The 195623-nt window shown below is 67.4% G+C and carries 186 protein-coding genes, 2 tRNA genes and 1 pseudogene; 67 read left to right on the top strand and 122 right to left on the bottom strand.

All coding sequences use genetic code 11. The features are described from left to right. Positions 1–174 precede the first annotated feature (174 nt). A complete protein-coding gene (locus tag VHA82_RS11000) occupies positions 175–1113 on the top strand; it encodes a LysR family transcriptional regulator (RefSeq protein ID WP_325543475.1) in 939 nt (312 codons plus the stop codon). Between the two features lie 32 nt (positions 1114–1145). Here VHA82_RS11000 and VHA82_RS11005 read toward each other — a convergent pair whose 3' ends face one another. From VHA82_RS11005 to VHA82_RS11025, 5 genes are all read right to left on the bottom strand, one after another. Further along, complete coding sequence (locus tag VHA82_RS11005; protein WP_325543476.1) at positions 1146–1853, bottom strand: ABC transporter ATP-binding protein; 708 nt, start codon at positions 1851–1853, stop codon at positions 1146–1148. Further along, on the bottom strand, positions 1853–2593 hold the full coding sequence (locus VHA82_RS11010) for an ABC transporter ATP-binding protein (RefSeq protein ID WP_325543478.1): 741 nt from the start codon (positions 2591–2593) through the stop codon (positions 1853–1855). Before VHA82_RS11010 ends, VHA82_RS11005 begins: the two co-directional genes overlap by 1 nt. Beyond that, on the bottom strand, positions 2577–3515 hold the full coding sequence (locus VHA82_RS11015; protein ID WP_325543480.1) for a branched-chain amino acid ABC transporter permease: 939 nt from the start codon (positions 3513–3515) through the stop codon (positions 2577–2579). Before VHA82_RS11015 ends, VHA82_RS11010 begins: the two co-directional genes overlap by 17 nt. Beyond that, positions 3505–4389, bottom strand: a complete 885-nt coding sequence (locus VHA82_RS11020) for a branched-chain amino acid ABC transporter permease (protein ID WP_325543483.1) — start codon at positions 4387–4389, stop codon at positions 3505–3507. The genes VHA82_RS11015 and VHA82_RS11020 overlap by 11 nt, the downstream gene beginning before the upstream one ends. Before the next feature lie 79 nt (positions 4390–4468). Further along, a complete protein-coding gene (locus VHA82_RS11025; RefSeq protein WP_325543485.1) occupies positions 4469–5833 on the bottom strand; it encodes an ABC transporter substrate-binding protein in 1365 nt (454 codons plus the stop codon). An 803-nt stretch (positions 5834–6636) separates the two neighbouring features. On the opposite strand from VHA82_RS11025, the gene VHA82_RS11030 reads away from it, so the two are divergent. After that, positions 6637–6870, top strand: a complete 234-nt coding sequence (locus VHA82_RS11030; RefSeq protein ID WP_325543487.1) for a hypothetical protein — start codon at positions 6637–6639, stop codon at positions 6868–6870. Between the two features lie 41 nt (positions 6871–6911). Next, on the top strand, positions 6912–7298 hold the full coding sequence (locus VHA82_RS11035) for a hypothetical protein (protein WP_325543489.1): 387 nt from the start codon (positions 6912–6914) through the stop codon (positions 7296–7298). A gap of 12 nt (positions 7299–7310) precedes the next feature. Here the strand turns inward: VHA82_RS11035 and VHA82_RS11040 are convergent, their stop codons facing one another. Continuing rightward, a complete protein-coding gene (locus VHA82_RS11040; RefSeq protein ID WP_325543491.1) occupies positions 7311–8162 on the bottom strand; it encodes a class III extradiol ring-cleavage dioxygenase in 852 nt (283 codons plus the stop codon). A gap of 150 nt (positions 8163–8312) precedes the next feature. Here VHA82_RS11040 and VHA82_RS11045 point away from each other — a divergent pair, with 150 nt between their 5' ends. Beyond that, positions 8313–9650 carry a sorbosone dehydrogenase family protein gene (locus VHA82_RS11045; protein ID WP_325543493.1) on the top strand — a complete coding sequence of 446 codons (1338 nt, stop codon included), beginning with the start codon at positions 8313–8315 and terminating at the stop codon, positions 9648–9650. 4 nt (positions 9651–9654) lie between these two features. Here VHA82_RS11045 and VHA82_RS11050 read toward each other — a convergent pair whose 3' ends face one another. Continuing rightward, positions 9655–10128 (bottom strand): Lrp/AsnC ligand binding domain-containing protein, encoded by a 474-nt coding sequence (locus VHA82_RS11050; RefSeq protein ID WP_325543495.1) that lies wholly within the window; start codon positions 10126–10128, stop codon positions 9655–9657. Between the two features lie 65 nt (positions 10129–10193). Between VHA82_RS11050 and putA the strand changes: the two genes are divergently transcribed. After that, positions 10194–13919 (top strand): trifunctional transcriptional regulator/proline dehydrogenase/L-glutamate gamma-semialdehyde dehydrogenase, encoded by a 3726-nt coding sequence (gene putA / locus VHA82_RS11055; protein WP_414708645.1) that lies wholly within the window; start codon positions 10194–10196, stop codon positions 13917–13919. A 12-nt stretch (positions 13920–13931) separates the two neighbouring features. Here the strand turns inward: putA and VHA82_RS11060 are convergent, their stop codons facing one another. After that, a complete protein-coding gene (locus tag VHA82_RS11060) occupies positions 13932–14504 on the bottom strand; it encodes a polymer-forming cytoskeletal protein (RefSeq protein ID WP_325543499.1) in 573 nt (190 codons plus the stop codon). Positions 14505–14666: 162 nt separating this feature from the next. On the opposite strand from VHA82_RS11060, the gene VHA82_RS11065 reads away from it, so the two are divergent. Next, positions 14667–15371, top strand: a complete 705-nt coding sequence (locus VHA82_RS11065; RefSeq protein WP_325543501.1) for a hypothetical protein — start codon at positions 14667–14669, stop codon at positions 15369–15371. A 9-nt stretch (positions 15372–15380) separates the two neighbouring features. On the opposite strand, the gene VHA82_RS11070 is transcribed toward VHA82_RS11065, so the two are convergent. Genes VHA82_RS11070 through VHA82_RS11080 form a run of 3 tightly spaced genes read right to left on the bottom strand, consistent with a single transcriptional unit; the run spans position 15381 to position 18987 of the window. Further along, positions 15381–16067 (bottom strand): general secretion pathway protein GspB, encoded by a 687-nt coding sequence (locus VHA82_RS11070; RefSeq protein WP_325543503.1) that lies wholly within the window; start codon positions 16065–16067, stop codon positions 15381–15383. Between the two features lie 18 nt (positions 16068–16085). Next, entirely contained in the window at positions 16086–17699 is a 1614-nt protein-coding gene (locus tag VHA82_RS11075; RefSeq protein WP_325543505.1) for an ExeA family protein, read from the bottom strand. 49 nt (positions 17700–17748) lie between these two features. Continuing rightward, the gene (locus VHA82_RS11080; protein ID WP_325543507.1) at positions 17749–18987 is read right to left on the bottom strand and encodes an MFS transporter; all 1239 of its coding nucleotides are present in this window, start codon (positions 18985–18987) and stop codon (positions 17749–17751) included. A gap of 72 nt (positions 18988–19059) precedes the next feature. On the opposite strand from VHA82_RS11080, the gene VHA82_RS11085 reads away from it, so the two are divergent. Then, on the top strand, positions 19060–19929 hold the full coding sequence (locus tag VHA82_RS11085) for a helix-turn-helix transcriptional regulator (RefSeq protein ID WP_325543509.1): 870 nt from the start codon (positions 19060–19062) through the stop codon (positions 19927–19929). 3 nt (positions 19930–19932) lie between these two features. Here the strand turns inward: VHA82_RS11085 and VHA82_RS11090 are convergent, their stop codons facing one another. Together VHA82_RS11090 and VHA82_RS11095 are read right to left on the bottom strand one after the other, a co-directional pair. Continuing rightward, complete coding sequence (locus VHA82_RS11090; protein WP_325543511.1) at positions 19933–20583, bottom strand: RES family NAD+ phosphorylase; 651 nt, start codon at positions 20581–20583, stop codon at positions 19933–19935. Then, positions 20580–21152 (bottom strand): hypothetical protein, encoded by a 573-nt coding sequence (locus tag VHA82_RS11095; protein ID WP_325543513.1) that lies wholly within the window; start codon positions 21150–21152, stop codon positions 20580–20582. The genes VHA82_RS11090 and VHA82_RS11095 overlap by 4 nt, the downstream gene beginning before the upstream one ends. A 226-nt stretch (positions 21153–21378) precedes the next feature. Between VHA82_RS11095 and VHA82_RS11100 the strand changes: the two genes are divergently transcribed. Then, positions 21379–22431 carry an MBL fold metallo-hydrolase gene (locus VHA82_RS11100; protein ID WP_325543515.1) on the top strand — a complete coding sequence of 351 codons (1053 nt, stop codon included), beginning with the start codon at positions 21379–21381 and terminating at the stop codon, positions 22429–22431. A 27-nt stretch (positions 22432–22458) separates the two neighbouring features. Here the strand turns inward: VHA82_RS11100 and VHA82_RS11105 are convergent, their stop codons facing one another. The 4 genes from VHA82_RS11105 to hutC form a co-directional block, all read right to left on the bottom strand. Then, the gene (locus tag VHA82_RS11105; protein ID WP_325543517.1) at positions 22459–23820 is read right to left on the bottom strand and encodes a formimidoylglutamate deiminase; all 1362 of its coding nucleotides are present in this window, start codon (positions 23818–23820) and stop codon (positions 22459–22461) included. Positions 23821–23913: 93 nt separating this feature from the next. Continuing rightward, positions 23914–25089, bottom strand: a complete 1176-nt coding sequence (gene hutI / locus VHA82_RS11110; protein WP_325543815.1) for an imidazolonepropionase — start codon at positions 25087–25089, stop codon at positions 23914–23916. Between the two features lie 35 nt (positions 25090–25124). Further along, positions 25125–25706, bottom strand: a complete 582-nt coding sequence (locus tag VHA82_RS11115; RefSeq protein ID WP_325543519.1) for a HutD family protein — start codon at positions 25704–25706, stop codon at positions 25125–25127. Then, on the bottom strand, positions 25703–26422 hold the full coding sequence (gene hutC / locus VHA82_RS11120) for a histidine utilization repressor (protein WP_325543521.1): 720 nt from the start codon (positions 26420–26422) through the stop codon (positions 25703–25705). The genes VHA82_RS11115 and hutC overlap by 4 nt, the downstream gene beginning before the upstream one ends. Positions 26423–26548: 126 nt before the next feature. Here hutC and hutU point away from each other — a divergent pair, with 126 nt between their 5' ends. The 5 genes from hutU (at position 26549) to VHA82_RS11145 (ending at position 30871) form a co-directional block, all read left to right on the top strand. Then, entirely contained in the window at positions 26549–28255 is a 1707-nt protein-coding gene (gene hutU / locus VHA82_RS11125; RefSeq protein WP_325543523.1) for a urocanate hydratase, read from the top strand. Between the two features lie 7 nt (positions 28256–28262). Continuing rightward, positions 28263–29807 carry a histidine ammonia-lyase gene (gene hutH, locus VHA82_RS11130; protein ID WP_325543525.1) on the top strand — a complete coding sequence of 515 codons (1545 nt, stop codon included), beginning with the start codon at positions 28263–28265 and terminating at the stop codon, positions 29805–29807. 136 nt (positions 29808–29943) lie between these two features. Continuing rightward, complete coding sequence (locus VHA82_RS11135; RefSeq protein WP_325543527.1) at positions 29944–30150, top strand: hypothetical protein; 207 nt, start codon at positions 29944–29946, stop codon at positions 30148–30150. Beyond that, on the top strand, positions 30147–30356 hold the full coding sequence (locus VHA82_RS11140) for a hypothetical protein (RefSeq protein ID WP_325543529.1): 210 nt from the start codon (positions 30147–30149) through the stop codon (positions 30354–30356). The genes VHA82_RS11135 and VHA82_RS11140 overlap by 4 nt, the downstream gene beginning before the upstream one ends. A 35-nt stretch (positions 30357–30391) precedes the next feature. After that, on the top strand, positions 30392–30871 hold the full coding sequence (locus VHA82_RS11145; protein ID WP_325543531.1) for an NUDIX domain-containing protein: 480 nt from the start codon (positions 30392–30394) through the stop codon (positions 30869–30871). On the opposite strand, the gene VHA82_RS11150 is transcribed toward VHA82_RS11145, so the two are convergent. The 3 genes from VHA82_RS11150 to VHA82_RS11160 form a co-directional block, all read right to left on the bottom strand. Beyond that, on the bottom strand, positions 30862–31062 hold the full coding sequence (locus VHA82_RS11150; protein WP_325543533.1) for a hypothetical protein: 201 nt from the start codon (positions 31060–31062) through the stop codon (positions 30862–30864). The two genes, VHA82_RS11145 and VHA82_RS11150, sit on opposite strands and share 10 nt — an antisense overlap. 4 nt (positions 31063–31066) lie before the next feature. Next, positions 31067–31555 carry a hypothetical protein gene (locus VHA82_RS11155; RefSeq protein ID WP_325543535.1) on the bottom strand — a complete coding sequence of 163 codons (489 nt, stop codon included), beginning with the start codon at positions 31553–31555 and terminating at the stop codon, positions 31067–31069. A gap of 123 nt (positions 31556–31678) precedes the next feature. Continuing rightward, a complete protein-coding gene (locus VHA82_RS11160; RefSeq protein ID WP_325543537.1) occupies positions 31679–31858 on the bottom strand; it encodes a DUF3606 domain-containing protein in 180 nt (59 codons plus the stop codon). A gap of 178 nt (positions 31859–32036) precedes the next feature. Between VHA82_RS11160 and VHA82_RS11165 the strand changes: the two genes are divergently transcribed. Further along, positions 32037–32810 carry an SDR family oxidoreductase gene (locus tag VHA82_RS11165; RefSeq protein WP_325543540.1) on the top strand — a complete coding sequence of 258 codons (774 nt, stop codon included), beginning with the start codon at positions 32037–32039 and terminating at the stop codon, positions 32808–32810. A gap of 45 nt (positions 32811–32855) precedes the next feature. Here the strand turns inward: VHA82_RS11165 and VHA82_RS11170 are convergent, their stop codons facing one another. Together VHA82_RS11170 and VHA82_RS11175 are read right to left on the bottom strand one after the other, a co-directional pair. Further along, positions 32856–32990 carry a DUF3096 domain-containing protein gene (locus VHA82_RS11170; protein ID WP_325543542.1) on the bottom strand — a complete coding sequence of 45 codons (135 nt, stop codon included), beginning with the start codon at positions 32988–32990 and terminating at the stop codon, positions 32856–32858. Positions 32991–33082: 92 nt separating this feature from the next. Next, positions 33083–33385 (bottom strand): DUF1330 domain-containing protein, encoded by a 303-nt coding sequence (locus tag VHA82_RS11175; protein WP_325543544.1) that lies wholly within the window; start codon positions 33383–33385, stop codon positions 33083–33085. Between the two features lie 110 nt (positions 33386–33495). On the opposite strand from VHA82_RS11175, the gene VHA82_RS11180 reads away from it, so the two are divergent. Together VHA82_RS11180 and VHA82_RS11185 are read left to right on the top strand one after the other, a co-directional pair. Continuing rightward, positions 33496–34155 carry a peroxiredoxin gene (locus VHA82_RS11180; RefSeq protein ID WP_325543546.1) on the top strand — a complete coding sequence of 220 codons (660 nt, stop codon included), beginning with the start codon at positions 33496–33498 and terminating at the stop codon, positions 34153–34155. A 31-nt stretch (positions 34156–34186) separates the two neighbouring features. Further along, positions 34187–35536 (top strand): TPM domain-containing protein, encoded by a 1350-nt coding sequence (locus VHA82_RS11185; RefSeq protein WP_325543547.1) that lies wholly within the window; start codon positions 34187–34189, stop codon positions 35534–35536. A 43-nt stretch (positions 35537–35579) separates the two neighbouring features. Here VHA82_RS11185 and VHA82_RS11190 read toward each other — a convergent pair whose 3' ends face one another. The 3 genes from VHA82_RS11190 to clpB all read right to left on the bottom strand — a co-directional run bounded on the left by VHA82_RS11190 (position 35580) and on the right by clpB (position 39354). Then, positions 35580–35852 (bottom strand): DUF2277 domain-containing protein, encoded by a 273-nt coding sequence (locus VHA82_RS11190; protein WP_325543548.1) that lies wholly within the window; start codon positions 35850–35852, stop codon positions 35580–35582. A gap of 101 nt (positions 35853–35953) precedes the next feature. Then, on the bottom strand, positions 35954–36640 hold the full coding sequence (locus VHA82_RS11195; protein ID WP_325543550.1) for a hypothetical protein: 687 nt from the start codon (positions 36638–36640) through the stop codon (positions 35954–35956). 92 nt (positions 36641–36732) lie between these two features. Continuing rightward, positions 36733–39354, bottom strand: a complete 2622-nt coding sequence (gene clpB / locus VHA82_RS11200; RefSeq protein WP_325543552.1) for an ATP-dependent chaperone ClpB — start codon at positions 39352–39354, stop codon at positions 36733–36735. A gap of 105 nt (positions 39355–39459) precedes the next feature. Here clpB and VHA82_RS11205 point away from each other — a divergent pair, with 105 nt between their 5' ends. Continuing rightward, complete coding sequence (locus VHA82_RS11205; RefSeq protein ID WP_325543554.1) at positions 39460–40038, top strand: hypothetical protein; 579 nt, start codon at positions 39460–39462, stop codon at positions 40036–40038. Between the two features lie 72 nt (positions 40039–40110). On the opposite strand, the gene VHA82_RS11210 is transcribed toward VHA82_RS11205, so the two are convergent. From VHA82_RS11210 to VHA82_RS11255, 10 genes are all read right to left on the bottom strand, one after another. Beyond that, the gene (locus VHA82_RS11210) at positions 40111–45570 is read right to left on the bottom strand and encodes a trifunctional serine/threonine-protein kinase/ATP-binding protein/sensor histidine kinase (protein WP_325543556.1); all 5460 of its coding nucleotides are present in this window, start codon (positions 45568–45570) and stop codon (positions 40111–40113) included. 64 nt (positions 45571–45634) lie between these two features. Then, positions 45635–47815, bottom strand: coding sequence for a prolyl oligopeptidase family serine peptidase (locus VHA82_RS11215; RefSeq protein ID WP_325543558.1), 2181 nt, complete (start codon positions 47813–47815; stop codon positions 45635–45637). A gap of 17 nt (positions 47816–47832) precedes the next feature. Continuing rightward, a complete protein-coding gene (locus tag VHA82_RS11220; protein WP_325543559.1) occupies positions 47833–48300 on the bottom strand; it encodes a molybdenum cofactor biosynthesis protein MoaE in 468 nt (155 codons plus the stop codon). 85 nt (positions 48301–48385) lie between these two features. Continuing rightward, positions 48386–48637, bottom strand: coding sequence for a molybdopterin converting factor subunit 1 (gene moaD, locus VHA82_RS11225; protein ID WP_325543561.1), 252 nt, complete (start codon positions 48635–48637; stop codon positions 48386–48388). Beyond that, positions 48634–49860 carry a gephyrin-like molybdotransferase Glp gene (gene glp / locus VHA82_RS11230; RefSeq protein WP_325543562.1) on the bottom strand — a complete coding sequence of 409 codons (1227 nt, stop codon included), beginning with the start codon at positions 49858–49860 and terminating at the stop codon, positions 48634–48636. The genes moaD and glp overlap by 4 nt, the downstream gene beginning before the upstream one ends. Beyond that, positions 49857–50390, bottom strand: a complete 534-nt coding sequence (mobB, locus tag VHA82_RS11235) for a molybdopterin-guanine dinucleotide biosynthesis protein B (protein WP_414708644.1) — start codon at positions 50388–50390, stop codon at positions 49857–49859. Before mobB ends, glp begins: the two co-directional genes overlap by 4 nt. Before the next feature lie 37 nt (positions 50391–50427). Further along, entirely contained in the window at positions 50428–51954 is a 1527-nt protein-coding gene (thrC, locus tag VHA82_RS11240) for a threonine synthase (protein WP_325543564.1), read from the bottom strand. A 9-nt stretch (positions 51955–51963) separates the two neighbouring features. After that, positions 51964–52245 carry a hypothetical protein gene (locus tag VHA82_RS11245; RefSeq protein WP_325543566.1) on the bottom strand — a complete coding sequence of 94 codons (282 nt, stop codon included), beginning with the start codon at positions 52243–52245 and terminating at the stop codon, positions 51964–51966. Between the two features lie 16 nt (positions 52246–52261). Continuing rightward, a complete protein-coding gene (locus VHA82_RS11250) occupies positions 52262–53572 on the bottom strand; it encodes a homoserine dehydrogenase (protein WP_325543568.1) in 1311 nt (436 codons plus the stop codon). A 7-nt stretch (positions 53573–53579) separates the two neighbouring features. After that, the gene (locus VHA82_RS11255; protein WP_325543570.1) at positions 53580–54806 is read right to left on the bottom strand and encodes a pyridoxal phosphate-dependent aminotransferase; all 1227 of its coding nucleotides are present in this window, start codon (positions 54804–54806) and stop codon (positions 53580–53582) included. A 106-nt stretch (positions 54807–54912) separates the two neighbouring features. Between VHA82_RS11255 and VHA82_RS11260 the strand changes: the two genes are divergently transcribed. The 3 genes from VHA82_RS11260 (at position 54913) to VHA82_RS11270 (ending at position 57742) form a co-directional block, all read left to right on the top strand. Beyond that, entirely contained in the window at positions 54913–55299 is a 387-nt protein-coding gene (locus VHA82_RS11260) for an Mth938-like domain-containing protein (protein WP_325543572.1), read from the top strand. Positions 55300–55389: 90 nt separating this feature from the next. Beyond that, on the top strand, positions 55390–55866 hold the full coding sequence (locus tag VHA82_RS11265; protein WP_325543574.1) for a peroxiredoxin: 477 nt from the start codon (positions 55390–55392) through the stop codon (positions 55864–55866). A gap of 193 nt (positions 55867–56059) precedes the next feature. Then, positions 56060–57742, top strand: a complete 1683-nt coding sequence (locus tag VHA82_RS11270; protein ID WP_325543576.1) for a PhoH family protein — start codon at positions 56060–56062, stop codon at positions 57740–57742. Here the strand turns inward: VHA82_RS11270 and VHA82_RS11275 are convergent. Next, positions 57689–58909: a sensor histidine kinase gene (locus VHA82_RS11275; protein ID WP_325543578.1), complete on the bottom strand. Its 1221-nt coding sequence runs from the start codon at positions 58907–58909 to the stop codon at positions 57689–57691. The genes VHA82_RS11270 and VHA82_RS11275 overlap by 54 nt on opposite strands. Before the next feature lie 310 nt (positions 58910–59219). On the opposite strand from VHA82_RS11275, the gene VHA82_RS11280 reads away from it, so the two are divergent. From VHA82_RS11280 to VHA82_RS11300, 5 genes are read left to right on the top strand one after another with little or no spacing between them, the layout of a single operon-like run. Next, entirely contained in the window at positions 59220–61007 is a 1788-nt protein-coding gene (locus VHA82_RS11280; protein ID WP_325543580.1) for a fatty acyl-AMP ligase, read from the top strand. Positions 61008–61025: 18 nt separating this feature from the next. After that, positions 61026–61283 carry an acyl carrier protein gene (locus VHA82_RS11285; protein WP_325543582.1) on the top strand — a complete coding sequence of 86 codons (258 nt, stop codon included), beginning with the start codon at positions 61026–61028 and terminating at the stop codon, positions 61281–61283. A gap of 27 nt (positions 61284–61310) precedes the next feature. Next, on the top strand, positions 61311–62489 hold the full coding sequence (locus VHA82_RS11290; protein WP_325543584.1) for an acyl-CoA dehydrogenase family protein: 1179 nt from the start codon (positions 61311–61313) through the stop codon (positions 62487–62489). After that, the gene (locus tag VHA82_RS11295) at positions 62486–63787 is read left to right on the top strand and encodes an MFS transporter (protein ID WP_325543586.1); all 1302 of its coding nucleotides are present in this window, start codon (positions 62486–62488) and stop codon (positions 63785–63787) included. The genes VHA82_RS11290 and VHA82_RS11295 overlap by 4 nt, the downstream gene beginning before the upstream one ends. Further along, positions 63777–64550 carry a 4'-phosphopantetheinyl transferase family protein gene (locus tag VHA82_RS11300; RefSeq protein ID WP_325543588.1) on the top strand — a complete coding sequence of 258 codons (774 nt, stop codon included), beginning with the start codon at positions 63777–63779 and terminating at the stop codon, positions 64548–64550. Before VHA82_RS11295 ends, VHA82_RS11300 begins: the two co-directional genes overlap by 11 nt. Here VHA82_RS11300 and dnaB read toward each other — a convergent pair. The 11 genes from dnaB to ppsA form a co-directional block, all read right to left on the bottom strand. Further along, positions 64507–66963, bottom strand: a complete 2457-nt coding sequence (gene dnaB / locus VHA82_RS11305) for a replicative DNA helicase (protein ID WP_325543590.1) — start codon at positions 66961–66963, stop codon at positions 64507–64509. The genes VHA82_RS11300 and dnaB overlap by 44 nt on opposite strands. Positions 66964–67191: 228 nt before the next feature. Further along, on the bottom strand, positions 67192–67644 hold the full coding sequence (gene rplI / locus VHA82_RS11310) for a 50S ribosomal protein L9 (protein WP_325543592.1): 453 nt from the start codon (positions 67642–67644) through the stop codon (positions 67192–67194). Positions 67645–67655: 11 nt separating this feature from the next. Further along, positions 67656–67937, bottom strand: coding sequence for a 30S ribosomal protein S18 (gene rpsR, locus VHA82_RS11315; RefSeq protein WP_325543595.1), 282 nt, complete (start codon positions 67935–67937; stop codon positions 67656–67658). 22 nt (positions 67938–67959) lie between these two features. Further along, a complete protein-coding gene (gene priB, locus VHA82_RS11320; RefSeq protein ID WP_325543817.1) occupies positions 67960–68256 on the bottom strand; it encodes a primosomal replication protein N in 297 nt (98 codons plus the stop codon). Positions 68257–68284: 28 nt separating this feature from the next. Beyond that, complete coding sequence (gene rpsF / locus VHA82_RS11325; RefSeq protein WP_325543597.1) at positions 68285–68650, bottom strand: 30S ribosomal protein S6; 366 nt, start codon at positions 68648–68650, stop codon at positions 68285–68287. 125 nt (positions 68651–68775) lie between these two features. Further along, the gene (locus tag VHA82_RS11330) at positions 68776–70176 is read right to left on the bottom strand and encodes a hypothetical protein (protein WP_325543599.1); all 1401 of its coding nucleotides are present in this window, start codon (positions 70174–70176) and stop codon (positions 68776–68778) included. A gap of 128 nt (positions 70177–70304) precedes the next feature. Next, entirely contained in the window at positions 70305–70766 is a 462-nt protein-coding gene (locus VHA82_RS11335; RefSeq protein WP_325543601.1) for a hypothetical protein, read from the bottom strand. A 206-nt stretch (positions 70767–70972) separates the two neighbouring features. Beyond that, entirely contained in the window at positions 70973–72673 is a 1701-nt protein-coding gene (locus VHA82_RS11340) for an MFS transporter (protein WP_325543603.1), read from the bottom strand. A 122-nt stretch (positions 72674–72795) separates the two neighbouring features. Continuing rightward, entirely contained in the window at positions 72796–74883 is a 2088-nt protein-coding gene (locus VHA82_RS11345; protein WP_325543605.1) for a VC_2705 family sodium/solute symporter, read from the bottom strand. Further along, positions 74873–75145, bottom strand: coding sequence for a sodium/substrate symporter small subunit (locus VHA82_RS11350; protein WP_325543607.1), 273 nt, complete (start codon positions 75143–75145; stop codon positions 74873–74875). Before VHA82_RS11350 ends, VHA82_RS11345 begins: the two co-directional genes overlap by 11 nt. A gap of 62 nt (positions 75146–75207) precedes the next feature. Further along, on the bottom strand, positions 75208–77601 hold the full coding sequence (gene ppsA / locus VHA82_RS11355) for a phosphoenolpyruvate synthase (RefSeq protein WP_325543609.1): 2394 nt from the start codon (positions 77599–77601) through the stop codon (positions 75208–75210). A gap of 187 nt (positions 77602–77788) precedes the next feature. On the opposite strand from ppsA, the gene ppsR reads away from it, so the two are divergent. The 5 genes from ppsR (at position 77789) to VHA82_RS11380 (ending at position 81856) form a co-directional block, all read left to right on the top strand. Continuing rightward, positions 77789–78610 (top strand): posphoenolpyruvate synthetase regulatory kinase/phosphorylase PpsR, encoded by an 822-nt coding sequence (ppsR, locus tag VHA82_RS11360; protein ID WP_325543611.1) that lies wholly within the window; start codon positions 77789–77791, stop codon positions 78608–78610. A gap of 143 nt (positions 78611–78753) precedes the next feature. Beyond that, positions 78754–79326 (top strand): alkyl hydroperoxide reductase subunit C, encoded by a 573-nt coding sequence (gene ahpC / locus VHA82_RS11365; protein WP_325543613.1) that lies wholly within the window; start codon positions 78754–78756, stop codon positions 79324–79326. A 93-nt stretch (positions 79327–79419) separates the two neighbouring features. Further along, positions 79420–80964 carry an alkyl hydroperoxide reductase subunit F gene (ahpF, locus tag VHA82_RS11370; protein ID WP_325543615.1) on the top strand — a complete coding sequence of 515 codons (1545 nt, stop codon included), beginning with the start codon at positions 79420–79422 and terminating at the stop codon, positions 80962–80964. 60 nt (positions 80965–81024) lie between these two features. Further along, positions 81025–81504: a bacterioferritin gene (gene bfr / locus VHA82_RS11375; protein WP_325543617.1), complete on the top strand. Its 480-nt coding sequence runs from the start codon at positions 81025–81027 to the stop codon at positions 81502–81504. 127 nt (positions 81505–81631) lie between these two features. Further along, positions 81632–81856 carry a (2Fe-2S)-binding protein gene (locus VHA82_RS11380; RefSeq protein WP_325543619.1) on the top strand — a complete coding sequence of 75 codons (225 nt, stop codon included), beginning with the start codon at positions 81632–81634 and terminating at the stop codon, positions 81854–81856. Positions 81857–81870: 14 nt separating this feature from the next. On the opposite strand, the gene VHA82_RS11385 is transcribed toward VHA82_RS11380, so the two are convergent. Further along, the gene (locus VHA82_RS11385) at positions 81871–82278 is read right to left on the bottom strand and encodes a heme-binding protein (protein ID WP_325543621.1); all 408 of its coding nucleotides are present in this window, start codon (positions 82276–82278) and stop codon (positions 81871–81873) included. 92 nt (positions 82279–82370) lie between these two features. On the opposite strand from VHA82_RS11385, the gene VHA82_RS11390 reads away from it, so the two are divergent. After that, a complete protein-coding gene (locus tag VHA82_RS11390) occupies positions 82371–83072 on the top strand; it encodes a Bax inhibitor-1/YccA family protein (protein ID WP_325543623.1) in 702 nt (233 codons plus the stop codon). Positions 83073–83075: 3 nt separating this feature from the next. On the opposite strand, the gene rlmD is transcribed toward VHA82_RS11390, so the two are convergent. The 6 genes from rlmD to surE form a co-directional block, all read right to left on the bottom strand. After that, entirely contained in the window at positions 83076–84455 is a 1380-nt protein-coding gene (gene rlmD, locus VHA82_RS11395) for a 23S rRNA (uracil(1939)-C(5))-methyltransferase RlmD (protein WP_325543626.1), read from the bottom strand. A 25-nt stretch (positions 84456–84480) separates the two neighbouring features. Further along, positions 84481–85278, bottom strand: coding sequence for a 3'-5' exonuclease (locus VHA82_RS11400; protein ID WP_325543628.1), 798 nt, complete (start codon positions 85276–85278; stop codon positions 84481–84483). A gap of 43 nt (positions 85279–85321) precedes the next feature. Beyond that, positions 85322–86242: an RNA polymerase sigma factor RpoS gene (gene rpoS, locus VHA82_RS11405; RefSeq protein ID WP_325543819.1), complete on the bottom strand. Its 921-nt coding sequence runs from the start codon at positions 86240–86242 to the stop codon at positions 85322–85324. Positions 86243–86336: 94 nt separating this feature from the next. Next, positions 86337–87257 (bottom strand): peptidoglycan DD-metalloendopeptidase family protein, encoded by a 921-nt coding sequence (locus VHA82_RS11410; protein ID WP_325543630.1) that lies wholly within the window; start codon positions 87255–87257, stop codon positions 86337–86339. A 23-nt stretch (positions 87258–87280) separates the two neighbouring features. Continuing rightward, positions 87281–88045 (bottom strand): protein-L-isoaspartate(D-aspartate) O-methyltransferase, encoded by a 765-nt coding sequence (locus VHA82_RS11415; protein WP_325543632.1) that lies wholly within the window; start codon positions 88043–88045, stop codon positions 87281–87283. Beyond that, entirely contained in the window at positions 88045–88818 is a 774-nt protein-coding gene (gene surE / locus VHA82_RS11420) for a 5'/3'-nucleotidase SurE (protein WP_325543634.1), read from the bottom strand. Before surE ends, VHA82_RS11415 begins: the two co-directional genes overlap by 1 nt. A 110-nt stretch (positions 88819–88928) precedes the next feature. Between surE and VHA82_RS11425 the strand changes: the two genes are divergently transcribed. Then, positions 88929–89915 carry an NADPH:quinone oxidoreductase family protein gene (locus tag VHA82_RS11425; protein WP_325543636.1) on the top strand — a complete coding sequence of 329 codons (987 nt, stop codon included), beginning with the start codon at positions 88929–88931 and terminating at the stop codon, positions 89913–89915. Between the two features lie 43 nt (positions 89916–89958). Next, positions 89959–90034 (top strand) — tRNA-His (locus VHA82_RS11430). A 69-nt stretch (positions 90035–90103) separates the two neighbouring features. Here VHA82_RS11430 and VHA82_RS11435 read toward each other — a convergent pair. Beyond that, positions 90104–91237 (bottom strand): class I SAM-dependent methyltransferase, encoded by a 1134-nt coding sequence (locus tag VHA82_RS11435; protein WP_325543638.1) that lies wholly within the window; start codon positions 91235–91237, stop codon positions 90104–90106. A gap of 136 nt (positions 91238–91373) precedes the next feature. Here VHA82_RS11435 and VHA82_RS11440 point away from each other — a divergent pair, with 136 nt between their 5' ends. Then, positions 91374–92852 (top strand): hypothetical protein, encoded by a 1479-nt coding sequence (locus tag VHA82_RS11440; RefSeq protein WP_325543640.1) that lies wholly within the window; start codon positions 91374–91376, stop codon positions 92850–92852. Here VHA82_RS11440 and VHA82_RS11445 read toward each other — a convergent pair. The 7 genes from VHA82_RS11445 to uvrC form a co-directional block, all read right to left on the bottom strand. After that, positions 92806–94722 (bottom strand): SurA N-terminal domain-containing protein, encoded by a 1917-nt coding sequence (locus tag VHA82_RS11445; protein ID WP_325543642.1) that lies wholly within the window; start codon positions 94720–94722, stop codon positions 92806–92808. The two genes, VHA82_RS11440 and VHA82_RS11445, sit on opposite strands and share 47 nt — an antisense overlap. A gap of 66 nt (positions 94723–94788) precedes the next feature. Beyond that, positions 94789–94864: transfer RNA gene (locus tag VHA82_RS11450), tRNA-Val, on the bottom strand. A 34-nt stretch (positions 94865–94898) separates the two neighbouring features. Then, positions 94899–95171 carry an HU family DNA-binding protein gene (locus VHA82_RS11455; protein ID WP_325543645.1) on the bottom strand — a complete coding sequence of 91 codons (273 nt, stop codon included), beginning with the start codon at positions 95169–95171 and terminating at the stop codon, positions 94899–94901. A gap of 228 nt (positions 95172–95399) precedes the next feature. Next, entirely contained in the window at positions 95400–96485 is a 1086-nt protein-coding gene (locus VHA82_RS11460) for a tartrate dehydrogenase (protein WP_325543647.1), read from the bottom strand. Positions 96486–96527: 42 nt separating this feature from the next. Next, positions 96528–97403, bottom strand: coding sequence for a DMT family transporter (locus tag VHA82_RS11465; protein WP_325543649.1), 876 nt, complete (start codon positions 97401–97403; stop codon positions 96528–96530). Between the two features lie 7 nt (positions 97404–97410). Next, positions 97411–97980: a CDP-diacylglycerol--glycerol-3-phosphate 3-phosphatidyltransferase gene (pgsA, locus tag VHA82_RS11470; protein WP_325543651.1), complete on the bottom strand. Its 570-nt coding sequence runs from the start codon at positions 97978–97980 to the stop codon at positions 97411–97413. Between the two features lie 22 nt (positions 97981–98002). Next, complete coding sequence (gene uvrC / locus VHA82_RS11475; protein ID WP_325543653.1) at positions 98003–100099, bottom strand: excinuclease ABC subunit UvrC; 2097 nt, start codon at positions 100097–100099, stop codon at positions 98003–98005. Positions 100100–100118: 19 nt separating this feature from the next. Here uvrC and earP point away from each other — a divergent pair, with 19 nt between their 5' ends. Continuing rightward, on the top strand, positions 100119–101189 hold the full coding sequence (gene earP, locus VHA82_RS11480; RefSeq protein WP_325543655.1) for an elongation factor P maturation arginine rhamnosyltransferase EarP: 1071 nt from the start codon (positions 100119–100121) through the stop codon (positions 101187–101189). Positions 101190–101276: 87 nt separating this feature from the next. Continuing rightward, a complete protein-coding gene (gene efp / locus VHA82_RS11485; RefSeq protein ID WP_325543657.1) occupies positions 101277–101831 on the top strand; it encodes an elongation factor P in 555 nt (184 codons plus the stop codon). Positions 101832–101894: 63 nt separating this feature from the next. Here the strand turns inward: efp and VHA82_RS11490 are convergent, their stop codons facing one another. Then, the gene (locus VHA82_RS11490; protein WP_325543659.1) at positions 101895–103433 is read right to left on the bottom strand and encodes a methyl-accepting chemotaxis protein; all 1539 of its coding nucleotides are present in this window, start codon (positions 103431–103433) and stop codon (positions 101895–101897) included. Then, positions 103433–103984, bottom strand: a complete 552-nt coding sequence (locus VHA82_RS11495) for a YfiR family protein (RefSeq protein WP_325543661.1) — start codon at positions 103982–103984, stop codon at positions 103433–103435. Before VHA82_RS11495 ends, VHA82_RS11490 begins: the two co-directional genes overlap by 1 nt. A gap of 179 nt (positions 103985–104163) precedes the next feature. On the opposite strand from VHA82_RS11495, the gene VHA82_RS11500 reads away from it, so the two are divergent. After that, on the top strand, positions 104164–104970 hold the full coding sequence (locus tag VHA82_RS11500) for a heme-dependent oxidative N-demethylase subunit alpha family protein (protein WP_325543663.1): 807 nt from the start codon (positions 104164–104166) through the stop codon (positions 104968–104970). Here the strand turns inward: VHA82_RS11500 and VHA82_RS11505 are convergent. Then, a complete protein-coding gene (locus VHA82_RS11505) occupies positions 104964–105635 on the bottom strand; it encodes a hypothetical protein (RefSeq protein ID WP_325543665.1) in 672 nt (223 codons plus the stop codon). The genes VHA82_RS11500 and VHA82_RS11505 overlap by 7 nt on opposite strands. A gap of 99 nt (positions 105636–105734) precedes the next feature. Here VHA82_RS11505 and VHA82_RS11510 point away from each other — a divergent pair, with 99 nt between their 5' ends. Then, positions 105735–106598, top strand: coding sequence for a TIGR00730 family Rossman fold protein (locus VHA82_RS11510; protein ID WP_325543667.1), 864 nt, complete (start codon positions 105735–105737; stop codon positions 106596–106598). On the opposite strand, the gene VHA82_RS11515 is transcribed toward VHA82_RS11510, so the two are convergent. Genes VHA82_RS11515 through VHA82_RS11530 form a run of 4 tightly spaced genes read right to left on the bottom strand, consistent with a single transcriptional unit; the run spans position 106573 to position 111326 of the window. Next, positions 106573–107775, bottom strand: coding sequence for an MFS transporter (locus VHA82_RS11515; RefSeq protein ID WP_325543821.1), 1203 nt, complete (start codon positions 107773–107775; stop codon positions 106573–106575). The two genes, VHA82_RS11510 and VHA82_RS11515, sit on opposite strands and share 26 nt — an antisense overlap. A gap of 31 nt (positions 107776–107806) precedes the next feature. After that, a complete protein-coding gene (locus VHA82_RS11520) occupies positions 107807–109090 on the bottom strand; it encodes a DNA recombination protein RmuC (RefSeq protein WP_325543669.1) in 1284 nt (427 codons plus the stop codon). Beyond that, entirely contained in the window at positions 109090–110076 is a 987-nt protein-coding gene (locus VHA82_RS11525) for a D-glycerate dehydrogenase (protein ID WP_325543671.1), read from the bottom strand. The genes VHA82_RS11520 and VHA82_RS11525 overlap by 1 nt, the downstream gene beginning before the upstream one ends. Continuing rightward, entirely contained in the window at positions 110073–111326 is a 1254-nt protein-coding gene (locus VHA82_RS11530) for a citrate transporter (protein WP_325543673.1), read from the bottom strand. Before VHA82_RS11530 ends, VHA82_RS11525 begins: the two co-directional genes overlap by 4 nt. 170 nt (positions 111327–111496) lie before the next feature. On the opposite strand from VHA82_RS11530, the gene VHA82_RS11535 reads away from it, so the two are divergent. Then, positions 111497–111670 carry a CsbD family protein gene (locus VHA82_RS11535; RefSeq protein ID WP_325543675.1) on the top strand — a complete coding sequence of 58 codons (174 nt, stop codon included), beginning with the start codon at positions 111497–111499 and terminating at the stop codon, positions 111668–111670. A 41-nt stretch (positions 111671–111711) separates the two neighbouring features. On the opposite strand, the gene VHA82_RS11540 is transcribed toward VHA82_RS11535, so the two are convergent. The 3 genes from VHA82_RS11540 to VHA82_RS11550 are packed head-to-tail and all read right to left on the bottom strand — an operon-like array spanning position 111712 to position 113809. Continuing rightward, on the bottom strand, positions 111712–112440 hold the full coding sequence (locus tag VHA82_RS11540) for a nitroreductase (RefSeq protein WP_325543677.1): 729 nt from the start codon (positions 112438–112440) through the stop codon (positions 111712–111714). Then, on the bottom strand, positions 112437–112883 hold the full coding sequence (locus VHA82_RS11545) for a thioesterase family protein (RefSeq protein ID WP_325543679.1): 447 nt from the start codon (positions 112881–112883) through the stop codon (positions 112437–112439). Before VHA82_RS11545 ends, VHA82_RS11540 begins: the two co-directional genes overlap by 4 nt. Then, a complete protein-coding gene (locus VHA82_RS11550) occupies positions 112880–113809 on the bottom strand; it encodes a histone deacetylase (RefSeq protein ID WP_325543681.1) in 930 nt (309 codons plus the stop codon). Before VHA82_RS11550 ends, VHA82_RS11545 begins: the two co-directional genes overlap by 4 nt. A 189-nt stretch (positions 113810–113998) precedes the next feature. On the opposite strand from VHA82_RS11550, the gene VHA82_RS11555 reads away from it, so the two are divergent. After that, on the top strand, positions 113999–114553 hold the full coding sequence (locus VHA82_RS11555) for a phasin family protein (RefSeq protein WP_325543683.1): 555 nt from the start codon (positions 113999–114001) through the stop codon (positions 114551–114553). A 212-nt stretch (positions 114554–114765) separates the two neighbouring features. Here VHA82_RS11555 and VHA82_RS11560 read toward each other — a convergent pair whose 3' ends face one another. After that, positions 114766–115695, bottom strand: coding sequence for a patatin-like phospholipase family protein (locus VHA82_RS11560; RefSeq protein WP_325543685.1), 930 nt, complete (start codon positions 115693–115695; stop codon positions 114766–114768). Between the two features lie 39 nt (positions 115696–115734). Here VHA82_RS11560 and VHA82_RS11565 point away from each other — a divergent pair, with 39 nt between their 5' ends. Further along, positions 115735–116493, top strand: coding sequence for a 3-hydroxyacyl-CoA dehydrogenase (locus tag VHA82_RS11565; protein WP_325543687.1), 759 nt, complete (start codon positions 115735–115737; stop codon positions 116491–116493). Positions 116494–116753: 260 nt separating this feature from the next. Next, positions 116754–118547 carry a gamma-glutamyltransferase gene (gene ggt, locus VHA82_RS11570; protein WP_325543689.1) on the top strand — a complete coding sequence of 598 codons (1794 nt, stop codon included), beginning with the start codon at positions 116754–116756 and terminating at the stop codon, positions 118545–118547. A 46-nt stretch (positions 118548–118593) separates the two neighbouring features. On the opposite strand, the gene VHA82_RS11575 is transcribed toward ggt, so the two are convergent. Continuing rightward, positions 118594–119538, bottom strand: a complete 945-nt coding sequence (locus VHA82_RS11575; RefSeq protein WP_325543691.1) for a YihY/virulence factor BrkB family protein — start codon at positions 119536–119538, stop codon at positions 118594–118596. A 59-nt stretch (positions 119539–119597) separates the two neighbouring features. Beyond that, positions 119598–121244: an acyl-CoA synthetase gene (locus VHA82_RS11580; protein ID WP_325543693.1), complete on the bottom strand. Its 1647-nt coding sequence runs from the start codon at positions 121242–121244 to the stop codon at positions 119598–119600. 70 nt (positions 121245–121314) lie between these two features. Here VHA82_RS11580 and dnaG point away from each other — a divergent pair, with 70 nt between their 5' ends. Both dnaG and rpoD read left to right on the top strand, forming a co-directional pair. Next, positions 121315–123090: a DNA primase gene (gene dnaG, locus VHA82_RS11585; RefSeq protein WP_325543695.1), complete on the top strand. Its 1776-nt coding sequence runs from the start codon at positions 121315–121317 to the stop codon at positions 123088–123090. Between the two features lie 415 nt (positions 123091–123505). After that, positions 123506–125884, top strand: coding sequence for an RNA polymerase sigma factor RpoD (gene rpoD / locus VHA82_RS11590; RefSeq protein ID WP_325543697.1), 2379 nt, complete (start codon positions 123506–123508; stop codon positions 125882–125884). Between the two features lie 25 nt (positions 125885–125909). Here the strand turns inward: rpoD and VHA82_RS11595 are convergent, their stop codons facing one another. The 8 genes from VHA82_RS11595 to VHA82_RS11630 form a co-directional block, all read right to left on the bottom strand. Next, positions 125910–126725, bottom strand: coding sequence for a dipeptidyl aminopeptidase (locus VHA82_RS11595; RefSeq protein WP_325543699.1), 816 nt, complete (start codon positions 126723–126725; stop codon positions 125910–125912). A 168-nt stretch (positions 126726–126893) separates the two neighbouring features. Then, positions 126894–127139 carry a hypothetical protein gene (locus VHA82_RS11600; protein WP_325543700.1) on the bottom strand — a complete coding sequence of 82 codons (246 nt, stop codon included), beginning with the start codon at positions 127137–127139 and terminating at the stop codon, positions 126894–126896. A gap of 93 nt (positions 127140–127232) precedes the next feature. Continuing rightward, positions 127233–128072, bottom strand: coding sequence for a class III extradiol dioxygenase family protein (locus VHA82_RS11605; protein WP_325543702.1), 840 nt, complete (start codon positions 128070–128072; stop codon positions 127233–127235). After that, positions 128048–128458 carry a protocatechuate 4,5-dioxygenase subunit alpha gene (locus VHA82_RS11610; protein WP_325543703.1) on the bottom strand — a complete coding sequence of 137 codons (411 nt, stop codon included), beginning with the start codon at positions 128456–128458 and terminating at the stop codon, positions 128048–128050. The genes VHA82_RS11605 and VHA82_RS11610 overlap by 25 nt, the downstream gene beginning before the upstream one ends. 159 nt (positions 128459–128617) lie before the next feature. Then, a complete protein-coding gene (locus VHA82_RS11615; RefSeq protein WP_325543705.1) occupies positions 128618–128917 on the bottom strand; it encodes an antibiotic biosynthesis monooxygenase family protein in 300 nt (99 codons plus the stop codon). Positions 128918–128993: 76 nt separating this feature from the next. Then, on the bottom strand, positions 128994–130355 hold the full coding sequence (locus VHA82_RS11620) for a HAMP domain-containing sensor histidine kinase (RefSeq protein ID WP_325543706.1): 1362 nt from the start codon (positions 130353–130355) through the stop codon (positions 128994–128996). Continuing rightward, entirely contained in the window at positions 130348–131031 is a 684-nt protein-coding gene (locus VHA82_RS11625) for a response regulator transcription factor (protein ID WP_325543708.1), read from the bottom strand. Before VHA82_RS11625 ends, VHA82_RS11620 begins: the two co-directional genes overlap by 8 nt. Before the next feature lie 13 nt (positions 131032–131044). Then, positions 131045–131515 carry a Spy/CpxP family protein refolding chaperone gene (locus tag VHA82_RS11630; protein ID WP_325543709.1) on the bottom strand — a complete coding sequence of 157 codons (471 nt, stop codon included), beginning with the start codon at positions 131513–131515 and terminating at the stop codon, positions 131045–131047. Between the two features lie 299 nt (positions 131516–131814). Here VHA82_RS11630 and VHA82_RS11635 point away from each other — a divergent pair, with 299 nt between their 5' ends. Further along, the gene (locus VHA82_RS11635; RefSeq protein WP_325543710.1) at positions 131815–136617 is read left to right on the top strand and encodes a hypothetical protein; all 4803 of its coding nucleotides are present in this window, start codon (positions 131815–131817) and stop codon (positions 136615–136617) included. 40 nt (positions 136618–136657) lie between these two features. Here the strand turns inward: VHA82_RS11635 and VHA82_RS11640 are convergent, their stop codons facing one another. Then, positions 136658–137305 carry a response regulator transcription factor gene (locus tag VHA82_RS11640; RefSeq protein ID WP_325543712.1) on the bottom strand — a complete coding sequence of 216 codons (648 nt, stop codon included), beginning with the start codon at positions 137303–137305 and terminating at the stop codon, positions 136658–136660. Beyond that, positions 137277–138869, bottom strand: coding sequence for an ATP-binding protein (locus VHA82_RS11645; RefSeq protein ID WP_325543714.1), 1593 nt, complete (start codon positions 138867–138869; stop codon positions 137277–137279). The genes VHA82_RS11640 and VHA82_RS11645 overlap by 29 nt, the downstream gene beginning before the upstream one ends. Before the next feature lie 143 nt (positions 138870–139012). On the opposite strand from VHA82_RS11645, the gene VHA82_RS11650 reads away from it, so the two are divergent. Beyond that, complete coding sequence (locus VHA82_RS11650; protein ID WP_325543715.1) at positions 139013–139138, top strand: hypothetical protein; 126 nt, start codon at positions 139013–139015, stop codon at positions 139136–139138. 24 nt (positions 139139–139162) lie between these two features. Here VHA82_RS11650 and VHA82_RS11655 read toward each other — a convergent pair whose 3' ends face one another. The 8 genes from VHA82_RS11655 to VHA82_RS11690 form a co-directional block, all read right to left on the bottom strand. Further along, positions 139163–140164 (bottom strand): aldo/keto reductase, encoded by a 1002-nt coding sequence (locus VHA82_RS11655; RefSeq protein ID WP_325543717.1) that lies wholly within the window; start codon positions 140162–140164, stop codon positions 139163–139165. A 37-nt stretch (positions 140165–140201) separates the two neighbouring features. Further along, complete coding sequence (locus VHA82_RS11660) at positions 140202–141155, bottom strand: Gfo/Idh/MocA family oxidoreductase (protein WP_325543719.1); 954 nt, start codon at positions 141153–141155, stop codon at positions 140202–140204. 141 nt (positions 141156–141296) lie between these two features. After that, positions 141297–142151: a class III extradiol dioxygenase subunit beta gene (locus VHA82_RS11665; protein WP_325543720.1), complete on the bottom strand. Its 855-nt coding sequence runs from the start codon at positions 142149–142151 to the stop codon at positions 141297–141299. Between the two features lie 5 nt (positions 142152–142156). Next, positions 142157–142531, bottom strand: a complete 375-nt coding sequence (gene ligA, locus VHA82_RS11670; RefSeq protein WP_325543721.1) for a protocatechuate 4,5-dioxygenase subunit alpha — start codon at positions 142529–142531, stop codon at positions 142157–142159. 2 nt (positions 142532–142533) lie between these two features. Further along, positions 142534–143490 (bottom strand): amidohydrolase family protein, encoded by a 957-nt coding sequence (locus VHA82_RS11675; protein ID WP_325543723.1) that lies wholly within the window; start codon positions 143488–143490, stop codon positions 142534–142536. Between the two features lie 10 nt (positions 143491–143500). Then, complete coding sequence (gene ligK / locus VHA82_RS11680; RefSeq protein ID WP_325543724.1) at positions 143501–144184, bottom strand: 4-carboxy-4-hydroxy-2-oxoadipate aldolase/oxaloacetate decarboxylase; 684 nt, start codon at positions 144182–144184, stop codon at positions 143501–143503. Positions 144185–144307: 123 nt separating this feature from the next. Next, positions 144308–145342, bottom strand: a complete 1035-nt coding sequence (locus VHA82_RS11685; RefSeq protein WP_325543725.1) for an amidohydrolase family protein — start codon at positions 145340–145342, stop codon at positions 144308–144310. 29 nt (positions 145343–145371) lie between these two features. Then, positions 145372–146061, bottom strand: a complete 690-nt coding sequence (locus tag VHA82_RS11690) for a substrate-binding domain-containing protein (protein ID WP_325543726.1) — start codon at positions 146059–146061, stop codon at positions 145372–145374. 99 nt (positions 146062–146160) lie between these two features. Here VHA82_RS11690 and VHA82_RS11695 point away from each other — a divergent pair, with 99 nt between their 5' ends. Beyond that, entirely contained in the window at positions 146161–147072 is a 912-nt protein-coding gene (locus VHA82_RS11695; protein WP_325543727.1) for a LysR substrate-binding domain-containing protein, read from the top strand. On the opposite strand, the gene VHA82_RS11700 is transcribed toward VHA82_RS11695, so the two are convergent. The 6 genes from VHA82_RS11700 to VHA82_RS11725 are packed head-to-tail and all read right to left on the bottom strand — an operon-like array spanning position 147063 to position 153808. Beyond that, positions 147063–147512, bottom strand: coding sequence for an OsmC family protein (locus VHA82_RS11700; protein WP_325543729.1), 450 nt, complete (start codon positions 147510–147512; stop codon positions 147063–147065). The genes VHA82_RS11695 and VHA82_RS11700 overlap by 10 nt on opposite strands. 30 nt (positions 147513–147542) lie before the next feature. Next, the gene (locus VHA82_RS11705; protein WP_325543731.1) at positions 147543–149249 is read right to left on the bottom strand and encodes an ABC transporter ATP-binding protein; all 1707 of its coding nucleotides are present in this window, start codon (positions 149247–149249) and stop codon (positions 147543–147545) included. Next, the gene (locus VHA82_RS11710) at positions 149246–150058 is read right to left on the bottom strand and encodes an ABC transporter permease (RefSeq protein WP_325543732.1); all 813 of its coding nucleotides are present in this window, start codon (positions 150056–150058) and stop codon (positions 149246–149248) included. The genes VHA82_RS11705 and VHA82_RS11710 overlap by 4 nt, the downstream gene beginning before the upstream one ends. Then, the gene (locus VHA82_RS11715) at positions 150055–151011 is read right to left on the bottom strand and encodes an ABC transporter permease (protein WP_325543733.1); all 957 of its coding nucleotides are present in this window, start codon (positions 151009–151011) and stop codon (positions 150055–150057) included. The genes VHA82_RS11710 and VHA82_RS11715 overlap by 4 nt, the downstream gene beginning before the upstream one ends. A 27-nt stretch (positions 151012–151038) precedes the next feature. Continuing rightward, on the bottom strand, positions 151039–152604 hold the full coding sequence (locus tag VHA82_RS11720; RefSeq protein ID WP_325543734.1) for an ABC transporter substrate-binding protein: 1566 nt from the start codon (positions 152602–152604) through the stop codon (positions 151039–151041). Positions 152605–152626: 22 nt separating this feature from the next. Next, the gene (locus VHA82_RS11725; RefSeq protein WP_325543736.1) at positions 152627–153808 is read right to left on the bottom strand and encodes a C45 family peptidase; all 1182 of its coding nucleotides are present in this window, start codon (positions 153806–153808) and stop codon (positions 152627–152629) included. Positions 153809–153879: 71 nt separating this feature from the next. Between VHA82_RS11725 and VHA82_RS11730 the strand changes: the two genes are divergently transcribed. From VHA82_RS11730 to katG, 4 genes are all read left to right on the top strand, one after another. Next, complete coding sequence (locus tag VHA82_RS11730; RefSeq protein ID WP_325543737.1) at positions 153880–154797, top strand: GntR family transcriptional regulator; 918 nt, start codon at positions 153880–153882, stop codon at positions 154795–154797. 21 nt (positions 154798–154818) lie between these two features. Then, positions 154819–156114: an FAD-binding oxidoreductase gene (locus VHA82_RS11735; protein ID WP_325543738.1), complete on the top strand. Its 1296-nt coding sequence runs from the start codon at positions 154819–154821 to the stop codon at positions 156112–156114. 15 nt (positions 156115–156129) lie between these two features. After that, positions 156130–157467, top strand: coding sequence for an aminotransferase class III-fold pyridoxal phosphate-dependent enzyme (locus VHA82_RS11740; protein ID WP_325543739.1), 1338 nt, complete (start codon positions 156130–156132; stop codon positions 157465–157467). A 110-nt stretch (positions 157468–157577) separates the two neighbouring features. After that, a complete protein-coding gene (katG, locus tag VHA82_RS11745) occupies positions 157578–159803 on the top strand; it encodes a catalase/peroxidase HPI (protein ID WP_325543741.1) in 2226 nt (741 codons plus the stop codon). Here the strand turns inward: katG and VHA82_RS11750 are convergent. The 3 genes from VHA82_RS11750 to VHA82_RS11760 are packed head-to-tail and all read right to left on the bottom strand — an operon-like array spanning position 159800 to position 161776. Continuing rightward, positions 159800–161029 carry a DUF2325 domain-containing protein gene (locus VHA82_RS11750; protein ID WP_325543742.1) on the bottom strand — a complete coding sequence of 410 codons (1230 nt, stop codon included), beginning with the start codon at positions 161027–161029 and terminating at the stop codon, positions 159800–159802. The two genes, katG and VHA82_RS11750, sit on opposite strands and share 4 nt — an antisense overlap. A gap of 10 nt (positions 161030–161039) precedes the next feature. Beyond that, on the bottom strand, positions 161040–161462 hold the full coding sequence (locus VHA82_RS11755) for a hypothetical protein (protein ID WP_325543744.1): 423 nt from the start codon (positions 161460–161462) through the stop codon (positions 161040–161042). Between the two features lie 2 nt (positions 161463–161464). Next, on the bottom strand, positions 161465–161776 hold the full coding sequence (locus VHA82_RS11760) for a hypothetical protein (RefSeq protein WP_325543745.1): 312 nt from the start codon (positions 161774–161776) through the stop codon (positions 161465–161467). Between the two features lie 229 nt (positions 161777–162005). Between VHA82_RS11760 and VHA82_RS11765 the strand changes: the two genes are divergently transcribed. From VHA82_RS11765 to VHA82_RS11775, 3 genes are read left to right on the top strand one after another with little or no spacing between them, the layout of a single operon-like run. Further along, the gene (locus VHA82_RS11765) at positions 162006–163553 is read left to right on the top strand and encodes a hypothetical protein (RefSeq protein ID WP_325543746.1); all 1548 of its coding nucleotides are present in this window, start codon (positions 162006–162008) and stop codon (positions 163551–163553) included. Positions 163554–163589: 36 nt separating this feature from the next. After that, the gene (locus VHA82_RS11770) at positions 163590–165683 is read left to right on the top strand and encodes a TonB-dependent siderophore receptor (protein ID WP_325543747.1); all 2094 of its coding nucleotides are present in this window, start codon (positions 163590–163592) and stop codon (positions 165681–165683) included. 3 nt (positions 165684–165686) lie between these two features. Next, complete coding sequence (locus VHA82_RS11775; protein WP_325543749.1) at positions 165687–166856, top strand: PepSY domain-containing protein; 1170 nt, start codon at positions 165687–165689, stop codon at positions 166854–166856. Between the two features lie 221 nt (positions 166857–167077). Here the strand turns inward: VHA82_RS11775 and VHA82_RS11780 are convergent, their stop codons facing one another. Genes VHA82_RS11780 through VHA82_RS11800 form a run of 5 tightly spaced genes read right to left on the bottom strand, consistent with a single transcriptional unit; the run spans position 167078 to position 171521 of the window. Continuing rightward, positions 167078–167539, bottom strand: a complete 462-nt coding sequence (locus VHA82_RS11780) for a hypothetical protein (protein ID WP_325543752.1) — start codon at positions 167537–167539, stop codon at positions 167078–167080. 8 nt (positions 167540–167547) lie between these two features. Next, a complete protein-coding gene (locus VHA82_RS11785) occupies positions 167548–168366 on the bottom strand; it encodes an FAD:protein FMN transferase (RefSeq protein WP_325543754.1) in 819 nt (272 codons plus the stop codon). Then, positions 168366–168929, bottom strand: coding sequence for an FMN-binding protein (locus VHA82_RS11790; protein ID WP_325543756.1), 564 nt, complete (start codon positions 168927–168929; stop codon positions 168366–168368). Before VHA82_RS11790 ends, VHA82_RS11785 begins: the two co-directional genes overlap by 1 nt. Positions 168930–168931: 2 nt before the next feature. Beyond that, positions 168932–170266: a hypothetical protein gene (locus VHA82_RS11795; protein WP_325543757.1), complete on the bottom strand. Its 1335-nt coding sequence runs from the start codon at positions 170264–170266 to the stop codon at positions 168932–168934. 25 nt (positions 170267–170291) lie between these two features. Then, entirely contained in the window at positions 170292–171521 is a 1230-nt protein-coding gene (locus VHA82_RS11800; protein ID WP_325543759.1) for a cytochrome-c peroxidase, read from the bottom strand. Positions 171522–171548: 27 nt separating this feature from the next. Between VHA82_RS11800 and VHA82_RS11805 the strand changes: the two genes are divergently transcribed. Continuing rightward, positions 171549–171746 (top strand): hypothetical protein, encoded by a 198-nt coding sequence (locus tag VHA82_RS11805; RefSeq protein WP_325543761.1) that lies wholly within the window; start codon positions 171549–171551, stop codon positions 171744–171746. Between the two features lie 9 nt (positions 171747–171755). Here VHA82_RS11805 and VHA82_RS11810 read toward each other — a convergent pair whose 3' ends face one another. From VHA82_RS11810 to VHA82_RS11845, 8 genes are all read right to left on the bottom strand, one after another. Continuing rightward, on the bottom strand, positions 171756–172655 hold the full coding sequence (locus tag VHA82_RS11810) for an NAD(P)-dependent oxidoreductase (protein WP_325543763.1): 900 nt from the start codon (positions 172653–172655) through the stop codon (positions 171756–171758). A 19-nt stretch (positions 172656–172674) separates the two neighbouring features. Further along, a complete protein-coding gene (locus tag VHA82_RS11815) occupies positions 172675–173646 on the bottom strand; it encodes a tripartite tricarboxylate transporter substrate binding protein (RefSeq protein ID WP_325543765.1) in 972 nt (323 codons plus the stop codon). After that, a complete protein-coding gene (locus VHA82_RS11820) occupies positions 173643–174347 on the bottom strand; it encodes an ABC transporter ATP-binding protein (protein ID WP_325543767.1) in 705 nt (234 codons plus the stop codon). The genes VHA82_RS11815 and VHA82_RS11820 overlap by 4 nt, the downstream gene beginning before the upstream one ends. Continuing rightward, positions 174340–175191 carry an ABC transporter ATP-binding protein gene (locus VHA82_RS11825; protein ID WP_325543769.1) on the bottom strand — a complete coding sequence of 284 codons (852 nt, stop codon included), beginning with the start codon at positions 175189–175191 and terminating at the stop codon, positions 174340–174342. The genes VHA82_RS11820 and VHA82_RS11825 overlap by 8 nt, the downstream gene beginning before the upstream one ends. Beyond that, a complete protein-coding gene (locus tag VHA82_RS11830; protein ID WP_325543771.1) occupies positions 175188–176159 on the bottom strand; it encodes a branched-chain amino acid ABC transporter permease in 972 nt (323 codons plus the stop codon). The genes VHA82_RS11825 and VHA82_RS11830 overlap by 4 nt, the downstream gene beginning before the upstream one ends. Then, a complete protein-coding gene (locus tag VHA82_RS11835; protein WP_325543773.1) occupies positions 176156–177031 on the bottom strand; it encodes a branched-chain amino acid ABC transporter permease in 876 nt (291 codons plus the stop codon). The genes VHA82_RS11830 and VHA82_RS11835 overlap by 4 nt, the downstream gene beginning before the upstream one ends. A 48-nt stretch (positions 177032–177079) precedes the next feature. After that, complete coding sequence (locus VHA82_RS11840; protein ID WP_325543775.1) at positions 177080–178258, bottom strand: ABC transporter substrate-binding protein; 1179 nt, start codon at positions 178256–178258, stop codon at positions 177080–177082. A 155-nt stretch (positions 178259–178413) separates the two neighbouring features. Beyond that, on the bottom strand, positions 178414–179151 hold the full coding sequence (locus tag VHA82_RS11845) for a GntR family transcriptional regulator (protein WP_325543777.1): 738 nt from the start codon (positions 179149–179151) through the stop codon (positions 178414–178416). 153 nt (positions 179152–179304) lie between these two features. On the opposite strand from VHA82_RS11845, the gene VHA82_RS11850 reads away from it, so the two are divergent. From VHA82_RS11850 to VHA82_RS11895, 10 genes are all read left to right on the top strand, one after another. Continuing rightward, the gene (locus VHA82_RS11850; RefSeq protein ID WP_325543779.1) at positions 179305–180360 is read left to right on the top strand and encodes an aromatic ring-hydroxylating dioxygenase subunit alpha; all 1056 of its coding nucleotides are present in this window, start codon (positions 179305–179307) and stop codon (positions 180358–180360) included. Positions 180361–180367: 7 nt separating this feature from the next. Further along, positions 180368–181324: a PDR/VanB family oxidoreductase gene (locus VHA82_RS11855; RefSeq protein WP_325543781.1), complete on the top strand. Its 957-nt coding sequence runs from the start codon at positions 180368–180370 to the stop codon at positions 181322–181324. Between the two features lie 31 nt (positions 181325–181355). Then, on the top strand, positions 181356–182468 hold the full coding sequence (locus VHA82_RS11860; RefSeq protein ID WP_325543783.1) for a 5-methyltetrahydropteroyltriglutamate--homocysteine S-methyltransferase: 1113 nt from the start codon (positions 181356–181358) through the stop codon (positions 182466–182468). Between the two features lie 56 nt (positions 182469–182524). Next, positions 182525–182914, top strand: coding sequence for a hypothetical protein (locus tag VHA82_RS11865; RefSeq protein WP_325543785.1), 390 nt, complete (start codon positions 182525–182527; stop codon positions 182912–182914). A 118-nt stretch (positions 182915–183032) separates the two neighbouring features. Continuing rightward, complete coding sequence (locus VHA82_RS11870; protein WP_325543787.1) at positions 183033–185192, top strand: TonB-dependent receptor plug domain-containing protein; 2160 nt, start codon at positions 183033–183035, stop codon at positions 185190–185192. 2 nt (positions 185193–185194) lie between these two features. Next, positions 185195–185689 (top strand): TlpA disulfide reductase family protein, encoded by a 495-nt coding sequence (locus VHA82_RS11875; protein WP_325543789.1) that lies wholly within the window; start codon positions 185195–185197, stop codon positions 185687–185689. Positions 185690–185721: 32 nt separating this feature from the next. After that, positions 185722–186240, top strand: a complete 519-nt coding sequence (locus VHA82_RS11880) for a DUF2796 domain-containing protein (protein ID WP_325543791.1) — start codon at positions 185722–185724, stop codon at positions 186238–186240. Between the two features lie 7 nt (positions 186241–186247). After that, positions 186248–186964: an ABC transporter ATP-binding protein gene (locus VHA82_RS11885; RefSeq protein ID WP_325543793.1), complete on the top strand. Its 717-nt coding sequence runs from the start codon at positions 186248–186250 to the stop codon at positions 186962–186964. After that, positions 186961–188235: an ABC transporter permease gene (locus VHA82_RS11890; protein WP_325543795.1), complete on the top strand. Its 1275-nt coding sequence runs from the start codon at positions 186961–186963 to the stop codon at positions 188233–188235. Before VHA82_RS11885 ends, VHA82_RS11890 begins: the two co-directional genes overlap by 4 nt. Before the next feature lies 1 nt (position 188236). Then, the gene (locus VHA82_RS11895) at positions 188237–188836 is read left to right on the top strand and encodes a DUF3299 domain-containing protein (protein WP_325543797.1); all 600 of its coding nucleotides are present in this window, start codon (positions 188237–188239) and stop codon (positions 188834–188836) included. 31 nt (positions 188837–188867) lie between these two features. On the opposite strand, the gene VHA82_RS11900 is transcribed toward VHA82_RS11895, so the two are convergent. The 5 genes from VHA82_RS11900 to VHA82_RS11920 all read right to left on the bottom strand — a co-directional run bounded on the left by VHA82_RS11900 (position 188868) and on the right by VHA82_RS11920 (position 191019). Continuing rightward, a complete protein-coding gene (locus tag VHA82_RS11900; RefSeq protein ID WP_325543799.1) occupies positions 188868–189482 on the bottom strand; it encodes a LysE family translocator in 615 nt (204 codons plus the stop codon). Positions 189483–189579: 97 nt separating this feature from the next. Beyond that, positions 189580–190092, bottom strand: a complete 513-nt coding sequence (locus tag VHA82_RS11905) for a hypothetical protein (RefSeq protein ID WP_325543801.1) — start codon at positions 190090–190092, stop codon at positions 189580–189582. 62 nt (positions 190093–190154) lie between these two features. Next, on the bottom strand, positions 190155–190481 hold the full coding sequence (locus VHA82_RS11910; protein ID WP_325543803.1) for an addiction module antidote protein: 327 nt from the start codon (positions 190479–190481) through the stop codon (positions 190155–190157). Between the two features lie 30 nt (positions 190482–190511). Next, positions 190512–190700, bottom strand: coding sequence for a BrnA antitoxin family protein (locus VHA82_RS11915; protein ID WP_325543805.1), 189 nt, complete (start codon positions 190698–190700; stop codon positions 190512–190514). 43 nt (positions 190701–190743) lie between these two features. After that, positions 190744–191019 carry a BrnT family toxin gene (locus VHA82_RS11920; protein ID WP_325543807.1) on the bottom strand — a complete coding sequence of 92 codons (276 nt, stop codon included), beginning with the start codon at positions 191017–191019 and terminating at the stop codon, positions 190744–190746. Positions 191020–191155: 136 nt separating this feature from the next. Here VHA82_RS11920 and VHA82_RS11925 point away from each other — a divergent pair, with 136 nt between their 5' ends. Beyond that, positions 191156–192409 carry an ISNCY family transposase gene (locus VHA82_RS11925; protein WP_325543809.1) on the top strand — a complete coding sequence of 418 codons (1254 nt, stop codon included), beginning with the start codon at positions 191156–191158 and terminating at the stop codon, positions 192407–192409. Between the two features lie 436 nt (positions 192410–192845). Here the strand turns inward: VHA82_RS11925 and VHA82_RS11930 are convergent, their stop codons facing one another. Beyond that, positions 192846–193397, bottom strand: coding sequence for a hypothetical protein (locus VHA82_RS11930; protein WP_325543811.1), 552 nt, complete (start codon positions 193395–193397; stop codon positions 192846–192848). A gap of 211 nt (positions 193398–193608) precedes the next feature. On the opposite strand from VHA82_RS11930, the gene VHA82_RS11935 reads away from it, so the two are divergent. Beyond that, positions 193609–194415: a hypothetical protein gene (locus VHA82_RS11935; protein ID WP_325543813.1), complete on the top strand. Its 807-nt coding sequence runs from the start codon at positions 193609–193611 to the stop codon at positions 194413–194415. 104 nt (positions 194416–194519) lie between these two features. Here VHA82_RS11935 and VHA82_RS11940 read toward each other — a convergent pair. Further along, positions 194520–195623: pseudogene (locus VHA82_RS11940) on the bottom strand (IS256 family transposase); the annotation flags it as partial.

Here is a 195623-nt window from a genome sequence, read left to right on the forward strand (position 1 = left end):
GGCAGGTGCGTCCGCAGATCGCATGACGCCCAAGAACGACGCCGAATCTCACGCAAAGACGCCTTGAACATGCAATCCTTCAAGTCCCGCAACACGCGCGCGCTCAAATCGTGCGCGTTTGCGCGTTGTTCAGACCTTCCCTAGGCGACCATCACCATTGCTTGCCGGAACGCCATGGAACTGAACGAAATCCAACTGAATCAGCTTCTGCTTGTCGATGCCCTGCTTGCCCACGCAAGCATCAGTGAGGCCGCCGAGAAGATCGGTATGAGCCAGTCAGCCGCGAGCCACGCTCTTGCGAGGCTGCGGACCGAAATGAATGATCCAATCTTCATTCGCACCGCGAGTGGCATGCAGCCGACGCCCTACGGCGCCCGACTTGCGGGATCGGTGAAGGAAGCTCTTGCGCTGCTGCGAGGCGGGCTGGAGCAACAACCGAATTTCGTACCCCAGACCTCCACTCACGTGTTCACGGTCATCATGAGCGAGGTCAGCCAGACGCTGTATCTATCCAAGCTTATGACGAGGCTTGCAAAAGAAGCGCCCGGTACGTCGGTGCGCATCGCGCCGGTGCCCCAGAAGGCGCCCCACCTGGAGCTGGAGTCCGGCGAGGTGGATCTGGCGGTAGGAACGTTTACGCATTTCATAGCCGGCTGCCGGCAAAAGCGCGTCTACCGCGAACAGTACGTTTGCATCGCTCGCGCGGGGCACCCCATGTTCGTAAAGGGCATGACGCACAAGGCATTCAGTGCTTCGTTCCACGTGGTGGTCGACCCCACCGGCTACGTGCACGAGCAGCTCAATCCCATCCTCAAGCACAGCGGGCTCGCGCGCAGCACGAAAGTGCATGTTCCGACCTTTCATTCCGTTCCGGAAGTCGTCGCGAATACCGACCTGATCGCCGTCATGCCCGAAACCCTGGCGGAGTTCTATGCCACTCTGCTCCCGATATCGATCATGCCTCTTCCGATCGTCATACCCTCTTACGGAGTCAAGATGTTCTGGCACGAGAGGTTTCATCGAGACCCGAAGAATCGCTGGCTTCGGAACGTCTTAGTCGATCTGTATGCTTCCCGTCGAACCGGCAACGTCCAGTCCCAGGACCAGGACTAGAGCCCACTCTGTGGCGATGGCCGCTTGTACGCCTAGTGGCCGCCCAGGTAGGCTGCTTGAAGCTTGTCGTCGGACTTCAACGTGTCGACGTCGCCTTGGAAAGTCAGGCTACCGAGCTCCAGGATCGCTGCGTAGTTGGCGATCTGCAGCGCCTTCTTCGCGTTTTGCTCGACCAACAAGACGGTGAGTCCCTTCTTCGCGCTGATCTTGGCGACCATCTTGAAGATGTCCGAGACAGCAATGGGCATCAGGCCGACAGATGGCTCATCGAGAAGCAGCAGCTTTGGGTTGGACAGGAGCGCACGGCTCAGCGCAAGCATCTGCCCCTCACCTCCCGACAAGGTGCGGGCAGGTTGTCCAAACCGCCTTCCAAGGATCGGAAAGATATTGCACATCTCTTCAACATCGCCTTCAACCTGAGCGCGATCGTTCCGATTGACTGCTCCGATCCGGAGGTTCTCACCTACCGTGAAGTCCGCGAACAAGCGGCGATTTTCCGGCACGATGCCGATGCCGCGGCGAATTCGCTCATGCGTCGGCAGCGTGCTGATGTCTTCGCCGCCAAAACGAACCGTGCCCGTGGAACGCACAAGGCCCAGAATGCTTCGCATGAGAGTTGTCTTTCCCGCCCCGTTTGCGCCTAGAACGGCATAGATCCTCCCAGCCTCCAGCTTCATCGATACCGAGCGAAGCGATTGCACGCGGCCGTAGTAGGCGCTCAGGTTTTCCAGCTGGATCATCAGTCGTCACTCCCGAGGTACGCGGAGATGACGCGTTCATTGCTGCGGATTTCGTGTGGAAGGCCTTCCGCGATCTTCTCGCCGCGGTCAAGCACAACCAGCCGATCGCACAGATTCATCGTAATCTGCATGTTGTGTTCGATGAGGAGAACCGTCATTCCATCCTCGCGCAGCGTCTTCACCAACTCGACCAAAGATAGACACTCGGAGTGACTCAGGCCCGAGAAAGATTCGTCCAGAAGGATGAGTTTGGGCTGCAATGCCAAGGCTCGGGCAAGTTCCAGCCGGCGCAACAGGCCAAGCGGCAGGTTTCGCGCTGGCTCGTTCTCGTACTTGAGCAGGTGCGTGCGGGCAAGCAGTCCGCGCGCCTCCCCAAGATGCGCGCGGCCACGGCAGATCCGCAGAGACCGCCAGAGGCTGTTGCAGAAGCGCGCACCAAGTCCTGCGAGAACATTTTCGACGACACTCAGCTCGCCAAAGGGCCGCACGATCTGGAAGGTTCGGCCGATTCCCAGATGCGCGACTTGGTGAGGGCGCATTGCGCCGGTGGATTTCCCTTCGAAGGTGATCTGCCCGCTGGATAGCGGAATTGCACCGCTGACCAGGTTGAAGAATGTTGTCTTGCCAGCGCCGTTCGGACCGATCACACCCAGGATTTCTCGCGGCGCGACGTCGAAAGAGATCTGATTGACCGCGACCAACCCGCCAAAGTGCCGTGAGGCCTCACGGATTTTTAGCATACATCTCTCCGTTCGCGATGATCACCTTGTTAAAAAAAGACCGTACCTTGGCGACACCCCGCTGAATCTGTCTCCAGGCAAAACTGCCATCGCCGAGCAGGCCGCGTGGCTCGTAAAGCATGAGTAAAACAAGAACGATGCCGTACACCATGCTGCGGTAGTCCTGCACGAAGCGGATCAGTTCCGGCAGCGCCGTCAGCAGGCAGGCGCCGAACACGGCGCCGCGAATCGTGCCGAGCCCGCCAAATACCAGCATCACAAGCACGAAGATGGAAGGCATGAAGCCAAAGTCGTACGGCGTGATGAATCGCATGAAGTGTGCATAGAGCACACCGCCGAGGCCCGCCAGCGCACCTCCGATCGCAAACGCGTACAACTTGAACCGGACCGGATAGATGCCGATGACGGCCGTCGCATGTTCGTCCTCGCGGACGCTCTCGAGCGCCAGACCCATCCACGTTTGCTTCAAATACCAGCAGACCGCGATGGCCAAGGCCAGTCCCAGAAGTACGACAACCAGATACGCGCCCCCACTGAGTGCCTCGCCACCGAAGAAAGCCTTCGGGATTCTGCTGATACCCACCGGACCGCCGAAATACGGGAGATAGACCAGCAGGGACTCGAAGACGAACACCAGCCCGATGGTCAGGACCGCAAGCGAATCCTCGCGCACTCTGAGTGCGGGAAGCGCGGTCAGCAGGCCCATCGCACTTGCGGCGACGACCGCTGGCACAAGCGCGCCCCAAAAGGTGAAGCCAGCCGTTGTCGTAAGCATGGCTGACACGTACGCGCCGGTGCCCATGTAGACGCCAATTCCCAGGTTCAGCTGACCAGCCCATCCGGTCATCACATTCAAGCCGAGTGCGACGATGCTCCAGATGGCCATCATCGACATGATGGTGATGACGTAACTATCGAGCATAGCCAGGCCCCTTTCCCAACAGGCCCTGCGGGCGAATGAGGATCACCAGCACGAGCATTAGCATTGCAATGGCTTCGCGCGAGAGTGGAACCACAGAGTACGTCGTCAAGAAGGTTTCGGTGAAACCGAGAAGGAGAGCGGCAAGGATGGCCCCTGGAATGCTGCCGAAGCCTCCTATCACTATAAGTGCGAGCGCCTTGTAGCCGATCATGTCGCCCATCGACGTATAAACGGAGTTATACAGAATCGCGACCATGATGGCGCCGAACGCGGCGATCATGGAGCTCAGGAAAAACACCATTTGGATGCTGCGATCCACATTGATGCCCATCATCTTCGCGGCGTCGGCGTCCTGCGCCACTGCGCGGATTCCAAAGCCAATGCGCGTCTTCTGCATGATGAACCACAGGAGCGCGAAGATGCCGAGCGTGCCGCCGATGATGGCAAAGTCCACTTTCGGAATTGTGACCCCCGCGAACGCTAGCTGACCGCTGAGAGGTGGATAGTCGAAAGGCAGTTGGAACGGGCCCGCGATGATCCGGAACAGGTCAGACAGGCATATGAATAGCCCAATGCTTGCAATCAGCGCGACAATGCGCGGTTTCGCGAGCATCGGACGATAGACAAGCTGTTCAATCATCGCGCCCAGAAATCCAGTGATTAACATCGAGCCAGTCAGCGCGAACACGAAACTTCCAGAGGCCTTGAAGAGGTAGAGGCCGAGATAGGCACCGGCAACGAACACGCCCGCGTGTGCGATGTGAAGGATTCGCATGACGCCGTAGATCATTGCGAGCCCCACTGCGATCATTGCGTATACGGATCCCAACGCCAGAGCGTTCAGCAACTGCTGGCCTATGACTGCGCCATTCATCGGTGAATCCTTTGAAGATTGAACTTATCCTGCCAGCGGCCTGTGTCGCGGGCGGAATTAAGCCACACTCGAGTTGAGCTCACTTGTAGTACTGATACCAGGGGCGCGGGTCGATCAGCGCAGGATCGGTAATGAACTTGACGAGGCTGAACACCTTTTTCGACTTGTCCCACTTCCCGAGGGCGATCGGGAGCATTGGTTCACGCAGCTCGGTGAACGAAACGTTCACCCCGGACAGGTTTGTGAAGCTCTTCGTCTCAGCAAGTGCCTTGCGAATGCCCTCGCGGGTCGCTCCACCACGCTTGATGGCGTCGATAATCAGACGAGTAGCGTCATAAGTCAACCCGGCTTCGTGCGTGATGATCTTCTCTTTGTATTCCTTCTCCCAGTCGGCCATTAACTTCTTTGTAATGGCGTGGTCGGTAGGCACGATGAATTCAAGGGTGGCCATCGTGCCGTCACCGTTCTCGCCGATACCCCTGAACCAATCGATCTCATTGAGGTCGCAGCTACCATAGAACTGGGCTTTCGGGAAAACGCCCAGCTCGCTGCCCTGTCGGCCAACCGCAGTAAGTGCCGGGCCGAAGCCACTCATGAGCACTGCGTCCGGGTTCAGGTTCTTGATCTCAGTGAGCATCGATCGGAATTCTCTTTCCGACGGGGCAAAAGCCTTCTTGTAAACGACCTGAAGGCCCAGCTTCTTGATCGCTTGCTCAGCCCCATTGATGATGCCGTGTCCGTATTCTTCGTCCTGCATCAAGAGGGCGAAGCGCTTTTGTCCCCGCTGGTACGCCTCGTGCACCATTACCCAACCCTGAACGTCGGCCACGCTTGCCCAGCGAAACACGTAGTCGTTGCCTTTCACCACATTGACCGCGTTGGAGTAGGCAACAACCATCGGAACCTTGCCCTCGTTGATCACTGGTGCTGCCGCGATGCTGGTCAGGCTCAAGGAGCCATCCACGATAGCGACGACCTTGTCCTGCTCCATCAGCTTGCGCGCGACCGCCACCGCCTCCGTGCGGTTGCCACGATCGTCGTACGGCACCAGCTCAATCTTCCGGCCGTTCACGCCTCCCGTTTCGTTCGCCTGCTTCACAGCGAGATTCGCCCCCTTCTTGGCATCGACGCCGAGGCCGGCGAATGCCTCGGTCAGCGGCCCGAAGAAACCGACCTTGATGGTTTCTTGGGCACTTGCCTGCGCAGGCATCAAACACGCGCCTGCCATTGCAGCTGCCGTGAGAAAACGCCACGCGTGCCAGGCGCCAAGAACGCCAGCGGCGTAGGATCTGTATTGCGACATAGAGTCTCCGAATTTTTTGAAAATGGCAGCGACACGCCCTGTGCCGCTGCTCTCTGCAACCAAAGTAGTCCCGTCCTCGGCTATCCGCGCTTGCAGATATGACGGCTCCGCGCGTTCCCCCTGCTCTTTGACTTGGATCAAAACAAGGGGGATAGTGGGTTGGGGCCCCCGCGTTGTCAACGTTGCGTTTGCATATTGAATATGCGCCGAATGCATTCCTTGGCGAGTCTAAGAAGGCCATTCGTGAACTCGGAGGACTGTCAATCCGCCCGGACACAAACGTCCGCGGCGAAAGACGTCAAGAACCACTTCGGGATTTTGCAGTCTTGCGTCTTCCGTGGGGAAGACGTCGCAGATGTCTCCCCCGCGGCTTGGTTCGTCGTCCGGCTGTCGGCGTGTGCGAGCAAAGCTTGGGCATGCTCCAGGCTCATGGCGTCACTCGCCACCTTCGCTCGGAGGTCATGTTCGGTGAAGCTCCGTGACCTCGGTTTCTGCAAGCACTCGAGCCAGGAAGCCCTGCCACATCGACTTCCAGCCGCTTTCACTCCGACTGGGGAAAATTCGGCGACCCTTGACACACCAACTTCGATGCGGCGATCACCGAAGGGGTGACGCGTTGCGGGCGTGCCCAATGGGACGCCGGTGAGCCAGGTGGCCGCCGCGCTGACCGTGCAAGGCGACTACGCGGTACGCATCTGGTACACCGCCAGCGACAGCACGCGCCCACGGCCTCGGCGGCCTGTGTCACCACCGCGCCGGTGCCGAAAGCCACCCACACGGCCACGCAAGCACGGTCAGCGTGAATCCGAACCCGGGGGGCGAAGGCAAGTGGGAAGGCAATTGGGGTCGGGGAAGGCAATTGGGGTCGGATTCCAATTTCGCATTGCCGTGGTGTCGCCAGACGAACTCGCCAGCGCAAATTCGATGTCGAGCAGCAGGGGCACATGCACACCTGGACCAAGAGGCGCGTCGATGCACTCGTGCAGGGTGCTCAGCTGCTCACGACGGGCAGCATCTCGCGCGCGTCGATGCGCGGCGGCATCGGCACGGCGGCTTCGAGGCATCCCGGCCACGCCACGCACCTGTTCCAGCCTCACCGCAAAACTGATACCATCGACGTATACCACTCCCGCCGGCGATTCCGGCACTCACAAGAATGTTCCAAAGACATCCAGTAGCCGTAAGTGTCAAAGCACTTAATGAGAACGTCCGAGCAGAAGTGACGCTGGAAGTCGATGGCCGGACCCTCGTCGTGTTCGCGCCGAGCAGGCCGACTCTCGATGTCGGGGATCAGCGGAGGGTGCTATTGAATCTGTTCACAACCTCCGACTACCGCCTGACTGAAGCAGGTGCCGATGAAGAACCCACGATCAAGCTCATCGACCCCGATCCCGGCGAATCCGATGAGCCCGTCACTTACGGCGAACCCGCCCTTTTCAGATATCGCATCGTCGGCACTCTGGTCGACGACGGTGTGTCCGTCGGCCCGGTGATGCTGCAACACGAGTCCCTGTCCAGCGACAACGCCCACCTGCTCGGGAAAGCCGTATCGCTCACCTCGGACAGAATCTTCGTTCAATTCCTGCTGGACTTGCCGCAATGGTGAAAACTTGAAAACTCACCGCGCAGACACGCCAAGATCGTCGAAGCCCGTCGCCGTCGTGTCGCTGCCGAAGCGAAAGCTCGACACATGCAGCGCGCCGAAGAAGTCTTCACCGTAGACGACCGTTGCCGGTTCCTCCGCTGCGGCACCCGCCACCACCATCAGCGGAATCAGATGCTCCTCGCGCGGATGCGCGACGCGCGCGGAAGGCGCCTCCTCCCAGTGCTCGAGTGCGCGTTCCCGCTCGACCCCGGTCCTGCGCAACAGCACGTCGCGCAACCACCCGTCGAAAGCGATGGAGGCCTGCCGACCCGAGGTATTCCACCGCCGCAGGTTGTGGTAACTCTGGCCGCTGCCGAGAATCAGCACGCCCTCATCGCGCAACGGCGCGAGCGCCTTGCCAAGCGCGAAGTGCTGCGCCGGGTCCATGTTCGCCTTCATCGCCAGTTGCACGACCGGCACATCCGCATCGGGATACATCGGCTGCAACATGCTGAACGTGCCGTGATCGAAGCCGCGCTCGGCATCCGTGCGCACGACGATCCCCGCTTGCCGCCCGAGGTCGACAACTCGCTGCGCCACCTCGGGTGAGCCCGGCGCCGCATACTTGATGCGGTACGTGTGCTCGGGAAACCCGTAGTAGTCGAACACCATGCCCGGCGCCGCCGAGGTGCCGACCGTGAACTCCGCCTCCTCCCAGTGGCCCGACACGACGAGCACAGCCTTCGGCCGCTCGGGCAGCGATGGCGGAATCGCCTGCAACGCAGCGTACATGCGCGCGAATCTCGCGCGCGTGTCCGGCTCGTCCATCATGTATGGCCACGGGCCGCCACCGTGGGAGAGGAAGAAAGTCGGCAGTCGTGTCATGCGTGACGAAGAATACCGCAGCCGCGCCTTCCTCGTCACCGATGAGCCTTCCGGTCGCGCTCCCTTTCCCCATGCCACCGCCGAGTCCGCAGCCCGCATCCGGGGGCGCGTCCTACATTCCCCTGGCGGGACGCTGCACACACTTACGGTATGAAACGCGTACCCTCCTCCTGCCGCCAGGCCGCCGTCGCGCTGGCCGCCGCGGTTCTTTGCACGGCACTCCTCGCGCAAGGCAACTCCTGGCCGACGGGTGTCGGGCCGAATCCCACGTTGCCCGCGCCGAAGAAGGACGGCTTCATCCCCAACGTGCACATCGCGCCCGCCGAAGGCTGGCCGAAAGGCGCGATGCCCACGCCGCCCGCAGGCTTCAGAGTGACGGCGCTTGCGACCGGGCTCGAGCATCCACGCTGCGTCTACGCGCTGCCGAACGGCGACGTGCTGGTCGCGGAGAGCAATCGCCCGCCGCCGCTCGACGGGCAGAAGGACAAGATGGCCCAGGGCGTGCGCGGCCGGGCGATGGGCATCATCCAGAAACGCGCGGGCGCGGGCGTGCCGAGTCCCAATCGCATCATCCTGCTGCGCGATACGAACGGCGACGGCGTGGCCGACACGCGCACCGTGTTCATGTCGGGCCTCTTCTCGCCGTTCGGCATGGCGCTCGTGGGCGACACGCTCTACATCGCGGATGCGGACGCCATCGTCAAAGTCCCCTACCAGACCGGTCAGACATCGATCACCGCCAAGCCCGTGAAGGTGACGGACCTGCCCGCGGGCGCCAACCATCACTGGACCAAGAACATTCTCGCGAGCCCCGACGGTTCGAAGCTCTACGCGACGGTCGGCTCCAACAGCAACATCGGGGACAACGGCATGGCCTCCGAAGAGGGCCGCGCGGCCGTTTGGGAAATCGATCTCGCGACCGGTGGCAAACGCATCTACGCCACGGGCCTGCGCAATCCCACCGCGCTCGCGTGGGAGCCGCAGACGAAGACGCTCTGGGTCGTCGCCAACGAGCGCGACGAACTCGGCAATGACCTCGTGCCCGACTACCTCACTTCGGTGAAGGACGGCGCCTTCTACGGCTGGCCCTGGAGCTACTGGGGCCAGCACGTGGACAAGCGCGTGAAGCCGCAGAACCCGCAGATGGTCGCCAAGGCGATCCCGCCCGACTACGGCCTCGGCTCGCACGTGGCGCCGCTCGGGCTCACGTTCTCCGATTCGCGCATGCCGGCGAACTACGCGAGCGGCGCTTTCATCGGCGAGCACGGCTCGTGGAACCGCAAGCCGCGCGCGGGCTATCAGGTGGCCTTCGTGCCGTTCGCGGACGGCAAGCCCTCCGGTCCGCCCGTGAAATTCCTCGGCGGCTTTCTGTCGAAGGATGGCAAGGCCTACGGCCGGCCGGTCGGCGTGGCGATCGACGCGAAGGGTGCGCTGGTCGTGGCCGACGACGTCGGCAACGCCGTGTGGCGCGTGTCGGCCGCGAGTTGAGCCTTCAGGGGATGTACAGCTTCGTGGAGTGCTTCACTTCTTCCATCACCGCGTAAGTCCTCGTCTCGCGCACTCCCGGCAACTGCCACAGCACCGTGCCCGCGAAAGAACGGTAGGCATCCATGTCGGCCACGCGCGTCTTGATGAGGTAGTCGAAGCCGCCGGCCACCATGTGGCACTCGAGGATCTCGGGACGCACCTGCACGGCGGCGCGGAATTCATCGAAGACATTGGGCGTGGTGCGGTCCAGCAGCACCTCGACGAACACCAGCATCCCCGCGCCGACGAGGCGCGGGTTGAGGCGCGCCTCATAGCCCTCGATGTAGCCTTCGCGCGTGAGGCGCTGCACCCGCGCGAGCACCGCCGTCGGCGACAGGGCCACGGCTTCGGCGAGCTTCAGATTGGAGATGCGGCCGTCGTCCTGCAGCTGCTGCAGGATGCGGCGGTCGGTGCGGTCCAGATCGTCCAGGCCGGGCATGCGCTAGCGAATCGTTCGGCAAAGGGCTCGAAAATCGAAACAATATCCTAGCCGGAAACCGCAACATCGAGGATGTGAACTCCTTCTACGAACCTTCCGAGCTCGCTGGACAACCGCTTCGCCGTGCCATCACCGCGGCCTCGCGCATGCCCGAACCCGACGCGGTGAAGCTCATCGTCGACGCCGCGCGCGTGCCGCCGGACATCGCCGAGAAGACCCAGTCGCTCGCGCTTCGCATTGCCCGCACGCTTCGCCATCGCAAAGCCGCGGCCGGCCGCGCGGGCATCGTGCAGAACCTGCTGCAGGAATACGCGCTTTCCTCGCAGGAGGGCATCGCGCTCATGTGCCTCGCCGAAGCGCTGCTGCGCATTCCAGATGCCGCCACGCGCGACACGCTGATTCGCGACAAGATCGCGCAGGGCCAGTGGCACCAGCACCTGGGGCAGAGCCCTTCCCTCTTCGTGAACGCCGCCACCTGGGGCCTGCTCATCACCGGCAAGCTCGTGGCGACGCACAGCGAATCGGGGCTCTCCGCGGCGATCGGCCGCCTCGTCGGCCTCGGCGGCGAGCCGCTCATCCGCAAGGGCGTGGACATGGCCATGCGCATGATGGGCGAGCAGTTCGTAACAGGCGAGACGATCTCCGAAGCACTTGCCAACGCGCGTGAGCGAGAGTGCGAGGGCTTCCGGTACTCGTTCGACATGCTCGGCGAGGCGGCCGTCACCGCGCGCGACGCCGAGCGCTACCTGCGCGACTACGAGACCGCCATCCATGCGATCGGCAAAGCCTCCGCCGGCCGCGGCATCCACGAAGGTCCCGGCATCTCGATCAAGCTCTCGGCGCTGCATCCGCGCTACAGCCGCTCGCAGTACGACCGCGTGATGGGCGAACTCTACCCCGTGCTCGTGCGGCTCGGCGCGCTCGCGAAGCAGTACGACATCGGCCTGAACATCGACGCGGAGGAGGCCGACCGGCTCGAGCTCTCGCTGGACCTGCTGGAGATGCTGTCGTTCGACCCGCAGCTCCAAGGATGGAACGGCCTCGGCTTCGTCGTGCAGGCGTATCAGAAGCGCGCGCCTTTCGTCATCGACTACGTCGTCGATCTCGCGCGGCGCAGCCGCCGGCGTCTCATGATCCGCCTCGTGAAGGGCGCGTACTGGGATTCGGAAATCAAGCGCGCGCAGGTGGAAGGCCAGGACGACTACCCCGTCTTCACGCGCAAGCCCTACACCGACGCCGCCTACATCGCGTGCGCGCGCAAGCTGCTTGCGGCGCCCGAAGCGGTGTATCCGCAGTTCGCGACCCACAACGCGCAAACGCTCGCCGCGATCCACGAACTCGCGGACCCGAGCCGCTATACACCCACCCAATACGAATTCCAGTGCCTGCACGGCATGGGCGAGCCCCTGTACGAGCAGGTGGTCGGCGATCCCGCGCAGGGCAAGCTGGGGCGCCCTTGCCGCATCTATGCTCCTGTGGGCACGCACGAGACGCTGCTCGCCTACCTCGTGCGGCGCCTGCTGGAAAACGGCGCCAACACGTCGTTCGTGAACCGCATCGCCGATACGTCGCTGCCCGTCGAGGCGCTCGTGCGCGACCCCGTCGAGGTGATCGAGGCGTTCGCGCAAGGCGAAGGCACGATCGGGCTGCCGCACCCCGCGATCGTGCTGCCGCGCGATCTGTACGGGCCCATGCGGCGCAATTCGCGCGGCATCGACCTCGCAAGCGAATCGCAGCTGCACGATCTCGCGGCGAGCTTCGAGGCGCTCGCCGGTGAATCGCATTCCGCGGGCCCGTTGCTTGCCGAAGAAGCCCGGGGCGAGGCGCCGCAGCCCGTGCGCAATCCCGCGGACGGCTCGGACGCGGTGGGCACCGTGCGGGCCGCGTCGCGCGAAGACATCGAGCTCGCGTTGCAATGCGCCGTTCGCGCCGCGGCCTCATGGGCCGGCACGTCCCCCGCCGAACGCGCGCGGATGCTGCGATCGACCGCCGATCGCCTCGAAGCCGACATGCCGCGCCTCATGGCGATCCTGATGCGCGAAGCGGGCAAGACGGCATCGAACGCGGTCGCCGAAGTGCGCGAGGCCGTCGATTTTCTGCGGTATTACGCACGCGAAGTCGCCGCGCATTTCGACAACGCCACGCATGTGCCGCTCGGGCCGGTCGTGTGCATCAGTCCGTGGAACTTTCCGCTTGCGATCTTCGTCGGCCAGATTTCCGCGGCGCTCGCGGCCGGCAACGTCGTGCTCGCGAAGCCCGCGGAACAGACGCCGCTCGTCGCCGCCGAAGCCGTGCGCGCGATGTGGGCCGCGGGCATTCCCCGGCACGCGATCCAGTTGCTGCCCGGTGAAGGCTCCACGGTCGGCGCCGCGCTCGTGTCGGATCCGCGCGTGCAAGGCGTTCTCTTCACGGGATCGACCGAAGTCGCGCGACTGCTGCAGGCCGCTGTGGCAGGCCGTGTCGACACGAACGGACGCGCGACACCGCTCATCGCCGAAACGGGCGGGCAAAACGCGATGATCGTGGACTCCTCCGCACTTGCCGAACAGGTGGTGAACGACGTGCTCGTGTCCGCCTTCGACAGCGCGGGCCAGCGCTGCTCGGCGCTGCGCGTGCTCTGCGTGCAGGAAGAAGCGGCCGACAGGCTGCTCGAGATGCTCCTGGGCGCGATGGCGGAACTTCGCATCGGCAATCCTTCGCGGCTCGCCGTCGACGTCGGACCGGTGATCGATGCCGAGGCGCAGGCGAACGTCGATCGTCACATCGAGGCGATGCGTGCGAAGGGACATCGCGTTCACCAGTTCGCCGGCTACGACCCTGCATCGCGGCCGCCCGGCACCTTCGTTGCGCCCACGCTGATCGAGATCGACAGTCTTTCCGAACTGCGGCGCGAAGTGTTCGGCCCGGTGCTGCATTTCGTTCGCTATCGCCGGGAGGAACTGGACGGCCTCGTGGCGCAGATCAACGGCACGGGCTACGGCCTCACGATGGGCCTGCACACGCGCATCGACGAAACCATCGCGCGCGTCGTGAGCGCGGCGCACGCGGGCAATGTCTACGTGAACCGCAACATGGTGGGCGCCGTGGTCGGCGTGCAGCCGTTCGGCGGCGAAGGCCTGTCGGGCACGGGGCCGAAGGCGGGCGGGCCGCTTTACCTGTACCGGCTGCTCACGAAGCGGCCCGGCGACGTGCTGGCTCGGGCGGTCGATGCCGATGCGGGCGCGACGATGCATCGCCCGACAGCGCAGACCGACGCAGCGCGTGCCTTGACGCAATGGGCGCGTGCGAACGACACGCGGCTCGCGACAGCGTGCGAGGCTTTCGCGAGCGCGGCGCGCACGGCGGCATCGGTCGCCCTGCCCGGCCCCACGGGCGAACGCAACGTGTATTCGCTGAGCCCGCGCTCCTCGGTGCTCTGTCTCGCCGCGAACGATGCGGACCGGCTCGTTCAGCTCGCCGCGGTGCTCGCGGTGGGTAGCCGCGCCGTCTGGCCCGCCGATTCGCAAGCCCTGCTTCAGCGCCTGCCTTCGGGAGTCCAGGCGCAAGTCGTGCTCGCGCGCGACTGGGCCGCACCCGGCGTGGCGTACGAGGCCGTGCTGCTGCACGGATCGCTCGACGAACTCGCGAACGTGCAGCGCACGCTCTGCCGCCGCGAGGGGCCGGTCGTGAGCGTCGAGCGGCTCGCGCCCGGCGACACGGCGGTTGCGCTGGAGCGGCTCGTCGTCGAGCGCGCACTCAGCGTCAACACGGCCGCGGCCGGCGGCAACGCGTCGCTGATGACGATCGGTTGAGGGCCCGCGCGTTCAGCCGACCGACGAGTGCACCTGCTGCAACCCGGCGCGTGCCGCGGCCGCATTCGCGCCGCGCGACTGCGCCGTGCCGTACTCGATCTCTCCGGAGAGCTGGCCGCCCTCCTCGATCACGACTTTGCCGTAGCGCACGCGGCCCGTCACCTTGCCCGTCGAATAGATCACGAGCTTCTGACGCACCGTGAGGTTGCCGTCGAAGAGACCGCGGATTTCGGCGATGTCTATGTCGGCCGAACCCTTGAACGCGCCTCGCTCGGAGATCTGGATCACGCGCGAGTCCATCGTGGCCTCCACGGAGCCTTCGACCACGAGCGTGTCGCAGTCGGTGATCTCCACGCCTTTCAACTTGATGTTGGGGCCGACCGTGAGCTTGCTCTCGCCTTCCTTCGGGGGCTGCGTCGCGGGCTGCGGGGCCACGGTGGATGTGGCGGCCGGTGCACTGCCCGCCGCGCTCGTCGCGCCCGCGGCGACGGCGCTGGCATTGGGGCTCGTGCCGGGACGCCACGGTTCGCGCTTGTCTTCGCTTTCGCGCTTGTTGTTGTTGAAGAACGGGGACTGCAGTGCCATGGATTTCTTTCCTCGTGTGTGAGTGCGTGTGGACGAGCCGCCGATGCTAAGAGGCCCGCGCGATTACATGTTCATCGCGCGCCGCAAGATCGGTAACATTGCTTGCGCGGCGCCCCTCGAACAGGCAGCATGCATGGCAAGGACCAAGCGAGGGGAATCGACATGGGTCGCTCATTGCGAAGCGCCGCGATGCTGGCGTTCCTCGTGGCATGCGCTGCTTTCGCGCAGCTTCCGGGTGCGGAGGAATTCGACACGAGCGCGGGCAACCTGCTCGCGGTGCTGCGCGCATCGCCCGGAGCCAGCCAGGCCGACGACACACTGAAGCCGATCGGCATCGTGCACGCCACACTGCCGGACGGCCGCGACGTGCAGATCGCCGCGAGCTGGTTCCACTACCTCGGCGACACGCACGTGCGGCTCGTCTTCGACGGCGAGCATTCGATGCAGAGCGCGGGTCCCGACGATCTCGAGCGGCTGCACCTCGATCCTGAGCAGGCGCTCGCGCAGGCGGTGGCGAACATGCGGCGCAAATATGGCGCACCCCAGGTGCGGCCGCTCGGCGCCGGCGTGATGCAGGTGGATGCCGGCGAACCCGACCTCGCGAGCAGCTACATCCTCGATCGAGCGTTCTGGCTGCAGGAACTGAGCGAACACCCCGAGGGGCTCGTCGTATCGATCCCGCGTCGCGGCAGCCTCCTCTTCGCACCCGCGGGCGACCCGTCGGCGCTGATCGGCCTCAGCTTCAGCGCCACCGCAATCTACATGCAAAACGAACGCAGCCGCATCTCCTCGGCGCTCTACCTGTTCAAGGACGGGCGCTGGTCGGTGTACCAGCCGCCGCAGCACCTCGCGAGCGACGACGGCTGAGGGCGGACTTCAGAAGTCGACGACGTAGCGCCAGCCGCGAAAGCGCAGCACCGCCGACTTCGGGCGAATCTGCTCCAGCACGAGACCCGGCGCGACTTCCGTGCCTTCGGTGGCAAGCTGCCCGCCGACGAGCAGCATGCGCTGCGACGCGTTGTGCGAATAGACGCCACCGGAGATCGGCAGCTTCGGCAAGCCTTGCTGCACGTCGGCGGGGAGTTCGGCGAACGTGACGATGCGCTCGCTCGGGGCCGCGGCCGGCGGTTTCGCGGCGGGTTCCTGCGCCGCTGGGATCGCAGGCGATGCAGGCGATGCGGGCGATGCAGGTGTGGCAGGGGTGGCACCCGCGGCGGCGGATGAAGGCATCGCCGCCGGTGCGCGCACTGCGGCCGCGGCCACCACCGCCTGAGGCGGTGCCTGCCGCGGCGCGGGCGGCTGGATTTCAGCCTGCACGATGGGCTGCGTGACTTGCGGCCTGGACGTCGCAGCATCCGCGACACCCGATTCATTGCGAGGCCACAGCCACCATACGAGCGCCGTTACGGCAACGGCGGCGAGCACGATGCCCGCGACAACGGCCGGTTGCATCCCAGTGGATGGCTCGGCCACGACCGGCGTGGGATGCGCGTGGATGCCGCGCGCGGGATCGCGCTCGCGTTCGGCATCGGCTTTGCGCAGGGCATCGAGGATGTAGGACATGGCTCTCGCGATCGGGTTTCAGGGCGCCTTCGCGAGGCGCGGTTCGTCGACGCCGCTCACGCGATTGGCCTGCATGAATGTCATGGGCCCCGGCATCCCGTCCGCGGGCAGGCCGTGTGCGGACTGGAATACGCGAATCTCGTTCGTGAGGTCGCCCGCGCGCGTCTTGCCCTTCGCGCTCGCGGTGTCCAGGCGACCGGCGAGCCATGCGATGGCTGGCGCGGCCGTCCGACCCGGGCTGTATCCCTCGGGACTGCGCCACAACGTCGAGAAGTCGCCGTCCCACCGCTCGGCGAGCGCCGCGAGCGTGACGACCTGTTCGCGGCCGCCCGCGCGCAGCGTCGCGCTGTGTTCGCCAAGCGCCGTGAGAATCGCATACGAAGGCCGGATCGAGCCCGCGTCCAGCCGCACGATGCCGGGACGATCGAGCTCGCGGATCAGCGCGAGACCGATCCTGCGGGCGCTGAAGCACTGCACGTGCTGGCGCTGCAGGGCATCGCACGCATCGCCCTCGCCGACGTCGGCCTTCCAGCCGCGCGCGAGTACGCGCCAGGCATCGTTGCGGTTGTCGATCAAGGCGGCAGGCGTGTCTCGCTGCACGCCGGCGTTCGCCGCGGGCAACGCGGCCGCGGGCGCCACGGAAGATGTGATGGCCGCGCGGTCCGGTGGCCAGATCGTGCCGATTTGCGTGCCGTTTTGCGTGCCGTTTTGCGTGTCGTGCTCGGCAGTCCGCGTGGCAGCGACCAGCCCCGCACCCGCTGCGAGCGCCAGGCCCAGTGCGTACGCGGGCCGCCGCCACCGCGCCTTCGGGGTCGAGCCCGCGTCGAACACTTCGCTCGCGGCGCGGTCCACGATGCGCCGGGTCACCGTCGCCTGCCCGCTGCCGTAGGCGCCGAGCAGCGCGCGATCGCACAGCAGGTTGATGCGCCGGGGCACACCCCCCGTGAGCCGGTGAATCCGCTTCAGCGCGCCCCGGTCGAAGGGCAGCGGCCGCTCCAGCCCCGCGACATCCATCCGGTGCCGCACGTATTGCAGCGTCTCCGCTTCACCGAGGGCCTGCAGGTGATAGCGCGCGATGACGCGCTGCGCGAGCTGTTCGAGCTCGGGCCGCGCGACCATCTCGCGCAGCTCCGGCTGGCCGATCAGCACGATCTGCAGCAGCTTGCGTTCGCTCGTCTCCAGGTTCGTGAGCAGGCGCAGCTGCTCCAGCACGTCGGCCGACAGGTTCTGCGCCTCGTCGATCACGAGCACGTTGTTGCGACCCGCGGCATGCTCGCGCAGCAGGAAGGCGTTGAGCGGATCGAGGAACTCCTTGACCGTGGGCGCCTCGCGCCGGGGAACGTCGACTCCGAACTCGTGGCACACCGTCTGAAGCAGTTCGAGCACCGTGAGCTTCGGATTGAAGATGTAGGCGACGTTGCACTCGGGCGGGACTTGCTCGAGAAAGCACCGGCTCACGGTCGTCTTGCCCGTGCCGATCTCGCCCGTGAGCAGCACGAAGCCCCCGCCTCCGCGCACGCCGTAAAGCAGGTGCGCGAGCGCCTCGCGGTGCCGCTCGCTCATGAAAAGCAGGCGCGGGTCGGGCGCGATCGAGAACGGCTCGAACTTCAGGCCGAAGTACGCGGTGTACATGGCGCGAAGGATAGCGCGGCCATGTAACCGCGCCGCCGCGGCCTCGCCCTCAGGCGGGCACGAGCGCCGTCTTGCGGGCGCGGCGCACGTTGAACGCGCTCGCGATCAGCACGGCCTGCGTGAGAACGAGCCCGAGCCACACACCCTGGTACTGCTGGTGGTCCATCAGCGCGCCGAAGATGAGCGGCGCCACGGCCTGGCCGATGTCCAGGCCCGCGTAGACCACACCGTACACGCGGCCAGTCGCATTGGCAGGCGTGGAACGCTTGACCAGCATGTCCCGCGACGGGCCCGCCGTGCCCGTGACGAAGCCCATCACGCCGAAAAGCACGGGCACCAGCGCGGCCGGCAGCGCGAGCGTCCCGACGGCCAGCGCGATGATCGCCGCCGCGCCGAAGCCCAGGCCGACGACGCGCTCGCAGCGCACCGGGTCCGAAGCGAGAAAGCCGCCGAGCACCACGCCGCCCGCGGAGCACACCATGTAGATGCTCAGACACGCCGCGGCCATGGCCACGGGAACGTCGTGCAGATGCCGCGCGGCCGTCGGCGCGAAGGCCTGCACGACGCTCAGCACCATCGCATAGAAGAAGAAGAACGCGAAGCACATCCACACCGCCGGAATGCGCAGGAAATCGAAGCTGCCCTCCGCGCCGTGCGCGGCATGAGGCGCCGCGGCCGGTTGTTCCAGAGGCTTGCGGCCGACGAACACGAGCACGATCACGGCAACCACGATCAGGCCGGCCACGGCGAGCGCCATGCGCCACGAATACGCCAGCGCGATCGGCACCGTGACGGCCGGGGCGAGCGCCCAGCCCAGGCTGCCGGTGAGGCCGTGCACGCTGTAGGCGTGGCCCAGGCGCTGCGGGCTCACCTTGCGGTTGATGAGCGTGTAGTCCACCGGATGGAAGACGCCGTTGCCCACGCCCGCGACGACCGCGAAGAAGGCGAGCGACCAGTAGCTGGGGCTCGCGGCGAAGCCGAACGCCGCGACCGCGAGCAGAAAGAGCCCGCCGAAGAGGATCGGCCGCGGCCCGAACCGGTCCACGAGAAAGCCCGAGGCCGTCTGCACGGAACACGACACGACGAAGAACACCGTCATCAGGAAGCCGAGCTCGGTGTAGCTCGCGTGGAACGCGTCCTTCAGCCATGGAAAGAGCGGCGCGAGCAGAAGCTGGCAGAAGTGGCTGATCATGTGCGCGATGCCCACCAGCCCGATCACGGAGGCGTCCTGCCGCAAAGGCGCGGCGGGCAGGGCCGCGGCCGTGCCCGAAATGCTCGAAGTACCCATGGCGGCTATGGTAGGCGGCCCGCCGGTTTCTGAACGGCGACATAACGACAGCTTTCTGCGAAAATCCGCCAAGTGCCGCGCCGCAAGCTCGCAGTTCCGCTGAGCGACACCGATGTCTTCCGGCCCACGCCGGAGCACCCGGTGCGTCTGCGCTCGCGCGCGCTGCCGGCCGACACGCACTTCGAACCGCATAGTCACGCGTGGGCGCAGCTCGCGTACTGCGCAAGCGGCATCGTGCAGGTGAGCGCCGCGGCCGGCGATGCATCGCGCGATGCGGACGCGCCCGCGCGCGCGATGCGCACCGACGAGGTGACCTACATCGTGCCGCCCTCGCGCGCCGTATGGATCGCGCCGGGCGCGCGGCATTCGGTGCACGTGCTGGAAGACGCGCAGTTCCGCACGCTGTACATCGATGCGAGCGCGGTCCCGGAGCGCGTGCGGGGTTGTCGCGTCATCGTCGTGTCGCCGCTCCTGCGCGAACTCGTGTCGGCGCTCGATGCGCTCGCGCAGGGCGCGCATGCGCGCGAACGCGAGGCGCGTCTCACGGCACTGGTGCTGGACGAGATCGCCGCCGCGGACACGCATCCGCTGGGCGTGCCGCTGCCCTCGTCCGAGAGCGGCGACAAGCGTCTGCGCGCGCTGTGCGAGGCTGTCCTGCGAGCGCCTTCCGAGCGTTCGACGCTCGCGCAGTGGGCGGCCGTCGTGGGTGCGAGCGAGCGCACGATGGCGCGGCTTTTTCGCGACGAGCTCGGCATGAGCTACCAGCAGTGGCGCCAGCAGGCGATCCTCGCGCATGCGCTGCCGATGCTCGCGCGCGGCATGCCCGTCGGCCACGTCGCGGCCGCGAGCGGCTATGCGAGCGACAGCGCGTTCACGGCGATGTTCAAGACGGCGATGGGACAGTCGCCACGGCAGTTCCAGCGGCCGGCGGGCAGCGCGTGACGTTCACGTATCCAGGAACACCGCCGCACCCAGGCGTGTCGCCAGCGCCTGTATCGCGGCCTGGACGGCGCCCGAAGTCAGCGGGAGGTCCCCCGCGACCACCGCAAGGTCCCGCGCGGCGACGCGGTCTCCGAAGAGGACGAATGCAAGCCCGGCGTCATCCTGGCGCGAACTCCAGACGATGCCGCGCGGCTTCGCGGGGTGCGCGTGGACCCACCGGGCGAGCAATTGTGTTCGCGGGTAGGCGCTCTTGGCACTGTCGATAACCGAGGCACGGGCAAGGCCCAGCTTTCGCAGGCCGACACCCGTGAAATCCGCAAGCCGCATCGGCGGTGCCGCGACGCGTGCCGCGCGGCGATGCTCGTTGGAGCGCGACATCCTCAGAATGAACCCGGCGGAGTGCCGCGGCGCGTCGTGAAAGACGGTTTCCATCAGCGCAACGTCGAGCGTGCTGCCCGCATACATCGTCGGCACGACAGCGCCGTGCGCCAGTTGCAGCGGCGAGAAGCGAGCGCTGTAGCCGTCCGCGCGGCCATTGAACTGCGAAGGCCCGAACGGCAGCGGATGCACGCGATGCAATTCGCCGCCGGGCCAGTCGTACAGGCCGAGATGCGCGGGATCGAGCCGCGCGGCCAGGCTGCCCGCGCCGCTCAAGCGTTGCGCTCGTAGCCGACGAGGTCTTTCGCGGCGGCGACGACGGAAGGCGCATTGCGCGCGAGCGATTCGCGCGGCCGCCCGCCTTTCAGGAACGCCGATGTGCTTTCGAACCAGACGGCCAGGCCCATCGAACTCCAGCCCGCTTCGTGCATCAGAAGCCGGATGACCTCGGCGAGCTCGCGGATCGGGCGGTTGGTGTCGTCGATCGCGTAGAGCGGGTACCAATCCTTGCCTTCGAACTGGATCGAGAAGATCCGGCCCCTGCCTTTCCAGCCCATGACCGCCTGCACCGTGACGTTCGCGATCGCGGCGAGGTCCGCCGCCGGAACCCACTTCGCGCCCGCGAGCACGCGCCGCACGGCTTCGGCGCGCAAGCGCGCCTCTTCGATGTCGACGGGGGTGGGCGCCACCGCGCCACCGAGGAATTGATGCAGCAGCTCCGTGCGGATTTCGGTCTTGCGCTCGCGGGCAAGACGCAAGACCACCGGAGCCAGCTCCACGAGCACGTGGGCGACGGCATCGAGGTCCTCGGCGGCGGCGCTCGCGAAGTTCTCGGCGTCCTTCACAACCACCTCCGGAAGGTACTGGCCGAAGTGACGCGCGAGCTCCCTCGAATGGGATTGCGCGGCCCTCCCGCCGGGGTGAGGGATTCGGCCGTGTGTGGAGGGACTCATGCACGGCATCATACCGTGAAGTTGGCGAACGCGCCGGCGGCCCTTCACGAATTCAACTCCAGCGGGCTCGCGGCGAATTGTTCCGCCGCCGTTGACCTCCATTCCTCCACACGGCATCATGCCCCGCACCATGATCTTCGAGCACGTCACGACGGGCGGCTGCCAGTCCTATCTGGTCGGCTGCGCCGACACCTGCGCCGCGGCGGTGATCGATCCCGAAACGAGCCAGATCGACCGCTACCTCGCGCTCGCCGCGCGCGACGGGCTGCGCATCCGCTACGTGATCGACACGCACACGCATGCCGACCACTTCTCCGCGAGCCGCATGCTCGCTCGCCAGACGCAGGCCCCCGTCGTGATGCACCGGGCCACCACCGCGCCGCACGTCGACATGCGCGTGGACGACGGGGACATGGTGGTCGTGGGCAAGCTGCGCCTGCAGGTGCTGCACACGCCCGGGCACACGCGCGATTCGATGTGCCTCGTGAGCGAGGACCGCGTCTTCACGGGCGACACGCTCCTCATCGGCGGCACCGGCCGCACCGACTTGCCCACCGGCGACTCGAATGCGCTCTACGACAGCCTCTTCGGCAAGCTCGTGAAGCTCGATCCGGCGCTGCTCGTCTTTCCCGCGCACGACTACAAGGGCCGCACGCACTCCACCATCGGCGAAGAGATCGCGAACAATCCGCGCCTGCAGGTGCGCGACCGCGCGGCATTCGTCGAACTCATGGCCAACCTGAACCTCGGCATGCCGACGCATATCACCGAGGCGTTGCGCACGAACCTGAGCGGCGGCAAGACGGTGGCCGAAATGCTCGCCGAAGCCGCGGCCGCGGTGCCCTTCATGTCGATGGCGGAAGTGAAGCGGCGCATCGATGCGGGCGACCCGGACCTCGTGGTGCTCGACGTGCGCGAACGCGATGCCTACGAAGAGGCGCACATTCCCACGGCGCAGCTCCTGCCGCGCGGGCAGCTCGAGTTGCGCGTGAACCAGGAACTGCCCGATCCGACGCGGCGCATCGTCACCTGCTGCGACTTCGGACGCATCTCGACGCTCGCCGCCGCGACGCTGCGGCAGATGGGCTTCCAGCGCGCGGTGGCGCTGGACGGCGGGATGAAGGCGTGGAAGGAAGCGGGGTATGCGCTGCGCGAGGGAAGGACGCCGTGACGACGGCGAGGTGCGCCGCCGCGCTCCTCACCCCCACAACGCCTTCATCGCCCGCACGAACCCCGCCGAGAGGTCCGCCGGCTCGATTCTCTTGCCCGCCACGTACACACGCGAGAACTTCGCCTGCGGCGAGGAAAACACGAACGCATCCAGCAAGTGATCCTGCGGCACGCCGAGCAATGACGGAGATGCCGCGTCGACCACGCAGAAGTCCGCCCGCTGCCCCACCGCTATGCCCGCAAGCGGCAACCCCGCCGCCGCCGTGCCCCCTTCCAGCGCCCCCTCGAACAAGGCCGCCGCGGTGCTCGCGGCCAACGCGGCCTGTGCCGCGACGTTGCGCCTGCGCGTGACCAGGCGCTGCGAATATTCGAGGAGCCGCAGCTCCTCCTGCCAGCTTCGCGTGACGTGACTGTCCGAGCCTACCGACCAGCGGCCGCTCGCACCGGTCCAGGTGGAAAGATCGAACACGCCGTCGCCCAGGTTCGCTTCCGTTCCCGGACAGATCACGATCGCCGCGCCGCGCGAGCGCAGTTCGAGCAACTCGTCGCGCTCGGCCTGCGTCGCGTGCACGAGATTCCAGCGCGCATCCACCGGCGCGTGCCGCAGCAGCCATTCGATGGGACGCATGCCGTGCCGCTCCAGGCAATCCGCGACCTCCTGCCGCTGCTCGGCGATGTGGATGTGGATCGGCATGCCGCGTGCGAGCGCCACGGTTTCGGCAAGCGCGCCTTCGTCCACCGCGCGCAGCGAATGCAGCGCGACGCCGCAGGCGATGCGCGATGCATCAAGGCTGCGCTTGCCGATCGCCTGCACCATGCGCAGCACCGACTCCGGCGTCGATGCGAAGCGCCGCTGCTCGTCGCGCAGCGACCGTGTGCCGAAGCCCGCGCGCATGTAGAGCGCCGGCAGCAGCGTGAGGCCGATTCCAGTGCGTTCGGCGGCGCGCAAGAGCGCGAGCGGCATCTCGAGCGCATCCGCGTACGGCGCGCCGTCGACGTCGTTGTGCAGGTAGTGGAACTCGCAGACCTGCGTGTAGCCGTTGGCGAGCAGTTCGGCATACAGGAAGGCCGCGATGTCCTCCACCTGCCGCGGCGTGATGCGAAGCGCCGCCGCGTACATGCGGTCGCGCCAGCGCCAGAAGTCGTCTTCGCCTTCCGCGACGCGCTCGGTGAGGCCGGCGATCGCGCGCTGGAATGCGTGGCTGTGCGCGTTCACGAGCCCGGGCAACACGGGCCCCGGCAGAGGGGTCGCTCCCGCGCGCATTGCCGGATCGCATTCGCGCCGCACGTCAGTCCACCGTCCGTCCGCACCCGCCGAAAGCACAACGTCGCGCGCCCAGCCGCCGCTCACCCAGGCGAGCGGCGCGAACCAGCGCGCCTCAGATGTCATGGAGCGACTCGCGCATGACGAGTGCCGCGTGCGGCCGTTCGCGCACGATGGGCTTGGCCGCAAGCGCTCGGGCGTCGTCGCCGCCGAACGAGCTCATCGCGGCCGTCCCCCGAACACGGTGAGCCGCCGCGGATTCGCGCCGAACGCATAGGCAAGCTCGGCGGGCTCGCGCACGTCCCACAGCACGAAGTCGGCGCGCAGGCCCGCGGCCAGCGTCCCGCGATCTGTGAAGCCCAGTGCCCGCGCCGCGTTGCGCGTGACACCGGCCAGCGCTTCTTCGGGCATCAGCCGAAAGAGCGTGCAAGCCATGTTGAGCATGAGCAGCAGCGATGTGCATGGCGAGCTCCCCGGATTGCAGTCCGTCGACACGGCGATCGGTACGCGCTGCTCGCGCAGCAGCGCAACGGGCGGCACGCGCGTCTCGCGCAGGAAGTAGAAGGCGCCCGGCAGCAGCACGGCGACCGAGCCCGCGCGCGCCATCGCGCGAGCGCCCGTTTCGTCGAGCCATTCGAGGTGGTCGCAACTGAGCGCCTGAAAGCGCGCGGCGAGCGTTGCGCCGCCGCTGTCGCTCAATTGTTCGGCGTGAAGCTTGACAGGCAAGCCCAACGCCCGGGCCGCATCGAACACGCGCTCCACCTGCGACGCCGTGAACGCGATGCGCTCGCAAAAAGCGTCGACCGCATCCACGAGCCCCTCGGCGTGCAGCAGCGGCAGCATGCGAAGCACTTCGTCGACGTAGTCGTCGGCCCGCCCCGCGAATTCCGGCGGCAGCGCATGTGCGCCGAGGAAGGTGGTTCGCACCGCGACGTCTTCCAGCACGCCGAGCGTGCGCGCGACGCGCAGGCACTTGGCCTCGTGCTCGTGCGAGAGACCATAGCCGGACTTGATCTCGATCGTGGTCACACCCTCGTTCTCGAGCGCGCGCAGCCGTGGCAGCGCCTGCGCGAGCAGTTGCTCTTCGCTCGCGTCCCGTGTGGAACGCACGGTCGACGCGATCCCGCCGCCCGAACGCGCGATCTGCTCGTAGCTCGCGCCGCGCAGGCGCGATTCGAACTCGTGCGCGCGGTTGCCGCCATGGACCAGATGCGTGTGGCAGTCGACCAGGCCGGGCGTCACGAGCGCGCCGCCGCAATCGTGCGTCTCCCCGCATTCGCGCTCGAGCGCGCCGGGTAGCGCCGCGCGAGCGCCGATCCATTCGATGCGCCCATCGCGCACCACCAGCGCCGCATCGCCGATGAGGCCGTACGCTTGCGCCGCATGCTCCTGCATCGTCGCCGCCCGGCAGTTGATCCACAGCGCCGGGCTCACAGCCGCACCTCCATCCAGAGCGCATCCTCGCCCTCGATCACGATCGGTCCTTCCTGCTGCAGCAGGCGCCACACGAACGTGCGCGGCGCGAGGTCGAGCACGTACTCGTCGTACACCGCCACCGTGCCGCCATGCGGTGCATACGCCGCGACCAGGCAGCGCGCCGGCACCACGCCCAGGTAGTCTTCCCGCACACGCAGCATCCGGCCGGCGCCGGGCAGCGCCATCAGGTTCATGTCGATCGTCGGGCCGCGCAGCAAGCTGCAATGCGCGTCCGCGCTGCCGAGGAAACGAAAAGGCTCGCTGTCGGGCGTGAGAAGCTGCGTGCCACCGCCCACCTTCAGCGCCACGCCCGCGCCTTCGAGCACCGAGAACCAGCGTTCGGCGCCCATGTAGCGCGAGAAGGGTCCGTCTTGCCCGATGTCGGCAACGGAGACCCGGACGCGCCACTCCTCGCGGTGCGGCCAGGCAAGCAGCTCGCGCGTGGTGCCCCGGCCGTTGCGCCACGGAGTGCGCTCGACCTCGTCCGGCTCGACGACCTGCCAGTCGATGCCCCGATGAGTCGGCCGGCCGCTCATGCCTGGAACTGTCCCGCGAAGCTGTAGCGTGTGCCCGGGTACACCTGCCGCGCGACGCTCGCGACATGCGCGCCGCTCACCGTGCGGCGCAGCATCGCGAGACACGCATCGCCGCGCCCGATGCCGAGTTGCCTCGCCTCCTCCTCGTCCGGCAGGCACGCTTCGATCACGTAGCTCGCCTGCGTCACGGGAGCGCTGCGCAGCAGGTGCAGCGTGGGCGATGTCCGCGTGAAATCGGTCTTCAGGTACTCCGGGGCCGCGGCCGGGTTGACGAAGCGGTCTTCGTACTGGATGGGCACGCCGTTTTCCAGTTGCACGAGGACGGTATGGAAGACTCGCGCACCCTTGCGCAGCCCGAGCGACTCCGCCACCGGGGAAGTCGCCTTCTGCGCGGTGGCGAGGAGCACGCGCGTGCTGTGAACGTGCCCGCGCTCGGCGATTTCCTCGTGGATGTCGCGCAGCACGAGACGCGAGGCGATGCGGCTTAACTCCGCCACGCGCGTGCCGGAGCCTCGCACGCGCGTCACGAGGCCCTCGGCCGCGAGTTCGCGCAGCGCGCGATGTGCCGTCATGCGGCTCACGCCGAAGCGGGAGATGAGCGCGGCTTCGCTCGGCACGGCGTCGCGCGGCTTCCACTCGCCGCTTGCGATGCGCTGCCGAATCCAGGTCTTCACCTGTTCGTAGGCCGGCAGGTCGCGCAGGTCATCCTTTCGCATCGCGCAGGTCATCCTTTCCCGATAGTCGCATGCGTCGGGCGCACGCTGGAGGCACAGGGAGGCACAGGGGAGGATATCCTAGCCGAGTTGACACAAGTTGTATAGACAACTAGGATGCACGTTGCCATGTCCGATCTCTCGCACGCCTCCCATCTTTCCTCCGGCCCCCGCCCGGTGCATGCGCCGCGGGGCGCGCGGCCGAGCTGCGCCAACTGGCAGATCGAGGCGGCCTACCGCATGATCCAGAACAACCTGGACCCGGCGGTGGCCGAGCGGCCGGACGAGCTCGTGGTCTACGGCGGCATCGGCCGCGCGGCGCGCAACTGGCCCGCGTTCGATGCGATCCTCGCGACGCTCGAGCGCCTGAAGCCCGACGAGACGCTGCTCATCCAGTCCGGCAAGCCTGTGGGCGTGTTCCGCACGCACGAGGGCGCACCGCGCGTGCTCCTCGCCAACTCGAACCTCGTGCCGAAGTGGGCGACGTGGGAGCACTTCAACGAGCTCGACCGCAAGGGCCTCATGATGTTCGGGCAGATGACCGCGGGCAGCTGGATCTACATCGGGACGCAGGGCATCGTGCAGGGCACCTACGAGACGTTCGCCGAGGCCGGCCGCCAGCACTACGGCGGCGATCTCGCGGGCCGCTGGGTGCTCACCGCCGGGCTCGGCGGCATGGGCGGCGCGCAGCCGCTCGCCGCGTCTTTCGCCGGGGCGTGCTCGCTCAACATCGAATGCGACGCGTCGCACATCGAGTTTCGCCTGCGCACGAAGTACCTCGACCGGCAAGCTCGCGATCTCGACGAGGCGCTTGCGATGATCGCGCATCACACGGCGCGCAAGGAGGCCATCTCCATCGGCCTGGCTGGCAATGCCGCGGACATCGTCCCCGAACTCGCGCGCCGCGCGAAGGCGGGCTCCATCCGCCCCGACATCGTCACCGATCAGACTTCGGCCCACGACCTCATCCACGGCTACCTGCCCGGAGGCTGGACGGTCGAGCGATGGCGAGCTGCGCAGGCGGACGCTTCGCAGCACGCGGCGCTCAGGCAGGCCGCGGGCGAATCGTGCGCGCGGCACGTGCGAGCGATGCTCGAATTCCATGCGATGGGCGTCCCCACGGTCGACTACGGCAACAACCTGCGGCAGGTGGCCCACGATTTCGGCGTGGCGAATGCGTTCGACTATCCCGGCTTCGTGCCCGCGTACATCCGGCCGCTCTTTTGCCGCGGCGTGGGTCCGTTCCGCTGGGTGGCGCTCTCGGGCGATCCGCAGGACATCCGCGGGACGGATGCGAAGATGAAGGAGCTCTTCCCCGCCAACAGGCACCTGCACCGCTGGCTCGACATGGCCGGCTCGCGCATCCAGTTCCAGGGCCTGCCCGCGCGCATTTGCTGGATCGGCCTGGGCGAGCGCCATCTCGCGGGCCTCGCTTTCAACGACATGGTGAAGTCGGGCGAGCTGAAGGCGCCGATCGTGATCGGGCGCGATCACCTCGACAGCGGCTCGGTCGCGTCGCCGAACCGCGAGACCGAAGCGATGAAGGACGGCACCGACGCGGTGAGCGACTGGCCGCTGCTCAACGCCCTGCTGAACACCGCGAGCGGCGCGAGCTGGGTGAGTTTTCACCACGGCGGCGGCGTCGGCATGGGCTATTCGCAGCATGCGGGCGTCGTGATGGTCTGTGACGGCACGGCGCAATCCGCCGAAAAGATCCGGCGCGTGCTGTGGAACGATCCGGCCACGGGCGTGATGCGGCATGCCGATGCCGGCTACGAAGCGGCGATCGAATGCGCGCGCGAGCACGGGCTGGACCTCCCGATGCTGCGTGCATGATCGGCCGATGAAAGAAACCCTCGTTCCCGGCGAGATCGGGCTCGCGCAGATGCGCCGTCTGCTCGCGGACGGTGTCCAGGTCGAACTCGATGCGTCCTGCCGCCCGGGCATGCGCGCGAGTGCGCAACTCGTGCGCCGCGCGACCGAGGGCGACGCGCCGGTGTACGGCGTGAACACCGGCTTCGGCAAGCTCGCCACGAAGCGCATCGCAAAGGAAGACCTCGCCGCGCTGCAGCTCAATCTGCTGCGCTCGCACGCCGTGGGCGTCGGCGAGCCGATCGCCCCGCGCATCGTGAAACTGGTGCTGCTGCTGAAGGCCGCCAGCCTCGCGCGCGGCTACTCCGGCGTGCGCGAGGAAGTCGTGGACGCGCTGCTCGCGCTGCACAACGCGGGCGTGACCCCGCTCGTGCCGAGCCAGGGTTCGGTGGGCGCCTGCGGCGACCTCGCGCCGCTCGCGCACCTGTGCCTGCCCCTGGTCGGCGAAGGCGAGGTATTCCACGACGGTCACCGCATACCCGCGGCGCAGGCGCTCCAGCGAGCGGGCCTCGCGCCGATCGTGCTGTCGGCGAAGGAGGGCCTCGCCCTCATCAACGGCACGCAGGTCTCGACGGCGCTCGCGCTGGACGCGTTGATCGCCGCGGACCGCCTCTTCGAAGCCGCCGTGATCGCGGGCGCGCTCACGCTCGATGCGGCGCGCGGCAGCGACGGGCCGTTCGATCCGCGCATTCACGCGGTGCGCGGCCAGCCGGGGCAGATCGACTGCGCCGCCGCTTACCGCGCCCTCATGATCGGCAGCGGTATCCGCCGCTCCCATCTCGACGACGACGACCGCGTGCAGGACCCGTACTGCCTCAGATGCCAGCCGCAGGTGATGGGCGCGTGCCTCGACCAGATGCGCTACGCCGCCAAGGTGCTGATGCGCGAGGCCAATGCCGTCACCGACAACCCGCTCGTCTATGCGAACGAGGGCGACATGATTTCCGGCGGCAACTTTCACGCCGAACCCGTGGCGCTCGCGTGCGACGCGTTGGCCGTGGCGATCGCCGAGATCGGCGCGATCGCCGAGCGGCGCGTGGCGATGCTCGTGGACACCGCCGTCTCGCGCCTGCCGCCCTTCCTCGCGGCGCAACCGGGACTCGACTCGGGCTTCATGATCGTGCACGTGACGGCCGCGGCGCTCGCCTCGGAAAACAAGTCGCTCGCGCATCCCGCGAGCGTGGACAGCCTGCCCACCTCCGCAAACCAGGAGGATCACGTGAGCATGGCGACCTTCGCCGCGAGGCGGCTCGCGCCGATGCTGGCCAACACCGCACGCATCGTCGCGATCGAGCTGCTCGCCGCGGCCCAGGGCATCGAATTCCTGCGTCCGCTGAAGAGCGCGCCCGCGCTGGAAGGCGTGCTGCGGCTCGTGCGCACCGTCTCGCCTCCCCTCATGTCCGACCGCAGCCTCGCGCGCGACATCGAGGCGGTGCACCACCTCGTGGCGGCGGGCGACATCGGACACGCCACCGAGCAGCATATTGCGCAACTGCATGCATTGCGCCTCGCCTGACGGTCTTGCGCCCGGGAATTCCTACACAACCATTCGGGACCTTCCGAGAGCTGAGCTTGCCTGCCTCGCCGAGAATTCCGATCGGTGGCACGCGAAAGCCGGCCACCGCAAACGCAAGTTCGAGGGAACAAGCAACATGGATGACACGAGCGCGAACGACGCCCGTCAGGAAGGCGATTCGCAGGAACACGAGCCCGCGCATGGGGAGCAGGCCGACGACGGCCACTCCGGGGAAGGCGCGGCGAGCGCGCTCGCGCACCTGAAGTCGCAGGCCCGCCAGCTCCGCCATCAGGCGGGCGATGCCGACGCCGCCGCGGGCGGCGCCGGGGGGCACGGCCAATGAAGGACCAGGACGAGAAGCATTCCGGCAGCCCGCAAGGCGCGCAGTCCCCGCGCGAAGCCGGCACCGGCGAGGGCGCGAGCACGGCGCTGGAAGCCTTGATCCGCAACCGGCGGCTGCGCGCCGTGGACGACACGCCGGCCGGGCCCGCCGATCGCGATCGCGACGTCGACGACGCGGACTCCTGCGCGCGCGACGAGGCGCCTTGAACACGCCGCACCACGGATAGCGAGGCGTTCAGAACGTGGCCGCAACGCGCAGCGCGGGACTCCTCATGTATCGCATGGCACCGGCGGGGTTGCAGGTGCTGCTCGCCCATCCAGGCGGTCCCTACTGGGCCCGCCGGGACGAAGGGGCGTGGACGCTTCCCAAGGGTGAATGCGGCGAAGGCGAAGCGGGCCTTGCCGCGGCACGGCGCGAGTTCCTGGAAGAAACCGGCTTCACGGCGGAAGGCCCCTTCCTGCCCCTGGGCGAGCTGCGGCAAAAAAGCGGCAAGCGCATCGAGGCGTGGGCCTGTCGCGGCGACTGCGATCCGAGCGAGCTGGTCTCCAACGAGTTCGAGATCGAATGGCCGCCGAAGTCGGGCCGCATGAAGCGGTTCCCCGAGATCGACCGGGCCGATTGGTTCGCCCCCGACGAGGCGCGAGTGCGAATCCTGCCGGGGCAGGCGCCCTTCATCGATCGCCTCGTAGAGCTATTGCGCGCGCTACCCGATCAGAAGTAGCCGAGCGCCTTCGCGCAGTGGAGATGCGCGAGAAGCCGCTCCACTTCCCCCATGCTCGTGAGCGGACACGCGAGCTGGCGCACGAGGCCCGGCGGCAGCGAAGTGGACTGCGGCACGTGCATCGCAACGGGCGGCTGAAGCGCCGCCCGGGGCCGGGCGCGCAGGCGTTTGAAGCGGGCTTTGCACTGCATGGCGTCAACGGCGCGCGATGCCGCCTTGCTGTGCGCGCCGCGCGATCGGGCGCGCGGCGGGACGCCCGCCCATCACGCCTTCGATCCAGCCGTTCAAGCCCTTCACTGCTGCGAGCAGGGTCTGCTTCAGCGGCGACGTCTTCACGACCGGCGGCGCGAACGGTTGCGGCACCGGCTGCGCGGCATGGTCCCAGGCCGCGCGGATCGCGGTGCGCGCTTCGTCCAGGCCGAGCCGCGAATCGCCGCGCAGGCGCTCCCAGTTGGACAGGAGGGATTTCTCCGCGTCGAGAAAGTCGCCGCCGTACTGGAACCGTCCCGCGTAGCCCACGCAGTAGGCCGGTGCGTAGTCCTCGTAGTCGAGGCCCGCGCGGAAGTACTTTTCGTGCGCATGGGCCTCGCGCCAGTAGGCGTCGTGCGCCTGCGTGTGCTCGAGCGACACGCGCGCCTCGTCGGCCTCGTCGAGGCTCCAGGTATCCGTTGTGATCGCTGACATGATGGGGACCGCCTTCGTTTGCTGCCGTTGGAGACAATCGTGAGGCGGCCCGCTCTCCCCGGCCGTAGGTGCCCGCAGGCGGGCGCTGTCGGCGGCCATGCGCGCGCGGCGACGGCGCGGCGCCTACTTCTCCCGAAGGTATTCGCGGACCTTGTCGGCGCGGTCGCCCACCGCCTCGACCGCTTCCTTCACGCGCTCGGGCGTGGTGCCGAGCGACTTCGCCCAGTCGCGCAGTTCGTAGTCCTGGTGCACATCGATGCGTTCGCGGTCCTGGCCTTGCGATTTCGTCTTGTCGTCCGACATGGGAGTCTCCTTGTGGATGATGATGAGGGTGCTCGGTCGATCGTAGGAAGCCGCCGTGCGCGGCCATGTAGGACGGGCCCGCTGCCGCGGCGAGGCTGTCGCCTCGGCGGCACGGCGCGAAGGCGGGCGCGGCGATACTCGTCGGCCAGACAGGCGAGACGTTCACGGAGGTGCTCTCATGGAAATCGGCGGCAAGGTCTGCATCGTCACGGGCGGTGCGAGCGGCATCGGCGCGGGCGCGGCCGAGCGCTTCGCGCGCGACGGCGCTCGCGCGGTCGTGGTGGCCGACGTCCACCTCGAGCGTGCGCGGGCGGTGGCATCCGGCATCGGCGCGCAAGCGGTCGCGCTGCGCTGCGACGTGACCAGCGAAGCCGACATCCGGGCTCTGGTGGGCGAGACGCGACAGCGCTTCGGACAGGTCGACGTCTATTTCTCCAACGCGGGCATCCTCGGACGGCTGGGCGGCTTCGAGCTGGAGGATGCGCTCTGGGAAAAGATGTGGCAGGTCCACGGCATGGCGCACGTGTGGGCCGCGCGCGCCGTCGTGCCGGAGATGGTCGAGCGGGGCGAGGGCTACTTCATCGTCACGGCCTCGGCCGCGGGACTGCTGAACATCGTCGAGTCCGCGCCCTACGGCGTGACGAAGCATGCCGCCGTCGCGTTTGCCGAATGGCTGCGCATCGCCTACGGCCGGCGGGGGCTGCGCGTGTCGTGCCTGTGCCCGCAGTCGGTGGCAACCGACATGACGAAGGACGGCACGGGCAGCGCGGGCGTGAACGGCGTGCTCACGCCCGCCCAGGTGGCCGAGGACATCGTGCAGGCGATGCGCGAGGAGAAGTTCCTCGTGCTGCCGCATCCGGAGGTCGCGAAGTACTTCCTTGCCAAGGCCCAGGACTACGACCGCTGGCTGGGCGGCATGCAGAAGCTGTACGCGGCGCACGTGCCGAAGTGACCACGGCCCGGCGCTGCGTCGAAGGGCGCGGGGGTGCGGCGGTCTTCAGCCGAACAGTCCCACCAGCCCGACGATGATCAGGTAGAGCGCGATGATGTAGTTGAGCAGGCGCGGCATGATGAGGATCAGGATGCCCGCGATCAAAGCCGCGGCCGGTGTGATGTGGTGGATGGTGAGCATGGCGGCCTATCCGGACGAAATTGGGACCGCCGAAGTATGCGGCTCGCCAGCTCGACGGACGGGTCCGCCAACACCCCGCCTCGCTGTCAGCCTCAGGGCTGCGGGCCTTCGTAGCCTTCGATGATGACGAAATCGCCGACGGCCGCCGGCTGGCGCAGCTTGATGGCCGCCTGGTAGTCCGCCGAGTACCAGCAGTCCACGGCCGCCTGGTAGCTCGGGAATTCGATCACGACGTTGCGCTGGCGCGCATCGCCCTCGGGGCATTCGAACTTGCCGCCGCGCGCGAGGAAGCGCCCGCCGTACTCGCGGATCGGCTTCGCGTTGGCCGCGCGGTATTGCATGTACTGCTCGGGGTCGTTCACGTCGACCCGTCCGATCCAATAGCCTTTGGGCATCATGCCTCCTCGAAATGCCGATATAACGCACCGGGGACTGGCGCAACGCCCGGCGGGAGTTCATCATCGCACTTTCGCGGACTTTCACAACGGAAAAAGGAGAGCACATCATGTCCTTGCGCATCAACGACACGGCACCGAACTTCAAGGCGCAGACGACCCAGGGGCCGATCGACTTCCACGAGTGGATCGGCGACAGCTGGGCGATCCTCTTCTCGCACCCGAAGGACTTCACCCCCGTGTGCACGACCGAACTCGGCTACATGGCGAAAATCGAGCCCGAATTCACCAGGCGCAACGCCAAGCTGATCGGCCTGTCCGTCGACCCGGTGGACAGCCACAGCCGCTGGCTGGGCGACATCGAGGAAACGCAGGGCGCGAAGGTGAACTACCCGATCATCGGCGACGGCGACCTCACGGTGTCCAAGCTGTACAACATGCTGCCCGCCGAGGAAACGAACACCGAAGGGCGCACCGCCGCCACGAACCAGACGGTGCGCTCCGTGTTCGTCATCGGCCCGGACAAGAAGATCAAGCTGATGCTCACCTACCCGATGACCACCGGCCGCAACTTCGACGAGATCCTGCGCGTGCTCGATTCGATGCAGCTCACGGCGAAGTTCAAGGTGGCGACGCCCGTCAACTGGAAGCAGGGCGACGACGTCATCATCTCGGGCTCGGTGAACGACGAGGATGCGAAGAAGCTCTTCCCCGAGGGCTGGAAGGCGCCGCGCCCCTACCTGCGGATCGTGAAGCAGCCGGGCCGCTGAAAAGGGTGGTCGCGGGCGGACAGCGCTCACCGTGATCCGGACGCTTCTCGCGTTGCTTTTGTGGGCGCCGCTCGTGGCGTTGTGCGCGGACGCACCGGGCATCGCCCCGCCCTTCACTGCCCTCCTCGTCGACGAGACCGCATCGCTTTCGGATGAAGACGGCCAGCGGCTGCTCGCGCGGCTGCAGGGGTTCCAGTCGGCAGGCCGCGCCCAGGTCGCCGTCCTCGTCGCGAAGGACACGCGCGGGCTCGCGCTTGCCGATTTCTCGCTGCGCGTGGCCGAGGCCTGGAAGGTCGGCCGGGCGGGCAAGGACGATGGCCTGCTCGTCGTCGCCGTGCCCGCCCAACCGGCGGCGCGGCTGGAAGTGGGCTATGGGCTCGAAGGCGTGGTGCCCGACGTGGTCGCCGCGCAGTGGGTCGATGAACTCCTCGCCGCCATGAAGCGGCGCGAGCTCGCCACAGGTCTCGATGAGATGCTCGCGCGCATCGATCGCGCGCTGCCGAATCCCGAAGGCAAGGCATCGGCAGCGGCGGCGCAGAACATCCTCGATCGTCATCCCGAATGGAAGCTGCCCTTCGTCTTTGCGATCTTCTCGCCGTTCGCGATCTTTCCGATTTTCTTCCGCGGCTGGGGCGCGGTCGCAAGCGCGCCGCTCTTCGCGGGGATGCTCGGCGCCGCGGCATGGTTCCTGTGGTCTTCGCAGCAAGCCGCGGCGACGGTGGCGTGCATCGCCTTCGTGCTGCCCATCGCGTGGTCGCTCAATCACGCGAGGCGCGACACGCTCGCGCCGTGGCTGCGCATCGTGCGCGACATCGGCAACGCCGCGGCGGTGCTGATGTTCTTCGGCATCCTGTGGGGCTTCATCGGCGTCGGCCTGTCGGGCCAGCGCGAAGCGACATGGGGCGGCTTCCTCTTCGCGGGCGCCCTCTCGCTCGGCCTCGCGGCGTTCCTCTTCCCCGGCAGGCCGCAATATCTGCTGATGCTCGTGCTGCGCAGCTACATGCATTTCGCATTCGTGCTCACGATCGCCTACCTCGCGCTCATGGGCATCGATCCCGACCCGACGCGGATGGCGTTCGCCATCGCGGGCGGCATCACGGCGCTCATCGCGCTGTCGCTGTGGCTCGACGCGCGTGACGCCAGACGGGCGTCGCTCTGGCTTGTCGCGCTCGTGCTGCTCATGATGCTGCCGCTCGGCGTGCTCCTGCTCTTGCAGGGCGCGTCGAGTAGCGACGCGAACACGCAGCTCGCGCAGCTCGCCGCGGGTGGCGGCTCGATCGGCGGCGTGCTGCTCTGGGCGGCGCGGCACGGGTTCTTCGCGGCGGTGCGGCTCGGACTCGGTGGACGCTTCGGTGGAGGCGGCGCGGACGCGCAGGATTGACCGGGTGCGGCCGGACCGGGGCGCTCGTCACATGGACGGCGCCTCAGTCCGCCCCCCACCTCACCCGCGCCCGAGCCCGTGCCTTCTGCGCCTCTTCCTCGCGATTGCGAGGCTCGGCGTTCGTCACCATCGACGCGATCAACTTGCGCGCCGACGCCGCGATCTCCTCGACAGCGAGTTCGAACGCCGCATCGTTGGCTTTGGACGGCACGGTGAAGCCGCTCAGCTTGCGCACGAACTGCAGCGAGGCATCGCGGATTTCCAGCTCGGTGGCGGGCGGCTCGAAGTTGAAGAGCGTCTTGATGTTGCGGCACATGGCGATGGCTTTCTGTCGGCCTCCCATGGTAGGGCGTGACGGGCAAGCCCTGGATTGCCGCCTTCGCGGGAATGACGGGCCGGGGTTGCCTCACGGTTGCCTCACAAGTAAGCCGGCGTTCCCCCATACGCTCCGCACAGGGCCCGGCCCATGTCGATCGCGGCCCAGTCCCACGCGGACGATCCGACGTCCGCGCGGATCACTGGCGCCTGGAGATTCGCAAGCATCAGGGGCCCCGCCGCCGCGCAATAGCTCGCGCCGGAGTCCGGCTTGTTGCCATAGTGCAGCGCCGGCGCGTTGATGAGCGTCCACGTCGTGTCGTAGCTCGCGTCCTTCACGCCCGCGGCGTTCAGCGTCGCACTCACGACCTCGAAGAAATCCTGGAAGAAGCTCGCATGAAAGTCCGCGATGCAGCGCACGTGCACGCCTCCACTGCCCGGCATCTCGGGGAATCGCGCCACGCCGGCGATGAAGTGTCCGTCGCGATGCGCCTCACAGGCCCACGGCGGATTCGTCCACAAAGGCAGGCTCGCGATGCCGTGCAGCGTCGCACGCGGGCGGCTCGCGGCACGCAGGCCGTCCCACCACGCCGGCCGCCGCGCCGCGCCGTTCAGGAGCGCCTGCTCCACGGCCGGCAAGGTGACGTCCAGCCGCAGCGGCTGCGCCGGCGCGGCTTGCGCCACGAGCGCGGTCTCCCAGCCATAGGACTGCCGGAACTCATCCAGGCGCAGCAGCAGCTCGGGATGGGCCGAGAGCCGCAGGGCGACTCGCTTGTCGTCGAGGATCATGGGCGCGCATTGTGCACTGCGGCGCGCCCGGCCCATCAGGTGGGGTAACCCCACCCCGACCGACCCGGCCCGGCCCGGCCCGACGCGGGGTGTCAGGCGGGCGCGGCTTCCCGCGGCGGCTTCACCCCGCCGAAGTGGAACACGCCCGGCTCGCGCACCGGATCCACTTCCACCGGAATCGTCGACTTCGGCGGGAAGCGACCCTCGAGGATCAGCTTCGCGAGCGGATTTTCGATGCGCTGCTGGATCGCGCGCTTCAGCGGCCGCGCACCGAACACCGGATCGAAGCCCACCTTCGCCAGTTCCTCCAGCGCCGCGGGCGACACCTGCAGCTGCAGGTCCATCTTCGCGAGCCGCTGCTCGAGCACGGTGAGCTGGATGCGCGCGATCTTCTCGATGTGCTTCGCGTCGAGCCCATGGAACACGACCGTCTCGTCGATGCGGTTCAGGAACTCGGGGCGGAAGTGGCTCTTCAGCTCGTCCCACACCTTCTCCTTCACGTCCTCGTAGGGCTTGCCCACCATCGCCTGGATCATGTGCGAGCCGATGTTGGAGGTCATCACGATCACCGTGTTCTTGAAGTCCACGGTGCGGCCCTGGCCGTCGGTGAGACGCCCGTCGTCGAGCACCTGCAGCAGCACGTTGAAGACGTCGTGGTGCGCCTTCTCGACTTCATCGAGCAGGATCACGCTGTAGGGCTTGCGGCGCACGGCCTCCGTGAGATAGCCGCCTTCCTCGTAGCCCACGTAGCCCGGCGGCGCACCGATCAGACGCGCCACCGAATGCTTTTCCATGAACTCGCTCATGTCGACGCGAATGAGATGCTCTTCGCTGTCGAAGAGGAAGTTCGCGAGCGCCTTGCACAATTCCGTCTTGCCCACGCCCGTGGGGCCGAGGAAGAGGAACGAGCCCGTGGGCCTGTTCGGGTCCGACAGGCCCGAGCGCGAACGGCGGATCGCGTTCGCGACCGCGCTGATCGCCTCGTCCTGGCCCACCACGCGTTCGTGCAGCCGGTCTTCCATCAGCAGCAGCTTCTCGCGCTCGCCTTGCATCAGCTTGGACACCGGAATGCCCGTGGCACGCGCCACGACTTCCGCGATTTCCTCGGCACCCACTTGCGTGCGCAGCAGTTGCGGCTTGCCCGACTTGTTCTTGTTCTGCTCGGCGGCCTGCGCTTCCTTCAGCTGCTTTTCGAGCGCGGGAAGCTTGCCGTACTGCAGCTCCGCGACCTTGTTGAAGTCGCCCTTGCGCGTGAGCTCGTCGATCTGCGCCCTCAGGCGGTCGATCTCCTCGCGAATCTGCTTGCTGCCCTGCGCCTGCGCCTTCTCGGACTTCCAGATCTCCTCGAGATCGGAGATCTCCTTCTGCAGCCGCGAGATCTCCTCCTCGATCAGGCCGAGGCGCTTCTTCGAAGCTTCGTCCTTTTCCTTCTTCATCGCCTCGCGCTCGATCTGCAGCTGGATCATGCGGCGGTCCAGCCGGTCGATGGCTTCGGGCTTCGAATCGATCTCGATCTTGATCTTCGAGGCCGCCTCGTCGATCAGGTCGATCGCCTTGTCGGGCAGGAACCGGTCGGTGATGTAGCGGTGCGACAGTTCGGCCGCCGCGACGATCGCGGGGTCGGTGATGTCCACGCCGTGGTGGACTTCGTACTTCTCCTGCAGCCCGCGCAGGATGGCAATGGTCGCCTCCACGCTCGGCTCGCCCACCAGGATCTTCTGGAAGCGCCGCTCGAGCGCGGCGTCTTTTTCGATGTACTTGCGGTATTCGTCGAGCGTCGTCGCGCCCACGCAGTGCAGTTCGCCGCGCGCGAGCGCGGGCTTGAGCATGTTGCCCGCGTCGATCGCGCCCTCGGCCTTGCCCGCGCCCACCATGGTGTGCAACTCGTCGATGAAGACGATGGTCTGGCCCTGGTCCTTCGCGAGTTCGTTCAGCACATTCTTCAGGCGCTCCTCGAATTCGCCCCGGAACTTCGCGCCCGCGAGCAGCGCGGCCATGTCGAGCGAGAGGACGCGCTTGCCCTTCAGCGTCTCGGGCACCTCGCCCGCGATGATGCGCTGCGCGAGCCCTTCGACGATGGCGGTCTTGCCGACGCCCGGCTCGCCGATGAGTACGGGATTGTTCTTCGTGCGGCGCTGCAGCACCTGGATCGCGCGGCGGATTTCCTCGTCGCGGCCGATCACCGGGTCGAGCTTGCCCAGGCGCGCGCGTTCGGTAAGGTCGATCGTGAATTTCTTGAGTGCCTCGCGCTTGCCTTCGGCTTCGGCGCTGTCGACGGCTGCTCCGCCGCGCACGGCCTCGATCGCGGCTTCGAGCGACTTGCGCGCGAGCCCGTTCTCGCGCGCGATGCGGCCCACGTCCTGCTTGCTGTCGGCCACCGCGAGCAGGAACAGTTCGCTCGCGACGAACTGGTCGCCGCGCTTGATCGCTTCCTTCTCGGCCGCCTGCAGCAGCGCGGCGAGGTCGCGCCCGACCGTCACCTGTTCCTGCCCCTGGACCTGCGGGCGCTTGTGCATCGCGCCCTCGGCCGCGGCCAGCAGTCCGGGCACGTTGGCGCCCGCGCGCTGCAAGAGCGCCCGGGGCCCGTCTTCTTGCCTCAGCATCGCCACGAGCACGTGCTCGGGCTCGATGTAGGCGTGGTCGTTGCCGAGCGCGAGCGTCTGGGCCTCGGCGAGCGCTTCCTGGAACTTGGTGGTGAGTTTGTCGATTCGCATCTTCTGAAGGGTTCGGGTTTGTCGGGAACTTGGGTGTTTGCCCCGGGTTTTCAAGGAGGAATATGCACCTGGCGGACCGGCTTGGCGGGTGACTAGAATCAAAACATGCAGATTCACCAGATGTCGGTCACTTACCTGCCCGAGCAGGACCGTCTGCTGATGCGCGTGAACACCCGCGAAGGCGAGGAAATGCGCCTGTGGCTCACGCGCCGCCTGATGGTGGGTCTCTGGCCGCTCCTGTCGCGTCTGCTCACCGAATACCTGCTGAAGCTGGAAGCCGCCGGCACGACGCTCTCGGCCGCCGACGAATCGCTCAGGAAGATGCTCACCGATTTCCGCAAGGAGGAATTCCTCTCCAAGGCGGACTTCGAAACGCCCTACGACGAAAGCCCGATGGCGCTGCCGCTCGGCGAGGAGCCGCTGCTCGTCACCGACGTCGATGCGACGCCGCAGTCGGGCGGGCCGCTGAAGCTCACCTTCAACGAGCGTCCGCCCGGTGGCGAAGCGCCGCGCAGCTTCAATCTGGAATTGCAGCCCAAGCTCATCCAGGGCCTCATGCACCTGCTGGAGCAGGCGCTGAACCAGTCGCAGTGGCGCGAGCCCTTCCGGGGCCTGCCGCAGGCCGAAGAGCAGGCAGCCGAGGAAGACAGCGGCGCGCCGAGACGCCCGAAGTATCTGAACTAGGAAAGAACGTCGCGAGCGGGCGGCACGCCCCGGTCTATCTTCCGCTGCGTCGTTCGCTGCGCGCGGCAGACGTCAGCGCCCCTCGGGACCGGACTGCGATGCGGCCGCGGGGCCCGCCGCCACCTGCCCGTCGGCAATCGGAAGCTCGAGCGTGAATTCCGCCCCGCGCCCCGGCCCATCGCTGCGCACCGAGAGCCGGCCGCCCATTTCCATGGCGGCCAGGGCGCTGCTGTGCAGGCCGAAGCCGTGCCCGCCGCTGCGCGTGGTGAAGCCGTGCGCGAAGATGCGCGTCAGGTTGTCCGCCGAGATGCCCTCGCCTTCGTCGGCCACGGAGATGCGCAGGCGCGCGGCTTGCCCGTCTTCGCGCACGAGGGCGCTTGCGAGCGTGAGACGGCGCGAAGCCCGCGCCACGCCCTCCATCGCCTGGGCCGCATTGGCGATGAGGTTCACGAGAATCTGCAGCAGGCGCGGCTTGTCGAGCGGCAGGTGCGGCACGTCTTCGTAGCGCCGCACCACGGAAACGGGGAAGCGTTCGAGCGCCTGCGCGCTCAGGCGCAGCGCCTCCTCGACGAGGTCCTGCGGCCGCGCGACCTCGAGCAGGCTCGAGGGCCCCGCGTGCGACTGCTGGGTGGCGACGACGTAGCTGATGTGCTCGATGCTGCCCGCGACCCGGTCGAGGTCGGCGAGCGCGGACTGCTGCTCCTGCCGCAGCGTCTCGACGAGCGAGTTCAGGTAGGCAAGCAGCGCATCGCCGCGCTCGCCCTCGATGAAGCGGCCGAGGTCGCCGTCGCGCGCGTGCGCGTTCATGAGCTCGACGGCACGCTGCAGCCCGTGCACGCGCGATTGCGCGAGGGTCCGGCGCACGACGGCCGCCGAGACGTTCACGCTGTTGAGCACGTTGCCCACGTTGTGCAGGACGTTGGCCGCGATCTCGGCCTTGCCGGCCCGCCGCGCGGTCGCGACGAGCTCGCCTTGCATGCGCTCCAGCTCCTGCGTGCGCGATCGCACGCGCTGCTCGAGGCGCTCGTAGAGCTGCGCGTTCGCGAGCGACACCGTGAGCTGCCCGGCGATGAGCATCACCGCATCCAGCCGCCGCGCGTCGAAGGCGGCGCGGCCCTGCCGGTTTTCCAGCAGCAGCATCGCGTGCGCGCTCTCCCGCCCGCCGATGGGCGCCACGAGAAGCGAGCACATCGCGACGCCCGCGAAGTAGGGGTCGCGCGAAAACCGGTCGTCGCGGACCGCGTCGTCCACCACCAGCGCCTCGCCGGTGCGTTCGACGTACGCGAAGGCCGACAGCGGCAGCAAGCCGCGCTGCGCGGCCTCGGCGACGTTGACCGGCGACTCGCCCGGTCCCGGGGCGAGCAGCCACCATTGACCCTCGTTCGCCGACAGCACGAGCACCCGCGTCGCGCCGCTCAGCGTCGCGACCACTTCCGTGACGCGCGCCGTGAGGCTGTCGAGACTCGTCTCCGAACTGAGGATGCGCGATGCGCGCAGCACGCCCATGAGGTCCACCGTCTCGGCCGACATCGTGCCGCTGCCCTGGGTCGAGCCGGCGGGGATCGATCTCTCGAGCAAAGAACGCGCCGATTCGCTCGATTCCCGCGAATGCTCCGCGCGTGCCTCCCCCGCCCCGGTCTCCCCCGCCCATGCTTCCTCTTCGCACAGGAAGGCGTGTTCCTCCTCCATCCGCGCCACCTTGGCCCGCGCGCCCCAGCGCCGATACCGGTCGCGCGCGTCCCGCAGCAGGCGGCGGCCCGAGTGCACGAGGCCATGCCGCCAGTGGAAGAGGCCCGCGCGTTCCACGATCAGCGCGTGCTGCCAGGGCCGCTCGAGTCCTTCCACCGCGGCGAGCGCCGCATCGAACGCGGTCGACGCCTGCCACCGCTCGCCCGCGGCCCAGGCCCCCTCGGCTTCGACGAGCCGCGCCATCTGCAGATAGTTTTGCGGCTGGTCGCGGGCCCGCTCGAAGAGCCACTCGCGGCACGAGGCGAGTTCCGCCTCGAGCGCCGGCCGCTCGGCAGCCGAAGGATCGTCCTGCAGCTGCCACGCGCACGCCATCCCCGAGAAGAAGTGCGCAAGCGCATAGCGGTAAAAGCCTGGCATGCCGCCTTTGCGCAGCATCGTGGCCGGCCCGTGCCGGGCGAGCGCGGCATGGTCGCCGAGCACAAGCGCGCACAACGCGCGCGGCACGTGATAGATGACGCCGACGTAGGGCAGTTCGCGCACTTGCGCGAAGGCGGCCTCTTCGCCGAAGTCCTCGTCGTCGAAGCCGCCCGGCACGCGCGTGAGGCCGCGCAGCGCCCGCATGAGCTGACGGTCGAACATGTGCTGCAGCGCCACGCGCACGTTACCCGAGCGCATGCACAGATCGATGCCGGCCTGCACTTCGTCGGCCACCGCCTCGAGCGACGGCGAGATCTCGAGCAGCCCCGTGGCGAGAACGATGTGCACGTAGGCCGCATACGACACGTCGCCTCCGGCTTTCACGCCTTCGTACGCGCGTGTCACCTGCGCGAGCATCGTCTCCACCGGCTCGAACCAGTGGCACGAGTAGGTGGAGAAGATGAAGCGCGCCTCCGATGTGTGCGGCTCGCAGCCCAAGGCCTCGCCGACCGCGAGCACGTGGCGCGCGACCTCGAACGCGGTGCGCCACGCGCCTCGCAGCGAGATCAGCATCCCGCTCAGGTTGCCGAGGCTCGCCACCAGGTCGGGACAGGGGCCGTGCGCGGCCCAGAGGCGCTGGCCTTCCAGCAAGAGCCACACGATGACGCGCACGTCGCGCCGCACGACGGCGGGCCGCACGGTGCGCCCGAGCAGCTTCGCCGCGGCCAGGAGCCTGCGCTCGCGGATGTGCGCCCGCTTCGCGTGATCGAGCCCGCTTTCCGCGCGCACCCAGCCGCCCAGCGCGTCGAGCCCGCGGGCGAGATCGTCGAGCGTCACATCCTGCGCGAGCGTGAAGCCCAGCTGGCCGAGCAGGCCCATGCCGAGCTGCATCGCGCGGCCCGAATCGCCGCGCATGTCGACGCTTCGCATCTGCAGGCACGTCGGCTCGACGAGGTCGAGCGCATCGTTCGTGCGCGAGACGATGTCCGCGTACAGCGCATCGGATTCGGCAAGCCGCGCGAGGCTGTAGAGCGCGGCGTGGCGCGCGCTGTCGATGCGGATGCGCACCGCGCCTTCGGCCGGTTCACCCGCCGCCGCGAGCAGCGCCCCCGCCGCGGCGAGATAGCGCTCGGCGAGGAGATAGCTCGCGTTCATCGCGAGGCGTCGCGCGAGCGCCTCCAATAGCCGGGCGGCATCGCGCTGCTCCCGGGATTCGCCAAGGATGTGCGCCGACGCGAGGTATTGCTCGGCCGCTTCGGCCTCGAACGCGGGGTGCGAGGCGAGCCGGCGCGCCATCGCGAGGCGCAGGTGCGCGCGGGCCGTCTCCTCGATGGACTGCAGCATCGCCTGCTGCACGCGGTCGTGGCGGAACTTCACCACCTGCGCGCCCGCCGCGTCGCCGAGGACGAGCAGGCCGTCTTCCAGCGGCGCGCGCAGCCGCTCCTGGAGGTCGGGATCGTCCAGCCCGAGGGCCGTGCGCAGCAGTTCGCGGTCCACGGCGTTGCCAAGGCAGCTCATCGACTCCAGCAGTTCACGCGACGCCCGGGGCAGGCGCGCGATGCGCGCGGCAAGCAGGTCCACCACGTTGCCTTGCCCGACGAAGCGGCGGATCGCGGCTGTCTCCCAGCGCCAGCCCTCCTGCGTCATGCGCAGCACGCCGTCGCGGCGCAGCGCGTTCAGCAGTTCCACCGTGTCGAAGGGATTGCCGCCGGTGAACGCACCCACCGCCCGCGCCAGTTCGCCCGCGCGCTCGGGCGGCAGCCGAAGCATGCGCGCGGCGAGCTCGGTCATCGCGTCGCTGGCGAGCTGCTCGAGCGCGATTGCGACGGGTGGCTGCGGCTGCGCGCGCCACTGAGCGAGCGCGGGGGCAAACGCACCAATCGACGCGCCGACGGACGCGCCGGCCGAAGCGCCGATCGACGCGCCGGCCGCATCGGCCTGCGCGGAGCGAAACGCGCCCACGACGAGCAGCCCGCGAAGCTGCGGCTGCGACGACAGACGCGCGAAGGCGCGCAGCGACATTGCCGATGCCCACTGCAGATCGTCCATCACGATCACGAGCGGCCTTTGCGCGGAAACGATCACGGCCAGCAGATCGACGGTCGTCTGCTGCAGGCGCTGCTCGGCCATCTGGGGGTCGAGCTCGGGCACGTCGGGCTGAGGCCCGAGCAGCACGCCGAATTCGGGGATGAGCGCGGCGATCAGGCCCGCGTTGCGGCCGAGCCGATCCATGATGCGCTGGCGCACGGCGATCAGCTCGTCGCGTGGCTGCGCAAGCAGCAGCCGCGCGAGCGCGCGCAGGGCCTGCGTGAGCGCGTCCGCCGCCGCGGCATCCTGCTGGTACTGGTCGAACTTGCCCTGCACGAACCATCCGCCCGCGGCCGCGGCGAGCGGCCTCAGCTCGTTCACGAGCGCAGTCTTGCCCACGCCCGGCGCGCCTTCCACGAGCACCGTGCGACAGGAGGTGGCGACGGCCTCGGCAAAGGCCGCCGCCAGCACGGAAATTTCGGCGTCGCGCCCCACGAGCCGCGCGGGGGCTTCGAGCCGCGCCGCGAAGTCGCGCTCGCCCAGTTCGAAGAGGCCGTCCTGCCCGGCTTCGAGTTCGCGCTCGAGCCGCCGCAGATCGTGCAGCAGGCCTTCGGCGCTCTGGTAGCGCTGCTCCGGTGCCTTGGCAAGCAGGCGCAGGATGATTGCCGAGAGGCCGCGCGGCACGCGCGCATCGACCCGCGAGGGCGGCGCGGGCTCGCGCACGAGATGATCGTGAATGAGCTGCAGCGTGTCCGCGGCTTCGAACGGCGCCTGCCCCGTGGCGGCCTCGTAGAGCGTCGCCCCGAGCGAGTAGAGATCGGCCCGCTGGTCCACCGCGCGGCCGGTGCGGCCCGTCTGTTCCGGCGCGAGGTAGGCGAGCGTGCCGACCACGCCGTCCACGCGAGTGCCGTGGGGCTCGCTCGGCACCGCCAGGTCGAAGTCGATCAGGATGGGCTCGCCCGAGCCCGAGACCAGGATGTTGGCGGGGTTGATGTCCCGATGAACGACACCCGCGCGATGCACTTCGACCAGCGTTGCGGCAAGGCGAATCGCAAGCGCGAGCGTGGCGGAGCTGTCCCAGCGGCCCGCCCGCAGCAGCAGGGCGAGCGCGGTCGCTCCGGTATCCTGAAGGTCGAGCGTGCCCGCCGCGCCGAGGCCTTCGGCAAGACGCACCACACCGTCGATGACAGCGAGCTGGCGCAGCATGCCCGCTTCCCGCTCGAGCCGCGCGGTCGCATCGGGGCCCCGGTGCACCTTGCGAATGACGCTGGCGGCACCCAGCCATTGGCGAAAGACGTGAGTCGTTGCGCTTTCATAGAGCGTTTCGGTCGATCTCTCGTCGCTGGGAACGCTCTCGAGACCGGCCGGCACCCTTTGCCGCATGCTGGGGGGCCGCATTCCCCCATTCTTGTTGAGCTTCGGGCTGCGTGTCCAGTGATGTGCGGCGCACGGCGCCCTTCGACTACTGCATGAGCTTGCGCTTGCCCATCTGCCACAGGAGGAAGCTCTGCTGGTCCGCGTCCACCGAGCGGCGCTGCGCCGGCGTGCTGCCGATGCCGTGTCCCGCCTGGGCGTCGATGCGCAGGAGGATGGGCTTGCCGCTCGAAGACGCCGCCTGCATGCGCGCGGCGGTCTTGAAGCTGTTCCACGGGTCGACCCGCGGATCGTTCAGGCCGTGCACGAACATCACCGCCGGATACGGCGTGCCGTCCTTGATCTGGTGGTAGGTGCTCATCTCGAGCAGTCCCTTGAAGCCCGCCGCGTCCTTCACCGACCCGAACTCGGAAATGTTGGTGATGCCGTTGGCCGTGTCCTCGGCGCGGATCGCATCCAGCATGCCCACGTGGATGACGGCGGCCGCGAAGAGCTGCGGCGCCTCTGTGATGGCGCGCCCGGCGAACACGCCGCCCGCGCTGCCGCTCATGATGGCGAGCGTCTTCGGCGAGGCGTAGCCCTTCTCCACCAGGTACTGCCCGCACGCGATCGCGTCCTTCCAGGTGTTGGGCTTGTTCAGCTTCGTGCCGGCCATGCGCCAGGCGTCGCCATACACGCCGCCGCCGCGCACGTTGGCCACGGCGACGACGCCTCCGGCCTCGAGCCACGGGATGCTTCCCGCGCGGAAGCCGGCGGTTTCGCTCGTGCCGTAGGAGCCGTAGCCGACCAGCAGCGTGGGATTCGTCCCGTCGAGCGCGAGGCCCTTGCGGTGCAGGATCGTGAGGGGGACCATCGTGCCGTCGTAGCTGCGGGCCAGCACGTCGCGCACGACGATCGCCGGCATCGCGAGCTTCACGCTCGTGTCGAACTGCGGCAGGGGGACCGAGTGGGCGCCCTTCAGCACGAAGCTGCGGCTCGGCTCGGTCCAGCCCGCGAGCGCGTAGACGTAGTCGGCATGGGCATGCGCGGCATCCTCCGCGAGACTCGCGGCGCCCGCGAACGGCAGCCGGATCGCCTGCCCCGCGGTGTTGCCGCCCGCGTAGCGCGTGAGGCCGATGCTCGCGCCGCGCCGCACCTGCGCGAGAAGCGAGTCGCGCCCCAGCACGAACCCCTCGATGAGCCCGTCGGCCGGGGGCAGCGCCACGACCCTGGCGGTCTTCAGATCGGGATGCCGCAGATCGAGCTTCATGATCCGAAAGCGCGGCGCATCGACCTTCGTGCGGTAGTACAAGGTGTCGCCCTGCAGCTCCATTTCGACCAGGTGGTCCGCGAAGCTCGCGATGCGCCGCCACGGCACGGTGCCGCCCGCGGCGAGGTCGGCGACGCGCGCCATGAACACCGAGCCTTCCTTCTGCGTCGTGTCGTTGGTGCCCGCGATCACCCAGGGGCTGCCGGGCGTGAAGACGAGGTAGCCGTTGTCCAGGCGTTCGAGCCCCAGGTCGCGATTCACGAGCGGCCCGAAGACGGGCCGCGCCTGTTGCGCCGGATCGCCCACCTTCAGCAGGTACACGGTGGTGTCGAGATACGTTTCCGTCGCGGGGTCTTCGGCCGTGAGCTTGCGAAGCTGGTTGTACGCGACCGAGCGGCTGTCGGGTGTCCAGCTCACGGCTTCCCACTGCACGCGCGGGACCGGCTCGCCGACTTGCCTGCCGGTCGCGACGTCCAGGATGTACATCGAGGCATCTTCGGAGCCGCCCGCGGACAGGCCGTACGCGACGTAGCGTCCGTCCCACGAAGGCGAGAACCAGTTGATGGCGTGCGGCACGCCGGTCTTTTGCGCGTACGTGTCGGGGTCGACGAGGACTTTCTCGGCGCCGCCGAGGCTCGCGCGCATCGCGAGCTTCACCTGCTTGCCCTTGCGTTCGCGCAGCAGGTAGAAGACGGCGCCGCCGGGCATGCGAGTGATGCCGAAGCGGCGGTCGCCGAGGCTTGCTTCGATCTCGGCGAGACGTTTTTCGAGTTCGGCGCGGCCCTCGATGCGGTCCAGGAGGCCGCGCGAATACGCGCCCTGCGCCTCGACCCACGACTTCACCTGCGGGTCCGCGAGGTTTTCCATGTAGCGGTAGGGATCGTGCACCTGCACGCCGTGCCAGGTGTCCACCTGGTCGCGCACGGGGGCCACCGGCGGGCCGCCTTCGGCGAGGGCGATGGCGCAGGGTAGCGCCAGAACGAACAAGGCGCCTCTGAGGCGCCCAAGGTGCTTCTTCATGGGAAGTCCCTTCCAAACTATCGGTTCGGCGATCTTATGCCCCAGCGCTCGAGCGCCGCGTCATCGGTTACCCGCGCATCGACCCAGCGTTCGCCCTCGGGCGTGCGTTCCTTCTTCCAGAAGGGCGCCTGCGTCTTCAGGTAGTCCATCAGAAACTCGCAGGCGCGAAAGCTCTCGCCGCGATGCGGCGAAGTCACCGCGACCAGCACGATCTGGTCCAGGGGCTTCAGGAGGCCGATGCGATGGATGACCCGGGCACCCAGGATGTCGAAGCGCCTGTGCGCCTCGTCGATCATCGACTCGATCGCCTGCTCGGTCATGCCGGGGTAGTGCTCGAGCTCCATCGAGCTCACCACGCTCCCATCGTTGCGGTCGCGCACGGTCCCCACGAACGTGCACACCGCGCCCACGCCCTTGTCGTGCGCGCGCAGCGCCGCGATCTCGCGGGAGACGTCGAAGTCCTCGTGCTGGATGGCGACTCGCATGGCAGGATTGTGTCACCGACGGTCGGCGGGGCGAGGGCCGCTCACCCGTCGCTCACCCGTCGCTCACCTGTCCGTCACCCCTCCCTCAGCCGCCGGTCACCGGCGGAAAGAAGGCGACTTCCGCGCCCTCGCGCAGCGGAGCCGATTCGTCGCTCATCACCTGATCGAGCGCGACCCGCACCGCCTTGCCGCGCGCGAGCGCCTTCGCGTGCGCTTCGTCGCGCGCGATGAGGTCGTCGCGCAGCGCGGCGAGCGTGCGCGCCGCCGTGTCGACCGCTTCGACCGGATGGCCGATCGCCTCGCGGATCGACGCGAAATAGCGCACCGTCACCTTCACCCGAGGAGCTCCGCAAGCGGGATGAATGACACCTTGTCACCGCGCGCGATGGCCCGGCCGGCGGGGTTGTCGACGAGGCCGTCGGCCCACACCATCGACGTGAGCACGCCCGAGCTCTGGTTCGCGAAGAGTTCGAGGCCGCCTTGCGCATCGCGCCGCACCCGCAGGAATTCGCGGCGTCTGTCGGGGCGCGGCAGATCGAAATGCGCGACGAGTTCCATCGGCGCCGGGGCAAGTTTCGTGGCGCCCTGCAGCTTCAGCAGGAAGGGCCGCACGAGCACGAGGAAGGTGACGAAGCTCGACACGGGATTGCCGGGCAGCCCCATGAAGTGCGCGGCTTCGATGCGGCCGTAGGCGAACGGCTTGCCCGGCTTCATCGCGATCTGCCACAGATCGAGCGAGCCGAGCTGCTGCACCGCGGGCTTGATGTGGTCTTCCTCGCCCACCGACACGCCGCCGCTCGTGAGGATGAGATCGTGCTCGCGCGAAGCATGCTCGAGCGCCTTCAGGGTCGCGTCGCGGTTGTCGGGGACGATGCCGTAGTCGCTCACCTCGCATTCGAGGCGGCGCAAGAGCTCGCTCAGGAAGAAGCGGTTGGAGTTGTAGATGACGCCGGGCTTCATGTCGGCCGGCGCGACCTCCCCGGGCATCACGAGTTCGTCGCCCGTGGAAAAGAGCGCCACGCGCGGACGCCGCGTCACGGTCAACGTGTCCATGCCGATGCTCGCGGCGAGCCCCAGGCCCGCCGCCCCGAGACGTTCACCCTTGGCGAGCACGACCGAGCCGCGCGTCACGTCCTCGCCGCTCGCGCGTATCCACTGCCCGCGCTCGGGCACGCGCAGGATGCGCACGCGATCGTCGCCCGCGCTCTCGGTGTCTTCCTGCATCACGATCGCATCGGCGCCTTCGGGGACCGGCGCACCGGTGAAGATGCGCGCCGCCGTGCCGCTTCGCAGCGGCTGCGCGGCGCTGCCCGCCGGGATGCGCTGGCTCACAGGCAGCGTCGCGCCTTCGGTGATCTCACCCGTGCGGACCGCGTAGCCATCCATCGAGCTGTTGTCCTGGGGCGGCACCTGCAGCGCCGACACGAGGTCTTGCGCGAGCACGCGCGAATCGCCTTCGAAGGTCGAGATCGCTTCCGTCTGCGAAAGCGGCTCGGCATGGGCCAGGAGCTCGGCGAGGGCCTGGTCCAGCTCGCGCAGCGGCGCTCGAGGTGCGTTCATGCGTAGCGCTCCGGGGTGTAGTGGAAACGATCGTGATTGTCCACGAGCCACTGGGCGACCGCCCGCGGATCGTTCAGCTCGAGCACGGGCCGGCCGGTGGGCTCGGGCAGGCGCAGCGGATCGTCCGTCGCGATCGCGGTGATGAAGGGGTCGTTCGGATAGAGCGCCGGATGGCCGGCTTCGGCGCGCCACACCTCCATCTTCAGCAGATTGCTTTCCTTGTAGCCTTCGACCAGCACCCAGTCGACACCGTCGTACAACTCCGCGAGGAGCTGGTGGACCGTGAGACGCGTGGGCTGCTCGAATTCGCGCATGAGCGCAAGCCGGCGTTCCGAGGCCACCACGACCTCGAAGGCGCCCGCCTGCCGGTGGCGCCACGTGTCCTTGCCCGGCCGGTCGATGTCGAAGTTGTGATGCGCATGTTTCACGACCGACACGCGAAGGCCGCGCTCCTTGAGCGCCGGAATGAGACGCTCCACGAGCGTCGTCTTCCCGCTGCCCGAGAAACCCGCGAACCCGATGACTTTCATGCGGCCCTCCACCTGCGTCGCTGCGTCGCCGCGCCGATCAGGCGCAGTGCGCCGCGATGAAAGCCTTCACCTGCCCCGCGTCGGCGGGCAGCACCGTCACGCGTTTGGGCAACTGCTCGATGCCCTGGAACTTCGCCGGACGTTCCGGTTCGTGCCCGAGCGCTTCGACGATCGTCTGCGCGAACTTGATCGGCAGCGCCGTCTCCAGCACGATCATCGGCACACCCGGCTCGGCGTACTCGCGCGCGACCTTCAGACCGTCGGCGGTGTGCGTGTCGATCGTCGTGCCGAAGCGCTCGTGCGTGTCGCGGATCGTCGCGACGCGGTCGGCATGCGTGCTGCGGCCGCTTGCGAAGCCGTAGCGTTCGCGTGCCTGCGGCAGTTCGGCCGAGAGATCGAACCGGCCTTTCTGAGCGAGTTCCTCGCCGAAGAGGTGCCTCACGCGTGCCGCGTCGCGGCCCACGAGGTCGAACACGAAGCGTTCGAAGTTGCTCGCCTTGGAGATGTCCATCGACGGGCTCGACGTCTCGTACGTGTCGGCGCTGCCGCGCACGCGGTAGATGCCGGTGCGGAAGAACTCGTCGAGCACGTCGTTCTCGTTGGTGGCGAGCACGAGTTTCCTGATCGGCAGGCCCATCATGCGCGCCACGTGGCCCGCGCAGATGTTGCCGAAGTTGCCGGAAGGCACGGCGAAGCTCACTTCCTTCGCGCCCGACTGGAAGTACCCGGCGAAGTAGTACACCACCTGCGCCACGAGCCGCGCCCAGTTGATGGAGTTGACCGTGCCGATGCGGTAGGCGCGCTTGAATTCGAGGTCGTTCGACACCGCCTTCACGATGTCCTGGCAGTCGTCGAAGACGCCTTCGATGGCGAGGTTGTGGATGTTCTCGTCCTGCAGGCTGAACATCTGCGCCTGCTGGAAGGGGCTCATGCGGCCGTGCGGCGAGGTCATGAAGACTCGCACGCCTTTCTTGCCGCGCATGGCGTATTCGGCGGCGCTGCCGGTGTCGCCCGAGGTGGCGCCGAGGATGTTGAGTTGCGTGCCGCGGCGAGCGAGTTCGTATTCGAACAGGTTGCCGAGGAGCTGCATCGCCATGTCCTTGAAGGCGAGCGTGGGGCCGTTGGAGAGGGCTAGGAGGGAAGTCGCTGGATTCCCGCTTTCGCGGGAATGACGGGAGATTTCGTCATTCCCCCGCGCCCCGTCATCCCCGCCCGCCCCGTCATCCCCGCCCGCCTCGTCATCGCCGCCCGCCCCGTCATTCCCGCGCACGCGGGAATCCAGTGTCTTCAACGGCACGATCTCCTCCGTGCCGAAGATCTCCTTCGTGTACGTCTTCGCGCAGATCTCGCGCAAGTCATCCGCGGGAATATCGTCGATGTACAGAGACAGGATTTCAAACGCGAGCTCGTGATACGCAAGCGCCCGCCACTTCCGAAGCGTCGCCGCATCGACTCTCGGATACGACTCGGGCAGATACAACCCCCCGTCGGGCGCGAGCCCTTCGAGCAGGATCTCGCAGAAATGCAGGCGGCCGGGATGTCCGCGCGTGGAAAGATAGCGCATCGAATGCTTTCAGTGCCTTGCGGCAGGCAGCCCGGGATTCACCCGGGCCACGCCCGTCTCGGCGAAGTGTCGTGTGTTGCGGGTGGCAAGCTGCAGACCATGAACCGTCGCCCTCACCGTCGCCGCGATGTGAACGCCCATGTCGTCCTGCGCGCGTCCGATGCCGCGAAGCGACGCCTTCGGGCGGCCGAACGTGATCCAGACCGAATCGTCCGTCATGAGCGTCCTCTCCTTGGAGCGCTGCCGCAGCCCGGTGGACCTGCGCTGCAGCCCGTCGCGTCTCGCTCCCATGGTTCGAGTCCCTGCTTCAGGCCAGCTCTTCCTTCCGTATCCTCACGATCGGCGCGAGCACCGTCGGCAGCCCCTGCATCTGCGCGATCACCTCGTTCATCGTGCCTTCGCGCACCTCGTGCGTGAGAATGATCATGTCGGTCTGGCGCTCGCCCTCGCCCGCTTCGCGCTGCAGCATGGCATCGATGCTGATGCCCGCGTTCGCAAGCAGGCTCGACACCTTCGCGAGCACGCCCGCCTGGTCGGCCACGCGCAGCCGCAGGTAATAGCTCGTCACGACTTCGCTCATCGTGAGCACCGGCTCCGCGCTCATCTGATCCGGCTGGAAAGCGAGATGCGGCACGCGATGCGCCGCATCGGCCGTGTGCAGCCGCGTGATGTCCACGAGGTCCGCGATCACCGCGCTCGCGGTCGGCTCGCTGCCCGCGCCCTTGCCGTAGTAGAGCGTCGTGCCCACGGCATCGGCTTGCACCACCACCGCGTTCATCGCGCCTTCGACATTCGCGATGAGGCGCTTCGAGGGCACGAGCGAAGGGTGCACGCGCAGCTCGATCCCCTTGGCGGTGCGCTTCGTGATGCCCAGGAGCTTGATGCGGTAGCCGAGCTGCTCGGCGTACTTGATGTCCTGCGAATCGAGCTTGGTGATGCCTTCGACATACGCGCGGTCGAACTGCACCGGGATGCCGAACGCGATCGCGCTCATGATCGTCGCCTTGTGCGCGGCGTCCACGCCCTCGATGTCGAAGGTCGGGTCGGCCTCCGCGTAGCCGTGCTTCTGGGCATCCTTCAGGGCCGCGCCGAACTCGAGGCCCTTGTCGCGCATCTCCGACAGGATGAAGTTCGTCGTGCCGTTGATGATCCCCGCGATCCACTCGATGCGGTTGGCCGTGAGCCCTTCGCGCAGCGCCTTGATGATCGGGATGCCGCCCGCCACCGCCGCCTCGAAGGCCACCATCACGCCCTTGCGGTGCGCGGCCTCGAAGATTTCGGTGCCGTGCACGGCAAGGAGCGCCTTGTTGGCGGTGACGACGTGCTTGCCCCGCTCGATGGCCTGCATCATCAGCTCGCGCGCGATGCCGTAGCCGCCGATCAGTTCGATCACGATGTCGATGTCGGGGTTGGCGATCACCTCGAGCGCGTCCTTCACGACCTTGCAGCGGCCGCGCACGATCGCTTCGGCCCGTGCGGTGTCGAGGTCCGCCACCATCGCGATCTCGATGCCGCGGCCGGCGCGGCGCTGGATTTCCTCCTGGTTGCGCGTGAGAACGTTGAAGACGCCGCTACCGACGGTGCCGATGCCGAGCAGGCCGACCTGGATGGGTTTCATGGAGGGGTTACTTGCTGTGTTGCTTGCGATAGCTCTCGAGGAAGCGGGCGATGCGGCCGATCGCCTCGCGCAGGTCGTCCTCATGAGGCAGGAAGACGATGCGGAAATGCTGGTTGTCCGGGTAGTTGAAGCCCGAGCCCTGCACCAGCATCACGCGCGTTTCCTGCAAGAGCTCGAGGAAGAACTGGCGATCGTCGGCGATCGGGTAAACCTTCGGATCGAGCCTCGGGAACATGTAGAGCGCGGCCTGCGGCTTCACGCACGTGACGCCCGGGATCGCCGTGATGAGCTCGTAGGCGAGATCGCGCTGGCGGCGCAGGCGCCCGCCCGGGCCGATCAGCTCGTTCAGGCTCTGATAGCCGCCGAGCGCCGTCTGGATCGCGTACTGCCCGGGCACGTTCGCGCACAGGCGCATGTTCGAGAGCATCGTGAGGCCCTCGATGTAGTCGGCCGCGGCCTTCTTGTCGCCCGACACCACGAGCCAGCCCGCGCGATACCCGCAGGAGCGATAGCTCTTCGACAGCGAATTGAAGGTGAGCGTGAGCACGTCTTCCGAAAGGCTTCCGATGGCGGTGTGCTTCGCGCCTTCATAGAGGACCTTGTCGTAGACCTCGTCGGCGAGGATCACGAGGCCGTGCTGCCGCGCCACCTCCACGATCTGCTTCAGCAGTTCGTCCGAATAGAGCGCGCCCGTTGGGTTGTTCGGGTTGATGACGACGATGCCCTTGGTGCGCGGGGTGATCTTGCGCCGGATGTCCTCGATGTCGGGCATCCAGCCGTTGCCCTCGTCGCACATGTAGTGCACGGGCGTGCCGCCCGAAAGCGACGCGGCCGCGGTCCACAGCGGATAGTCCGGCGACGGCAGCAGCAGCTCGTCGCCTTCGTTCAGCAGCGCGTTGGTCGACATCACGATGAGTTCGCTCGCGCCGTTGCCGAGGTAGATGTCGTCGAGATGGACGCCCCGGATGCCCTGCTGCTGCGTATAGTGCATCACCGCCTTGCGCGCGGGGAAGATGCCCTTGCTGTCCGAATAGCCGGCGGCGTTGGCCAGGTTGTGGGCCATGTCGAGCTGGATCTCCTCGGGCGCGTCGAAGCCGAACGGCGCGAGGTTGCCGATGTTGAGCCGGATGATCTTGTGGCCCTCTTCCTCCATCCGGCGCGCGGCATCCATGATGGGGCCGCGGATGTCGTACAGGACGTTGGCGAGCTTGCTCGATTTGAGAACGGTCTTCAAAGCCCCTCCGTGGGCGAATGAGAAGGCTGCAAACTTATAATTTGACCATAGTTCAGCGCGCCGCCCGACCCGATGCCCGACCGGGCGCGGCACCCATGTTTTCCGAGTGAAGCTCCAGCCCGATCGCACCGAAGTCCAGACCATCGCCGCCTACGGCCCCGGGTGGGTTGTCGTGGAAGGCGGCCCGGCCGCGGGCGCCGCCGGTGAAAAGATCACGGGCAGTGTCGTTCTCGGCTCGCGCGGCGAGCGGCTCACCTGGGCCGCGGACTGGGAGTCGCTCACCGCGGATCACTTCGCGGCTCTCGCGCGGATGGGCGTGGAAGTCGTGATCTTCGGCAGCGGCGCAACCCTCAGGTTTCCCAAGCCGGCGTGGCTCGCGCCGCTGGCCGCGAAGCGCATCGGCATCGAGTCGATGGATACGGCCGCAGCCTGCCGCACGTACAACATCCTCGCGCAGGAAGGCCGCGTGGTCGCAGTGGCCCTGCTCCTCTGACGGCAACCGCACCGGCCTCGGCGCGGCAGGTCGATTCGCGGTAAAATCAATGATTGCGCGGGGTCCCCGCCTGCACCCATATCCTCCCCCATGGCGATCGTTGTCAACAAACCCCTCCCCGAATTCGAAGCCAATGCCACCGGCGGCGTGAAGGTCACCAACACGTCGCATCTCGGCCAGATCGTGGTGCTGTACTTCTACCCGAAGGACAACACGCCGGGCTGCACCACGGAGGCCATGCAGTTTCGCGACAAGTACAAGGACTTCGTGAAAGCCGGCGCGGTGGTGTTCGGCGTCTCGCGCGACAACATGAAGTCGCACGACGAGTTCAAGGCCAAGCTCGAACTGCCCTTCGAACTCATCGCCGACACCGAGGAAAAGATGTGCCACATGTTCGGCGTGGTGAAGAACAAGATCATGTACGGCAAGAAGGTGAAGGGCATCGAGCGCAGCACGTTCCTCGTGGGCACGGACGGCGTGCTGAAGCAGGAATGGCGCGGACTGAAGGTGCCCGGGCACGTGGACGAAGTGCTGAAGGCCGTGAAGCTGTTCAAGAAGGCGGCCTGATCCATCGCTTGCCCTGACGTTTTGCCGCAACAGGAATTTCGCTGACATTGTTGCGTCGGATTCGATGTGGATAATGGGTTCATGCCGTTGATCGAGACGCCCAGCGTCATCACGACCGACCCTCGCAAAGCCGCCCGGCCCGTCCGGCGGCTTTTTTGTTTCCACCCTGACCCAGCCGGGAAACCCCCCTTCCATGCCACTGCCACCCGCCCCGACCAAGCGCGCCGCCATGCTCCCGCCGGAAGCCTACGACGCTCCGGCCCGCACCTCGCACAAACAGGCGCGAAAGCAGGCCGCGGAGGCGGCGGACGCTGTCCTCGCTGAGCGGCCGCAGGTCGCGGACGACTTCGACCCGCGCGCGGGCGGCGGCGATGCGCTGCATCCCCAGGCCTACACCGAGAACCTGGAAATCTGGCTCGACGAGCCGCAGCCCTCCAGCCGCAAGCGCGCGCAGACGGCGGCCAAGCCCCGCAAGGCGAAGCCGAGCGGGCCGCCCAAACTCTTCGTGCTCGACACGAACGTGCTGATGCACGATCCGATGAGCCTCTTCCGTTTCGAGGAGCACGACGTATTCCTGCCGATGATCGTGCTGGAGGAGCTCGACGGCCACAAGAAGGGCATGAGCGAAGTGGCCCGCAACGCGCGCCAGGCAAGCCGCATGCTCGACGCGCTCGCGGGCGGGCAAGGCGCCGACATCGCCCACGGGCTGAAGCTCGACAGCACGGGCCACCGCGAGGCGGGCGGCTGTCTCTTCTTCCAGACGATGCCGCTCGCGGTCGGCCTGCCCGCGGGGCTGCCGCAGGGCAAGGCCGACAACCAGATCCTCGCCGTCGTGCAGGCCCTGCAGGAAAAGCACGCGCCGCGCGAAGTGGTGCTGGTGTCCAAGGACATCAACATGCGCGTGAAGGCGCGCGCGCTGAGCCTGAAGACCGACGACTACCAGAACGACAAGACGCTCGACGACCTCGAGCTGCTCTATTGCGGCGCGCTCGCGTTGCCGGCGGACTTCTGGGCCAAGCACGGCAAGACGATCGAGAGCTGGCAATCGGGCAGCCACACCTTCTACCGCATCACGGGGCCCGTGGTGCCGAGCCTTCTCATCAACCAGTTCGTGTACTTCGAAGCTCCGGGCGAGCCGAGCCTCTACGCGCGCGTGATAGAGATTCGCGGCAAGACGGCGGTGCTGAAGACGCTGAAGGACTACGGGCACCTGAAGAACGCGGTGTGGGGTGTGACCACGCGCAATCGCGAACAGAACTTCGCGATGAATCTGCTCATGGACCCGGAAGTCGACTTCGTCACGCTCACCGGCACCGCCGGCACGGGCAAGACGCTGATGGCGCTGGCCGCGGGCCTCACGCAGGTGCTGGACGACCGCCGCTACACCGAAATCATCATGACGCGCGCCACCGTGAGCGTCGGCGAAGACATCGGGTTCTTGCCGGGCACGGAAGAAGAGAAGATGGGCCCGTGGATGGGCGCGCTCGACGACAACCTGGAAGTGCTCGGCAAGACCGACAGCGGCGCCGGCGAGTGGGGCCGCGCCGCGACGAACGAGCTGATCCGCAGCCGCATCAAGATCAAGAGCATGAACTTCATGCGCGGCCGCACGTTCCTGAACAAGTACGTGATCATCGACGAGGCGCAGAACCTCACGCCCAAGCAGATGAAGACGCTCGTGACGCGCGCGGGCCCCGGCACGAAGATCATCTGCATGGGCAATCTCGCGCAGATCGACACGCCCTACCTCACCGAGGGCTCCTCGGGGCTCACGTTCGCGGTGGACAAGTTCAAGGGCTGGCCGCACAGCGGCCACATCACGCTAGCACGCGGCGAGCGCTCGCGGCTCGCGGATTTCGCGAGCGAAGTGCTCTGAGCCGGGCGCGGCGGACTGCCGCGGCAGCTCGAAGCTGAAGGTCGTCCATCCGTCCTGCATGCTCGCCGCCACGCGGCCGCCGTGGCGTTCCACGACGCGCTTGACGATCGAGAGGCCGACTCCCGTGCCGGGGAACTCGGCGTCGCTGTGCAGGCGCTGAAAGAGCGTGAAGAGCTTGGCGGCGTAGGCCGCATCGAACCCCGCGCCGTTGTCGCTCACCGTGATGTCGTGACTGCCCGCGCGCTCGCTCGCCTCGATGCGCACGCGCGCGCCGCTCCTCTTGCTCGAGAACTTGAGCGCGTTGCCCACCAGATTGGCGAACACCTGGTGCATCATGGCGGGATCGGCCCGCACGATGGGCAGCTCGCCGATCGTCACGACCGCCTCGGGATACATCGGCCGCAGCTGTTCCGTCACGTCGTGCGCGAGAGCTCCGAGGTCGACCCGCTCCAGGTGCATCGCGCCACGCTCGGCGCGCGAGCAGGCGAGGATGTCGTCGATCATGCCGTTCATGCGCCGGGAGCCGGCAAGAATCCGCTCCAGCCAGTGGCGGCCCTTGGCGCTCAGCGAGTCGCCCTCGTACTCGCGCAGCGACCCCGCGAACGCCTCGATCGCGCTCACCGGCGCGCGCAGGTCGTGCGAGATGCTGTAGCTGAAGGCCTCGAGATCCGCGAGGCTTCTTTGAAGCTTGTGCTCGAGCGCCACTCGCTGGCGCATCTCCTGCTCCAGTTCGCGGTTGCGCTGGGCAAGCCGGTCGCGCATGCGCTTCAGCTCGATCTGGGTGCGAACCCGGGCTTCGACGACCGCGGGCGCGGCGGACTTCACGATGAAGTCGGCAGCGCCCTCGTTCAAGCCGCGCAGCTCATCGCTTTCCTCGTGCAGGCTCGTGAGAAAGATCGCCGGCACGTCGTGCGTGAGGGGATGATCGCGAAGCGCCGCGAGCACGGCATGCCCATCCATGTCGGGCATCATCACATCGAGCAGCACGAGGTCGGGCACCGGGCCGTCCCAGGCGAGCCGCAGCGCCGCGCGGCCCGATGTGGCCAGGCGAACGGTGTAGTGGTCCTCCAGGATCGCGCCGAGCATCTCGACGCATTCCGGGATGTCGTCGACGACGAGCACGACCGGCTTGCCCTCGAGCGGCTGCACGACGGACGAAGAACACATGGATGGGTCCCTTTCGGCGAAGGAGGACGGATGCCGCTACTGTCCCCCACGCGTGGGCTTATCGGCTAAGGCATTTGCCGAGGAGGGCTTAGGGGATTTGCCTAGTCGCGACGCCGAATGGCGCTGCGCGAACCTCGCCGTCATCGGCCCGGCCCGGCCCGGCCCGACGCGCATCGTGCAGCACGCTATGCCATTCGTACTAGCACCGATGTCAAGCCGTTCGTATGATGCGCCCAGACGCGAGCGGCGGCAGTATTTCACGGCATCGATGGCAGCAGTGCCTTCGGTCCACCGGGAAAGGGTCCGTCGCATGCCACCTTTCGAGATCGAGGCTCGCAGCCTCCGGGGCGCAGGAGCTGCAGGAGATGCTGGAGCGGGCGAGCGCACGTTCGTCGACGTGCTGGTCGAGCGCGCGGCGTCCGAGCCCGACGATATCGCCTTCACCTTCCTCGGCGAAGGCACGGACGCCGCCCCCGGCGAGCTTCGGCTCACCTACCGTGATCTCTTCGAAGAGGCCGCCGGCTTCGCGTCCTTGCTGCAGGCCCACGGCCTCGCCGGCGAACGGGTGCTGCTGGTCTTCAAGTCGAATGCCTGGTTCGCCGTCGCCTTCTTCGCCTGTCTGATGGCCGGCGCAATCGCCGTGCCGACGGCGCCGCCTCGTCGCGAACAGCTGGCCCAGCGCCTGCGCGGCATCGCGGCCAACGCAGGCGCCCGGCCCGGCATCGCCGACTCCGAGGAAGTCATGCAGGCGGCCATCGGCCTCGGGCACGACGACGTGCACTGGTTCGACATCCGTCAACTGAGCCGCGACGGCGCCCTGCGCGCACGATCGGCCGACTGGCGCCCGCCCGTCCTGCGCGACGACTCGCTCGCGTTCCTGCAGTACACGTCCGGCTCCACCGGTGACCCGAAGGGCGTGATGGTGAGCCACGGCAACATGATGGCCAACTCGCGCCAGATCGCGCGGGCCTTCGGGCACACCCGCGCGAGCCGGGGGCTCGTCTCGTTGCCCCTGTATCACGACATGGGGCTCATCGGCGGCATCCTGCAGCCCGTGTACGCGGGCTTCCCGGTGCACGTGATGACGCCCGCGCAGTTCGTGCAGAAGCCCGAACGCTGGCTGCAGCTCATCTCGCGGCTTCGCATCACCACGAGCGGCGGTCCGAACTTCATGTACGACCTGGCCGCCGAGGCCGTGCGGCCCGAACACCTCGAAGGCGTCGATCTCTCGAGCTGGCGCGTCGCCTTTTGCGGTGCCGAGCCCGTGCGCGCGTCGACGATCGAATGCTTCACCCGCAAGTTCGCTCCGTACGGCTTGCGCGAAGGCGCGTTCTATCCGTGCTACGGCATGGCCGAGGCCACGCTGTTCGTGACGGGGAATGCACCGGGGACGATCGCTCGTGTGGACACGCCTCTGTCGGGCGGCCCGCAGGTGGTCGGCTGCGGCCATGCGCACGACGACACCCGCATCGAGATCGTCGACCCCGCAATCCGCGTGGCGCTGCCCGACGGCGCGCAAGGCGAGATCTGGGTGAGCGGCGCGAGCGTGGCGCAAGGCTATTGGAGGAATCCCGCCGCCACCGAGCACACATTCAAGGCCCGGCTGGCCGCATCGAACGAGGGCCCGTTCCTGCGCACGGGCGACCTCGGCTATCGCAAGGACGGCCAGCTCTTCGTGACCGGCCGGCTGAAGGACCTCATCATCCTGCGCGGCCGCAACTTCGCGCCGCACGATCTGGAGACCGAAGCCGAGGGCAGCCACCCGGGCCTGCAGCCCGGCGGCGGAGCGGCCTTCACGCTCACCGAAGGCGACCGGGAGCGGCTCATTCTCGCCTTCGAACTCAAGCGCGAGTGGCGCCGCCGCACGGCGGAATGGCACACGGTGGAGGCCGCGGTGCGCTCGTCGATCGCCCGCAGCTACCAGCTGCGCGTCGACGACGTGGTGCTGCTCGCACCGGGCGCCCTGCCCCGCACGTCCAGCGGCAAGGTGAGGCGCGCTCAGTGCCGCAGCGACTATCTCGCGGGCCGGCTCACGCCGATGGCGGCCATGCTGCCCCGGACCGGCGCCGCCGGCCATGCGGCACGCGCTTGCACCTGAACGGAGGAACACCGGGCGATGACCGACGATCCACTGATTCCCTGGCTGAGGTCCGAACTCGCGCGCCTGCTCGACGTGCCCACCGATCGCATCGCGGCGGACACGCAGATTCTGGAGCTGGGCCTCGACTCGCTGGCCGCCGTGCGGCTGTGCGGCACGATCTCGGAGAAGGTCGGCTTCGACGTCGACCCGATGCTGGTCTTCGATTTTCCGACGATCGACGAGATGGTCACGCACCTGCGCGGCCTCGCGAGCGCGACCGAACCGAACGCGTGACGGGCGAGTCCCGAAAAAACGCCGTCCATGCATTACACCCACGAGCATCGCGAGATCCAGAGGACGCTCGAGCGCTTCATCGATGCGGAGATCAATCCGCACGTCGACGAATGGGAGGCCGCCGAGGCTTACCCGGCGCACGAGGTGTTCAAGCGCCTCGGGCAGCTCGGCCTGCTCGGGCTGAACCGGCCCGAGGCGTTCGGCGGCGCGGGCCTCGACCATTCGTACGCGATGGCCATGACCGAAGCGCTCGGCCGCATCGACTGCGGCGGCGTCATCATGTCCATCGGCGTGCAGACGGACGTCGCCACCCCCGCGCTCGCCCGCCACGGCAGCGACGAGCTCAGGCGGCAGTTCCTCGCGCCGGCGATCTCGGGCGACCAGGTCGCCTGCCTCGGCGTGTCCGAGCCGGGCGCGGGCAGCGACGTGGCCGGGCTCGGAACCCGCGCGGTGAAGGATGGCGACGACTACGTCATCACCGGCCAGAAGATGTGGATCACCAACAGCCTGCAGGCCGACTGGATGTGCGTTCTCGCCAACACTGGCGAAGGGCCCGCGTACAGGAACAAGTCGCTCGTGATCGTGCCGATGCGCGACGGGCCGCGCGGCCGGCTCACGAAAGGCATCGAACTCGCTCCCCCCATCCGCAAGATCGGCATGCATTCGTCGGACACGGGCCTCGTCCACTTCGACGGCGTGCGCGTGCCGCAGCGCTATCGCATCGGCCGCGAAGGCGCGGGCTTCGTCTATCAGATGCAGCAGTTCCAGGACGAGCGCCTCTGGGCCGCGGCGAGTTGCCTCGTGTCGCTCGACACGTGCATCGGGCGCACGATCGAGTGGGCGCGCGAGCGCAGAATGTTCGGCGCCACACTCGCCGACCAGCAGTGGGTGCAGTTCAAGCTGGCCGAGCTGAAGACCGAGGTCGAGGCGCTGCGCGCGCTCACGTACCGCGCCTGCGACCTCTACGTGCAGGGGCGGGACGTGCTGGAGCTCGCGTCGATGGCCAAGCTGAAGGCCGGCCGCCTGAGCCGCATCGTGCCGGACACCTGCCTGCAGTTCTGGGGCGGCATGGGCTTCACCTGGGACAACAAGGTCTCGCGCCTGTACCGCGACGGACGGCTCGCTTCCATCGCGGGCGGCGCGGACGAAGTGATGCTCGCGATCCTCGCCGCGCTGATGGGCATCGCGAGGCGAGAGCGGCCGTGAAGCGCGCCTTCGCGTGGGTCTGGCTCAGTCAGCTCCTGTCGCTGTCCGGCTCGGTGCTCACCGCTTTCGCGGTGGGCGTGTGGGTCTTTCGGCAAACCGGATCGGTGCTCGCCTATTCGCTGCTCGTCGCCTGCGTCGCCGTGCCCGCGCTCGTGATCGCGCCCTGGGCGGGCGTATGGGTGGACCGCCTGCAGCGGCGAAGGGTGATGGTCGCGGCCGACACCGGCGCCGCACTCTGCACGGCGGCCATCGGCCTGCTGCTCTGGTTCGGACGGCTCGAAGTCTGGCAGACCTTGCTCCTCAATGCGGCCGCGGCGGTGTGCCAGGCGTTCCAGCGCCCCGCCTTCCTCGCCGCGGTGACAACGCTGCTGCCCAAGCGCGACCTCGGCCGCGCGAGCGGTCTCGTGCAGCTCGCCTATGCCGTCCCGTCGCTCACCGCGCCGCTCATGGCGGCCTTTCTCCTGGGCACGATCGGACTGGAAGGAATCGTCGCGCTGAACATGGTGTGCTTCGCGATCGCCACGAGCATTCTTCTGGCGGTACCGTTTCCGCACGCGCCGCATGCGCCGCATGCGCCGCATGCGCCGCAGCGGCCGGGTGCGCATCGCGCGGCGCTCGCGGAGTTCGGCGACGCCCTTGCCTATCTCCGGCAACGGCGGCCGCTCGCGCTGCTGCTGGGCTACGTGGGCGTGCAGAGATTCCTCACGTGCATCGTCGTCGTCCTGTTCACCCCCATCGTGCTCGCGATCTATTCCGAGTCGGTGCTGGGCATCGTCTTCACCTTCGGCGGCGTGGGCATGATCGCCGGCGCGGCGCTGCTGAGCGGCTGGGGGGGACCCCGCCGGCGCATCTTCGGCATCCTCCCCTTCGACATGCTGTTCGGCGCGGCCGTCCTCGCGGGCGGCATCTGGACTTCGGTTCCGCTGCTTTGCGCCTGCGCATTCATCGTGATGTTCTGCGGACCGTTCATCACGGGCAGCGACCAGACCCTCTGGCAGCACAAGGTGCCGCCGATGCTGCAGGGCCGGCTCTTCGCGCTGCGCGAGGTTCTCGTGAGCGGTGCGCTCCCCCTGGCGGCGATCGCGGGAGGGCTCGCGGCGGAGCGCGGTTTCGAGCCGTGGATGATGCCCGGCGGGTGGCTCGCGGACTCCGCGGGCAGCTGGATGGGCGTCGGCAAGGGGCGCGGCGTCGGGTTGATGTTCGTGCTGGTCGGCGTATTCGCGATCGCGCTGGCGGGGGCGGCGCTGTCGCTGCCGGCGATGCGCGGGCTGGACGACCGCGTGCCCGATGCGCATTGAACGCATCTTCGAGTGGACCGGGGGCGGCACGCCGCCGGATGCGGCGGCACCCGCGGGCGCGACGGTATGGCGCGTGGCACTCGACGCCGATGCGGACGAACTCGCTCGCGCGGGCGCTCTCCTTTCAAGCGAAGAACGGGCGCGCGCCGATCGCTTTGCGTTCGCGGTTCACCGGCGGCGCTTCGTCGCCGCGCGCGCCGCCTTGCGCGAGATCCTGGGCTCGCAGCTCGCGGTCGGCCCGCGCGAGGTGGAGTTTCACTACACCGGCGAAGGCAAGCCGCGGCTTCGAGACCGCGCCGATTGGCATTTCAGCGTGTCGCATTCGCAGGAGCTTTGCATGATCGCCGTGTCGCGCGACTCGCGCATCGGGATCGACGTCGAAGCGACAGCGGCCAGGGCCCGGATGATTCAGGCGGAGGAAGTGACGCATGCCTTGCATCCTGCCGAGCAAGAGGCCCTGGCCGCACTCGGCCGCGAAGCAAGGCAGGCAGCGTTCTATCGCTGCTGGGTGCGCAAGGAGGCGCTGCTGAAGGCCCTCGGCGTGGGGCTCGCAGGGGGTCTCGATCGATTCGCCGTTAGCATCGGAAACGAAGCGCGCCTCATCGGATCGGACCCTGCCCTGGCGGATGCGAGCGGCTGGACACTCGTCGCGCTCGACGGCGAGGACTACGCCGCCGCGCTGGCGATCGAATGCGGCGCCGCGAAGCCGCGACCGCTGGTCAGAAAGCCTCGTTGCCGAAGCTCAGGTTCTCGAACTTGGTGAGCGGCTTGAGGAACGCGAGCTTCACGGTCCCGGTGGGGCCGTTGCGCTGCTTGCCGATGATGACTTCCGCGACGCCGGGCTCCTTCGAATCCTTGTTGTAGTAGTCGTCCCGGTAGATGAACATGATGACGTCCGCGTCCTGTTCGATCGCGCCCGATTCGCGCAGGTCGCTCATCATCGGCCGCTTGTCGGTCCGAGTTTCCACGCCGCGGTTCAACTGCGACAGCGCGATCACCGGGCACTGCAGTTCCTTCGCGAGCATCTTGAGGCCCCGCGAGATTTCGCCCAGCTCCGTCGCGCGGTTCTCGTCGGCGGAGCTCGTGCCGCTCATGAGCTGCAGGTAGTCCACCACGATCAGCCCGAGCTTGCCGCACTGGCGCGCGAGCCGGCGCGCGTTGGCGCGCAGCTCGCTCGGCGTGAGGCCGGGCGATTCGTCGATGTGCAGCGAGATGTTGCGCAGCTTCTCGATCGCTTCGGTAAGACGCGGCCACTCGTCGTCCGTGAGACGCCCCGTGCGCAGGTGGCCCTGGTCGATGCGGCCGATCGAGCCGACGATGCGCACGGCGAGCTGCGCCGCGCCCATTTCCATCGAGAACACCGCGACAGGCAGCCCCTCGTGCAGGGCCACGTGTTCGGCGATGTTGATGGCGAGCGACGTGTTGTGCGTGACGATGTCGTGATCGGTGATGTACAGGTGCTCGGGGTGGCTCACCGAGATGCACTGGCACTCGACAACGCGCGTCGGCTCGATCGATACGAAGGTGAGGCGCTTCGGGCGCAGCCCCCCGCTCGGAAGCCGCGCCTGCTTTTCGGACATGAGGAACAGCGAGCGCGGATCGGGGTGGCCGATGTGGCAAACGAAAGCCGGCCTCCCGCGAACACGCCGACCGTCCCGGCTCGTATGGTGCGGCTGCTTCGCGGTCACCGAACACCAGCCTCCCAGCGATCGAACGAGTTCGGATATGTCGCGCGACAACTGCTCGCTGGCTGTCGACAGGCGAATCGAGCCCCGGGTGTCGACCCAGCCGTCGGTATCGAGAAGGCCTCTCAGCAGATCCAGCCTCGCTTCGAGGTGCGCCTCGAGGTAGAGGCGGGGAACGAACTTGCGTTCGCTGTCCATCCGGGAAAGGCCGAGGCTTTCGAGCGCCGACTGCGGCGGATCCGGCTGCGCCTCCTGCAACCCCTTCACCCGTGCGCGGTCCTGCCTCACGATCCGGAAGTCGCACCCGGATGCATGGATCCGTTCCAGGGACTGCTGCGCCACCTGGCTTTCCATCTGGCAGAGCACATCCTCCGTGACGGTGGAGGACATGACGCTTTCCTGATCGGTCGAGCCACGATCGCCCAGAAGAGCGCCGAGCACCCACGGGTCCACCGGCAACGCACGCTCATGGCCGAAATCCCCCGTCGCCGGCTCGATCCAGAGCCGGTTGCGATAGCGCTGTCGCGCGAGCATCTCGATCAGCGCGGAAGTCTGCAGCACACGCGGTGAAGCCCAGCTCCTGAAATGCACCTTCCAGAGATGCTCGGCGCAGCATTCGGTCCAACGGCCATCCGAAAACGTCACCTTGTAGACCTGCCGCGCGCCTTGAGGGAACACGCCCGTGACCACGGACGGCCGCCCATCGACCGAGGCGAGTGCATCTCCCACCGCAAGCTCGCCCATCGCCTTCCAGCCGGTGGACGTGCGCACCTGCGCGTCGAGAGGCTGCGCCTTCCCCATGCTCGGCCGGGCCGCCAGCACGATCAGATCGCCCGCCTGCAGGCCCGACGTCATGCGGTCGAAGTCGTAGAAGCCGGTCGGCACGCCGGTGATGTCGTTCGGGTTGTCCGCCATCTCCTGCACGCGATCGAGCAACTGCACGACCAGGCCTTCCATCGACTGGAAGCCCTGCTTCATGCGCGAGCCTTCCTCGCCGATGTTGAAGATCTTCTGCTCGGCCTCGTCCAGGATCTTGTCGACCGGCCTGCCCTGCGTGTTGAATGCGGCGGTGGCGATCTCGTCGGAGGCGCCCACCAGCTTGCGCAGGATCGAGCGCTCGCGCACGATCTCCGCATAGCGGCGGATGTTGGCCGCGCTCGGCACGTACTGCGCGAGCGAGTTGAGGTACGCGAGCCCGCCCACCTCGTCGGCCTTGCCGAGTCCCTGCAGCTGCTCGTAGACGGTGATCACGTCGGCAGGCTTCGTGGCATTCACGAGCACGCCGATCGCGGCGTAGATGAGGCGATGCTCGTAGCGGTAGAAGTCGCCGTCGGTGAGCAGGTCCCCCACGCGGTCCCAGGCGCCGTTGTCCAGCAGCAGGCCGCCGAGCACGCTCGATTCCGCCTCGATGGAGTGCGGCGGCACACGCAGTTGCGCGACCTGCCGGTCGCTCGGGAAATCGTCGTCGGGGGGAGAAAGCACAGCGGACATGGCAGAAGGCAATCGTACGCGGCAGGCGGTGCGCAGTCACCGGACAACCCTGTGGACAAGCGGTGGGTGGGCGCCGGATTCCTGTTGATGAGGGGCCGAACCCATCGTGCCCGGAAAGCGGCCGGTCGCGCCAAACGCAAAGCCGCCCGCAGGCGGCTTTGCGTTCGTTCAACTGACAGCGTGGCGGCGGGTGCCGCGGGTGGCCGCGAGCGCCGCGGGTGGCCGAGCTTACGCCGTCTCGCCGTACACCGTGACGTTGATCTCGACCACCACGTCGGTATGCAGCGCCACTTGCACCTGGCTGTCTCCCACGGTCTTGATCGGACCGTTGGGCATGCGCACCTGCGCCTTGGCGACCTTGTAGCCCAGCTTGCCGAGCTCTTCGGCGATGTCGAAGTTGGTGACGGAGCCGAAGAGGCGCCCGTCGACACCGGCCTTCTGCGTGAGCTTGACCGTGGTCCCGGCCAGCTTCTCGCCTTGCGCCTGAGCCTCTTTCAGCTTGTCCGCCGCGGCCTTTTCCAGGTCGGCGCGCTTGGCTTCGAATTCGGCCTTGGCCTGCGCCGTGGCGCGGCGCGCCTTCTTCTTCGGGATCAGGAAGTTGCGGGCGAACCCGTCCTTCACCTTGACGATCTCGCCGAGGTTGCCGAGGTTTACCACCTTCTCGAGCAGGATGACTTGCATTGCGGCGCTCCTCAGATCTTGTGCTGGTCGGTGTACGGCACCAGCGCCAGGAAGCGCGCGCGCTTGATGGCGGTGTTCAGCTGGCGCTGGTAGATCGCGCGCGTGCCCGTGAGGCGCGCCGGAATGATCTTGCCGTTCTCGCCGATGAAGTCGCGCAGCGTGTCGACGTCCTTGTAGTCGATCTCCTCGACACCGGCGACGGTGAAGCGGCAGAAGCGTTTGCGCTTGAAAAGGAGCGACTGGGTGTTGCGCTTCGGACGCTTGTCCTTGTTGAACTTCTTGAAGGTGGCCATGTGAGCCTCTCTCTATGCGTATCTATGAATCTTGATCTTGCCGGAACGACTGGATGTGCAGCACCGGGGCCTTTCCGCTTCGCGCCGTTGCCAGGAACCCCGTGAACCGGAGGGCCGCGCCGATCGCCTGCCTCGCAAGCGTCTCGGCCTCGGTCCCGAAGGCCACGGCCTTCAGCGCCAGCTTCACCTGCCTCGCCTGCCCCGCCTCGCGCTGCTCGGACTCGTGTTCGAGCAGCAGGTCCATCGCGGGAAGTCCGGCAGGGGTGTACCGCAGGGCATGAGCCTCGGCGATACGGGCGCTCAGGTGGACGTGGTTCACATCGCCCGGCACGCTTTCCCGCCGCGGGTCAGGACTGGAACTCTGCCTGCTGCGCCTTGCGTGCTTCCTCGCGCTCGACGGTCTTCATCATCGAGGAGGGGCCGGTGTCGGCCTTCTTCCGAAGGACGGTGAGGTGGCGAAGCACCGCGTCGTTGAAGCGGAAGGCGTGCTCGAGCTCGCTCATCACGGCCTGGTCGGCCTCGATGTTGATGCACAGGTAGTGCGCCTTCCCGAGCTTGTTGATCTGGTAGGCGAGCTGGCGCCGGCCCCAGTCTTCCACGCGGTGGATCTTTCCGCCGCCGGCGGTGATCATGCCTTTGTAGCGTTCCAGCATGGCCGGAACCTGTTCGCTCTGATCCGGGTGGATCAAGAGGACGATTTCATAGTGACGCATCGATGCTCCTTGGGGTTGAGGCCACGTCCGAAAAGACGGATGCGGCCGGATCAGCCGCCCCCGGCGTCTGGCGGAGTGCGGCAAGAAGAACCCAGGATTCTAGCCGATTCCGTGATGCGCCGCGCTCAGGCCATGAGCTCGGACTGCACCGCGAGGCATTGCACCTCCATCACCAGATCGCGCAGCCGTCCGACGACGTCTTGCCCACCGTGCGGGACCTTCTGCGGATCGATCTCCGGCAAAGCCCAGGGCGGGCCTTCCGGCGCGCGGCCCGGGATCGCCGCGTCGGCCTCTTCGGCTGTCCCGTACCACAGCGCGTTTCTCAAGGCCGGCCACAACTGCATCCGGGCCGCTTCGGAATGCCGCTTGATCCTGTACACCAGTCTCTCGAGAATGTCCAGGTGAAGCTCGAGCTGGGCAGCCCGGGACTCCTGCCTTGCGTTGATGGCACGCTGGTGGAGGCGGTGGCCCCTCTCCACGTCACCGTACGGGTCGTCACCCATCGTGAGACTGGTGTCGACGGGGACAGCGGCTTGCTGCGCGGGCACGGAAGCGTCTGCGTTCTCAGGACTGTCGCCGGCGAACTGCAATGGAGCCGGAACCGGGCGCGGCGCCCGCGCGGCCTCGGCGGCGGCTTCGTGCGCTTGCGCCGCGGCCTCCTCCTGAGGCGCCGCGAACAATGCCCGATTCGCGATGATCGTGTACGCGAGCCTCGCGAGTTCGTCATCCGGGGACTGCCTGTACCAGGGTCGAGAAGCAAAAATTTCGATCTCTGCGGCGGCCCAGCACGTTTCCGATGGAGCCAGGCCCTGCGCCCGGCTCGTGGTGAATTCGTCTTCCGTGCGATAGAACACTGCTTCGTACAACGCCTGCCACAGGGCGCCCTGCTTGCCGGGAGACTGACGCCGGATACCCCGCTCGAATTCGCGCAGTAGCGCCAGTAGCGCCAGATGGTGGCGATGCCTGTCGTCTTGCCCGGCCATCGTGCCGTCGATCTCTTGCTGGCGCGCACGGCACGCCTGCTTCAGGTTGTTCGCCGCGTCGCCGTGCATCAGCGCGTCGAACTGCATGTCGCGCTTCCTGCGCTCCAAAGCTTGCGCCGCTTCGCCCGAGACGGAGCTCGGGTCGACCACTCCCGACCTGACCAGGCGGCACATCGAGTCCGCCGTCGCAGGCTCCCAACGGCCGTCGGCGAACCGTTCCGTGATGCGCACAACGTCTGCGGTGTTCCCGCCCTCGGGCAGGTCGACCCGAAACTCCCGCGGGAAATGGCCACCGTATCCATGCCAGATCGCGATCTGATGGCTGTCGGGCAGGTTCCGGAAGTGCGCGTTCGAGCCGAAGCTCTCGGATGTATTGCCCCCGTCGCGGACGCGCTGAAGGAACTTGTCGGTCAGACGCAAGGGCGCCGGCTCGGCGCGATCGGGTGTGCGCCGCGCTGCCGAGTCGGCCTGTGCGACCCCCTGCGGCGATACCGCCTGGTTTGAGGAGGCATCCGGACGGTTCGATGAATCGATGGCGGACACGGACAGACTCCAAGGGAAAAGCTACGATGCCAGTGAGTGACACCCGGCGCGAGAGGATTCCCCATCCGCGCCGCTTCCATACTTGAGTCTGTGCCGACGGATTCGCTCCCGCGCGCTGCCCCCGGGTCTCAGTCGTCGTGCAGGAGCTGGTCGAGCATCGCGTAGCGCGTATCTCCGACCGCCTCGCGGATGCGCGGTGCGAGCGCGAGCAGCTCCATGTAGTTGCGGGCGCCTTCCACCTGCAGGTTCAGCCGATAGCCGCCCAAGCCGAGGCTCGACGTGAGAAGCGTCGCGATCGGATACGCGGCCTCGTAGCGCTCCTCGGGCGAGCGTGAATTGCGCTTGGCTTCCAGCTTCGCCTCCTGGGCGCGCTGCATCGCCGCGGCCTTGGAAATCTCCGCGACGAGGCCGAGCTCGACGAGCCTGTCGATGTCGGCGCGAGTCACCCCCATCTTCGCGCTGGCGGAGAGGATCTCGTCGACCGAACGCTTGCCGTCCACCATCACGAAGGCGGCCCGCTGGCGAGGCGTGAGAGCGACCGAGCGGTCCTTCAGGACGCGCTGCCCTTCCAGCGTCTTGCCGATGATCATCGAGCCTCCATTCGCGTGTGCGGCCGAAGCGCCACGACTCGGAGTGTGCAGGCGCCCGACCGGGCGCGCAAGGCATGGACAGCTGTGGCCGGCCGCCGGCTCGCCGGTCGTTCAGGGCGCCCGCCGAGCGGCGCGAATCGCTGTGCACCCCTGCGGCGTCCCGAAGCTTCGGCGCCAGGGAGCCGCCGCCGGCACGGCGCAGGCGGTCAGTCGTGCGCGTAGATGTCCACGTCCTTCGTCTCGCGGATGAAAAGCGTGCCGACGATGAAGGTCATCGCGGCAACCACCACCGGGTACCAGAGCCCGTAGTAGATGTCGCCGGTGGCCGCGACCATGGCGAATGCGGTCGTGGGCAAGAGCCCGCCGAACCAGCCGTTGCCGATGTGATACGGCAGGCTCATCGACGTGTAGCGGATGCGCGTCGGAAAGAGTTCCACGAGCATCGCGGCGATCGGGCCGTACACCATCGTCACGAGGATCACGAGATAGGTGAGGAGCGCAAGCACCATGCCCGTGCTCATCTTCGCCGCGTCGGCCGGTACGGTAAGTTTCGCTTCCTTCGCGGCGTCGCCGACCGTCTTGCGGAAATCTCCGATCGCCTTGCCGCTCGCCGCGTCGAAGCCGTGGCCCTCGGCGTTCAGCACACCCACGGGCGCTGTGAACACCTTGCTGCCGACCGACACGGTCGCGGGCTGGCCGGCCGGGCCGGCCTTGTTCTCGTACGGGATGTACGACTGCGCGAGCGAGCGCTTGGCGATGTCGCACGAGGTGCGGAAGTCGATATCGCGCGCGATGGGGCTGCCCTGGAACGAGCACTCGTTCGGATCGGCCGTGACCACGACCTTCGTCTGCTGCTGCGCGGCGGCGAGCGCCGGGTTCGCATACTGAAGGAGCATCGGAAACACGGTGAAGTAGGTGAGCGCGGCGAGCAGGCAGCCCGCCATGATGATGGGCTTCCTGCCGATGCGGTCCGAGAGCGCGCCGAACACGATGAAAAACGGCGTGCCGATCAGGAGCGACCCGGCGATCAGCAGGTTGGCCGTCTTCGCGTCCACCTTGGCGATGGCCGTGAGGAAGAAGAGCGCGTAGAACTGCCCGCTGTACCACACGACGGCCTGCCCCGCGGTGAGGCCCAGCAGCGCGAGGATCACGATCTTCAGGTTGCGCCACTGACCGAATGACTCCGTGAGCGGCGCCTTGGAGGTCTTGCCCTCGGCCTTCATCTTCTGGAAGGCGGGCGATTCGTTCAGGGTGAGGCGTATCCACACCGAGACGGCCAGAAGCACGATCGAGACCAGGAACGGGATGCGCCAGCCCCACTCGCCGAAATCCTTCGCGCCCATGCCTTCGCGCACGAAGAGGATGACGAGGAGCGACAGGAAGAGGCCGAGCGTCGCGGTGGTCTGAATCCACGACGTGAACGCGCCGCGCCGGCCTTGGGGCGCATGCTCCGCGACGTAGGTCGCCGCGCCGCCGTACTCGCCGCCGAGCGCGAGGCCTTGCAGCAGGCGCAACGCGATGAGGATCACGGGCGCCGCGATGCCGATCGCCTTGTAGTTGGGCAAGAGACCCACCACGAAGGTCGATGCGCCCATGATGAGAATCGTGACGAGGAAGGTGTACTTGCGCCCGATCATGTCGCCCAGCCGACCGAACACGATCGCGCCGAACGGCCGCACGAGAAAGCCCGCGGCGAATGCGAGCAGCGCGAAGATGTAGGCCGAAGTCGGATCCAGCCCCGCGAAGAACTGCGCCGCGATGATCGGCGCGAGCGATCCGTACAGGTAGAAGTCGTACCACTCGAAGACCGTGCCGAGCGAGGACGCGAAGATCACCTTCCTTTCCTCGCGCGTCATCGGCGCGCTGCCGCTGCGCGCGCCCGCCGTTGCGGCCGAAGCTGTAGCCATGATGTCTCCTCGATATGAAAGTTCTAGGGCGCGAACAGTGTCAGCGCCGGCTCTGACACGAGGCTGACGCGAAGCGTCTCTGCATGCAAACCCTGAAAGGGACGGCGAGGCGCGGCGTTCCCTCAGCCCGCCGTGCGGGAGGACACCTCGGTGGATCGATGCCCACCGACCGGCAGCATGCTCACCGCGGCCGCGACAGCAAAGCCGATCGGCACGCCGAAGACGCCCGCCGAAAGCGGCTGGATGCCGAACCAGAGCGTCTGGCCGGGCGCGAGGCCGAAGAAAGCGCGCACGGGCGGCGCGTTCACGAGCAGGTACCACACAGTGACGCCGAGCCCCGAGAGCATGCCCGCCACGGCTCCCGCGCGGCTCGTGCGGCGCCAGAAGATGCCCAGCACCATCGCGGGGACGAACGCCGAAGCGGCGAGCGAGAACGACGCCGACACGAGCGGCAGTATCTCGGCGGGCTTCAGCGACCCCACGATGGCCGCGACCATCGCCACGCCCATGAGCGCGAACTTGCTGAGGATCACGCGCTGCTCGGGCGCCGTGCGCGGATCGATCTCGTGCGCGTAGAGGTCGCGCACCATCGCGTTGCTGATCGTGAGGAGCAGGCCGTCGGCCGTGGAAAGCGCCGCCGCGAGCCCGCCCGCGGCCACGAGTCCCGAGATCACGTACGGCAGCCCCCCGAGCTCGGGCGTCGCGAGCACGATGAGATCGGCGCCGAGCCGGATCTCGCCCCACTGCAGGATGCCGTCGCCGTTCACGTCGGAGACGGAAACGAGCGAGCCGTCCACCTTGGCCCATTGCGCGATCCAGGCGGGAAGCGCCTCGAAACGGCTTCCCACGAGGTTGTTCATCACCTCGAACTTCACGAGCGCGGCAAGCGCGGGCGCGCTCACGTACACGAGCACGATGAAAAAAAGCGACCACGCCACCGAAGCGCGCGCGGTCGCGACGCTCGGTGTCGTGTAGTAGCGCGTGAGCAGGTGCGGCAGGCCGGCGGTGCCCAGCATCAGACAGAACATCAGCGCGAGGAAATTGAGCCGCGAGCTGCCGAAGAGTTCGCGCTCCTCGCGCGTCCCATCGGGGTCGCCCAGGTACGGCTGCGTGTGCGGCGGCATGCCGCCGAGCGGCTTGGCGCGCTCGTAGCTCTCGTTCATCGCGCGGGTCCACTGCTCGCGCGCGGAGGTCGCATCGCGCGGCAGCGCGGCGAGCACGTGGTTCGCCTGCACGATGAGCGCGGAATCCGCGCCTTCGGCCTTCAGCTGGCGCACGCGGTCCCTTGCGGCCGCGCGCTCGGCGCGCAACGCGGCATCGATGTCACGCAGCTTCGCCTCGTACTCGTGCGCGCGCTTCAGGAAAATCCCCGCCACCTCACGCTCGGCCGGGTCCTGGGCGAGCTTGGCTTCGAGCTCGCCGATCTTTGCGAGCTGCTGGCCGTAGACGAGCGGGGCGAGCGGGTTGCCGAGCTGCTTGAACGCGAGCCACGACACCGGGATCAGGAAGGCGAGCAGCAGCACGACGTACTGCGCGACCTGCGTCCACGTGATCGCGCGCATGCCGCCCAGGAACGAGCAGAGCAGCACGCCGCCCAGCCCGAGGAGGATGCCGATTTCGAACTGCACACCCGTGAGGCGCGATGCGATGAGGCCGATGCCGTAGATCTGCGCGACGACATAGGTGAAGGAGCAGAGCATCGCCGCCAGCGCCGCGATGATGCGCGGCGCGTGGCCGCCGAAGCGCACGCCGAAGTAGTCGGGCACCGTGTAGAGGTTCAGACGCCTCAGGTGCGGCGCGATGAGGAGCGCCACGAGGCAAAAGCCCCCCGACCAGCCGAGCACGTAGGCGAGCCCACCCGCCTGGCCTTCCGTGCCGCCGAAGCCCTGCAGGTACAGGCCGCCCGCCATGCTGATGAACGACGCCGCGCTCATCCAGTCGGCCGCCGCGGCCATGCCGTTGTACATGGGCGGGATGCGCCGGCCCGCGACGTAGTATTCCTCCGGGTCGGTGGTGCGGCCCCAGATGCCGATGCCCGCGTACATCATCACCGTCACGAAGAGGAAGACGGGCCCGAGCCACGTACGCGACAGCCCGCTCCTTTCGGCCCAGGCCATGAGCAGCAGGAAAGCCAGAAACCCGGCGACGAAGATCGCCAGCATCCGGTGCAGCCGCCGTTCGTAGGCGCGGTATGCCGGCTCAGCGGCCATCCTCGGGTTCCATCGGCGCGGCGGAATCCTCCGGTGCGAGCTTCGTCATCGCCCAGGCGTACACGGCAACGATCGCGATGAAGGCGCCGAGCGCGCCTTGCGCCGCCATCCAGTAGTCGAAGCGCCAGGGCCCGATCTGGAAGTCCAGCTCGCGCGCGAAGAAACACACGCCGAAGCTCACGATCGCCCAAGCCGCGAGCAGCGCCAGCTTCAGGCGGATCACGCGCGGGTCGTGGCGTTCGAACACCGGGGGCTCGGGCATGGCGCGGATCATCGCACCGCGGCCGTGCGCGGGCCTAGGTATTTCCTTGGGGCCCGGTGTCCTCAGCGCGCCGCGAGCTGCTGCCAGGTCGCGATCACGCTGTCGGGATTCAGCGAGATGGAGGAGATGCCCTCATCGGCCAGCCACTTCGCGAAATCGGGATGGTCGCTCGGGCCCTGTCCGCAGATGCCGACGTACTTGCCCTGCTTGCGGCAGGCCGCGATCGCGCGCGAGAGCATCGCCTTCACCGCGGGGTCGCGCTCGTCGAAGTCGGCCGCGAGCAGCTCGAGCCCGGAGTCCCGGTCGAGCCCCAGCGTGAGCTGCGTGAGGTCGTTCGAGCCGATCGAGAAGCCGTCGAAATACTGCAGGAACTCATCGGCGAGGATCGCGTTGCTCGGGATTTCGCACATCATGATGATGCGCAGGCCGTTCTCGCCGCGCTTCAGGCCCTCTCCGGCCAGCAACTGCGTCACGCGGTCGGCCTGGCCGAGCGTGCGCACGAAGGGCACCATCACCTCCACGTTGGTGAGGCCCATGTCGTTGCGCACGCGCCGGATCGCTTCGCACTCCATCGCGAACGCCTCGCGGAACTCCTCGCTCACGTAGCGCGCCGCGCCGCGGAAGCCGAGCATCGGGTTTTCTTCGTCGGGCTCGTAGCGGCTGCCGCCGATCAGCTTGCGGTATTCGTTGCTCTTGAAGTCCGACAGCCGCACGATCACCGGCTTGGGCCAGAAAGCGGCGGCAATGGTGCCGACGCCTTCGGCCACCTTGTCGACGTAGAACGCGCGGGGCGACGCATGGGCTCGGGCGACCGACTCCACCGCCTTCTTCAGGTCCGCGTCGACGTTCGGATACTCGAGGATCGCCTTCGGATGCACGCCGATGTTGTTGTTGATGATGAATTCGAGTCGAGCCAGTCCCACTCCGTGATTGGGCAGCTGCGCGAAATCGAAGGCGAGCTGCGGGTTGCCCACGTTCATGGTGATCTTCACCGGAATCTCGGGCATCTCACCGCGCTGGACTTCGCTCACCTCGGTCTCGAGCAGCCCGTCGTAGATGTAGCCCGTGTCCCCCTGCGCGCAGCTCACGGTGACGAGCGTGCCGTCCTTCAGCGTCTCGGTCGCGTCGCCGCAGCCGACCACCGCCGGGATGCCCAGCTCGCGCGCGATGATCGCGGCGTGGCAGGTGCGGCCGCCGCGGTTGGTGACGATCGCGCTCGCCCGCTTCATCACCGGCTCCCAGTTCGGGTCGGTCATGTCGGTGACGAGCACGTCGCCCGGCTGCACGCGTTCCATCTCCGAGGTGCCGTGCACGAGCCGCACCGGCCCCGTGCCGATCTTCTGGCCGATTGCGCGGCCTTCGGCAAGCACGTTGCTCTTGCCCTTCAGCTTGTAGCGGGTCTCCGCCTTGCCCTGGGACTGGCTCTTCACCGTCTCCGGACGCGCCTGCAGGATATAGAGCTGGCCGTCCCTGCCGTCCTTGCCCCATTCGATGTCCATCGGGCGGCCGTAGTGCTGCTCGATCACGAGCGCGTACCGCGCGAGCTGTTCGATGTCGGCTTCGGCCAGCGAATAGCGATTGCGCTGCTCGAGGGGCACGTCGATCGTCTTCACGAGCTTGCCGCCCGAGCGGGCCTCCTCGGGCGTGGCGAAGACCATCTGCACGAGCTTGGAGCCGAGGTTGCGGCGGATCAGGGCGCGCTTGCCCGCCTTGAGCATCGGCTTGTGCACGTAGAACTCGTCGGGATTCACCGCGCCTTGCACCACCGTCTCGCCCAGGCCGTAGCTGGAGGTGATGAAAACGACGTCGGAAAAGCCGGATTCGGTGTCGATCGTGAACATCACGCCGGCCGCGCCGAGGTCGGAGCGCACCATCCGCTGCACACCGGCGGACAAGGCGACGTCGGAATGCGCGAAGCCCTTGTGCACGCGGTAGCTGATCGCCCGGTCGTTGTAGAGCGACGCGAACACTTCCCTGATCTTCGCAAGGACGTTGTCGATGCCGCTCACGTTGAGAAACGTTTCCTGCTGACCGGCGAACGACGCGTCGGGCAGGTCCTCGGCCGTCGCGGAGGACCGCACCGCGAAGCTCGCGTCGGCGCTTGCCTGCGAGAGTTTCGCGAACGCGTCGCGAATTTCGCTTTCCAGGTCGGCCGGAAACGGCTGAGCCTCGACCCATCCGCGGATTTCGGCCCCCGCGGCCGCGAGCGCGCGCACGTCGTCGGTATCGAGCGCCTCCAGCTTGTCGTTGATGCGCTTCGCGAGGCCGTCGTGCGCGAGGAACTGCCGGAACGCGTGCGCCGTCGTGGCGAAGCCCGTGGGCACGCGCACGCCCTCGGGCAGTTGGGAAATCATCTCGCCGAGGCTCGCGTTCTTGCCGCCGACCGACTCGACGTCGGTCATTCTCAGATTCTCGAACGCAACGACCAGGGCGGTCGCGCTGAACAGGGCAGACATGGGAAGACTCCAGAAGTTGAAACCGGGTCTGCGCTTGCGCGCAGCGGCGCGCGCACGGCGGCCACTCGACTTTGTCGTTGTTCGAATGGGCAGTGGCGAAGAGCGCGGGCCGGAGAATTCATCAGCTGGCGAGGATTGTAGGCGGGCGGGGGATTTCCCGGGCCCGCCAAAGCATTACAGTCGTCTCATGCACACGCGCACCGTCTTCTTCGTCTCCGACGGCACCGGCATCACCGCGGAGACCTTCGGCAACGCCATCCTGGCGCAGTTCGAGATCAAGCCCCGCCACGTCCGCCTCCCGTTCGTGGACAGCGTCGACCGCGCCCATCAGGTCGTGCGGCAGGTCAACCACACCGCCGAGAGCGAAGGCCGCAAGCCCATCGTCTTCACGACGCTCGTGAACGTCGAGGTGCTGCAGGTGATCGAGGCAGGCTGCAAGGCGATGGTGCTCGACATGTTCGGCACCTTCGTGCGGCCGCTGGAAATCGAGTTCGCCATGAAGTCGAGCCATCGCGTGGGCCGCTTCTCCGACGTGAGCAAGAGCAAGGAGTACCACGACCGCATCGAGGCGATCAACTTCTCGCTCGCGCACGACGACGGCCAGTCCAACCGCGATCTCGAAGAGGCCGATGTGATCCTGATCGGCGTGAGCCGCAGCGGCAAGACGCCCACCTCCATCTACCTTGCCATGCAGCACGGCCTGAAGGCCGCGAACTATCCGCTCATCCCGGAGGACTTCGACCGCCGGCAGCTGCCGGGCGCGCTCAACACCCACCGCAGGAAGCTCTTCGGCCTCACGATCGCGCCGGAGCGGCTTTCGGAGATACGCAACGAACGCAGGCCGAACTCGCGCTATGCGGCGCTCGACAACTGCCTCATGGAAGTGGCCGAGGCCGAGGCCATGATGCGCCGGGAAGGCATCCGGTGGCTTTCCACCACCACGAAGTCGATCGAAGAGATCGCCACCACCATCCTGCAGGAGATCCGGCCGGAGCGGCTGGAGTACTGACAGAGAGAGGTCGTTCCTTCGCAGGCACGCCCGATAGGCAATCGCTAAAGCTGCCATGAGGCCAAAGAATTGGCCGCGGCGGGACCTCGCCCCTACGATAGACATACGCAATCGATTCAACCACTCCGATAGGAAGCTAGACCATGTCCCTCATCAACCGCCAACTGCCCGAATTCACCGCCACCGCCTACCACAACGGGAAGTTCGTGCCCGTCACGCGCGAGAACTTCATCGGCAAGTGGTCCGTGGTCGTGTTCTATCCGGCGGACTTCACCTTCGTCTGTCCGACGGAGCTCGGCGACCTCGCCGATCACTACAGCGAGTTCCGCGACCTGGGCGTGCAGCTCTACGGCGTCTCCACCGACACGCACTTCACGCACAAGGCCTGGCACGACACGTCCGAGACGATCGCCAAGGTGCGCTACCCGCTCGTTGGCGACCCAAACCACCAGCTCGCGAAGTTCTTCGACGTGCTGATCACCGAAGGCGAGGACGCGGGGCTCGCGCTGCGCGGGACGTTCGTGATCGACCCCGAGGGCCGCATCAAGACGGTGGAAGTCCACGACAACGGCATCGGCCGCGATGCGAAGGAGACGCTGCGCCGCGTGAAGGCCGCGCAGTACATCGCCGCGCACCCGGGAGAAGTCTGCCCGGCCAAGTGGAGCGAAGGCGCCGAAACGCTCAAGCCCTCCCTCGACCTCGTCGGGAAGATCTGAAAATGACGACCCCCACGCTTGTCACTTCGTGTACTACGCTGCCCCTCGAGGGGGCTTCAGCCTCCTCGAGGCGGCTGGGCGGAGGCTGCTGAGATGCTGGACGCCGCACTCAAGGCCCAGCTGGGCACGTACCTGCAACGCATCACGCGGCCGGTGGACATCGTGGCGTCCTACGACGGCACGGCCGCCTCGGCGCAGATGCGCGAACTTCTCGCGGACATCGCGCAAGCGTCGCCGCTCGTGCGAGTCACCGAAGCCGCGGGCGGCCCCGAGCGCAAGCCCTCGTTCTCGGTGAATCGCGAAGGCGAGAACACCGGCGTGCGTTTCGCGGGCCTGCCGATGGGGCATGAATTCACGTCGCTCGTGCTCGCGCTGCTGCAGGCAGGCGGCCATCCGCCCAAGGTGGAAGAGGCGCTGCTCGAACAGGTGCGCGCGCTCGAAGGCAACCTGCACTTCGAAGTCTACGTCTCGCTTTCCTGCCACAACTGCCCCGACGTCGTGCAGGCGCTCAACCTGATGGCGATCCACAATCCGCGCATCCACGCGACGATGATCGACGGCGCGCTCTTCCAGGACGAAGTGAACGAGCGCCGGGTGATGGCGGTGCCGACCGTGTTCCTGAACGGCACGCACTTCGGCCAGGGACGGATGACGCTCGAGGAGATCGTCGCGAAGGTCGACAGCGGCGCGGCAGAGCGCGAAGCGAAGAAGCTCGCGGGCCGGGAGCCGTTCGACGTTCTCATCGTGGGCGGCGGGCCCGCGGGCGCGGCGGCCGCGGTGTACGCGGCGCGCAAGGGCATCCGCACCGGCATCGCGTCGGAACGCTTCGGCGGGCAGGTGCTCGACACGCTCGGCATCGAGAACTTCATCTCGGTGAAGGAAACCGAGGGCCCGAAATTCGCGCTCGCGCTCGAAGAGCACGTGCGCCACTACGACGTTGACGTGATGAACCTGCAGCGGGCGAAGGCGCTGAAGCCGGGCGATCTCATCGAAGTCGAGCTGGAAAGCGGCGCGGCGCTGAAGGCACGCAGCGTGATCCTCACGACCGGTGCGCGCTGGCGCAAGCTCGGCGTCCCCGGCGAGGAGGAGTACCGCAACCGCGGCGTGGCGTATTGCCCGCACTGCGACGGCCCGCTTTTCAAGGGCAAGCGCGTGGCGGTGGTGGGCGGCGGCAATTCGGGCGTGGAGGCGGCGATCGACCTCGCGGGCATCGTCTCGCACGTCACGCTCATCGAGTTCGCGGACAAGCTGCGGGCCGACGCGGTGCTGCAGCGAAAGCTCGCGACGCTTGCGAACGTCGAAGTGCTCCTGAATGCGCAGACGACGGCGATCCTCGGCGACGGCGCCAGAGTGAACGGCCTCGCCTGGCGCGATCGCGCGAGTGGCGAGGAGCGCGTCGTGCAGCTCGAAGGCGTGTTCGTCCAGATCGGCCTCGTGCCCAACACGGAGTGGCTGAAGGGCACGCTCGAACTCTCGCGCCACGGCGAAATCGTGGTCGATGCGAAGGGCGCGACGTCCGTCGCGGGCGTGTTCGCGGCAGGCGATGCGACGACGGCGCCATTCAAGCAGATCGTGATCGCCGCGGGCGACGGAGCGAAGGCCGCGCTCGGTGCGTTCGACTACCTGATCCGCAGGTGATGGCCCGATAATGCACGGCACAAGTCCAACGACACCGACGAAACCAACGAAAGGCCGGCCATGCAAGGCGATCCCCAGGTCATCCAGCACCTGCAGGCGCAGCTGAAAAACGAGCTCACCGCCGCCAACCAGTACTTCCTGCACTATCGCGTGCTGAAGCACTGGGGGTTCGAGCGCCTCGCGAAGAAAGAGTACGAGGAGTCGATCGGCGAGATGAAGCACGCGGACCGGCTGATGGAACGCATCCTGATGCTCGACGCCCTGCCCAATCTGCAAGACCTCGGCAAGCTCCTGATCGGCGAAGACGTGCCGGAAATCCTCGACTGCGACCTGCGCAGCGAACGCGGTGCGCAAGTCGCCATCAAGGCCGGCATCGCCCAGTGCGAACAGGCACAGGACTTCGTCTCGCGCGAGATCCTCGAGCACATTCTCGAAGACACGGAAGAGCACATCGACTTCCTCGAGACCCAGCTCGACTTGCTCGCCAAAGTCGGCCTGCAGAACTACCTGCAGTCCCAGATGGGCGAGTCGAGCAGCTGAGCTGCTTGATCCAGCGCAAACCGCGCGGGCCGTCGGCCTCACACACAGGCATTGCAAATACGAGCGATTCGCATTTATAATCGAGGCAGCAACGTCCTCGTAGCCACCTCGTTCGCCCTCGCCCACCATGATCGTCTGTGTCTGCCGCCGCGTTTCCGACCGCGAGATCGCCCGTCACGCTCGCTCGGGCATGAGCTTCGACGACATTCAGTTCGAACTCGGCGTCGCCACGCAATGCGGCCGGTGCGAGGGTTGCGCGCGCGAGATCGTGGAACAGTGCTGCGCGAGCCAGCCGATCGCCTGGATGCGCAAGGAAGAGGCGGCCACGGCCGGCGCGCGGACCGAGGCCTGATTCCCCTCTTTTCGTCAGCTCTGGCCGAGCGCCGCGATGCCGGCGCGCGCGATCTGCGCGTCCTCGGCGGACTTCACGCCGCTCACGCCCACCGCACCGACGCACTGCCCACCGGCGAAGATGGGCACGCCCCCTTCGAGCATGCCTTCGAGCGGAGCGCTCAGGAATGACACCCGTCCGCCGTTGATCATCTCCTCGTAGCTGCGGCTTTCCCGCCGGCCGAGGGCGGCCGTCCGCGCCTTGGCCTGCGCGATCTGCGCCGAAATCGGCGCCGCGCCGTCGAGGCGCTGCAGCGCGAGCAGATGGCCGCCGTCGTCCACGATGGCGATGGTCACCATCCATTGGTTCTTCAGCGCTTCGGCCTCGGCGGCCTGTGCGATCGCCTTGACATCGGCGAGTTCGAGCATCGATTTATTCTTCATGGGCCGCGAGCATAGCGCCCCGAGCCCTTGAACCAACCTAGAATGCGCGCATCTAACGGTCGCGAAGACTTTTGAGCGAAGGAGAAGCCCGCATGAACGATCGCCTCACACCCGTCGACACCGGCGGCGGCTACTACGACGTCGCCTCGTCCGCGGACGTGCGCAACCGCGTCCTGCGCAACACGTACTGGCTGCTGGCCCTGAGCCTGGTGCCCACGGTGCTCGGCGCATGGCTCGGCGTCGCCACCGGCATCACGCGCTCGCTCACGGGCGGCCTGGGCCTCATCGTCTTTCTGGGCGGCGCGTTCGGCTTCATGTATGCCATCCACCGCACCAAGGACTCCGCCGCCGGCGTCGGCGTGCTGCTCGGATTCACGTTCTTCATGGGCCTGATGCTGTCGCGGCTGATCGCCATGGTGCTCGGCTTCAAGAACGGCCCCGGCCTCGTGATGACGGCGTTCGGCGGGACGGCAGGCGTGTTCTTCGCGATGGCGACGCTTTCCACCGTCATCAAGCGCGACATCTCGGGCCTCGGCAAGTGGCTGTTCGCGGGCGCGGTGGTGGTGCTGATCGGCGGAATCATCAACGTCTTCGTCGGGTCGTCCACGGGCATGATCGTGATCAGCATGCTTTGCATCGCCATCTTCAGCGCCTACATGCTGTTCGACCTGAAGCAGATCATCGACGGCGGCGAGACCAACTACATCACGGCCACGCTTTCGTTGTACCTGGACATCATCAACGTCTTCCAGAGCCTGCTCGCTCTGCTCGGCATCTTCGGCGGCGACGAGTAGGCCTCAAGCGAGGTCGAACACCGCGATCGACTCCACGTGCGCGGTGTGCGGGAACATGTTGACCACTCCCGCCGCCGTGCAGGCATAGCCCGCCTGGTGCACGAAGAGTCCGGCGTCGCGCGCGAGCGTCGCCGGATTGCAGCTCACGTAGACGATCCGCCCGGGCGGCCGCCACCCGCCGCGCAAGGCGGGGTTCTGCCGCAGATCGGCGATGGCCTTGGCAAGCGCGAAGGCGCCGTCGCGCGGCGGATCCACGAGCCAGCGATCGGCCGGCCCATCGTCCACCAATTGCTGCGTGGTCATCTCGAACAGGTTTCGCGTCGCGAACGTCACAGGCGCGAGCGGCTGCGTTCGACGATTGAACTCGTAGTTCTCGCGTGACCGCGCGACCAGCGCTTCGCTGCCTTCGATGCCGAAGACGCTGCCCGCGCGCGTCGCAAGCGGCAGCGTGAAATTGCCCAGGCCGCAGAACCAGTCGATGACGCGATCCTCGCGTCGCGGCTGCAGCAGGCGCACTGCACGGTCGACCAGCACGCGGTTGATGTGGGGATTGACCTGCGTGAAGTCGGTCGGACGGAAAGGCATCGCGATACCGAACTCCGGCAGCGAATAAGCAAGCTGCGGCCCGCCTTCGTCGAGCAGTGTCGCGGTGTCCGGCCCCTTCGGTTGCAGCCACCATTGCACGCCGGGATGCGCGCCCGCGAATGAACGCAGCTTCTCGACGTCGCCCGCGGAAAGCGGCTGCAGATGGCGCAGCACGAGCGCCGTGACCTCATCGCCGCAGGCAAGCTCGATCTGCGGGCAAGTCTCGATCGCATCCATCGAGCCGATCAGCTCTCGCAGCGGCATGAGCAGCGCACTCACGTGCGGCGGCACGACGTGGCATTCGCGGATGTCGGCCACGTAGCGGCTCTTGCGCTCGTGGAACCCCACGAGCACCGTGCCCTTCTTGCGCACGTGCCGCACGCTGAAGCGCGCTCGCCAGCGATAGCCCCAGGCCGGCCCTTCGATGGGGCGCAGCAGCATGTCCGGCTTCACCTTGGCGAGATGCCACAGGTTGTCTTCCAGCACGCGCTGCTTGATCGCGACCTGCGCCGCGACGTGCAGATGCTGCATGCGGCAGCCGCCGCACGCGCCTTCATGCCAGCCGAAGTGCGGGCAGCGCGGCCGCACGCGCTGCGACGACTCCTCGTGCACTTCGAGAAGCGATGCCTGCTCCCAATTGTTCTTCCTGCGATGCACGTTCGCGCTCACCCATTCGCCGGGCAATGCGCCGTCGATGAACACCACCTTGCCATCCGCCCGCCGTGCGACGCCCTGCGAGTCGATGTCGAGCGACTCCACGTGCAACCAGCCGGGCGGTCGTTGCTTGTCGACCGTCATCGGCAGATTGTCCCAGACGGGCCGATCAGCCCCAGGCGGCGAGGTACTCCTGCCAGTGCGGCTCGACGGGCGCGAGCGCGCCCAGCGCATCCTTCACGAACGCGATTTCCTGCTCGTACTCGCCTTCGGTGAAGCCGCAGCGCATCTTCTGGTAGCGGCAGTAGACGAGGTACGTATTCATCACGTCGGTCTCGCAGTAGCGGCGGATGTCTTCGAGCTTGCCGTCGAGAAACGCCCGGTACACCTGCGAGCCGTCCATGCCGAGCTTGCCCGGGAAGCCGCACAGCTTCGCCATCGCATCGAGCGGCGCGTTCGCGCGCGCCTGGTAGAGCGCGAGCAGGTCCATGAGGTCCAGGTGCCGCGTGTGGTAGCGGTTGATGTAGTTGTTGTACTTGAACTCGCGGTCGTCGGGTGCGCCGCCTTCGCCCAGGCACCAGTAGCGGTCGGCGACCACGCCGTGCCGCAGGCCGCGGTAGTGCAGCACCGGCAAGTCGAAGCCGCCTCCGTTCCAGCTCACGAGCTGGGGCGTGTGCTTGTCGAGCGCGGAGAAGAAGTTCTGGATCACCTTGCCTTCGCTCGCGCCGTCGCGGTCCACGAACGAATGCACGCGCAGGCCTTCCGCGTTGCGAAAGACGCAGCTGATGACGAGGACTCGCTGCAGATAGTGCGGAAGGAACTCGGAGAGGTTCTGTTCCTTGCGTTCCCGCGCCCAATCGCCGAACACCTGTTCGTCGGTCGCTTCGGAAGAGGAGTTCCTGAGCAGGCGAAGACCCGCGACGTCGGGGATGGATTCGATGTCGAAGACGAGAACGGGCCAGGGCATGCGGGGAATGTAGCGCACGGCGGAGCGCCCACCGCCGAACCGCTCAGAAGAGCGCTTCCTTGTTGACTCCGCTGCGCACCATGTGGCGCTTCAGTTTCAGCAGCGCTTCGTTCTGGATCTGCCGCACGCGTTCGCGCGTGAGGCCCAGACGATCGCTCAGCACCTCGAGCGTCTCGGGTTCGCGGTCGCGCAGACCGAAGCGGCCTTCCAGCACTTCCTTCTCGCGGTTCGACAGCGCATCGATCCAGCCGGCCAGGAGCTTTTCCACCTCGTGGTTCTGCGTGACGCCGGTCGGGTCCTCCGCCAGGTCGTCGGCCATCGTGTCGCCAAGCGTGTGCTCGTCATCCGACCGGTCCATCGCCGCGTCGAGCGACCGGGGCGCTTCGGCCATCGCGAGCAGTTGCGCGACCTCGTGCACCTCTCGCCCGAGGAGGGCCGCGACGTCTTCGACGCGGACGCCCTCGCCTTCCAGGCTGCCGCGCGAGGCCATGAACGCCGCGTCGTTTTCGAGTGCGCGCCTGGCGCGCAGCACCTGCTGCAGTTCGCGCACGACATGCACGGGCAGCCGGATCACGCGGCCCTGGTTCATCACGGCCCGCTCGACCGCCTGACGAATCCACCACGTCGCATAAGTCGAGAAGCGGAAGCCGCGTTCCGGCTCGAACTTGTCGATCGCGTGCATGAGGCCGAGATTGCCTTCCTCGATGAGGTCCGACAGCGGCACGCCGCGCCCGAGGTACCCTTTCGCGATGCTCACCACGAGGCGCAGGTTGTGTTCGATCATCGACTGGCGCGCCGCGAAATCACCCGCACGCGCGCGCGACGCCGTCTCGAATTCCTGTTCCGCGGTGAAGAGTTCCGTGCGCCGCACTTCGCGCAGGTAGAGCGTGAGCGTGTCGCTCGATTCGCCCGCGATGTCGGCGGGGATGTCGCGCAGCTGCGTCTCCGGCACCTCCTCCTGCATCGGCTGCGACCCGGCTTCGAGCATCGCAGGCACAGGGACATCCCCGGTCGCGCCCAGCGGCACTGTCGTGGGAGTCCCTTCTTCGTGCATCGTGCTACCTCGGTGGCAGGTACCTCGTGGGATCGACCGGCTTGCCCTGGCGGCGAATCTCGAAATGCAGCTTCACGCGGTCGGCGTCGCTCGAGCCCATCTCCGCGATCTTCTGCCCCTTCTTCACCGCCTGATCTTCCTTCACCAGCAAGGACTGATTGTGCGCGTATGCGCTGAGATATGTGTTGTTGTGCTTGAGGATGACGAGGTTGCCGTAGCCGCGCAGCCCCGCACCCGCATAGACGACACGGCCGTCGGCCGCGGCAACCACGGGCTCGCCGGCTTTGCCGCCGATGTCGATGCCCTTGTTCTTCTGCTCGTCGAAGCCCGCGACGATCGGTCCCGCGGGTGTGGGCCAGACCCACGACACGTCGTCGTCGCCGGGTGCCACGGGCGGCGTGTTCACCGGCGGCAACGACGGCGCAGCAGCGGCGGTCGTGGCGCGCGATGGGCCCGCGGAAGCCGAAGCCGCCGAAGTGGCTGGCGCGGCCGGCAGCGGCGCCGTCGCTGCGGAGGCTGTGGTCACCGGCTTCGTCACCACGCCTTCGCCCGCGACCGATCCCGGGACCGCGCCGGCCGGCGGGATCACGCGCAGCACCTGGCCGACTTCGATCACGTTCGGATTGTCGAGACCGTTCCAGCGCTGCAGATCGCGCCAGTTCTGCCCCGACTCGAGCGCGATGCGAATGAGCGTGTCGCCGGGGCGGACCGTGTAGTAGCCGGGCTTGCCCGCGTTTTCCGCGCCGGGCAGGGGCTTGGCCGTTTCCTGCGGCGCCGGCGCCGTCATGCGAGCCGCGCCGGTGCGATCCTCCACCGGCGCGGGCGCGCGATGCGAAGACGCACAGCCAGCCATCACCATTGCCGCGAGCGCTGCAACGACGACGGCCTGCAAGGCACTGCTCTCGCGTGCGAGCTTGTGATGCATCGGTGATGTCTTTTCTTCGTCTTTCAGGCGATGCCTGATTTTAGGGGGACAAAGTGCACGCTCTCAAGCACACTTTGTTTCACGCCCGCGGATGTTTTCTCGATGACCGTGAGCGCCTGCCGCCCGTTCGCGCCCACGATCGGCGCGACGATGCGCGCACCGGTCGCGAGCTGTTCGATCCACTCGCGCGGCACGGCTTCTCCGCCCGCGGCCGCGATGATGCCCGCATACGGCGCGCCTTTCGCATAGCCCGCGACGCCGTCGCCGAAGATGAGATGCACGTTGGCAAGCCGCATCGGCCGCAGATTGTCTCTCGCCTTGTCGTGCAGGCCGCGCAATCGTTCGACCGAATACACCTCGGCCGCGACACGGCCGAGCACGGCAGCCTGGTAGCCGCAGCCCGTGCCGATCTCCAGCACACGGCCGAGTCTGCCGTTCGCATCGCGCGCGCCACCCAAGAGCAGTTCGATCATGCGCGCGACGATGCTCGGCTTGGAGATTGTCTGGCCGAGCCCGATCGGCAGGCTCGTGTCTTCGTAGGCCTGATTCACGAGCGCCGTATCGACGAAGCGATGCCGCTCGACGGTGCCCATCGCCGCGAGCACCTGCGCGTCGCGAATGCCCAAGGCCAACAGTTTCTCCAGCATGCGCGCGCGCACGGCCTGCGAATCGAGACCCACGCCGGCGGGCACCGGATCGCCACGAGGCCTTGTTTGCGCGCGAGCCGATGCGGGCGCGGGCGAGGAGCCGAAGTCCATGCGCGCGGGAAAGCCGGGCCGGCGTGACATCAGGCGCCGCCTCGCTCGCGCGCGAGTTGCGCCGCCGCCTGGCCCCAATAGCGAAGCCCTTCGTGATCGGTGAGGTCCACCTTCAGCGGCGTGACCGACACGTGCCCGAGCGTCGTCGCGTGGAAGTCCGTGCCTTCCGCATCGTCCTTCGCGGGGCCCGCGCCGCCGATCCAGTACATCACGTCGCCGCGGGGGCTCGTCTGCGAGATCACTTTCTCCGCGGCGTGGCGGCGGCCGAGGCGGCAGACCTTGAAGTCCTTCAGCGACTCGTAGGGCAGGTTCGGCACGTTCACGTTGAGCAGCCACGGCTCCTGCGACGCGCGCTGATGCTCGAGCAGGTACTGCACGAGTTCGCGGGCCTTGCGCGCCGCGGCGTCGAGGTTGGCCCAGCCTTTTTCCACCTGCGAGAAAGCGATGGCCGGAATGCCGAAGAGATAGCCCTCCATCGCCGCGCCGACGGTGCCCGAGTAGATCGTGTCGTCGCCCATGTTGGCGCCGTTGTTGATGCCGCTCACGACGAGATCGGGCTTGTAGCCGAGCACGCCCGTGAGCGCGATGTGCACGCAGTCCGCCGGCGTGCCGCTCACGTAGCGAAAGCCGTTGCCCGCGATGTTGACGTAAAGCGGTGCATTCAGCGTGAGCGCGTTCGACTTCGCGCTGTTGTTGTGTTCGGGCGCGACGACTTCCACCTCGCCGAGGTCGCGGATCGCTTCGTAGAGGGCGATGATCCCTGGCGCCTGGTAGCCGTCGTCGTTGGAAAGAAGAATCTTCATGCGTCGAAAGCGATTGTAGGGTCGCGAAAGGCGCGCGGTCGCCGCTGGGACACGCCCGCGCGGCCGTCCGTCACTATCATTCGCCAGGAACTTTTCCGGAGTCCACACCCATGCATGCCTGGATTTGCGAGAACCCCACGGGCGTCGAATCGCTGCAGTGGCAGGAGTTGCCCGCGCACGAGCCCAAGGCGGGCGAAGTGCTGGTCGAAATCAAGGCCGCGAGCCTGAACTTCCCCGATCTGCTCATCGTGCAGAACAAGTACCAGATGAAGCCGACGCCGCCGTTCGTGCCCGGCTCCGAATACGCGGGCGTGATCGCGGCCGTGGGCGAAGGCGTGACGAACCTGAAGGTGGGCCAGAGCGTCGCGTGCCTCTCGGGCACGGGCGGATTCGCCACGCACGCGATCGCGCAGGCGGCGCTGTGCATGCCGTTGCCCGCGGGCTTTCCGCACGTGGACGCGGCGGCCTTCATCATGATCTATGCGACGTCGCACCACGCGCTCATCGACCGCGCGCAGTTGAAATCGGGCGAGACGGTGCTCGTGCTGGGCGCGGCGGGCGGCGTGGGCACGGCCGCGATCCAGATCGCGAAGGCGGCCGGCGCGCGCGTGATCGCGGCGGCGTCGTCCGATGAGAAGTGCGAGGTGTGCAAGTCGATCGGTGCGGACGCGGCGATCAACTACTCCCGCGAGACGCTGCAATCCGGCTTCCGCGAAGCGGTGAAGGCTGCCACGGACGGCAAGGGCCCGGACGTGATCTACGACCCGGTGGGCGGCGACTTCGCCGAGCCTGCGTTCCGCTCCATTGCGTGGCGCGGGCGGTATCTCGTTGTCGGATTCGCGTCGGGTCCGATCCCGAGCCTGCCGCTCAATCTGCCGCTGCTGAAGGGCGCGTCGATCGTTGGGGTGTTCTGGGGCGACTTCGCGCGGCGCGAGCCGACGAACAACGCGGCGATGATGGCCGAGCTCGCGCAGTGGTACATGCAGGGCAAGGTGAAGCCGGTGATCGACCGGACGATGCCGATGAGCGAGCTGAAGGCGGCCTTCGCGCGCATGGGTTCGCGCGAGGTGAAAGGCAAGCTGGTCCTCGTGAACTGATGGCCTCGCCATTGGCGGTGGCGCTATAATCTGGCGCTCTACGGTGGCTGTAGCTCAGTTGGTAGAGTCCCAGATTGTGATTCTGGTCGTCGTGGGTTCGAGTCCCATCAGCCACCCCACTTCCCGATCCCGCCATTCGAGGTTCGGCTCTTCGCCGGAAACCGTTGGGGCCAGCCACGCCCCTCGCGCTACGACGAGCCCGCCAGCCACGCCACCCTCTCCTGCGGCACCGGCAGCGTAGGCAGCGACGCATCCCTCACCTCGCTCGAATGCAGCGTCGTCGTTCGCCCGCTGCTCGAAGTCACGACAACTTCCACCACCTTGCCGCCATCCGCTTCGCGATCCACGCCCTTCTTCCAGAAGTCCCACCCGGAAAATCTCGCGCCTTCCACGCCGAGCGAAGCAGCCACATCCTCTCGCTCATAGCCCGTCTTCACCTCGCCGACGACGATGCCATCGAAGAAAACGCGAATGCTCGTGATCTCGTTGGCGGGGTCGTGATCGGCCGCCCAGCCGCCAATCCGGAACACCCCCTCCTCCGACAACGAGAACCAATCCACGTAGCCCACCGGAGGATTCGCGAATTCGAACGAATCGAATTCCTCCACGCTCCTTCGAGATAGCAAATACATGTCGTGCGAGCCGCACAGAGCCAGCGGAAGCCTCCTGTACGCGACCTCTCCACCGAAAAGGCTCCGAACCGCCCCGCTCACATACGCTTCGCTCACATAGGTCGAACCATATTCGTTCACATCGAGCGAGCGCGATTCGCTTTCCGGCACGAACAGAAATCCGTCTGACGGCATCGGGCGTCCGTTCGAAAGCGCACTGTCATGAACACTGATAGCAAGGACGCCCTTGTCCTTCAGCAAGCCCAGAAGCCGCCGCAGCCACTGCTCGAACCGATACCTCGGCAAGTGCGTGAAAAGCGAGGCCACGAAGATCAGGTCGAACCTCTCGCCGCAGACCACGTCGCGGGGCTCGTAACTCGAAACGAAGCCATTCACTGCGAATTCGGCCTTCTGGAATTCGACCGCGGCTTCATCGATATCCGATACCCACACGTTCGCGGCCGGAATTTCGGCGACCAGGAAGCGCGTGGAACGCCCGTATCCGCAAGCGAAATCCAGAACCTTCGCGCTCGATTTGTCCGGATGCGCCACCCAATCCAATACGGCCTGCAGCGTCGAATTGATCTCGAACCCTTGCCGCAAGTACACCGCCTTGGCCAGTCCGACGCTCGGCAAGGCTTTCACCGCACTGAGGAACATCTCGTCCTCGGGATGGATCGTGGTGTCGATGTGCGCGAAGTGACTCGCCATGGCAAGGTGTCGAACGGGCCAAGGAGTTGAACGGGCGCCGCCAGCGTCTGCGATCCGATTCTATGCTGGGGGAGTCTCCGCTGTTTAGAATCCAGCCACCCCCCCTCTCCACTCCTGCCTTCGTGGCATTTCGCCCTTGCGACCTCCCGCACCGAAGTTCCTGCAGGTCGCCACAGCGGCCTTCTTCGCAATCGTCATCGCCGCCTACGCAGGCCTCATTCCCCTCGGCCAATGGCAGGACGAATGGGACACGATCCCGGCGCTCGTGCGCGGCGGCTGGGCAACCTACGCGCACCGCGTGCTCACCTGGAGCCCACGCCCCTTCTCCGAATTGATCCTCTTCGGCTACGCGCACTGGGTCGACGCCGCGGGCGAACCTCTCATCGCGCCCGTGCTCATGCTGCTGTGGCTGCCGCTTGCGATCTCCCTCATCTGGGTGCCCTCGCTCCTCTTCGAACGCGGCGACGTCGCATGGTGGCCACCCGCACTTTCGCTCTTCTGCCTCTTCCTCCTCGGGCACCCTTCCGGGGAGATGTTCTATTGGCCGCAAGGCGGCGGCATGGCCTACCTGATCTCGCTCGCGTGCATCGCCACGGTGACGTGGCTCGCATGCGCGACAGGACTCGCATCGCGGCGCGAGAGAGTCGTGGCATCCGTGCTGCTTGCGATCGCGGTCCTTTGCGCCGAGGTGTCCGCGTTCTTCGTGCTCATCCTCGCAGGGTTCGGTGCGATGTCCGTCGCCGCCCGGCGCTTCACTTCGATCGCTTCGGCGCACGCCATGCGATGGGTCTGGCTCACTCCGCCGCTCGCCGCCGCGTGCGTGGTGCTGGCGCTCGGCGTCTTCGGCCGCCTCGGCAATCCGGTCGAGATCTTCGGCGACCGCGCGGTCGCACATCATCCCGTCTCTGCCATGCTGAACAGCGCGCGTGTCTTCGCCGTCGAACTGGTTTCGCTCGACGGCAGCGCGCCCAACTTCGGCGACATCGCTTCGGGCCTCGCGGTGAAGGGCCTCTTCTTCCTCGGCATCTGGTCGTGGGCGCGCAGCTCGGCAGCACCGCGCAGACCCCTCACGGATACAGCGCGGCCCCTGCCTCTTTTCATCGGCGCGGCGGCCCTGGCCACGGCGTTCACGATCATCGCGGCCGCCTACTATCAGTTCGGCGTCGTCTGCTGCGAGCGCCACGGCACCTTCCGGCAGGCGCTCGTGTGCCTTGCGCTCTTCTCGTTCGCATGGTGGCTCGGACGCCGCATGCAAGGCCGGTCCGCGGCCCGCGGGTTGCCGGCCCTGTCACCGCTTTGCCTGCTGCTCGCCGTGGTCATTGCCGGCATCCCGTCGTGGGGTGCATTGCTGGCGGACTACAAGTCCTACCCCGCGCGCATCTCGGCTGCTCACGCCAACTGGATCGCGGGCAACGCGGCAGGCGACACATTCACCTATGTCGCGTTGCCGCCCGGGGAAATCGTCGGCGGCCCCTATCTGCCGGCCGAGGGAACCTTCGCCGCGGGCCCGAGCGGCCCGGGCAACGTGCCGCACATCATCGCGTTCTTCCGCAAGAAGGCCGTCACCTTCACTGCCCCGCCGGCTGGGGCAGCGGCGCGGGCTTCGCCACGTTGATCTGCACCTTGTAGCGATCCTTCAGCACGTCGTAGTACGCGAGGTTCTCCGCCGTCGCCCAGGCACGCGCGTACTGCGCCTCTTCCTGCTTCGCGGCATCCGGCGGCGGCGCGGGACGCGCGATCACCTTGTTCACTCTGACGACGGCATAGCCACCTTCGCCGAGGTCGACGCCCGTGAACGCCGGGAGTTTCGTCGGATCGGTGCGCAGCGCGGCATCGGCCACCTGCCTCGGCTGCTTGGCCGTGTCCTCGCGCGAAATGACGATGGCCGCCGGCAGCACCGCGGTCGCGGGAGCGGACTTCCACGCCGCGAGCTTGTCCTGCCCCTCTTTCTTCGCGAGCTCCGCGGCCTTCCGCGCGACGAGCCGCTTCCTCACGTCATCCTTCACTTCGGCGAGGGGCCGCGTGCGCGCCGGCATGTACTGCACCACGCGGCCGGACACCATCTGGTTCGGACCCGTCTCCACCGCCTCCGTGTTGCGCTTCTTCTGTGTCGCATCGGGCGAGAAGAGCGCCGCGAGGAACTTGGGATTGGCCAGCGGCCCCTTCGCCCCCGCCGCGGGCTCGCGCTGCACGTTCTGCGCCGTCTGGATGTCGAGCTTCAGCTTGTCCGCCGCGGGCTTCAGGCTGTCGGCCTGCTCGTACACGGTGTTGGTGAACGTGTCGGCGGCCTCCGCGAACTTCCTCTGCGCCTGCTGCTTCTTCAGCTCGTCCTCGATCTGCGGCTTCACTTCGTCGAAGGTCTTCGTCGTGCCGGGCTTCACGTCGGCGAGCCGGATCACGTGGTAGCCGAATTCGCTTTCGACGAGCCGGATGTCCCCGGGCTTCATCGCGAACACCGCGTCCTCGAACGATTTCACCATCGCGCCGCGCGTGAAGTAGTCGAGGTCGCCGCCGCGCGCGGCCGACACCGGGTCCTTGGAGTACTTCTTCGCGAGTTCGGCGAAGCTCGCGGGGTCTTTCTTCACCTCCGCGAGAAGCTCCTCGGCGCGGGCCTTCGCCTTTTCCTTGTCGGCAGGCGAGGCATTCTTCGGCACGTCGATGAGGATGTGGCTCGCGCGCCGCTCCTCCTTCGTGCCGTAGCGCGCCTGATTCTGTTCGTAGTAGGACTTCACGTCCTGTTCGTTCACCGCAATCGACTTCTTCACCGAATCCAGATCGAGCACCAGGTACTCGATGTTCGCCTGCTCGGGCGCCTGGAAGAGCTGCGGGTTGGCCTTGTAGAACGCCTCGATGTCCGCGTCGCTCACGGCCACCTTCGGCTCGTACTCGCCCGAAGGGAACATCGCGACCTGGATCTCGCGGCGTTCGTAGAAGGGACCGAGCGCGGCGTTGGCGATCGCGCGCGGTGCGAAGACCGAATTGCCGAGTCCCGCGAGGACCTGGCGCGAAGAGAGGTCGGCACGCACCTGGCCTTCGAACATCTCGGGCGTCATGCCCTGCGTCTGCAGGAACTGGCGGTATTTCGCGATGTCGAGCCGGCCGTCCGGTCCCTTCAGCCACTGGAGGTTCTGCTGAATCTCGCTTGCGACGCGCTGGTCGCTCGCCGAGAGGTTCTCGTCGTGCGCCGCGGCGTCGAGCACCCGATCGCGCACCATGCGCTCCAGCGTCGCGTAGCGCGCCTCGGGCGAGTCGAGCAGCTTCGCGTCGAGATTGGGCATCTGCTGGCGCAGGCGGTCGACTTCGCTCCTGTGCGCGTTGTCCCACTCGGCCTGCATGATGTCGCGCCCGTCCACGCGGGCCACCGCTTCGCCCCGCTCCTGCAGCCGGTTGTAGCCGTTGATGCCCACCACCACGAACGAAGGGAAGATCAGCAGGAACAGGATGACCTGCATGATGCGCGTGTGCTTGCGGACGAATTCGAACATCGGATGACTCGCGTGGCTCTCGACAAAGAAAACAAAAGGCGAACCGTCGGTTCGCCTTCGTGCTGCTGGTGGGTGCTGACGGGTTCGAACCGCCGACCTACGCCTTGTAAGGGCGCCGCTCTACCGGCTGAGCTAAGCACCCCTTCGCTACTTACCCCTCGCTAATTCGAACGCCATCAGTTCAGGGCGTCCTTCAGCGCCTTGCCGGGGCGGAACTTGGGGACCTTGGCGGCCTTGATTTTAATCTGAGCGCCGGTGCGCGGATTGCGGCCGCTGCGAGCCGCCCGTTTGCCGACCGCGAACGTTCCGAAGCCCACCAGGGAGACCGATCCGCCCTTCTTCAGCGTGGTCTTGATGGCGCCGATCATCGACTCCAGCGCCCGCGTGGCCGCGGCCTTGGAGATGTCAGCATGCTTCGCGATGTGCTCGATCAGTTCGGTCTTGTTCACTGGGGCCCCTCGTAGAGAGAAAAGAGTTGCTAGGGTTGTCTTCTCAAAAATTTTTGTCTCCCCGTCCGTGCCGCCTTTGCAGGTTGTCGATCGGCAGGACGCGGGAGACTTGTTCGCCGCCGTGGATCACGGCAAGCCGATTAGAGCCACGGCTTCACGCCATGTCAATATGAGCTCTCCGCTTGCCTCACGGGAGGGGGATTCTATTCGCAAAGCGCGCGAGCGCCGTTACAGCGCCTCGGCGATCGCGCGCCCCACATCGGCCGTCGAGGCGCGCCCGCCGATGTCGCCGGTGCGCGGTGCACCGCTTGCGGGATCGAGCACCCGCTCGATCGCGGCGAGCACCGCATCGTGCGCGGCCCGGTGGCCGAGGAAGTCGAGCATCATCGCGCCGCTCCAGATCTGGCCGATCGGGTTGGCGATGTTGCGCCCCGCGATGTCCGGCGCGGAGCCGTGCACCGGCTCGAAGAGCGAGGGAAAGCGGCGGTCCGGATTCAGGTTCGCGCTCGGCGCGATGCCGATGGTGCCCGTGCACGCCGGCCCGAGGTCCGAGAGGATGTCGCCGAAGAGATTGCTCGCGACCACCACGTCGAAGTGGTCGGGCCGCTGCACGAAGTGCGCGGTGAGGATGTCGATGTGGAACTTGTCCACCGACACGTCCGGATACTCCTTGGCCATCGCTTCCACCCGCTCGTCCCAGTAGGGCATCGTGATCGCGATGCCGTTGGACTTGGTCGCGCTCGTGAGATGCTTCTTCGGGCGCGTCCTCGCGAGCTCGAAGGCGAATCTCAGCACGCGGTCCACGCCCACGCGCGACATCACCGTCTCCTGCATCACGATCTCGCGCTCGGTGCCCGGATACATGCGCCCGCCGATGCTCGAGTATTCGCCTTCGGTGTTCTCGCGCACGATGTACATGTCGATCTCGCCCGGCTCGCGTTTCGATCCGTCCCTGCGCACGACCGGCGCCACGATGCCGGGCATGAGCCGCGCCGGACGCAGGTTCACGTACTGGTCGAACTCGCGGCGAAACAGCAGGAGCGACCCCCAAAGCGAGATGTGGTCGGGAATCCTCCCCGGCCAGCCGACCGCGCCGAAGTAGATGGCGTCGTGTCCGCCGATGCGCTCCTTCCAGTCCTCGGGCAGCATCCTGCCGTGTTTCTCGTAGTAGTCCCAGCTCGAGAAATCGAAGTGGTCGAACGCGAGCTCGATGCCGAACTTGCGCGCCGCCGCGTCCATCACGCGGATGCCCTCCGGCATCACTTCCTTTCCGATGCCGTCGCCGGGGATGACGGCGATGCGTGTCCTGGTCATGTGTGCTCCTCGGGAAAGTGGGGGGATTCTGGCATCGGACGCTCAGGCGCGCGAGCGCACGACGAGGCTCACCCCGATCGCGGCGAGCGCCATGCCCGCGACGGTGAAGGCCGTGATCGGCTCGCCGAAGAGTATCCACGCCATCAGGGCCGTGCAAGGCGGCACGAGGTAGAGCAGGCTCGTCACCGCCGTTGCCGCACCGCGTTGGATCAGCAGGTACAGCAGCGAACTGCCGCCGAGCGTGAGCGCGACGACGGACCACGCGAGCGCGCCGGCGAGCTCGCCCGTCCAGCGCACGCTTTCGGTTTCGAAGCAGGCGAGCGGCGCCGTGACGGCGAAGGCCGCCGAGAGCTGCACGAGGCTCGCCGAGCGCACGTCGCACGCCTGCACGAAGCGCTTCTGGTAGAGCGTGCCCACGGTGATGCTCACCAGCGCACCGGTTGCGAGCGCGACGTTGAACGCCGTCACCTCGCCGTGCCCGAGTTTTTGCCACACGACGAGCACGAGCCCCGCGAGGCCGAGCGCGAGCCCGCCCCATTGCCGCAGGCCCACCGCGTGGCCCCGCGCCGCGATCCAGAGCGCGGTGAGCACGGGTTGCAGTCCGACGAGGAGCGCGGCCAGCCCCGCGCCCATGCCCGACTTCACGGCCGCCCACACGCCGCCCAGGTAGCCCGCGTGCATCAGGATGCCGGTCACGGCCAGGTGCAGCCATTGCGAACGCGGCCGCGGCAGCGCCACGCGCGCGAGGATCACCCACAGGCCGAAGCACAGCACCGAGCACACGTAGCGCAGCGTGAGGAACTTGAGCGGCGGCGCATGCGGCATGCCGAACCGCGCCACGATGAAGCCCGTGCTCCAGATCAGCACGAAGACCGCGGGCATGGCGCGCAGCAGCGTGGGCTGCGTCTGCTCGTTCATGACAGACTCAGCGCTTCACGCGCTTGCGGATCTCGGGCAAGGCTCGCTGCAGGTAGTAGACCATCGACCACACCGTGAGAATCGCCGCGACCCAGATGAGGACCGTGCCCCAGAGCATCGTGTCGATCGTGCCGAAGAGCGTCCCTCCGAAAAGCAGGAAGGGAATGGCGATCATCTGAACGGTCGTCTTCACCTTGCCGAGCATGTGCACGGCCACGCTCTTGGACGCGCCGATCTGCGCCATCCATTCGCGCAGCGCGGAAATCGCGATCTCGCGGCCGATGATGATGAGCGCCACGAAGACGTCGGCGCGCTTCAGGTGCACGAGCACGAGCAGCGACGCGCAGACCAGGAACTTGTCCGCCACGGGATCGAGGAACGCGCCGAAGGAGGACTGCTGGTTCAGCCGCCGCGCGAGGTAGCCGTCGAGCCAGTCCGTGAGGGCGAAGACGACGAACATCACCGTCGCCACGAGGTTCTGCGTGCCCGGGTCGAGGCCGATGTAGAACACGCCCACCAGCAACGGGATCGCGACGATGCGCGTCCAGGTGAGGATCGTGGGCGTCGTGAGGAACATGGGGCCGGATTATGCGCGGCCTTCAGTGCAGCGCGCGGTAGATCTGCTCGGCGAGGTCGCGGCCGATGCCTTCGACCGTGGCGATGTCCTCCACGCTCGCCGCGGCCACGCCGCGAATGCCGCCGAAGCGCTGCAGCAGTCGCGCGCGCTTCTTGGCGCCGATGCCCGGGATCTCCTCCAGCCGGCTGCCGCCCACGCGCACCCGCGCGCGGCGCGCGCGCATGCCGGTGATCGCGAAGCGGTGCGCCTCGTCGCGAATCTGCGCGACGAGCATGAGCGCCGCCGAGTCGCGGCCGAGGTAGATCTTGTCGCGGCCGTCGGCGAAGACGAGCTCCTCGAGCCCGACCTTGCGGCCCTCGCCCTTTTCCACGCCGACGATGACGGACAGGTCGAGCCCGAGCTCCGCGAACACCTCTCGCGCCATGCTCACCTGGCCGCGGCCGCCGTCGACGAGCACGAGGTCGGGGAGGCGCTCGGCGCCGCCGCCAGCCCCGCGGCCGCGCTTCGGCGGGGTCTCGGGCGGCGTGGCTTCGGGCGGCGGGGCCTCGGGCTGCGGGGCCTCGGGCGGCGCGGTCTCGGGCGGCGTCGCCTCGGGCGTGTCGCGCCCCGCCTGCGCGAGGCGCGCATAGCGCCGCGTGAGCACCTGCCGCATCGCCGCATAGTCGTCGCCCGGCGTGATGCCGTCGATGTTGTAGCGCCGGTATTCCCGGTTCTGCATCTGGTGGTGGTGGAAGACCACGCACGAGGCCTGCGTCGCTTCGCCCGCGGTGTGCGAGATGTCGAAGCACTCGATGCGAAACGTGTCGAGGTTGTCCGGCGCGAGGTCGAGCGCCTCCACGAGCGAGCGCGTCCGCGCCTGCTGCGAGCCTTCCTCCGCGAGCAGCCGCGCAAGCTGCAAGTCGGCGTTGCGCTGCGCCATCTCGAGCCAGAGGCGGCGCTGTTCGCGCGGGTTGTGCACGGCGGAAATCTTCACGCCGCTTTGCTGAGAGAGCGCCTCGATCAGTTCGCGGCCGACCGGGTGGCTCGTGATCATCGAAGGCGGCACCGGCACGCCGATGTAGTGCTGGGCGATGAAGGCTTCGAGCACCTGCAGTTCCACGGACTGCGTCGCGGCCGGGGGCGCCCCGTCGTCGCCTTCCTCGAAGTGCTGCACGGCGGCCGCATCCTCGATGTGGCTCGGGAAGTACGCGCGGTCGCCCAGGTGCCGGCCGCCGCGCACCATCGCGAGGTTCACGCACGCCTTGCCGCCCAGCACCTTCACGGCGAGGATGTCCACGTCCTTGTCGGAGGCGGTCTCCACCGACTGCTGGTGCAGAACCTTCGCGAGCGCACCCATCTGGTTGCGCAGCTCCGCGGCCTGCTCGAACTCGAGCTTCTCCGCATGGATCGTCATGCGTTGCTCGAGCTGCTTCAGTACGGCATCGGCGTCGCCGAGCAGGAACGCCTCGGCGTTGCGCACGTCGCGCTCGTAGTCCTCGGGCGAGACGAGGTTCACGCACGGCCCGGTGCAGCGCTTGATCTGGTACAGCAGGCACGGCCGCGTGCGGTTCGCGAACACGGTGTCCTCGCACGTGCGCAGGCGAAACACCTTCTGGATCAGCTGGATCGATTCCTTCACGGCCCAGGCGCTCGGGTACGGCCCGAAGTAGCTGTGCTTGCGGTCCACCGCGCCGCGGTAGTACGCCACGCGCGGGAACCTGCCGGATTCGATCTTCAGGAACGGGTAGCTCTTGTCGTCGCGAAAGAGGATGTTGTAGCGCGGCGCGAGCGACTTGATGAGGTTGTTCTCCAAGAGGAGCGCTTCGGCCTCGGAGCGCACGACGGTCGTCTCCAGCCGCCGGATCTTGCCCACCATGTGGCCGATGCGCGTGCCGCCGTGGTCCTTCTGGAAGTAGCTCGAGACGCGCTTCTTCAGGTTGCGTGCCTTGCCCACGTAGAGCACCGCCTCGTCCGCGTCGTAGTACCGGTACACGCCGGGCAGCGCGGGAAGCGCGGCCACCTGCGCGAGCAGCGCCTCGGAGTGCGCGTCGCAGCGGCCGTCGGAAGGGGCTTCCGAATGAGCTTGCGCAGGAGCTTGCGAACTAGCTGGTGACTGGGCTTCGGAACGGGGTCGCGCCATGGCGCCTATTATCCGAGCCGTGCTCTGGGACATTTTCTGCAAGGTCATCGACAACCACGGCGACATCGGCGTTTGCTGGCGCCTTGCCGCGGAGCTGGCCGCGCGCGGCGAAGAGGTGCGCCTCTGGATCGACGACGCCACGGCCCTCGGGTGGATGGCCCCGGGCCGCCATGACCGCGTCACGCTCGTGAAGTGGGAAGAACCGGCGCCCCTCGCGCGGCCGGGGGAGGTCGTGATCGAGGCCTTCGGATGCGATCCGCCCGGGACGTTCCTCACCGAACTCGCGCGAGCGACCGCGCGCGACGGCCGCCAGCCCGCGTGGATCAACCTCGAATACCTCTCGGCCGAGCCCTACGTCGAGCGCAGCCACCGCCTGCCCTCGCCGGTGCTGCACGGCCCCGCCCGCGGCCTCACCAAGCACTTCTTCTACCCCGGATTCACGCAGGCCACGGGCGGGCTGATCCGCGAGCAGGACTTCGCGCAACGGCGCGCGCGGGTGGATCGCCCGGCGTGGCTCGCGCGAGCCGGCGTGCACATGGAAGAGCACACGACCTACATGAGCCTTTTCTGCTACGAGCCGGCGGCCCTGGCCGAGCTGCTGTCGCAGCTCGCGCGCGGGCCCGGGCGCACCACGCTGCTCGTGACGGAAGGCCGCCCGCGCGCCGCGGTGCAAAGGCTGCTGCCGAACACGCACCGGCACGGCAAGCTCTCGCTGCACTTCCTGCCCTTCGTCACGCAGGTGGAGTACGACCACCTGCTCTGGTCGTGCGACCTGAACTTCGTGCGCGGCGAGGATTCGCTCGTGCGCGCGATCTGGGCGCGCAAGCCCTTCGTCTGGCAGGCCTATCCGCAGGAAGACGGGGCGCACGCGGCGAAGCTGCACGCCTTTGTCGACTGGCTGAACCCACCCGACGCGCTGCGGCGATTCCACAGCGTGTGGAACGGGCTCGCGGACATCGCGCTGCCCCATCCGGATGCGCAAGCCTGGGCGCCCGCCGCGGAGCTTGCCGCCCGGCGGGCCGAGGCGCTGCCGGAGCTCGTGGGCGGGCTCATCGCATTCGCCCGCGAGCTGCGCGCGGCGAGTCCCTGATCGCTCGCTCGGTGGAGAGGCTACAATATAGGGCTTTGCGCGCAATCGCCGCGCGCACCTCCTTCCTCCCCCATTTTTCGACGTTCTATGAAGATCGCCCAAGAAATCCGCGCCGGCAACGTGATCATGCAAAACGGCAACCCCTGGGTCGTGCTGAAGACCGAGTACTCGCGCGGGGGCCGCAACGCCGCCACGGTGCGCATGAAGCTGAAGAGCCTGCTGAACAACCAGGGCACGGAAGTCGTCTTCAAGGCCGACGACAAGATGGACCAGATCGTGCTGGACAAGAAGGAGTGCACCTATTCCTACTTCGCCGACCCGATGTACGTATGGATGGACGCCGAGTACAACCAGTACGAAGTCGAGAAGGAAAACATGGGCGACGCGCTGAACTACCTCGAAGACGGCATGCCGGCCGAAGTGGTGTTCTACGAAGGCAAGGCGATCTCCGTGGAACTGCCCACCAGCGTCGAGCGCGAGATCAGCTGGACCGAGCCGGCCGTGAAGGGCGATACGTCGGGCAAGGTGCTGAAGCCCGCGAAGATCGCCACCGGTTTCGAAGTCGGCGTGCCGATCTTCGTGAACCAGGGCGACAGGATCGAAATCGACACCCGCACGGGTGAGTATCGCCGGCGGGTCTGACAAGCCCAGGCTCAGCCGCTCGGCCGCTCGGCTGCTCGGCCCCTCGGCTACCCACCTGCTCTGCTACAGGCGATAGAACGCCACCATCTCCTTCAGCCGCTCGCCCAGCTCGCTCAGATTGCGCGCCGACACTTCGAGCTCGCGCGCACCCGCGACGTTTTGCATGCTGCCGCGCCGCACGCCTTCCATCGCGCCCACCATCTGCTCCACACCCATGAGCTGCTGACGGCTCGTGGCCGCGATGCGGTTCACCGCCTGCCCCGCCTCCGACACGCTCGCGGCGAGCTCGCCGATCGCCTCGGCCGCGCTCTCGGTCTGCCGCACGCCCGCGGCCACCGCTTCGCTGCCCGACTCCGTGGCCGCCGCCGCCGTGGCGGTGGCCTTCTGCATTTCCTCCAGGAGCGTTCTCACCTGCACGGCCGCGCCGCGCGACTGCTCCGCGAGATGACGGATTTCCTGAGCCACCACCGCGAACCCGACGCCCTGGTCGCCGGCCTTCGCCGCCTCGATCGCGGCATTCACCGCGAGCAGCTTCGACTGCGACGCGATGTCCTCCACCGTCGCCATGATCTGCCCGATGGCCTCGCTGCGCTGCGAGAGCTGCCGCATGCCTTGCGCGATCGCGTCCATCTGCGAGCGGATTCGCTGCATCCCCTGGGCCATCTCTTCGGTGGACTTGCGCCCGCCTTGGGAAAACCGCACCGCCTTCTGCGCGATGTCGGCGACCCGCCGCGCATCGGCCGAAGCGGCCTCGGCCGATTGCCGGACTTCCTGCGCGGTCGCGGTGGTCTCGCTCACCGCCGTCGCGGCGTCGCTCGCGCCGGCCGTGAGCTGCGAAGTGGATGCGACGATCTCGGTGGCCGCCGAGCCCAGCACGTTCGCGCCTTCGACGAGCGCCAGCACCTGCTCGCGCAGGCGCTCGATCATGCGCGAGAAATTCGACGCGAGCACGCCGATTTCGTCCACCCGGCCGCCCCGCGGCAAATCGATGGTCAGGTCGCCGCCCGCCACCTTCGAGATCGCCTGCGACATGTCCTGGATCGGGCGCGCGATCGCACGCTGCAGCCGGATCGCAAGCGGCAGCGTGATCACGAGCGAGCCGAGCAGCACGAGCAGAATGATCCCGCCATAGCGCACGAAGCGCATCGCGGTCGACTCCGCCGCCGCTCGCAGATACACCATCCCCGTCACCCGGCCCGCGTCGCGCACCTCGCGCGTCACTTCGACTTCGTCGCCGGCCCAGTGCTCGCCCGGCGCGAGCGCGCGTGCGGGTAGCGGCCGCGCCCCCGCGACGGCGCGGTGGAACTGCGCGAAGAGCTTGCCGTCGCCGCCGTAGACCGCCGCGGCGAGGATCGCCGGGTTCGCCTCGAAAGCCTTCAGGTACTCGGTGGCGGCGCGCGCATCGTCGAAAGCGATCGCGGCGGACGTGCTGAGCGCGAGCGTGTCGGCCTGCGAGGCGAGCTCGCGCGAACGCAGCCGAGCGTAGTTGTAGCTGTCGTAGGCGACGATCGCGAGGCCCGCGAGCAAAAGGGCGATGCCGCTCGTGAGCACGCCGGTCACGAGCAGCCGCGTGCGGATCGGGATGTCGGCGAAAAGCGCCATCATTTCGCTCCCGCGCGCGGCCGCACGTTCAGGGCGAGCGCGAGCAGTTTCGAGCTGATCGCAAGGCCGTTTCGCATGGCAGCGGCATCGTCGATATCGAATCGCACATGCGCCTCCTTCACGACGAAGTTGACGATTCCGGTCGCGCCCGACTTCGCCTCCGTCACGGTGAGCACGGGCGCGCCCTGCAGCGCCTCGATCTGCTGATCGGCATGCGAGCCTTCGCCTGCCGCGATGAACACGATGTGGCAGCCGCTGTCGGGCCGCACCGCCTTCAGCCGCTTCAGCGCCATCGGATGGCCATGGCCCTGGTGGCCGGCGGCGGCCTTGTCGAGCGCGGCGCCCAGCGGGTCTTCGCCCGCCACGCAGATCTCGAAAGGCGCCGTGGGCGACGCGAACGCGCTCGCGGGCCAGTCGACGTAGTCGGCAAAGCGCACGAGGAACGCGGACTTCACCTGGTATTCGAGGGATTCCTCCGCGACCGCGAGGGCAGGCAGCATGCCGAGCAAGGCCGCCAGCGCAAGGACGCGTACCCGATCGCGCAGCGGCATCACCGCTTCCCGACCGGCCCGATTGCCGCGGCCCCGGCGGTGCGCCTCGTCTTCTTCCTGTTGCCAATTCGCATGACTCTTGCCCTGATTGTTCTCACGTCCCCCGGGACTGTGCCTCGTTGGGCGCGGCCGCGCAATCGTCCGCCCGCGAAAATTGCTACGCTGCGGGTGAATTCACCATGCCCGGAACCGACTTCTCGCTGATCGCCGCTCCCTTTCGCATGCAACCCGGGCTGCGCAAGGTCGCCCCCGGCACGCCTCAGCTCACGGCGCTCGCGCGCGGCGCACCGCTCTGGCAGGAAAAGCGCGAGGTGGTCGAGTCGGGCGCGTCGCGTCTGGCGGTCCCTGGCTTCGACGCCGCGCCCGCGATGGCGGCCATCGCGGCGCACGCGCGGCATCACGGCCTGCCGCAGCCCGATGACGAGTCGCCACTGGAGCTCACCTACGAAGAGGATTTCGCCGTCCTGGACGGCTCGACCGGCACGCTTCCCTGGCTGTGCGTCTGCGTGCCTTCGCACTGGGCGCCCGAGGACAAGCTCGGCCTGCCGTTCGCCGCGGTGCACGCGCCGGTCGCCGACGCGGACACGCTGCGGGCCGCCTCGCAGCACCTCGTGCGCATCGCCACCGGCGGCGATGCGTGGGAGCGCTTCGTGTGGACCCTCACGCCGTCGGCACGCTACGACCAGCATCCGCGCCGGCATCCGCGCGAACCCTGGCCCGCCACCGCCGACCTGAACGCGTTCGCACGGGGCACGTGGCTGCGAACGGAGCGGCAGACGTTCATTCCGGTGCCGTCTGCAAATCAGGCAGTCTTCACGATCCGCGTGATGCTCGAGCCGCTCGGGCAAGCCGTGGATTCGCGCGAGAAGGCGCGGCGGCTCGGCGAGTCGCTTGCTTCGATGAGCGATGCCGTGCTCGCCTACAAGGGGCTCGCGGCAGCGCGCGAGGCGCTCGTGCGCTGGCTCGCGCAGTGGCCGAGTCAGTAGAAACGGTGCGACAGCAACGCCACCAGCACGCCGCCCACCGCGACCGCCGTCACGATGAGCGCCACCCACATCCACGGCGAGGCCGTGCGCGCGCGCTCGGTCGAAGCGGTCGGGCCTTCCGCGCCGTTCCAGGGCGTGGCGCCCGGCAGCCAGTCGACGAACTCGCCCGCGGCCTGCGGCGTGAAGAGCTCCAGCGTCAACCGCAGGAACCCGGAGCGCCCGTCCATCCGCAGCCAGAGATCGACGAGCGTGTTGCGCACGCGCGCGTGCACGATGTCCGCGAGCGGCAGCTTCACGCGGTCTTCCTTCCAGCCGAACGCCTTGCGAAAGCGTCCCGCGATGCGCAGCACGTCGGTCTGCACGCGGGCTTCGACCTCGCCCCTGAAAGCCGGCACACGGTGCGGCGGCCCCTTCACGTCCACGAGGCTTGCCGAATACGTCGCCTGCACGAGCGAATAGCTGCCGCTGCGATTGGGCTGGAAGCTGTTGTCGCGCGGGCGGGTGCGCACGAGATCGGCCACGGTGAGGCGGCTGCCGTCGCGCGCGAGCAGCACGTGCTCGCTCGTGAGCGTGTTCTTGATGCGCATGCCGACGATCGTCCTGCGATCGTAAGGGCCGACCTTGCCGCCATCGAGCAAGACTTCGTAGACCGGATCGTCCGACACCACCTTCGTCCCTCTTCGTCAATCCCTCCTCAAGCATAGCCGAGAATGCGCCCGGCACGGCAGTGCCCTGCGCCCCGGCGATGGGGCGACAATCGACCCATGGCATCGATACGCAACCTCCACGACCGGCGCCTGGCCGATGCGTGGGCGACCCTCAAGGCGCACTCCGACTCGGGCGTGCCGCTCGAACCCGACGCAAGCCGGCTTTCCTTCGCAGACCCCGAATTCCTCCTGAGGCGCGAAACGCGCGGCATCCGCTTCCAGCTCGAACTGCTCAAGCCCGATCTCGAGCAGCAGTCGCACGGCATCGAAAACACGATCGTCGTCTTCGGAAGCGCCCGCTTCCGCGCGCACGACCAGGCCGAGGCGCTCGTGGCCGCGGCCGAAGCGGCGGGCGATGCCGAGCAGGTGAAGCGCGCCCGCGCGCTCGCGCGCAACTCGCGGTATTACGAGCAGGCGCGCGCCTTCGGCGAGATCGTCGCGCGCTACAGCGCGGGCAAGACCCCCGCGGACATGCTCTTCGTCTGCACGGGCGGCGGCCCCGGCATCATGGAGGCGGCCAACCGCGGCGCGCACGAGGCCGGGGGCGTGAGCGTGGGCCTTTCGATCGCGCTGCCGATGGAAGAGGCGGCCAACCCGTACGTGACGCCCGCGCTCTCGTTCAAGTTCCACTACTTCGCGCTGCGCAAGATGCACTTCATGATGCGCGCGAAAGCGCTCGTCGCCTTTCCGGGCGGCTTCGGCACGCTCGACGAGCTCTTCGAAGTGATCACGCTCGTGCAGACGCGCAAGGCGCGCCAGGTGCCGATCGTCCTCTTCGGTTCGGACTACTGGAAGCGGCTCGTGAATTTCGACATGCTGGTCGAAGAAGGCGTGATCTCGCCCGCGGACCTCGCCCTCTTCCAGTTCGCCGACGAAGCGCAGGCGGCGTGGGACATCATCCGGACGTTCTATCGTCTGTGACGTCGCGGGCGGCGCCGGGGGTGGCGGTGGGCGCGGCGGTGGATACTGCATTGCCCGCGAATGCATCGCGCAACGCGAACGCGAGGCGCGAGCCGCCGCCCACGACCGCTCCGGCCAGCCAGAACACCGCGCTCACGCCCGCCACGGCGCCTGCCGCACCGGAGAGCATCGGCATCGCGACGCTCGATGCGTTGATCACCATGAGGCGCATCGCGACCGCGTCGCCGTGGCGGTGCTCCGGGGTGATCTGATGCAGCATGCTCATCACCATCGGCTGGACACTTCCGAGCGCGAAGCCGAGCAGCACCGAACACACGGCCATCGCGGTCGCGGCCGGCAGGAGCGGATAGATCGCGAACAGCACGGCGGTTGCGATCATCACGGTTCCGACCAGCGTCCATTCGTGCACGCGCGACGCCACGATCGGCAGCGCGACGCGGATGAGCGCCGCGGCCACGGCGAAGCTGCCGAGGATCGTGCCGATCACCGACGCCGAAAAGCCGCGCTCGTTGCCGAGCACCGGCACCATGAACGTGTGCACGTCCCAGCACGCGGCGATCAGCCAGTTCACGAGGAGCAGCCGGCGAAACGACGTCTCGCGCCACAGATCCCAGGCGCGGCCGCGCTTCGTCCCGTGCGGATGCGTGACGGGCGGGACTTCGTGCATCGGTCCGATCCAGAGCCACGTTGCAAGCGGCATGAGCGCCATCAGCAGGAAGGCCGAGCGAAAGCCTGCGTGGTCGATCGTGAAACCCGCGAGGAACGGCCCGGCGAAGTTCGCGATGGCCGGCCCGATCGACATCCACGAAAACGCCTGGCGCAACTGCGAGGGCGTCTGCGCGATGCGTCCGACATGCCGCTGCAACGCGATCGATGCGACGCCGACCGCGCCGCCGGTGGCGAGCGCAGTGCAGCACAGCACGGGAAAGATGGGCCACATGACGGCCGCCGACGTGCCGGCCACCGCGGCCATCATCGCAAGCATCATCGGCCGCTTGAACCCGTGCCGGTCGGCAAAGCGCCCCGCGGGCAGCGCGAGGAACACCTGCGTGAGCGCGAAGAGCGCCATCAGCACGCCGACCGAGGCGGCGCTATGGCCTTGCCTCAACGCGAGCAGCGGCGCGGTCATGCGCACTCCCGCCATGCACGAATGCACGAAGACATAGCCCACGCTCATGCGCGCGAGCTGCCGCGCGGGGCTTTGAGCTTCAGACTTCGGGCTCGTCACCGTTTTCTTCGGCCGGCAGCAGCGCCTGGGCCTCGGCCTCCGGGAGGGCTTCCACAACCTTCAGGGCGCGGCGCATCTGCCGCGTGCGCGTCTCGGCCTTGTCGAGCGTCTCCGAAGCCCGCTGGACCTGCTCGCGAATCTTCACGACCCATTCGCCGTAGCGTTCGAACTCGGTCTTCACCGCGCCCAGCACCTTCCACACTTCGGAGGCCTGCTGCTCGAGCGCGAGCGTGCGAAACCCCATCTGCAGGCTGTTGAGCATCGCCAGGAGCGTGGTGGGCCCCGCGAGCGTCACGCGGTGGTCGCGCTGGATGCGGTCCATGAGGCCGGGGCGCCGCAGCACTTCGGCGTAGAGGCTTTCGATCGGCAGGAACAGGATCGCGAAGTCGGTCGTGTGCGGCGGCGCGAGGTAGCTTTCGCAGATCGTCCTGGCTTCCGTGCGGATGCGGGCCTCGAGCGCGCGCGCGGCGGCTTCGGCGGCCGCGGCATCCACGCGTTCGTGCGCATCGACGAGGCGCTCGTAGTCCTCGCGCGGGAATTTCGCGTCGATGGGCAGCCACACCGGCGCGCCGCCGTCGCTGCGGCCCGGGAAGCGCACCGCGAAGTCCACGCGCTGATTGCTGCCGGGCTTGGTCTCCACCTGCCGCGCGTACTGGTCGCCGGTCAGGACCTGTTCGAGCAGCGCTTCGAGCTGCACTTCGCCGAAGATGCCGCGTGTCTTCACATTGGTGAGCACGCGCTGCAGGTCGCCCACGCCCTGCGCGAGGTTGTGCATCTGGCCGAGCCCCTGGTGGACCTGTTCCAGCCGCTCGGCCACCTGACGGAAGCTTTCGCCCAGGCGCGCTTCGAGCGTGGACTGCAGCTTCTCGTCCACCGTCATGCGCATCTCGTCCAGTTTCGCCGCGTTGGACTGCTGCAGCAAGTTGAGCTGGCCTTCGAGCGTGGCGCGCACTTCCGACATGCGCCGCGCGTTCGACTCGCCGAGCGACTGCAGTTGCAGCGTGAGCGTCTCGGCAAGCGACTTCTGCATGAGCACGAGCGTCTCCTGGAAAGCGCTGAGCGACTGCGCGAGCTCGGCGCGATTGCCGCGCGACGATTCGCCGATCTCGCGCCTCAACTCCCGCTCGATGCGCTCGCTCGCGGCGAGCAGCTCGATGCGCAGCGAATCCTGCGCGGGTGGCTTGCGCAACACGAGGACCACCAGCAGCGCGAAGCTCGCGAGCGCCAGCACCAGCGCCAGCGCGAGCACGATCCAGTTGTCCATCAGGCCGCTTTCAGCACTTGCGGATTGAGCGGCGTGAGCGGCTTGCCATGGACGAGAAATCCGATCAGGTTGTCCGCGGCGAGCTTCGCCATCGCCATGCGCGTCTTCACGGTGGCGCTGCCGATGTGCGGCGTGAGGATCACGTTCGGCACTTCGAGGAGTCCCGGATGCACCTGGGGTTCGCCCTCGAACACGTCGAGCCCGGCCGCCGCGATGCGCTTGTCGCGAAGGGCCTCGGCGAGCGCCGCGTCGTCGACGATGCCGCCGCGCGCGATGTTCACGAGGGTGGCCGTGGGCTTCATCGTTGCGAGCTCCGCGGCGCCGATGGCATGGTGCGATTCGGGCGAATACGGCAGCACGAGCACCAGGTGATCCGCCTCCTTCAGGAGCGCCTCCTTGCTCACGTAGGCGGCACGGCATTCGGCTTCGAGTTCCGCAGTGAGCCGCGAACGGTTGTGATAGATGACTTTCATGCCGAAGCCGAGCGCGCCGCGCTTCGCCACGCCCTGGCCGATGCGGCCCATGCCGAGGATGCCGAGCGTCGCGCCATGCACCTCCGCGCCCGCGAACATGTCGTAGCGCCAGCGCTGCCACTGGCCGGCGCGCAGGAACCGCTCGCTCTCGCCGATGCGGCGCGCCGCGGCCATCAGGAGCGTGAAGGCGAGATCCGCGGTCGTGTCGGTGAGCACGTCGGGCGTGTTGGTCGCGAGCACGCCGCGCGCGGTCATCGCGGGCACGTCGAAGTTGTTGTAGCCCACGGCCATGTTCGCGCAGACCCGCAGCCGCGTGGCGGCGTCGAGCAGCGCGGCATCGATCCGCTCGCTGCCGGTCGTGAGCGCGCCGGCCTTGCCCGCGAGCTTGGCGACGAGTTGCTCCCGGCTCCAGCTCTCGTCGGACTGGTTGGCTTCCACGTCGAGATGGCGTGCGAGCAGTTCGATCACTTCCGGAAAGATCTCGCGGGTGACGAGGATGGCAGGACGGCTCATGGCGATTTCATTTCACTTTTGGAGGTGGGCGGGTGCCCGCCGAACACGTGCGCATCGGGAGCCCAGCCGACGACGGCCAGCATCACGCCGAAGCCGATCGCGTAGGCAAGCGCGACGTGCCAGCCGAAGCGCAGCCACTGGACCACCGAGCGCGCCTCGGGATAGAGATTGCACAGGGCCACGCCGGCCGACGACCCGAACCAGATCATCGAGCCGCCGAAGCCCACCGAATACGCGAGAAAGCCCCAGTCGTAGCCGCCCTGCCGGAGGGCGAGTGCGGTGAGCGGGATGTTGTCGAAGACCGCGCTCACGAAGCCGAGCCCCATCGCGGATTGCCAGGAGGCGACCGGCAGGCGCTCCACCGGCATCATCGCGGCGCAGGAGACGAGGGACAGCAGAAACACCGTGCCTCGCAGCGCCTCCGGCAGCAGGCTCCACGTCGGCCGCCGCAGCGGCGCGGACACGAGCAGCGCCACCCAGACGGCCAGGCCGATCACCGGAAAGTGCTGCAGCGCTTCGGGCCGATTGAGGTTGAACCAGATGTTGACGGCGATCGCCGTGGCAAGGATGAACGCCACGATGCCGAGGCGGGGCAGGTCGAGTCGGACCCCCGTGGGGTTGTCCTTCATGATCGGCTGCAACATGTGCTGCTGGTGCGCCGCGACCACGCCGAAGATCAGCACGGCGACGAGCGCCGCCACGTACGCCTCGAGCACCTGCATGGGCGAGACGCCCGCGATCCACATCATCGTGGTCGTGGTGTCCCCGACGACGCTGCCCGCGCCGCCCGCGTTGCTCGCCGCGACGATGGCCGCGAGAAAGCCGATGTGGACGTTGTTGCGATAGAGCACCGCCGCCATCGAGCCGCCGATCATGGCCGCCGCGATGTTGTCGAGAAAGCTGGAGAGCACGAAGACGATGAGAAGCAGGCAGAAGCCGCCCTTCCAGTCGTCGGGCAGAATCCTGGGCAGCAGGTCCGTGGCGTGGCTGCGGCCGAAATGGTCCGCAAGCAGCGCGAACCCCAGCAGCAGGCCGAGCAGGTTGGCGAGCGTGACCCATTCGTGCCCGAAGAGCGCCACAAGCCCCGCGATGCCGGGCACGCCCGCGAAATCCGCGAACGAAAGCTTGTAGAGCGCGATCACCACCATGCCCGTGAGCCCAACGTACAGCGTGTGGTGGTGGAAGAGCGCCACACCCAGCAGCGTGAGCGCGAACAGGATGAAATCGACCGGAATACCAGCGACCGCCACAGGTTCTCCTCGACTGTTGTTCTTCGCCGGGCCATTATCGTCGCAGCCGCTCGCGCATCCCTTGCGCTCGCCTGTCTCATCTGTAGGCGCGAGCCTACGCGAGCATGCGAGCGCGGCCAGCGGCGGGGCGTCGCGCCGCGGGCTACGCTGAAAAGCCAGGAGCAAGGACGATGAACCAGGACCGCATCCAGGGCCGCTGGAAACAGATCAAGGGCAAGCTGCGCGAACGCTGGGGCCGCCTCACCGACGACGATCTCGACATCATCGCGGGCCGGCGCGACCAGCTGCTCGGGCGCATCCAGGAGCGCCACGGGCTCGCGCGCGAGGAGGCGCGCCGCAGATAAGGCTCGGGGGCGATGGCTCCGCGCGGAAGGCGACGAAGGCGCTACTCGAGCCAGCGGGTGAAACGCTCCACGGGCTCTCGCGGCGTGTGGAACGAATTCACGAGCGCATCGGTGTCGGCGTAGCCCATCGACATGCCGCACAGAAGCCGCTCGCCCGGTCCCGCGCCGACGTGCTCGCGCACGATGGTGCCGAACTCGTTCCAGGCCGCCTGCGGGCACGTGTGCAGGCCGCGGGCGCGCGCTGCGACCATCACGTTCTGAAGGAACATGCCGACGTCCATGAGCGAGCCGCGCCCGAGGCGCTTGTCCACGGTGAACATGAGGCCCACGGGCGCGTCGAAGAAGACGTAGTTGCGCTGGTGCTGCGCGTGCATCCTGTCCTTTTCACCGCGCACGATGCCGATGAGACCGTAGAGTCCCCAGCCGTTCTCGCGCCGCCGCTCGAGGAAAGGCGAGACCCACTGCTCAGGGTAGTAGTCGAAATCTTCCCGGTACCGAGCGGCGAGAGAGGGCTCGGCATAGACCGCATCGTGGGCCGCGCAGACCTTGCGCGACAGCTCGTCGCGGCTCGCGTCGCGCAGCACGTACACGTTCCACGGCTGGTGGTTGGTGCCCGACGGCGCGCGCGATGCGACGCGCAGGATGTCTTCGATCGTTTCGCGATCGACGGGTTTGTCGCGCAGGAACGCACGGCACGAGAAGCGGCTTTCGATGGCGGTGTCGACGCTCGCGGAGTCGGCCACCACGGCCCTCACCTGGGACGCCATCATCGCAGAGCCTCCAGCACTTCGCGCAGCCTGTCGGGTAACGGCGCGGGACGCCGCGATTCGCGCTCGACGTACACGTGGACGAAGTGTCCGCGCGCGGCCGTCATCGGTTCGCCCTGCACGAACAACCCGACTTCGTAGCGCACGCTCGACTTGCCGATGCGCGCGACGCGCAGGCCTGCGTCCACCACCTGGGGAAACTCGATCGGCGCGAAGTAGTTGCACTGCGTCTCGATCACGAGCCCGATGACCGCGCCGCCGCGGATGTCGAGCGCGCCTTCTTCGATCAGGTGCGCGTTCACGGCCGTGTCGAACCAGCTGTAGTGAACGACGTTGTTCACGTGGCCGTAGACGTCGTTGTCTTCCCATCGCGTGGGGATCGCGCGGAAGGCCCGGTACGCGGCGCGCGGCTCGGGCTCGGGTTTGGGGTGAATCGTGTCGCTCATCGCGCACGATTGTGCCAGCGGCGCCAGTACTGGGCCGCCACGCGAAACGTGTTCACCTGCGCCTGCACCGTGTCTTCGATGCGGTGGCCGTAGCCGCCCGCCATCGCGAACGCGAGCGGTACGCCGCGCTGCCACGCCCACTCGAACACGCGCCGGTCGCGCGCTTCGAGGCCGTCCCACGTGAGCTTCAGGCGGCCGAGCCGGTCGCCCTCGTGCGGATCGGCGCCCGCGAGATAGATGACGAGCCCGGGGTCGAAGCGCGAGTCGAGCTCCTGCAGCGCGCGTTCGAGCGCATGAATGTATTCGTCGTCGCGGCAGCCGTCGGCGAGGTCCACGTCGAGGTCGCTCGCTTCCTTCCTGAATGGGAAGTTCTTCCGCCCGTGCAGCGACAGCGTGAAGACACTCGGGTCGCCGCGGAAAATGCTCGCGGTTCCGTTGCCCTGGTGGACGTCGAGGTCGACGATGGCGACTTGCAATGCACCGCGGCCGGTGCGCATCCGTTCGGCCTGCATGAGGCGCGTCGCGACGCCGGCGTCGTTGAACACGCAAAAGCCACCGCCCTTGTCCCGGTACGCATGATGCGTGCCGCCCGCGAGGTTGGCCGACACGCCTTCGCTCAGCGCGGCGCGGCACGCGAGGATGGTCGCGCCGACGGATCGCCGCGCCCGCTCGGCCATCGCCGGGCTCCACGGAAAGCCGATCTCGCGCAGCGCCCGCTCGTCGATCGAGCCGTCCTGGATGGAAGAGACGTACGCCGGGCTGTGCACGAGGGCAAGCTCCCCGTCGGTGGCCGGCGCGGCGGGTGTCAGCCGGATTTCAGGCATCTCCCGCGCAAGCCTGTCGCGCAGAAGCCGGTATTTGCCCATCGGGAAGCGATGGTGCGCGGGCAGCGGCAGCGCGAACTGATCCGCGTAGTGAACCTGCATGACCGGATTGTGGGGTTCTAGAGAATATTTCCTAGTTTGTTGCATTGCACCAAAAAGTGCTTGCATTCGCGCGAGGCACCCCTATACTTTCCTCATGCTGCACTGCAACATCCGCTGCAACATCAGGAAGTAAACGTCATTCGGACCACAACCCGAGCCCACACCACCTTTTCAACTGGAGAAGACCCCATGTTCACCGCTGAACAATTTCAGGCCGCTCAGAAGGCCAATATCGATTCCCTCTTCGGCCTCGGCAGCAAGGCCTTCGAAGGCTTCAGGAAGCTCGTCGATCTCAACATGACCGCCTCGGAGGCCGCCCTGGCCGAAGCCGCGTCGACCGCCCAGTCCGTGCTGAGCGTGAAGGATATGCAGGAGCTCTTCGCCCTGCAGGCGTCGCAGGTGCAGCCGCTCGCCGAGAAGTCGGCCTCCTACCTGCGCTTCGTGTACGAAATCGCTTCGACCACGGGCGCCGAGTTCGGCAAGACCTTCGAAGGCCAGATGGGCGACGCGCAGAAGAAGTTCCTGGCCGTCGTGGACAACGCCGCCAAGAACGCTCCCGCCGGTTCGGAGACGCTCGTCGCCGTGCTGAAGAGCGGCGTGGCCGCCGGCAACAACGCGCTCGAATCGGTGCAGAAGGCCGTGAAGCAGGCCGCCGAAGTGGCCGAAGCCAACTTCAACGCCGTGGCGAGCACCGCCGTGAACGCCGCGAAGACCACGACCACGAAGGCCAAGCGCGCGGCGTAAATCCGGCGCGGTCAAACCCAACGTATAGGTTGAATCCGAGACTTTCGCCTCGACCTACAACGGAGTCGGAACTCTACAATTGATGCAGTTCCCGCGGGATCGGCATCGAGCCCCGGAGTTCTTCAGGTTGTCTCCTCGGGTCCTTTCGACACCTCTTCAGGTTCAGGGATCCTTCCAACCCACCAGGCGCAAGCCTGGTGGGTTCTTTTCATTCAGCGGGACTTCGCCTCGATCGCCGCCCTCAGTTGCGGCAAGCGGGCCAGCATCGCCGCGCGACCCGCTTCGATCGAACGCCTGCGCGCCGCGAACTCGGCGCTGCCCACGCCCGCGAGCGAGGGCCGCACCACGACGTCGGCCTCTTTCAGCTCGAAGCCGTTGATGCTCTTGCCCATGATGGCGAACGTCTGCAGCAGCAGGTGCACGGTGTCGTCGGATGGATTGCCCTCGGGCGCGGCGGAGATGTCCACCGCGATCACCAGTTCCGCGCCCATCTGCCGTGCATAGCGGACGGGCACGGGGGACACGAGCCCGCCGTCGACGTATTCGTGCCCGTTGATCCGCACCGGAACGAACACCGCCGGCACCGCGCTCGATGCACGCACCGCAAGGCCCGTGTCGCCGCGCTCGAAGAGCACGCCTTGCCCCGTGCCGAGATCCGTCGCGAGGATGCCCAGCGGCAGCGCCATGTTCTCGAGCAGCTTGTGGCCCACCTGCGCATTCACGTAGCGCGCGAGCGCCTCGCCCCGCAGCACACCGCGGTTGAAGAACGGCAGCGTCCAGTCGGCGAACGCGGCCTCGTCCATCTCGAGAGCCGTCTGCTGCAACTGCGCTCCCGTGCGCCCGCTCGCGTAGAGCGCGGCGACCAGGCTGCCCGCGGAGGTGCCGACGACCACCGAGGGCCGGATGCCCGCTTCTTCCAGCACCTGGATCACGCCGACGTGCGCGAAGCCGCGCGCGGCGCCACCGCCGAGCGCGAGGCCGATCTTCGGCGGCCGCTTCGCCACCGGTTGCTGCAGGGCGGGAACTTCGGGCTGCGACGGGGGTGCCGGCGCGGTCGCGCAGCCGACAATGAGGATGGCCAACGGCAGGCCGGACAGCAAAGCGCCGATACGATCGAAGGCGCGCCGCAGCGGGTGCGTCATAATTTACGTTAACGTAAACGTCAACACTGGAGAGAGCAGATGGAAATCGCGGGAAAGGTGTTCATTGTGACCGGCGGTGCTTCGGGCCTCGGCGAAGGCACGGCGCGCAGGCTCGCGGCGGCGGGCGGCAAGGTGGTCGTCGCCGACATGCAGGCCGACAAGGGCGAAGCCGTGGCCCGGGAGATCGGCGGCGCGTTCGTGCGTTGCGATGTGAGCCAGGAAGCGGATGGGCAGGCGGCCGTCGCGAAGGCGGTGTCGATGGGCAAGCTCATGGGACTCGTCAACTGCGCGGGGATCGCTCCGGCGGAGAGGACCATCGGCAAGGCCGGGGCGCACAACCTCGCGACCTACACGAAGACGATCATGGTGAACCTGGTGGGCACCTTCAACATGATTCGCCTCGCCGCGGAAGCCATGGCGAAGAACGAGCCGGAATCGACCGGCGAGCGCGGCTGCTGCATCTCCACCGCGTCGGTGGCCGCGTACGACGGGCAGATCGGCCAGGCGGCGTACAGCGCCTCGAAGGGCGGTGTGGTCGGCATGACGTTGCCGATTGCGCGCGACCTCGCGCGAAACGGCATTCGCAACATGACGATCGCGCCGGGGATCTTCGGCACGCCGATGCTCTTTTCGATGCCGAAGGACGTGCGGGACGCGCTGGCTGCGAGCGTGCCTTTCCCGTCGCGGCTCGGCACGCCCGAGGACTACGCGAAGCTCGCGATGCACATCTTCGAGAACGACATGCTCAATGGCGAAGTGATCCGGCTCGACGGCGCCATTCGCATGGCGCCGAAGTGATGGCTGGGGCCCGGCGGATGCCCGTGGCCCGGATGGCTGGGGCTCGGATGGCCGTGGCCCGGATGGCCGTGGCCCGGCGGATGCCCGTGGCCCGCGGGACGGCCCCGCCCTCGCCCGTCATTCCCGCGAAAGCGGGAATCCAGAGGCTTTCCCCGGAAGCCACTGGATCCCCGCTTTCGCGGGGATGACGGGGGGTTGGGGCGCTGGGGGGGGAGATCACGAGGCGACGCGGATGCAGAGCGGACACCTATAGTCCCGGCATGAAACCCGTCCCGAGACTGCTTCTTGCACTCGCCACCGCATGCGCACTGCTCTCCTGCGCGGCGCCGGCGCAGGCCGATTTCGACTACCGTATCCCCCCTGAGCCCGAAGCCGCATCGGGCTTCACCGCCAAGCCGGGCTGGGCCACAACGAAGTTCGCCGTCGCCGCTGCGAATCCCCTGGCAACCGACGCCGGCTACCAGGTCCTGAGGGCCGGCGGCACGGCGATCGACGCCGCGATCGCCGTGCAGATGGTGCTCGGGCTCGTCGAGCCGCAATCGAGCGGCATCGGCGGCGGCCTCTTCCTCCTCCACTACGACGGACACGCCGTCGAAGCGTACGACGGCCGGGAAACCGCGCCGGCCGCGGCCGACGAGAAACTCTTCCTGAACCCCGACGGCACGCCGATGGCCTTCAACGACGCGGTCGTGGGCGGCCGCTCCGTCGGCGTGCCGGGGACGCTGCGCGCGCTCGAACTCGCGCATCGCGAACACGGCCGGCTCCCGTGGGCCACCCTTTTCGAGCCCGCGATCCGCCTCGCGGAGCAAGGGTTCAAGGTGAGTCCGCGCCTTGCCACCCTCGCGAAGGCCAACCGGTTCCTGAAGGACGATCCGGTCGCGGCGAGTTACTTCCTCGATGCGAACGGCGAGCCGCATCCGGCCGGCTACCTGCTGCGCAATCCCGAGTACGCCGCGGTGCTGCGCCGCATCGCGCGCGAAGGCGCGGACGCCTTCTACAAGGGCGAGATCGCGCAGGCCATCGTCGAGAAGGTCCGCCATCATCCGCGCAACCCAGGTGCGATGACGCTCGCCGACCTCGCGAGCTACCAGGCGAAGAAACGCGCGCCGATCTGCTACGACTACTCGGCGCGCGGGCGCGACTATCGCATCTGCGGCTTCCCGCCCCCGAGCTCGGGGCCGATCGCCATCGGACAGATGCTGCGCATCCTGCACGACGTGCATGCCGAGTCGAAGCCCCTCGAAAGCGGCCTGCCCTCGGCCGACTGGCTGCACCTCTACACCGAAGCCGCGCGGCTCGCCTTCGCCGACCGCAACCAGTACGTCGGCGACCCCGACTTCGTGCAGCCGCCGGCCGGCGCCTGGACGAGCCTGCTCGACCCCGCGTACCTCGCGTCGCGCGCGCGGCTGATCGGGCCAAAGAGCATGAAGGTCGCCCAACCCGGCACGCCCGGCCGCGTGACGAGCCGCTACGCACCCGCCACCGACACGCCGGAGCACGGCACGTCGCACATCAGCATCGTCGACGCACAAGGCAACGCGGTCGCGATGACGACGACCATCGAGCAGGAATTCGGTTCGCGCCAGATGGTGCACGGCTTCATGCTGAACAACGAGCTCACCGACTTCAACTTCGCTCCTCGCGACACCGAAGGCCGGCCGGTGGCCAATCGTGTGGAAGCCGGCAAGCGCCCCCGCTCCTCGATGGCGCCGACGCTCGTTTTCGACAAGGCCAGCGGGCAATTCGTGCTGAGCGCGGGAAGCCCCGGCGGTGCGGGCATCATCCATTTCACGGCGAAAACGCTCTGGGCGATCCTCGACTGGGGGCTCGATGCGCAGCGCGCGATCGATCTGCCCAACTTCGGTTCGTACAACGGTCCCACGGTCCTCGAACAGAACCGCTTTCCGCGCTCGACGATCGAAGCGCTGAAGACGCGCGGCGCCGAAGTGCGCGAGCAGGACATGACGAGCGGGCTGCAGGCCGTGCAGAAGACGCCCACGGGCTACTTCGGCGGTGCCGATCCGCGCCGCGAGGGCATCGTGATGGGCGAATGAGGGCGAATGAGCGGCGCGCGTCGCACCGTGAAGGCGCAGGCAACCGTCACGGATGATGGACTCGCGGCGTGCGCGCGGCGCTCGGGTGCGCGAGGCCGGAATCGCGCGGTGGCGGCACATCCGCGCTGCTCAGCCGGTCGATGCGTTCGTACTCCGAGATCACCTGCGCCCCCAGCAGCAGCAGCGTGGCCGCGACTTCCAGGCTGAAGAGCACGACGATCGCCGTGGTGAGCGATCCGTAGACCTCTCCCACCTTCGAAATCGTGCCGAAGTACCACACGAGCACGTGCCGCGTGATCTCCCAGAGCAGCGCCGCGGTCACGCCGCCCACGAGCGCGTGCCGCCAGTAGAGGCGCCCCACCGGCATCACCATGTACACGGAGGTGAGGAGGAAGACCTCGCCGGCCACGCCGAGGAGATACAGCAGCACGCCGGCAACGCCGCCCAGCGACCATTCGCGCCCGAGAAAGGCGATCGTGTCCTCGCCGAGCGCCTGCAGGCTGCCCGCGGCGAGCGTCACGATCAGAAGCCCGAGCCCGAGGCAGAGGATGTAGCAGTAAGGCAGCAGCGCCGATACGAGATAGTGGCGCCTTCGCACGCCCACGCGATGCAGGAAGATCACCGACATCGCCTTCTCGAGCACGGTGAAGGCGAGCGAGCTGAAGAAAAGCATCGTGATGAGCAGCACCCAGCCCACGACGTCCTGGTTGTCGAGGAAGTTGCGCAATTCCTCGACGATCGCCTGCGACTGGCCGGGCATCAGCCATTCGAGATAGCGCCCGAGCGTCGCGAGCAGTTCCGCCGGCGCCACCCAGTGCGACAGCGCCATCACGATGAGGATGAGAAGGGGCACGACGGACAGCAGCGCGTAGTAGGCGACCGCGCCCGCGAGCAGCAGGCCCTGGTTCGCGCGGAAGCCGCCGAGCACGCGCAGCACGAAGGCCCTCGGATGCGCGAGCACGTACCTTGCCGCTGGACTCAGGAGCGCCATGCGCGGCAGTATCCGCGCGCCCTCGCGCGCGACGCGTCAGCGCCGCGCGTGAGCGCGTGTCAGACGTCGATGGCCGTGGCCGAGCCGGCCTTCTTGCGCAGTTCGAATTTCTGGATCTTTCCCGTCGAAGTCTTGGGCAGTTCGCAAAAGACCACGGCGCGAGGCACCTTGAAGCCCGCAAGGTGCCGGCGGCAATGCGCGACCACTTCTTCGGGCGTGAGCCGCGAGCCGGGCTTCAGCTCGATGAACGCGCAAGGCGTCTCGCCCCACTTCGGATCGGGCCGCGCCACGACGGCCGCGGCCAGCACGTCCGGGTGCCGGTACAGCACGTCTTCGACTTCGATGGAGGAGATGTTCTCGCCGCCGGAGATGATGATGTCCTTGCTGCGGTCCTTGATCTTGATGTAGCCGTCGGGATACTGCACGGCCAGGTCTCCGGTGCGATACCAGCCGCCCGCGAAAGCTTCCTCGGTCGCCTTGGGATTCTTGAGATATCCCTTCATCGTGATGTTGCCGCGGAACATGATCTCGCCCATCGTCTCGCCGTCCATCGGCACGGGCCGCATCGTTTGCGGGTCGATCACCCGGGCGCTTCGCTGCAGGTGGTAGCGCACGCCCTGCCGCGCATTGAGGCGCGCGCGTTCGCCGATGTCGCGCGCGTCCCACTCGGCGTGCTTCGCGCAGACCGTCGCCGGACCGTACACCTCCGTGAGCCCGTACACGTGCGTGAGATCGAAGCCGAGCGCTTCCATGCCCTCGATCAGCGCGGCCGGCGGCGCCGCGCCAGCGACCATCGCCTTCACGCCGCGCGGCAGGCCCCGCCTGAGCTCCTCGGGCGCGTTCACGAGCATGCCATGCACGATCGGCGCGCCGCAGTAGTGGGTGACGCCGTGCTCCCGGATCGCGTCGATGACGGCCTTTGCTTCGACCTTGCGCAGGCAGACGTTCACGCCCGCGCGCGCGGCGACCGTCCACGCGAAGCACCAGCCGTTGCAGTGAAACATCGGCAGCGTCCACAGGTAGACGGCGTGCTTGGGCATGTCCCACTCGAGGATGTTGGAGATCGCGTTGATCGCGGCGCCCCGGTGGTGATAGACCACGCCCTTCGGATTGCCCGTCGTCCCGCTCGTGTAGTTGAGGGCGATCGCGTCCCATTCGTCGGCCGGGAGTTCCCACTCGAATCGCGGATCGCCTCGCGCGATGAACTGCTCGTACGTCGTGCTGCCGATCCTCCCGGAGGAGCCCGTGAACAGTTCATCTTCCACGTCGATCACGAGAAGCGGCCGCTCGACCTTGCGCATCGCGATGGCGTCGCGCATCGTTGCCGCGAACTCCGCATCCACGATGACGGCACGCGTCTCGCCGTGGTCCAGCATGAACGCGATCGCCTCCGCGTCGAGCCGCGTGTTGAGCGTATTGAGCACCGCGCCGGCCATCGGAATGCCGAAGTGGCACTCGACCATCGGCGGCGTGTTCGGCAGCATCGCGGCGACGGTGTCGCCTTGGCCGATGCCGGCCTCGCGCAAGGCGCTCGCGAGCTGCCGGCAGCGTTCGTACACCTGCGACCAGCTCCGCCTGAGCGGACCGTGGACGACCGCTGTACGCTCCGGGTAGACGTCCGCGGCGCGCTCGATGAACGAGAGCGGCGTGAGGGGCGCGAAATTGGCGCCGTTGCGGGGAAGGTCCTGGTCGAAAATGCCCGGCATCATGTGTCTCCTCGATGTGCCGCGAAGGTTATCGTTTCTTGATGCGTTGCAACATTAGGTAGGAATACGGGTGTCCATCCCCCAGAGCTTCATCCAGGAACTGCTCGCGCGCGCCGACGTCGTGGACATCGTCGGCCGCTACGTGCAGCTCAGGAAGGGCGGCGCCAACTACCTGGGGCTGTGCCCCTTCCATGGCGAGAAGACGCCTTCCTTCACCGTGAGCCCGGCCAAGCAGTTCTATCACTGCTTCGGCTGCGGCAAGAACGGCAACGCGATCGGTTTTCTCATGGACTACGCGGGGATGAACTTCGTGGAGGCGGTGAAAGACCTCGCGGGACAATACGGCATGCAGGTGCCCGAGGACGACCGTTCGCCCGCGGACCGCGCCCGCGCGGCCGAGGAACGCCAGAAGCACGTGACGCTCACCGACGTGCTGGAGAAGGCGGGCGCGGCCTACAGGAAGCATCTGCGCGGATCGCCCCGCGCGATCGAGTACCTCAAGGGCCGCGGCGTGAGCGGCGAGATCGCGAAGACCTACGGGCTCGGGTACGCGCCCGAAGGCTGGCGGTCGCTGGCGAGCGTCTTTGCCGAATACGACGACCCGATGCTCGTGGAAGGCGGCCTCGTCATCGTGAACGAGGAAGAGGACAAGCGCTACGACCGCTTCCGCGACCGCGTGATGTTTCCGATCCGCAACGTGAAGGGCGAATGCATCGGCTTCGGCGGGCGCGTGCTGGGCGAAGGCACGCCGAAATACCTGAATTCCCCCGAGACGCCGGTGTTCAGCAAGGGGCGCGAGCTGTACGGCCTGTGGGAAGCGCGCAATGCGCTGCGCGAGCAAGGCTACGTGCTCGTCACCGAGGGCTACATGGACGTGGTGGCGCTCGCGCAGCTCGGGTTTCCGAACGCGGTGGCGACGCTCGGCACCGCCTGCACGACCGACCACGTGCAGAAGCTCTTTCGCTTCACCGACAGCGTCGTCTTCAGCTTCGACGGCGACGCCGCGGGGCGGCGCGCCGCGCGCAAGGCGCTCGAAGGCGCCCTGCCCTACGCCACCGACGTGCGCACGGTGAAGTTCCTCTTCCTGCCCCCCGAACACGATCCCGATTCGTACATCCGCGAGTTCGGCCACGAGGCCTTCCAGCGCTACGTGAGCGATGCGACGCCGCTCTCGCGATTTCTGGTCGAAGTCGCGCGCGAGGGCTGCGACCTCGCCACCGTGGAGGGCCGCGCCCACATGGCCGCCAATGCGAAGCCGATGTGGCTGCAGCTGCCCGAAGGCGCGCTCCGGCGCCAGCTGCTCGCCGAGCTCGCCGGGCTCGCGCAACTGGATGCGCACGAGCTCGGCGAGCTCTGGACGGGCAAGCCCGCCCGGCGGGCGCCGTGGCGGCCGGCCCGCGGCGAATCCGCTCCAGCCCGCACGCGTGGCCGCACGCTGCCCGTGAGCCGCTCGACCCGGGCGCTGCAAATCCTGCTGTCGCAACCGCAAGCGTGGGAGCGCCTGAGCCACGACGACCACCACCTGCTGTGCGAGATGCCCGCACCGCACGGCGCCCTCTTCGCCTGGCTCGACAGCCAGCATCACGACCATGGGCCGCAGCCCTGGAGCGCGCTGCGGGAAGCCTTGCGCGGCCACGAACACGAGTCGTTCGCGGTGGCGGAGCTGGCCAAGCTGCCTCCGGAGATCGAGAGCGATCCGGCAGAGCTGGAGGACATCCTCGCCAAGGAGCGGCAGGCGCGGCGGCACGAAGAGATGAAACGCCTCGCCGCGGCGGCGGCGGGCGACCCGGTGGCGTTCGCGCGCTACAAGGCGTTGCTGGAAGCTCAAAAACCCGGGCGGGGTTGACTGGAAGCGCGGCCGCTCCCGCGCGGGGCATCGTCGCTTGCGGGTCATGTCGTCGGTTTTTCAACACGAGGTACGCCCAACTCCCCGCTTCGGAACTTGAAATCCGCCGCTGAAGATATAATGTAGGGTTTGCTACCGGCAAGAGCGACAGCAGCACCTCCGGACCGGCCGAAGCGGGAAGCTCCCGCTGCCCGACAACTGGGCCCGGCCAACCCACCGCAAGGACTGCACCCCAAATGTTCGCCCACCACATCTTGCCGGGGTGAGTTGCCGACAGGGGCACCGTGTGATGCTCCTTCGAGGAGTGCCCGTGGTACTCCTGCCTTGCCCATTGACCAGCCCGCGCCGGGTCCCGTGGCGCTTTTGTGTGTCCGAAGCAGTTTCTGTCACCGCAGTTCCTGTTACCGAGGTCCTCATGTCCGTCCAGAAGTCCACCGCCGCTCACGTGAAACCCAGCGCGAAGAAGTTGGTCAAACATCCAGTCCATGCCACGCCCAAGGCGCAGCTGAAAGTCGTGAAGAGCGACAAGACAGCCCAGCCGAAGGCATCCGCCAAGCCCGCCAACAGCAAAGTAGTCAAGCCCGTGCCCGCAACGAAAGCCCCCGCCAAGCCCGAGAAGACCCCCGTCCGGGAAGAGTCGAAGAAGACCACCGCGAAAACCTCTGCCGCCGCCGAAGAGCTGAAGAAAAAGCCCGGCCGGCCGCCCAAGGCCGCGGCGGCTGACACCGATTCGCCCGCCAAGCGGGGCAGGAAGCCCAAGGAGGCGGCGGCCGCACCCGGCAAGCCCCCCATCCTGGAGGAGGACCTCTCCGACATCGAAGCCGATTTCGTCGACAGCGAGCCGCCCGTCGAGGAAGTCGCCGCCGCCAAGGCCAAGCCGCTTCGCATGAAGATCAGCAAGGCGAAGGAACGCGCCCTGATGAAGGAGTTCGGCCTGGACGAGACCATCCTCACCGAAGAGGAAATGGCCAAGCGCCGCCAGCGGCTGAAGACCCTCATCAAGCTCGGCAAGACGCGCGGCTACCTCACGCACGCGGAAATCTCCGACCACCTGCCCGACAAGCTCGTGGACAGCGAAACGCTCGAGGTCGTGGTGTCCATGCTCAACGACATGGGCGTGGCCGTCTACGAGCAGACGCCGGACGCGGAAACGCTGCTGCTCACCAACACCGGCCCGACCGCCGCGACCGAAGAGGAAGCGGAAGAAGAAGCCGAAGCCGCCCTCTCCACCGTCGACAGCGAATTCGGCCGCACGACCGACCCGGTGCGCATGTACATGCGCGAGATGGGCACGGTGGAACTGCTCACGCGCGAAGGCGAAATCGAAATCGCCAAGCGCATCGAATCCGGCCTCATGGCGATGATGGAAGCGATTTCCGCTTCTCCGGCGACGATCGCCGAGATCCTGCGCCTCGCCTCCGACATCCGCGACGGCAAGGTCGTGATCTCGGGCATCGTGGACGGCTTCTCGAACCCGAACGAAGCCGACGACTACGTGGCCGAGGAAGACTTCGACGAATTCGACGCCGACGACGACGACGACGGCTCGGGCGGCTCCAAGGCGCTCACGAAGAAGCTGGAAGAACTCAAGGCCCAGGCGCTCGAACGCTTCGACCGCATCGCCGGCCTCTTCGAGAAGGTGCACCGCGCCTACGACCGCGAAGGCTGGGGCACGCCGACCTATCAGAAGGCCCAGCATGCGCTGAGCGAAGAGCTGATGACGATCCGCTTCACGGCCAAGACCATCGAGAAGCTGTGCGACCTGGTTCGCGCGCAGGTGGACGACATCCGCAGGAAGGAACGCGAGCTGCGCCGCATCATCGTGGACAAGTGCGGCATGCCGCAGGAAACCTTCATCCGCGAATTCCCGCCCAACCTGCTGAACCTGAAGTGGGTCGAGAAGCAGGCGGCCGCCGGCAAGCCGTGGAGCGTCGTGCTCGCGCGCAACGTGCCCGCCATCCAGGAGCTGCAGCAAAAGCTGATCGACCTGCAGTCGCGCGTGGTCGTGCCGCTCGCGGAGCTGAAGGAAATCAACAAGCGCATGAACGAGGGCGAAGCCTCGTCGCGCGAGGCGAAGAAGGAAATGATCGAGGCCAACCTGCGCCTCGTGATCTCCATCGCCAAGAAGTACACCAACCGCGGCCTGCAGTTCCTCGACCTGATCCAGGAAGGCAACATCGGCCTCATGAAGGCGGTGGACAAGTTCGAATACCGCCGCGGCTACAAGTTCTCGACGTACGCCACGTGGTGGATTCGCCAGGCGATCACGCGCTCGATCGCCGACCAGGCGCGCACGATCCGCATTCCGGTGCACATGATCGAGACGATCAACAAGATGAACCGCATCTCGCGGCAGCATCTGCAGGAGTTCGGCTTCGAGCCGGACGCCTCGATCCTCGCGGCGAAGATGGACATCCCCGAGGACAAGATCAGGAAGATCATGAAGATCGCGAAGGAGCCGATCTCCATGGAGACGCCGATCGGCGACGACGACGATTCGCATCTTGGCGATTTCATCGAGGACACGGGCAACACCGCGCCGATCGAAGCCGCCATGCAGGCGGGCCTGCGCGACGTGGTGAAGGACATCCTCGATTCGCTCACCCCGCGCGAGGCGAAGGTGCTGCGCATGCGCTTCGGCATCGAGATGTCCACCGACCACACGCTGGAAGAAGTCGGCAAGCAGTTCGACGTGACGCGCGAGCGCATCCGCCAGATCGAGGCGAAGGCGCTGAGAAAGCTGAAGCATCCGAGCAGGAGCGACAAGCTGCGGTCGTTCATCGATACGCTGTAGGCGGTGGCTGGGCAGGCGGGCCGCTTCAGCTCACCAGCCCTGCCTTGCGGATGAACGCCTCCACGCGTTCCATCCACAGCTCGGGGCCTTCCATCAACAGCTCGTGCCCGTCCGCGCCTTCCACGGGCGCGGTCATCACCAGTTCCGCGTCGCTGCCGCCGCCGCGAAACGCGGCGAACCACATCCGCGGCGCTTGCGGGCCCCAGTAGCCATCGTTCTCCGCGTAGAGCCACAGGGTCGGCTCGTGCACGACGCGCCCCAGGTCGCGGTATGTTTGCGCGAGCAGATCGGGGCGGCAACTGTGCCCTGGCGCATCGATGGGGTTGCCTGCCGTGCCGCCCGAGAAGTTGATGACGCCGCGCACGCCGGCGAGATTCAGCGAAGCGACCGCGATGCTGCCGAGGCCGCCCATCGACCAGCCCTCGACGCCGAGCCGCTCGCGATCCACCCACGGCTGCGCGATGGCCCAGTGGTAGGCGGCAAGCGTCGACTGGCCGATGGCCGCGGCCGCACGCATGAAATCGGGCTCGCCGATGCACTCGCCGCCACGCCAGCGCGCGCCGGTGTCTTCCTTATCCGCACCGCCTGCGGCGCCCACGCCGCCATACCCCGGACGCAGCGGCGCGATCACCGCGACGCCGTGGCCGAGCCACCAGCGTACGTGGCCCGCCGCGATCGGCGCGACCATCGCACGTCGCGCGGCGCGGTTGGCGGGGCGTCCATGCAGATAGAACACGACGGGAAATGGCCCGGCACCGGGCGGCTTGAACACGTGCACCGGCATGCTGACGCGCGTTCCGTCGGCGAACTCCACCGGCACCCGGACGAGCTGCGCGCGCATCGGCGGCGCGTCCGGCCGAGCCGCCCCCGCAATGAGGCAAGCGAGTATCAGCAAAAGGGCCGAGCAAGCCTGGCGCACCATGGGCGCGACCTTAGCAAGCCCAGCCGCGCGCGCCGGTAGGACGCTGCCGACGATGGCACGCCAAACCGCTGCGCGAGGAAACGTGAGCTAGAACATCGTTTCCTGATACCGGTCGTGCTTGCCGTCGGTGCGCCCATGCAGCAACTGGACCTCGGGCTCCTGCAGCGCCTCGGTCTCGTAGCGCTTGCCGCATTCAGGGCAGGCGTAGTCCTCGGGCTGGTCGTGATCGGGCACATGCGATGCAAGCACGCGAAAACGCGCGCCGCAGTATCCGCACGACTTCTCGAAGATGCTCAATCCGGCGGTGAAGGCCGGCTCCAGCGAATGCTTCATCATCGTCCCTCCGTGCAACGCTCTGTGTTGGGACGCCATGAGTATGCGCCGCCCATTCAGGCGCGGCAAGCTGGAGGGGCGCCGGCGAGACTTTCAGCTCGCCGGTTCGAGCGCCATCATCCCCGCCGCCGTGTTGGAGATGGGGATGTGATAGTTGCTGTGCACCTTCCGCACCGGCCCGGGCACGGCGGCGCGCGTCGCAAGCCACATGAGCAGCTCCACGCCCTGCGTGCCGGTCTTCTCCACGAGTTCGTGAATCGAAAATCGCGTCGCCCACTGCGGATCGTCGACGAGGCTCGCCATGAAGCGCAGATCGAACGGCTTGTTGATGAAGCCCGCGCGCTGGCCATCGAGCTGGTGCGACAGGCCGCCGGTGCCGATCACGACCACGCGCTTGTCACTCTCCCACGACTCGATCGCCTCTCCCACCGCGCGGCCGAGCATGAAGCAGCGGTGCGCCGTGGGTAGGGGGAACTGCACGGTGTTGATGCAGATCGGCACGGTCGTCACCGGGCAATCGCCCTCGGGCCAGAAGAGCTTCATGGGCAGCGTGAACGCATGGTCCACCCGCATTTCCTGGCAGGTCGTGATGTCGAATTCGTGCTCGACGAGACGCTCGATCAGGTGCCACGACAGGTCCGGCTCGCCCTGGAAGGGCGGCATGACCGGAATGCCCCAGCCTTCGTCCGCATTGCAATATTGCGCGGCGGCGCCCACCGCGAAGGTGGGCATCTTGTCGAGGAAGAAGTTCAGGCCGTGATCGTTGTAGAACACCACCGCGACGTCCGGCCGCACGTCCTTCAGCCACGCGTGTACGGGCAGGAACCCGTCGAAGAACGGTTTCCAGTAGGGCTCCCCCTGCAGACCCTTGTCGATGGCGCGCCCGATCGCGGGCACGTGCGATGTCGTCAGGCCGCCGACGATCCTGGCCATGCTGGGCTCCTCTTCTCGTCTTCTTCCGAAAGCGTGTCGGGCTGCTCGTTCTGCTTGACGAGCATCGCCTTGAATTCGTCCTTGCTCATGCCCGTCTGCGCGGCGCCGAGGTCCTGCACATCGAGCCCGAGGATGCCCGCGAACTTGGCGAGGTAGTACACGTTGCCGCCGGCCTCGAGCAGCCCGAGCACGTCGCGTTCGCGGATCGCGCGCGCCTGCGCCGCGTCCAGGCCGTACTCGCGCATGTAGCCTTCCTCGTCGCGGCGGAAGGCTTCGCGGTGGGCCGCGTCGTTGAACGAGAAGCACATTCTGTTGAGCGCATACCCCTTGGCGGCCTGCACGCCGTCGAAGAGGATCGTGCCCGGAATCGAAGGTGGTTCTCTCATGCGTGAGAGTGTGGCCGCCGCGCCCCACCCCGGCTGTGACGCAGGTCAATATCGGATCATTCGTGGAGGCCGGCCGGAGGCGACGTCATCTGTCATTCAACCCCCGGGGCCGCAGAGAGGGCCGCCCCGGCGGCGGCAATCGGGGTTCGCGCCCCGGGGCTACTTGCCCATCTCGACCACGACTTCCCCCGACACCGGATCGGTGACGCCCAGGCCGCCCCCCAGGTCCTCCAGCGTGTCGCGGAAGCTGTCGAGCAGCGCGATCATCTTCGGCCGCGCCGCGGCGATGTCCTCGAAATTCTCCCACTCGCCCACGACGCAGAAGCTGCGCTCGCCGGTCTTCACGAGCGAGAAGCGCACCATGCCCTTGAAGTTCGGGTCGGCGCGGCGATGCGCGTCCAGGAAGTCCTGCTCGCGGCCGGGCTTGGTGCGGAAACGGACGATGTTGAAAGCGGTCATGGGCTTCTCCTCGCAGCGGAATGCTGCCGAAAGTCAGTCGCATTGGCCGTGGATTCTCTTACGCGCCCGACGCGCCTCAAAGCCCGTTCGGCAGGAACACGATCGCTTCGAAGCCGGGCGACGTGTTGCGCAGCGTGAGGCGGCCGCCATGCGCCTGAGCCACCAGCTTGCAGAGGAAAAGGCCGAGGCCGACGCCGCCCGTGGCCCTTTCGCGCGAAGCGTCCGGCCGCCAGAACGCTTCGCCCAGATGCGGCAGCGTCGCTTCGTCCACGCCGGGGCCGCTGTCGCGCACGCGCAGGTCGATGCCGAGGTCCGTCGAACGCAGCGTGACGACCGGCGGCGGCGCGTTGGGCGGCGTATGCCGCAATGCGTTGTCGAGCAGGTTGCGCAGGAGCATGCGCACGCGAACCGGGTCGAGCCGCACCGGCGGCACGTCCGCGAGATCGAGCCGGATGCCCGCCGCATCGTCGCGCTGCTGCCTGAGCGCCGCCACCGTTTCCTCCACGAGCGCGCGCGGCACCACGCTTTCGCGATGCAGCGCCGCGTGCCCCTGGCCGAGCCGTTCGCTTTCGAGCAGGTCGGTGACGAGGTCCGCCATCTCCTGCAGGTCGCGCAGCAGCGCGCGGCGCCGCGGGCCCGTCTCGCCCTCGTCGTGCAGCAGTTCGGTGTTGAGGCGTGCGCGGGTGATCGGGCTGCGCAGTTCGTGGCTGATCGCGAGCAGCAGCGCGCGCTTCGCCTCGAGCATGCCGTGGATGCTCGCGGCCATGCTGTTCACGTCCGACGCGAGATCGCCCAGTTCGTCGCGATGCCGGATCGGGATCGCCTCGCCGAAAGCGCCCTGCCCGAAGCGCTGCGCGCCTGCCCGGATGTCGTCGAGCGGCCTCAGCAGCCTTCGCACGTAGGCAAACGCGAGCGCGGTGATGGCGAGCAAGCCCGCGAGCGTGAAGAGCCCCACGACGCGCGGACGGTTGCGCCACGCACGCGTGTCGAGGCCGAACTCGATGCGGTGGCCGTCGGCCGTGGTGCGCGTGAGCAGGCCGCTCTCGGCCAGGTGGAAGTCGTCGCGGTGCGACCAGTACTTCGATTCCTCGTCGTCGTCCGCGGAGCTCTGCCAGTTGAGCTCCGGCCCCGTGATGCGGATGCGAAGCGGCAGCCGTTCCGCCAGCCGCCGCGCGCGTTCCTGGCTGGGAGGCGAGCCAATCTCCTGCGCGAGCCGGTCGACGTAGTCGGCGAGCAGCGGCTTCGCGGCGTCGCGCCAGCCGACGGAAAGCGCCCGCTGCGTGCCCGCGATGAAGATCGCCGTCGTGGCGAACGCGAGCAACAGGAAGACCGCGACGAGACGCGCTTTCAGCGAATGGCGAAATCGCCGGTGTGCGTGGCGATGCCAGCGCGGCCGCTGCGGCGGGGACGTGGGCGAAGACAGTGGCGCTTCAGCCATGGCCGCCCTGCGGCCGGAGCGCGAGCGCGTAGCCCGCGTTGCGCAGCGTCTTGATCGCGTCGAGCGGCTCGAGCTTTCGGCGCAGGCGGCTCACGAGAATGTCGACCGCGCGCGTGTAGAGCTCCGCCTCGTGCCCGCGCAGCTGATTCAGGATGTCGTCGCGCCCGAACACCTTGCCCGGCTCGCGCGCGAGCAGAAGCAGCAGCTCGAACTCGGTGCTCGTGAGATCGAGCGCGACGCCCTGGCGCTGCACGGTGCGAGTCACGGGATCGATCACGAGGCCCTCGAAGCGCAGCCGGCCGTCGCTCGCCACCGGCCCGCGCCGCCTGAGCACGGTCTGCAATCGCGCCACCAGCTCGCGCGGCTCGAAGGGCTTGGGCAGGTAGTCGTCCGCGCCGATCTCGAGGCCCACCACGCGGTCGGTGAGTTCGCCGCGCGCCGTGAGCATCACGATCGGGATGTCGCTTTCCTGTCGGATCGCCTTGCACAGCGCGAAGCCGTCCATCTCGGGCAGCATCACGTCGAGGATCGCGGCGTCGAACCGTTCCGAGCGCAATCGGGCGAGTCCTTCGCTCGGGCGGAATGCCTGCTCGAGTTCCATGCCGAAGCGCGCGACGTAGGCCGCGAGCGGCTCGCCCAGGGCCTGGTCGTCGTCGATCAAGAGCAGCCGCGGCATGGAGCGGATTGTGTCATCGCCACCCGTGGCGGCCGCGCCGCTCCATGAATTCGCGTGCCTTGGCCTGCTGCGCGGGCGAGAGGCTGTCGTAGAAGTCGCCGAGCGCCGCGACCACCTCGGGACTCTTCGCCTCGACGGCGGCGGTCTTCTCGTTGACGATGGCCTGGGCCTTCGCGCGGTCGAACTTCTCGCCGGCGAAGAGGTTGCGGATGTCCGCGCGCTGGTAGGTGCCTTGCCCGACGAGGGCCATGCGTTGTGCTTCCAGCTTGTCGGCGAGCGCGCGCAGCTTCGCTTGCTGCTCCGCGTTCAGGTCCAGGCGCGACGTCACGCGGCCGATCACCTTGTCGCGGATCTTCGCGCGGTCTTCCGCGCTCATCGCGCCGAAGCTGTGGTGATCGTAGCGGTGGCTGCATGCGGCGAGGCCGCCGAAGACGATCGAAGCGCCCAGGGCGGTGATGAGCGTGCGGCGAATCCAGGTTCTCATGAAAGTTTCCTTTGGGAGTGGAGGTGTGGGGTGAATCGTGCGCGAGCACGGACGTCGCGTCATCGCCGCGGGGTTTCGGTTCTTTTCGTTTTGTTTCGCCGCAAGCGGGACTCGAGGGCTGTGACCACGATCACATCTCGTGCGCACCTCATGTGACCGCGAGCACATCGACAGCGCGCGTGTGACCGCGCTCACCGTGGGCAAGCAAGCGCCGCTTCTAGAGTTGCCGCCACCGAACGCGAGCGTTTTCGCGTCGGCAAACACCAGCATCCCGCCAGTCACCGAAAGGAAATTCCTCCATGGCCATTACCGCAGCGGAAAGAAGCGAGATCATCGAGCTCGTCGTCCTCATGTTCGACGCGGCGCCCGGAAGCGCGTTGCTGCAGCAGATGGTGAGCTTCTACGAAGACCAGGGCCACAGTCTGCGCGCGCTCGCCGACGCACTGGGCCGCACACCGGTCTTCGCATCGATCCATCCGAACTTCGAGACCTCCGACGAATTCGCGAGCAGTCTGCTCTCGCCGATCGGACTTGGCAACGACGCACTTGCGCATGACGTGGTGGTGGCCCAGCTGAACGCGGGCAACTCCAAGTCCGGCATCGCCTTTCTCGTGTGGCAGGCCCTGAAAAACCTCTCGCCCGACGCCGCCCAGCAGTACCAGGATGCCAAGGCGATCGTCGAGAACCGGGGCTGGGTCGCGGAGTACTACTCCGTGACGCGGGCCCAGTCGTCCAGCGACTTCGCGACGCTGCAGGACGTCGTCGTTCACGTCGGCGCCGATGCGGCCAGCGTGAATGCCGCGGTCGCCGCCATCGACGGCGCGCTCGCCACTGGCCCGCAACTGACGACCGGCGTGGACACGATCAACGTCCGCGGCCACGCGCAGACGAACATCCTGGGACTCGTCGACGGCAACGCGGATGGCAACACGTCCCATGGCACGTTCAGCGCGGGCGACAGGATCACCGGCAACGGGCACACCGACCTCTTCCTGACAGTGATCGAGGGCGGCGCCGTGCCGTTCGCCCGCGTCGACACGATCCACGCGGTCCACATCACCGCCGGGACCGACGCGACCGTGAACTTCCAGGCCGGCGGCTGGACGCACGTCGACGCGGTCGATCTCGACGACGGCGTGAACGGACTCGACGTGTTCCTGAAGAATCTCTCGGCCGGCACGGCCATCGGCATCTCGAACGTGACGGGATCGGTCTCGGCCGACTACGTGCTCGGCGCCGACCGCGTCCTGGCACGCATCGAGAACCACGACAGGAGAGGCCAGGGCGGCATGCTCAGGCTCGACGCGGCGGGCAACCTGAATGCCACCCTTGCCGACAGCATGGCCGCCGCGATTTCCAGCACCGACGGCGTGACGCTCGGCAACGTCACGGTTCACGGCGGCGCGAAGAACACCGTCGCGGCGCATTTCGACACCGCGCACAGCCTCGCCGTCGGCGACGTGTCGCTCGAAGCGGGAAAGCAATCGAGCCTCCAGTTCGTCGTCGACGGCGTGCAAGGCGGCCTGAAGATGGGCAACGTGCACATCGCCGACGGCGAGAAGTCGACGGCCCGGCTCGAAGTGGAGGACGTCACCGCGTCCGCGACGATCGGCGACGTGACGCTCAGTGCGGGCGCCGAGTCCGATCTGAGCGCGATGTTCTCGCGCGTCGGCGGCATGCTGGAAGTCGGCAATCTCACGGTGTCAGCGGGCGACGATGCCTTCATCGAGGCGGGTGCGAGCGACGTCGGCGCCGGCATCGTCTTCGGCAACGTCGGCATCGCCGCCGGCGACGACGCCCATGCGCATTTCGTCGTGACCGGCGGCGAAGATGTCCTGGTGCGCGATGTGTACGTGCAAGCCGGCACCCACGCCGATCTGCTCGTCCAGTTCCAATCGGCCGATGGCGACGTGACCCTCGGCAACGTGTCGGTCGCCGCGGGCGGCGACTCGCAAGCCGTCGTCGAAGCGGCCTGCATAGGAGGCGACCTGGCGATGGGCGATTTCACCGCCGAGGCGCAAGAAGGCTCGAAGGCGAGCGCGTCGATTCTCGACGTGGCCGGAAGTGTGATGGGCGCAAGGGTGAGTGCCGCCGCGGGCGGCGAAGGCTGCGCCACCGTGAAGGTCCGCGGCATCGGCGAGGATATTTCGCTCGGCGATGTCTCTGCCGCCGTCGGCGACACGGGGGCCGCGACCGTCTCCGTGACCGGCTCGAACAATCTCGTGCTCCGCGACGTGACCGCGTCCGCGGGCGATTCGGGCACGGCCACCGTCACGATCGCGAGCGACAGGCTGCTCGGAACCGTGTTCGCAGGCGGCCTCGGTACAAGCGCGGGCAGCAGCGGCAATGCCTCGCTCACGCTCCATCACGCCGCCGACAACGTGGGCACCCTGCGCCTGGGCGACCTCGCGGCCACGGCGGGCGATGGCGGCAACGCGTGCATCTCGGTGGTCCATGCGGCCACCGCGGCTCCCACGCAGAGCAACACCGGACCGGCGGCCGGCGACATGAGCGTGGGCGACCTGCGCCTGTCCGTCGGCAGCGCGCTGGACGCTTCGCACGACGTCGGCGCGCACGCCGAGATCCTGTACGCGGGCAAGTGCGGCGGCGCGACGCTCGGAGACTTCATGGTCGGGAACATCGATGCAAGTGCGGGCGACGGGTTCCTGAGCGGCACGCACGAAGGCCACGCGGGTGTTCGAATCCTCGCGGCCGCGGCGGCCCATGCCAGCGTGGGCGACGTGACCTTCGGCCACGTGCACATCGAAGCGGGCGACTTCGCCGATATCCAGGCGATGCTTCTGGGCGTAGCCCTCGGCGAAGACAGTGCGATCGGCGATTTCACGCTGGGCGACAGCGCGATCTCGGGCGGCGAAGGCGCGAGCATCCTGTATCGCGCCGGGCAGGCCGCGACGAACGGCGCGGAGGTCGGCAGCTTCACGGCCGGTGACCTTCAGCTGTTCGCGCGCCAGGATTCCAGCGTGCTTGCCGTGATCGAGCAAGGAATCCCTGGATGCGCCGCAGCGCTTCACTCGATCGGCGACTTCCGCGTGGGCGACGTCGAGTCGATCCAGGGCGACAACAGCCACGTCAGGATCGAGGTCCTCTCCCTCGCGCGATTCGACGGCGAGGCGGGCGCGCTCGACGGTGACTTTTCGGTGGGCGACGTGAGCGTGGCCGTGAGCGCGACGACCAGCCAGGATTTGTCCGGCCGCAGCGGCATCGCGCTCACGATCGGGCGCGAGCATCTCGGCGCGGGCCGCGGAACGGGCGGCGCGTTCGACGTGGGCAACGTGAACCTGTCGGCCGGAGAGCGCGGCTCGATCGCGCTCGCGATCACGGACCAGGGTTCGTGGGAGCGGATGGGCGACGTGGCCATCGGCACGCTCTCGATCGCCGCGGGTGCGAATTCGACGGCGAACGGCATCGTGAACGTCATCGACGAAGCCGCGGGCGACTTCGGCTCGCTTGCCATCGAGGGCGAGCGTCTTGTGCTGGGCGACGACGCGCAGGGCTCGTTGCGGGTGTCCCTCGGCCACGCGAATGCGAAGGGCGATTTCGGCGACGTGTCGCTGGGCGACCTGTCGATGATCCTGGGCGCGAGCGCCACGGCGACGATCTCGTTCGGCCTCGTGGACTACACGTCGGACGCGGCGCTCGGCGACTTTGCGATCGGCGACGTCGGTGTTGAGCTCGCGGCGGGGGCGACCGCGATCGTCGAGACGTTCGATCTTGCTGTGCGCGCGATCGGCGACGTGAGCATCGGCGACTTCGAAGCGACACTGGGCGACGCTGGCGAAGCGATCTTTCACCCGATATTCACGCCCGGGAAGATCGGCGACGTGACGTTGGGGGACGTGCATGCCGCCGTGGGCAAGAGCGGCTCGCTCGACTACTCGCTCGAATTCGACGGCGCGCTCGGTATCGGAGACTTGAAGGCCGGCGACTGGGACGCCGTCCTCGGCAAGAACGCCACCGCCAATCTATGGCTCGGCGCGGAAGCACTCGGTGCCGGCGGGTCGGTGGGCGCGGTGTCGGTGGGTGACGTCCGCCTCGATTTCGGCACCGGCGCGAACCCCGCGGCGGACCCGCAGCTCGACGGGGTCGGCGTGCGCATCGAAGCCGCGAGCCGCATCGGCGGCATCGGGATCGGAAACATCTCGGCCCGCGCGGACGACGGCGCATTCGGCCTTCTCGCGTTCCAGGCCAAAGCCGAACACGCGGGCGACATGGTGCTCGGCCGCATCGACCTATCCGTGGCCGACACGGGGCTCACATCCGGCACCGATCACGAAGACGTGGGCTCGACCCTGGCGCTTTTCGTGACGAACAGCGGCGACGCGCACGACGACGTGCTGGTCGGCGACATTTCGCTCGACGTCGCGGGCACGGCGCCCAGCGACGAAATCCACGTCACCCTGCATTCCCTGCACGGCAACGTGGCGATGGGCAACCTCGCGGTGAGCGGCAAGGGCCTCTTCAGCTTCGCCGCGGACGCGGACCTCGACGACAACACGTCGTTCCTGAACGTCTTCGCGGGCGGCGGCAAAGTGACGATCGGGGACGTGGACTTCAGCGGCTACGAGGGCAACGCGAACCTCGACCTGAGCTGGACGACCGCGGGCGCGGCGCACATCACCGGCGGCGCGGGCAACGACACGATCCTCGGCAATGCGGGGGCCAACGTCATCGCGGGCGGAAAAGGCGTCGACACGATCGACATCGGCCAGGGCGGCGACGACACAGTCTTGTTCGCGAAGGGCGACAGCGGCAAGACGGCGGGCCACCTCGACACCCTCGTCGGGTTCGCGCCGGGGACGGTCGTCTCGGGCGCGCTCTCGGGCGGCGACAAGCTGGGCTTCGGTCTCGCGGCCGGCAGCGCGGCCAACTATGCCGAGCGGGCCGCGAATTTCGGCACGCTCGCGGAGTTCATCGCCAACGCGAACGACGTATTGAACAGCACGGTGAAATACTTCGTGCAGGACGATGGCGTCGACACCTACGTCGCGGTCAACTACGGCAGCGGCGAGGCGGACCTGATCGTCGTGCTGGCCGGCGTGCACGACGCCACTTCGCTGCAGTACCAGAACTTCATCGCCTGAACTCGGCGCCTGAACTCGGGCTTGACCTCAGCCCCTCCACTCAGCCCTTGCCGCCGGCCGGGATCACGCTCTCGGCCAGTTTGGCGAGTTCCACGAGGCTGCGCGCGCCGAGCTTTTCCATCGCGCGGGCCTTGTGGGTCTCCACGGCTCGCGCGCTCAGGCCGAGCCGCATCGCGATCTCGCGATTGTGCGTTCCGCGCGTGACCCAGCGCAGGACCTCGATTTCGTCCGGCGTCAATGCTTCGCCGAGCAACACCGAAGGCTCGGTCGGCGGCTCGGTCTTCTTCGCCGTGCTGCGCGGCCGGGCCTGCGCCGCTTGCAGCGCGCGGCGCACCTGTTCGGCGTCGAACGGCTTTTCCAGAAAATCCACCGCCTGAGCGAGGAACGCCTGCCGCGCCGAAGCGACGTCGCCGTGCGCCGTGATGACGATCACGGCCAGCCTGGGGCATTGCGTCGCGAGCCGTTGCTGCAACTCGAGCCCGGAGAGGCCCGGCATGCGGATGTCGGCGATCACGCATCCCTGCCAGTCCGCCTGTGCCACCTTCAGGAAGTCCTCGGCGGATGCGAAGGTCGACGGGCGCCAGCCGTGCAGGCTGAGCATCAGCGACAGCGAATCGCGAAGGGAGGCATCGTCGTCGACGATGTAGACCGCCTGCTGTTCAGGCGCGCGCGGGAGGTTCGAATCCATCGATGGGTAGCGTGAGGAAGAATCGGCCGCCGGGGCCCGGCTCCGCCCAGAGTTTGCCACCATGCGCATCGACGATCGCGCGGCAGATGTTGAGACCCACGCCCATGCCGCCCGACTTCTCGGACGGCGCCGCGTCGAACAGGTCCGCCAGGCGTTCGCGAGGGATGCCCTCGCCGCTGTCGATCACCTTCACCCTCAGCATTCCGTCGCGCCCTTGCGCTTCCACGCGCACGGACCGCTCGGGCGCCACCTGCGAGGCCGACTCGATCGCGTTCGCGAGCAGGTTGCGCAGCACGACGGCCAGCTGCACGGGGTCGGCCCAGATGGGGGGCAGCGGCTCTTCGAGCCGCACGGCCAGCGTGACCCCCGAGCGCTCGGCGAGTGCCTGGTGCGCCTCGACGGCCTCCGCGAGGATCGGACCGAGCTGCGCGTGCTGCAGCGACGTGGCGCCCCGGGTGAAGAAATCGCGCAGGCGGTGCGACGTCGTTCCGGCGCGCCGCGCCTCTTCCACGAGCCGCCGCAGCGTGCGGTCGAGCACGTCCCGCCGTGCGGAGTCCACGTCCCCTTGCGACAGGAGCGTTTGGCAGACGTCGGCGAACTGCTGGATCGCGGTGAGCGGCTGATGCAGCTCGTGAGCGAGCGCGGCCGCCATCTGCCCCGCCGCCGAAAAGCGCAGGCTCGCGCGCAGTTCGGCCTGAACGCGTGCCCGCTCGTCCACCAGCACGCCGAGCAGCAGCGCCGTCATGGCCGATGCGGCCATCAGCACCTGCAGCTCGAAGACCGTCACGTCGCGGCCGACGGAATGCTGCGCCGCGAAGATGAGCCCGAGCTGCGCCAGCACGCACGACAAGGCCGCAGCCGCGGCGCCATAGCGCACGGCGGCCCACACGAGCGGCAGCAAAAGAAGATGGAAGTACTTGAAATATTCCTGCTCCGGATCCGCGAAGATCGCCCAGAGGCCCGCGCCCGTGAGCGCGACGGAAAGCCACCACCCCGGCACGCGCAGCACCTGCAGCAGGGGCGATCGCCGCACGGGGTCGAGCGCCAGCAGGAGCGGCGGCAAGGTGACGACGAGTCCCACGGTGTCGCCCACCCAGTACCGGATGAGCGCCCCCGGCACGCCGCCTTCGCGCTTGTACAGCGAATTCGCCTGGAAGCCGACATAGCAAAGGGCATCCAGCAGCGAGCCGGCAAGCACGATGGCGAAAAAGCGCAGCAGTTCGTTGCGCGTATCGAAGGCCGCGGCGGCCTCCTTGCGCGAGAGCAGGCGCGCGACGAGCACGGTGGCGAGCGTGAGGGTCGCGGTGGCGATGGCCGGCTGCAGCCAGCCCGCGCCCGGCCCGCGCAGCGCGAGCTCACTGCCGAAGAGACTGCACCAGACGAGCCACGCCGCTTGCGGGTAGCAGATGACGAGCGCGATGGCGAGGGCCTGCTGCGGATTCCACGGCGTGATGTTGAAGCCGGGAAGCGGCCGGATGTAGCTGATCCAGGCGAGAACGGCGTACGCCGCCACGTAGCCGATCGCGACCGGCCAGGGCAGTGACAGGCGACGAAGCGGCGGCATGGGCGAAAACATCGGTGCGTGGATCGGCGCGGGACGTGGATGCCGCAGAGTCTAGTCGCGCTGGACACGCGCACGGCCGCGCCGGGAGGCGGTCGAACGGGGGCCGAACGGCGACCGAACGGCGGCCAAGGTCGCAGCCTCGCATGATGGCGTCGCTGCTGCTCGTCGCCGTTGCAAAGGCGACCGGCGCGACGCGCGGGATCGCCGGACTCTCCGACCGCCGTGTCCTGCTGCGGGCCCTGCTGGACGGCATCGGCTCGCCAACCTGATCGCCGCCTGCGATAGGCGCGCCGCTAGAACTCTTCCGTGTCGACTTCGCTGCGCGCCTGCGCCGCATAGCGATGGCCGTGGACGGTTTTCTGGTTGATGGCCGCGTCGAGACGCGCGAGCAGATCGGGCGACAGCCGAACCTCCGCGGCAGCGACGTCTTCCTTCAGGTGCCCGACGTTCGTCGTACCCGGGATGGGGATGATGTCCTCGCCCCGGTGCAGCAGCCACGCGAGCGCGAGCTGCGCGGGAGTGCAGCCCGCCTCCCGAGCCAGTGCCTTGTAGGCGGCGAGCAGCTTCAGGTTCTGCTCGTGATTCGCGGGTTCGAAGCGCGGGAGCGTGCGGCGGATGTCCTTCGCATCGAACGCGGACACGTCATGCACGGCGTCGCAAAGGAAGCCACGCGCGACGGGGCTGAACGCGACGAAGGCCACGCCCAGTTCACGGCAGGCCGCGAGCACGGCGATTTCCGGGTTGCGCGTCCAGAGCGAATATTCGGTCTGCACCGCCGCGATCGGGTGCTCCCGGTGCGCGCGGCGCAGCGTGGCCGCCGACACTTCCGACAGGCCGATCGCGCGCACCTTCCCCTGTTCCACGAGCCGGCCCAGCGCGCCGACGCTCTCCTCGATGGGCACTTTCTTGTCCCAGCGATGCAGATAGTAGAGATCGATCGCGTCGGTCTGCAGCCTGCGCAGGCTGTCCTCGCAGTTTCGGCGCAACGCGTCTGGGCGGCCGTCGATCACACGGCGGGTGACCCCGTCGTCGCCCGTGACACCGCCGAGGCCGCCCTTGCTCGCGAGCGTGATGCGGCCGCGATGCGGCCTCAGCACGCGGCCCACGAGCGTCTCGTTCGCGCCGAATCCGTAGAGGGCCGCGGTGTCGAAGAGCGTCACGCCCGCGTCGAGCGCGGCGAGCAGCAGGCGTTCGCCCTGCTCCGCCGGCGGCGGCGCGCCGTAGGCGTGGCTCAGGTTCATGCACCCGAGGCCGATGGGAAAGACCTGGAAGGGACCGAGTTTGCGTTGTGGCATGCCAGGCATTGTGACGCGCGGATTGCTGCGCCGGCTCTCAGGCGAGCTGCTTCTCGAGCTGATCCAGCACTTCGTAGCAAGGCAGCACCTGTGCCACGCTCGCATTGGGCTCGCGCCCTTCGCGGATCGCCGCGACGAACTCGCGATCCTGCAGCTCGATGCCGTTCATCGACACGTCGACCTTCGACACGTCGATCTTCTCTTCCTTGCCGTTGAAGAGATCGTCGTAGCGCGCGATGAAAGTCGCCGTGTCGCCGATGTAGCGGAAGAACGTGCCGAGCGGGCCTTCGTTGTTGAACGACAGCGACAAGGTGCAGATCGCGCCGTTGGCCGCCTTCAGCTGGATGCTCATGTCCATCGCGATGCCGAGCGCCGGGTGGATCGGCCCCTGCACCGCGTTCGCCTTCACGATCGGGCTGCCGCACTGGTAGGCGAAGAGATCCACCGTGTGCGCCGCGTGGTGCCAGAGCAGGTGGTCGGTCCAGCTGCGCGGCTGGCCGAGCGCATTCATGTTCGTGCGGCGGAAGAAGTAGGTCTGCACGTCCATCTGCTGAATGTGGAATTCGTCGGCCGCGATCTTCTTGTGAACGAACTGGTGGCTCGGATTGAACCGGCGCGTGTGACCGCACATCGCCACGAGCCCGCTCTTCTTCTGCAGGTCGACCACCGCCTGGCCGTCCTGCAGCCGGTCGCACAGCGGGATCTCGACCTGCACGTGCTTGCCGGCGTTCAGGCATGCGATCGCCTGGGCCGCGTGCATCTGCGTCGGCGTGCACAGGATCACGGCGTCGACGTCGGACCGCTTCAGCGATTCGTCCAGGTCGGTCGTCACGTGGCCGATGCCGTACTTCTTCGCGACTTCCTGTGTCTTGTCCAGTTCGCGTCCGACGAGGGAGGTGACCTGCACGCCGTCGATCAGCTTCAGGCCGTCGAGGTGTTTCTGTCCGAAGGCGCCGGCGCCGGCGAGGGCTATGTTGATGTGTCGGGTCATGTGAGGGGTTCCAGGCGGATGCATTCATCGCAGAGGCGCGGAGGCCGCAGAGGGCCGCAGAGAAAATTCCTGATTCTTCTCTGCGGCCCTCTGCGCCCTCTGCGCCTCTGCGGTGAATGTCTTCATTGCTTTCAACAAACGTCAGTGGTTCTCGAGAATCAGATGCCCCACCGCCGTGTTCGACGCAGGCACGTGATAGAAGCGATGCTTCACGGTGGGCTTCGCACCACCCGCGACGTCGCTCATCGCACCGCGCGCGATGAGCCACATCACGAGTTCGATGCCCTCGCTGCCGGCCTCTTCGACATATTCCATGTGCGGGACCCGGGCGAGCGCCTCGGGCTCGGCGATCAGGCGGTCGAGGAAGCGGTTGTCCCATTCACGATTGATGAGACCCGCGCGCGGACCCTGCAGCTGGTGGCTCATGCCGCCCGTGCCCCAGATCTGCACGTTGAGATCTTCGTCGTAGCTTTCGATCGCGCGGCGGATCGCCTGCCCGAGCATGAAGCAGCGCATCCCGCTCGGCACCGGATACTGCACGACGTTGACCGCGAACGGGATCACGCGGAACGGCCACTCTTTCGTCTCGCCGCACAAGAGCGACAGCGGCACCGTGAGCCCATGGTCCACGTCCATCCGGTTCACGATGGTGAGATCGAAGTCCTGCTGGATCACCGATTGCGCGATGTGCGACGCGAGCTCGGGCGCGCCCTTCACGTCCGGCACGGGCCGCGGGCCCCAGCCCTCGTCGGCCACCCTGAATTCGGCGGCCGTGCCGATCGCGAACGTCGGGATCATCTCCAGGCTGAACGCGGTCGCGTGGTCGTTGAAGACGAGGAAGACGACGTCGGGCGGGTTTTCCTTCAGCCACCGGCGCGAGAACTCGTAGCCCGAGAAGACCTTCTGCCAGTACGGCTCCTGCGTCTTGCCGAGGTCCATCGCCGCGCCGATGGCCGGCACGTGCGACGTATAGACGGATGCGGTGATGCGTGCCACGGTGCCTACTTTCTGCCCCACTTCGGATCGCGGCCGCCGCCGATCATCATGTCGCGGTAGGCCTCCTCGCTCATGCCCGTCATCGAGCCCGCCATCTGCTGGAAGCTCTTGCCGTCGGTCGCGCCGATCTTCGCGAGGAAATAGATGTTGCCGCCGAGCGCGATCATGCGGTTCATGTCGCGCGCGAGCACGGCCTCCTTCTGTTCCTCGGTCATCGCCCACTCGTCGAGATACGCGCGTTCGTCCTTCTTGAAGCGTTCGCGGTTTTCAGCCTTCATGAGCGACATGCAGAACTGGTTCAGCCAGTAGCCCTTCCTGCTTTGATCCGCATCGAAGATCGTCGTGCCGGGCACGTTCCTGTAGGGTTTGTCGAGCGGCATGTTCAGGCTCCTGCCGATGCGGCGCCGGGCGCGAGCTCGGGCCAGTACAGCCGCGTCGGGTTGTCGACGAGCAGCTTCTTCTGCAGCTCGCTCGTGGGCGCGATGTGGGGAATGAAGTCCACGAGCAGCCCATCGTCGGGCATGTGGTCCTTCAGGTTCGGATGCGGCCAGTCGGTGCCCCACAGCACGCGATCGGGAAAAGTCTCCACGACCTTGCGTGCGAACGGCACGACGTCGCGGTACGCGTCGCGCTCGCCGTCGAGCGCGCGCGGGCCGGTGAGCGACAGCCGCTCGGGGCAGCTCACCTTGCTCCAGACGTTCTCGTTCTCGCGCATGAACTTCAGGAAGAGATCGAACTCGGGCCCGTCCACCGGCTTGCTCACGTTGGGGCGGCCCATGTGGTCCACCACCACGGTCGCCGGCAGCGACGTGAAGAAGTCCCAGAGCTCGGGCAGGTCCTCGGCCTCGAAGTAGATCACCACGTGCCAGCCGAGCGGGGCGATGCGCGAGGCGATTTCCATCAGTTCGTCTTTCGGCGTGAAGTCGACGAGGCGCTTCACGAAGTTGAAGCGCACGCCCCGCACGCCTGCGTCATGCAGCTCCTGCAACTGCTGATCCGTGACGGCGCGTTTCACTGTGGCCACGCCGCGCGCCTTGCCGCCCGAAGTCTTCAGCGCATCGACCAAAGCACTGTTGTCCGCGCCGTGGCAGGTGGCCTGCACGATCACGTTGCGCTCGAAGCCGAGGCGGTCGCGCAGCTTGAAGAGCTGCTCCTTCGTCGCGTCGCACGGCGTGTACTTGCGCTCGGGCGCATAGGGAAACTTCCAGCCGGGGCCGAAGACGTGGCAATGCGCATCGACGCTGCCGGGAGGCACCTTGAACCGCGGCGGCGTGGGCGCGCCGTACCAGTCCAGCCAGCCCGGTGTCTTCGTGAAATTGCCTGTGGTGGGTCTGCTCATGTCAACGGATTCAATCGATGTAGCGCAGGCCGGCCTTCTCGAGCGGCTCGCGCATCCTGTACATGTCCAGGCCGAGCACGCCGGAGGCGAGTTTCGCGCGCTTCTCGCCTTCGTTCGCTTCCCGGGCGGTCGCCGCTTCGAGCGTCTTCTTCGCCATTGCCGCGGGCACGCAGACGACGCCGTCGTCGTCGGCCACGATCACGTCGCCGGGTGTGACGAGCGCGCCCGCGCACACCACAGGGACGTTCACGGAACCGAGCGTCGCCTTGACGGTGCCTTTCGCGCTGATCGCCTTGCTCCACACCGGGAACTTCATTTCGGTGAGGGTGCGCACGTCGCGGCAGCCGGCGTCGATCACGAGCGCGAGCGCGCCGCGCGCCTGGAAGCTGGTGGCGAGCAGGTCGCCGAAGAAGCCGTCGGTATTGTCCGCCGTGCAAGCCGCCACGACGATGTCGCCCGGCTGGATCTGCTCGGCGGCGACGTGAAGCATCCAGTTGTCGCCGGGGTGCAGCAGCACGGTCACGGCCGTGCCCGACACCTGCGTGCCCGGATAGATCGGCCGCATGTACGGCTTCATCAGGCCGACGCGACCCATGGCCTCGTGGACGGTGGCCGCGCCGAAGCGCGCGAGGGCACTGGCCACTTCGCGGTCGGCGCGGTGGATGTTTCTGTGGACGACGCCTAGTTCATACATTCGAGTGCTCCTGGACCGGTTCACCGCAGAGGCGCAGAGGGACGCAGAGGGCCGCAGAGAAAATTCCTGATTCTTCTCTGCGGCCCTCTGCGCCCTCCGCGCCTCTGCGGTGAACTCCTTCTCTCACAACCCACGCTCCTTCAGCCGAGCATCCAACCGCGGAAACACACGCCGCGCATTGCCTTCGAAGATCGCGTGGCGATCGTCATCCGTCAGCTCCTCGCAGGCATCGATGTAGCGCTTCGTGTCGTCATAGTAGTTGCCCGTCGTCGGATCGATCCCGCGCACCGCGCCGATCATCTCGCTTGCGAAAAGCACGTTCTTCACCGGGATCACCTTGTTCAGGAGGTCGATGCCCGGCTGGTGATACACGCACGTGTCGAAGAAGATGTTGTTCAGCACGTGCTCGGTGAGCAGCGGCTTCTTCATCTCCTGCGCAAGGCCTCGAAAGCGCCCCCAGTGATACGGCACCGCGCCGCCGCCATGGGGGACGATGAAGCGCAAAGCCGGAAAGTCCTTGAAGAGATCGCCCTGCACGCACTGCATGAACGCGGTCGTGTCCGCGTTGAGGTAGTGCGCACCGGTCGTGTGGAAGCTCGGATTGCAGCTCGTGCTCACGTGCACCATCGCGGGCACGTCGTACTCCACCATCTTCTCGTAGATCGGATACCACCACCTGTCCGTGAGCGGCGGCTCCTTCCAGTGGCCGCCGGAAGGGTCCGGGTTCAGGTTGATGCCGACCGCGCCGTATTCGCGGATGCACTTCTCCATCTCGGGAATGCAGGTCTTCGGATCGACCCCGGGCGACTGCGGCAGCATCGCCACCGGAGCGAAGTGATCGGGGAAGAGCTGCGACACGCGAAAGCAGAGTTCGTTGCAGATCGCGGCCCACGTGCTCGACACCTCGAAGTCGCCGATGTGATGCGCCATGAAGCTCGCGCGCGGCGAGAAGAGCGTCAGGTCGTTGCCGCGTTCCTTCATGAGGCGCAGCTGGTTGTTCACGATCGATTCGCGGATCTCGTCGTCGCCGATCTCGAGTTCGGACGCCCGGGGCATCTGCGCGGGGTCCTTGATGCCGGCGATCTGGCGGTTGCGCCACTCTTCGAGCGGCTTCGGCGCCGTCGTGTAGTGGCCGTGGCAATCGATGATGAGCGTCATGAGTTGTAGCTTCCTTGGTCTTGCCTGCATCAGGCCGCTTCCATGCCCTGGCGGCGCTTGGCTTGCGTGGTTTCGGCCGATGCCATGAAGGCGAGCAGCGCGCGCACGGCCTCGCGCTGCGTGGATGATGCAACGATACCGGCCGAAAACGTCGTGATGATCTGCACCGCCTGCGGCAGCGGCCCGAGGATCGCGATGCCGTCGAGGTGGATCAGCTCGCTCAGTTGCTGGAAGCCGAGCGCGACTTCGCCCTTCGCCACCAGCGAGCCGACCGGCACGCCCGGCGGCGCGGTCACGATGCGCTCGCGGATGCGATCGGCGATGCCCCAGCGTTCGAAGAGCTTCGCAAGCGCGACGCCGCTCGGCCCCGTCGAAAATCCGAGTGTCGGCGCATCGAGCACCGCGCGCTTCAACGCGTTTTCGCTCGACACGTCGGGCTTCGGCGCGCCCGCCTTCACGGCAACCGCCACGCCCGACTTCACGATGTCGACTTTGCTGCCCGCGACGACGTGACCGCCCGCGGCCAGCTTGTCGATCGCATCGGAAGCGAGCACGACGAAGTCGAACGGCTCGCCCGCCTGCACGCGCTTCGCCGCGTCGACGCCGCCGACCGATTCGATCGCGACCCCGACCGCCCCCTGCCGCTCGAACGCGGCCGCCAGCTCACCCAGAAGCTGGCGCGTCGCCATGGACGAAATACCCCGGAGCATCGAAGTCATGCCGCGCATTGTGGTGATCCCTCCTTCCGCCAGAAAGGCCACAGGCCCACTAGCAGCTATAGCGCACCGGCATAATCGCTGAACAGATATCTCGGATCCATGGACCTGAAGCAGCTTCAGTATTTCGTGCGCGTGGCCGAACTCGGCAGCTTCACACGCGCGGCGATCGAGCTGAACGTGGCCCAGCCCGCATTGAGCCGCCAGGTGCGGCTGCTCGAAGTCGAGCTGCGGCAGACCTTGCTCGTGCGCAACGGCCGGGGCGCGGTGCCCACCGAGGCCGGCAAGCTGCTGCTGGAACACGGCCGCGGCATTCTCTACCAGGTGGAGCGCACCCTGGAAGACCTCGGCCGGATGCGCGGCGGCCTTTCGGGCCGTGTGGCCGTCGGGTTGCCGAGCAGCGTCGCGCGCGTGCTCACGGTCCCGCTCACGCGCGCATTCCGCGAGGCCTTGCCGGAAGCGAAACTCTCGATCAGCGAAGGTCTTTCCGGCGGCCTGCAGCAGGCGCTCGCGAGCGGCCGGCTCGACATCGTCGTGCTGTACAACGCGCAGCCCTCGCGCGAGCTCGACCTGATTCCCCTGCTCGAAGAAGAGCTGCTGCTCGTGAGCGCGCGTCCGGCCGGCCTGCACGAAGACCCGCCGCCCGGCCCGATCCCGCTGGAAGCCGTCGCGCGCATGCCGCTCGTGATCCCGACCAAGCCGAACGCGATCCGCGACTATGTCGAGTCGGAGATGGCGGCGATCGGCTGCCGGCCGAACATCGCGCTGGAGATCGACGGCGTCTCGGCGATCCTCGATCTCGTGCTCGACGGCGCGGGCTTCGCGATTCTTTCCAGCAACGCGTTGCTCAATTCACCGCGTCCTTCGGCCTACACGGCGCGCCGGATCGGCTCGCCGCCGATGAAGATCCAGCTGTCGCTCGCGACCAGCCTGCAGCGGCCCGCGACGCCGGTGCAGAAGGCCGCGCTCGATCTGATCCGCAAGATCAGCCCGAAGGTCGTGGCTCACGCCTGAACCGAGGGCTGCGTTACGTCGACCACGGGCTGCAGCGTCACTTCGGCCTTGAGCGAGTTCGAGACGAGGCAGGTCTGTTCCGCGCGTTCGAGACAGCGAAGCGCCACGTCCTGAGCCGAAGAGTCGGAGATGACGAGACGCGGCGCCACGGTGAAGGACGTGAAGCGGACGGCATCGGCCGCCTTTTCGAGCAGGCCGGTCACGTCCACGTCGAGGCTTTCCCATTCCAGGCGGACGGCCCGCGCCACGGCGCGGAAGCTCAGGATGAAGCAGTCGGCGACGGCGGCGGTGAGCAGGGTTTCGGGCGACCAGAATCCCTCGGGGCCGCCGAACTGGGGAGGCGCCTGCGTCTGGAGCGTGGGCAGGCCGTCTTCATGGACGGAAACGGGTCCCTGCGCGGCGCCGGACGCGCGGACGTGATAGTGATGGGGCAGCGGCATGGCAGCGATCGCGTGGAAGTGGGCTCGATCTCATGCTACGGAGGGCCGCTGCAGCGAACGTTGAGCAGGATCAACTCGCGGGGACGGCGGCGCGTCCGCGACTGGCGCGTCCTTCCGCGCCGCAAGCTCCTGAATCAGGTCCGTGGTCGTGGCTGCCTCCAGCAACAGGCGCGTGTACGGCGATCGCGGACGATCGAAGATGTCCTGGACGCGGCCCTCCTCCACGATGCGGCCCTGATCCATGACGACGATGCGGTCCGCGATTTCGGAGACGGCCGCGAGATTGTGCGAGACGAACATGCATGCGAAGCCGTACTCCGCCTGCAGTTTCCTGAGCAGATCGAGCACCTGCTTCTGGATGGTCATGTCGAGCGCGGAGACCGGTTCGTCGGCCACGACGAACGCCGGCCGCCGCACGAGCGCGCGCGCGATCGCCACGCGCTGGCGTTGCCCGCCGGAAAGTGCGTGCGGATAGCGCCGCTCGTACCCCGCCAGTCCCACCTGTTCGAGCATCTCGCCGGCGCGGCGCTCGCGCGCCGCGCGACCGAGCGTACCGCCATGCAGCAGCGGCTCCGCCACGGCGTCGCCGATCCGCTGCCGCGGATCGAGCGACGAGTAGGGGTCCTGGAATATCAACTGGCTTGCGAGCCGGAATTCGCGCAGGTCCTTGTGCCCCGCGCCGTGCACCGGACGGCCGCCGAAGCGCAGCTCGCCACTCGCGAGGGGAATGAGGCCGAGCAGCGCGCGACCGAGCGTGGTCTTGCCCGAGCCCGATCCACCCACGACGGCGACCACCTCGGCCGGATGGATGGCGAGCGACACGTCGCGCACGGCATGCTTGCTCTCGGCCCGCCTGAACCAGCCGGTTCCGCGCGAGAAGCTGATCGAAACCGATCGCGCTTCGACGAGCGGCGTTTCGCCCGCGGGGAGCGGCGCGGAATGCCGGCGCCGCGGCAAGGCGGCGATCAGACGGCGCGTGTATTCATCGCGCGGCGCAAGGAGCACGTCGCGCACCGGGCCGCCTTCGATCCGGCGGCCCTTTTCCAGCACGACGACGTCGTGGGCATAGCGTGCGACGAGGCCCAGGTCGTGCGTGACGAGCAGCACCGCGGTGCCGGCCGTGCGCGTGAGATCGGCCATGATCTCCATCACTTCCCGCTGTGCGAGCGAGTCGAGCGCGGTCGTCGGTTCGTCGGCGATGAGCAGACGGGGCTTCAGCAGCATTACCGACGCAAGCATGATGCGCTGGCGCATGCCGCCGGAGAACTGGTGCGGAAAGGCGCGCAGGCATGCCTCGACGTCGTCGATGCGCACGCGCCTGAGCATCGCGCTCGCCTGCTCGCGCGCTTCGTGCGCCGCGAGCCCCTGGTGCAGCAGCAAGGCCTCGGCCAGCTGCTCGCCGATGCGCATCGCCGGGTTGAGCGACACCATCGGCTCCTGGAACACCATGCCCGCCACGGCCCCGCGCAATGCGCGCATCCGCGCCTCGTCGAGCGCGCCGACGTCGTTGCCCTGCAGGAGGATCGTGCCCGCGCACTGCCTCACCTGCGAGGGCAGCAGACGCAGGATGGCGCGGCCCGCGAGCGTCTTGCCGCTGCCCGACTCGCCCACCAGCGCCAGCACCCGGCCGGTTTCGACATCGAAGGAAACGCCGTCCACGAGCGTGCGGCCGCCCGGGCCTTCCAGGGTCAGGCCGCGCACGCTCAGGAGCGGCGGCGTCGCCGCGCCGGACGTCATGACCGCTCCATGCGCGGATCGAACCAGTCGCGCAATGCATCGCCCACAAGGTTCACGCCCAGCAACGCGCATGCGATGCACGCGCCCGGCGCGATGCCGAGCCATGCCGCCGATTCGATGTACGGCCTGCCCGACGACAGCATGTTGCCCCACGTCGGCGCCGGCGGCGGCACGCCCAGGCCGAGAAAGCTGAGCGCGCTCTCGGAGAGGATGACCCAGCCGAACATCGACGTGGCAAGCACGACGAGCGGGGCGACGCAGTTCGGCAGCACGTGCACGATGAGCGTCCGCAGGCCGGAGTTGCCGATCACACGCGACGCTTCCACGTACTCCTTCTCGCGCAGCGACAGGACGGTGCCGCGCACGACGCGCGCCGCCGTCGGCGCGTAGGCGAGCCCCAGGGCGAAGACGATGCCCCACTTGTTCGCGCCGAGCACGGCCATCACGCCGAGCGCAAGCAGGATGCCGGGAAACGCCAGCAAGGCATCGTTGACGACCATCAGCAGCCGATCCACCCAGCCGCGAACGTAGCCCGATACGAGCCCGACCACGACGCCCAGCGCGAGCGCGACGAGCACCGTGGTGGCGGCCACGAGCAGGCTCGTCGCGGCGCCGGCCATGATGCGCGACAGCACGTCGCGGCCGAATTCGTCCGTCCCGAGCAGGAAGTCCGCGGATGGCGGGTGCAGGCGCAGGCGCGGCTGCACCCGCAGCGGATTGAACGGCGTCCAGAAGAAGGAGGTGACCGCCAGCAGCGCCATGGCCGCGAGGAGCGTGCCGCCGATCCATGCATTGGCACGAAGCTTCATTCTGCGGACACGCGCGGGTCGAAGAGGGGATAGCACAGGTCCACCACGAGATTGACCGTGACGTAGATGAAGGCCGTGAAGAGCAGGCAGCCCTGCACCACCGGATAGTCCCGCGCGAAGATCCCGTCCACCAGGAGCCTCCCGAGCCCCGGCAGCGTGAACACGGTTTCGAGCACGGCGATGCCGCCCAGCAGGTTGCCGAGCACGAGCCCCACGAGCGTCCACGTCGGCGCGAAGGCGTTGGGCAGCACGTGCCGAAGCAGCACGCGCAGCTCCGAAAGGCCCTTGGCGCGGGCATGCGTGACGTATTCGAGGCGCAGCGTCTCGATGGCGCTCGCGCGCGCCATGCGCGTGAGCACGCCGAGCTCGATCAGGGTGAGCGTGACGACGGGAAGTATGAGAAACGTGATCGCCGCCCGCCAGTCCTCGGCGAAGGTCACGTAGCCCACGACCGGCACGAGGCCGAGCTTCAGGCCCACCACGAGCAGCAGCAGGAGGCCCAGCCAGAAGCTCGGGATGGACAGGAAGAACGTCGCTGCCGCGACGACCATCGTGTCCACGACGCTGTTCTGCTTCCACGCCGCGTACAGGCCGGCCGGCACGGCCAGGAGCACGGCGGCGGCGACCGCCGCGAGCACGATGGAAGCGCTGACCTGAAACCGTTCGAGAAGCAGCGGCAGCACGGGCTGGCCGCTCGTGATCGAAGTGCCGAAGTCGCCCTGCGCCACCCGTGCGAGCCAGTAGGCGAATTGCGTGACGACGGGCCGGTCGAGCCCGTAGTGCGCGCGCAGGCTCGCGAGCTGCTCCGGCGTGGCGGCATCGCCCAGGATCAGCAGGGCCGGGTCACCCGGGATGAGCCGCATCAGCACGAAGACGAGCAGCGCGACCAGCAGCAGCGTCGGCAGCGTCCACACGAGGCGCCGCGCGACGTAGGAAGCGAGCGAGGACCGCATCGCGTCTTTCAGCCTCTTCGCCGTCCCTCAGGGGTTGCGCATCGCGACGCCCCACGTGCGCACGAGGCCGAGCGGCCATCCCTTGTAGCCGCTCACGTAGCTGCGCGCGGCACTCGTGTTGACGGCGGAGTACATGAAGACGGCGGGCACGTCCGCGCGCAGCTTCGTCTCGAGCTGATCGAAGATCGCCTGGCGCTGCGCGCGGTCGGAGGTGACGGTGCTCTTGGCGATCAGCTCCAGCGCCTCGGGGTTCTCCCACACCTTGCGCGGCTGCTTGTCCTTGGGTCCCGAAATCATCTCGAACGACAGCGACGGATCGAGCCGAGAGGAGTAGCTGAACGCCATCGCCTGGTAGTTGCCCTTGTTGTAGCGGTCCAGCAGCGTGGCCCACTCCAGCACCTCGACTTCCATCCGGATGCCGGCGTCCTGCGCCATCGCCTGCGTCATCACCGCGATCTTGTAGATGCTCTCGTAGCGCTTGGTGGCAAGCAGCTTGATGGGCTCGCCCTTGTAGCCGGCCTCGGCGAGCAGTTTCTTCGCCTGCGCGATGTCCCGCCTGGGCAATGCGGCCTGCGCGGACTTGTAGTACGAGCTGGGCGTCGGCATCACCGAGCGGCTCGGCCTGGCATTGCCGGTGGTCACGGTCGCGACGAGTTCGGGCATGTCGAGCGCGAGCGCGATGGCGCGGCGAATGCGCACGTCCTTCAGCAGCGGATCCCGTGTCTGGAACAGCACGCCCTGCATGTCCATGCTCGGTTCGGTGTCCAGCACGATGTCCCTGCGCGCCTTGTACTCCGCCATGTCCTCGTCGTTGATGTCGTAGATGAGATCGATCCCGCCCGAGAAGAGCGCGGCCTTCGCCGCGGACGAATCCGGGATGATCACGAAGCGCACCCTGGCGACTTCGGCCGTCTTGTTGCCGGTATTGCCGTCGCGCTTGCCGGGCAGCGCCGCATACGCGTCATTGCGCACCAGCTCGATGAACTGGCCCCGCCGCCACTCGCCCAGCTTGAAGGGGCCGGTGCCGATGGGCTCCTTCCACTTGTCGCCGTCGAGCGAGCCGCGGTGATAGACGGCGGCCGCGCCGCAGTCCGTGCGCGCGAGCGTGGCGAGAAAGAGCGCGGCCGGCTTCTCGAGCGTATAGACGACGGTGGCCGGATCGGGCGCCTGCACGCTCAGGACCTTGCTCACGCCGCGCCCGTCGAACTCGGGCAGGCACCGCCAGTTGTTCGAAGGCTTCATGTACCGGTTCCACGAGAACAGCACGTCGTCCGCCGTGAGCGGCGCGCCATTGTGGAACTTCACGCCCGGGCGCAGGTGGAACGTATAGGTCCGCCCGTCCTTCGACACGTCGATCGACTTCGCGAGCAGCGGCCCCACGCTCGCGTCCTCGCGATAGGCGACGAGGCCCTCGACGATGTGCATCATCACCGCGTCGGTGTTCGCGTCGCGGTTGAGGCCCGGGTCGGTGGAGCGGATGTCGGCGTTCAGCCGCACCCGCAGGGTGCCCGCCTGGGGCTGCGCGTGCGCGGTGACGGCGGCCATGCAGGCGGCGGCGAGCAGAGCCAGCGCGGAAGTCGGCTTGATCTTCATGGTGTCCTTCGGTGGAATGTGTTCAGGCGGCGCGCACGGCGGCAGCTTCGCGGCGCACGTGCGGTTCCATGTCGAGCCGGTAGCTCGTGAATTCGCGGTTCAGCGCGGGCAGCATCGCGACTTCCATGAGGCCGAGCGCGGGCTCCATCACGACCATCGCGACGGAGGCCGAGAGGTTGTTGCTCGTGTTCATCCGCGGCGGCCGGCACACCGACCAGGGCGACTGGTAGTCGTCGAACAGCGCGGCCTTGACCGTCTCGCGCGTGATCTCGCCGATGCGCGGCTCGATCAGTTCGCGCACGCGCACGTCGCGATACAGGGAATCGGGCGTGTTGGCGATGCCGGTGTCTTTCAGCTTGCCAAGCGCCACGGAACTCTGGAAATGATTGGCGTGCACGAGCAAGCCGCGCTGCGGATGAACCTGGAAGGTCTCGTCGGGCGCGCACTCGAAGTCGATGCAGATGCCTCCGGCCTGCGCCACGATCACGTTGTTGGAGGCCGACTTGGGGGTCGCATACACAATTCTCATCGCATGGGCGAGATGCGTCTGCTCCAGCGCCTTGCGGCGCAGCAGCGCGAGCGGCACGCCGACCTGGCGATAGTCGCGATCCGACTCGAGATAGTTGGCCGTGATCGAGATGCCCGCGGCGTTCATGCCCGAACGCGCGAGGCCGCCCGCTTCGGTGAAGGTGAGAACGTCCGGGCCGTCGTCGCGCCGCACGCGCACCACCACCGCGGTTTCGGCGCACTCGACCTTCCAGTCCCAGTTCTGCGCATGGATCAGGTTGCCCGCGCGCGTGGCCGCGGGCATCGCGGCGATGCCGGTGCAGCCGTCGGGATCGATCAAGGCGGGCTGGCCCTTGCGGCGCCGGTCGGCGAGCTTCAGCAGTTCGGTGCGCGCATTGAGCATCACGACCGCGGCGAAGTCGACGCCGGCGCCCTCCGCGATGCCTCTCATTTCTTCGACGAAAGCGGGCTCGAAGTCGGCAATGGTCGGTTCGTACGTTTGCACGAGCGCTTCGATGTCGCTCCAGCCGAGCCTCGCGCCCTCCAGTTGCGCCGTGTAGTGGCCGATGCCGCGCAGGATGCGCTCGCGGGCCTGCTCGCCGTACTGCTGTCCGCGCTCGCGCGGCGGCCCGGCGATGTCGATGAAGGGTGCGGGTGGGGGCACGCCGCGCGCGAAGGTTTCGGCTGAAGGGGGCATCGGGGTGGTCGTCGGATCGAATTTCGGCTAAAGTGTATTTTGTGATTCCGAAAAAATCAAACCTGCTCGCATTGCCCTCGCGGGGCGCTTCCCGTGCCCCGCTTCGCGCGACGCCGCTGCAAAGCGAGCTGGCCGACCGGATCGCCGCGCTGATGCACGAGGAAGGCGTGAAGCCCGGCACGCGCATCAACGAGAACGCCGTGGCGCTGCGGCTGGGGGTATCGCGCACGCCCGTGCGCGCCGCGCTCGACGTGCTGGCCGCCCGCGGCTTCGCGGCGCGGCGGCCGAACAAGGGCGTGGAGCTGCTCAAGCTGCCGCCGCAGCCGCGCGCCGCGCCCGCGCGAACGTCCGCGCCCCCCGACGAGGACGCGCTGCTCGTGCGCATCGCCCGCGAGCGGCAGCGCGGCGAGTTGCCGGCCCACGTCTCCGAAAAGGAGCTGATGGACCGCTACGGCTTGTCGCGCCCCGCGCTGCGCCTGGCGCTGGACCGGCTCGCCGAGCTGGGCGTGGTGGAGCGTCGCCTGGGTTACGGCTGGCAGTTCGCCGCGGAGGTGTGGGACCAGGGGGCGCGGCAGGAAAGCTACCGGTTTCGCATGACCGTCGAGCCCGCGGCCATCCGCGAGCCCGGTTTCGCGCTCGCGCCGGAGTGGATCGCGCAGATGCGCGGCCGCCACGAAGCCTTCCTGAAGGCGCCCTGGACGGACAGCTCCAGCATCGCCTTCTTCGAGATGAACGCGGCGTTCCACGAAGGCATCGCGCAGGGCTCGCGCAACCGCTATTTCGCGCTGGCCGTCCAGCGGCAAAACCGGCTGCGGCGCCTGTCCAACTACGACTGGAAGCACGGCCGCGAACGCGTGGAGGTGAATTGCCGCGAGCACCTGGAAATGCTCGACCGGCTGCAGGCGGGCGATTGCGAGCTCGCGGCGCTCTTGATGCACCGGCATCTCGAGGTGGCGAGCCGGCTGCGCGCGCAGGCCCAGGCCGCCTGATTTTTGGAGCCTGGAAAAGCAATGAGCCTGCCGGCGCAGCGATCCCTCTGGGAGGCCACGGCCATCCCGGCTCCCGCGCTGCAGGGACCGCTGGGTGGTGCCCGCGAGACGGAGGTGCTCATCGTGGGCGCGGGCTTCGCGGGCCTTTCCACCGCGCTCGAACTCGCGTTGCGCGGCGTCGCGGTGACGGTGCTGGAGGCCGGCCGCGTCGGCGAGGGCGCATCCGGCCGCAACGGCGGGCAGGTGCTCCACGGCGGGCGGCATGCGCTCGACGAGCTGGTGCTGCGATTCGGCTGGTCGGCCGCGCAACGCCTTCATCGCTTCGCATTCGGCGCGGTCGAGGCGGCGTTCGCTCTCATCGATCGCCACCAGCTGCGCTGCGACGCGCGTCGCGCGGGCTCGATCTACGCGGCCGACACCGACGAAGGCGTGGCGCAGGTCCGCGAGAAACTCGAGGCGCTGCAACGCTCGGGCATCGCCGCGCGCTGGCTCGACGCATCCGCGCTCGAATCCGCCATCGGCACGCGGGCCTATCGCGGCGGCTACTTCAACCCGAATGCCGGAAGCGTCCATCCGCTGTCGCTGGTGCGCGAACTCGCGCGCGCGGCGCGGGACGCGGGCGCGCGGATCCACGAGCAGACGCGGGCGCTCTCGATGCAGCGTCACGGCAGCAGCTGGCGGATCACGACGCAGGACGGCCGCGTGGACGCTCGCCGCGTGCTGATCGCAACGAACGGCAGTGCCGCGCCGCTCGTGCCCGCCCTCGAGCGGTCGTTGCTGCGCGTGTGGAGCTTTCAGGTGGCGACCGAGCCCGTGCCTTTCGCGGGCGAGGCGCTGGCCCAGGGCACCACGGTCTCGGACACGCGCCGCCTTCTGCGCTACTTCCGGCAGGACGCGCAAGGCCGCCTGCTCGTCGGCGGCAAGGGCACGGTGCGCGCGCCTGCGGGGCTCCCGTCGTTCGCGCTGCAGGAACGCACGCTTCGCTCGCTATGGCCGCACCATCGCGAGACGCCGCTCGGCTACTGGTGGGGCGGAGAGGTCTCCGTCACGCTGGGCCGGTTTCCGAAGCTGTACAGCCTGGGCGAAGACGCCTGGGCCAGCGTCGCATGCAACGGCAAGGGCGTCGCCTGGAATCTCGCGCTGGGTGCCGTGCTCGCCGATCTGCTCGAAGGCGTTTCGCCCGAGGCGTTGCCGCTGCCGCCGCCCGAGCCACTGCGCCCTCTTCCGCTTTTTCCGCTGCGCCGGTATGCGGCCGCCGCGGGTGCCCTGTGGCTTCGGACGCTCGACGGCCTCGCGAGCGTCCGGTCGCTTTCCTGAAGGAGCGTCTTCGTCATGACCATCGCAACCCCCGCCTTCGCCGACGCCTTCTGGCTGCCCTTCACCGCGCAGCGCCAGTTCCGCGACCGGCCGCTCATCTTCACTGCCGCCGAGGGCATGCACTACACCGACGATTCGGGCCGCAAGGTGCTCGATGCGATGGCGGGGCTCTGGTGCGTGAACGCGGGCCACGGACAGCCGCGAATCACGCGCGCGATCCAGCAGGCCGCGGCGAAGCTCGACTTCGTGTCGTCGTTTCGCATGAGCCATCCCGCCGCTTTCGAACTCGCCGAGCGCATCGTGCGCATCGCGCCGAAAGGTCTCGAGCACGTGTTCTTCGTGAACTCGGGATCGGAAGCCGTGGACACGGCGCTCAAGATGGCGCGCGCGTATCACCAGGCGCGCGGCGATGCGCGCCGCACGAAGTTCGTGGGCCGCATGAAGGGCTATCACGGCATGGGCTTCGGCGGCCTGTCGGTGGCGGGCATCGGCCGCCACAAGCGCGACTTCGGGCCGCTCCTGCCGGAGACCATGCACCTGCCTCTGCCCTATGACGCCGATTGCCGGTTTTCGCGCGGGCTTCCCGACAAGGGTGCGCACTACGCCGACGCGCTGGAGCAGCTCGCGCAGATCCACGACCCGGGCACCATCGCCGCGGTGATCGTGGAGCCCGTCACGGGGTCGGGAGGCGTGTATCCGCCTCCCGCCGGCTACCTGCAGCGGCTGCGCGAGCTGTGCACGAAGCACGGCATCCTGCTCGTGTTCGACGAGGTGATCACCGGCTTCGGACGGCTGGGCGCGCCCTTCGCCGCGCAGGCCTTCGGCGTCACGCCCGACCTGCTCACCTGCGCGAAGGGCATGACCAACGGCGCCGTGCCCATGGGCGGCGTGCTCGCGAGCCGCGACGTGTACCAGGCGTTCATGACCGGCGCGCCCGAGGTGATCGAGCTCTTTCACGGGTACACGTATTCGGCGCACCCGCTCGCCTGCGCGGCGGCGCTCGCGACGCTCGACGTGCACGAGGAACTGGCCCTGCCGCAGCGTGCGGCCCGCATGGCGCCGCTCTGGCAGGAGCAGGCGCATTCGCTGCGCGATGCGCCGAATGTGCTCGACATCCGCAACGTGGGCCTGCTCGCCGCGATCGATCTGCGGCCGCGCGAGGGCGCCCCGGGCGCGCGAGCGAACGAATGCCACCTCGCGTGTCTCGAAGCGGGCGTCCTCGTCCGCAATTCCGGCGACACGCTGCTGCTGTCGCCGCCGCTCGTGATCGGCGAGGAAGAGATACGGCATGTGTTCGACACCCTCGGTGCGGCGCTGCGGCGCGTGGCTTCGGATACGGGCCCGGTCCACTGAACTTGCGCTGCGTCAACGCGAGTGCGCGGATTCCGAGAGTCAATGGAGGAAGTCTCCCGTTTGGCGCGCACGGGGGCCTTGCGGTGTAGCGCCTCGATACGGAGTGAACGATGGATACAGCGAACAGAAACGGGCCTTCGGCCGAATGCCCCGTGGCGAAAACGAACCGTGCAGGCGGCATGCCGCGTGACTGGTGGCCCGATCAGCTGGACCTGAGCGTGCTGCATCGGCACTCCGCGTTGTCCGACCCAATGGCTGCGGACTTCGACTATGCGCAGGCGTTCGCGGGCCTGGACTTCGCGGCGCTCAAGAAGGACCTCGCCGCCATGATGACGGACTCCCAGGATTGGTGGCCCGCCGACTTCGGCCACTACGGCCCGCTCATGGTGCGCATGGCATGGCACAGCGCGGGCACTTATCGCATCCACGATGGCCGCGGCGGCGCGGGCCGTGGCCAGCAACGCTTCGCCCCGGTGAACAGCTGGCCCGACAACGCCAACCTGGACAAGGCCCGGCGACTGCTCTGGCCGATCAAGCAGAAATACGGACAGAAGATCTCCTGGGCCGATCTCATGATCCTCGCCGGCAACGTCGCGCTCGAATCGATGGGCTTCAAGACCTTCGGCTTCGCCGCGGGACGCCAGGACGTGTGGGAAGCGGATCTGGACGTCTTCTGGGGCCCCGAGGGCAAGTGGCTCGCGGACGAGCGCTACAGCGGCGATCGCGAGTTGCTGAATCCGCTCGCGGCCGTCCAGATGGGCCTCATCTACGTGAACCCCGAAGGACCCGGAGGCAACCCCGATCCGATTGCCGCCGCGCGGGACATCCGCGAAACGTTCGCCCGCATGGCGATGAACGACGAAGAGACCGTGGCCCTGATCGCGGGAGGCCACACCTTCGGAAAGACGCATGGCGCGGGGCCTGCGAGCCACGTCGGCCCCGAGCCGGAAGCCGCGCCCATCGAGGAACAGGGTCTGGGATGGAAGAGCAGCTTCGGCACCGGCAAGGGCGCCGACGCGATCACGAGCGGCCTGGAGGTGACGTGGACCACGACGCCCACACGCTGGAGCAACAACTTCTTCTGGAACCTGTTCGGCTACGAATGGGAGCTGACGAAGAGCCCCGCCGGAGCGCATCAGTGGACGCCCAAGGGCGGCGCGGGCGGGGATACCGTTCCGCACGCGCACGACGCTTCGAAGCGCATCGCGCCCGCCATGCTGACCACCGATCTCTCGCTGCGGTTCGATCCGGCCTACGAGAAGATCTCGCGCCGATTCATGGAGAACCCGGATCAGTTCGCCGATGCTTTCGCAAGGGCCTGGTTCAAGCTGACCCATCGCGACCTGGGGCCGCGCGCGCGCTACCTCGGCCCGGAGGTTCCCGCGGAAGCGCTGCTCTGGCAGGACCCGATCCCCGCGGTCGACCATGAACTCGTCGACGACAGGGACATCGCGGGGCTCAAGCGTTCCATCCTCGCTTCGGGATTGTCCGTGCCGCAACTGGTCGCCACCGCCTGGGCCTCGGCTTCGACGTTCCGCGCTTCGGACAAGCGCGGCGGGGCCAACGGCGCGCGCATCCGCCTCGCGCCTCAGAAGGACTGGGAAGCCAACCAGCCGGCGCAGCTGGCCGGCGTGCTGCGGACACTGGAGGGAATCCAGGAAACGTTCAACGGCGCGCAGGCGGGCCGCAAGCGGGTGTCGCTGGCCGACCTGATCGTTCTCGGAGGCTGCGCGGCCATCGAGGATGCCGCGAAGGCGGGAGGACACGACATCCGCGTTCCGTTCGCGCCGGGACGCATGGACGCTTCCCAGGAACAGACCGACATCGCGTCCTTCGAGCCGCTGCAGCCGAGAGCCGACGGCTTTCGCAACTTCTGGCAAGGCCGGGCGCGACTTTCTCCGGAGGAAGCCCTCGTGGACAAGGCGCAGCTGCTGGGTCTGACGGCGCCCCAGACGACGGCGCTGATCGGGGGCTTGCGCGTGCTCGGAGCCAATGCCGCGGACTGCCGGCACGGCGTGCTGACGGATCGCGTCGGGACGCTCACGAACGACTTCTTCGTCAACCTCCTCGACATGCGGACGCAGTGGCAGCCTTCCATCGCGGATGCCGGCGTGTACGAGGGACGCGACCGCGCGACGGGTGAGGCGAAATGGACGGCATCACGCGTGGACCTCATCTTCGGTTCGCACTCCCAGCTGCGCGCCATCGCGGAAGTCTATGCATCGGCGGATGCGCGGGCCAGGTTCGTGCAGGACTTCGTGGCCGCGTGGGTGAAGGTGATGGACGCGGATCGTTTCGAGTTGCGGCGGACAGGCGCGGCACCTGCGCCGCTCTAACGCGGCGCCGGCTCCGCCGCGATCGGGATCACGTGCCGGGGCGGGCTCGCCGAGGACAGCGTGCCGAGCGCGCGCTGCAGCCCGGCGCGGCTCGGCTTTTCCACGAACACGCAGCGCTTGCCGGTGCGCTTGCAGTGGTCCTTCACGCGCCAGTAGGCATCGTGGCTGATGCAACCCGTCTGGCAGATCACCAGGTCCGCGCTGTCGAGCATCGCATCCAGCTGGGTCGCGCTCTCTTCTTCGCCTCCGTCGTGGTGCAGGAACCGGGCTCCGACGGCCTCGATGAGACGGCGATAGGCGGGCACGCTCGCCTGGCGGCCGCCGACGCAGAGCACGGAGCGATCGTCCAGTCGCGGAAGGCCCGCATCGGCCGGGTGAGGTCGCGACGCCTCGCGCAGGTCCTGCAGGGCGCGCTGCGCGGCCTCGGCCCGTGCGTGAGCGCGTTCGGCTTCGTGCCGCCCGCGCAGCACGCAGCGTTCGAGTTCATGCACGCGCAAGGTCTGCCGCTCCAGGCTGCGCACCAGTTCCGCGCGTTCCTTCAATGCGGGCACAGCCTCTTCGAGGACGCGCAATTCCTCTGCCTGGGCCGCGAGCTCGGTGTCGCGGCGGATCAGTTGCGCGCGCAACCGGATGATGTCGGACTGCATCGTTTCCGATCGCCGCTGCTGCTCGGCGGCGGCATCCGTGGCGCGCCGCTGGGCCGCGGCCAGTTCGCGAGCCAGCACGGCGTTCTCCTCCATGAGTTCGTCCAGGCGCTGGATGCTCGCGCGATTGGCCGTCCCGATCTGGTGCTGCAGCATGTGGATGTCGCGCAGCAGGCTTTCCTCGAGCGCCGGATCGCAGCGCGGATGGGTGAGCGTTGCCCAGAGCGCGCCGCCCACGTCGCCGCCGGAACACCGTTCGCGCCACCAGCCGGCAAGCGCCTCGGCCGACTTGTTGACGCTGGCCGCGCGAATCGCGAGCGCATAGCGCGTCTCCAATTCGCGCTGCAAGGCCTCCGACATGCGCGTGCGCTGCCGCGACTCGGCGATCACGCCGCAATGCAGATCGTAGTTGTCAGCGACGGGCGGCCCACCCAGAACCTTGCCCGCGAGCCTGCGCAGCGTGACGAGCGGCAGGCACACGCCGATCACGGGGCACAACGCATGGTGCGGAAGCTCCCACAGCCGGCGGCGTCTCGAGCCGTGCGCGGCTTGAACGGGCAACGCGTCTTCCTGCTGGCACATGGCGATCCTTTCAGTGCGGACGAGGTTGGTCCTTCCTGTCGCTGGCCCCTCGTGGCTCGAGGGCGAAGTCGCAGGCAGGCTCGGAGAAGAACACGCGATTGCCCTGCGGGTCGCGCACGGTGAACTCCCAGATTCCCCAGCTGCGCAGCACCGGCCCCTGCTCTTCGACGGCGCATCGCGCGCGAGTCGCGAGGCACGCGTGCAACCGGAAGATGCCGCCGCGAGCAGCCGTCAGGGCGATGTGGCAGTGGCGCGGCTTCAGGCCCTCGCGCTGCCAGATCTGCAGCCGTGCCCGGCCCAGCGAAAGCACCGCCAGGGCGCCGGGGATTTCCTGTTCGAGCCGCAAGCCCAGCGTCCCGCAGTAGAAGTCCAGGAGTGCGCGCAGGTCCGATGCATGGACCAGCGGGACGGCCGCGGCATGGACCCGCGCCATGGTCAATGCAGCCTTCCCGGTGCGGCCGGTTTGGCTCGCGGCTCGGGTGCGGGCGGCTTGGGCAGCGAATGACGATGCATCGCCTGCCAGTGGTCTCGCAGCAGGTGCACGACCTCCCGGAACTGCGGAGAAATGCAGACGTGCGCGGCGAGTTCGTCGAGGTTGGCGACGATCTTGCGAGCCATCGGCGCGCGGTCGGCTGCGCGCTGCGCCTGCACGTGGCTTGTCATGAGGGCCAGCGTGCCGGCAATGAGGGCCTCCGCGCAGGAGAGCTGGTATTCGAATGGCGGTGTGTCGGCGTGTTCGTGTGGCATGTGAAAGCAAACCTCCGGCGTGATCGGCCTCATTCTAAATACGAATGATTCTCATTGACAACCAAGACCCTGTCGGTTAAATTGCCAACGTCAACCCAGCCAGCCAGCGTTACCGCGTACCCGCGCGGCAGCGAGCCAGCGTTCGGTTCCAACCATCGCGAGGCTTGCAGCGTGTCGAATTTCGTCCGGCACCTTGAAGCGCCTTGCCGCACTCAAGGACTGCCGCACAATGTTTGCATCCCCCTCTTCGCCGGTCCAGCGTCTGCGCGCCGACCAACCCCAGGTGCCCGATGTCGAATTGCAGGTGATGGCGAGAGACGGCGTCGAAGCGCGCCTCGAATGGCCGGCGGTCGACGACCCTTCCCAATCGCCTGAATGCGCCGCGCGCGCCGCCGCTGTCACGGCGGCGAAGCAAGGAATTGCCGATCTGAAGGACCGCCACTGCGCGCGGTTCGATCCGCAGCGCTTGCCGGACGAATCCGACGCGCAGTGGGGCTCACGTGTTCGCCGGCAGCGCAGCAACGTGCTGTCTCTGATTCACGCGGCCAAGCATTGCCTGGTGCGGATCAGTCACGCAAGCGAGCACTTCGACGACCGTGCGCGGGAAGAAGAATTCGTGGACGAGATGTTGCGATCGCTCGCGGATGCGCTCACCGAAATCTCTGTTCGCGACGGCGCGCGGCCTCTCCATTGCGCGATCTTCGCCGTTGATGCCCATCCGCGCCTGCACGCGCTGAGGGCAGCGTTTCTGCAAGCCTCCATCGACAGCCGGATCGCTGCCCTAGTGCGGCTCGGCGCCGATCCGGCCGCGTGCACGGCGACCCCCGGCCTCGTCGCCCGGACGATCGACATTCTGGAAGATGCCGTGTCCGCGAGCGTCGATCCGGCGCCCGTCGTCTTGTGCATGGCTGGCACGTTGCATGAACTTGAAGCCGCGCTCGCAGGCCACCCCCTCGCGCAGCAAGCCGTGCACGCCGCGCTGGACGTGCCGCTGCTCCGGGTCATCGAGCATGCAGCTGCGCCGGGGCAACTCTCCAGAACGCGCGTCCTGAATCGCAGAGCGCTCCTCGCGGAACTGGGCAGGGACGGCCTGCAATCGTGCGACGCGTTCGGCGAAAGCGTGCCCGAAGGCCGTGCGACATCACTTCGTCACGCGCTCGCGCAGGCCAATTCGAAGGGCCTGCTTGAGCAGGCAGTGCGGGATGAACTCGGCAAACTGGACCCGCACGCGGGCCTTCACCTCGCGCAAACACGCCTCATCGCCCGGGAGTTCGCGCGGCTTTCCCGCTCCGCGATCCCGGACGAACTGCCGCGATGGCTGTCCAGCCCGCAGTGGAGTCCTTCCCGCGGAGTGAAGGAGGAATTCATCTATGCCATGCTCAGTGCCGGGATCGAGCGATTCTTCAGCGTCTCGCTGCCGGAATGCGCCGAGCTGGCGGCCCTGGGCGCCATCGATCAGGACGAGTTCGACGCTCTGCTCGATCGCACGTGCGGCCTCGTGCTGCGCCACGCTTGCCAGGCGATACACCGCGAGGCCACGCTGATTCGTCAGCTCGGGCACGAGCTGCTCGCCCTGGCCGCTCGAGTCGAGCGGGCATCGGCGCTCGACACCGCCACGAAGCGGGCACGCAAAGAAAAAATCGCGCGGTTCCTGGAGCACGAGGTCTTGCCGCGTTTGATGCAATCGTGGCCCCGCAGCCTGGCAGGCGAGCCGCACGCGGATTTCGCGAACCGGTTCAGTGCCGTTTTCGCCCGGCCGATGCACGTCTCGTCCTGAGCGCACGCCGGCAAGCAGTCACAAGGAAGAACCCCAATGAAGTCGAACGCCCCGCATGCGCTTTCGGTCGCCGCGCTCGCGACCGCGATGTCACTCGGACAGGCTCACGGTCAGGTGCAGCCGCCGGCAACCGCGCTGCAAACGGTCGTGGTCACCGCGAAGCGCGCAAACCGCGTCTCCTCGGGCGCGACCAACCTGCCGCTGGAGATCAAGGACACGCCGCAGTCGATCAGCACGATCGACAAGGAGGAACTGACCGACTTCGGCATCACCGGCTCCAACGACGCGCTTCGCTACGGCACCGGCATCAACGTGGAGCAGTACGAAACCAACCGGGCCGAGATCAACTCGCGCGGCTTCCAGGTGATGCTCACGCAGATCGACGGCCTGGGCATGACCAACGATTGGGGCACCATCGTCGGCCAGCAGGACACGTTCCTGTTCGAACGCATCGAGCTCATTCGCGGCGCCAACGGCCTGCTCACCGGCGTCGGCAACGCCTCCGGCACAGTCAACTACGTTCGCAAGCGGCCGACCAACACCGGCGGCGGCCAGGCGATCGTCTCGGCCGGCGCCTATGGCCTGAAGCGCCTCGCGCTCGACTACAACAAGGTCTTCACCGCCGATGGCTCGTGGGCCGGCCGGCTCGTCGTCGCGAGCGAGGACAAGGATTCGTACATCCGTGCGCTGCACGATCGGCGCGACACGATCTACGGCGTCGTGGACGGGCAGATCGGCCGCGATGGCGTGCTCACCTTCGGCCTGAGCGTCGCGGACAACCGGCAACGCTCGCCGATGTGGGGCTCGCTCACCCTCAACTATCCCGACGGCAGCCTGGCCGACTTCGACGTCTCGTCGTCGACCTCGCAGGACTGGACGTACTGGAACACGCGTTCGTTCAACGGGTTCGCCGAATACACGCACACGCTTTCGTCCGACTGGGAAGCGAAATTCACGTACAACCACCGCCGCGGCACGGAGAGCACGAAGCTCTTCTACGCCTACTCGCCGACCACCGGCGCGCTGAATCCGGACAACACCGGCCTCGTCGGCTGGCCCTACCGCAGCGAAGGCACATCGAGCAGCGACATCTTCGACGCCAACCTCACGGGCCGCTTCGAGGCATTCGGCCGCAAGCACGAAGCGGTGATCGGCGTGAGCCGCTCGAAGCAGACGACGAAGACCGACGACTACGACGCGACCGCGTACATCGCTGCGCTGCCGGCCTTCCCGTATGCGGGCGACGTCTTTGGCGAACCCGACTGGGGCACGATCAACCACGGCCCGGGCGGCGAACAGCAGCTCACGCGGCTGTACGGCGCGGCCCGCCTCGCGGTGACCGACCCGCTCAAGGTCATCCTCGGGGTCAACGCGGTGCGCCTGAAGCGCAACGGCGCGTCGATCTACGGCAGCGGCACGGTGCTCGACAACTCGACGACCAGCAAGGTGAGCCCGTACGTCGGCGCGACTTACGACATCACGCCCGACGTGCTCGGCTACGTGTCGTACTCCGACATCTTCCAGAACCAGGACCAGGCCGACATCAACGGCGTATTCCTGGCGCCGATGAAGGGCATCAATGCGGAAGCCGGCGTGAAGGCCGAGTGGCTTCACCGCCGGCTGCTCACGACGTTCGCCGTCTTCAGCGCGAGGCAAAGCGGCCTGGCCACGTACGCGGGCATCAACAGCGCCGGCAACTACTACTACGAGCCCAAGGACGTGAAATCGCGAGGCTTCGAAGTCGAGGTGACCGGGCGCATCGGCAGCGACACGAGGCTCACCGCGGGCTACACGCAGCTCAGGCTCACCGGCCCCGACGGCAACGACATCTACGAATGGGTGCCGCGCCGCACGCTGAACCTGCGCGCCGATTCCCGCGCGCCGATGCTGCCGAAGTTGCGGCTCGGCATCGCCGCGCGCTGGCAATCGGACGTGTCGAAGATCGGGGGCGCACTGCAACACGCGTATCTGCTCGCCGACGGCTTCGCCGCCTACGAGCTGAACGACAAGGCGACGTTGAGGCTCAACGTGAGAAACCTTCTCGACAAGAAGTACCTGAGCACGGTCGAATACGGCGCGATCTACGGCGCGCCGCGCAACGTCGGCGTGTCGCTCGAATACAAGCTCTGAGCGATGACTCCGCATGCGATCCGGCGGTGGGTCTGGGTGCACAAGTGGTCCAGCCTGGTCTGCACCGTCTTCCTGCTGTCCCTCTGCATCACAGGCTTGCCGCTGATATTCCATCACGAGATCGAAGACGCATCGCGCCCGTGGAAGATCGCCGATCTTCCCGAAGGCACGCCGCGCGCCGGCTACGACCGCCTGCTGCAGGCCGCGCAGGCGCGCTACCCGAGGCTGGTTCCGCAGTACCTTCTCATCGACGAGGACGAGCCCAACGCGGTCACGATCGGACTCGGGCCGGCGCCGGCGGCGCAGGAAGGCAATCGCTATGTCGTGGTCGATGCACGCACGGCGAGGGTGGCGGGCGAGCCCGACTACGAGAGCGGCGTGATGTACGTGCTGCTGAAGCTGCACGTCGACATGTTTGCGGGCCTGCCGGGCAAGCTCTTCCTGGGCGTCATGGGCATGCTGTTCGTCGCCGCCGTGATTTCGGGCGTGGTGGTCTATGCGCCCTACATGGGCCGGCAGGCCTTCGCGAGCGTGCGCACACGAAGCACGCGGCTGCGCTGGTTCGATCTGCACAACGTCCTCGGGATCGTCACCGTGGCGTGGGCGCTCGTCGTCGGCGCGACGGGCGTCGTCAACACGTGGGCCGACCTCGCGATCAGGTATTGGCAAGTCACGCAGATGGCCGAGATGACGGCGCCCTACCGCGGCCAGCCGCCGCTGCCGCCCGGCGAGCGCGCCTCGCTCGACGGTGCCGTTGCCGGCGCTGCGCGAACGCTGCCCGGAATGGAGCTGGCGTTCATCGCCTTCCCCGGAACCTTGTTCTCGAGTCCTCACCACTACGCCGTATTCGGACGCGGAACGACGCCGTTGACCAGCAAGCTGCTGAAGCCGGCGCTGATCGATGCGAAGACGGGCGAGTTGACCGACTCGCGCGACCTGCCCTGGTACATCAGCGGCCTTCTCTTGTCGCAGCCGCTGCACTTCGGCGACTATGGCGGATTGCCGCTGAAGATCGTCTGGGCGATTCTCGACTTCATCACGATCGTCGTGCTGGGAAGCGGCCTGTACCTGTGGCTCTTCAAGCGAAAGCGCAAGAATGTGAGGCGGGATCCCAATGACACAGCCGAGCGATGCGGCGCGAAGCCGGACCCGGGCGGGAGCCATGTTTCATGAGTGACTTCAGTGAGCGCAGCGCTTTTCGGCACGTGTGGCTGTGGCCACTGGCGCTCGCCGTCAGTTCGACCTTCGGACTCGCGTCGGCGCTCGTCGGAGACGGGATCTGGGACATGCTCGCGTGGCTCTCGCTCGCACCGCCGCTGATTGTCTCGTCGCTCGCGTGGGGGCGCTCGCGGGCAGGTCGATCCCGCGAGCCCTCTCGCCGACCGGGCGACGAGTCAATCGTGCGCTTCCGCCGCTGCTCGCCCTCGTTGCTGGACAAGTCGCTTCGCATGCCACGCCGCGACCGCAGGAATCGGAAGAGCTGACCACCAGTGCGCGCGCGCGATCCAGTCGTGTTGCGCGGCCGGTCCATACAGCAATGCGAGGCCGGTGGAGACCGCGACCAGCAGAAGCGACAGCATCGCTATACCGACGCCCCACATCGTCGTGCGCGATCTCGCCCAGACCCGGCCGACGTGGGGCCAGATCCAGCGGCCCGCGAACAGGCAGATGAGCCAGGTCGCGCTGCCGTGCACGGTCACCGCGGCACGTCTGACTTCCATGTGCCAGGAATCCAGCACGGCAGTGTCATCCGCAGGCCACGCATAGAGCACCACACCCGTGAGCCACAGTATCAGGATGACCAGGCCCGTGAGCACGACCCCTGCACGCGTCCAGCCCGCGTGCCTGCCCGGCATGAACCGCCTCACCATCGCACGAGCCGCGCTCGATGAATGCGAAGTGCGCGGCGCAGCGCGAAGCACGGCTCGTCCGCTTGCAAGGCCCACTTCGTCAAAGCGTCGGCCGTCATGCAGTCGGGTGCGAGAACGCAGGCGCATTGCCAGCCGGGCGCCAGTCGGCGCTTCGGCACGAAGTCCTCGCCGCGCACCGAAGTCGCGACGGCTCCTTCCTTCAATCGCAGCAACCGTTTCGCAAGCGACGCCGTCGACGGATGCCGCAGATGGAGGGTCCATTGCCTGCGGCCGAAGGCGCGCAAGTCTCCGCCGGCGTTGACCAGTGCGGAATCCACACCGCGCGATCGGAGAATCTCGACGGCCGCATCCACGGCGTACCCCTTGGCGATGCCGCCGAGATCGAGCGGGAGAGCACCGTCGGGAACCACCGACGTATCGTCGACGATTCGCAGCGCTGCCAGCGAGCCGCTGCCGTGCGAGGCACGCATGAGGCCGTCTCGCAAGCCGGGTCGCGCCAGACGCCTTGCGGCCCGGAGGGGATCGAACGCATGCGCGCTCGCCGACGTCCAGTATTGGGCCGCTCCGAGCACGGCACAGGTGTGCCGATCCACCGGCACGGTCGAGCCCGGTGCCGCGCGAGCGAGTCTTGCGAGGTCCGAATCCGTGCTGTGCGCGCTCATCGCATGGTGGATGGTCTGCACGGCCGCGAATGCATCGGCGATCGCATCCATGGCGCCCGAGCGCCCCCGCTCACCCGCGACGACTTCGATCGACACGATCGTGCCGAGCAGCGGCTTTGCCCGGCGCAGAACATCCGACCGGGTCTGCATCACGGCTTCTTCCGCAGCCGCATGCCGACGAGCGCGCTCAGGCGCTGCACGCCTTCGGTCACGTGCTGGCACGACAACGTGGCACCCGAGATGTTGCGGATGTCGTCGCCGAAGCGCATCGCCGCCGGCGCCTTGCGCCCGGCGAATTGCTGCCGCCACGCGAGGCTGCGAATCTCCCCTCCATGCGACTCCCGGTACGCGAGCACTTCGACCTGCGTCACGGCGCCGTCGGCGGAGAACCCCACGGCGTAGTCGATCAGCTCGAACTTCCCCGTGACCTTGTCCGCGAGAACGAAGCCGGCCTGCTGTCCTTGCGCGTCGAGGCCGGTCCAGCCCATGGGCCCGAAGCCGGGCGGAATCCGATGCTGCGTCGCCGTTTCGATCGCCGCCGAAACCTGTGCATCGATGGTGAGCGGCCAGTCCGTGAACGACGCTGCCTGCGGCAGCAGCACCTTGCGGGCCTGGTCGATGTCCATGTAGACGACGGCGAATGCAACCGGATGCCACAAGGTCGCGAGCCCGCTCGCCGCCGCGCCGCGCAACAGGGTCCTGCGCCGTTGCATGCTCAGAAGTCGAAGCCGACGCCCAGGTTGAAGCGATCGCGCGTGCTGTCATCCACGAAACGCATGTAGTCCACCTTGAACACCACTTGCGGGTTCAGGTAGTAGTTTGCCCCGACCGTCACCGTCCGTGTGGCGGGAAGCGGCGCGGGGATCACGCCGGCCGGGAGTCCGGAATACGAGGACGCCGTGTTCAGGCGCTCATAGCGCGCGAACGGCCACAACGACTGCGGCCCTGCTTGCCACACCCGGTAGGCCCCTTGCGCATACCAGCCGCCGAAGCGGTCCGGCACCGGTGCCGGCTGACCGGCGAAGGTCGCGTTGAGCGCCGCGATGCCCGAGAAGCGGCCTTGCGCCGCGAGGGCCGCGATGTCCCACGGGCCCGCCTGCCAGCGCGCGTGCGCCTCGGCCAGCGTGACGGTCGCGTCCGGCGCCGCGAAGCCAGGCTGCTTCTGTCCCGCGCCGCCATGGAAAATGCTGCCGCCCACCTTCAGCCCGGGGACGCCGCTGTAGTTGACCGCCGCATAGCCGGCCAGCGTTCGCGCGAGGGCGAGCTGGCCTTCCTGGTGAATCGCGCCGAGAGGAGATTCGATGCCCTCCGTGCTGGCCGGGTCCCAGGCGGTGAGGTTGAAGCCCGTCACGACGCCCGTGTTCCAGCGCCAGCCGCTGTCCGTCGTCCCCTGCACACCGATGCCGATCTCGCGCCATGTCGTCGGAATGATCGCTGTTTCCACCTGGTTGCGGAACACGCCGAAGTACCGCGTGGGCTCGTGCGATTCGTTGAGCAGCCCGATCGGCATCAGGAAGAGGCCCGCCTTGGCGGAGATGTTCGGCGTGAAGTCGTGCTCGATGTACATCTGCTCCAGCTCGACTTCGCCCCGGTCGTCGGCGGATGCCACGGCGTTCTCGACTTCGAGCTCGGCCGCCATCCGCGTGCGCTCGTCGAAGCGGTAGCCGAAGCCGAGCACGCCCCGGCCCAGCGTGGCAACGGTGTTCGCGGGGTCCTTTCTCGGACGGCTATAGCTCAATTCGCCGTAGCCGAAGAGCCGCAGACCCGTCGACGCATCGGCGGACTGGGGCGCAGCTGCCGCGGCGGGCCCCGGTCCGGATGCGGAAGCGGCGGCAGGCGCGTTCCATCCACCCGTCGCGGGGGCCGGTGCGGTTGCAGCGCCCTGCTGCTTCTTCAGCGCTTCCATCTCGTCGCGCAGCTTCTGCATCTCGGCTCTGAGCTGACGCACCTGGGCGGCCAGTTCGGCCTCGGCCGTTTGCGCGCTCGCCGGGCTGCAGGCAAGCACCGCGGCCAACGCGATCACGTTCAGGCTCCATCCGCGTTTCTTCATTGTCGTTCTCCGTCTCTTTCGTTGTTCAGGGCGCGTGGTAGCCGTCGGTGAGCGTGCGCAGGAATGCGGCGACATCGGCGATCTCGCTGTCCGTCAATGCCGGCGCCTCGCCGAGGTGGCGGTTGTACGGAACCTCGGTCGTGTTGACGTTGCCGCGCAGCGCAGCGGGCAGGTCGTTGTACGAAATCGCGTTGCCGCCCGCGTCGAGCGGATACCACAGCTGCGGATCGGTGTCGCGCCGCACGTAGAAGCGGATCACCTGCTCCAGCGTCGTGAAGGCGGCGTTGTGGAAGAAGTGCTTGCGCAAGCCCACGTTGCGCAGGCTGGGCACCTTGAACGCTCCGCACAGGTCGGCCCGGACAGCGAGGTCGGGCCGCTTCGGTCCGCACAGGCCCAGGTCGTAGTAGGCTGAATCGGCGTTGGCCGAGATCAGCACGTTGCGGGGCACGCCGAGGTTGTCGTAGGTGAAGTCCGTGAAGAGGGCGCCCGGCGCGTTCGCGGGCTTCGTGCTCGGATGGCAAGCCGCGCAGTTGCCCTTGTCCGGCCGGTTGAAGAGCGCGAGGCCGTTGAGCTCCTGCGGCGTCAACGTTGCGCGACCGGCGACGAAAGCATCGTACTTGCTCGAGAACGGCGCGAAGTCCGGATCCTCCATCTGATAGCGCTCCAGCGCGAATGCGGCGCGTTCCATGGCCGCCTCGGGAGACGTGAAGATGCCCGCGCCAAAGAGTTCCACGAACTTCGCCGCATAGGGTGCCGCCGCAAGCTTCGCCACGACACTCGCGACGTCCGGGTTGGCCATTTCGACGGGGTTCACGAAAGGCTCCTTCGCCTGATCGTGCAGCGACGACACGCGGCCGTCCCAGAAGAATCCTCCGGTGGGCGTGCCGTCGTCCGCGAAGAAGAAGCCGGTGTTGTAGCGAAGGTAGCGGATGGAGGGCGCATTGCGCATGCCTTGCTGATCGGCGTTCGGCCCGCCGAGCACAACGGCTGTATCGAACGGCGAGGCATGCCCGAAGTTCGAGTCATGGCAGGTCGCGCACGACATCCGGCCCGATGCGGAAAGCGTCGCATCATGAAAGATCTGCTCGCCGAGTTGGGCCGCGGCGCTCAGCGTCGGGGCCGCGCCGGATGACGGGGCGCTCCCTGATCCGCCGCCACCACAGCCCGTGAGCATCACGCAGGCCGCGAGCGTGCTGCAGAGCAGTCGGCAACCGAGAGGCAAATTCCAGCGCAAGCGCGTTCGACTCGAGGACATTTTTGAAGGGCGGCGTATAGACCACAAATGCGAATCAATCTCATTATTACATCAACTCAGCCGCAAACTTTGAGCCGCATCAGAACGCACTTGGAAAAATATCCGGCCCAGTTGGCGCGCTTCATCACACTGCCGGGCGCGTGGCGCGGGCCGCCGGGTCCGAGTGACTTCTTCGTCCGGTCGAACGAAGGTCTCGGCGCCGAAAGGCGCGCGATGCCGATCTGAATCGGTTGCCTATCGTGGCGGCGAACCCGCCGCAATCAACGCATCGGCATAGTCCTGCCAGCGTGCGTCCTTCGACATCGCCTTGAACACGCCGTCCTTCGCATGGTCGGCCACCCACTGCTGCTTCTCGGCGATGGCCGCGGCCATGAACGGATCGAACCCCGCTTCGCGCACGGTGTTCGCGGCTTCGCGCATTTCCTCCGCTCGGCGCTTGCCGTGCTGCACGACACGGCTGAAGAAATACGCGCCCTGCTTCGTCCAGTCGATGCCGGGAAACGTCTCCTGCAACGTGGGCAGCACATGGTCTTCCACGCCGTACGCGCGCGCGGTGGCATAGCTTTCGATGACGAGCGCCTCCAACCCCTTGATCATCACGCTGCGGCACATCTTGATGGCGCTCGCGACGCCGAGCTCGTCGCTCACGGCCTTCGCGTCCATCTCCCAGCCTCGCAGCAGCGCGGTCAGCTCGCCCGCGCGCGCGCCGCCCAGCAGCATCGGCACCTTGATGCCATAGGGCGGGACGGAAGTCATCACGCCCGCTTCGACGTAGTGCGCGCCCGTCGCGTCGATCGCACGTGCGGCTTCCTGTTTGGTGCCGGGGGAAGCCGAGTTCAGGTCGAGAAAGACCGTGCCGGGGCGAATGAACCGCGCGGCCTCCTGCGCCACGGCGAGCGTGCTCGATGCGGTGACGGCGGAGATCACGAGATCGCTCGCTTCGCACAACTCGCGCATCGAGCCGCAGCCGGCGATGCCGCGTTCGCGCGCGTGCGCGCGTTCGGTTTCCTGCGTCGTCGTGTCCGCGAACTTCAGGTCCCATGCAGAGACATGCGTCACGCGCGGCTTCAGGCCCGACGCGAAGATCTTGCCGACCTCGCCATAACCGACGAGACCCAGTCGTTGCGGGTTCATGCTGCTCATCTCCTTTTTCTCACTGCCGCGGGATGCCCGCGCGCGCGATCACGTCGCTCCAGCGGCGAATCTCGCTCGCGAGCAGCGCGCCGAGCTGCTCCGGCGTGCTGGATCGCGCCTCGACACTCAACGCCGCGAGACGCTGCCGCACCGCCGGATCGGCGAGCACCGCCTCGAGTTCGGCATGGAGACGCTGGACCACCTCGCGCGGCGTCTTCGCAGGCGCGGCGAGCCCGTTCCAGGACGACACATCGAAGCCGCGCAGCGCGCCGCCGCTTTCCGCCACCGTCGGCACCTGCGGCATGCCGCCCGGCCGCTTGCCGCCCATCACCGCGAGAGCACGCAACGCCTTCGCATCCAGCTGGGACTGCAGGGGTCCGAGGATTTCCACGGCCGCATCCACTTCGCCGCCGCGCAGCGCCGTCACGACCGCCGGCGTGCCGTTGAACGGCACGACCTGCGCGCGGATGCCCGCCGCCGTCATGAAGAGCTCGGCCGCGAGATGCTGCGTGCTTCCGACATTGACGGTCGCGATGTTCAGCTTGCCCGGGTTCGCCTTCGCGGCGGCGAGCAGGTCCGCGAGCGTGTGCAGCTTCGAGTTCTCGGCGACGACGATCGCGATGTCGAAAGTGCCGATGAGGGACACGGGCACGAAGTCCTTCACCGGATCGAACGGCAGCTTCGAGAAAAGCCCGGCGCTCACGGCCGTGCCGTTGCTCACGAGAAGGAGCGTGTGTCCATCGGGCTCGGCATGCGCGACGATGTCACCTGCCGTGACCCCGCCCGCGCCGGGACGATTGTCGACCACCACGCTCTGCCCGATGCGCTTGCCGAGCGCTTCGCCCACCGTACGCACCGTGAGGTCCGCGATGCCGCCCGGGCCGAACGGCACGACGATGCGAAGCAGCCGGCTCGGGAAAGCAGCGTACGCCGGCAGGATGGCCGATGCGGCCGCGCAGATCAGAACGTCGCGTCTCTTCACGCCATTCATCGTGCCACACCGAGCAGCCTGTCGAGCTGCTCGGGCGACTGGACGAGCGCGTCCGCCGTGCTCGCGTGCACGACCGTGCCGTGATCCAGCACGACGGCCAGATGCGAGATCGCGAGGATCGCCTGCGGGTGCTGCTCGACGATGATCGCGGCAAGTCCCTCCTCGCGCGTGATGCGCGAGATCGCGCGCAGCAGCTCCGACACGATGATCGGCGCCAGCCCCTCCAGCGGCTCGTCCAGCAGCAGCAGCTTCGGATTCACGACGAGCGCGCGCCCCACCGCGAGCATCTGCTGTTCGCCGCCGGACAACTGCGTGCCGAGGTTCGTCCTGCGTTCGAGGAGGCGCGGGAACATCTCGTACACGCGGTCGGGCGACCAGCGGCCCGGCCGCGCAACCGCCGTGAGGTTCTCGTGCACCGTGAGCGACTTGAAGATGTTGCGCTCCTGCGGCACCCAGCCGATGCCTGCGGCCGCGCGCTGATGCGAGGGCAGCTTGTGCAGCGCCACGCCGCCGAGCTCGATCGATCCCGCATGGCGGCGCGTCGCGCCCGCCAGCGTGTTGATCAGCGTCGTCTTGCCCGTGCCGTTGCGCCCGAGGAGGGCGAGCGTCTGGCCTTCGGCGAGTTCGAAGCTCACCTCGTGCAGCACGACGGCCTCGCCGTAGCCGGCACTCAGGCCCGACACGCGAAGCAGGTCACCCATGAAAACGCTCCCCCCCGCGCTCGTCGCTGTCGTGCGTCGCGCTGTCGCCCTGAGAGTTGCTTTCGCCTCGAGGCGGCACGGCGGCGAAAGTGGCCTCCACTTCATGCCCGAGATACACTGCCTTCACGTCGGTGTTGTTCGCGATCTCCTCGGGCGTGCCTTCCACCAGCACGCCGCCGTTCACGAGTACCGTCATGCGGTTGGCGAAGCTGAAGACGAGATCCATGTCGTGTTCGATGAGGAGCACCGAAACATCGGCGGGCAAGTCCGCGACCGTCTGCAGCAATTCCTCGCGCTCCCCCGCGGGAACGCCTGCCACCGGTTCATCCAGCAGCAGCACGCGCGGGCTGCACGCGAGTGCGATCGCGATCTCCAGCAGCCGCCGCTTGCCGTATGCCAGATGTTCGGTGCGCTGGTTCATGACCTCGGCGAGGTGGAACTGCTCCAGTAGCTGCTGGCAGCGCTCGGCCACCTGCGCATTCGCGCCGAGCGAAGCCCAGAACCGCGCGCCGAGCCCCTGGTGCTGCGAGACGACGAGCGCGAGCGTCTCGAGCGGCGTCATCGAGGCGAAGAGCTGGTTGATCTGGAACGTGCGCACCATCCCGCGGCGCACGCGCCGGTGCGGCGCGAGCGTCGTGATGTCCTCGCCCTCCAGCACGATGCGCCCCGCCGTGGGCTCGAGCACGCCCGTGAGCAGATTGATGAGCGTCGTCTTGCCCGCGCCGTTGGGCCCGATCAGCGCGTGCCGCGCGCCGCGGCGAACGTCCAGCGTGACGTTGTTCGTCGCGGTGATGCCGCCGAACTTCTTCACGAGGCCCTGCGCGGAAAGCACGACGTCGCTCACCGCGAACCTCCGCGCCAAAACCACGTCCACGGCTTGAACAGCCGGTCGCGTCCCACGAGCGTGAGCACGACGAGGAAGAGGCCGAGCCAGAAGGTCCAGTACTGCGGCGTGATGGAGGAGAGGAAATCCTGCATCAGCTTGAACACGATCGCGCCCACCACCCCGCCATAGAGCCACCCCGCTCCGCCCACGACCAGCATCAGCAACGCATCGGCGGAACGGTGGAATTCGAACACGTCGAGCGACGCGAAGCCCGACGTCTGCGTGAAGAGCGCGCCGGCCGCGCCCGCCATGGCCGCGGCCACGGTATAGATCGCGATGAGCCGCGCGTGCACCGGCACGCCGATGGCCATCGCGCGCAGGCGGTTGTCGCGGATCGCCTTCAGCGTTGCGCCGAAGGGCGAGTCGACGATGCGCCGCGACACGAAGAAGAGGACGAGCAGCACGACGAGCGAGTAATAGGCCGCCGTGCGCCCCATCAGGTCGAACTCGAACGTGCCGAGCAGCGGCTTGAACTGCAGGCCCTGGATCCCGTCCGTGCCGTTCGTGAGCCAGTCGAGCTTGTTCGCGAGCTCCAGCAGGACGAGCGCGACGCCGAGCGTCACCATGAGCCGCGTGAGGTCCGTGCCGCGAAGCACGGTGAACGCGGCGAAGACGCCGAGCAGCGCGGCCGCGGCCATCGCGACCACGAGGCCCAGGTGCGGGTCCGGATTCACGTGCTGGCAAAAGAGCGCGGCCGTATAGGCGCCCAGCCCGAAGAACGCCGCATGCCCGAGCGACACGATGCCCGAGAAGCCGAGCACGAGGTCGAGCGACATCGCGAAGAGCGAGACGATCGCGATCTCGTTCACGATCAGCGCGTGCGACGGGAACACGGCCGGCGACGCGAACGCTGCGATCCAGAGCACCGGCTCCCACCAGCGGATGCGCCTTGCGGCCAGGAGCGACTTCTGCGCCTCGCTCGTCATGCCTTGCCGCCTTGCCGCACGAAGAGACCCTGCGGGCGCCAGATCAGGATCACGATCATGACGCTGTAGACGATGAAGGCGCCCATCTTCGGGATGTAGTACTTGCCCGCGACGTCGGCGATGCCGAGCAGCAGCGCCGCGGCGAGTGGCCCGGTGATGGACGACGTGCCGCCGACGGCCACCACGATCAGGAAATAGATCATGAACTTCAGCGGGAACGAGGGGTCGAGCCCGAGCACTTCCGCGCCGAGCGCGCCGCCGAGCCCCGCGAGCCCCGAGCCGAAGGCGAACGTGGCGAGGAACACGACGTTCACGTTGATGCCCATGCCCGCTGCCACGCGCTGGTCATCCACCGAAGCCCGCAGCCGGCTGCCGAAGCGCGTGTGCGAGAGGATGTACTGCAGCCCGAGCGTGAGGAAGGCGCACAGGATCACGATGAAGAGCCGGTAGTGCCCCATGCCGAGCGTCCACGCGCCGCTGCCGATCTCGGTGCGGCCGCGCAGCCACTCGGGCAGCTGCATGATCTGCTGGGTGGAGCCGACGAAGTAGTCGACCCCGGCCACCGCCATGAAGACGAGGCCGATCGAGAACAGCACCTGATCGAGGTGCGGCCTGCGATAGAGCGGGCGGTACAGCGTGCGTTCGAGCACCGTGCCGAGCAGTGCGCAGCCCGCGAATGCGATGGGCAGGCACACGAGGAACGGCACGCCCTCGCGCTGCATAAGGAGCACGGTGATGTAGCCGCCCACCATCGCGAAAGCGCCGTGCGCGAGGTTGATGAAGTTCATCAACCCCATCGTCACGGCCAGGCCGACCGCGAGGATGAACAGCAGCATGCCGTAGGCGATGCCGTCGAAGAGGATGGTGAGCATGGCTTTCCTGCTCCCTCTGCCCCGCGGGGAGAGGGGACTCGAATGTCTCTACTTGCTCTTGCCCGGATCCTTCACGTCCTTGATCACGTCGAACTCGACGTTCCAGAGCTTGCCGTCCTTCTTCTCGACCTTGCGCAGATACACGTTCTGCACGATGTCGCGCGTCTGCGCGTCGATGTAGGCAGGCCCGCGCGGACTTTCGAAGATCTGCCCCTTCATCGCCGCGAGCAGCGCGTCGCCGCCGCCCTTGCCCCCGGTCTTCTTCAGCGCTTCGTAGATCACGCGCATGCCGTCGTAGCCGCCCACGGCCATGAAGTTCGGACGCATGCCCTTGTTGGCCTTCTCGAACGCCTCCACGAACTTCCTGTTCGCCACCGACGGATGCGCGGCCGAGTAGTGGTGCGAGGTGACGACGCCCAGCGCGACGTCGCCCATGTCGTTCAGCTGGTCGTCGTCCGTCACGTCGCCCGTGGCGATCAGGCGGATGCCCGCCTTGTCCATGCCGCGTTCGCCGAACTGCTTCATCACCGCAGCGCCCGCGCCCGAGGGCACGAACACGAAAAGCGCATCGGGCTTCAGGTCGCGCACCTTCTGCAGGAACGGCGCGAAGTCGGGGTTGCGCAGCGGCACGCGCAGCTTGTCCATCACCTTGCCGCCGTTCAGGATGAAGCGCTCGCTGAAATACTTCTCCGCATCGATCCCCGGGCCGTAGTCGGTCACGAGCGTGACGACGGACTTGATGCCGTTCTTCGGCGCCCAGTCGGCGATCGCCACCGACACCTGCGGCAGCGTGAAGCTCGTGCGCACGACGTAGGGCGATGCTTCTGTGATGCTCGAGGTCGCCGCGGCCATCACCACTTCGGGCGTCTTCGACTGCGTGGCGATGGGCGCCACGGCCAGCGCCGACGGCGTGATGCCGAAGCCCGCGAGCACGTCCACCTTGTCGTTCACCACCAGTTCCTGCGCGAGCCGCCTCGTCTGGTCGGGCAGGCTCGTGTCGTCCTTCACCACGAGCTCGATCTTGCGGCCCGCGACCGTGTCGCCGTTTTGCGCCATCCACAGCTTGGCAGCGGCCTCGATCTGGCGGCCGGTTGTCGCCTGCTGGCCCGTCATCGGCAGGATGAGGCCGATCTTGAACGGCGCGCCTTGCGCGAAGGCGAGGGATGCACTGCCCGCGAGGGCGACCGCGATCGCGGTCTTCAGGAAGCTTCTCTTGTGCTGACGCATGGTGGTCTCCTTGGGTTGATCAGAGCGCGGGCACACCTCGGGGCGAACCGAGGGGCTGGCGGATTGTCGATGGCGAGACTTGCAGAGTAAACGGAAGGCACGCTCTACCAGTTATCGCACGTCGGCATGACCGAGCGCCGGATATTAACGCCTGCTCAAGCTCGCGCGCGGATCAGGCGCACGCTGGGCATGCGCTCGAGGTCGCGGCTCGCGAGTGCCTCGCGCAGGTTGCGCTGCGCGATGCGCGAGTGTTCGCGCATGATCGCCTCGGCTCTCGCGCCTTCGCGGTGTTCGATCGCGTCGAGCACTTGCCGGTGCTGGTCCTGCGCGACGATCAGCATGTCGCGCGCGCGCGGCGAGTTCGCCTGCACGATGACGAAGCCCGAAGGCGATGCGAACGGCAGCCGGACCACGCGATCGATTTCGCGCGCGATGACCGAGCTGCCTGCCATGTCGCTCAACAGCGAATGGAATCTGCGGTTGAGATCGTCGTAGCGCGGGAACGCCCCGTCGTCGAGGGCGGGCTGCTCGAGCACGGCGTCGATTTCGGCGAGGCAGACGTGCGCCTGTTCGATCAGGTCGCCCGGCACGCCGCGCTCGGCCGCGAGCCGCGCGGCGAGGCCTTCGACCGTTCCGCGCAATTCGATCGCGTCGCTCACCTCGCGCTCGGAGAAGATGCGCACCGCATAGCCGCCCCCCGGCATCGTTTCAAGCAGGCCTTCCTGCTCCAGCCGCATCAACGCGGCGCGGATCGGCGTGCGCGAGACACCCAGCTTGTCGACGATCGCGAGCTCGGCGATGCGGGCGCCGGGCGCGAGTTCGCCCGCGAGGATCATTTCGCGCAGCCTGAGCTGGGCCTTGAAGGCTTGTGAGCCGGCGTCGAGGTCATTCATGGCGCTCTAGTGTATACATGAAATCCGGCAATCTCATCTTCATGAACCTTTAGGTTGTATATCCAGCCTCGTATCAGCCAGAGTCGCCAAGTCAATGTATACATTAAGCGGCTTTCGGGCCATAATCCGCCCACTGCCATCCACGAGGAAACCATGTTCCCGAAGAACGCCTGGTACGTCGCCTGCACGCCCGACGAGGTCGACGAGAAGCCGCTCGGGCGCACCATCTGCAACGAGAAGATCGTCTTCTACCGGGGCGACACCGGCAAGGTCGCGGCGTTGGAAGACTTCTGCCCGCATCGCGGCGCGCAGCTTTCGCTCGGCGCGGTGTGCGAAGGCAAGCTCGTCTGCGGCTATCACGGCCTCGTGATGGGTTGCGACGGCAAGACCGTCTCGATGCCGGGCCAGCGGGTGCAGGGCTTTCCGAAAATCCGCGCGTACCCGGCGGTGGAGAAGTACGGCTTCGTCTGGGTCTGGCCGGGCGACGCCGCGCTCGCGGACGAAGCGAAGATCCACCACCTCGAATGGGCCGAGAGCCCCGACTGGGCTTACGGCGGCGGGATGTATCACATCGCATGCGACTACCGCCTGATGGTGGACAACCTCATGGACCTCACGCACGAAACCTACGTGCACACCACGAGCATCGGCCAGAAGGAAATCGACGAGACGCCCGTTGCCACGAAGACCGAGGGCGAGCACGTGATCACGAGCCGCTTCATGAACAACGTGATGCCCCCGCCGTTCTGGAAGGCCAACCTGCGCGGCAACCATCTGCCGGACGACCAGCCCGTGGACCGCTGGCAGGTGTGCCACTTCCACCCGCCGAGCCACATCCTGATCGAAGTCGGCGTCGCCCTCGAAGGCAAGGGCGGCTACCACGCCGATGCGAAGGACAAGGTGTATTCGATCGTGGTGGACTTCCTCACGCCCGAGACCGAAACGAGCATGTGGTACTTCTGGGGCATGGCGCGCAACTTCAACGTGCGGGACAAGGCGCTCACCGCGCAGATTCGCGAGGGCCAGGCCCGGGTCTTCGCCGAGGACATGGCGGTGCTGGAAGCGCAGCAGCGCAACCTGCTGCGGTACCCCGAGCGCAAGCTTCTCATGCTCAACATCGACGCGGGCGGCGTGCAGTCGCGGCGCATCATCGACCGGCTGGTCGCGCAAGAGCAGCCGCAGCCGCAGCCGCAGAAACTCGCGGCATGATGGCGGCATGACTCAACTCACCGTCAAGGTCGTGCGCAAGACGCGCGAGGCACAGGACATCGCGGGCTTCGAACTCGCGCGCCCCGATGGAGGCGCCCTGCCCGGCTTCAGCGCGGGCTCCCACATCGACGTGCACTTGCCCGGCGGCGGCACGCGCCAGTATTCGCTGTGCAACGATTCGGCGGAAACGCACCGCTATCGCATCGCCGTGCTGCGCGATCCGAACACGAGGGGCGGCTCGGCCTCGATGCACGACGCCGTGCGGGAAGGCGACACGATCCAGATCAGCGAGCCGCGCAATCACTTCCCGCTGGTGCATGCCGCCCGCACCCTGCTGTTTGCGGGCGGTATCGGCGTGACGCCGCTGCTGTGCATGGCGCAGCGGCTTGCGAAGATCGGCTCGGACTTCACGCTGCACTACAGCACGCGTTCGCCCGAGCGCACGGCGTTTCGCGACGAGATCCTCGCCAGCGGATTTTCGGACAGGGTGGTGTTCCACTTCGACGACGGCGCGGCCGATCAGATCCTCAACGTGCCCGCCGTGGTCGGCACGCCCGATCCGGGAACGCACCTGTACGTGTGCGGGCCCGCGGGCTACATCAATCACGTGCTGCAGGTGGCGCAGGGGATGGGCTGGCCCTCGGCGCAGATCCACCTCGAATACTTCTCGGCCACTCCGCAGGACACGGCGGGGGATCGGGCATTCGACGTGAAGCTCGCAAGCAGCGGCAAGACGTATCGCGTGGAGGCGAACGAAACGGTGGTGCAAGCGCTCGCGAGGCAAGGCGTCGAGATCCTCTACTCGTGCGAGCAGGGCGTGTGCGGCACTTGCATCACGCGCGTGCTGGAAGGCGAATGCGACCATCGCGACATGTACTTCACCGACGAGGAGAAGGCGAAGAACGACCAGTTCACGCCGTGCTGCTCGCGGGCGAAGAGTTCCCTGCTCGTTCTGGACCTGTAGCTGAAGCCGGCCATTCAAGGAGACCCCGGACATGATGCAACTTCCTGCCCGCTACGACCACGTCGGCAGCTTCCTTCGCCCGCAATACCTGCTCGAAGCGCGCGAGAAGAAAGCCAAAGGCGAAATGACGCCGCAGCAGCTGCGCGAAGTCGAGGACAAGGCCATCGCGGAAATCGTGAAGTTCCAAGAGGACGTGGGCCTGAAGAGCATCACGGATGGCGAGTTTCGCCGCACCTACTTCCACATCGACTTCCTGGAGCAGCTGGGCGGTGTGAAGACGGACATTCCCGTCACGATCCGCAAGGCCGACGGCACCGAGGAACTCGCGCCGCCCGTCATGCGAGTGATCGACAAGGTGCGCCATGCCAGGGACATCCAGCGCGCCGACTTCGAATATCTGAAGTCGCAGGTGAGCGCCGGCCGCACGCCGAAGGTGACGATCCCCTCGCCCACCATGCTGCACTTCCGCGGCGGCCGCGCGGGCATCAGCAAGGAAGCCTATCCCGAGCTCGACCCCGACTTCTACGAAGACGTCGCCAAGGCCTACGGAGACGAATTGAAGTCGCTCTACGACGCGGGCTGCCGATACGTGCAGATGGACGACACGAACATGGCGTACCTGTGCGACGAGAAGCTGCGCGAAGCCGCGCGCCAGCGCGGCGACGACCCGAACGAGCTGCCGCATCGCTATGCGAAGTTCATCAACCGAGTCGTGGCGCGCAAGCCGCCGGGCATGCTGCTCGCGATGCATCTGTGCCGCGGCAACTTCAAGAGCACGTTCGCCGCGCAGGGCAACTACGAGCCGGTGGCCGAAGCCCTGCTGAAGGAAATGGACCTGGATGCGTACTTCATGGAGTACGACGACGACCGCTCCGGCGACTTCCGCCCGCTGCGCTTCCTGCCCAAGGGCAAGACCGTGGTGCTGGGGCTCGTGACCACGAAGTTCGGCCAGCTCGAGGACAAGGACGTGCTGAAGCGCCGCATCGAGGAGGCCTCGCGCCACGCGCCGCTGGAGCAGCTCGCGCTGTCGCCGCAGTGCGGCTTCTCGAGCACCGTGCACGGCAACAACATCGCCGTGGAAGACCAGCGCAGGAAGCTGCAGCTGGTGGTGGAGACCGCGCGCGAGGTGTGGGGCGTGGACTGAAGGGCAGCGGTCGGCTCTCGCTCGGCGATTGCTGTCGCGCGCGAGGGGGTGCCATAATGCCCGAGGCATTCCAGCAAACCTCCGTGCACGGCCTCACGCGATCAAGACGACTTACCTGGCGCAGCATCTGCGCGGGGATGGTGCTGCCGTTGCTGATGGTGTTCATGCAGCAGGCAGCGGTTCTGCATGAGCTGGGGCATCTCACTGAAGCCGAGGCGCGGGAAGCTTCGGGCCCGTACGACGGGGCCGGCCAGCACGGAAAGGTCTCGCACCCATGCCTCGAGTGCCTCGCGTTCGCGCAGGCTGCCTCCGGTACCGTTGCCCTCACATTCTCCGCGGTCCTGCTGACGGGCCTGGCCTTCCAGCTCGTCGCGGCGCGCACACTGGCCCTTGGTGCGCTCACGCTGCCCGCGCAGCGCAGCCGCGGGCCTCCCATCGCCGCCTGATCCGGTTCCACTCGTGTCCTCTCCGGCGAGCCGCAGTGCCCGGCGGAGAGCTCCCTTGCTCCCACGTTTCAGGTGGCTTCTCATGTTTCGTCCTCGCCCGCGAGGCCTGGCCCTGGCCATGTCTCTCGCATTTCCATTCGTCGCGCAAGCGGCCGACGTCTCTTCCGCCGACGTCGTCGCCCAGAGCGACTCACAAAAAAATACTTCGGCCGCGTCCACGGCCGGCAAGACACTGCCCAACGTCGTCGTGACGAGCCGGCCGAGCGCCACACAGCAGGGTGCGTTGCGTGACGAGATCGTCAAGACCGAGTCGATCGACGCCGCCGAGATCGCGAAGACAGGCGCCACGAACCTCACCGAGCTCATGGCGCACCGGCCGGGCATCGACGTGCAGGTCGAGTGCTCGGTGTGCAACGTGCGCAACATCACGCTGAACAATCTGCCGGGCCGCTTCACGACGCTGATGCTCGACGGCGTCCCGATCTTCTCGTCGGTCTCCAACGCCTATGGGCTCGACATGATCGGCCTGAACGGCCTCGAGCGAGTCGACATCTCGCGCGGAGCGGGCACGAGCCTGATCGCCCCGGAATCCCTTGCGGGAACCGTGAACCTCGTCACCAAGCGTCCAACGCGCGATGGCGGCGAAGTCGATCTGAGCGGGGGCAGCGACGGATTCCGGCGCGGCGCGGCCTACGCGGCCAAGACGTTCCAGGGCGGCGCGTTCTCGGTGAGCGGGACGCTGCAGCAGCACGACAGCGTCGACGGCGTGGGCACGGGCATTTCCCAATACACGGGGTATGACCGCAAACTGCTCGGGCTCGGGCTCTTCCTCGACGACGTCGGCGGCTTTCGCATCAAGACGCGGTTCGACCACATCGACGAAAAGCGCATGGGCGGGCCTCTCGGCGACGACTACGACGCCGTTCGCGCGAGCACGAGCGGCAACCCCTTCGACTTCAGCAAGGGCCCGCATGCATCGCCCGATCCCAACGGGTGGATCAACCCGAGCGACGGCAGTTTCGTCGGCCCCTACGACGACGGCCGCTTCGGCCTCGCGCAGATCATCTTCACGAAACGGGACCAGTTCGCCGGCACCGCGGAGCGGCAGATCGGCGATGCGAAATTGCGCCTGGCGGGCGGCTATGCGGAACACCGCCAGGACTCGTGGTACGGCGGCGACGCGGACTACTTCGGCCGGCAGAAGCAGTACTACCTGGAAAGCAGCGTGCAGATGCCGATCGGGCGGACGCTGTGGACGGCCGGGCTGAACTACCGCTACGAGGACCTGCACAGCCGCTCGACGAGCGAAGACCCGTCTTCGCCCACCTTCGGCATCGAGCGCATCGATGCCGATGCCTACGTGTACCGGACCCCCGGCGCATTCCTGCAGATGTACCGGACGTTCTTCGACGATCGCCTGGAAATCAACGCGAGCGTGCGATACGACCACAACAACGTCTACGGCGGCATCACGACACCGCGGCTGAACATGCTGTGGCACCACTCCGACAACGTCTCCAGCCGCTTCGCGATCGGCAGCGGCTATCGCTTTCCCACTTCGTTCTTCGAGCTGGAGCACGCGATCCTCGCGGCGCCGTCCGTGGACCGTTCACAGGCGAGGCCGGAGAAATCGGACAACGTCTCCTACGCCTGGAACTACGCGAATGACCGCTTCGCGGTGACGGCCTCCATCAACCACACGCGCATCCGGAATCTGGCCCTGTTCGTGGACGACACGGCCGTATCGGGCAACTTCCTGCTCCAGCCGGCCGCGAGCGCATACACGGTCAACAACGTGGACGTGGTCGGCACGTGGCAGATCACGCCGCGCGACGCTTTCACCGCCGGCTTCGAGCGCTATCAATACCGCTTCAACGCCACCGACATGCAGGGCAGTCTCTTCGCCCGGCCCGACTACCGCGTCACCCTGGCGCTGGACCACGACGCGGGGCCGTGGGACATCAACGCGCGCGCGACCCTCACCGGTCCGGCCAACCTCGCGAAGTTCTACGACTACGCCGACACCCAGCGCTACAACCTCGACGGCACGCCCAAGCCGAACCGCAGTCCGTCGTTCTGGGTCGTGGATCTGCGCGCTTCGTACCAGTGGAACAAGACGATCCAGACCTACCTGGGCATCGACAACGTCTTCGACTACAAGCAGGCGAGCCGGGACAGTTTCCTCTGGCTCGATGCCGGCGGCGCGCTGGATGTGACGCACATCTGGGGGCCCAACATCGGCCGCACGATGGTGGCCGGCGTGAAACTGAGCTTCTAGCCATGGGCCGTGCATTCCTCGAAGCGGCCGCAGCCCTCGGCGCGGCCGCCGCATTCGCCGCGATCACCGCGGCGCACGCGGCCGAGGCGCCGGTCGCGATGGAACTGCCGCAACTCGACGGATCGCGGTTCGTGCGGCTTTCCGAATTCGAAGGCAAGGCGATGCTGCTCAATTTCTGGGGCAGCGAGTGTCCGCCTTGTCTCGTGGAGATGCCCACGCTCTTCGCGATGGCCGCGCGCCACGAGAACGTCCAGTTTCTCGGCATCGCGGTGGACCAGCGACAGGACGCGGTGCGCTTCCTCGCGGGCCGGGGGCCCACCTACCCGCAGCTCGCGGCGCCCGTTCGTCCCGAAGTCCTGCTGCGCCGCCTCGGCAATCCCAAGGGGGCGCTTCCCTACACCCTGGTGCTCGACCGGTCTCACCGCGCCTGCAGGTCGCATGTGGGAGAAGTGGATGCGGCCTGGGTCTCGTCCGCGATCGCGGCCTGCGGCGGATGACGCCCGGCTCTCGCAATATTCAGGAGTCACGAATGAAGCATCGAACAACGGCCGCCGCGGTCCTTCTCGTCGCCTGTGCGACCGCGATGGCTGCCGGCAAACACGAACACGGCGTCGCGCGTCTGGACGTCGCCGTGGAGGCGAACACCATCAGCTTCCAGCTCGAATCGCCGCTGGACAACCTGCTGGGATTCGAACATCCACCGCGCACGGCCGGCGAGCGCGAGCGTGCCGATGCGCTCGTCGCGAAGCTCCGGTCCGCCGATGGCGTCTTCAGGCTGGACCCCGCCGCGCGCTGCAAGCTGCAGAGTGTCGAGCTGGTGTCTTCGGCCCTGAAGCTCGGAAACCCCGGCCCGTCCGAAGAGGGCCACGCGGACATCGACGGGTCGTTCACGTTCACCTGCGCGCGAGCGGCCGACGCGGCCTATGTCGACACGGGGCTCTTCACCTTTGCACGAATGCAGCGCGTGGACGTGCAGGTCGCAAGGCCCGGTGCGCAGTTCGGCCTGCAACTGGTGCGCCCGAGCGGGCGGCTGGACCTGGTGCGCTGAGGCCGCGATGATCGAGGTGAGCGACCTGCGCTACGCGTGGCCCGGCGCGTCGCACGACTGCCTGGCCATCGACCGCCTCGCGGTCCCCGCGGGCGGGTCCCTGTTCATCCACGGCCCGAGCGGGGGAGGCAAGAGCACGCTTCTGGGCGTCCTGGCGGGCGTGCTCATGCCTCGCCAGGGCGACGTGAAAGTGCTGGGCACCTCCTGGGCCTCTCTTTCCGGCGGGGGGCGCGATGCATTTCGCGCCGATCACGTGGGCTACATCTTTCAGCAGTTCAACCTGCTGCCCTATCTGAGCGCGATGGACAACGTGCTGCTGCCATGCCGCTTCTCGCCGAAGCGGCGCGCGCGCGCCGCCGAAGGCTCGGGGACGCCGGCCGCCAGCGCGCAGAACCTCTTGCGCGAAATGGGACTCGCGGCGTCGCACTGGGATCGCCGCGCGATGCAGCTTTCGGTGGGTCAGCAGCAGCGCGTCGCCGCGGCCCGCGCGCTCATCGGGCGGCCCGAAGTGGTCATCGCCGATGAGCCGACATCGGCGCTGGACGCCGCGCTGCGCGACGAATTCATGCAACTGCTGCTGCGCGAATGCCGCGTGGCGGGCAGCGCCCTGGTTTTCGTGAGCCACGACGAGCGGCTCGCTTCGCACTTCGACGTGCGGCTGTCGCTCGCGCAGATCAACCGCGCGGCGCAGCAGGAAGCCGACCGCGCGCTGGAGGGCGCATGACCGGAATCTCGGCGCTTGCATGGCGCAGCGCCTGGAACCGGCGCTCCACGCTGTCGCTGGTGGTCTTCTCGATCGCGCTTTCCACGCTTCTTCTGCTCGGACTGGAGCGCATCCGCACGGACGTGCGCGAGAACTTCACCGAGTCCGTGAGCGGCACGGACTTGATCGTGGGCGCGCGAACGGGGTCGATCCAGCTTCTGCTCTACGCCGTCTTTCACATCGGCTCCGCGACGAACAACATTCGCATGGATAGCCTGCGCGCGATCGCCGGATACCCCGCGGTGGACTGGATCGTGCCGCTGTCGCTCGGCGATTCGCATCGCGGGTTCCCCGTGATGGCGACGAGTGCGGACTACTTCACGCGTTTTCGCTATGGCAATCACCGCCATCTCGAGCTGGCGCGAGGCCGCTTTTTCGACGGCAGCCTGAGCGGGCTCTACGACACGGTCATCGGACAGGAGGTCGCCGAGAAGCTCCACTATCGGCTGGGCGACCGGATCGTCCTGAGCCATGGCAGCGGGTCGATCCCAGGCGCGGAACACGCGGACAAGCCGTTCGAGGTCGTCGGAATTCTCGGGCGGACCGGCACGCCGGTGGACCGCACGGTCCACATCAGCCTGGAAGCGATGGAGGCGATCCATCTCGACTGGACAGCCGGCGTGCCGATGCCGGGCCATCACATCTCCCCCGAGGAGGCGCGCAATGCGGATCTGACGCCCAAGCTGGTGACCGCGGCGCTCGTCGGGCTGAAGACGCGCGCGGCCGTCTTCTCGGTGCAGCGCGCCGTCGACAACTATGCCGGGGAGCCGCTGATGGCCATCCTGCCGGGGGTTGCGCTCGATGAGCTCTGGCGCATCGTCGGCGCAGGCGAGCGAGCCATGCTGGCGATGTCGGCCATCGTGGCGGTCGTGAGTCTTGCGGGACTCATCAGCGTCGTGCTGGCGGGGCTGAACGAGCGGCGGCGCGAACTGGCCGTCCTGCGCTCGGCCGGTGCGTCTCCCCGGCAGGTGATGCTCCTGCTTTCCATCGAGGGGCTTATGATTACGTCGCTGGGAATCTGCCTTGGCACGCTTGCGACCTTTGTGGCGATCCTCGTTCTGGGTCCGTGGCTGCAGTCTCTGCTCGGCATTGCGCTCACCTGGTCCGCGCCGACGCCGAGCGAGTGTCTTCTTCTGCTGGCCATCCTCGTATCCGGAATGGCGGCGAGTCTCGTCCCTGGGTGGCGCGCGTACCGGATGTCCCTGGCCGATGGGCTGTCTCCGAGACTTTGACATGAACCGACCTCTAGCGCTCACCCTGTGCGCCGCCATGATCGTGGGCCTGGCGGCGTTGGTCGTTCCGGTGCGCAAGGCGCTGCTGGATTTCAGCCACCGCGAGTTGTCGGCAAGCGCCGCCGCTCATGGCGACAGCGTCTACAGGACGATCGACTGGGAGGCACTGATTCCCAAGGACTGGGACCCGATGAAGCAGATCGGGCAGGATCCGTCGAGTCTGAGCGACAGCAATCCGCGCGCGATGAAACTGCTGCGCGACATGCGGCAAACCTGGGACAACGCACCGACCGTGGAGGCGATGAATGGAGCCGCCGTGCGCCTGCCGGGGTATGTCGTGCCAGTCGACCAGACGAAGGAGGGTCTGCGGCAGTTCCTGCTCGTTCCCTATTTCGGCGCTTGCATCCACAGCCCTCCGCCGCCGGCCAATCAGATCATCGACGTGATCGTCGATCATCCCGCGGATGACATCCAGTCGATGGATGCCGTGTGGGTGAGCGGCGTGCTTCAGACGGCGCGCACGGATTCGACGATGGGCATGAGCGGATACAAGCTGAAGGCTGCGCGAGTCGAACCCTACGAGCCGCCCAAGCAGCCCTGATGCCTGTGCCGATTTCGCGGCTTAGCCGCGGTCAGCCTTCGCTCGCGGCGAGCTTCGCGCCGAGACCGGCGAACGCGGCGGCGAATCCGTAGCGCAGCCACCGCTGCACGCGGGGCGACTCGATCACGAGTCGGCGGAACGCGTGCGCGATGTAGCCGTAGCCCACGAAGACCACAAATGTCATCAGCATGAAGACGCCGCTCAGGATCAGGAGCTGCTCGAGCGGGTGAGCGGCCTTCGCGTCGACGAACTGCGGCAGGAACGCGAGGAAGAAGATGCTCAGCTTCGGGTTCAGGATGTTGAGCATGAAGGCCTTGGCCATCAGGCGTGTGGCGGAAGTGCTCGCGATGGTGCCGTCCACCGCGAACGCGGACTTGTCGCGCCACGTCGCGTAGGCGATGTAGAAGAGATAGAGAACGCCCGCGTACTTGACGATCTGGAACGCGAGTGCGCTGGTGTGCATGAGGGCGGCCAGGCCGAGGACCGTGGCGGCGAGATGGGGGACGATTCCGGCGGTGCAGCCGAGGCTGGCGTAGATTCCGGCGCGGCGGCCATGCACCAGGGCCGTCGAAACCGTGTAGATCACGCCCGTGCCGGGGATGAGGACGACGATGAGGGACGTGAGGAGGAATTCGGGGGTGATCATGCTTTGGCCCTCGCGGGTCGATGCGCACGGAGGCTTGAGCATTGTGGCGTGTCATCTTCGCGCGCGCAAACGCCGACTTGCATGGACAACCGGCCTGTCAGGTGACGTCGTGCCGTACGCGTTGGGGGGCGATGGCCCAGGCCGCACTGGCCCACAGGATGATCCCCGCGCCCAGGCAGCCGACGGGGCTCCCGGGTCCCGCGGATGCGAGCAGAGGGTACAGCGCTGCCAGCGACATCATGGCTGTTCCGGTGATGTAGTGCGGCGGATATTCGAAGATCCTGGCGAGTGGAACGAAGTGCGCGCCGATGATGAAGATGGCCGCGGGAATGATCCACACCGACAGGCGCATGTTCGCCAGAATGTTGCCGACGACCAGGAGCAGCACCCATTGCGCCGCGTTGACGATGTGGAAGTTGCGCGAACGGCGCTGCTCCTGCGCGTCGGGTTCCGCGTTGAGCGCCGGCGCATGGCGTCGGTAGGTTCGCAGGACGATGGAGAAGAAGACGAAGGTGGCGACGCCGATCAGTGCGTACGCCGTAAGCGGCGCTGAGAAGGTGCCATGCGCCCACAGCGCGAGCCAGCATCCGCCGAAGACGGAGAAGAACATCGCTCCGATGGCGCGGCTGGCGCGTTGGGGGTCCTCGGCCTGTGGGCCTGGCAAATCGCGGCTTACGCGGCCTCCGCATGAAACTTCACACCGAGAGCCCGAGCCACCTTGAGAAACGTGGCGAAGCTCGGGTTTCCGTTCTCGCTCAATGCCTTGTACAGGCTTTCTCGGCTGAGACCTGCGTCGCGTGCGACCTGGCTCATGCCTTTGGCTCGTGCGATGTCGCCAAGAGCGCGCGCGATACCGGCGGCATCTTCGGGAGCTTCCTCGAGCCACGCATCGAGGTACGCCGCCATTTCTTCCGGCTTCCGTAGTTGTTCTGCGACGTCGTATGCGACTGTCCTGGTCCGCCGCGTCGCGGGTTCCTTTGCCTTTCCTGCCTTGGCCATAGCTACTCCAGCAAGCCACCTGCCTTTATGTCAACGTACCCTGCTCAGGCGATCGGCCATCCGCGTTTGCCATCCCGGGCCGGTCGCTTTCCAGCGGTCGATGACATCCACCGGCAGACGCAGTGTCAGCTGCTTGCGAGGATTCGCCGACGGCGGGCGTCCACCCTTGTTGACGGTGCCGCGTCCGATCATTTCCTCGGTGAGTTCGGGAAGTTCCACGTACTCCGACTTCTTGATTCGGTGAGCGTCCACACGTGCAAGGTCAGATTTCAAGGAGGGGCGCGATGCGTGCTTGCTCGCGGGCATTGGCTTTCCTCATGCTGAAGACGTGGCGAACCGCGCCACGCGGCGTGTAGCCGACCACAACCATTCGACCAGCAAGATAGCCGAAGCAGATGATGCGCGCTTCACCGTATTCCTTGCGTGTGTCCTCAACCTCGAAAGTAATGCCCGAAAAGACGAACCTCGCATCCTCGAAATCAAGACCGCGTTCCTGCAACGTGCGCTCGCGCTTCTCCGGATCGTAGGTCACTCGCATCGGTTATTGTAGCTACGAAAACCGAGGCGTCAACAGTGGCTGTTTCGGTGTGAGCGCAAAGCCGTAATGTCCCCTTTCACCAAAGTAGAAGTGTCCCCTTCAAGGTTGAAGGGGATGGCTGGTGGAGGGGAAGCTGATGAGTGCGAGGGAGGCGGACCGCTACGCGGTGGTGCGGCAGGTGATCGAGCGCAAGATGACGCAAGCGGAGGCGGCAGCATGGCTGGGGCTGTCGGTGCGGCAGGTCAAGCGGCTTTGCACGGCGGTGCGGGAGGACGACTGTGGGGGCGTGATCTCGCGCAAGCGAGGTCAGCCGAGCAACCGACGCGCCGAGGACGAGCGAGAGCGTTTCGTCGAGCTGGTGCGGCAGCACTACGCCAACTTCGGCCCAACGCTGGCGGCGCAGTACCTGAGGCGCGACCACGGCTTCAGCCGCAGCGCGGAGACGCTGCGCGCCTGGATGCAGCGCGCCGGGCTGTGGAAGGCGTGTCGAGCCAAGCCCCAGCGCATCCACAGCCCGCGGCTGCGGCGCGCACGCCGCGGCGAGCTGGTGCAGGTCGACGGCAGCCTGCACGCCTGGTTCGAGCAGCGCGCGGCCAAGTGCTGCCTGATCGCCTTCATCGATGACGCCACGGGAGATGTGCTCGCCGGACGGTTCTTCCCGGTGGAGGCCACCCGAGGCTACCTGGACGTGCTGCAGCGCCACGTCATCGGCCATGGCCGGGCGCTGGCGCTGTACAGCGACCGCCACAGCATCTTCACCAAACATGACCCGCACGACCCCGAGCCCACGCAGTTCGAGCGGGCCCTGGGCGAGTTGGAGATCGAGGCGATCCTGGCCTACTCGCCGCAGGCCAAGGGGCGCGTGGAGAGCCTGTTCCAGACCCTGCAGGACCGCCTGGTCAAGGCGCTGAGGCTGGCGGGCATCAGCAGCATCGAGGCGGCCAATGCGTGGCTGCCGGGCTACCTGGCCGAGCACAACGAGCGCTTTGCCGTGACGCCGCGCGAAGCCGATGACGCTCACCCGCCAATGCAGATGGAGACCCACGCGCTGCAGCGCGTGTGCGCAATCCACCACCAGCGGCGCCTGAGCCGCGCGCTGACCTGCCAATTCCAGGGGCAGCTACTGGTGGTGCTGACCACGCCCGAGCAGCCGCGCTACGGGCTGCGCAACAAACCCGTGCGGCTGGTGGAGCATCTCGATGGCCGCCTGGAGATGCTCCTGGGCGAAGAGGTGCTGCCCTTCAAGGGCTTCGAGCAGCACCAGCAACTGCAATCGCGCGTGGCCGACGACAAGACCCTGGAGGCCAAGGTTGACGATGCGGTGGCCCGCGAGCGCAAACGGCTGCAAAAGACCGTCGAGACACTGAACGTGCGCCACCCGGGGCGCTGACCATCAAGCCCCTGTCGGCCGCCAGCGTTCAACGCCGCTAGCGGCGTTGAACGCTGATCTCACACCAGGGCGCTCGCTCAAACCAACATCTGCGAATGCCCTGGATTCCCGCCTTCGCGGGAATGACGGCACCGCGCAAACGATCACCGCAAGGGGACATCTCTACTTTGCGGAAAAGGGGACATCTCTACTATGGGTTGACACAGTGGCTGCTTCGGCGAGCCTCAACTTTGAAATTGACCCGCGCAAATGAGACGGAAACGTGGGAGTGAATGGGTTCGTCTCTGCACCTTCGACTTCCCATCGAAGCCATCAACTTGTACGAGGATTGATCGGCCCGGCGTCCGAGCTTCACTGGCTATCTCCAGGACTGGAAAAAAGTTCCACTGTCAGCGGTCCCGATTGGATCATCCATGTTTCGACTGTGGTCCGCCTCTCACTCGTCCTCGTCCTCGTCCTCTGTTAGGTATACGAAACTACGGAGATGTTCGTTTCGGATGCCCTTGATCTTCCCGAAATCTTCTCCCGCTTTTCTCACGATTGCGACCCATCCAAACAGCACACTGTCTGCCATCGCATACTCCTTGACTTCTGTCCGCGGATGAAATCGTTCGTTCTTCACAATCAGGCGTTTGCGATTTGCCGCCAACAGGGCCATCGTCTTTAGATCCTTCACTGACGAAGCCATTCCCCGCGGCCTGAACTTCAGCTCGAAGACGCCGACAACTGCGTCTCTGTTGCATACTACGAGGTCAGGGAAGCGAACCGACGGTGGAAGCTCCTTGTCAGTACCGCGAATGGAAAGCCGAGGTTCTATGAAGATCTTGTAGGTATTCCTGCTGTTGACGGTAAACTGCCACCGCAGCGCCTCCCACATCGCCGCCTGGAAGCTTCGTTCGGAGTTCACAAGTTGCTGCTTGTAGACTTCATCGACAACCGTTTGCAATGCAGTTTGGACCATCTGGCCGAGCTGACGTCTTGGAACCACGGGGACACCTCCTGCTCATCGATCTTGGTGCCTTACTTCGCCGAAGTCAATCTGTGCTGCTTCTTTCTTGTGCAGAACATTGACTCTTTTTTGATCAGGGGAAGCCTGCTTTGCGGAGTACGATTCTGCCCACTCACTGATCACTCCAGTGGCCATTTCCTATCCCCCTCGCATCCGAAGTTTTGCTCCTGGGCTCTCCTTTGAGAGTGGCGTGGAGTTGTTCGTCGTACGGGCTGAAATCGAACTTCGATCCTCCGATCGAGACCCCACTTCCGTTTGGGGTACTCAGCTCGTCTTGGCAAGTTTCTGTAGCGATGAGCACACGAGGCTCACGCTCAATCAGCTGACCACGGCATTTGACGAGGCCACCTGTGAGTCGATCCTGGTCGAAGCACCTAGTTGGGTCCCTTCAGCGGTCGCCCGGGTCTTGCAGGAGCATCGCAACGGGACGATCGTGGCACTCGCTTTGCCAGACTCTCCAAGCGCTGGACTTCAGGAGGTTCAGTGGTTCGTCGACGTGCTGCGAACGCAGATGCCCTCGGACGAGTTGCATTTCGTGGCGATCGTCTCGTCAGGAAGGACGGATGCCATCTCAGGCGTCAACCACCTGATCCGCTTGGGCGGTGGTGACTTCGGTTCCAGGCTCTTCTCACTCATGCACGTCCTGTCCTCGAGCCTGGCTCCCACGATGATCATTGACATTGACTGGTGGATGCTGGCGAACGCATTGGGGGACTGGGAGAATCCCTCGTTCTTCGTCGAGGCCATCTGGCCTTACGGCGGGTCTGAGCTGATCTTCGAGAGCATCGAGGCAGTGGAGCAGGTCCGCTGGAGCAGCGCGGTCGTTGCGGTACCGCAGTGCAGGCGGGAGTCAATGTGCGCTGCAATGGAGTTCGTTGCGCTTGTACCGATGAGAGCCGACAGGACGTTTGTCAGCTGTCTCACGTCCAGATTCCTAAGGCCATGGTCGGGCCCTCAGTGGGCGGCTCCGGTCCGGATGCTATGTAGGCCGGAGTGATGGGGATGTCCGAATTTTTGTGTGAGGACCACTGAGACTTGTCCACGACGGCGGGCGTCGCTTGCGACGAACGCACGCCGTGGTGGTCAAGTCGGTGCCACATCTTAAGCGGCAGCCTTCGTGAAGCGATCTTCGTAGGCGATCGCGAATTGGTTCATTGCCTCGCGCCACTCCTTGGCCGCGCGGCCCCAGTCGGCGGTGATGTTCTTCAGCGCCAGCCAGATCAGCTTCGTGGCCGCATCGTCGCTGGGGAAGTGCCCGCGGCTCTTGATGATCTTGCGCAGCCGCGCGTGCAGGCTCTCGATGGCGTTTGTGGTGTAGATCACGCGGCGGATGTGCGGCGCAAACGCGAAGAACCGAATCACGTGGCTCCAGGCGCGTCGCCATGCGGCCACCACGGTTGGGAATTTCTGGCCCCAGGGACTTTGCTCGAAGGCGTCCAGCTCGGCCTGCGCGGCTTCGGCACTGGCGGCCGTGTAGATCGGCTTCAATGCCGCGGCCAGCGCCTTGCGGTCCTTCCAGCTGGCGTAGTCCAGGCTGTTGCGTATCAGGTGCACGATGCACGTCTGCAGCGTGGTCGCGGGGAACACCGCCGACAGCGCCTCGGGCATGCCCTTCAGGCCGTCGGTAACGGCAATGAGGATGTCGTTGACCCCGCGCGTCTTCAGGGCGTTGAACACTTTCATCCAGAACTTAGCGCCTTCGCTGCCTTCGATCCACAGCCCCAGGATGTCGCGGCAGCCGTCGCGCTGCACGCCCAAGGCCAGATAGATCGCCTTGTTGCGAACCACCGCGTCCTCCTTGATCTTCACGCGCAGCGCATCGAAGAAGACCACCGGATACATCGGCTCCAGTGGGCGCGACTGCCAGGCGGTTACTTCGGCCATCACCGCTTCAGTCACCGAGCTGATGAACTCGGGGGAGACCTCCACGCCGTAGGACTCCTGCAGGAACCCCTGGATCTCGCGCACGTCATGCCGCGCGCATACATCGCGATGATCTTGTCGTCAAAGCCGGTGAAGCGCCGCTCGTGCTTGGGAATCAGGATCGGCTCAAAGCTGCCGGCGCGGTCGCGCGGGATGTCCACGCGCACCGGGCCTTCGCCAGTGATCACCGTCTTGGCGCTCGTGCCGTTGCGGTGGTTGGCGTCCTCGGCGGGCTGGCCCAGATGGTGGCCCAGCTCGGCTCCCATCACGCGCTCGATCAGC

Origin of the sequence: Ramlibacter sp., assembly GCF_035548915.1 — a bacterium.
Lineage (GTDB): Bacteria > Pseudomonadota > Gammaproteobacteria > Burkholderiales > Burkholderiaceae_C > Ramlibacter.

Coding starts and splice junctions, on each gene's coding strand:
- VHA82_RS11465 (WP_325543649.1), bottom strand. CDS start 97,403: ATGAACGAGCAGACGCAGCCCACGCTGCTGCGCGCCATGCCCGCGGTC.
- VHA82_RS11675 (WP_325543723.1), bottom strand. CDS start 143,490: ATGAGCAGACCCACCACAGGCAATTTCACGAAGACACCGGGCTGGCTG.
- VHA82_RS11040 (WP_325543491.1), bottom strand. CDS start 8,162: ATGACACGACTGCCGACTTTCTTCCTCTCCCACGGTGGCGGCCCGTGG.
- VHA82_RS11190 (WP_325543548.1), bottom strand. CDS start 35,852: ATGTGCCGCAACATCAAGACGCTCTTCAACTTCGAGCCGCCCGCCACC.
- VHA82_RS11910 (WP_325543803.1), bottom strand. CDS start 190,481: ATGGCCAAGGCAGGAAAGGCAAAGGAACCCGCGACGCGGCGGACCAGG.
- surE (WP_325543634.1), bottom strand. CDS start 88,818: ATGAAGATTCTTCTTTCCAACGACGACGGCTACCAGGCGCCAGGGATC.
- VHA82_RS11580 (WP_325543693.1), bottom strand. CDS start 121,244: ATGCCGGGCATTTTCGACCAGGACCTTCCCCGCAACGGCGCCAATTTC.
- dnaB (WP_325543590.1), bottom strand. CDS start 66,963: ATGTCCGCTGTGCTTTCTCCCCCCGACGACGATTTCCCGAGCGACCGG.
- ahpC (WP_325543613.1), top strand. CDS start 78,754: ATGTCCCTCATCAACCGCCAACTGCCCGAATTCACCGCCACCGCCTAC.
- VHA82_RS11920 (WP_325543807.1), bottom strand. CDS start 191,019: ATGCGAGTGACCTACGATCCGGAGAAGCGCGAGCGCACGTTGCAGGAA.
- VHA82_RS11135 (WP_325543527.1), top strand. CDS start 29,944: ATGGATGACACGAGCGCGAACGACGCCCGTCAGGAAGGCGATTCGCAG.
- ppsA (WP_325543609.1), bottom strand. CDS start 77,601: ATGTCTGCCCTGTTCAGCGCGACCGCCCTGGTCGTTGCGTTCGAGAAT.
- VHA82_RS11165 (WP_325543540.1), top strand. CDS start 32,037: ATGGAAATCGGCGGCAAGGTCTGCATCGTCACGGGCGGTGCGAGCGGC.
- VHA82_RS11390 (WP_325543623.1), top strand. CDS start 82,371: ATGAACGATCGCCTCACACCCGTCGACACCGGCGGCGGCTACTACGAC.
- VHA82_RS11160 (WP_325543537.1), bottom strand. CDS start 31,858: ATGTCGGACGACAAGACGAAATCGCAAGGCCAGGACCGCGAACGCATC.
- VHA82_RS11635 (WP_325543710.1), top strand. CDS start 131,815: ATGGCCATTACCGCAGCGGAAAGAAGCGAGATCATCGAGCTCGTCGTC.
- VHA82_RS11520 (WP_325543669.1), bottom strand. CDS start 109,090: ATGGACAACTGGATCGTGCTCGCGCTGGCGCTGGTGCTGGCGCTCGCG.
- VHA82_RS11065 (WP_325543501.1), top strand. CDS start 14,667: ATGGGTCGCTCATTGCGAAGCGCCGCGATGCTGGCGTTCCTCGTGGCA.
- VHA82_RS11170 (WP_325543542.1), bottom strand. CDS start 32,990: ATGCTCACCATCCACCACATCACACCGGCCGCGGCTTTGATCGCGGGC.
- VHA82_RS11020 (WP_325543483.1), bottom strand. CDS start 4,389: ATGAATGGCGCAGTCATAGGCCAGCAGTTGCTGAACGCTCTGGCGTTG.
- VHA82_RS11080 (WP_325543507.1), bottom strand. CDS start 18,987: ATGGGTACTTCGAGCATTTCGGGCACGGCCGCGGCCCTGCCCGCCGCG.
- VHA82_RS11290 (WP_325543584.1), top strand. CDS start 61,311: ATGCATTACACCCACGAGCATCGCGAGATCCAGAGGACGCTCGAGCGC.
- VHA82_RS11380 (WP_325543619.1), top strand. CDS start 81,632: ATGATCGTCTGTGTCTGCCGCCGCGTTTCCGACCGCGAGATCGCCCGT.
- VHA82_RS11775 (WP_325543749.1), top strand. CDS start 165,687: ATGACTCCGCATGCGATCCGGCGGTGGGTCTGGGTGCACAAGTGGTCC.
- VHA82_RS11030 (WP_325543487.1), top strand. CDS start 6,637: ATGCACACCTGGACCAAGAGGCGCGTCGATGCACTCGTGCAGGGTGCT.
- VHA82_RS11640 (WP_325543712.1), bottom strand. CDS start 137,305: ATGGATTCGAACCTCCCGCGCGCGCCTGAACAGCAGGCGGTCTACATC.
- VHA82_RS11600 (WP_325543700.1), bottom strand. CDS start 127,139: ATGAAGCATTCGCTGGAGCCGGCCTTCACCGCCGGATTGAGCATCTTC.
- VHA82_RS11880 (WP_325543791.1), top strand. CDS start 185,722: ATGAAGCATCGAACAACGGCCGCCGCGGTCCTTCTCGTCGCCTGTGCG.
- VHA82_RS11615 (WP_325543705.1), bottom strand. CDS start 128,917: ATGACCGCTTTCAACATCGTCCGTTTCCGCACCAAGCCCGGCCGCGAG.
- VHA82_RS11660 (WP_325543719.1), bottom strand. CDS start 141,155: ATGACCCGACACATCAACATAGCCCTCGCCGGCGCCGGCGCCTTCGGA.
- VHA82_RS11845 (WP_325543777.1), bottom strand. CDS start 179,151: ATGAATGACCTCGACGCCGGCTCACAAGCCTTCAAGGCCCAGCTCAGG.
- VHA82_RS11725 (WP_325543736.1), bottom strand. CDS start 153,808: ATGCCCCCTTCAGCCGAAACCTTCGCGCGCGGCGTGCCCCCACCCGCA.
- VHA82_RS11695 (WP_325543727.1), top strand. CDS start 146,161: ATGGACCTGAAGCAGCTTCAGTATTTCGTGCGCGTGGCCGAACTCGGC.
- VHA82_RS11890 (WP_325543795.1), top strand. CDS start 186,961: ATGACCGGAATCTCGGCGCTTGCATGGCGCAGCGCCTGGAACCGGCGC.
- VHA82_RS11755 (WP_325543744.1), bottom strand. CDS start 161,462: ATGGCGCGGGTCCATGCCGCGGCCGTCCCGCTGGTCCATGCATCGGAC.
- VHA82_RS11265 (WP_325543574.1), top strand. CDS start 55,390: ATGGCGATCGTTGTCAACAAACCCCTCCCCGAATTCGAAGCCAATGCC.
- VHA82_RS11335 (WP_325543601.1), bottom strand. CDS start 70,766: ATGATCATCGGCAAGACGCTGGAAGGGCAGCGCGTCCTGAAGGACCGC.
- VHA82_RS11410 (WP_325543630.1), bottom strand. CDS start 87,257: ATGCATCACAAGCTCGCACGCGAGAGCAGTGCCTTGCAGGCCGTCGTC.
- VHA82_RS11155 (WP_325543535.1), bottom strand. CDS start 31,555: ATGTCAGCGATCACAACGGATACCTGGAGCCTCGACGAGGCCGACGAG.
- VHA82_RS11625 (WP_325543708.1), bottom strand. CDS start 131,031: ATGCCGCGGCTGCTCTTGATCGACGACGACCAGGCCCTGGGCGAGCCG.
- hutH (WP_325543525.1), top strand. CDS start 28,263: ATGAAAGAAACCCTCGTTCCCGGCGAGATCGGGCTCGCGCAGATGCGC.
- hutU (WP_325543523.1), top strand. CDS start 26,549: ATGTCCGATCTCTCGCACGCCTCCCATCTTTCCTCCGGCCCCCGCCCG.
- VHA82_RS11690 (WP_325543726.1), bottom strand. CDS start 146,061: ATGACTTCGATGCTCCGGGGTATTTCGTCCATGGCGACGCGCCAGCTT.
- VHA82_RS11550 (WP_325543681.1), bottom strand. CDS start 113,809: ATGCAGGTTCACTACGCGGATCAGTTCGCGCTGCCGCTGCCCGCGCAC.
- VHA82_RS11565 (WP_325543687.1), top strand. CDS start 115,735: ATGGAAATCGCGGGAAAGGTGTTCATTGTGACCGGCGGTGCTTCGGGC.
- VHA82_RS11515 (WP_325543821.1), bottom strand. CDS start 107,775: ATGAGCGTGGGCTATGTCTTCGTGCATTCGTGCATGGCGGGAGTGCGC.
- VHA82_RS11700 (WP_325543729.1), bottom strand. CDS start 147,512: ATGCCGCTGCCCCATCACTATCACGTCCGCGCGTCCGGCGCCGCGCAG.
- VHA82_RS11350 (WP_325543607.1), bottom strand. CDS start 75,145: ATGCCCGAGCCCCCGGTGTTCGAACGCCACGACCCGCGCGTGATCCGC.
- VHA82_RS11810 (WP_325543763.1), bottom strand. CDS start 172,655: ATGAACCCGCAACGACTGGGTCTCGTCGGTTATGGCGAGGTCGGCAAG.
- VHA82_RS11795 (WP_325543757.1), bottom strand. CDS start 170,266: ATGAAGAAACGCGGATGGAGCCTGAACGTGATCGCGTTGGCCGCGGTG.
- VHA82_RS11630 (WP_325543709.1), bottom strand. CDS start 131,515: ATGAGAACCTGGATTCGCCGCACGCTCATCACCGCCCTGGGCGCTTCG.
- VHA82_RS11895 (WP_325543797.1), top strand. CDS start 188,237: ATGAACCGACCTCTAGCGCTCACCCTGTGCGCCGCCATGATCGTGGGC.
- VHA82_RS11645 (WP_325543714.1), bottom strand. CDS start 138,869: ATGCCGCCGCTTCGTCGCCTGTCACTGCCCTGGCCGGTCGCGATCGGC.
- VHA82_RS11545 (WP_325543679.1), bottom strand. CDS start 112,883: ATGAGCGACACGATTCACCCCAAACCCGAGCCCGAGCCGCGCGCCGCG.
- VHA82_RS11500 (WP_325543663.1), top strand. CDS start 104,164: ATGCCCGGAACCGACTTCTCGCTGATCGCCGCTCCCTTTCGCATGCAA.
- VHA82_RS11555 (WP_325543683.1), top strand. CDS start 113,999: ATGTTCACCGCTGAACAATTTCAGGCCGCTCAGAAGGCCAATATCGAT.
- VHA82_RS11205 (WP_325543554.1), top strand. CDS start 39,460: ATGCAGATTCACCAGATGTCGGTCACTTACCTGCCCGAGCAGGACCGT.
- VHA82_RS11495 (WP_325543661.1), bottom strand. CDS start 103,984: ATGCCGCTGCGCGATCGGGTACGCGTCCTTGCGCTGGCGGCCTTGCTC.
- hutI (WP_325543815.1), bottom strand. CDS start 25,089: ATGCAGGAGCATGCGGCGCAAGCGTACGGCCTCATCGGCGATGCGGCG.
- VHA82_RS11000 (WP_325543475.1), top strand. CDS start 175: ATGGAACTGAACGAAATCCAACTGAATCAGCTTCTGCTTGTCGATGCC.
- VHA82_RS11015 (WP_325543480.1), bottom strand. CDS start 3,515: ATGCTCGATAGTTACGTCATCACCATCATGTCGATGATGGCCATCTGG.
- VHA82_RS11175 (WP_325543544.1), bottom strand. CDS start 33,385: ATGCCCAAAGGCTATTGGATCGGACGGGTCGACGTGAACGACCCCGAG.
- efp (WP_325543657.1), top strand. CDS start 101,277: ATGAAGATCGCCCAAGAAATCCGCGCCGGCAACGTGATCATGCAAAAC.
- VHA82_RS11490 (WP_325543659.1), bottom strand. CDS start 103,433: ATGGCGCTTTTCGCCGACATCCCGATCCGCACGCGGCTGCTCGTGACC.
- VHA82_RS11855 (WP_325543781.1), top strand. CDS start 180,368: ATGACTCAACTCACCGTCAAGGTCGTGCGCAAGACGCGCGAGGCACAG.
- VHA82_RS11540 (WP_325543677.1), bottom strand. CDS start 112,440: ATGATGGCGTCCCAGGTGAGGGCCGTGGTGGCCGACTCCGCGAGCGTC.
- VHA82_RS11345 (WP_325543605.1), bottom strand. CDS start 74,883: ATGGCCGCTGAGCCGGCATACCGCGCCTACGAACGGCGGCTGCACCGG.
- VHA82_RS11270 (WP_325543576.1), top strand. CDS start 56,060: ATGCCACTGCCACCCGCCCCGACCAAGCGCGCCGCCATGCTCCCGCCG.
- VHA82_RS11740 (WP_325543739.1), top strand. CDS start 156,130: ATGACCATCGCAACCCCCGCCTTCGCCGACGCCTTCTGGCTGCCCTTC.
- katG (WP_325543741.1), top strand. CDS start 157,578: ATGGATACAGCGAACAGAAACGGGCCTTCGGCCGAATGCCCCGTGGCG.
- VHA82_RS11045 (WP_325543493.1), top strand. CDS start 8,313: ATGAAACGCGTACCCTCCTCCTGCCGCCAGGCCGCCGTCGCGCTGGCC.
- VHA82_RS11385 (WP_325543621.1), bottom strand. CDS start 82,278: ATGAAGAATAAATCGATGCTCGAACTCGCCGATGTCAAGGCGATCGCA.
- VHA82_RS11900 (WP_325543799.1), bottom strand. CDS start 189,482: ATGATCACCCCCGAATTCCTCCTCACGTCCCTCATCGTCGTCCTCATC.
- rpsR (WP_325543595.1), bottom strand. CDS start 67,937: ATGGCCACCTTCAAGAAGTTCAACAAGGACAAGCGTCCGAAGCGCAAC.
- VHA82_RS11245 (WP_325543566.1), bottom strand. CDS start 52,245: ATGGGAGCGAGACGCGACGGGCTGCAGCGCAGGTCCACCGGGCTGCGG.
- VHA82_RS11445 (WP_325543642.1), bottom strand. CDS start 94,722: ATGTTCGAATTCGTCCGCAAGCACACGCGCATCATGCAGGTCATCCTG.
- VHA82_RS11885 (WP_325543793.1), top strand. CDS start 186,248: ATGATCGAGGTGAGCGACCTGCGCTACGCGTGGCCCGGCGCGTCGCAC.
- VHA82_RS11525 (WP_325543671.1), bottom strand. CDS start 110,076: ATGAGCCGTCCTGCCATCCTCGTCACCCGCGAGATCTTTCCGGAAGTG.
- VHA82_RS11870 (WP_325543787.1), top strand. CDS start 183,033: ATGTCTCTCGCATTTCCATTCGTCGCGCAAGCGGCCGACGTCTCTTCC.
- VHA82_RS11875 (WP_325543789.1), top strand. CDS start 185,195: ATGGGCCGTGCATTCCTCGAAGCGGCCGCAGCCCTCGGCGCGGCCGCC.
- VHA82_RS11925 (WP_325543809.1), top strand. CDS start 191,156: ATGAGTGCGAGGGAGGCGGACCGCTACGCGGTGGTGCGGCAGGTGATC.
- VHA82_RS11010 (WP_325543478.1), bottom strand. CDS start 2,593: ATGCTAAAAATCCGTGAGGCCTCACGGCACTTTGGCGGGTTGGTCGCG.
- ppsR (WP_325543611.1), top strand. CDS start 77,789: ATGCACACGCGCACCGTCTTCTTCGTCTCCGACGGCACCGGCATCACC.
- VHA82_RS11140 (WP_325543529.1), top strand. CDS start 30,147: ATGAAGGACCAGGACGAGAAGCATTCCGGCAGCCCGCAAGGCGCGCAG.
- VHA82_RS11070 (WP_325543503.1), bottom strand. CDS start 16,067: ATGTCCTACATCCTCGATGCCCTGCGCAAAGCCGATGCCGAACGCGAG.
- VHA82_RS11765 (WP_325543746.1), top strand. CDS start 162,006: ATGTTTGCATCCCCCTCTTCGCCGGTCCAGCGTCTGCGCGCCGACCAA.
- VHA82_RS11300 (WP_325543588.1), top strand. CDS start 63,777: ATGCGCATTGAACGCATCTTCGAGTGGACCGGGGGCGGCACGCCGCCG.
- VHA82_RS11215 (WP_325543558.1), bottom strand. CDS start 47,815: ATGAAGAAGCACCTTGGGCGCCTCAGAGGCGCCTTGTTCGTTCTGGCG.
- VHA82_RS11830 (WP_325543771.1), bottom strand. CDS start 176,159: ATGACGAGCGAGGCGCAGAAGTCGCTCCTGGCCGCAAGGCGCATCCGC.
- glp (WP_325543562.1), bottom strand. CDS start 49,860: ATGAACGCACCTCGAGCGCCGCTGCGCGAGCTGGACCAGGCCCTCGCC.
- hutC (WP_325543521.1), bottom strand. CDS start 26,422: ATGCGAAAGGATGACCTGCGCGACCTGCCGGCCTACGAACAGGTGAAG.
- VHA82_RS11770 (WP_325543747.1), top strand. CDS start 163,590: ATGAAGTCGAACGCCCCGCATGCGCTTTCGGTCGCCGCGCTCGCGACC.
- thrC (WP_325543564.1), bottom strand. CDS start 51,954: ATGCGCTATCTTTCCACGCGCGGACATCCCGGCCGCCTGCATTTCTGC.
- VHA82_RS11180 (WP_325543546.1), top strand. CDS start 33,496: ATGTCCTTGCGCATCAACGACACGGCACCGAACTTCAAGGCGCAGACG.
- VHA82_RS11220 (WP_325543559.1), bottom strand. CDS start 48,300: ATGCGAGTCGCCATCCAGCACGAGGACTTCGACGTCTCCCGCGAGATC.
- VHA82_RS11800 (WP_325543759.1), bottom strand. CDS start 171,521: ATGTCCTCGAGTCGAACGCGCTTGCGCTGGAATTTGCCTCTCGGTTGC.
- VHA82_RS11805 (WP_325543761.1), top strand. CDS start 171,549: ATGCGAATCAATCTCATTATTACATCAACTCAGCCGCAAACTTTGAGC.
- VHA82_RS11460 (WP_325543647.1), bottom strand. CDS start 96,485: ATGACCAGGACACGCATCGCCGTCATCCCCGGCGACGGCATCGGAAAG.
- ligK (WP_325543724.1), bottom strand. CDS start 144,184: ATGTATGAACTAGGCGTCGTCCACAGAAACATCCACCGCGCCGACCGC.
- VHA82_RS11150 (WP_325543533.1), bottom strand. CDS start 31,062: ATGCAGTGCAAAGCCCGCTTCAAACGCCTGCGCGCCCGGCCCCGGGCG.
- VHA82_RS11400 (WP_325543628.1), bottom strand. CDS start 85,278: ATGCCCTGGCCCGTTCTCGTCTTCGACATCGAATCCATCCCCGACGTC.
- VHA82_RS11250 (WP_325543568.1), bottom strand. CDS start 53,572: ATGAAACCCATCCAGGTCGGCCTGCTCGGCATCGGCACCGTCGGTAGC.
- VHA82_RS11510 (WP_325543667.1), top strand. CDS start 105,735: ATGGCATCGATACGCAACCTCCACGACCGGCGCCTGGCCGATGCGTGG.
- VHA82_RS11210 (WP_325543556.1), bottom strand. CDS start 45,570: ATGCGGCCCCCCAGCATGCGGCAAAGGGTGCCGGCCGGTCTCGAGAGC.
- VHA82_RS11195 (WP_325543550.1), bottom strand. CDS start 36,640: ATGATCCTCGACGACAAGCGAGTCGCCCTGCGGCTCTCGGCCCATCCC.
- VHA82_RS11610 (WP_325543703.1), bottom strand. CDS start 128,458: ATGAGAGAACCACCTTCGATTCCGGGCACGATCCTCTTCGACGGCGTG.
- pgsA (WP_325543651.1), bottom strand. CDS start 97,980: ATGTTCCTCACGACGCCCACGATCCTCACCTGGACGCGCATCGTCGCG.
- VHA82_RS11075 (WP_325543505.1), bottom strand. CDS start 17,699: ATGTACACCGCGTACTTCGGCCTGAAGTTCGAGCCGTTCTCGATCGCG.
- ahpF (WP_325543615.1), top strand. CDS start 79,420: ATGCTGGACGCCGCACTCAAGGCCCAGCTGGGCACGTACCTGCAACGC.
- VHA82_RS11050 (WP_325543495.1), bottom strand. CDS start 10,128: ATGCCCGGCCTGGACGATCTGGACCGCACCGACCGCCGCATCCTGCAG.
- VHA82_RS11595 (WP_325543699.1), bottom strand. CDS start 126,725: ATGCGCGCGCAGCTCGTCCGGGTGCCGGTGGAGTTCGCCGACGGAACG.
- VHA82_RS11435 (WP_325543638.1), bottom strand. CDS start 91,237: ATGGCGAGTCACTTCGCGCACATCGACACCACGATCCATCCCGAGGAC.
- VHA82_RS11535 (WP_325543675.1), top strand. CDS start 111,497: ATGAACCAGGACCGCATCCAGGGCCGCTGGAAACAGATCAAGGGCAAG.
- VHA82_RS11105 (WP_325543517.1), bottom strand. CDS start 23,820: ATGACATCTGAGGCGCGCTGGTTCGCGCCGCTCGCCTGGGTGAGCGGC.
- rpoS (WP_325543819.1), bottom strand. CDS start 86,242: ATGCAGGAGGAGGTGCCGGAGACGCAGCTGCGCGACATCCCCGCCGAC.
- VHA82_RS11835 (WP_325543773.1), bottom strand. CDS start 177,031: ATGCTCACCATCCTCTTCGACGGCATCGCCTACGGCATGCTGCTGTTC.
- VHA82_RS11705 (WP_325543731.1), bottom strand. CDS start 149,249: ATGACGTCCGGCGCGGCGACGCCGCCGCTCCTGAGCGTGCGCGGCCTG.
- rpsF (WP_325543597.1), bottom strand. CDS start 68,650: ATGCGTCACTATGAAATCGTCCTCTTGATCCACCCGGATCAGAGCGAA.
- VHA82_RS11785 (WP_325543754.1), bottom strand. CDS start 168,366: ATGCAGACCCGGTCGGATGTTCTGCGCCGGGCAAAGCCGCTGCTCGGC.
- VHA82_RS11650 (WP_325543715.1), top strand. CDS start 139,013: ATGATGGCGTCGCTGCTGCTCGTCGCCGTTGCAAAGGCGACCGGCGCG.
- VHA82_RS11655 (WP_325543717.1), bottom strand. CDS start 140,164: ATGCCACAACGCAAACTCGGTCCCTTCCAGGTCTTTCCCATCGGCCTC.
- VHA82_RS11340 (WP_325543603.1), bottom strand. CDS start 72,673: ATGGCTACAGCTTCGGCCGCAACGGCGGGCGCGCGCAGCGGCAGCGCG.
- VHA82_RS11815 (WP_325543765.1), bottom strand. CDS start 173,646: ATGAATGGCGTGAAGAGACGCGACGTTCTGATCTGCGCGGCCGCATCG.
- VHA82_RS11605 (WP_325543702.1), bottom strand. CDS start 128,072: ATGGCCAGGATCGTCGGCGGCCTGACGACATCGCACGTGCCCGCGATC.
- VHA82_RS11840 (WP_325543775.1), bottom strand. CDS start 178,258: ATGCGTCAGCACAAGAGAAGCTTCCTGAAGACCGCGATCGCGGTCGCC.
- VHA82_RS11860 (WP_325543783.1), top strand. CDS start 181,356: ATGATGCAACTTCCTGCCCGCTACGACCACGTCGGCAGCTTCCTTCGC.
- VHA82_RS11575 (WP_325543691.1), bottom strand. CDS start 119,538: ATGGCGCTCCTGAGTCCAGCGGCAAGGTACGTGCTCGCGCATCCGAGG.
- VHA82_RS11060 (WP_325543499.1), bottom strand. CDS start 14,504: ATGGCACTGCAGTCCCCGTTCTTCAACAACAACAAGCGCGAAAGCGAA.
- VHA82_RS11850 (WP_325543779.1), top strand. CDS start 179,305: ATGTTCCCGAAGAACGCCTGGTACGTCGCCTGCACGCCCGACGAGGTC.
- ggt (WP_325543689.1), top strand. CDS start 116,754: ATGAAACCCGTCCCGAGACTGCTTCTTGCACTCGCCACCGCATGCGCA.
- VHA82_RS11820 (WP_325543767.1), bottom strand. CDS start 174,347: ATGGGTGACCTGCTTCGCGTGTCGGGCCTGAGTGCCGGCTACGGCGAG.
- VHA82_RS11620 (WP_325543706.1), bottom strand. CDS start 130,355: ATGGCTGAAGCGCCACTGTCTTCGCCCACGTCCCCGCCGCAGCGGCCG.
- rlmD (WP_325543626.1), bottom strand. CDS start 84,455: ATGACGGTCGACAAGCAACGACCGCCCGGCTGGTTGCACGTGGAGTCG.
- VHA82_RS11005 (WP_325543476.1), bottom strand. CDS start 1,853: ATGATCCAGCTGGAAAACCTGAGCGCCTACTACGGCCGCGTGCAATCG.
- clpB (WP_325543552.1), bottom strand. CDS start 39,354: ATGCGAATCGACAAACTCACCACCAAGTTCCAGGAAGCGCTCGCCGAG.
- VHA82_RS11275 (WP_325543578.1), bottom strand. CDS start 58,909: ATGTGTTCTTCGTCCGTCGTGCAGCCGCTCGAGGGCAAGCCGGTCGTG.
- VHA82_RS11790 (WP_325543756.1), bottom strand. CDS start 168,929: ATGCAACGGCGCAGGACCCTGTTGCGCGGCGCGGCGGCGAGCGGGCTC.
- VHA82_RS11735 (WP_325543738.1), top strand. CDS start 154,819: ATGAGCCTGCCGGCGCAGCGATCCCTCTGGGAGGCCACGGCCATCCCG.
- bfr (WP_325543617.1), top strand. CDS start 81,025: ATGCAAGGCGATCCCCAGGTCATCCAGCACCTGCAGGCGCAGCTGAAA.
- VHA82_RS11720 (WP_325543734.1), bottom strand. CDS start 152,604: ATGAAGATCAAGCCGACTTCCGCGCTGGCTCTGCTCGCCGCCGCCTGC.
- VHA82_RS11865 (WP_325543785.1), top strand. CDS start 182,525: ATGCCCGAGGCATTCCAGCAAACCTCCGTGCACGGCCTCACGCGATCA.
- VHA82_RS11425 (WP_325543636.1), top strand. CDS start 88,929: ATGCATGCCTGGATTTGCGAGAACCCCACGGGCGTCGAATCGCTGCAG.
- VHA82_RS11115 (WP_325543519.1), bottom strand. CDS start 25,706: ATGAGCGGCCGGCCGACTCATCGGGGCATCGACTGGCAGGTCGTCGAG.
- VHA82_RS11685 (WP_325543725.1), bottom strand. CDS start 145,342: ATGACGCTCATCATCGATTGCCACGGCCACTACACGACGGCGCCGAAG.
- VHA82_RS11280 (WP_325543580.1), top strand. CDS start 59,220: ATGCCACCTTTCGAGATCGAGGCTCGCAGCCTCCGGGGCGCAGGAGCT.
- mobB (WP_414708644.1), bottom strand. CDS start 50,390: ATGAAAGTCATCGGGTTCGCGGGTTTCTCGGGCAGCGGGAAGACGACG.
- VHA82_RS11780 (WP_325543752.1), bottom strand. CDS start 167,539: ATGCCGGGCAGGCACGCGGGCTGGACGCGTGCAGGGGTCGTGCTCACG.
- rpoD (WP_325543697.1), top strand. CDS start 123,506: ATGTCCGTCCAGAAGTCCACCGCCGCTCACGTGAAACCCAGCGCGAAG.
- VHA82_RS11750 (WP_325543742.1), bottom strand. CDS start 161,029: ATGTGCCAGCAGGAAGACGCGTTGCCCGTTCAAGCCGCGCACGGCTCG.
- VHA82_RS11760 (WP_325543745.1), bottom strand. CDS start 161,776: ATGCCACACGAACACGCCGACACACCGCCATTCGAATACCAGCTCTCC.
- VHA82_RS11905 (WP_325543801.1), bottom strand. CDS start 190,092: ATGTTCTTCTCCGTCTTCGGCGGATGCTGGCTCGCGCTGTGGGCGCAT.
- VHA82_RS11560 (WP_325543685.1), bottom strand. CDS start 115,695: ATGACGCACCCGCTGCGGCGCGCCTTCGATCGTATCGGCGCTTTGCTG.
- ligA (WP_325543721.1), bottom strand. CDS start 142,531: ATGCCGCTCGACAAACCCTACAGGAACGTGCCCGGCACGACGATCTTC.
- VHA82_RS11285 (WP_325543582.1), top strand. CDS start 61,026: ATGACCGACGATCCACTGATTCCCTGGCTGAGGTCCGAACTCGCGCGC.
- uvrC (WP_325543653.1), bottom strand. CDS start 100,099: ATGGCGCGACCCCGTTCCGAAGCCCAGTCACCAGCTAGTTCGCAAGCT.
- VHA82_RS11715 (WP_325543733.1), bottom strand. CDS start 151,011: ATGCGGTCCTCGCTCGCTTCCTACGTCGCGCGGCGCCTCGTGTGGACG.
- VHA82_RS11415 (WP_325543632.1), bottom strand. CDS start 88,045: ATGTCACGCCGGCCCGGCTTTCCCGCGCGCATGGACTTCGGCTCCTCG.
- VHA82_RS11710 (WP_325543732.1), bottom strand. CDS start 150,058: ATGAAGCTTCGTGCCAATGCATGGATCGGCGGCACGCTCCTCGCGGCC.
- VHA82_RS11100 (WP_325543515.1), top strand. CDS start 21,379: ATGCCCCGCACCATGATCTTCGAGCACGTCACGACGGGCGGCTGCCAG.
- rplI (WP_325543592.1), bottom strand. CDS start 67,644: ATGCAAGTCATCCTGCTCGAGAAGGTGGTAAACCTCGGCAACCTCGGC.